The organism is Streptomyces hesseae, assembly GCF_031845785.1.
Lineage (GTDB): Bacteria > Actinomycetota > Actinomycetes > Streptomycetales > Streptomycetaceae > Streptomyces > Streptomyces hesseae.
The window spans coordinates 398,422-629,107 of record NZ_JAVRFI010000001.1 but is presented as its reverse complement, the minus strand read 5'-3'; the positions used below and the strand labels follow the sequence as shown (position 1 = coordinate 629,107).

Here is a 230,686-nt window from a genome sequence, read left to right as displayed (position 1 = left end):
TCGTCGTCGCCGTCACCCTGCTGACCGTGTTCATGGTCCCGCGCGGGTTCAAGGTGACGGGCGGCCACTGAACGACGGCCGCCCGCCGCCCCGGGCGGGTCAGGGCACGATGCGCAACTGCACCACACCACCCGCCTGCTGGACGCCCTCCGGGGTCAGACAGCCCACGGGAAGCCCGCCGCCGGGAGCGAGGTCGATGTACCGCTCCACGTCCGCGCCCTTGTCGCGCCCCGCGACGACCGTGCCCTTGAGCCGTACCGTGCTGAAGCCGAGGGCCCGGTCGGCGTGGCCGGCGGGGTAGTCGATCTCCGACACCGAACCGTCCCCGTAGCGGACGACCTCGTGTCCCGAGGGCGTGTGGAGCCCGAGACAAGTACCCGACGGCGACATGCCGTTGGAGACACTGGTGGCCGCGACGGTGTGTCCCGGGCGGTCGGAGCAGGTGTACGAGGCGGCTCCCCGGATACGGACCTGCTGGGGTGTGAGCGTCAGTCCCGGACTGTACGTGGTGTTCTCCTGCCCCTGACACGTGACCGGCGCGTGGGGGTGGGCGTGGGGGTGGGCGTGGGCCCCGGCGGCCGGGGCGGCCCACCCCAGGCAGGTGCCGAGCAGCGCCAGTGAGCCGAACGCGACGCCGATCCCGCGCTTTCCGAACATGCGGTACCCCTTCGAGATGCCTCGACGCGCCCGGAGCGGCGCGTTCCGGCCCTCCCTACCCCCGTGGCCCACGAGAACCACCCCGCACCGCCGGGCTCCCGCAGTGCCCCCGTCCCGCCCGCGCCACAGCGCGCGCACCCCGGCGCGCCGCGCTCAACCGGTGCGCAGGAGCGGTAGCGACGCGCCCGCCGTGGTGCCCCGCAGGGCCGCGTGGACGGCGAGCAGCACCCCGGCGGTCCCCGTCGCCAGGTCCATCGACAGCCGCAGCAGCCCGTCCATCGGGAAGGCCAGCCGCCCCTGGAACCGCACCGCGTGCAGCCCCAGCCCGCGCAGCTGGGCCTCGCGCGCGTCCGCCGGGCCGCCGAGGTGGACGAGCGTGTAGAGCAGCCCGGCATGGCCCTCGAAGAGGCCGGAGGACAGCAGCAGTTCGGCGCCCAGGCCCGCGCGGATCCGGTCCCGCAGCCCGGCGAAGTGCGGGTCCTCGCGGTGCCGCAGATACTCGTGGAGGGCGATGGCGACGCCTGCGCCGCCCCCGCCGAGCGTGGTCAGCCGGCGCCGCCCCGCGCGCACGTGGACGTGCCGGCCGGGGGACACCCCGCAGTGGGCGAGGTCGCGGGCGAGCGCGGCCTCCGCCCACCGCGGCCAGCGGTCGTCGCCCGTCTCGGCGAAGAGCCGGCTGAACAGCAGGGCCGGCCCGGACCAGCCCCGCATCAGCCCCGCCGCCGGGACCGGTACGGGAAAGTCGTCGTCGAGGCCGCGCGCCAGCCGCTCCGCCAGCCGGGCCGCCGTCGTCACGTCCCCGAAGTGCGCGAAGGCCAGGCCGATCCCGGCGAGCCCGCCGAACAGCCCCGCCCCGCAGTCGCGCAGGTCGAAGGCGCCCAGCCGGGCCAGGGCCGCCCGCGCCTGCTGCGGGCGGCCGAGCTCGTCGAGGACGTAGGCCACGCCCGCGAGCCCGTCGTAGAGGCCCGGCCGGGGCCAGCGGGCCCGCTCGGCCGCCCGGGCCAGCCAGTCCACGTACCCCTCGAAGCGCGCGCCGCCGCCGTGCCCGGTGCGGTGCAGCGCGTGGAGCACGCCCGCCGCGCCGTACGCCAGCGCCGCGCCCTGCCCGTCGAACTGCCGGACATCGCCGGGGAAGAGCCGGTCCTCCCGCTCCGGGGTGGCGCTCCGCGCGATGGCCTCGCACAGGGAACCGAGGGCCTCCTCCCAGTCGCCGGCCGCGCCGTCCGCCGTGCGCGGCCACGCGGGCGCGGGCGGCGGGGCGGGGTCCGGGGGCGGGGCGAGGCCCGCGCGCAGCCGCTCCCCGTAGCCGGGCGGGAGGGGGAAGCGGTCCTCGACGTGCCGGATCAGCTCCTCGTGCTTGCGCGGGTCGAAGCGCAGCAGCTCGGTGAGCGGGCAGAAGACCGCGAGCCGCATACAGTCCAGGGCGTAGGCGTCGACGGCCGGTCCCGAACGAGCCCAGGGGGCCGTGAAACCCGCCGTGCCCAGCGCCGGGGTGAAGTTCTCGTCCATCCCGAAGGACGTCTCGAAGTCGACGAGACAGACACTGCCGTCCGGCCGCACCAGCACATTGCCCGGCTGGAGGTCGCCGAAGACCACGCCCCGTCCGTGGAGGGCGGCTATCGCCTCCTCGACGCGGGCGACGACCGCGCAGGCCCAGGCGGTGTACGCGGCCAGCTCCGCCCGGCCCGCGTCCGGCCGGAAGAGGGGATGGCGGCGCCCCATGGCCTCCTCCAGCCGTTCCCCCTCGACGAACTCCTCGACGAGGAAGTGGTGTTCCCAGTGGCGCGTCCGGGCGAACACCCGCGGGACGCAGCCGAGCCCCGCGAGCCGTTCCAGCACGGCGTGCTCGCGCCCCAGCCGGGCCACCGCGTCCATGCCGTTGTCGTCGACCCCGGCGTACGGGCGCGCCTCCCGCAGCACCACGCGCCGCCCGGTGCCGGGGGCGACGGCGCGGTAGACGCCGCCGCTGTTGGAGAAGCGCAGCGCCTTCTCCACCCGGTAGGGGAAGCCCCCGGCGCCGTCCGCCCGCGCGGCGCGGATCCGCCCGGCGATGAACGACGGCACGCCCGCCCACGACGGCACCTTGAAGGCGGCCCCGCGCACATCGGGCACCGCCCTGCCGTCGGGCCGGACGACGGCGGGCACGTACTCGCCGTCGCCGGAGAAGCAGAACCGGGGCGCGAACCCCCCGTAGCGCAGGTACAGCGGCCCGTCGTCCCAGCGCAGATCGCTGAGGATGTAGGGGCCCTTGACGCCCCGCAACAGCGCGGACAGCTCATCGAGCGCGCGTTCGAGGAGCTCCTCGGAGGGCGGGTAGACGGTGACGAGCTTGCCGCCCGCCGAGCGCGGTGCCCGCTTGCTGTTGACGAGGGCCAGCAGGGTGCGGCTGCGCAGGAACTTGAAGCCGATGCCGCGCGCGACGCAGTACTCCCAGACCGTGGCGATCGCCCGGGGGGCCTCCTCGACGGTCGCCGAGACGTGGATCTTCCAGCCCTGCGGCGGCAGCCGCGCGTCCCGGGGCCGCAGGACCACCCAGCCGTCGCGTTCCGCGCGCCGCCACCCCGGCGGCGCCGGGCGGGCGGCGTGGGCGAAGCGGACGGCGGTGTCCTCCACGCGCTCCGGGGCGTCCACGAAGAGGGGGTCGGCGACGAGGTGGCCTTGAGCGAGCATGCCGTGCTCCTCCGGTGCCGTGTCGGGTCCGGTCCCGTGCCTCGCGGGACGGCGGGCCGTCCCGCGAGGGCGGCTCAGACCTGTCCGAGGGTGCTGTGGTAGCTGTTGCTACACGGCCACTGGACGGGGGTCTCCTCCTCCAGCTCCTGTAGCTCCAGGATCTCCGACACGTCGTTCACCTCCCTCCCGGGCGGGCGGGACGGCCACGGGACGGGGGTCGAGGAACGGCAGGACGGGCCCGGCCCCCTCGAACGCCGAGCCCAGCGCGAGCAGGACGCCGGCGGCGCCCGTCGCCAGGTCCGCCGAGAGCCGCAGCATCCGGAACCCGGGGAACGCCAGGTGCCCCCGGTAGGTATGGGCGTACCAGGACAGCAGGCCGATCTGCCGGCCGAGCGCCGTGCCCGCGGCCGGCTCGCCGAGCGCCGCGAGCACGGCCACCGACCCGGCCCGCCCGCGCAGCAGGCCCGCGTTGCGCACGTACACGGCATCGCAGGTGAGCCGGAGCGAGGCGAGTACGGCGGCCGGCCGGGGTTCGGGCCGGTGGCGCAGCAGGTCGCGCAGGACGAACGCGAGCCCGGTACTGCCCCCGTGGAGGTACGGCAGGTTGGCCGTGCCGTCGAAGAGGGTGAGCGTCCCGTCGGGGAGGGTGCGCAGCCGCACCAGGTCGTGGCGCAGGGCGCGCCCCGCGAGGCCGAGGAGGGAGGCGTCGCCGGTGTGCTCGTACAGCCGCAGGAACAGCAGGGCCGCCCCGGTCGCGCCGTGCAGCAGCCCGTAGGGCGCGGGGCGGCCCGGCGGGGCCTGCGGGGGGCCGTCCTCGACGGCCCGGCCGAGCTCGCCCGCGAGGCTCAGCGCGCGGCCCAGGAGCGCGGGGTCCCCGGTGGCGGAGGCGAAGTGCAGCAGGGTCAGGGCGATGCCGGCCCGGCCGGCGGCCAGGCCCGCGTCGGGCACCGCGTCCCGCTCCGGCGGGCAGCGGCCGAGGACGTCGAGGGCCTCCGCGCGCAGGCCGAGCGTGTCGAGGACGAACGCGACGCCGTGCAGGCCCTCGTGGAGGCCGGGCGCCGGGTCGGGGTCGCGCCGCACGGCCGCCAGGAGCCACGCGGTGTACTCCTCGGGCACCCGCGCCCCCACCTTGTGCAGGGCGTACAGGACCCCGGCCGCGCCGTGGGCGAACGCGGGACCGCCCAGCATCCCGCGCCCGGTGGGGCTGCCGGGGAAGAGCCGGTCGGTGCGGTCCGGGGTGGCGGTGGCGTGGATGCCCCGGACGAGGGAGTCGCGGATCGCCGGCCAGTCGGGCCGGTCCGCCGCCAGTAGCGCGCCCGCCCGGTCGTCCTCGGCCGGGTGCCCCTCGGGCCACAGCCCCGTCAGCAGCCCGGCGCCGAAACCCCGGGGCACGGGGTAGTGCCGCTCGATCGCGGCGGTGAGGGTGTGGAGCTTGCCGGGGCTGCGGTGGGGGACCGGCAGGAACAGCCACAGGCGCAGCCGGCCGAGGAGATGGCGCAGGGCGTCGGGGGCCGCGAGGCCGGGCGGTACGGTGAAGCCGGGATCGCCGGTGGCGGGGGCCCGGTCGTCCCCGGCGTCGGTGAGCGTGCCGAGCTCGACGAGCGCCACCCGCCCGTCCGGCCGTACGAGGACGTTCTCCGGCCGGAGTTCGCCGAGGCGCAGCCCGTGGGCGTACAGGGCGTGCAGGGCCCGCTCGGTCCGCTCCACGACGTCCAGGGCCCAGGCGGTGTACGGGGCGGCCTCCCGCGCGGCACGCCCCCGCGAGGTGAGCGGGAAGGCGGTGGCGGCGGCCCGCGACAGCGAGGTGCCCTCGATGAACTCCTCGGCGAGGAAGCGGTGTTCCGCGTGGGTGAGGTGGCCGAGGACGCGCGGTACGCAGTCCAGGCCCGCGAGGCGCTCGCGCGCCGCCCGCTCCCGGTCGAGCCGGGTGACGGCGTCCTCGCCCCGCTCGTCGAGCCCGGCGTACGGCCGGGCCTCGCGCAGCACCACGCGTTCGCCGGTGCGCTTGTCGACCGCGAGATAGGTGCCGCCGCCGTGGGACCTGCCGAGCGCCCGCTCGGCCCGGTAGGGGAAGCCGCCCGCCGGCCGGGCGCGCAGGGCCTCCAGGCCGGGCCGGAGCACCTCGGGCAGCGGCACCCCGTCGGGCGGGGCGAAGACGCTCCGGTCGCCGGGCCGGGGCCGGCCCTCCGGGCCGGGCGGGCCGTGACTGATGTACAGCGGGCCGGGCCCGTGCCGCAGCGCGCCCGGTACATACGCGCCGGGCAGCCCGGCGAGGAGGACGGCGAGCTCCGTGAGGCTCCGGGTGAGCGTCGTCCCGTCGCCCGTGTGGACGGTGATCAGCCGGTTGCCGGGCAGCGGCTCGGCACGGTTGCCGCCCAGCTCGCGGGCGGTGGCGCGGCTGCGGATGAAGTCGAAGGGCAGGGCGTGCGCCACACAGTGCCCCCAGACGATCTCGACGGCCCGGGCGAGCTCCGGCAGCGCCACCGACACATGGATCCGCCAGCCCGCCTCCGGTGTCACCGAACCGGGCCGCAGGGTGACCCACCAGCCGGACTCGCCGCGCTCCCAGCCCGGCGGCGGTTCCCGGCGGGCCGCCGCGAACCTCTCGTGCTCGTCCGGATAGCGCTCGGGCACCTCGTAGAAGACGGGGTCGGCGAGGCAGAAACGGTCGTAGTCCTTGAGCGTCAGCACGGCGCTTCCCTTTCGGGGCGAGGACTGCGGGGGTCAGTTGGCGAGGGCGCTGAACTCCGGGGGATTCGTACGGACCACACGGCGTTCGATACGGGAACGGACCTCCGGGGAGCCGAAGTGATGGTCCATGCGGCGCACCGCCGCCGCCCAGTCCTGCATGGTGCGCACCGTCGACAGCGTTTCCACGACAAAGGGATCGCTGAGCCGGGAGACGCCCCGGTGCCACAGATCGAGCGGGGATTCCTGGAGAATGTTTCCCACCGTGCCCTCGTACACGGGCAGTGCCCTGACATCACCGTCCGGTTCGATCTGCATCACCAGTGCGTCGACGCCACTGGCGAAACGGTCCGGCCGCATCACGAGGTTCTGATTGTCGGTGGTGAAGACCCGTACCCCGGCCGGCGCCAGACGCTGGAGCCGGGCCCGCCGTTCGTCGCTCGTCAACTCGGTCACCTGGGCGTCGTCGAGGAGCTCGAAACGACAGAATTCCGGCCGGCTGGCAAGCCCTTCGGGCACCGCCGCGTTGAAGGTGAGCGTGCGCAATTCCGGGAAGCGCGGGGCGATGGCCGTGCAGAATTCCTCCAGTTGCGGGAAATTGCTGCGCACGACGACGCAGTCGATGCCGAACCACAGCGGCGCGCGCCCCCGCCGGGCGCGCTCCCGGGCCACCCCGTCGAGCTGGGTGAGGGCGCTCAGCGCCCGGTCGAAGGAGCCCCGCCGGCCCCGGATCCGGTCGTGGACCTGGGCCGTCGCCCCGTCGAGGCTCACGATGACCTCGTCGAACACGGAACCGAGTTCGGCCGCCATCCAGGGTTCCATGATCCAGCCGCTGGTGTAGACGGCGGTGCGCACCCCGGCCCGGGAGAGCCGGCCCGCGACCTCGAAGATCCCCTTGACGACGAGGGGTTCCCCGCCGGAGAGCGCGACCACCCGGGGATTCAGCGAGATCAGGGCGTCGGCGACCCGCAGCATGTCCTCGTGGCTCAATTGCCGCGGTGCCCGCCTGCCGGACTCCGAATAGCAGTGCGAGCAACGCAGGGGACAGGCATAGGTGGTGTCCCAGACGACCACCTCGGGACCGGAAGACACACTCATGGTTCCCTTTCGGCTTTCCTTGAATCGCACAGTCGATCGTCCTACCGGGGCCGTCGGGGCCGGTAAAAGGGCGGATATACCAAGTCTGCCGTCCCGGGACGGCGGCGCGTACCCCGGAATCCTCCGATCCCACTGGGGGTTTTCCGCTATACGCGCCGAACGGGATCGTCTGGACTGGCACCTGAGCGCCCCCGATAATGTCGCGCGTGAGGGGTGCGTGTGAGGGGTAACGGCCGTGCGATACAGGTCGCCGCGTTCTCGGGCGGGCTGTGCCTGCTGTGGGCGGTGACCACCGGAGCGTTTCTGCTGCGGAACAACACCGTCACCCTGCCGTGGATCCTCGGTTCCGTCCTCCCGTGCTACTGCGCCGGCCTGTTCGCGTGGTGGCACGCCCCCATGAGCCCGGTCGCCCGCCGGCTGCTGCTGATCGGCGCCGCGCTGGCGGTCAGCATCGGCATCCGCTGTACGTCGGCGCTGCTGACGACCTCGTTCGGCTGGGACCTCACCGCGCCCGAGAACGGCCTGCCGTCCCTCCAGGCGTCCTGCCTCGTCCTGCCCACCGAGTGGGACAACCTCGCCGTCAGCATCCTCGTCGTCCACCTGCTCGCCCTGCTGCCCGACGGCCGCCCCCGGTTCCGCTACGAACGCCCCGTGCTGCGCTCGCTGTGGGCGCTGCTGGCCCTGCCGTTCGCCCTGCCGCTGGCGGGCGTGCCCACGCGGATCGTGGAGTACGTGGTCTTCTACTACCCCGAGGCCTGGCTGCCCGGGGTGGGCGCCGCGCTGCTGGTGCTGCGCTGCCTGCGCGCGCGGGCCGCCGGGGACCGGGACCTGTCCGGGGTGCTGCCCGTCGCCGTCGTGGCCGCGGTCCTCTTCCTGGGCCGGGCCACCTCGCGGCTGTTCCGGCCCTGGCACGGCGAGACGGGCATCCTCTACCTCGTCGGCTCGGCGCTCGGGGCCCTGCCCTATGTGCTGATCTCCCTGTCCGTCGTCTACGCCGCCTTCCGCTACCGGCTCCTGGGCGTCGACATCGTCATCCGGCGCTCGGTCGTCTACGGCACCCTGTGGCTGATCATCAGCGGCTGGTACCTGGGCATGGCGATGACGCTCGGGCTGACGGCCGGCCAGTACTTCCCGATCGGGCTGTCCGTGCTGGTCGCGGTCACCGCGACCGCCCTCTTCCAGCCCGTCCGGGAGCGGCTGAACCGGCTCGCCCAGCGGCGGGTCTTCGGCGAGCGGCTCAGCGGCTTCGAACTGCTCGTCCAGTTCGGCAGCGCCCTCGAACACGCCTACGACCTCAGCCGGTTGGCGCCCCAGCTGGCGGCCGGCCTCCAGCAGGGGCTGACCCTGAGCTGGACCCGGGTCCGGCTCGGCGGCGGGGACCTGCCCGTCCACCTGGGCACCGCAGGCGAGCCACCCGGCCGGGACCGCCGCCCGGCCGGTGCCGGGGGCGGCTTCCCGCTGCGCTACGGCAACGACGTCCTCGGCCTGATCGAGTACGGGCCCAAGGCCGAGGGCCGCTTCACCCTTGAGGACCACGACCTGGTGGAGACCCTGGCCCGGCAGGCGGCCCTCGCCGTCCACAACGCGCGCCTGGCCGCCGAACTCTCCACCCGCGTCCTGGAGGTGCAGCGCCAGGCGGGCGAGCTGGACGCCTCCCGGGCCCGGATCGTCCACGCCCAGGACAGCGAACGCCGCCGTATCGAACGGCGGCTCCACGACGGCATCCAGCAGGATCTCGTGGCCCTGGTCGCCAAACTGCGCCTGGCCCGCAACAGACTCGGCCGCGGGGGCGAGGTCGACACCGTGCTCACCGAGGTGCAGGACGACGCCTACCGCGTCATCGACGAGCTCCGCGAGGTCGCCCACGGCATCCACCCGCCCGTCCTCACCGACCAGGGCCTGGTCGCGGCCGTCACCTCCCGGGCCCGGCGGATGCCGATCCCCGTCACCGTGCGCGTCGACGACTCCCTGGACCGGGTGCGCTTCGCCCTGGACATCGAGGAGTCGGCGTTCTACCTGGTCTCCGAGGCGCTGACGAACGTCCTCAAGCACGCCCGGGCCGGGCGGGTGACGATCCGCATAGCGCGCTCGGAGGGCTGGCTGGTGGTGGAGGTCGTCGACGACGGGGTGGGCTTCCCCTGCGACACCACCCGGGGCTCGGGGCTGACGGGCATGCGGGACCGCATCGAGGCGGTCGGCGGCGACCTGCGGATCATCAGCCGTACCGGCGGCGGCACCACGATCCGCTCCCGGCTGGCCGAGCGGCTCAGAGAGGACATCTGTGACTGAGGTACCGATGCGCGTCGTCATCGCCGAGGACCACTACCTGGTGCGCGAGGGCACCCGCCGGCTGCTGGAGGACACCGGCGACGTCTCCGTCGTCTCGGCGGTCGGCGACGCGACGGAGCTCCTCGACGCCGTCGAGGAGCTCCGCCCCGAGGCGGTCATCGCCGACATCCGCATGCCGCCGAGCCACCACACCGAGGGCATCGCCGCCGCCCACGCCATCCGCGCCGGCCACCCCGGCATCGGCGTCGTCATGCTCTCCCAGCACGCGGACGAGAACTACGCCTTCGACCTCTTCCGGCGCGGCACCGACGGCCTCGCCTACCTCCTCAAGGAACGCATCGGCGAACTCGACGAACTCCTGCGAGCCCTGCGCGAGGTGGCCGCGGGCCGCTCCGTCGTCGACCCCCGCATCGTCGAAGTCCTGATGGGCAGCCACACCCGCGCCGCCGACGCCCCGCTGGCCGGACTGACCCGCCGCGAGCTCGACGTCCTGCGGCACATGGCCGAGGGCAAGACCAATCGCGCCATCGCGCAGGAGCTGGTGCTCTCGGAGTCGACCATCGAGAAGCACGTCAACTCCACGTTCGCCAAACTCGGCCTCGCGGAGGAACCCCAGCTGCACCGGCGCGTCAGCGCCGTCCTCGCCTATCTGCGGCACGCGCCGCGCGGGAAAGGGGTGTGATCCCGGAAGGGGTGTATCCATTATCGCCGCGCATGGACGTGGCTGTCACCATCCCTCCGAATGATCTTGAAGTCCGCGCACGCCCCTAGCGTTACCGGGACGAACACCGACCCGAGCCTTGGGGGAGAACATGACGCGACCCGATACGTCCGCACTGGCGGCGGAGCTCGTAGGGATGGCCGAGGAGGACCACCGGACCGGACCCCACGCGCACAGCGCCGACCCGGCCGACCAGCTCGCCTGGCGGCGCCTGACCGCCCGGCACGGCGACCGGCTTGCCGAGATCATGGATGAGTACGGCTGGCCGACGGCCGAGCGGTTCGGCGAGGACGCGGCCCGCGCCGCCTGGCTGATCGCCCAGCACGCAGACCGTCAGCTCGACGTCCAGCGCGAGGCGCTGCGGCTGCTGGAGGAGGCCGTCGCGGCGGGCGCGGCGGGCCCCCGCGAACTGGCCTTCCTGCGCGACCGGGTGCTCGTCAACGACGGACGGAAGCAGATCTACGGCACGCAGATCGCCGGGGTCGAGGACGGCTCCCCGGTGCCGTGGCCCTGCGAGGAGCCGGAGCGTGTGGACGCGCTGCGCGCGGCGGTGGGCATCGAGCCGTTCGCCGCGTACGTGGCCAAGCACGCGCCCCGCTGAGGAGTGCCGCCCGGGCCCGCTACCCCCGGAGGTCCTCCCAGGTGATGACCGGGCTCCCCGCGCGCAGGCTGTAGTCCATCGCGGGGTCCCGCACCGGCCACTTCAGCCGGAGCCAGCCCGGGATCGTCGCCGGGATGCCGTCGTCGGCCGCCAGGTGCCAGAAGGTGTTGGAGTCCTGGCGGGCGAAGTACGGGCAGAGGAAGGAGACGACGACCGTCACCCGGCGGCCCCGCGTCACCGGGGTGACGGCGTGGTAGATCCGGCTGCCGTGCAGGAACAGCGCAGCCCCCCGCTCCCCGCAGGGCGCCTCCTTGATCCGGGGGTCGCCCTCCCGGGCGCCGGTGAACTCGTCCACGCGGCCCATGAAGTAGCTGAAGCGCCCGCCGTCGTAGTCCTCGTAGCCGTTGAGCTGGATGGTCAGGACGTAGTCCATGCCGTCGTGGTGCCATTTGACGATGTCCGCGCGGCCGTCGGCCTCGAAGTAGTTGACCTGCACGGTGGGGATCCGCAGCGGATGCGGGATCAGGGGCACCCCCGCCAGCCGGGAGCAGGACAGCAGGAAGCCCCGGTCGCGGATCATGTTGTTGATGAACGCCGACATCAGATCGGCGTTGCGCACCCGGCGGGTGGTGATGAACCGGGCGCTGCCGGCCGAGCTCTCCAGCCGGTCGCACACCTCGGTCAGGGAGTCCAGGCCCTCCGGTGTGAGGATCTGTACGGGCCCGACGAGCGCCGTGTCGTCCACCGCGCCGTAGCCGCGGCTGAGCTCGTGGGAGGCGTAGCCGAAGTCCTGGAGCCCCAGGCGCGGCCCCTTGACGTCCCGCGCCACGAACTCGGCGCGCCAGCGCGGCTCGCCCGGCTGCCCGGCGGCGCGCCGTGGCTTCCGGCCGCGCAGGGCGTGGAGGAACTGGTCGAACCCGGTGGCCATCTTCGGATGGTTGAGGGGGCGGGGTCTGTGTCGGGTCGTCGCCATGAGCCGATTGCAGCGCCGCATGCCGTGCCCGGCAAGGGAGGTGTTCCCGCCACAACGGGGCCTTCCTTGCTTCTATTGCAAGAACATGAATCCCTCCTTTCATTTCCAGGTGAAGCGGGTTTTCGCTCCTACGATCAACGGCACAGCACCCCGTACTTCCTTTCGTGGAATGAGCTCCGATGAGAATCTCCCTCTCCCGCCGCCGCGCCACCGCGGCCTCCGTCGCCGCCGCCCTCGCGCTCCTGCTGTCGGCCTGCGGCATGTCGGACGGGGCCGGCGGAGACCGGGTGCGTATCGGGGTCAACGGCGCCGACCCGGAGTGGGACGTCCTCGCCGAGGAGGCCAAGAAGGAGGGCATCGACGTCAAGATCGTCAACTTTGACGACTACCAGCTGCCCAACAAGGCCCTGGCCGACGGCGACATCGAACTGAACGCCTTCCAGCACCTGGCCTTCCTCAGCAAGTTCAACGGCGAGAACGGCACCGACATCGTGCCCGTCACCTCCACCTCCGTGGCACCGATGGGCCTGTACTCCCTCAAGCACAAGAAGGTGGCGGACATCCCCGACGGGGCGCGCGTCGCGATCCCCAACGACCCCTCCAACCAGGGCCGGGCCCTCCTCGTACTCCGCCAGGCCAGGCTCATCGGCCTCAAGGACAAGGCCGGCATCTACGGCACGCCCGACGACATCACCGACAACCCCAAGCACTTGAAGATCACGCCGGTCGACGCCCAGCAGACCCCGCGCACCCTCAAGGACACCGCCGCGTCCGTCATCAACGCGGGAGTCGCCGAACAGGCCGGCTACAGGATCGACCAGGCAGTCTTCCACGACGACCCCGAGAGCGCCGTCGCCCGCCCCTACGTCAATGTCATCGCCGCCCGCGCGAAGGACAAGGACAACAAGAACATCCGGAAGATCGTCGAGCTCTACCGCTCGCGCACGGTGCAGGAGGCCGTCAAGAAGTCGGCCCACGGCGCCCGGTACGTCATCGACATCCCCCAGGGCGAGCTGCGGCACGAGCTGGACCGCCTCACGCGCCAGGACCGGGGCTGAACCGTGATCGAACTCCGTGACGTGACAAAGGTCTTCCCGGCCACCGGAAAACACCCCGACACGGTGCGGCCCGCCGTCGACGGCGTCTCCCTGACCGTCGAGCGGGGCAGCGTCTTCGGCGTCGTCGGCCACAGCGGCGCCGGCAAGAGCACCCTGCTGCGGCTCGTCAACTACCTGGAGACACCCACCTCCGGCAGCGTGCTCGTCGACGGCCAGGACCTCGGCGCCCTGGGCGAACGGCGTCGGCGCGAGGTCCGCCGCTCCATCGGGATGATCTTCCAGCAGTTCAACCTGTTCCGCTCGCGCACCGTCCTCGGCAATGTCGCCTACCCGCTGCGGCTGTCCGGGCTGAGCCGCGCCGAGGCCCGCGAACGGGCCGGGGAGGCCCTGCGCTTCGTCGGCCTGGACGCCCACGCCCGCCGCTACCCCGAACAGCTCTCGGGCGGCCAGCGCCAGCGCGTCGGCATCGCCCGGGCGCTGGCCACCGAACCGGGCGTGCTGCTGTGCGACGAAGCGACCTCCGCTCTCGACCCGCAGACCACGGGCGAGGTCCTGGACCTCCTCCGGCGCGTCAACGCCGAACTGGGCGTGACGATCGTGCTGATCACCCATGAGATGGAAGTGGTCCGCTCGCTCTGCGACCACGTGGCCGTGATGGCCGACGGCAAGGTGGTGGAGACCGGCGGCGTCCACGACGTCTTCTCCCGCCCCGCGCACCCCGTCACCGAGGCGTTCGTCCGCTCCGCGCTCCACGACGTGCCCGACGCCGCCGCCCTGGAACGGCTCCGCGCCCGCCACCCGGGACGCCTGGTGACCGTCCCGGCGGACGGCGGCGCCGACCTCTCCCGGCTGCTGCGCGAACACGACGTGGACTTCACGATCGCCCACGCCGGCGTCGCCGAGGTCCAGGCCCGGACGCTGGGCAGCGTCACCTTCGAACTGCGCGGCGCCGAACGGGACGTGGACGCCGTCCTGGCCCGCCTGACCGGCAAGGGAGAGGTGGTGGCCCGATGAAGGCCGACTGGAACACCTTCTGGGTCAAGGTCGTCGACGCCACCGGCGAGACGGTCTACATGGTGCTCGTCACCCTGGCCCTGTCCGCCGTGCTCGGCACGGCCGTGGGCCTCGCCCTCTACGCCACCCGCAAGGGCGGCATCCTCCGGAGCCGCGCGGTCTTCGCCGTCCTGAGCACCCTCGTCAACGTCGTCCGCCCGGTCCCCTTCATCATCGCCATCGTCGCGCTCTCCCCGGTGACCCGCGAAGTCGTCGGCACCATGATCGGCACCGAGGCCGCCGTCTTCCCCATGACGGTCGTGGCCACCTTCGGCGTCGCCCGGATCGTCGAGAGCAACCTGCTGTCCGTCGAGCCCGGAGTGATCGAAGCCGCCCGCTCCATGGGCGCGAGCCCGCTGCGCGTCCTCCTCACCGTCCTGATCCCCGAGGCCCTCGGCCCGCTGGTGCTGGGCTTCACCTTCATGCTCGTCGCCCTCATCGACTTCTCGGCCGTCGCCGGGACCGTCGGCGGCGGGGGAGTGGGCAACCTGGCCATGACCTACGGATACCTGCGCTTCGACACCTCGGTGATGGTGGTCACGGTGGCCGTCCTCGTGCTCCTCGTACAGATCGCCCAACTGCTGGGCAACTTCCTCGCCCGGAAGGTGCTCAGACGGTGACACGGGGCCCGCGTCGTTCAGGGAACGGCCTCCGGCCAGCGGTAGCGGACGTGGGTGAGGGACTCGGACGTCCGCCACAGGCGGGCGGCGAGCCCGGCGTCCGCGGCCGGGGTCGGGAGGTCCACCGGGCCGGGGGCCCCACGGGTCTCGAAGCGGCCGGTCGGGCCGTAGAAGCCGCCGGGGGCGACGTCCTCCGCCGTCGCCGCGTACAGCGTGGGCAGCGCGGCCGACGCCACCGACTGGCCGACGAAGTGTCCCGGCAGCAGGCGGGCCAGCGCGCGGACGGGCCGGGAGGCGTGCCGTTGGAGGCCCGTCGCGCTGAAGCCCGGGTGGACGGCCGCGCTCGTCAGCGGGACGCCCGCCGCGTCGGCGCGGCGCTGGAGCTCCAGGGCGAACAGCACGTTGGCCAGCTTCGACTTGGCGTAGGCGTTCAGGGGCCGGTACTTGCGGGTGCTCTGGAGATCGGAGAGCTCCGCGATCGCGCTGCGGGAGATCGCGGCGCTGACCGTCACCACACGCGGCGCGGGCGCGGCCAGCAGATGGGGCAGCAGCCGGCCGGTGAGCGCGAAGTGGCCCAGGTGATTGGTGCCGACGGTCAGCTCGAAACCCTCCCTGGTGGTGGCCCGGTGCCGGATGCCCATCACCCCGGCGTTGTTGACCAGCAGGTCGACCGGGCGTCCGCCGTGCTCCACCCGGTGGGCGAAGCCCGTGACGGAGGCCAGGTCGGCGAGGTCCAGCAGGTCGGGACGGACCCGCGCGCCCGGCACCTCGCGGGCCATGTCCTCCGTCGCCCGCCGCGCCCGGCCCGCGTCCCGGCCCGTCACCACGACCTCGGCCCCCGCCCGGGCCAGCTCGCGCGCGGTGACATAGCCGATGCCGCTCGTGGCGCCGGTCACCACGGCCAGCCGGCCCTTCAGGCTCGGCATGTCCTCGGTGGTCCAGCTGGGCGGGCTGTGGCGCATGCGACTCCTCGGCGTCCGGTCGCGGACGGGCGACCGTATTCTCCGCCGCCCGACCGGCGCCCGAGGGGAAGGCGCGCCCGGCGGCGGCCCCGCCTCACACCGCGGTGCCGCGCGCCACGGCGGCCCGTTCCCCGCCGTCCGCCGCGCCCGACACCTCCTCGGCGACCCGGCGGGCCTGCCGGACCACATTGCGCAGGTGGTTCGAGAACGGGATCCGTACGTGGGTGCCGACGCCCACCACCCACACCGGCTCGGGCCGGGCCCCGGGACTCCGCCTTACGCGCAGGTCGGCCGCCAGGAAGTCGACGGTGCCGGAGTGGCGTGGCGGCTCCGCCGGGTGGAGGGTGGTGCCGTCGGCGGACCAGTACAGCCGGGGCTGGTCGAAACCGGTGGCGTTGACGACGTGGTCGAAGCGACCGGGCTCGGAGCGAGCGCGAGCGGGCTCGCCCGGACCGGGCCATTCCACTCGCCAGGCGCCCGCCTCGTAGGCCACCGCGCGGGGGTAGGCGCGGGCCAGGCGCAGCGCCCCGGAGTCGATGTGCGCGAGCAGCAGGCGCGCGTTGAGGACCGTCATCGCCGTGGCGTACCGGGTGATGAACCAGCCGTGGCGCTCCAGCAGGGCCCGGCGCCGGGCGGCGGGCAGCCGGGCGCCGAGCTCGATGACCGCCTCCATCGCGGCCATGACGACACCGGGCCAGGCACACGCGTCCGCCTCCACCAGCGCCGTCTCCTCGCGCAGCCGTGTCACGGGGTCGGCGGCGGAGGAGGACTGCCGGCGCAGCGGGGTGCGGTCGAGCGACCGTACGGCCTCCACGGTGGCGCGCCGTACCTTCTCCTCCAGCAGCGGATCGGCCGGGTCGAGCCGCGCGACGCGCTCCAGGGGCGGGAAGTCCCGTACGGGCGCGCCCAGCGAGAACCGGACGGCGGGCAGTACGCCGGAGGGTGAGGCCATCGTCACCCGGTGGCCGTCCCGGCACAGCAGCAGGGAGGCGTCGATCGCCGACTGGCGGCAGCCCAGGACCAGGACCTCCGCTCCGGGCGGCGGCCCCGCCCCGGGGTCGCGCAGCCGGACGGCGGGGTAGGGGGCGGGGGAGTAGCGGGGGTGCCCGGTGAAGGCGGCGAAGCCGTCCGGGACGCGGGGGCGGTGGACGCCCGTACAGACGACGACGGCGTCGGCGCGCAGCTCCTGACCCGTGCTCAGCCGGACCGTACCCGCCGCGATCGAGCCGACCGCCGCCGGTACGTGGGCGACCTCGACGCCCAGGGCCTCGGCGGTCTTCCGGGCCTCCTCGAAGCGGTCCCGGCAGTACTCGGCCATCCGCGCCCGGGGCACGCAGTCGCGGGGCTCGACGGGCCGGCCGCGCGCCCGCAGGTAGGCGACGAAGTCGGCGGGCTCGTCGGCGAGGAGGGAGTTGACCTCGGCGGCGGTGTTGCACAGCAGCAGCGGGTCGGTGTCGCCGAAGGCGAGGCCCCGGCCGACGGGGTTGGGGTCGACGATCCGGATCGACCGCATCCGCCCGGCCTTCTCTCGGCCGAGCGTGCGCACCAGGTGCAGGAACACGCTGGTTCCCGCTACTCCGGCCCCCACGATCACCACATCACGCCCGCCCCGCCCGCCCTGTCCGCTCTGTTCCATGGGCATCTCCCCTTTCCCGTTCGTCCTCTCACCCTGCCCGGGCGGGGGCGTGAGGATGCGTGATCACGCGCGGGTGAGGGCGGCGGCGCCGAAGGAGACGTCGAAGCGGTCGCACCAGATGCTCACGCTGGTGTAGCGGTTGAGGTCGAGGTCGGCGGGCAGGGCGTAGTTCTGGTCGCCCTTGTTGCCCTTGAGCTTGCCGAGGCTGGTGTGGGCGCCCTTGTCGAAGACGAACCAGCCGGCCCGGCCCTCCTTCACCGGGGCGTCGGTGATCAGGACACGTAGGTCCGGGCCGTTGCTCGTGTCGAGGTTCTCCAGGCGCAGGGTGCGCGAGCCGTCGGGCAGCCGCAGGATCCGCACGGTGCCGCTCGTCGTGTGCTCGTGGCTGATCAGCCGGCCGGTCGCCAGTGTGCTCGGCGCCTCGCCGCGCGCGCCCCCGGCGGTCGGCGCGGCCTCGCGCACCGTCTCGCTGACCCAGAGCTTCCACGGCTGGAACCAGTACGTCCCCGCGCCGGCCAGCACGATCCCGACGGCCAGAATGCCGAAGACCACCTTCTTGCTCAGCAGTCGCCGTACGCGTCCCATGTTCCGCCTCCCGAAGCCGTTTCCGTTCTCACATGGGGAAACGCCGGGGAGGCGGGTCGGGGATCCGGATTTCCGATGACGAAAGTCTTACGCGATGACGCGGCTCACGCGCCCCCGGTCCCGGTCCCCGTCACGGGAGGGTCAGGACGCGCGGTCCGTCGTCCGTGATGGCGACGGTGTGCTCGAAGTGGGCGGCGCGGCTGCCGTCGGCCGTGCGCAGGGTCCAGCCGTCGGCCGCGGGGACGTAGTCGTCGCGGCCGCCCGCGATGAGCATCGGCTCGATGGCCAGGACCAGCCCGTGCCGCAGCGGGAGGCCGCGCCCGGCCCGGCCCCGGTTGGCGACGTGCGGCTCCTCGTGCATCTGCCGGCCGATGCCGTGCCCGCCGAAGTCGGCGGGCGTCCCCATCCGGGCGGACCGGACGACGGAGCCGATGGCGTGGGAGATGTCGCCGACGCGGTGGCCGACGGTGGCGGCGGCGATGCCCGCGTCGAGGGCGCGCCGGGTGGCGTCCATCAGCTCCCGGTCGCCCGGCCGGGGCGTGCCGACAATGAAGCTGATGGCCGCGTCGCCGGCCCAGCCGTCCAGCACCGCGCCGCAGTCGACGCTGACGAGGTCGCCGTCGCACAGCCGGTAGTCGTCGGGGATGCCGTGGACGATGGCGTCGTTGACCGACGCGCAGATCACCGCGGGGAACGGCGTGGGCGCGAAGGAGGGGTGGTAGCCGAGGAAGGGCGAGCGGGCCCCGGCCTTCTCCAGGACGTCACGGGCCACCCCGTCCAGCTCGCGCAGGCTCACCCCCACGGCCGCCGCCTCCTCGACGGCGGCGAGCGCGTGCGCCACGACGCGCCCTGCCTCCCGCATGGCCGTAAGCGCCGCGTCCGTCTTGATCTCCACCATGGCAAACGACTCCCCACCCGGGTTTCCAATTCTTATACCGGTATTAGTATCACGCCCACTACGATCGTGGGCATGGTGAGGACTCCTCTGACCCCTTGGGAGCGGCAGCGCGGCGAGCGGCTGGGCGAGCTGCTGCGCGAAGCTCGTGGTCAACGCAGCATGGTGGAGGTGGCGGCCCGTGCCGGGCTGTCCTCCGAGACCTTGCGGAAGATCGAGACCGGCCGGGCGCCGACGCCGGCGTTCTTCACGATCTCGGCGCTGGCGAACGCGCTGGGACTGTCCATGGACGCCCTGGCGGACGCCTGTGTCGTGGGCCTGGACCCGATGGAGGAACAATTGACGGCCTAGACGCGGCCTAGACGTGCCGGCGTGCCTCGCCCGAAGCAGTTCCCCCTCAGCCCGCCAGTCGCTCCCGCAGCAGCCGCTTGTCCGGCTTGCCCGCCGCCGTCAGCGGGATGTCGGGCATCAGATGGAGGGACTCGGGGGCGTAAAGGCGCCCCTTGCGGGAGATGACGAACTCCCGGACCTCCTCCAGCGAGGGCCGCCGCCCCGCCACGGGCACCACGGCGGCGTGGACGTGCTCCACCGACTCCGCGTCCCGGCTGCCGAAGACCGCGCACCGGGCGATGCCGGGGTGGCTCAGCAGCAGTTCCTCCAGCTCCGTCGGGTACACATGGCCCCCGACGACCACGATCATGTCCTTGATCCGGTCCACGATGTAGAGGTAGCCGGCCTCGTCGAGATAGCCGACGTCGCCGGTGTGCACCCAGCCGTCCCGCAGCACCTCCGCCGTCAGCTCCGGCCGCTTCCAGTAACCGGCCATCACCTGGGGCGTGCGCACCTGCACCTCGCCCCGCTCCCCGGGCGGCAGGGTCACCCCGTCGGGGTCCCTGATGGCGATCTCCACCCCCGGCACGGCCCGGCCGACCGTCAGATGCCCGCCGCGGCCGGTCTTCGTCTGCTCCGCGGGGCCCGCCTCGGTGATGTGCTGCGCCTCGGCCTGCCCGTACAGGCCGTAGAGGACGGGCCCCAGGACCTCTGCCGCCTGCCGCATCCTGGCAGCCGAGGCGGCGGTGCCGCCGTAGCTGATCCGGCTCAGGCTGGAGAGATCGGCGCCGGGCAGGTCCGGGTGGTCCAGCAGCCGGTAGAGCAGCGGTGGCAACAGCCAGGTGTGGGTGACGCGCTCGCGCTCGATCGTGGCCAGCACGTCCCCGGGCTCGAAGCCGTGCCGCAGGACGGCCGAGCCGCCCTGTCGGAGCGTCATGTCGATGAAGACGCCGGCGAGATGGGCGAGCGCGGTGCACGCCAGGAAGCGGGGCGGGTCGCCGGCGTCGGCGAACCGGTGGTCCAGGCTCTGCCGGTACGGGCCGTGGGTGGTCCTGATGCCCTTGGGGACTCCGGTGGTGCCGCCGGTGTGCCGGACGCACCAGTCGTCGTCCGGGCCCACCAGGCCGCCCATCGGCCGGGCGGGCCGGCGGGCGGCCGCGGCCAGGACGTCCTCGGCGAAGCCGCTCGGCCCCAGGGAGAGCATCGGGGGAACGCCGGCCATCTTCCCCAGCTCCTCGGCGGTGTCGTGCCGCCGGTCGTCCACCAGCAGGAGGGCGCACTCCACGCTCGTCATGATCTCGGCCATGGCCGGCGGGCTCATGCCCTCGTAGAGGCCGACGACGCGGGCGCCGGCGAGATTGGCGGCGTAGCGGGCGACGAGGGCCTCGGCGGTGTTGCCGGTGAGCAGGGTGACCGTGGTGCCGCGGGCCACCCCGCGCTCCGCCAGCTCCCCGGCGAGCCGGAGGACGTCGTCCCGGATTTCGCCCGCGCTGATCACCCGCCCCTCGGCCGTGGTGACGGCCGGCCGTCCGGGCACGTCGGACAGGGCGTCGAGGACGGCCTCCACGTAGCTGCTGAAACCGCCGTCCGGGGTGTCGTTTCGCTGGCTCATCGCTGGTCTCCCTCGTCGGAACCGGTGGACGGACCCGACGCTAGTGGTGGCCCCTCATACCTTCCACGACCTGTTCCGCCATGAACTCATAACCCCGGAGGCATGATCCGGGACCGTGGCCAGCCGGCGGAAGTCCTGGGCGGCGGGGGAGAGATAGGCGTCCCGGCGCCATACGAGGGTCAGCGTCCGGTGGCAGTCCGCGGCGTCCAGCCGCAGCCAGGCCACCGGGCTGTGCCCGCCGAGGGTCTGCCGCGCGACGGCCGGCATGAGGCCGAGGCCCAGTCCGGCGCCGATCAGCTCGGGGGTGGCGGCGGCCTCGTCGCCCTCGCAGACCACCCTCGGCGTGAGCCCCTCGCGGGCGAAGAGCCGCTCCAGCAGGGCGCGCTGCCAGTGGCCGGGGCGCGTGCTGACGAACTCCTCGTCCGCCAGCTCCGCCACCGTCACCCGCTCCCGGTCGGCCAGCGGATGCCCGGGCGGCACGGCCAGCAGCACCTCCTCCCGCACCAGCTCCACCGAGCACAGCCCGGGGCCGGCCAACGGCTGGGAGGCGACCGCGAAGTCCACCTCGCCCGAGCGCAGATGACGCCGCATCGACGCCGGCGGCGCCTGGAACAGCCGCACCCCCACCCCGGGGCGGTGGGCGCGGAGGGCAGCCAGCACCCCGCCCAGCTGGACCAGGGTCTCGGCGGCGACGGCGACCCGGCCCGGGCCGTCACCGACGGCGTCGGCGAGCTCGCGCCGGGCGTCGTCGAGTTCGGCCAGCATCCGCTCTACGCGGCGCAGGAAGGCCGCGCCGTGCTCGTTGAGCCGTATCCGGCGGCCCTGGCGGTCGAAGAGCGGAGTGCCGAGCTCCGATTCAAGCCGGATGATGGTCCGGCTCAGTGACGGCTGGGCGACCCTGAGTTCCTCGGCGGCCCGGCTGATGTGCTCGTGGCGGGCCACGGCCCGGAAATATCGCAGCGACAGGAGATCCATGGCGGCAGTCTCGCGGAATCGGCCATTCGGCCGACCCGCCGCCGGTCCGGCGCTCCTAGCCTGGGCCGCATGTACCGGAACCAAGCACCCGTCGGCCGGACCGCCGCCACGCTGCGGCTTCTGGACCGGCATCCGGAGGACGGCGTCACCCGGCGCCGGCTGACCGACACCCTCGACATCCCGGCCGTCGACGCCACGGCCCTGCTGCGGAGCCTGGAGGCGGAAGGGCTGGTCCGGCAGGAACCGGACGGCGCCTTCCGGCCGGCCGGGCCCCTGAGCGGGCCAGCCGCCGACTGCAACGACCTGCGCGCCGCCGCCATGAACTGGGCGGACGGGCTCGCCGCGCACAGCGGCATGAGCGTCCACCTGGCGGTGGCGCACCCGGAAGGGGCGCAGATCGTCCACCACGTCTTCCGGCCCGACAACACGCCGCAGCGACTGGAGACGGGTGACGTGCGGCCCGCGACCGGTGCCCTGGGCCGGGCGCTGGCCGGCCCGTGCGACGGGCGGCTCGTCTACGCGACGGATGCGGGCCGCCCTGGGGCGGCCTCACTGGCCATCGCGGTCCGCGGTCCCGGGCCGGAGCCCGTGGTTGGCGCCCTGAGTCTCACGGGGCCGTGCCGCGCCTTGGATCCGGCGCGGCCGGAGTCCGGCCGCTGCGGGGAGCTGTTGCGGGAGGCCGCTGTCCGGATCGCGAGTGCGCTCGCCGCCGGGTGCTGAGCGGTCACCGCGGGCCGGTGGGGGCTGGTCGCGCAGTTCCCCGCGCCCCTTAGGGGCCGCCCGCCTTGCAGGGCGCCCCTTTACGCGGCGCTCAGCGGACCAGTCGTGAGGCGAGCCTCGCCCCCGGGCTGCTCTCCGCGAGGGCCGTCACCAGTGCGTCCCCAGCCGTCGTCAGTGCCGCGTCGTCGAGCGGGCCGAGGGCGTCGAGGATGAAGACCGCTCGCGTGGTGGTGAGGGTCAGGCGGGTGCGGGTGCACTGGCGCCAGTTCCAGCGGCGGCAGGTGACGCCGGCGTCGTCGCGCCAGACCACTTCGCCGGGCGGGCAGTGCTCGGTGACGGTCTCGCCGCCGCCCGTCGTCTCGAACGGCTCCTCGCCCGTGGCGCGGACCAGCCGGGCCGGGCCACGGTAGTGGTCGAGGTCCTCGCCGCCCAGCGGCAGGACGTGGGCGACCGAGATCGCGTTGTAGATGTCGGTCAGCCGGTCCACCCGCGGCAGCCCCGCCGGCACGCGGCGCAGCAGCGCCTCCGCGCTGGGGCGGGTGCGCTGCGGCTTGGCGCCGAAGGCGCGGAACGTCTCGCGCCAGGCGGCCAGGTGGGGGTGGTCCTCGGGGGCCGTGCGGGCGAGCCACTCGCGGGCGGTCTCCTCCGCCCCGGCGAGCAGCTTCTCGCTGGCGTCGTCGCTGGGGCCGGGCACCAGGCCCTCCGCGACGACGACCAGCGCCCGGTAGTCGGGCCGCAGCTCCCGTACGGCGGGGTCGACGGCCACGGCCTCGAGCCAGGCCCCGATGTCGGCGGTGTCGGCGGTTCCGGTGCCGGTTGTCATGCCTACTCCTGGGGTCGGTACGGTTCCTCGGACCCTTCAGAGCAGCATCATGAACCAAAGGGTTCTGTTTACTGTACCCCGTCCCTCGATGGCAGCGCCCCGCACAACGCCTCCAGAGCCCCCGCGAAGCCGTGCTCGGGCGGAGTGCCGTACCCCACGACCAGGCCGTCGCCCGGCACTCCGGTCGCCTCCCCGTGCCGGTAGCCGCCGAGCCCCTCCACGGCCAGCCCCTGCCGGGCGGCGGCCTGGACGACGGCCCGTTCCGTGCCCGGCGGGAGCTCCAGCACCGCGTGCAGCCCGGCCGCGATCCCGGTGACCCGGACGTGCGGCGCGGACTCCGCGAGGGCCGTGACGAGCCGGTCGCGGCGCCGCCGGTAGTGGCGGCGCATCCGGCGGACGTGACGGTCGTACGCGCCCGAGGTGATGAACTCGGCGAGCGTCAGCTGCTCCAGGGCGCTCGTCCAGGACTCCCGTTCGCCCTTCCCCTCCAGCACCGCGTCCACGAGGTGCCCCGGCAGCACCATCCAGCCCAGCCGTAGCGCGGGGGAGAGGCTCTTGCTGGCCGTGCCGATGTAGACGACCCGTTCGGGATCGAGGCTCTGGACGGCTCCGACGGGGCGGCGGTCGTAGCGGAACTCGCCGTCGTAGTCGTCCTCCAGGACCAGCCCGCCCGACGTCCGCGCCCAGTCGACGAGCGCGACCCGTCGCCCGGGGTGGAGGGGACCGCCGGTCGGGAACTGGTGGGCGGGGGTGAGCAGGGCCGCGCTCACGCCGGTCGCGGGCAGCAGGTCGACGCGCGCGCCGTGTTCGTCGATGGGCAGGTCGGCCGTCCGCAGCCCGGCCTCGGTGAGGAGGCCGCGGTGGAAGCCGAGCCCGTACGACTCCACGGCGACCGTGCCCTCCAGCACCCGGCCCAGCAGCCGCAGGGCGTTCGCGAAGCCGGCGCAGACGACGACGCGTTCGGGGTCGGTCCGTACGCCGCGCGCCCGTGCGAGGTAGTCGGCGAGGGCGTGGCGGAGCTCGGGGCGGCCCCGGGGGTCGCCGGGCCCGAAGGCCTCGCCGGGCGCGGACGTCAGGGCGCGGCGGGTGGCGGCGACCCAGGCGGCGCGGGGGAAGGCGGCCGCGTCGGGGGTGCCCTGCACCAGATTGTGGACGGGGCCGCGGAGCCCGGTGGGGGCCGTGGGGCGGCGGGGGTGATCGGTGCCGGGCGGTTCCGCCCGGTGGGCGACGCGGGTGCCGGAGCCTTGCCGGGCGATGAGCCAGCCCTCGGCGACGAGTTCGGCGTACGCGTCGGCGACGGTGTTGCGGGCCACGCCCAGATCGGCGGCGAGGGAGCGGTAGGGAGGGAGCCGGGTGCCGGGCGCCAGCCGGCCCGTCCGGACGGCGTCGCGCAGGGCCCGCGTCAGCGCGCCGCGCCGCCCGCCGGGGCCGTCCGGCAGCTCGAGGTGGAGATCGCTGCCGGGACCGCCCACAGCCGTCTCACCAGCGGAATTGACCATCGGTATCACCGGTGAATTGCACCATGGGGCCGGTCCGTTCCCCATCCGGGGTCGCTCGTCCCCGGGGTGTTCAAGGCCATGATCGCACTCACTGACGACCGGTGCCGTACGGGGATGGCGGTCAGACCCTGCGGAAACGGTCGCGGTACGCGGCCGGGGACACTCCCGTCTCGCGGACGAACGCGCGGCGCATCGTCTCGACCGTGCCGAAGCCGCACTGCCCGGCGATGGCGTCGACGCCGTCCGGCGTGCTCTCCAGCAGGGCCCGCGCGGCGGCGACCCGGGCCCGCTCGACGTACGCGCCGGGGCTGGTGCCCACCTGCTGGCTGAACAGCCTGCTGAAGTGGCGCCGGCTCATGCCCAGGCGAGCGGCGAGCGTGGGCACCGACAGATCCCCCGCCGGATGGGCGTCGATATCCTCGACCAGGTCGCGCAGGGCGCCCCCGCGCGGTGGGTCGCCGCGCGTCCAGGTGCTGAACTGGGACTGCCCGCCGGGGCGCTGTATGAAGACGACCAGGTATTTGGCGACGGCGCGGGCCGCCTCCGGCCCGAGGTCGTCCTCCAGCAGCGCCAGGGTGAGGTCGATGCCCGCCGTCACCCCGGCCGAGGTCACGACCGCCCCGTCGCGGACGAAGATGGCGTCCGGCTCGACCGATACGGCCGGGTAGCCGGCGGCCAGTTCGGAGCAGAACGCCCAGTGCGTGGTGGCCCGCCGCCCGTCCAGGAGACCGGCCTCGGCCAGCACGAACGCCCCCGTGCACACCGAGCCCGTCCGCCGCGCCCCGGCGGCGAGCCGCCGTACGTGCCGGACCAGTTCGCGGTCCGACGCGGCGGCGGCGTAGCCCCGGCCGCCGGCCACCATCAGGGTGTCCGGCGGCTTGCGGATCCGGGTCAGGTCCGCCGAGACGCCCAACTGCGCCTCGGCGGAGGTGGCTACGGACCGGCCGCCCAGCGAGGCCAGCCGCACCCGGTAGCCGGTGTCCGCCTCGTCGCCGGCCCGGTCGAGGACGTCCAACGGCCCCGCGACGTCCAGCAATTGCACTCCGTCGTACACGACGATCAGAACGTCGCGCGTCACCACCTTGCCGCTCACAGGCCCATCATCGAGCGCCGCCCCGGGGGCGCACCGCCGAACGGGTCAGCGATCACCTTTATGGAGTAATGTCCTTTTTTCTGTGCATAAGACGGTGCATGCCATAAAGGAGAGCGGTGCGGTTGCGGCGCCCCACCCGCCACCTAGGGTGGAGGGCAGTCATGAAGCGAGACCCGGGCCCCGACGTGCCCGGGGCGGCCCCGGCGCTGCCCCGCGGCGTGCGCCCGCTCGTCGTGGCGGCCTACGTCCTGCTCGCCGCCGCCGTCGCGCTGGACCTCGCCACCAACCCCTCGCTGACCTTCTCCCCGGTGCTGGCCACCGCCCCGGCGCTCGCCAGTCTCGGCACCCGCAGCGCCCGCGTCCCCCTGACGACCGGGCTGATCGCGCTGCTGCTCGTCGCCCCGCTCGCCCTCGCCGACCCCGGCGTCGCCCTGCCCGTCCACCTCACGGCCGGGGCCACCGTCCTGGCCATCACCTGCGTCTCCACCGCCAACGTCGTCCTCGTCTCGACCCGTGAGCGCCAGTTGCTCCAGACCCGCTCGGTCGCCGAGGCCGCCCAGCGCGCCCTGCTGCGCCCCGCGCCGGAGCGGATCGGCGGCCTGCGGATCGCCGTGCGCTACGCCTCGGCGGCGGCCGAGGCGCGGGTGGGCGGGGATCTGTACGAGGTGCTGGGCACCCCGTACGGGACGCGGCTGCTGCTCGGCGACGTACGGGGCAAGGGGCTGGGCGCCGTCGAGACCGCCGCCGACGTCCTCGGCGCCTTCCGGGAGGCCGCCCAGGTCGAGCCCGGGCTCGACGAGGTGGCCCGGCGGCTGGACGCCACCGTCTTCCGGCGCGGGGTCGGCGAGGAGTTCGTGACGGCCGTGCTCCTCGGGGTGCCGGTGCGGGGCGGCCCGGCGGAACTGGTCGACTGCGGGCATCTGCCGCCGCTGCTGTGGCGCGCGGGCGAGGTCGTCGAGATCCAGTCGCCCGAGCCCGACCCGCCGCTGGCGCTGCGGCAGCTGAACCCCGGCCCGTACCACCTCATGCGCACCCCCTTCGTGCCGGGCGACACGCTCGTGCTCTATACGGACGGGGTGACGGAGGCCCGCGACGCGGCCGGGCGCTTCTATCCGCTGGGTGAGCGGCTGGCCGGGCTGCCCGACCTGACGCCGACGCATCTGGCGGACCGGATCGTGGCCGATCTGCGGGACTACACGGGGGGTGAGCTGGCGGACGACGCGGCGTTGCTGATCGTCCGCAGGGAGCGGTGACCGGCCGGTCCTGGCGCACACAAAAATAGAAAGCCAACCTTGCAAGATTAGCTTCTAAAAAGCTAGCCTTGCCCCATGCCGCTTCCCTCGTCCGGGCCTCCCCGGTCCATAGGCTTCGGCCCCCGCTTCGTGGCGCCGATCGTCATCGGGTCGATGCTCAACCCGGTCAACTCGACCATGATCTCCACGGCCCTCGTCCCCATCGGCCGCGCGCTCGGCACCGGCGCGGCCGGCACCGCCTGGCTGGTCTCCGGCCTCTACGCGGCCAGCGCCGTCGCCCAGCCCGCGATGGGCAAGGTCGCCGACCGGTTCGGCCCCCGCCGGGTCTACGCGGCCGGACTGGTCCTGGTGGGGCTGGCCGGACTCGCCGGGCTACGGGCGGGCTCGCTGGGCCGGCTGATCGCGGTCCGGGTGGCCCTGGGCGTCGGGACCTCCGCCGCCTACCCCGCCGCGATGGCCATGATCCGCGCCCAGTCCGACCGCCTCCGGCGGGAACCGCCGGGCGGCGTCCTCGGCGCCCTCACCATCGCCGGCCTCGCCAGCGCGGCGGTCGGCCCGGCCCTCGGCGGACTGCTGACCGGACTCGCCGGGTGGCGTTCCATATTCGTCGTCAACGTCCCGCTCGCGGCGGTGGGGCTCCTCCTCACCCTGGCCTGGCTGCCCAAGGACACCCCGCGCCCGGCCGGCGAACGGGAGTCGGCGTGGACGGCCCTCGACCCGCTGGGCGCCACCCTGTTCGCCGGGGTCACCCTGCCCGCCGTGCTCTTCCTGATGAGCCTCGACCACCCCCGGTGGTCCTTGCTCGCGCTGGGCGGCGCGCTCGCGGCGGCGCTCGTCACCTGGGAGCTCAGGGCCCGCCGGCCCTTCCTCGACCTGCGGATGCTGGCGGCCAACCGCCCGCTGGTGCGCACCTATGTCCGCTACGCCACGGCCTTCCTCGTCCTCTACTGCGTCCTCTACGGCTATACGCAGTGGCTGGAGGAATCAGCGGGTCACTCGACGACGGCCACGGGGCTGCTGATGCTGCCGATGTCGGTGGTGGCGGCCGTGGCCTCCTGGCTGGGCTCGCGCCGCAAGCGGGTGCGCGGCCCGCTGCTGCTGGGCACCGGCGCGATGGTGGTGGCCACCGGGGTGCTGCTGTGCGCGGGGCCGGACAGCCCCGTACTGCTCCTCGTCGCCCTCGGCGCCCTCTTCGGGCTGCCCAACGGCCTGAACGCCGTGGGCAATCAGACCGCCCTGTACGCCCAGGCCCCCGGCGAGCAGACGGGCACCGCCGCCGGTCTCTTCCGTACCGCGCAGTACACGGGCGCCATCGCCGCCTCCAGCCTGATCGGCCTGTTCTACGGGGACCACGCCTCCACGTCCGGGCTCCACGCCCTCGCCCTCGTCCTGGGCGCGCTGAGCGTGCTCCTGCTGCTGGCGACCCTGGCGGACCGCGACCTGCCGCGCGGCGGCCCGGGCCGTGCGGCATGAGGCACCGGCCGGGGCCACGTTCGAAAGGTACCCTTGCTTGATGAAGGACCGAGAGCAGCCCCCAGCCGCCCCCGCACCGTCCGCCGAACTGGCCGAGGCGGCCGCCAGGCTCCGCGTGCTCACGGGGCAGTTGATGCGCCGTCTGCGCGCGGCCTCGGAGGGCACGGACGTGACGCTGTCACAGGCCTCCGCCCTCAGCAGACTCGACCGCGAGGGGCCCGCCACCACCGTCGCCCTGGCCCGCGCCGAGCGCGTACGCCCGCAGTCGATGGGCGCGACCCTCGCCGCCCTGGAGGAGGCCGGCCTCGTCGAGCGCACCCCGCACCCCAGCGACCGCCGCCAGGCCATCATGTCCCTCACCGAACAGGGCCGCCTCCGGCTCGCGGAGGTCCGGCGGGAGCGCGAGGGCTGGATCGCCGGCGCCCTGGCGGAGCGCCTGGACGAGCGCGAACAGGCCGTGGTCGTCGAGGCGCTCGGCCTGCTCGCACGCCTGGCGGAAGAGGATTAGAGGGCTGCTGCTGCTCGTCCGGGCGCCGGCCCGCCTGCCCGCCCGGCGTTCCGGCAGCGAAATCCCCGTTGGAGTGCGGCTTTTGAGCCGTTTCCGGTGAGGGATCGCGCTGCCGCCCGCATGTCCGGCCGGTGGGTCGTCCCTACTCGGCCGTCACCTGCGTGCTCGCCGCAACCGGCGCGCTGCCGGAGACCGCGCACTCCACCGTCACGCCGAAGACGTGCACCTTCGCCGTGCCGGGGGTGAAGGTCGTGGTGCCGGCGGTGTCGAGTTTGACGGAGGCCGTGCCGCCGGTGAGGGTCACGCCCGAACCGCTGGGCACCGGGTCGGGGTTGGTGAAGCCGGTGGCCGTCACGGTGCCGGACCCGGCACCGCCGAGGGCGAGGTCGAGCTCGCCGGTGACGGCCTGCGCGGGGACGTTGATCGGTACCTTCAGCTGGGTGGTGGCCTCAAGGGTGAGGTCCGCCGTGCCGCCCTGCGGAACGCTTGCCGGGGCGGTCACGGTGACCTGGAGCGACTGGACGTCGCTGGGCGCGCCCGGGCCGGTGCAGGTGTAGCTGACGGACACCGTGTCCGCCGCGGCGGACGGCGCGCCCAGGCCGAGGCCAGCGCTCGCCAGGGCGGCCACGAAGGCCGCGGCGGCCGCGGCGCGTGCGCGGTGCCGGTTGCCGATGACGGTGTTCTTGGAGCCGATGGCAGCGTTCATCGCCGTACTCCCATCCGGCCGGGAGCGGCCCCTGCGGACCGCCCACGGCTGCGAAGAGTGGGGGGAAGAGCGGGGTTGAGGTGAACACGACATCAGTCGCACGGGGAGGTGCAGAAGTCAACGGACTCCCGGGCCCGGCAGGCGAAACGCCGACGGTAATCGGCCATGTCAGTGGGGTCCCCTAGGCTTGCGGGCATGGAGACAGAGGGAGGGGCGGTACGGATCGACGCCTGGATCTGGTCCGTACGGCTCACCAAGACACGCTCGATCGCCGCCACGGCCTGCCGCGCCGGGCACGTCCGGCTCAACGGGGAGCGGGTCAAGCCCGCCCAGGCCGTCCGGCCCGGTGACGAGGTGCGGCTGCGGCAGGAGGGCTACGAACGGGTCGTGGTCGTCAAGCGGCTCATCCGCAAGCGCGTCGGCGCGCCCGTCGCCGTCGAGTGCTACGAGGACAACAGCCCGCCGCCACCGCCGCGCGAGGCCGTCGCCCCCGCCGGTATCCGCGACCGGGGCGCGGGCCGGCCCACGAAGCGCGACCGGCGCGAAATGGAGCACCTGCGCGGCCACTGACGGAAAACGTGGGATTTCCGTTCCGCGTGGGAACCATCAGCTGTGGACGGCCCTCTCTGAGGCCGGACGCGTACACACGTACGTCGAGCACGGGATACACACCCACATTGCGGGGGGCGGTACATGACATTCAAGGTCGCTCAGCGGCGGACGTCGGCGGCACGGAAAGTCACGGTCAGAACGGCGGCCGCGCTGGCCGCCGGACTGGCGCTCGTCATGGGCGCGGCGGCGACGGGCCAGGCCGCCGCCGCCACGCCGGCCGGGGGCACCGCCCCGGCCAAGCCCGGCTGTGACGGCGCGGAGCAGGCCGGCGCCACGAGCGCCGCGCCCGCGTGGGCCGCGGCGCACCAGCCGGCGCCGGTGCCGGCCCTCACCGGGACCGCCGCGCAGAACGTCGCGTACGGCATGCCGGGCCAGTTGCCCATCGGGCTGTGGTCGGACTCCGGCGTCACGCTGCGCACGCCCGTCACCAAGGGCACGGTCCGCCTGGACGTCTCCAGCAAGGGCTTCAGCACCGACTCCCTGACGGTGCAGCGCTACGAGCCGAGCAGCCGCCGCTGGGTCGACCTGGACAGCAAGCCGGGCTCCGGTTCCTTCCCCACCCGTGGCGTCCTCACCTTCCCGGTGTCCGCGCCGGACGCGAGCCCCAAGCACCCGGTCGGCATCGCCCTGCGGCTCCAGGACCTCGACCGGCCCGGCACCCTCACCGTCGCCGCCTCCCTCGACGACGGACGGGGCCACACCTACCGCGCCCCCGTCCGTACCGCCGAGGCCACCCGGCCGAAGGTCACCCTGACCGGCTGGGACCGGGGCGCCACCCTGCGGCGCGGCGGGACGGGGCGCACCGTCACGGTCACGGTGAAGAACACCACCGACCGGGCCTACCCCGCCCTGAACGGCTCGTACTACGCCTACGGCGCGGGCGGCTCGCACGCCCTGACGCCCAAGGACCTGACGCTGTCCCAGTACCGCACGGACCGGGGCTGGGTGCGGGTCCCGCTGGTCGCGGGCGGCTGCGACCCGGGCATGAGCGCCGCCCTGCTGCCCACCACCGGGAAGCGCCTGCTCGCGCCCGGCGAGACGGCCGTCTACCGGCTGAAGGTCGCCGTCGCCCGGTCCGCCCCGCGCGATGTGACCCACGCGGACGCGGGATTCACCGTCGGCAACGGCGACGCGTCCTTCCACTCCCAGGAGCTGCCCTTCACGATCCCCGGCGGCACGCCGGGCCGGTGACCCGGGCCCGAGCGGGGTACGGCGTCGGGGTACGGCGTCAGCCCGTACCCCGCTCGGGAAAGACCACCGCCGCCCAGTCCGGCGGGGGAGGCGGCGGCGCCGCTGCCGCCTCCGGCGCCGGCCTCGTCCGTCCCGTCCGCCGCAGCGCGGTCACGAACCGCAGACAGCTGTCGAAACGGTCGTCCGGCGCCTTGGCCAGCGCCGTCGCCAGGACGTCGTCGACGTCCGGGGGCAGCCCCGGCAGCAGCTCCGAGAGCCGTGGCGGCGGCTCGTACTGATGGGCCCACAGCAGCGCCATGTCGTCCTCGCGCCGGAACGGCGGCGCTCCCGTCAGCATCTCGAAGACGACGCAGGCCAGGCTGTAGACGTCGCAGCGCCCGTCCACGGGCTTGCCCGAGATCTGCTCCGGCGCGACGTAGTCCAGCGTGCCGACGAACTGGCCCACCCGTGTGTAGCCGGTCAGCGACAGGGACTTCTTCGTGAGACCGAAGTCGGTGAGATAGACGTGCTCGGGGTGGTCGGCGTCGGTGCCCTCGGCGACCAGGATGTTGCCGGGCTTGACGTCCCGGTGGACCAGGTCGTGGGCGTGCGCGGCGTCCAGGGCGGAGGCGACCTGGCCGGCGATCCGGGCGGTGACGGGCAGGGGCAGTGGGCCCTCGCGGTCGAGGAGGGCCCGCAGGTCCTGGCCGGGTACGTAGCGCATGGCGATGTAGAGGACGCCCTCCACCTCACCGGCCTCGAACACCGGCACGATGTGGGGGTGGTCGATGGCCGCGGCCACCCTCGACTCATGGCTGAAGCGGCGGCGGAAGGTGTCGTTGCGGGCGAGCTCGGGGGCGAGGAGCTTGAGGGCGACGGTGCGGTCGAGCCGGAGGTCCGTGGCGCGGTAGACGACGGCCATGCCGCCCCGGCCGATCTCGCTCTCGACGCGGTAGCCCGCGATCCGGTGCCCGATCAGGCCACCCGGCCCGGCCCCGAGCGACACGTCGGGGCGCGCGGGGCGCCCCTCCTGATCCCCGGCCATCACCGGCCACCGCCATCGCCGCCGTCGCCGGGGCCCCCGCCGTCGAGGCGGGTGGAGCCGGTGCTGCCGCCATCGAGCCGCGTCGCCCCGGAGCCGGGCCCAGTGGGGCCCGTGTTGCCAGGCCCCGTGCCCCCGCCGTCCAGCCGCGTGGAGCCCGCGCTGCCGCCGGGCACCCCGGCCGGACCAGCCGGACCGGCCGGTCTGGGGCCTGCGCCCGCGTCGTCCAGCCGCGTCGCCCCCGGCGCACCCCGCTCCGGTGACGGCTCGCCACCGGCGACAGCCGTCGCCGTCGTGCCGTCGCTGTAGCACCAGCGGTCGCCCGCCACGTCGTACAGCCAGATCTCCTCGCCCGCCACGACCACCCCGATCCGCAGGCCCTGCGTCGTGTGCCGGAAGGTCTCGCCGTCGATCCGGCCCGCCGCCAGGTCCTCCACCGCCTGCCGGTAGCGCCCCAGCGCATCCTCCACCCCGGCCAGCAGCTCGCGCGCGTCCGCCGTGCGGACGAGCGCCCCGGCCGCTCCGGGCGGGTGCTGCGGCAGTGTGACCAGCAGCCGGGCGTCCACCCACGCCGACCAGCCGTTGGAGCACAGCACCTGCCCCCAGTCGCCGCGCCGGGCCAGCAGCCGCACCGGCAGCAGTGGGTCCAGCGGCTCGGTCGGGACGGCCGCGTCGGGGGCCGTCCACGTGGGCAGGCCCTCGTTCGGCACGACATGGGTCGGCTGGAAACCGGGGACGTCCGGCACCGCGCCGGACGACAGGGGAGCCGTGCTCATCGCGCCGTCACTTCCGCATGACCGCCGGCTCGTGGCGGCGCAGCAGCCGGGTGACCAGGAAGGCGAAGACGAGGGCCAGCACCGCCATCATGCTCATGTCGAGCAGCCAGGTGCCGACGGCGTGCCGGAAGAGCGGGTCGGCCCCGCCCCCGCCCTTCGGCGGGAGCTGGCCGCTCTCGGGCGGGATATGGGTGAAGTCGATGGTCGCGCTCATCGCGGCCAGCGCCCAGCGCGACGGCACCAGCCAGGAGAGCTGATTCAGCACCAGCTTGCCGTTGAGCTCGATCATCCCGCCGCAGAAGACGACCTGGACGAGGGTGATGAGCACCAGCAGCGGCATGGTGACCTCCTCCCTGCGCACCAGCGCCGACACCAGCAGGCCCAGCAGCATGGAGGTGAACGACAACAGCGCCAGGGCGAGCGTCATCTCGAGCAGCGGCGGCATCAGCACGCCCTGGCCCTTGGGCGCGCGGGTGTCCACCCCGCCGAGGCCCACGACGGCCAGGACGATCGCCTGCGCCACCGTGATCACGCCCAGGACCAGGATCTTCGACATCACATACGCGGACCGGGACAGCCCGACGGCGCGTTCGCGCCGGTAGATGACGCGCTCCTTGACGAGTTCGCGCACGGCGTTGGCCACTCCCGTCAGCACGCCTCCCACACAGAGGATCAGCAGCACGGTGTTGGCCTTGTCGGCGGAGGCGAAGCGGGTGCCGGAGGACAGCCGGGCCATCGCGCCGGTGAGGAAGGGCAGCGCGACCATGATGATCAGGAAGGTCCGGTCGGCGCTGAGCGCCATCACATAGCGGCGCATCAGGGTCCACAGCTGGGCACCCCAGGTCTGCGCCTTGGCCGGCGCGGGGGCCGCCTCCGGCGCGGGCGGCGCGCCCAGGCGCGGCTGGTCGGTGGCGGAGGCAATGTACTGCCGGTAGTGGGGCGAGGAGCGGTACTCTCCCGCCCAGTCCCGGCCCTTGTCGTTCTCGAACGCCTCGAAGGCCTCGGGCCATTGGCCGAAGCCGAAGAAGGCGGGCATGTCCCCGGGCGGCCCGTAGTAGGCGGTCCGCCCGCCGGGGGCGAGGAACAGCAGCCGGTCGCAGACGTCCAGGCTGAGCACGCTGTGGGTGACGACGATGACGGTGCGGCCGTCGTCGGCGAGGCCGCGCAGCATGTTCATCACCGAGCGGTCCATGCCCGGGTCGAGGCCGGAGGTCGGCTCGTCGAGGAAGAGCAGCGAAGGCTTCGTCAGCAGCTCCAGCGCCACGCTGACGCGTTTGCGCTGGCCGCCGGAGAGGCTGTGGATGGCCTGGTCGGCGCGCTGTTCCAGGCCCAGCTCGCCGATGACCTCCTCGACCCGGGCCCGCCGTTCGGCCTTGGCGGTGTCGCCGGGGAAGCGCAGCTCGGCGGCGTAGTTCAGGGCCCGGCGCACGGTCAGCTGGGTGTGGAGGATGTCGTCCTGGGGGACGAGCCCGATGCGGGCCCGCAGCTCGGCGTAGTCCCGGTAGAGGTCGCGGCCGTCGTAGAGGACGGTGCCGCGGTCGGCGGGGCGCAGCCCGGTGAGGGCGTTGAGCAGGGTCGACTTCCCGGCGCCGCTGGGTCCCACGACGGCGAGCAGGCATTTGGCGCCGACGGGGAAGGAGACGTCGTCCAGCAGGGTCTTGCGGCCCGCGTCGACCTCCACGGTCAGGTCCTGCACGTCGAGCGAGACCTCGCCGGTGTCGACGTACTCCTGGAGCTGGTCGCCGACCAGGCTGAACGCCGAGTGGCCGATGCCGACGATGTCGCCGGGCCCGACGAGGGCGCGCTGCACCGCGTGGCCGTTGAGGTAGGTGCCGTTGTGGCTGCCGAGGTCGACGATCTCGTAGCCGCCGTCGGCCAGCGCGCGCAGCTCGGCGTGGGTCCGGGAGACGATCAGGTCGTCGAGGACGAGGTCGTTCTCGGCGGCGCGGCCGATCCGCACGGTGCGGGTGGGCAGGGGGCGTACGGACGTGGGCTGCCGGAAGGTGCTGGTGCCGGAGGGGTGGGAGACGGCGGAGGGCCGGTCGTCGGGGTGCGGCAGGGCCTCGGTGACATGGACGGCGGGCCCGTCGGAGGGGTTGCCGAAGCGGACGACGCTGCCGGGGCCCACGTCGAGCGAGGTCACGCGGTGGCCCTCGGCGTAGGTGCCGTTGGTGCTGCCGCTGTCCTCCAGCGTCCAGTGGTCCGCGACGGCGCGCAGGGTGGCGTGGTGCCACGAGACGCGCCCGTCGTGCAGCACGATGTCGCTGAGGGGGTCGCGCCCCACGTGGTAGATCCTGCCGGGGCTCATCACCCGCGAGCCGCCGTCGGCCTCGACGACGAGCTCGGGTGCCGAGGGCGCGACCGAGCGCTCTCCCATGCCTCTAGGCTACGGCCGACCCCCGCCGCCCGCCTTTCGGCGACGGCAGGAGGAGACGGATGGCCGGGCGACGGCCGGGGAAGGGAGCGCGGGAGTGACGGCGGAGGACTCCGGAGGGCTGCCCGTCTTCGTCTACGGCACGCTGCGGCCCGGGCGGCACAACCACGACCGCTTCCTGCTCGGCCGGACGGTGACGGAGGAGCCCGCGCGGATGCGGGGCGCGGTGCTGTACGAGGGGCCGGGCTATCCGTACGCGGTGGCGGACGCGGAGGGCGAGATCCGCGGAGAGCTGATCACCGTGGCGCCGGGGGAGTACGGCCGGGTACTGGCCGAGCTCGACGCGCTGGAGGACTACCGCCCGGGCGATCCCCGCAATCTGTACGAGCGTGTGGTGCGCGAGGTGCGGGTGGAGGGTGGCGGTCCGGTGCGGGGGTGGGTGTATCTCGCGGCGGACCGGATGGCGCGCCGGCTGCGGACGTCGGGGAACCGGGTGCCGGGAGGCGACTGGCGGGGGTGGTGACGGGGCCGCGTCTCACATAGTGATCACTCGGCCAACGTGGGCAACCTTCGGGGGCGTTGCCGCGTCCTCCCCCGCAAGTCGACAGGAAGTTGCGCTGTCGTAACGGTGCGTTGGGGATTTGTAAACGGTAGATCAACTGTTCGGACAAGAACCCCCTTTGCCCTTCTCATGGGCATGCCAATGGGTGCAAGGTCATCCACGGGACCTGGACCAGGGGTCCCCGTGGTGCGGCAGAACCGGCACCGCGTGCACGCAGGCGGTCCGGTCATCCGAACCGCCCTCATGGCAAAGGGCGCTGAAACGTGCGTACATCCCCCACAAGCTCCATATCGGCCTCGACCGGCAGACGCGCGCTGACCATCGCCGTCGCGGTGGCCGCCGCGGCGACCATGGCCGGCACGGCCGCGGCCGACACCATCCCGTCCCACTCCGTGGACAAGGCCCCGGCCGCGACCGCCGTGACCACCGCTGCCAGTGGTGTTCAGGCGGACGTCGTCAAGGCCGCGCGGAGCGCCGCCGTCGCGAACGCGGCGGCCACCGGCGTCACTTCGGCCGACACGCTGAACGTCAAGGACGTCCTGACCGACCCCGAAGGGAAGCGGCACGTCCGCTTCGAGCGGTCCCAGCACGGCGTCGCCGTCATCGGCGGCGACCTGATCGTCCACCTGGACGCGAAGAACTCCTACCTGGGCGTGACCCGTTCGGCCAACCGCCAGGTCACCGTCCCCAGCGTCGCCCCCAAGCTCAGCGCCTCCGACGCCGCCGCCAAGGCCGCCGCGTCCGCCGACGGCACCGCCGCCGGCAAGCCCGAGCTGGTGGTGGACGCCCGCGCCGAGAAGGCCGTCCTCGCCTACCGGGTGACCGTCACCGGCACCCCGAAGACCGAGGCCGGTGCCGCCCACTCGGTCCTCGTCGACGCCGCGTCCGGCAAGGTCATCAGCAAGACGCCGCTCTCCGACGCGTTCATCTCGCCCGCCCTGAAGGCGAAGCTGCGCGAGCAGGGCGCCCAGGCCGCCCCGCGCACCAACACCAAGCCCCTGCCCGGGCCGGTCAAGCCCGCCGCGGGCGCCTTCCCGGCGCAGGCCACCGGCAGCGGCTCCTCGATCTTCGTCGGCAATGTGCCGCTGATCACGACCCAGACCGCGAAGAGCTCCTTCACCCTGAAGGACCCCAGCCGCGGCAACGCCGAGACCCGCAACGCGGGCCGTCAGCAGCTGGGCACCTTCGCCAGCGGCAAGGCCTTCACCGACAGCGACAACAAGTGGGGCAACGGCGCGACGTCGGACTCCGCCAGCGCGGCGGTGGACGCCCAGTACGGCATCACCTCCACGTTCGACTACTACAAGAAGACGTTCAGCCGGAACGGCATCAAGAACGACGGCGTCGGCCCGCACGCCCTCGTCCACTTCGGCAGCAACGTCGGCAACGCCTTCTGGTCCCCCGACTGCGGCTGCATGCTGTACGGCGACGGCGATGGAAAAACGTTCAAGCAGCCGCTGGTCGCGCTGGACGTCACCGGTCACGAGCTGACCCACGGCGTCGTCGAGGCCACCGCGAACTTCCAGCCCACGCGCGTCGACGACAACCAGAACCAGTTCGGCGAGGCGGGCTCGCTCAACGAGTCCTTCGCCGACATCTTCGGCACGGGCGTGGAGTTCGCCACCAACAACCCGTCCAACCCGCCGAACTACCTCCTCGGCGAGAAGCTCGGCCTCCAGCAGACCTTCCTGCGCCGCCTCGACAAGCCGTCGCTGGACAAGCTCGAGGGCACGGTCGACTACTGGGACGAGGGCTCCTACGACCGCGAGGTCCACGCGGGCTCCGGCGTCTCCTCGCACGCCTTCTACCTGCTGGCCGAGGGCAGCGGCCAGAAGACGATCGGCGGCTTCACGTACGACTCGCCGACGTCCGACGGCTCCGCGGTGACCGGCATCGGCCGCGACAAGGCGGAGCAGATCTTCTACCGCGCGCTGAGCCGCTACCTGGTCTCCACCAGCGACTTCCACGACGCCCGCAAGGCCACCCTCCAGGCGGCCGCGGACATCTACGGTCAGGACGGCGCGGAGTACAAGGCCGTGGACGCGGCGTGGGCCGGGGTGAACGTCACCGAGGCGAACACGCCTTCCACCAACGCCAACCTGAAGCGGTGACGTCGGCGCCCGGGGCGCCGACTGGACGGGTGCGTCGCGTGACGCATCGGGCTACGTGCCACACGACGGGCTGACCGGGGGAACCCCGGTCGCCCGGGGGCCGTGACCGGCGGAGAACGCCGGTCACGGCCCCGCGTGCGTGCCGGGGCCGTGGCTCCGCCCGGCCCTATGGCCCGAGGCAGCCGCGCCTCGTCCGGGCCGGGCATCCCATCCCGGCGAACCCCGCCCGGACGGGCACCCGGCTCACCCCGCCCCCGCGTCCGCTCCCCTCCGCCGCAGGTACCCCACGAGCACCCCGCCCAGGAATCCCGCCACCAGCCCCCACAGCAACCCCAGGCCCACCAGCGGCAATAGTTGCGCGTCGAGAGTCACCTCGCCGCCGAAGTCGCCCAAGTCGCCGATGCCCAGCAGGGACAGTCCGTAGCGGGCAGAGATGCGGGTGAGCAGGCCGATCGCCAGCAGGGCCAGCGCCAGCGTCACCGCGAGCCGGATCGCGAGGCGCCAGGGGCTCGTGCCGGCGGGGGAGCGCACGGCCGTGACGAAGCCTGTCGCCAGGAGGGCCAGGGCGGCCAGCAGGGCCAGGAGCCAGGCCCGTCCGTCCTGGGCGGAGAGCGAGGACAGGTTCACCGTCGCGGTCCCCTGCCCGCCCTGCCGCAGGACCGCCGCGAGGGCCTGCGGCATCGGCAGGCCGATGCCGTCCGGGACCCGCCCCTCCCACGTGCCGCCCAGTCCGGTCCCGAGCCCCATCCAGGCGAGGTTGGGCAGCCCCAGCAGCAGGACCGCGAACGTGCTGCCGGCGTGGCCGCGCGTGGCGGCCACCACCAGGCCCGCGAGCAGGCCGAGCACCACATAGCCCAGCAGCAGCGCCAGCACCGCGAACGCCGCCGGGCGGACGGAGTCCTGGAAACGCAGCAGCCGCGAGGGCAGCGGCGTCTTGCGGGAGGCGGCCGTCGCCACGACCAGCAGGATCAGCAGCCACAGCAGCCCGTAGCCGACCGTCGGCCCGGTCGCGGCGCGGAAGCCGACCGTGGGCGTCACGCCCAGCGCCGCGCCGAGCTCGTCGAGGATGTCCTCGTCCAGGCGGATGCGGAATGTGTGCCGGGCCGCCCGCGCGACGAGCAGCAGCGCCACCACCCACACCACGGCCGTACGGGCGGCCCGGCCGAGGAACGCGGCGCCGCTCGCCACCGCGTGATGGCGCATCGGGAGCAGGAAGACCACCGCGAGCGCCAGGGCCCCGGCCAGAGTCACCGACAGTGGTACGACGGCCAGCCCCGCGTCCGTACGGCCGAGGAAGCCGGCGCCGCCCGACAGCTCGACGGTCCCGCCGACGGCGCTGACGACGGTGGCCGCGACCACGGGGGCCAGCGCGTCGGCCCCCAGCGCCCCGGCCCCGGCGGCCCACAGGCCGAGCGCGGCGACCGCGACCATGGCGGCCATTCCGGCGGCCACGGCCGCGAGGGCGTCCCCCCAGGCACGCAGCTCGCTCATATCGCCAACGTAAGCCAGGGGCCGGTACACCACCCGTCCGGGCGCGCGGGCGGGGGACGCCGGGCGGGTCGGGCGGGGGAAAGACGCGTGACGGCAACCCGTACGCCCGCTTGCGGGGCCCATGGGTCTGGTACACACAATGTGCGCAGGGGTGGCGAAAAGGAATAAAAGCCTCATTGAGGAGTCAGGGACGTGTCGTCCGAGCCACCGTCAGCCAACCGCCCCTCCGGCCCACCGTCCGGCCCCCTGTCGGGCCGGGGCTCCCAGCCGCCGGACCGCCCGGCGGGCGAGCCGGAGCCGACCCGGCCCGACTGGTCGGCACCCCGCCCCGAGGCCCCCGGCGGCCCCGCCGGACCGGGCGGCCCAGGCGGACCCGGTGGCCCGCCCGCTCCGCCGGCCGGCGGACGGGGCACCCCCGGCGAAGGCTCGGGCAAGGGCCCCGGCGAGGGCCAGGGCGGCAGCCGCCGGTGGCGGTCGAAGAAGGCGCTCGTCCCGCTCGCCGCCCTGGTCGTCGCCGCCGCGCTCGCGGTCTTCTTCCTCCGCCAGGGCTCCGGCGGCTCCGGTGAGGCCTACCTCCAGGCCGCGACCGCCAACGGCAGGGACCCCTTCACCCAGTCGACGGCCAAGGACTACGGCGCGTCGGCGTCGTCCCACCCCGCCGTCCCGGCCGGCACGGGCGGCGGCGGGGGCACCCGGACCGTCCAGGGCTCCACACGCGGCCTCTACGGCGGCTCCCAGCACAACGCCAGCTGCGACGTCGAGCGCCAGATCGGCTATCTGACCCAGGACCAGGCCCGGGGCCGCGCCTTCGCGGGCGCCGCCGGCATCGAGCAGAACGGCCTCGCCGCCTACCTGCGCGGCCTGACCCCCTTGCAGCTGCGCGCCGACACCCGGGTCACCAACCACGGCTACCAGGACGGCTCCGTCACCAGCTACCAGTCCGTCCTCCAGGCCGGCACGGCCGTGCTCGTCGACGACCGGGGCATGCCCCGGGTGCGCTGCGCCTGCGGGAACCCGCTCGGCCCGCCCGTCGCCGCCAAGGGCACCCCGACGGCCAAGGGCGACTCCTGGCCCGCGTACAAGGCGTCCGACGTCGTCGCGGTCACCCCGGCCGACTCCGTCCTGGAGTACTTCGTCGTCTACGACCCCGACACCGGCGAGTGGTTCGAACGGCCCGTGGGCACCGACGGCGAGGACGACCGCTCCACCTCGGCCCCCAAGGGCGGGGTGACGATGAGCCCCAAGCCGTCGCAGGGCGGCGGGCAGCAGTCCCCGCCGGCACCCCCGCCCCCGCCCAAGTCGCCGCAGCACACCACGCCCGCTCCCACCACGCCCCACACCACCACGCCGCCCACCCAGCCGCCGGCGCCCCCGGCGTACGGCCCGCCCCCGGTCCGCCCGCGCTGATGCCCCGTCCGACGCGTGACCCGCACACCGCGCGAGCGGTGTGGGCCCCGCTGCTGCTGACCACGGCGGCCGTGGTCTACAACGACTGGGTGCTGGAGTTCCTCCTGCCCACGGGCCTGGACCCCCGGCACTCCTACGTCAGCGAGCTCTACGCCGACGACCAGCGCTTCCACGGGCTCTTCGGAGGCATCGAGCTCGTGGCCGCCGCCCTGGTGGTCGCCGGGGCGCTGCTGGCGCGGGGCCGGTCGCCGGGCCGCTGGGAGGAGGCCGGCTGGTGGTCGCTGGTGGCCTTCGGCGCGGCCTCCGTGGCCGACGTCGCCGTCCCGATGCGCTGCGCCCCCTCGGTGGAGAGCCCCTGCGAGGCCGTCAACCCCTGGCACACGACCACCAGCGCGCTGGTGCACCTGGCGCTGTTCGCCTCCATGGCCCTGCTGGTGACCGCGGCGGCGCTCGGCACCCCGCGTCGCCCCGTCCTCCGCCGCTGGGGCCCCTGGGTGCTGGGCGCCGCGCTGACGACGGCGCTGGCCACGGTGGGGCCGCTGTTCGGGCGGCCGGGCTGGCACGGGGTGCCCCAGCGGGCGCATCTGCTGCTCGTCGGGGTGTGGTTCGTCCTGCTCGCCGCGGCCCTGCGCGCGGAGGCCCGGCCGCGGCCGGGCGCGACACGGGGGCCCGACCCCCCGGACCCCCGGGTCGGCGCCGCTCAGCCCGTCAGCCCGTACACATGCAGCGCGCCGGAGAACGACGGGAGGTAGACGCGGCCGTTGGCCACGGTCGGCGGGACGAACTTGGCGAACTTGCCGACGTCGTCCCGGGCGGCGTTCATCCTGCTGTGCCACACCTCGTCGGTGAGGTCGTGCGCCCGGTAGGCCCGTAGGACGCCGTCCACCACGGCCTGGTTGGCGTTCTCCCGCCAGGGGTGGGAGGCCCACACCAGGCCCGACCCCGGGTCCCGGCCGGCGGCGGAGACGGACAGCATCCCGCCGGGCATGCCGGGGGAGCCGCCCGGCACGCCCGTGGGGTCGGTGGTGGTGCTCGTCGACACCGGGGACGGGTCCAGCCGCCCGCCGGTGAGGCGGTAGGCGCGCAGGAAGGCGTTCTCCGGCCAGATGTAGCACCAGGGTCCGCCGGGGACGTCCCACCAGACCGGGCCGCCGTGGATGTGATGGGTGTCCGCGTCGGGCGTCACCACATAGAAGCTCTGCGGTATCTGGCTGTCGGAACCGGCGTGGAAGTGCCCCATGGCGTCCATGTCGAGCAGGTAGAACTTGCCCTCCTTGCCCCCGCCCAGCAGCAGCCGGGTGCCCGGGAGCAGCAGCGGCCCGGCCGAGCCCAGGTCGGCGTCGGCCGCGTCCAGCGCCGCGTTGTCGAACGGCGAGAACCAGTCGGCGGGCGTCAGATCCGGACGGAGTTTGACGACGCTGTCGCCGAGCTCCGAGCCGTCGGCGCGGAAGCCGCCGTTGCCGGTCATGAAGTACAGACACCCCGCCTCGTCCACGGCGAGCCCCTGCCCGGCTTGCCAGACGCCGCCCAGCCCGGTGCCGGGCGTGGTGACGTACACACCCGTCCGGCGCAGCGTGACCGCGTCGAAGCCGAACACCCAGCCGTGGTACGGGCTGCGGTCGCCGTAGGCCGCGAAGGCGGCGTACACCGTGCCGTTCGCCAGGGTGAGCGCCGAGCGCTGGATCTGCCGCTTGCTGGTGAACGTGAGCCGCCCGCCCACGCTGCCGTCGCCCGTCCCCGGCACCGTCGCCCCGACGCGCACGGGGCTGCCGAGGACCGGTCGCCCGGTGCGGGTGTCGAGGGCGTGGAGGGTGTGGTGGTGGCCGTCCGCCTCCTTGGTGAAGGCCAGCACATAGATCACCCGGCGCGCGGCGTCGATGACGGGGGTGCTCACCACGCCCACCTCGATGGCGATGTCGCGGTAGTGCGACGGGCCGATCTCGGGGTCGGGCAGCGGGCAGGACGGGCCGAGGGAAGTGCGCCACAGCGGGGCCGAGGCGGCGGGATCGACGGCGTCGTAGGCGTAGACGCTGTTGTGCATCGTCGCCACATAGACCACGTCGCGCGGGCCCGGGCCCGGCAGCTCCACGCCGGGGAGGACGAGCGGCTGGGCGTAGACGTGGCCGTCGACCGCGCGGCTGAAGAGCCGGCCGAAGGAGGCGGGGGTGACATTGCCCGGATGGAGCGTCGTCTCGCACGCGTTGAGACCCGTGCGCCGGTTGTCGTTGTGCTGCGTGGTGACCGCCACTGGACCGTTCGGTGTCTGCGGCATGGCGCTCCCCGTCCGTCCCCCGGCGGTTCCGGATTCCAGGGTGGGCGGCGGCGACACCCGGTCACAATCACCGGAACGGGTGAAAGTCCGCTGATATCGCTTTTACCGGTATGCCTGTTTGCCGTTGACGGTCGCGGGTACCCGACGCCGGTGATGAAGAGAAACCAGCCGAGCGTCGTCGTGGTGACCGGGGCGAGCGGTGGCGTGGGCCGGGCCACCGCCCGGGCCTTCGCCGAGCAGGGCGCGAGCGTTGCGCTGCTCGCCCGTGGCCGCAAGGGGCTGGACGCCGCCGCGGAGGAGGTCCTGCGGGCCGGCGGCGCCGCGCTGCCGCTGTCCGTGGACATGGCCGACCACCGGGCCGTCACCGAGGCCGCCGACCGGATCGAGGAGGTCTTCGGGCCGGTCGACGTCTGGGTCAACAACGCCTTCACCGGCGTCTTCGCGCCGTTCGTCGAGATCGAGCCCGACGAGTTCCGGCGCGTCACCGAAGTCACCTATCTGGGCTATGTGTACGGCACCCACGCCGCGCTGAGCCGGATGCTCCCGCGCGACCACGGCACCATCGTCCAGGTCGGCTCGGCGCTGGCCTACCGGGGCATCCCGCTCCAGTCCGCCTACTGCGGCGCCAAGCACGCCATCCAGGGCTGGAACGAGTCCCTGCGCTGCGAACTCCTCCACCAGCGCAGCAAGGTCCGCACCACCATGGTCCAGCTCCCCGCCGTGAACACCCCGCAGTTCGACTGGGTGCTCAGCCGGATGCCCCGCCGCCCCCGGCCCGTGGCGCCCGTCTACGAGCCCGAGCTCGCCGCCCGCGCCATCCTGTTCGCGGCCGCCCACCCGCGCCGCCGCGAGTACTGGGTGGGCGCGAGCACCGTCGCCACCCTCCTCGCCAACGCCGTCGCCCCCGGCCTGCTGGACCGCTACCTCGCCCGGACCGCCTACGACGCGCAGCAGCGCCCGGAGCCGGCGCCGCCGCTGCCCCCGGTGAACCTGTGGCACCCGGTCGACGGCGACGGCGGCCACGACCACGGCGCCCACGGCGACTTCGGCATGGGCGCGCGGTCGCACGGCCCGCAGCTGTGGCTCTCCGAGCACCGGGGCGCCCTGGCCGCCGGAGCGGCGTTCGTCGCCGCCGCGTTCGCCGCGACCCGCATGCGGGCGGACCATGGGTGGCATGAGCGCTGACACGCCCCCGACCGAATCGCGCCGCAGGACCGTCCGCGCCCGGCACGCGGAGGCACTCGACCTCTTCACCGACCGGGTCCGTGCCGTGCGCCCCGACCAGTGGCAGGCACCCACCCCGTGCACCGAGTGGACCGTCCGCGACCTCGTCAACCACCTCACCGTCGAACAGCTGTGGGTGCCGCCCCTGCTGGACGGCAAGAGCATCGCGGACGTGGGCGACGCCTTCGACGGCGACCAGCTGGGCGACGACCCCGTCGCCGCCTGGGAGCGAGCGGCCGAGGCCGCCCGCGAGGCGTTCGGCGCCCGTGGCGCCCTCACCGGCACGGTGGAACTGTCCTACGGGCGCACCGCCGCCCACGCCTACTGCGCCCAGATGATCGCCGACCTGGTCGTCCACGCCTGGGACCTCTCCCGGGCCATCGGCGCGGACGAACACCCCTCGAAGGCCCTGGTGGACTTCACCCGCCACGAGGTGGAGCCCTACGCCGGCGCGCTCTCCGGCTCGGGCCTGTTCGCCCCGGCGGCCGAACCGCCGCCGGGCGCGGACTCCTGGCAGCGGCTGCTGGCGCAACTGGGGCGGCAGCCCTGACCCCGCGACCGACCTGACCCCGTGACCGACCTGGCCTCATGACCGAACGTGGGATCGGTACTCTTCGGCACTGAGTGACATCTGGTGACGGGGAGCGAGGAGGGGGCGGAGTGAGCGGGATAGTCGTCCATCTGCCGCAGGGGAGCGGCAGTCAACTGTCGGGCGGGAGCCGCGACGCCGACGGTGAGCCGTGCGGCGACGCGGTGACGTTACGGCTCGGCCCGGGGGAGGTGGCGCGCTTCGGGCGGGGGTCCGCGACGACACCCGTGGAACTCCGTCTCGTCGACGAGGCGATCTCCCGGCTGGCCGGGGAAATCCGGGTGACCGACGACCACTGGCAGCTCAGCAATCACAGCGCGACCCAGAGCTATCTGGTGGAGAACCCGGAAGGGGCCGGGGAATATCTCAGAGTGCCACCGCGACGGGCCGGGGCGCCGATCCCCTTCGAGTTCTCCAGGGTCGTGTTGCCCACCCGCGGCGGCAACACGGTCGCCTTCCAGGTGTTCGCGCCCGACCACGTCTATCTGGACGCGGACGGCGTGGGCGGCCCATGGGAGGGCCGCACGGTCACCGCGTACTCCCTGGACGAGACCGCCACCTACTTCCTGGTGCTGGTCGCCCTCTGCGAACCGCGGCTGCGCGACGAGTCGCCCGTGGCGGTGCCGACCACCCCGCAGATCGTCGAGCGGCTGCGGGGCCACGCCGCCTGCGCCCGGCTGACGGCACGGGCCGTCAGCTCGCACATCGACTACCTCGCCGAGGAGAAGATGCGGATCGCCGTCCCGGCCGGCGGCGAACCCGGCCGGGAAGCCCGCCGCAACGGCAAACGGGAGGCGGTCGTCGGGCTCGCGCTGCGGTTCGGGCTCGTACGGGAGGAGCACCTCGCACTGCTGCCGCCCCGCCCCGGAGCGGGCGCCGGGGGGAGCGCGTGACACCGCTCCCGCCCGGTCAACGCGTCGGCGACTGGGAGGTCACCGAGCCCATCGGGACCGGCGGCTGGGCCACGGTCTACGCCGGACGACCGGCCGGCGGCCAGGGCGGCGAGACCGACGACGTCGACGGCGACGTCGCGCTCAAGATCCTGCCCACCGAGGGGCTCGCACCGCGCCAGGCCCGCAAGGTCGCGGAGACCGCCCGGCGCGAGGTCGAACTCGGGCGCAGGGCCCGCCACCCCCGGCTGATCCGCCTGCTGGGCTCCTTCGTGCTCAGCGAGCCGGGCCACCCGTTCCTGGACGGCGCGATCGTGCTGGTCATGGAGCGGGCCGCGCGCAGTCTGCGGGACGTGCTCGAAAGCGGGGTGACCGAGGCCGAGGCCGGGCGGATCGTCGCCGGGATCTGCGAGGGCCTGGCGCATCTGCATGCCACCGGCTGGGTGCACGGCGACCTCAAACCGGAGAACGTCCTGCTCATGGCGGACGGTTCGGTCCGGCTCTCGGACTTCGGGCTCGCGACGGAACTGACCGGCGATCAGGGCACCCACGGCTACGCGCCCCCGATGGGCACCTTCGACTACCTCCCGCCCGAGCGCTGGAAGGCCCCGCTGGGCGAGCAGGGCGTACGGGTCCGGCCCAGCGCCGACATCTGGGCCCTGGGCGTCATCGTCCACCAGGTGTTCGCGTCCGGCGCCTCGCCCTTCCCCGGCGCCACACCGGTGTCGCGCGCCGCCTCGACGCAGGAGTACGCCGAGGGGCGGGCACCGCTGCGCATGGACAACGCGGTGCCCCCGTTCTGGCGCGCCCTGGCCGCCGACTGCCTGGCCCCGACGCACTCCGCACGCGCCGCCCACACCGCCGGGAGCCTGCTGGCCCGCATCACCGCCCGGCAGGAGCCGGCCGGCCCCGACGCCCTGCCACCGGTGGGACGCCGGTGGCGCCGTCGTACGCGTGCCGCTGTCGTGGCAGCCGCGGTGTGCGGCGCGGTGGCGGCGGGCTGGTCGTACGCCCTTCACGATCCCGGGTCCGCCCCGCCCGCCGGCTCCGGGTCCGCGGCGGCCGGCCGGATCCGGGTGTTCAACGTCGAGCGGTCCTGCCAGGACCGCCGGGACCGCAACCCGGAGTGCAGTCTCGGCCTGGCGATCGACCCCCTGCGGCCGTACACCATCGACAACGTCGTTCCGACGAGGGTGTGGCATGGCGACGCCCTCGCCGTCGACTGCCGGCTGTCCAGCGGCGTGCCCATCGTCGACGAGATGGGCACGTGGTCCGCCGAGTGGTTCCGCGTCCGTCTCCCACAAGGCTCCGCACGGCCCACCGCCTGGCTGCCCGCCGTGCGCACGAAGGACCGCCCCGCGATTCCCGGGTGCCCGCGCCCCATGCCTTCCCATTCCTATCGGTGACCGCCGGGCGCTGTCACTCCGGATCGTTCCGGGTGCCGCGCCCCGGCGCACCGCCGCTACCTTGCGGCCCGCCCGTCTCTCTTCGTCCGACGGCGTTCGACGACATTTGACGACATTCGACGACCAGGAGGTCATCGTGAGTGAGTACCGCCCGACCCGCAGAAGTCTTCTGAAGGCCGCCGGCGGCCTCTCCGCCGCGGCCGCGCTCGGAGCCGGTGGTGTCCTCGCGACGGCGTCCACGGCCCACGCGGCCGGTGACGGCTTCGGGCTGCGCGTCGCGGAGCGCGGCGAGAGCGACCCCCGTATGTGGTACTACCGGTTCGAGACCGCGGAGATCGGCTGGAAGCCCGCCGTCAACGTCCTGCTTCCCGACGACTACCACACCAGCGGACGCACCTACCCCGTCCTCTACATGCTCCACGGCGGCGGGGGCGACTTCATCGAGTTCGACCGCATGGGCATCCGCGAGCTGACCGCCGGCAAGCCGATCATCCTTGTGATGCCCGACGGCGGGAAGACGGGCTGGTACTCCAACCCCGTCCGCTCCAACGTCGGCCCCCGCAACTGGGAGAACTTCCACATCAACCAGCTGATCCCGTGGATCGAGGCGAACTTCCGGACGTACGCCGAGTACGACGGCCGCGCCATCGGCGGTTTCTCGATGGGCGGTTTCGGCGCGCTGAAGTACACGGCCAAGTACTACGGCCACTTCGCCTCGGTGAGCTCCTACTCCGGCCCCGCCAGCCTGCGCCGTGACGCCGGCCTGGTCGTCCACTGGGCGAATCTGACGTCCGCCCTGGACCTCGGAGGCGCCACCGTCTACGGCACCCCCTGGGACCAGGCCCGGGTCAGCGCCGACAACCCGGTCGAGCGCATCGAGAGCTACCGCAACAAGCGGATCTTCATGGTCGCCGGCACGGCCCCCAAGACCGCGTTCGACTGGATGAACGAGCCCGAGGTCCTGGCCGGCCAGCGGGAGTTCCGCGGCCTCCTCGACCGGGCCGGCATCCCGTACGAGGCGCACGAGGACGGCGGCGGTCACTTCTTCCGCAAGGAATTCTTCCGCGGCGACATCGACGGCATCATCGGCCGCCTCCGCAAGGCGTAAGCGGCGGCCGCACGGGCAGGGCCGCCATGACGGCCCTGCCCGTCGCGTCACTCCGCTCACTCCGCGAGCCGGGGCAGCACCTTCGTCCGGTAGAAGTCGAAGAAGCCCCGCTGAAGGGGACCGATCTGGGAGACGTGCACGCGGTCGAACCCGGCGTCGGCGTACGCGCGCAGCGCCCCCACATGGGCGTCGACGTCGTCGCCGCAGGTCACCGCAGCGGCCACCCGTTCACGCGTCACCAGCTCGGCGGCCTGCGCGAAATGCGCGGGTGTGGGCAGCACCTGGTTGAGCTCGCCCGGCAGCTGCTCCACGGCCCACAGCCGGTGCGCGGTGTCCAGCGCCGCCTCCCGGTCCGGGCCCCAGCACACCTTCACCCCGCCCTGCACCGGCTTCTGGCCGCCGCCCGCGCGCCGGAAGCGGGCCACCGCGTCCGGGTCCGGGACCATCGTCACCAGCCCGTCGCCGATGCGCCCGGCCACCTCCGTGGCCGCCGGCCCGAACGCCGACACGTCGATGGGCACCGGCTCCTCGGGCAGGGTGTACAGGCGGGCGTTCTCGACCGTGTAGTGCTTGCCGTGGTGGTTGACCTGGCCGCCCTCGAACAGCAGCCGCATCACTTGAACGGCCTCCTCCAGCATCTCCAGCCGCACCGCCGCCGGCGGCCACGGATCGCCCAGGATGTGCTCGTTGAGCGCCTCGCCGCTGCCCACCCCGAGCCGGAAGCGCCCCTGGAGCAGCACCGAGCTCGTGGCCGCCGCCTGCCCCGTCACCACGGGGTTCAGCCGCATCGTCGGGCAGGTCACGGCGGTCTCCACCGGCAGCGACGTGGCCTCGGACACCGCGCCGATGACCGCCCACACCAGCGGGCTGTGCCCCTGCTCGTCGGTCCAGGGGTGGAAGTGGTCGGAGATCCACAGCGAGGTGAAACCCGCCTGCTCCGCCATCCGGGCCTGCTCGACCAGGTCTCCGGGGGAGTGCTCCTCGCAGGAGAGGAAGTACCCGTACTCGGTCATCACGGCCGGGTATCCCTGCCCCGCCCTCCCGAAACCGCCGGGTTCCGGGAGGGCGGGGTGCCGCTAGGAATCCGGGCATACGGGAGCGGACGACAGGTCGCGCAGGTACGAGGATCGCTCACTGTCGGTGAAATCACGGTGGAGGGCCCGGCAGAGCGTCTTCGCAGCATCCTCCGCGCCGGGAACCCCCACGGTCCAGAGCCGTACGGTCTTGTCGTCGCCTCCGGTGGCGAGAGTCCCGCTGTCGGGGCTGAACGCCACCGACCGCACATTGCCGGTGTGGCCGGTGAGGGTGTTGCGGGTCTCACCGCCGGTGACGTTCCTCAACCGCACGGTCCTGTCGTCGCCGCTGGTGGCAAGGGTCCTGCCGTCCGGGCCGAACGCGACCGACTCGACGGAATCCGCCTGCTCGGTCAGGGTGTCGCGGGGGATTTCCTTGGCCACGTCCCAGAGCCGTACGGTCTTGTCGGCGCTGCCCGTGGCGAGGGTCCTGCCGTCCGGGCTGAACGCCACCGAATTCACCTGGCCGGTGTGGCCGGTGAGGTAGTTCCGGGCTCTGCCCCCGGCCGGATCCCATAGCCATACCGTCCTGTCCCGGCCACCGGAGGCGAGGGTCCTGCCGTCGGGGCTGAAGGCCAGCGACAGTACTTTGCCGGTATGGCCGGGGAGGCTTTCCTTCATCTCCGCGCCGGGCACGTCCCACAATCGGACGATCCCGTCGGCGTTTCCGGCGGCCAGGGTCCTGCCGTCGGGGCTGAACGCCACCGATTGGACGTCGCTGCCGGGGTCGGTGTAGGTGCCGCGGGGGTCGCCGCTGGACGGATCCCAGAGCCGTACGATTCTGCCGCCACCGGCGGTGGCGAGGGTTCTGCCGTCCGGGCTGAACGCCAATGAACTCACGGGATCCGTACGCACGGTGAGGGCATGGCGCGGTGTGCCGCCGGTCAGGTCCCAGAGCCGTACGGTCTTGTCCTCACTGCCCATGGCGAGACTCTTGCCGTCGGGGCTGAAGGCCACCGTGCTCACGGTTCCCATGGGGCCCGTGAGGGTGCTGCGGGCGCCCCCGCCGGCGACGTTCCAGAGCCGTACGCTCTTGTCGGCGCTACTGGTGGCGAGGGTCTTTCCGTCGGGGCCGAAGGCCACGGACAGCACCATGCCGTGATGGCCCGTCAGGGCGCCGGTGAAGCCCCGCCCGGGAATGTCCCAGAGCCGTACGGTCTCGTCGCTGCCGCCGATGGCGAGCGTTCTGCCGTCCGGGCTGAACGCCACGGACCGTACGTGACCGGTGTTGGTGGTGATGGTCGCCTGGGATTCGCCGCTGCTCGTGTCCCACAATCGCGCGATGCCATCACCCTCGCCGGTGACGAGCGTCCTGCCGTCCGGGCTGAATGCCACCGACCTCACCGCGTGGACCGGATCGAGGCTCCTCTGGACTTCTCCGCTGGCCGTGTTCCAGAGCCGTACCGTCCTGTCGGCACTGCCCGTGGCGAGCGTCCTGCCGTCGGGGCTGAACGCCACCGACCGTACGGTATCGGTGTGGCCGATGAAGCCGCTCCGGACCTTGGCGCTCGGCACATCCCATAATCGAGCCACGCCGTCCCTGCTGCCCGTGGCGAGCGTGGTGCCGTCACGGCTGAACGCCACGGATTCCACGGCGCTGCCGGTGCCGACGAGAGACCTCCGGAGCCTGCCACTCGTCACATCCCACAATTGCACGGCCCCGTCGACACCGCCGGTGGCGAGGGTTCTGCCGTCGGGACCGAAAGCCACCGACGACACGATGTCCGTATGCCCCTTGAGGGTTTTCCGGGCCTTCCCCGTGGCCGTGTCCCAGAGCCGTACGGTCCTGTCTGTGCTGCCGGTGGCCAGGATCCTGCCATCAGGGCTGAAGGCCACCGAGTTCACCCGGGCCGTGTGATCGGTGAGGCGGTGACGGAGCGGAAGAGCGACGGCCCGGTAGAGGCCGTCGACGGCTTCGTCGGTCGGGCTGGTCCGGTAGGCCTGGACGGCCAGGAGCGAGGCGAGGTCGGGCTGGGTGTCGATCAGGGCACCGGACTGGGTGGCGAGCTGCCGGGACCGGGTCTTCTGCTGCTCGGCGAGGATCTTCTGCCGGGCGTCGACGGCCCTCCGCGTCTCCCAGAAGGCCATTCCCGTGGCGATCAGGGCGAGGGCGAGCAGAACGGCCAGGACGGTATTGACGAGCAGACCACGACGGACCGTGGCCTGCCGACGCTCCTGGCTGGCGGACAGGAATTCGGCGATCTCCGTGGGGAGGGGGCGCTGGCGTGCCCAGTCGGCGCCTTCGGCGAGGGCGGTTCCGTGCAGCAGGTCCCCGGGGAGACCACTGCCGGCGTGGCGTGCGTGCTGTTCGGCCGTACGGTGCAGCCAGACCTGGAAGCGGTGGTCCTGGGCCACCCAGTCACGAAGGTCGCCCCAGTCGCGGATGAGCGCGTCATGGATGAGCTCGGCCGTGGGCTCGCCCGGCATTCCGCCGCGCTTGGTGGCGGTGCGCGTGGTGACGATGCGGTAGCGGGTCAGGGCCGCGAGGACTTTGTCGAAGACGTGACCGTGCTGGGGGTATGTGGCCTCGGTGGCCAGCGCGCGCAGGCGGGTGAGGGGCACCTGCTGGCGTGTCGCGGGAATGGCGTGGCTCTCGTCGGCGGGGCGTACCAACGCAGTGAGGATGCGCCTGGCGACGGGGCGGTGATCGGCCGGCAGCTGATGCAGGGCGGTATTGCACCAGGTCGCGAGGTTGCCGGAGATCGCGCCGAGCTGCTGGTACGCCTGGTGGGTGAGCCGGCCGTCGGAGCGCCGCTCCCATAACTGGCTCAGCGCCAGCTCCAGGGGCGGCAGCAGGGTGGTGGACGCCTGCCCAGTGGGGTTGGCGGCGAGGACGTCGGTGATGATGCGTTCCGGCAGCCCGTCCTCGAAACGCGCTCCCGCCGCCTGGGCGGGTCGGGTGATGATCGCCCGGAGCTCCGGGACGGTGAGCGTGGCGGGAATGTTGAGCAGCCCGGGGGCCGCGGCCGTCAGCAGTTCGGGCGCCAGGGCCGCCAGTTGGTGGTAGAAGTCGTCCCGCATGACCAGGATGACGCCGAGCTGGGTGCCGGGCGCCATGAGCGACTGAGCGGCGGCCGCGCATCTGCCCGGTACCGGGCTGTCCGCGGGGGCCGGTTGGGCGAGGACCTCCTCGAACTGGTCGATGATGAGGAGCACGCGGTCGTAGCCCGGTTCGGCGGCCAGGCGGCGTCGTACCGACGGCATGATTCCGTCGGTGGCGGCCCCGGGCAGACCCGCGTGTTCCAGCTCGGCCAGGAGGTCCTGGCCGGGCCGTGCCACCAACGGCAGCCAGCGATCGCTCCCCGGCAGGACGCCCGCGGCGAGGGCAGGCAGCACCCCCGCCTGGACGAGGGACGACTTCCCCGCGCCGGACGGCCCCAGGAGCAGCAGGAGCGGTCGTTGTGTATCCAGTGCCTCGAGCATGCTGTGCACCGCGGCGTCCCGGCCGTGGAACCATTCGGCGTGCTCGGCGGTGAACGGTTCCAGCCCCCGGTACGGGCACACCTCCTGCTCGACGAGTTCGTCCCAGGCCTCGCGCAGGACCTGTGTGGGTGTGGCGTAGGCCAGGGAGAGCCCTTTGAGGTGCCGGTCGGGGGCGGCGATGGAGGTGACCATGCCGATGACCAGTCCGGTCATCTCGTCGATCACCGGTCCGCCGCTGAAGCCTGTGGTGATGTCGTTCGCGTCGGTCAGTTGCAGCAGTGTGCTGGCTCCGCCGCCGCTCGCCAGCAGATCGCCGGCCTCCGCGTACCCGAAGTGGCCCCCGGGCGGTGCCTGGGCCGGAAACCCGAAGGTCCGCACCCGATGCCCCCGGCAGCCTTCCGCCGACCCCAGGGACAGCACGTCCATGCCCGGGGGAGTGCTCTTGAGGCGCAGGACGGCGATGTCCTGCGCGCCGGGAGGCCGCCATGGGCCGGGCAGGACGTGGGCCTCGACGTGTCCGGCGACGTTCGCGTGCGGGAAGGCCACCCACACCGTGGCACCGGGACCGCGGCCGGCGGCATGGACAACATGCGCGCAGGTGATGACGGTGTCCGCGGCGACCGCGAACCCCGTTCCCGCCACGCCGCCGTCCGTGTCGAGTATCTGGGCGACAGCCTTGGAGATCTTCTCGCTCACTCGCGGGGTTCTCACCGGAATCAGTTCCCCCGTATCTTCCAGTGGAATTGACGCCAAATCCTCGCCCGCAGTGTCATTGTTCCGGGGCGAAGGCGGCGTCTTGGCAAGGTAGCAACTTCCCCCGGTGACGCGGGCCGATTTTCCTGGTTGCCGGGCAACGATATTCGGACAGCGTGATTCGGCCGTGGCCACTCGGCCGGGGGCGGAAGTGGAAGAAACTATTCAGGCGATTCTTTCGTCTGCCAGGAAGTGTGCGGTGCAATTCCTCGCCCCGGAAGGGAGACCGGATGGACCACGTGGAAAAACTGCTCGCCGTGATCTGGGAGGACGCGGGTGACCTCCGAGATCATCTGGGCGACGATCAGTACCGGTCGCTTCTGGTTCTCGCGCGGCGCCTCGTCGACGTGGCGGACGATCACGCCGTCGCGCTGAGATCCGTTCACGACATCCGGCACATCCTGTGGACGCTTCCCGGCGGCCATCCGTTGTGGCAGGCACTCAACGCCCTGCTGGTTCCCCCCTCCCAGGTGCCGAGGGGGCCGGTGCCCGCCACGAGCGCGCTGATGACCAGGCCGTCGGCGAGCGCCGGCATGCGAGCCGTCGAGAGGGGCGGAGAGGGAGAGGGCCCTGTGAAACCGACCAGCATTCCGGAACCCGAGCCCGGCACCGACGCCATCGTCGCCGAGGTACAGCGCCGCTTGCTGACGGCACCCTCGCTCTCCGCCGACGAGGCGCGGGACCGGTGCGCGGGCGGACCTCCCCCCGAGCTGATCCGGCTCGACGACCCGCTGCGAGGCGATCGGTATCCGGCCTTTCAGTTCGCCATGGGTTCCGGCGGACCACCGATCCCCGTGGTACGCCGGGTCAACCGGCTGCTCATGGCGCATGTCGACCCCTGGGGCGCCGCTGACTGGTGGCTCAGCGGCAACACCTGGCTGGGCGGGCCACCCGTCTCGTTCCTCGGGATGCTTCCGGACGAGGCGCTGACGGGAGTGGCCCGGGCCCTGGTGGAGGGGGACTGATGACGGGCAACGTCTCACCCGCCTTGTACGCGATGCGCCCCAACCCGTATCTGCTTCCCGCGGGGACGGAATGGTGGCGCGTGCACAACAGGGCCAGGTCGGCGGCGCAGTTCAACCCCGTGTCCGTCGACGCCCACTTCGGCGGCAACCGCTTCGACGGCACTTCCTACGACCCGTACCCCTACCTCTATCTGGCCAGCGATCCGGCCACCGCGCTGGCCGAGACGCTGCTGCGCTCACTCGATTTCGACACCGATTCGGGCATGCGTCTCATCCCGTACGCCGCGGTCGCCAACAAAGCGCTGAGCGTGCTGCGAACGCGGTTCGACCGGAAACTCATCTCGCTGATCAGTGAAGAAGACCTCGCGGCCGTCTGCCAGGACTCCTGGCTACTGGAGACCGAGGGCGACGGGTACGCGAAGACGCGACGGTGGGCGAGCGAGATGCGCGCGCAGGAGCCCGACGCCGCCGGCCTGGTCTGGCAGTCTCGGAGACACCGGCCCCGCCTGGCCTCCGTGCTCTTCCAGGACCGGTGCGGAAAGGAGCCGTTGACCGTGACGACCGTGGCGGAATTCCAGGACCTCGGATCCCCTGCCGGTGTGGCCGCCGTGAACCGGATCCTGGCACCGCTGCGCGCGGCCGTCGTCGATCCGTGGCGCTGATCCACGGTCCCACGCTGGCTTCTCCGCGACTTGTCCGCCCGCGGCGCACGGTGCCATGGTGCCTGACGTGCCGACAAATGATGCGGACTACACGTCAATGCTGGGAGAATTAAAGGACATCAGGAGAGCGGGGCTCGTAAAGCTGCGCGCACTGCGGGTTCCGGTGCTGCAACGGACAGCGGTCGCGCGGACGTCGAACGGTTCCGTCGAAGAACTGCTCCGGACCGCCGTATGCCGGCTCGACGAAGGGACTCTGCGTACGGCGGCCGAATACACGCTGGGTCTGGCCCAGGGGACACGCGACTGGCCGGGCGCCGACCGGCGAAGACGCGCGGCCGAGATCTACGGAGTGAGCATCGAGCGATTCCGCAAGGATCAGGAGCTGATGCTGCTCGGCCAGGTCGTCGAGGCCATAGACCACCTCGGGGAGGAGGCCGCTGCGGACCGGTGGGACATCGGCACCACGCATCGCGTCGTCCCCGTCGCCGTCCGCGGCCGGACCGTTCCCATGACCGTGCACCTCCACCCGGTCGACCTGCTGCGGGACGTCGATGTCGTGGTGGCGCCGACCAACGTCTTCTTCGCCTTGCCCGAGCCCTACAAGTCGTCGGTCTCGGCATCCTTGCGCCGGGCCGGGGCCGTCCGTGGAGTGGCCGGCGACATCCTGGAGGACCGGGTCCAGGACGACCTCCGGGCCTGGGTGTCACGACAGGGCGCCCTGGGCCGTTCCGTGCCGCCCGGCACGGTGGCCGCCACCGGCTCCGGCGCCCTGACCGGCCAGGGAATACGCCGCATCTATCACGCCGCTGTCGCCGTCCCCCGGGGCGGCACGAACGACTACTACGTCCAGCCCGCCGACATCACCCGGGCCGCGACCCGGGCACTCGCGGTCCTGGCGGAGGAACGGCACGAATTCGGCCCGCCACTGCGCTCGGTGTGCTTCACCCTGCTCGGCGCCGGCCGGGGCGGGTTGCCCTACAGGACCAGCATCAGCGCGCTGTGGGCGGCGGTGGAGGCCGAGCTGGCACGAGGCGCGGAATGGGATGTTCACTTCGTGGTGCGCAACCCGTCGGCGGCGGCGCTGCTGACCCGGCTGTCCACCCGGATCCGCCCGGAGGCCGACCCGTCCCCGACCGGCTGACCGACTTCACTGGAGTCATGCGGCCGGACCGAGGACGGTGTTGTGGAGTACGGGGGTCTTCACGCCCGTACGAGGTCGATGTGTGGCCCAATTGAGCGAGGGGGCGGCATCAGCAACTGATGCCGCCCCCTCGGTCGTTCGCCGCTCAATGTGCCGTTTAATAGGTCCAGATCTGCTGCTTCACATTGGCGAATTCCCACTGCTGGGCCCGAGCGCCGTTGCGGGTGCTGCCGCTGTCGATCTCCAGGACTTTGCCGCTGTTCCTGTTCACGATCACGCCGGTGTCGTAGGCGATCCACTGCTGGGTCGCGACACCGTCGACGCAGGACCACTGCTGGGCAGGAGCGCCATTCTCCTTACGGGAGTCCGCGATCTCCAGGCACTTGCCGCTGTTGAGGTTGATGATCTGGATGTAGCCGCCTCCCACTGCTCTGGAGCCCCAGTTGGCACCGGCCTGCCCCTTGCAGTCCCACTGCTGGACGCGGGCGCCGTTCGCGGAGCTGGAGCCCTCCACCTCCAGGCACTTGCCGCTCTTGTCGTTCTTGATCAATGAGCCGGCGAGGTGGACGGACTTCGCGGAGGCGGCGTCGGCCGTGGTGGGGCCGGCCTGAACGGCGTTGGCGGTCGAGCCGGAGCAGCCCAGAGCGACGACGGCCATCGCGCCGGCCATGGCCGCCTTGAGGGAGATGTTCCTCATGAGATTTTCCCTTCGCCGGAGTAGCTGACATCTCCAGCTAACGGGAGGAGCTGGTCGTGGGACGGTCGTCAGAAGGGCGGATTCTGGCACCCCCCGCAGGCGGCACCGCGCCGACCGATCCGAAGCGCAACCAAGCGGCTTCCCCACGTGTCATACGGGCATGACAACCGCAACAGCGAGCAGAGCGAACGTACGCGCCCGCAGACGACTCGGTGTTCTCCTCGGCGCGGCCGTGCTGGCCGCGCCGCTCTCCGTGGCGGCGGGGACGGGCGGCGCGCAGGCGGCCACGGCCTCCTGCACCGCCGGGGCCGGGCCGTACCAGAAGCAGGCCGAGCGGTTCCTGGGGCGGCCCGTCGACGGGCGGCAGTCGGCCGCCGACTGCCGGGCGATCCGGGACTTCCAGCTCGACCACGCCATCAGCCCCGCCGTCGGCTACGCCGGGCCCGTCACCTGGGGCGTGATGGACCTCGTCGCCAAGCAGCGCGCCGCTGGGAACAATCCCAACGCCGAGCGCACATGCCCGGTGAACAAGGGACGGATCGCCTGCGTCGACCTCACCCGCCAGCTGAGCTGGATACAGGACGGCTCGCGGCTGGCGTTCGGGCCGGTGCCGATACGGTCCGGCCGGGACGGGTACGAGACCCGGACCGGGCTCAAGCGGATCTACTGGCGCAGCGTCGACCACTGGTCGACGATCTACAAGGTGCGGATGCCGTACAGCCAGTTCTTCGACGGCGGGCAGGCGTTCCACTCCATCGACGGCAACGTCTGGTCGGCGCCCGGCTCCCACGGCTGCGTCAACATGCGGCGCGGGGACGCCAGAACGTACTGGTCGATGCTGAAGAACGGCGACGACGTCTACGTCTACGGGCGCAAGCCCGGCACCTGAGCCGACGCCCGGGCCGGGCCCCGACATGGCCCGGACCCGGCTCCTCCGGCGCCCCGGCCGGCGGATACGGTGGTCTCCGGGTGGGCGGGTCGTCCGTCCGTGAAGGTTCGGACGCGCCTACGAGGAGGCACGGAACGGTGGTGCGCTTACCGCAACTCAGACTGGACGAGCTGCTGGAGGAGCTCCAGGCCCGGATCGACGCCGCGCGGGGCACCCGGGACCGGGTGCACAGCCTCCTGGAGGCCGTGATGTCGGTCGGGCGCGAGCTGGACCTGGAGCATGTGCTGCGCCGGATCGTCGAGGCCGCGGTGGTGCTCGTGGACGCCCGGTACGGCGCGCTGGGCGTCATCGGGCCGGACGGGCGCACCCTGTCGCAGTTCCTCACCGTCGGGCTGTCGGAGGAGCACATCCGGGCCATCGGGCCGTACCCGTCGGGCCACGGCATCCTGGGCGAGCTCATCCGCCACCCCGAACCGCTGCGGCTGTCGCGGATCTCCGCGCACCCGGCCTCGTACGGCTTCCCGGCGGAACACCCGCCGATGGGCAGCTTCATGGGCGTGCCCATCCGGGTGCGCGAGCAGGTCTTCGGCAATCTCTACCTGGCCGAGAAACGGGGCGGCGCGGACTTCGAGGACGAGGACGAGGAGGTGCTCTCCACGCTCGCCGTGGCCGCGGGCGTCGCCATCGACAACGCCCGGCTGTACGAGGAGTCCACCCGCCGTGAGCGCTGGCTGCGGGCGGGCGCCGAGGTGACGAACCGTCTGATGTCCGGCAGCCGGCCGGCCGACGTCATCGGCCTGATCGCCGAGCGGGCGAAGGAGATCACCTGCGCCGACCTGGTCACCGTCTCCCTGCCGCTGCCGGAGGGGGAGCCCGCGCTGACCGTCGAGGCCGTCCTGGGGGAGGGGGCCGAGGAACTGCGCGGCACGGTGCTGCCGGCCGACGGCACCCTCGCCGGGAGCGCGTACGTCTCGGGCCGGCCGGTCCTCAGCGCGGGCCTCGCCGCTGACCCGGCGAACTCCGCCGGGCCCTGCCGCGCCACCGGTCCCGCCGTGGCCGTGCCGCTCACCTCGGGTGACGCGGTGCGCGGCGTGCTGCTGCTGGCCCGGGCCAAGGGGCGCGCGCCGTTCACCCGGGAGGAGACGGACCCCCTCCTCGCCTTCGCCGGGCAGGCCGCCGTGGCCATGGAGCTCTCCGAACGCCGCGCGGACGCCGCGCAGATCGCCGTGCTGGAGGACCGCGACCGCATCGCCCGCGACCTCCACGACCTGGCCATCCAGCGGCTCTTCGCCACCGGGATGACGCTCCAGAGCGCCGACCGCTTCATCGACCACCCCGAGGCCGCCGAGCGCGTCCAGCGGGCGGTCGACGACCTCGACGAGACCATCAAGATCATCAGGTCCACGATCTTCGGCCTGCGGTCCCGGGAGACCGCCCCGCAACACGGGCTTCGCACCCGGGTCGTCCAGACCGTCGGCGAGGGCGGCGCGCTCCTCGGCTTCGCCCCGAGTCTGCGGATGGAGGGGCTGCTGGACACCCAGGTGCCGCGCGAGGTCACCGAGGACGTCGCCGCCGTCCTGGGGGAGGCCCTGGCCAATGTGGCCCGCCACGCGCGTGCCCGGTCGGTGGACGTCGCCGTCGTCAACGACGGCCGCCGGCTGACACTGACCGTCACCGACAACGGTGCCGGGATGCCGGAGGGCGAGGGCGGCCGTCGCAGCGGCCTGCGCAACCTCGGTGAGCGGGCCGACCGCCACGGCGGCCGGCTGCTGCTCACAGCGCCACCGGGCGGCGGGACGACCCTGACGTGGAGCATCCCGCTGCCGGACCGTTCGCCGGACGGCCCCTGACCCAGGCCGGCCTCGGGAAGACCGCGGCCGCGGGGCGGGGGCTCAGGACGGCCGGGCGACGTTCGACGCGAGCACGGCCGCCTGGATCCGGCGCTCCACGCCGAGCTTGGCGAGCATCCGCGAGATGTGGTTCTTGACCGTCTTCTCGGACAGGTAGAGCCGCTCCGCGATCTGACGATTCGTCATGCCGTCCCCGATGAGGCCGAGGATCTCCCGCTCGCGCGGCGACAGCCCGGCCAGCCGCTCGTCCTCCGGCTCGGGCCGCTCGTCCTCGCCGCGCAGGCTGTTCATCAGACGCGTGGTCGTCGCCGGGTCCAGCATCGACTGGCCGGAGGCGACCGTGCGGATGGCGGCCACCAGGTCGGAGCCCTTGATCTGCTTCAGGACATAGCCGGAGGCCCCTGCCATGATCGCGTCCAGCAGCGCGTCGTCGTCGTCGAACGAGGTGAGCATCAGACAGGCCAGCCCCGGCATCCGGGACCGCAGCTCGCGGCAGACCGTGATGCCGTCGCCGTCGGGCAGCCGGACGTCCAGCACCGCCACGTCGGGCCGGAGCGCCGGCCCCCGCGTGAGCGCCTGGGCGATGCTGCCGGCCTCGCCGACGACCGAGATGTCGTCCTCGCCGTCGAGCAGATCGTGGACGCCCCGCCGTACGACCTCGTGATCGTCCAGGAGGAACACCCGGATCGGCCGCTCCGCGGAGAACGCCCCCGCTCGCGCTGACTGCTGCTCCACCGCTCCGGCTCCTCATCGCTTCGTCGGCATGTCGTCCTGTTTGGATCATGATCCAACATTTGTCGGACCGCCATGGGCCGAACGGCCCCGATCCGGCCACGGCTCATTCCTCCGCGATCAGCACCGCCACGCCCGTGACCCGGTCTCCCGCCAGGTCCGCGAGCGCCTCGTCGGCACGGCTCATCGGATACGGCTGTACACGCACCACCGGCCGGTGCCGGGCGACCTCCGACAGATACGCGCGCCCGTCGGCCCGCGTATTGGCGGTGACGCTGCGCAGGGTCCGCTCCTGGAAGAGGTGCCGCTGATAGCCGAGCACCGGGATGTCGGTGAGATGGATTCCGGCCACGGCCAGCGTCCCGCCCCGGTCGAGGGCCGCCAGCGCCACCGGCACCAGATCCCCGACGGGAGCGAAGAGGATCGCCGCGTCGAGCGGCACGGGCGGATCGTCGTACGTGCCGCCCGCCGACGCCGCGCCCAGCTCCAGCGCCAGCCGACGAGCCGGCTCGGCACGCGTGAGGACGTGCACGGACGCGCCCTGGGCGATCGCCAGCTGCGCGGTCAGATGGGCGGACGCGCCGAAACCGTAGATGCCGAGCGCGCCGCCGGGCGGCAGCTCGGCCCGCCGCAGCGCGCGATAGCCGATGATGCCCGCGCAGAGCAGCGGCGCGAGCTCCTCGTCCGGCGGGCCCTCCGGCAGCCGGTAGGTGAACCGGGAGTCCGTGACCACGTGCTCGGCGTACCCGCCGTGCATGTCCCAGCCCGTGTAGCGGGAGTCCGGGCAGAGGTTCTCCCGGCCGCCGGTGCAGTAACGGCACGTCCCGCACGTGCCCGCCAGCCAGGCGGCGCCGACGCGGTCTCCGGGGGCGAAGCCCTCCGCGGCCGGCCCGGCGACCAGCACCCGGCCGACGATCTCGTGGCCGGGCGTACGGCGGGGCGCGCGTGGCGGTAGATCGCCCTCCGCCAGATGCAGATCGGTACGGCACACCCCGCACGCCCGCACCTTGATCAGCAGGTCGTACGGGCCGGGTTCCGCCAGCGGCCGGCGCTCCCGGCGCAGTGGCCGCTCGGCGGCGGGCGCGGTGTGGTCGACGACCCAGGCGGTGGTTTCCGCCACGGCCGTCCCGGGCCCGGGGGATCGCGGGTCCTGCGGTTCCGGGACCGTCATCGTGTTCACCTCCGCGTCGGGCCCTCGCTCCTTCCACCGTGCGCCGGGCCCGGGGGGACGGCAAGGCCCGGGTGTCCCCGGGAGGGGCCCGTTCGGCCCCTGCGCGCCGCGGTCCCGCGACGGCATGCTGGTCACAGCCCGGACGGGATGTCGTCCCCGCTCGGCCCCCCGGGCGCGTGCCGGGGCCGGAAGTCGATGGCCGGCCCCCGCACGCCGCCCCGGCGGGACGCCGTCCGGGCACGCCCCGCAGGGCACCGTCCGCCCCGGCCCCCGTCCGCCCCCGGCCGCCCCGGCAGGGGGAACCGGACCGGACGCCCCCGGTGCGAGGCGGGACCGGGCACGTCCCTGGCCGGCGCGCCCGGCCCGCGTGGCTGTACGGGCCACCCGAGGTACCGGCCTGCCCGCGGCCGGGGGCCGCGGGCGGCGGCCACCCCGGTCCTCCGCCCGGGTACCGGCGCAAGTCCGGTCCGGTCCGGTCAAACCCCACCCGTTTCAGCGGAATTTCATCGACCGCTGCCACTGTCGTCCGGTTGACCTTGGCCTGCCGTGAAATGCCCACGGCAGGCAGAGGCGTGAACCGACTCCGTGGGGAGAATCGAATGCGAACAAGAAGGATCGCGGCCGTATTGGCCGCTTTTCTGCTGACAGCCGGGCTTTCTTCGATGGGGCAGGCGTCCGCAGCGCAAGCGACGGCTCCGTGCGAGGGCACCTACACGATCGTTGTCGGGGGCACGGGCAGCTCGTGGAACAACGACCGCTTCTACGGCAACATCCAGCAGCACGTCGGGTACCCCACCACGATCCCCAACGGCGCCAGCGCCCGGGCGGGCGTCAATGAGCTGAACCGGCTGGTCCGCGACCAGCGTGCCGCGTGCCCGTCCCAGCACGTCAAGATGGCCGGGTACTCCTTGGGCGCCGCGGTGGTGCACATCTGGGTCACCGAGAACTGGCAGACGTTCGACAACGTCAACGCCATTCTCATCGCCGACCCCAAGCGTCAGGGCCCTCCCGGCGCCAACGGCGGGGCCGTGCCGTTCGGCGGCATCATCGGTGCTCCGCTCGCCGGCGCCGACAAGTTCTTCGGGAACGTTCCGGTCAAGACGATCTGCCACTGGGACTACGTCTGCGACGAGTCCGCCGGCATTTGGACCTACCCGAAGAACCACGTCGACAACTACCCCGAAGACTTCAACATGGATCACCACAACGACAGCGCCAACGAGCAGTGGTACAACGGCGCCTGGTATCCCGCGTAAGTCACGTAAGTCGCGTAAGTCGCGGAAGAACTCAGTAGTGCCAGCGCGGGCGGCCGCCGTCGCCACCACAGGTGATGAGGCGGCCATTGGCGGCGTGGGTGTTGGCACCCACGTCGCCGTCGCGGCAGTACTGGCCCGCCTTGTAGCAGTTCCCGGCGTTGGAGCGGATCTCACAGGACGACTTCGACGCCGACGACCCGTTCGCGCCCGCCGGGCGCTCCGCGCCGGGTGCCGGTGGCTCGGTCTGCGGCCCGCGCGTCTTGGGCGGCGCCTTCGGCGCGTGGGTCGACGGCTCGGGGGACGGCGTGGGGGCGTGTGTCGCGCTCTCCGTGGGACTCGGCGACGGCGACGGTGACGTCGAGGCAGACGCCGACGCGGACGCCGATGCCGTGGCGGACGGGCGCGTCGACGACTTGTCGTCCCCCGTGCACCCGGTGAGGGTCAGCGCGGTCGCGAGGGCGAGCCCGCACGCGGCGGCGAGGCGCCGGCGGAAGGCGGGACGGGACACGGTGGCTATGGCCAAGGCGGAACTCCACGATCGGTACGGGCGGGCAGGCGGTATCGCCGCCGAACGTGGGGGGACCGGCAGCGCTCACCCTAACGCCCCGCACGGGTGATCCGCCCCGTCAGCGCCGCAGGGCCCATTTCTGCACCGACTCCAGCGGGCCGTGCGCGAACCTCCGCAGCCACAGCGTCGATCCGGCCACGAGCACCAGGCCCACCGCCGCCCAGAGCCCCATGACCCACCACGGCCCGGTGCCCGCGAACCGGTCCGCGAGCCCCAGGCCGATGCCGTAGCAGGCCAGGACGCACAGCACGTTCTGGGCGACGTAGCAGGTCAGCGCCATCCTCCCCACCGATCCCAGCCCCGCCGCCACCCGGCTACGGCCACGTCCGTGCCCACGGTTCCGTCGACGGTCCAGCAGCGCACCGATCAGGCCGAGGTACCCGATGGCCACCACGGGGGCGGCGACGTAGCGGCCCAGCAGGAAGAAGTCCGTGCCGCCCAGGGACGCCGCCGCGTTGAGCGGCAGCCCGACGCCCAGGCCCCAGCGGAGCATACGGACCCGCAGGCGCCGCCCCGCCTCGTCGTCGGCGAAGGCTCCCGCGCGGAACAGCCGTACGCCGAGGAGGAAGAGGAAGACCAGCAGCCCGAAGGAGAGCACAGGCTCCATGCGCAGCGCGATCGCGTTCTGGAGCCGGAAGGCGACCTGGTCGAGGTAGTCGCCGTGGGCGTAGAGGTCGACGACGCGGGGGCTGGGGCCGCCGCCGTCGTCGCCCGCGCCGGCCGCCATCGTGCCGAGGGTGAGCAGCGCCATCAGGGTGAGGTGGAGCCCGCCCGCCACCCACATCGCCGTGCGGCGGACGCGTTCGGAGCGGGCGAGCAGCCGGGCCACGAGCAGGGCGGTGACCGCGTACCCCATGAGCACGTCCCAGGCGAAGACGAGCACGAAGTGCACGGTCCCCTCGGCGAAGAGGAACAGCGCTCGCCGTCGGTAGCGTCCGGGCCAGGGCTGTCCCCGCTTGGTCGCGGAAGCGAACTGGATGGCCAGACCCACGCCGAACAGCATGGTCAGCATGGACAGGAACTTGCCGTCGGCGAGGAAGCGGAAGACGCTCTCGGCCGCCGCGGACAGGGACGGCCCGGAGAGCAGGCCGTGCAGCGTGGCCCCGTCGCCGCCCGTGCCGCCGCTGAGGACGCCCCACTCCGCAGCAGGTCCGGTGAACAGCCACACGTTGGTCATCAGCGTGCCCAGGATGGCCGCGCCGCGCAGCACGTCGAGGAGCGGCAGCCGCCCCGGTGGCCCGCCGCCGACACCGGCGCCCCCGGCAGCCGGCGCCGGTACGGGCGTGGTGGATCGTACGGTCTCCGTCATGGAAGCCCCCGGAATCGTCGTTTTCCTCATCCTCGACGGGTGCCGGACGGCGGACCTCGTAGGCGGTGATGAACCCTCGCTACATCCTTCGATGTAGCGCCGCTCCTCCCGAGGACCGGCCGTATAGCACCTCCGTACATGTGCCGAGAGAAAATGCCAAAACCCTCACCCTCCACCACCGTTATCGGTTACCTTCCGTCGCATGGGTCACGTCCCCTGGTGATCACCCCCCTTGTACCGAGACGCGGCGCTCCTTGATGCCGTCGCGCGGCTGGAGAGGATCGTGTGACCGGAATAGACGGGTGCCTGACGGAGGCCATGGACATCCCCGGGGCGCGGGGCGCAAGCCTGGTGGACTGGACGAGCGGGCTCACCCTGGGGGCGGTGGGCGACGGGCCGGACGGCGATCACGAGGCGTCGGCGGCGGAGGCCGCCGAACTGGCCCGGCTCGCCGTCGAGAACGGTGCGTTCACGGGCGGCGGTGTGCGTTGTGACGGCCCGGTCGAGGAGCTGATCGTCACGGCCCGGGGGAGCTACCACCTGTTCCGGTACGTGGCGACCTCGTTCGACAGCAGTGTCTTCCTCTACGTCTGGCTGGACCGTACGGAGGCCAATCTCGCGGTGGCGCTGTTCCGGATGAAGGACCTGGCCGCCCGGCTGGTGTCGGCATGACGGCGTTCGTGGGAGCGGCGGGAGCGGCGGGAGTGGCGGAAGTGGAGAGGGCGGCCGCGGACCCGGGCTCGCGGGCGGGCGGGGCCGTCGTAACGGCCACGCTGGACCGGCTCGTCCGGGAGCGGGCGACGGGGGCGCTGCACGGCCGGGCCGGGGCGCTCTATCTCGCCGACGGCGCCCTGGTGCACGCCGAGAGTCCGGTCGTGCCGGACGTGGGGTGGCGGCTGACGGCGGGCGGCCGGCTGTCGAGGTCGAGCTGGGAGGAGGCGGTGGCCGAGGGCGGGCCGGGCCACCGCGCGGGGAGTCTGCTCGTCGAACGGGGCCGGCTGAGCCGGGGCGAGCTCGAACTGTGCCATCTCAGCGCCCTGTTCGACGCGGCCTATTTCGTGCTGTTCCCGCTCGACGGCTCCCAGCGGGCCCCCGACCGTTTCCTGCGGGAGGCCCGGCACTGGTTCGGGCCCGTCCGTCCCGTTCCCGTGGCGGCCGTGCAACGCGAAGTGCGCCGTCGCCGGGGCCTGCTGGAGCGGGCCTGGCCCTGCCCGGAGGTCGATGTGTCCCCGGTCGTCCCCGTCCCCGGAGCCGTCCGCCGCGCCCGCCCCGGCGCGGTGCTGGCCGCGGCCGACGGGGTGCGGACGCCGACGCAGATCGCCGGGGCGCTGGGCCGCTCCGCCTTCGCCACTCTCCTCGACGTCCGGCGGCTGGCGGCGGCGGGGCTGGTACGGACCCCGGCGCCCGGTACGCCGGAGGCCGGCCCGGCGCCCGCCGCGCGGGTTCCCGCCGACGCCCCGGAGATCTCCCTGCTCAGGCGGATCCGCGACGCTTTGGAGGCCTTGTGACCCTGAGACGCTCCGCGACCGTGCCGGGTGCCGGCCGGGTTCCGACGATTCCATGATGAGGCGAGCGTTGAGGCAATTCGTCGTAAGGAGGCAACCGATGACCGCCGCACCCGAGGTGCTCGCCGAGCTCCAGGGGTTACGTGTCCGGGTACCGCATCTGACCGGTGCCATGGTGGCGAGCACGGACGGGCTGGTGATCGCGCATCTCGTCACCGGCACCGAACCGGACGGACTGGCCGCGCTGACCGCCGCGGCCCTGGGGGTCGGCGCGCGGCTCTCGGACGCCGTGGGCCACGGGGGGTTCCGCGAGCTCGTCGTCAGCGGCGAAGTCGGCTACGTGGCCACGTACGCGGCCGGCGCCGCGAGCGTACTGACACTGCTGGCCTCGGCCGACGCCAATGTGGGGCGGCTGAATCTGGAGGCCCGCAGGACGGGCGCCCGTATCGCGGAGCTCGTCGACGGCGCGCTGGAGCGACAGCGCCAGACGTAGCCGATTGCATATTTGTCCATAAATTTCCCCATGCGCATCCGATGCGCGCACATCTCAGTGCCGGCAATTCATCGACAAAGAAATGGATTTCCCATGGCGAACACCGAAACGGCCCTCAAGGACGCGATGAACTCGATCGACGGCGCGCTGGGCGTGGCCCTCGTCGACTACGGCAGCGGCATGGCGCTGGGCACCCTGGGCGGCTCCGCGACGCTCGACCTCAACGTCGCGGCCGCGGGCAACACGGACGTCGTCCGGGCCAAGCTGCGCGCCATGGAGATGCTCAACATCCAGGACAGCATCGAGGACATCCTCATCACCCTCGGCGCGCAGTACCACTTGATCCGGCTGCTGACGGGCCGGGGCGGCAACGGTCTGTTCCTGTACCTGGTTCTCGACGGCAAGCGCGCCAACCTCGCGATGGCCCGGCACCAGCTCCGGCGCATCGAGTCCGAGCTGGAGGTCTGAGGCGTTTTGGCGACTTGACGACCGCACCGCGCCGGTGTCACACCCGGCGCGGCATGTCAACGGCGCCACGCCCGAAGTACACCCTCCGGCCGGGCGGTTGCTGGGCTGTTAGGGGTGGCCCGATTTGCGGGGGCGGCGCACCCGACGGAGGGTCTTCGTGAAGATCCCCTTCTGTTCGAAGGAGTTACCTCCATGGGTGTCCCCCGAAGATCCGGCCTGCTGGTGTCCGCCACCGTGAGCGGTGCGCTCCTCCTCGGCACCGCGGCCCCCACCACGGCCGGCACGGTGTCCGCGCCGGCCGGCGCGCCCGGCGTCACCGCCCACGTCCAGGCCCCGTCGCCCGACGCCGTGCGCAAGGCCGCGGGCCAGGCGATGCGGGCCATCGACGAGAACGCCGCCGGCAAGGAGGCGGCCGAGGAGGCCGCGGGCTGCGCGGCCCTCGGCCCGGAGCGGTCCCGCGCCGGGCACTGCGGAGTGATCCGGGAGAACCTCGACGCGCTCGGCCGGGCCCGGGCGGGCCTGGAGCGGCAGGCGGGCACCGGACGTCCGGACCTTCGCGCCGTCACGTTCGCCACGACCGACGCGGTCGCCGCGACCGTACGGCTCGCGAAGGAACGGGCCGCGCGCGACGGCGGCAGGGTCGACGGCGCCGGGCTGGTCCCCGCCGTGCAGGGCCTGCTGAGCGGGCTCGTCAACACGCTCGGCAGCGTGGTGGGCGGTGTCAACGACCTGATCAGCGGACTGGTGCGCGGCCTGCTGGTCTGACGCGCGGCACGAGGTGGGGTCCGGGGCGCCGGGGCGGGCGACCGCGCCGGCGCCCGTCCGTCACCACGGCCCGAACGGGACGAGGTCCGGGCCCACGCCGTGCCAGTCGTCGCCTCCCTGGGCGACACGGTGGAAGAGGTGCGCGGCGTACCAGACGACCAGGTCCTGCCCGTCGGTGCTCTCGTCGTTCAGATAGGCGCCGAGCCCGTCGTCGGCCGCGCCGCCCTGCCGTCCGTAGCGGTCCTCGCTCGCGCGGTAGCGCAGCAGCCACAGGTCGGAGGCGGAGAAGGCGTCCGCGCTACCGTCGTTCGGCCCGGGCAGCACGTGGTAGCCACGGTGGCTGTCCAGGTCGACGACGGCCCAGCTGCGCCGCGAGGTCGGGTTCTTCAGCCGCTTGGTCTCGGTGCGGAAGGGATGCCAGCCGGAGCCCCAACCCTCCTCGCCCGTATAGGTGTTGTACTCCAGAGCCAGATCCCGCCGCGCGCCGTCGATGTCGAAGTCCAGCCGCCAGTAGACGTGGTGGCGGTGGTCGAAGGGGCACTGGATGCCCGCGCTGAAGAGCCGGGGCATGACCACGCCGTTCTCCCAGAACACCCAGCGGTGGGTGAGCCGGTAGGCGCTGATGGTGTGGTACGACTCCACGCTCAGGGCGCGCAGGCCCCCGCTGGAGTAGGCGTAGACGCACACCCTGCTCCCCGGGCAGCGGGAGGTGGGGTGCGAGTTGTTGTAGTTGAGCGGGTCCTTGTACGGGCCGCACGGCCCCTCGTACCGCACCCGCAGCGACGGCAGGCTGGCCTTGGCGAAGACCTGGTGCCCCCGGTAGGCGGCGTTGAGGATGACGATGCCCTCCTCGTCGGGGGCGTCCGCCAGCCGCCAGTCGAAGGTCCACACCGGCTGCTCGGCGGGCCAGCCGATCCGGCCCGACTCACTCATCCCCCTCCCTCCTCCCCGCGTCGACCACCCGCTCCTCCCCGAGGTCGACCAGGACGCGCACCTGGGGCATGCGCCGGTCGGGGGAACCGAAGGCGACATAGGCGCGCCGCCGGCCGTGGTGCTCGTCGCCCTCGTGGACGTCACTGGTGAGCAGCACCATGGGCACGGCGTCGGCAGGGGCCCGGCGTGCGGCCTCGGACTGGGCGCGGGCGATCGCGACGGCCCGTTCGATCTCCGCGTCCGAGAGGGCGGGCTGCGCGGGACCCGCGGTCACGCCGGTGAGCACCGGCGGCTCGCCGTCGTCGAGGGTGAACTCCAGCGTGCGGTCGTCGGTGTAGTCGTAGACGAGCACCAGAATCGCGGGCGCCGTCGCACGGTCCTTGTCGTCGGCGAGCAGACCGGCGCCCAGGAAGGCGTAGCGGTGTCCGTCGAGCGCGGCCCGCGCCCTCGGGTCCGCGAGCACCGCCGGGGCGGCGCGCTCCAGCAGCTCCTCGCCGGAAGGAGTCGCGGTACGCTCCCAGGCCACCGGCTCGGCGGGGCCGGGGGCCGGCGGCGGAGCGGGAATGTCGCGGACGGCGGGCTCCACGACGGCCGGGAATTCCGGGAGGCCCGGTCGGTCCGGCGGTGGTTCGAGGCGGATTTCTGGCATGGGCCACCCTTTCCTCGCGTTCGCGCAGCCGAGCGGCACCCGGCGGCGACCGGATGCGGAATGCTGCGCGCCACGATGATTTCACCGTGCTTTCCGGCCGTCACCGGTGATTCACAGGTGACGGCCCATGGGCCGAAGCGCGACCGCCCGGCTGTGCTCCGGCGTGCGGAGAGGGCGCACGGACGGGTGGTTCGCCCCGTCCGCCCGGCCCCGGCGACACGGCCGTCGTACGGCGTCGGGAAATGGGTTTCTCGGCCGAACGGAGCAATCAGGAATTTCCCGGGCGCTCCGCCCGGATGAACCCGGAATAAACTCGGCGGCCGGAGAGACTCGAATTCCGAGGAGTGCCCCCATGGCCGAAGTGAAGCTTGCCGCCACACCGCGTACCGACTTCGGCAAGGGTGCCGCCCGGCGTATCCGCCGCGACAACAGGGTCCCCGCCGTCGTCTACGGCCACGGCGCCGACCCGAAGCACGTCGCGCTCGACGGCCACGCGCTGTGGATGGCCCTGAAGACGCCGAACGTGCTCATCCGGCTCGACATCCAGGGGGGCAAGAGCGAGCTGGTGCTCCCCAAGGCCATCCAGCGCGATCCGCTCAAGGGATTCCTGATCCACGTGGACCTCCTGGCCGTGAAGAAGGGCGAGAAGGTCACCGTGGAGGTCCCGGTGCTCACCGAGGGCGAGCTGGCACCCGGCGGAAACCTGCTGGAGCACATGCTGGACGCGCTGCCGATCGAGGCCGAGGCCACGCACATCCCGGAGTCGTTCACCGTCTCCGTCGAGGGCCTGGAAGCCGGTCACACCATCCGCGCCGAGGACATCGAGCTGCCGCGCGGCAGCTCCCTGGCCGTCGACGGGAGCACGGCCCTGCTCCAGGTCGTCGCCGCGCAGGCGGAGGAACTCCCCGAGGAGGAAGAGGAGGCGGAGGAGGGCGCCGAGGCCGCCGCCCCGGCCGAGGAGGGCGAGGCGGAGCAGCCCGCGGAGGGCGGCGAGGGCTGACCCGCGGATGGCACTCCACAGGGGCAGGGACGACCGGCACGCCGCCCGCGGCTACGCGGTCAACCCCTTCTACGGGGAGGCGGACCCGGTCTCCTCCATGGCGCTGGAGCCGCCCCGGCACCGGCTGCCCGACGGGCCGACGACGCCGAGCGCCGCCTATCAGTTCGTCCACGACGAACTGATGCTCGACGGCAATTCCCGGCTCAACCTGGCCACCTTCGTCACCACCTGGATGGAGCCCCAGGCCGGGGTGCTGCTGGCGGAGTGCCGCGACAAGAACATGATCGACAAGGACGAGTACCCGCGCACCGCCGAGCTGGAGCGGCGCTGCGTGGCCATGCTCGCCGACCTGTGGCACGCCCCCGACCCGGCCGCCACCGTCGGCTGCTCCACCACCGGCTCCAGCGAGGCCTGCATGCTCGCCGGCCTCGCCTTCAAACGCCGCTGGGCCCTCGCCAACCCGGACCGCTACCCGGGCGGCGGGGCCCGGCCCAATCTGGTGATGGGCTCCAACGTCCAGGTCTGCTGGGACAAGTTCTGCAACTTCTGGGAGGTCGAGGCCCGCCAGGTGCCCATGGAGGGCGACCGCTTCCACATCGACCCGCAGGCCGCCGCCGAACTGTGCGACGAGAACACCATCGGCGTCGTCGCCGTGCTCGGCTCCACCTTCGACGGCTCCTACGAGCCGGTCGCCGAGGTCTGCGCCGCGCTGGACGCCCTCCGGGAACGTACCGGCCTGGACGTTCCCGTCCACGTCGACGGTGCGTCCGGCGCGATGATCGCCCCCTTCCTCGACGAGGACCTGGTGTGGGACTTCCGGCTGCCGCGCGTGGCGTCCATCAACACCTCCGGCCACAAGTACGGCCTGGTCTACCCCGGCGTCGGCTGGGCCCTGTGGCGGGACCGGACGGCGCTCCCCGAGGAACTGGTCTTCCGCGTCAACTACCTGGGCGGCGACATGCCCACCTTCGCCCTCAATTTCTCCCGCCCGGGCGCGCAGGTCGCCGCCCAGTACTACACGTTCCTGCGGCTGGGCCGCGAGGGATACCGGGCCGTCCAGCGCAACACCCGCAAGGTCGCGAGCGGCCTCGCGCGGCGGATCGGGGAGTTCGGCGACTTCCGGCTGCTGACGCACGGCGACGAATTGCCGGTCTTCGCGTTCACCACGGCCGACGGCATCACCGGCTTCGACGTCTTCGACGTCTCACGCAGGCTCCGGGAGCGCGGCTGGCTCGTCCCCGCCTATACGTTTCCGCCCAACCGCCAGGACCTGTCGGTGCTGCGGATCGTGTGCCGCAACGGGTTCTCGCAGGACCTCGCGGACCTCTTCGTCGACGACCTGGGGACCCTGCTGCCCGAGCTGCGCCGGCAGGAGGCTCCGCTGGACCGGCCGGAGCGGGTGGCGACGGCGTTCCACCACTGACATCACTCGGGCAGCAGCCGCTGCTCCTTCGCCACGGCCACCGCCCCCGCCCGGGTGTCCACGCCCAGCTTGGCGTAGATGCGGCCCAGGTGGGTCTTGACCGTGGCCTCGCTGATGAACAGCGCCCGGGCGATGTCGCGGTTGCCGAGGCCGCGCGCGAGCTGGCCCAGGATGTCGCGCTCGCGGTCGGTGAGCGTGCCGGTGGCGGGCCGGGTGCCGCGCAGCCGGGCCATGACCCGGCCGGCCACCGGCGGGGAGAGCGCCGTACGGCCCTGGGCGGCGGCCCGGACGGCCGCGAAGAGCTCCTCGGGCCGCTCGGCCTTCAGCAGATAGCCGGTGGCCCCGGCCTCCAGGGCGCGGGTGACGTCGGCGTCCGTGTCGTACGTGGTGAGCACTAGCACCCGTACCCCGCCCGGCTCGGCGGTGATACGGCGCGTGGCCTCCACCCCGCCGATGCCGGGGCCCAGCTGGAGGTCCATCAGGACGACGTCCGGCCGCAGCTTCGCCGCCATGGCGACGGCCTCCTCACCGGTGCCCGCCTCGCCGACGACCTCGATGCCGGGCTCGCTGGCGAACAGGGCGCGCAGCCCGGCGCGGACGACGGCGTGGTCGTCGCACAGCAGCAGGCGGACGGTCGTGGCGGCGGTCATGGCAGCTCCGGGGATTCGGGGGAGACGAGGGGGAGGGCGGCGGAGACGACCGTGCCCTCGCCGGGCACGGACTCCACGCTCAGCCGGCCGCCCAGCCGGCCCGCGCGGGCCCGCATCGCGGGCAGCCCGTGGCCGCGCCCCGGGCCGGCCGCCGGGGCGGCGGAGGCGTCGAAGCCCCGCCCGTCGTCGGCGACGTCGAGGACGACCTGGTCGTCGAGCCAGGTGAGGGTGAGGGCGACGGTGCTCGCCCCCGCGTGCTCGCGGACGTTGGCGAGCGCGCCCTGCGCGATCCGCAGCAGCGCCGACTCCGCGTTCTCCGGCAGGGCGACGGGCGTCCCCTCCAGGTGGAAGCGCACCGTGAGCCCGGGCACCGGCTCCCGCTCGGCCAGGGCGCGCAGCGCCTCCTCCAGGGGCACCCCGCCCGCCAGGTCGGCGGGGGCCAGGTCCTGGACGAAGCGGCGGGCCTCGGCCAGCCCGCGGGCGGCGACGTCCGCCGCGGCGCGGACGTGGTGACGGGCCGTGCCCGGGTCGGCCGCCCAGATCCGGTCGGCGGCCTGGAGCAGCATCTGCTGGCTGGACAGGCCCTGGGCCAGGGTGTCGTGGATCTCCATGGACAGCCGCTGCCGCTCGGCGAGCGCGCCCTCCCGGCGCTCGGTCGCGGCCAGCTCGCGGCGCGTGCGCAGCAGATCGCCGATCAGGGCGTCCTGCCGGGCCCGCTGCCGCTCCATGTGCACGAAGGCGGCGGTGGCCAGCGCGGCGACGGTGGGCGGGGCGACGACGAGGTTGGGGTCGAAGCCGAAGAGGCTGATCTGCGCTGCCACGACGAAGACCGTCAGCACCGCGATCAGCGCGAGGGAGGCGCGGACGGGCAGGGTGCGCAGGGCGGTGTAGACGAGCGGGACGGCGCACCAGGCGAAGCTCGGGGCCGCGACGACCAGCACCACCCACACCCCGACGACCGCGCCGAGCCACAGCCGCCGCCGCGCCGGGGCGGCGTCGTCGAGGCCCGCGCCGAGCACGTAGAGGATGCCGAGCAGGGTGCTCAGGGCGATGATCCACGGGGTGTCCGGCTGGCCGGGGTGGCGGATCAGGAAGCGGACGAGGGACGCGCCGAGGAGGAGGAAGAAGGCGGTGTGCCGGACGACGGCGAACCACCGTGCGTCGGGGTCGCGGTCGGGGAGCGGTGGGGCGGTGCCGGTCACGTACGTCTGTTCCTTACGAGAACGAAAAGGGTGCCGTCTCCTGTCCTAACCCGTGCCGGGTCCCCTCGCATCATCCGATCGGTCGACCCCGTGTCGTCCGAACCGCTCGCCGATGCCCGCCGGACCGACGACCGGAAGGGGCTGTGATCGCTTCGAGGATGGTGATGTCCCGATCGGCTCCGATCAGTTCCAGCAGGAGTTCCCCATGAAGAGCCAGAAGTTCTCCGTCCGCGCCCGTGTCATCACCGGCAGCGTGGCGGTGGCCGTCGCCGGTGCCGCCACCTTCGGCGCCGTCGCCGCCACGGCGGCCCCCGCCCCCGCCGGCGCCCCGGCCCCGTCCGCCAAGGGCCTGGTCCAGGTGAACCGCCTGTCGGTGGACGCGGCGACCAAGGCCGCGCAGGCCGCGCTCGCCGCCGCGAGGAAGGACGGGCAGAAGGTGTCCGTCGCCGTCGTCGACCGCAACGGCAACACCGTGGTGACCCTGCGCGGCGACGGCGCGGGCCCGCAGTCCTACGAGTCCGCCGGTCGCAAGGCGTTCACCGCCGTCTCCTGGAACGCCCCGACCTCGGAGCTGGTCAAGCGGCTCCAGCAGACGCCGAACCTCAAGGACATCCCCGGCACCCTCTTCCTGCCCGGCGGCGCCCCCGTCCAGGACAAGGGCGCCCCGGTCGCGGGCATCGGCGTGGCGGGCGCGCCCAGCGGCGACCTCGACGAGAAGTACGCGAAGGCGGGCGTCGCCGGTCTCGCCGAGTAGGGCGGACGGCCGCCCGTACACGCCGCAGGGCCCGCCCCGGTGATCCGGGACGGGCCCCGCGGGCGTCGGCTCGCTCAGGCCGAGGCGACCAGCGCGTCGCGGACCTCGCGGAACGCGGCGACCGTGCGCAGCACGTCCTCGCGGGAGTGCGCGGCGGACAGCTGGACGCGGATGCGCGCCTTGCCGTTGGGCACGACGGGGTAGGAGAAGGCGATCACGTAGATGCCCTTCTCCAGCAGCGCCGCGGCCATCTGACCGGCCAGCGCGGCGTCACCGATCATCACCGGGGCGATCGCGTGCTCGCCCGGCAGGATGTCGAAGCCCGCGGCGGTCATCTCCGCGCGGAAGAGCTTGGTGTTCTCCCGCAGCCGGGCCCGGCGGTCACCGGACTCGGTCAGCAGGTCGAGCACCCGCAGCGAGGCGCCGACGATGGACGGCGCGAGGGAGTTCGAGAAGAGGTACGGGCGCGAGCGCTGGCGCAGCAGCTCCACGATCTCGGCGCGCGCGGCGACGTAGCCGCCGCTGGCCCCGCCGAGGGCCTTGCCGAGGGTGCCGGTGATGATGTCGACCCGCTCGGTCACCCCGAACAGCTCGGGGGTGCCGCGGCCCTCCTCGCCGACGAAGCCGACGGCGTGCGAGTCGTCGACCATGACGAGGGCGCCGTAGCGCTCGGCCAGGTCGCAGATCTCGTCCAGGGGGGCGATGTAGCCGTCCATGGAGAAGACGCCGTCGGTGACGATCAGCTTGTGGCGGGCGCCCTCGGCCTCCTTGAGGCAGCGCTCCAGGTCGGCCATGTCGCGGTTGCGGTAGCGGAAGCGGGCCGCCTTCGACAGGCGGATGCCGTCGATGATGCTCGCGTGGTTGAGCTCGTCGGAGATCACCGCGTCCTCGGCCGACAGCAGCGTCTCGAAGACACCGCCGTTGGCGTCGAAGCAGGAACTGTAGAGGATCGTGTCCTCCATGCCGAGGAACCGGGAGATCTTCTCCTCGAGCTCCTTGTGCGGCGCCTGGGTGCCGCAGATGAAGCGGACGGAGGCCATGCCGAAGCCCCAGTCGTCCAGGGCCTGCTTCGCGGCGGCGATGACCTCGGGGTGGTCGGCGAGGTCGAGGTAGTTGTTGGCGCAGAAGTTCAGGACCTTGCCGTCGCCCACGCTGATGGCCGCGGACTGCGGGCTGGTGATCACGCGCTCGGACTTGTACAGCCCGGCGTCACGGATGCCCTGAAGCTCCTTGCGCAGGTGCTCGCGCATGTTGTCGAACACGGGGGGACTCCTCGTGGTGTGGTCGTACGCCAGGGGATGACCGGCGTCGGGGGCGGGACCGGGTCAGGGCAGGGTGGGCCGGGTCCAGTCGATGACGATCTTCCCGCACTGGCCGGAGCGGGCCGTGGCGAACGCCTCGGCGTACTGCTCGAAACCGAAGCGGTGCGTTATCACCGGCGAGATGTCGAGGCCGCTGCGCAGCAGCACGGACATCGCGTACCAGGTCTCGAACATCTCGCGGCCGTAGATGCCGCGCAGCGTCAGCATGCGGGTGACGACGGTGGCCATGTCGATGGCCACATCGCCGGTGGGCAGGCCCAGGGCGGCGATCCGGCCGCCGGGGGACATGGTCGCGATCATGTCCTGGAGGGCGTCGGCGCGGCCGGACATCTCCATGCCGATGTCGAAGCCCTCGGTCATGCCGAGCTCCGGCATGACGTCGGCGATGCGCCGCTCGCTGACGTCGAGGGCGACGGTGGCGCCCATCTTCTCCGCCAGCGCGAGCCGGTAGGGGCTCACATCGGTGATCACGGTGGAGCGGGCCCCGGCGTGGCCCGCCACGGCCGCGGCCATCATGCCGATCGGGCCTGCGCCGGTGATGAGGACGTCCTCGTTGAGCACCGGGAAGGACAGCGCGGTGTGCACGGCGTTGCCGAACGGGTCGAAGATCGCGGCGACGTCGATGTCGATCTCGTGCCGGTGGACCCAGACGTTCGACTCGGGCAGGACCACGTACTCGGCGAACGCGCCGTCGGTGTGGACGCCCAGGCCGATGGTGCGGATGCACAGGTGGCGGCGGCCGGCCATGCAGTTGCGGCAGGTGCCGCAGACGAGGTGGCCCTCGCCGCTGACGATGTCGCCGGTGCTCACGGTGGTCACGCCGGGGCCGGTCTCGACGACCTCGCCCGCGAACTCGTGACCGACGACGAGGGGCGCGCGGACCACGCGGGCCGCCCAGTCGTCCCAGCTGTCGATATGCAGGTCCGTGCCGCAGATGCCGGTGCGCAGCACCTTGATCAGTACCTGCCCGGGACCGGCCTCGGGGGTCGGTACCTCGGTCAGTTCGAGACCCGGCCCGGCCGCGGTCTTCACCAATGCCCTCATGAGGGATCACTGTGGCGGCTGTGGACTGTGAAGTCCATCAACGTTATGCGGTGACACCTGTGAAGCTCTGCTTCATGGATGCGATAGTGGACAAATGATCGACCCCCGCCGGCTCAGGGTGCTGAGTGCCCTCGCCGACCACGGCACCGTGACCGCGGCCGCCCACGCCCTGTACCTCTCGCCCTCGGCGGTCTCCCAGCAGCTCGCCGCCCTGGAGGCGGAGACCGGGCACGCCCTGCTGGAACGGCGCGGCCGTACGGTGCGGCTCACGGCGGCCGGCAGCGTTCTGGCCGGGCACGCGGTGGAGGTCGCCGCCCAGCTGGAGCGGGCCGAGGCCGACCTGGCCCGGTGCTCCACCGGCCTGGTGGGCGAGGTGACCGTCGCGGCCTTCGCCACGTCCATCACCGAGGTCGTCGCCCCCGCCGTGGCCGGCCTCGGCCGGCGGGCGCCCCAGGTCCGGGTGCGGGTCAAGGACGCCGAGGGACACGCCAGCGCCCGGCTGCTGCTGGACGGCGAGGCCGACATCGCCGTGGCCGTCGAGCACCGCGACGCCCTGGCGTCCGACGCCGGGCGGCTGCTGCACGCCCCGCTCTACGAGGAGCCCTTCGACGCCGTCCTGCCGCCCGGCCACCGGCTGGCCGACAAGCCGGAGGTGGACCTCACGGACCTGCGGGACGACCCGTGGATCACCCCCTGGCCGGGCAACCCCGTCCACGAGGCCGTGGTGCGGGCCTGCGAGGAGGCCCGGTTCCGGCCCCGCGTGGAGTGCCTCTCGGACGACTTCTCGGCGGTCTGCGCGCTGGTGGCCGTCGGGGCGGGCGTCGCGCTCGTACCGCGCTCGGCCCTCCACGGCATCCGCCCGGCGCTCACCCCCGCCGTCCGCCCGCTGCGCGGTCCGGGCCCCACGCGCCGGGTCTTCACCGCGGTCCGCCGGGGCAGCGAGGGGCACCCCCTGCTGAGGCTGGCGCTGTCGGAGCTGCGCGACCGGGCGGCAGCCCTCACGGCGTGAGCCGGGCGGCGATCCGGGGCAACTGCGGCCTGAGGCCACCGCGGCCCGTGGTCACCGCGGCCCGTTTTCCGGCAGGGCCGGAATCGGCGGCACCGGCGTTCGCGGGCCGCGCGGGGCCGGGGCACGATGGTGTTCGATTCCGTCGTACGCATCCCCCGGGAGCACGCATGATCTTCATCGCCGTCAAGTTCACCATCCGCCCCGAGCGCAGCGCCGAGTGGCTGGACCTGGTCAAGGACTTCACCGAGGCCACCCGCGCGGAGGAGGGCAACGTCTTCTACGAGTGGTCCAAGAGCGTCGACAACCCCCACCAGTTCGTCCTGCTGGAGGCGTTCAAGGACGGCGAGGCGGGCGAGGTGCACGTTGCCTCCGAGCACTTCAAGACCGCCATGGCCTGGATGCCCGACGTCGTCGCGAGCACGCCGGAGATCATCCACGTCGAGACGCCGGGCACCGGCTGGTCGGCGATGGCCGAGGTGTCGCCGCGCCAGTGAGGCCGTCCGGCCGGGCGCGCCGGGGACGGGGCTGTTCGGGGCACGACCCGGCGCGTCGGAATATCTGAAGAGATGGTCAAAGCCATAGTCGGGATCGTGTGACGAAAACGTCGACAAAGCGATTAGACCAGGCGGAGACATAGTGAACGCAGCCACGGCCAGGCCTCCCGACGATCCCCGGACCCGCTTCCGCGCCCGGTGCACGGCATGGCTGCGGCGCACGGCCGCGGGCGCCGCCACCGCGGCCGCCGCACTCGGCGGCCTGGCCCTGCCCGCCCTGGCGGCCCCGCTGCCCGGCGGCCTCGGCCCCTGTCTGCCGGGCAGCTGCCCCCGGACCTATCCCGCCCTCAACAACAGGCCGTTCACGGGCCGCGACGACAACATCAACGTCTTCACCGGCGGTGACTTCCGGGTACGCGGCGGCGCCGCCGGGGCCGAGGGCCGGGTCGTGACCCTCGGCGACTTCGATGTGAACAAGTCCTCCGGCGGCGCCCTCTACAACGTGGGTGTCGTCGGCGTCGGCTCCCGCGTCCCCCCGTCCGACGGCGCCGACTTCCTGACCGCCGACGGGGACGTCCTCGTCGCCCCCGGCCAGCGGCTGGACGCCGGGCGCGGCGTCGTCCGGCACGCGGGCGACGTCTCCGGCCTGGTCATCGGCGGCGACGCCGCGGCTGCGGACGCCGCCCGGCCCTACGCCGGGCTGCGCGAGCAACTCGCCGTCGCCGGCCGCTGCTACGCCCGCGGCGCGGACGGGCAGGCCCGCCCGGCCACCGGCACCGCGCGCAACACCGGCACGGAGACCGTGTTCACCGGCGACGGCACCTCCCGGCTCCAGGTGTTCCACGTCGGCTTCGACCTCGTCGGCCGCGACGGCGGCCAGCAGGCCATCCGCTTCACCGGCATCCCCACCGGCGCCACCGTCCTCGTCAACCTCGAAGGCCGCTCCCGCGTCGTCAACACCTTCAGCGGCGGCACCACCGACGACAACCCCCTCAACCGGCTCCGCGAGCACCTGCTGTGGAACCTCCCCGACGCCCGGCGCGCCGACTTCCTGGGCACCGGCCAGTTCCAGGGCAGCGTCCTCGTCGGCGACCCCACCAGCGAGACCACGGTCACCCTGCCGGGCATGAACGGCCGCTTCTTCACCGCCGGTTCGCTCACCCACACCTCCGCCACGGGCGGCGCCGGCGGCCAGCAGTTCCACGCCTACCCCTTCACCGGCGACCTCCCCGACTGCGCGCCCCCGCCCCGGCCCACCGGCGAGGTCACGGTGGTGCAGCGGGACGCCCAGGACGGCCGGCCCCTGCAGGGCGCCCGGTTCCAGCTCTGGCGGGAGACCAACGGCGTCCAGGGCCTCCAGACCTCCGGCGACCGCCCCGACACCCGCTCCGCCGACGAATGCGTCACCGACACCCATGGCGAGTGCCGCACCATCGTGGATCCCGGCGCCTACTACTGGCAGGAGCTCCAGCCCCCACCCGGCTACCGGTTCCCCGAACGCACGGTGTTCGGGCCGCTCGTGCTCACCGCCGTCAACGCGCCCGAGGGCGTCTCCCTCACCGTCGGCAACACCCCGGCGCCGGACTCCTACGGCTCGATCCACCTGGTGACCAAGGACACCAGGACCGGCCGGCCGTTGCCCGGGGCCCGCTTCGAGCTGTGGCGGGAGACCAACGGCCGCCCGGGGCTCCAGATCGCGGGCGCCGCCCCCGACCGCCGGGCCGACCCCGGATGCGTCACCGACCGGGCGGGCCGCTGCGCCTTCCGGGGCCTGCCGCCGGGCGCCTACTACCTGCGCCAGACCACCGTGCCCGCCGGCTATCTCCCGCCTCCGGTGCGGGCCTTCGGGCCGTACGCGGTGACCGTCGCCAACGCGAGGTCCGGCATCACCGTGACGCTGAAGAACTCCCCACGCGAACAGGGCGGGCGCGCGTGACGTGACGCGCGGGTCAGTCGACCCGCACCTCCTCCACGCCCAGGTACATCACCTCCGGCCGGGCCGGGTTGAAGGCGATCGCGGAGACGCCGTCGTAGGCGTTGTGCGTCGCCGTCACCCGGCCCGTCGAGGCGTCGTAGCGGAACAGGTCGGTGCCGTAGTTCTGGAAGTACGTGCCGTACGCGAAGTGGAGGACCTTGGCGTCGACCGGGCTCGGCGCCAGCAGCGTGCCGTTGGTGAGCTTGACCGCGGCGGAGTCGTCGACGGCCTTGGCGTACGTCAGGCCGCCGTCGGTCGACCGGTACAGATGCCGCCCCTCGGAGGACGAGCCCGGCGCGGCCTCCACCAGGTCGATGCCCAGGGCGTAGACGACCGAAGGATCGGCGGGGGAGACGGCGGCGTCGAAGAGGTTCGCCCGCCCGCCGTCGGCCGACAGCCCGCGCGCCGCCCGCCAGGTGACGCCCCCGTCGGTGGTCACGGCTCCACCGGCCGCCATGCCGCCGGCGACGGCGTGATCGGGGTCGGCCGGGTCGAAGGCCACGCCGTAGACGCTCGCCGTGCCGCCGAACGCCGGGGTGCCGACGCGGCGCCAGGTGGCCCCGCCGTCCACGGAGTCGTACAACTGCCCGTCGCTCCCCGCCAGACGCACATGGCCGGGCCGCGCCCGGTCGGTGCCCAGGCCGCTGACGCGCGCGGTCGGCGCCTTCAGGGGCGTGACGGTGGTGCCGTCCACACGGGCGAGGTAACGGCCGTTCTTCTGCCAGGCGAAGGCCCGGCCGCCGGGCGCCGCGGCCAGCCGCACGGACGCGCTGCCGAGCGTGGCGACGCGCTGCCAGCCGCAGCCGGCGTCGGTGGAGCGCAGCAGGGCGTCGTTGTGGGTGGCGAGCAGGGTGCCGGGGGTGTCCAGCGCGACCAGACCGTGGGTGTAGCCGGTGGCCTTGAGGGTGCCGGTGGTGGGCGCGAGGGTTCTGCCGTCGTCGGTGGTGAAGGTGACGGAGCCGTCACCGGTGACACGAGTGCAGGAAGGTGCCGTCCAGGAAGCCGGTCCGGTGGCCGCGGTGGTGGGCGGCTGCGTGGAGGCGGGCGACTGGACGAGCGTGAGGGCGGCGGCCGCCGCGGTGGCGGCGATACCGATCCGCTGCATGGGATCTCCTGACGTGGGCAAGGGGTGGAGCCAACCGGGCGATCATGCCCCTGGGACGGGGAGGGCAACCATGGGCCGATGGCACCAAGCATGTCACCCGATCGGGTAGTATTCCTTTCGCGCCGCTAGCTCAGTTGGCTAGAGCGGCTGACTCTTAATCAGCAGGTCCGGGGTTCGAGTCCCTGGTGGCGCACTGAACGAACACGAAGGCCCCCACCGGATGGTGGGGGCCTTCGTCGTGCGCGTACTTCTGCTGGATTTCGCCCGATCGGCTGACCTCGTTTCGCCCACAGAGTAGTGATTTGTACGCCGGGCAGCCTTCCCTAAAGCCCGACCGGGCGAAGCGGAAGGAGCCGCTGTCATGGCGTCAGGACCATCAGGCTCTCCAGGACCCGCCCGGGCCGGCTGGACCGACATCGCGCGGATGTCCTTTCTCGGCCTACTCCCCACCCTCGCCCAGGGGCCCGTCATCCGCCGCCCGCTCGCCGTCAGGCTGGCAGCCGCGCTGGACACCAACGCCTGGGGCTGCCGGGTGCTCGACGGGCTGCGGGAGCGCCACGGCCCGGGACCGCTGCTCGTCACCGTCCCCGGCCGGACGGTGCTCGTCCTCCTCTCGGCCGACGACGCCCGGCGCGTCCTGGCCGAGACCGACGGGTCGTTCACGGCCGCCAACCGGGAGAAGACGGCGGCCCTGTCCCACTTCGAGCCGGGCGGCGCACTGATCACCCGTGGAGCCGCCAGGGCGGCGCGGCGAAGGTTCAACGAGGCCGCGCTGGGGCACGGCGCGGCCGGACCGTGGTTCCACGAGGCGTGCCGGACGGCCGCCCGGGAGGAGGCGCTGCCCCTGCTGACCCGGGACGAACTCACCTGGAAACGGTTCCACGGCGCCTATCAGCGCGTCGTGCGCCGGGTCGTCCTCGGTGACACCGCCCGCGCCGACGAGCGGATCACCGAGCTGCGGGACAAGCTGCGCGGCGACGGCAACTGGTTCATGCTCCACCGCAAACGCCACCGGCTGCGCGCCGAGTTGTTCGACCGCACCCGGCGCTATCTCGACCTGCCCGAGCCGGGCGGCCTGGCCCGCGCGGTACGCGCCACCCCCGCCGCGGCCGACGTCGATCCCGTGGCCCAGACGCAGCACTGGTTCTTCGCCTTCGACGCCGCCCCCATCGGCGCCTACCTCGCCCTCGGCCTCCTCGCCTGCCACCCCGAGCAGGAAGCCAGGGCCCGAGCCGACGAAACGTACCTCAGGGCCTGCGTCCTGGAGTCCCAGCGGCTGTGGCCCACCACCCTGGGCATCCTGCGCGACACCACGACCGAGACGCGCTGGCCCGGCGGCTGGTCGCTGCCCGCGGGCACGGCGATCGTCTTCCCCAGCTCGTACTTCCACCGCGACGCCCGGCACATCCCCTACGCCGACCGGTTCGAGCCCGAGGTCTGGCTCGACGGCCGGGCCGAGGCGGAGTGGTCGATCGCGCCGTTCAGCAGGGGCCCGGCCCGCTGCCCCGGCAGGGACATCGTCCTCCTCACCAGCGCCGCGTTCCTCGCCGAACTGCTCCGCCGCGACTGGCACATGGCCTCCTCGCTCCGGCTCGGCCCCGCACGGCCCCTGCCCCGCACCGCCGACCACACATCACTGCGGTTCACGGCCGGCCGGCGCCCGGACCGGCCATGACAGGCCCCAGCACCACGGCCGCCGCTCCGGCCCCCACCGCACCCCTCCAGTGGTACCCGGGCGAGCACCCGGCCGCCTTCGCACCACAGGAGATCCTCGGCGCGGCGGCCGTCATCAGAGAACCCGTGCATCTCGTGGCCGCCCCCACAGGAGCCATCGGCCTCGCCGTCGGCGGCGCCACAGCCCCTCCCGCACCCGGCCGGCAGGGCCTGCCCCTGCTGGGCACCCTGCCGCCGCTGTACCCGGAGTGGCTCGGCGACCGCTCCTTCGGCGAGGCGCACGGCGTCCGCTTCCCCTACGTCGCCGGGGAGATGGCCGGCGGCATCGCGACCGTGGCCATGGTCTCCGCCATGGCCCGGGCGGGCATGCTCGGCTTCTTCGGCGCCGCCGGACTGCACCCGGAGCGCGTCGAACAGGCCACGGCCGAGCTGGCCGCCGAGCTCGCGGGAAGGCCGAACTGGGGCGTCAATCTCATCCATTCCCCCGGCGACCCGGCGCTGGAGGACCGGATCGCCGGGATCGCGCTGCGCCACCGCGTGCCCGCCGTCTCCGCCTCCGCGTTCATGTCGCTCACCCCCGCCGTGATCAGGATCGCCGCTCACGGGCTGCGCCGCGGCCCCCAAGGGCGTGTACTGCGCGGCACACGCCTGTTCGCCAAGGTGTCCCGGCCCGAGGTCGCGGGCCCCTTCATGACACCCGCCCCCGGCCCGCTGCTGCGCGCCCTCGTGGACCGGGGACAACTGACCGAGGCCGAGGCCGAGCTGGCCGCCCGGGTGCCGGTCGCGGAGGACGTCACCGTCGAGGCGGACAGCGGCGGGCACACCGACAACCGGCCCCTCGCCGTCCTCCTCCCGGCCATGCTCGCCCTGCGGGACGAACTCACCGCCGCCCACGGCTACGACCGCGGTATCAGGGTCGGGGCCGCGGGCGGCCTGGGCACCCCCGCCGCGGTGGCCGGCGCCTTCGCCCTGGGCGCCGCGTACGTGCTCACCGGCTCCGTCAACCAGGCCACCCGCGAAGCCGGGCTGTCCGACGACGCGAAGGACATGCTGGCCCGCGCCGACATGGCCGATGTGACCATGGCCCCGGCGGCGGACATGTTCGAGCTCGGCGTCCGACTCCAGGTGCTGCGCCGGGGAACGCTCTTCGCCGCGCGCGCCGGCCGGCTCTACGAGCTCTACCGCGACCACGAGAGCTGGGAGGACATCCCGCCCCGGCAGCGCGACCGGGTCGAACAGGACATCCTCAAGGCGCCGTTCGCCGAGATCTGGGCCGAGACCCGGCGCTTCTGGCAGGACCGGGACCCGGCCCAGGTCCAGCGGGCCGAGCGGGACCCCCGGCACCGCCTCGCCCTCGCCTTCCGCTGGTACCTGGGCATGTCGAGCCGCTGGGCGGTCTCCGGGCACACCGAACGCCGCGCGGACTACCAGATCTGGTGCGGCCCGGCCATGGGCGCCTTCAACCGCTGGGCGGCCGGCAGCTTCCTCGCCGACCCGGCCCGGCGCGACGTGGTCCAGATCGCGCTGAACCTCCTGGAAGGCGCCGCCGTCATCACCCGGGCCCACCAACTGCGCGGCCACGGCGTCGCCGTGCCGGCCACCGCCTTCGCCTTCCGTCCCCGGCGGCTCGCCTAGCTCACCCGGCGGGCTCACGCGCCCCGACCCCGACCCGCTCCGCACCACGAGGACACACCATGCCGGACGAACACCTCCCGGGCCGGGTCCCCGTCGCCGTCGTCGGCCTCGGTGCCCTGCTGCCGGACGCCCACGACGTCGAGCAGAGCTGGCGGCTGATCCTCGGCCGCCGCGACCTCATGAAGGACGTCCCGCCGACCCGGTGGCTGACCGACGACTACTACCACCCCGTCCCCGGCACCCCGAGGAAGGTCTACGTACGGCGCGGCGCCTTCGTCCCCACCGTGGACTTCGCCCCCCTGGCCTACGGCATCCCACCGCAGAGCCTCGCCTCCACGGACACCGCGCAACTGCTCGCCCTCGTGGTCGCAGACCAGCTCCTGCGGGACGCCGAGGACGGAGGCGTCGCCCGGCCGGACGGCGACCGCGTCGCCGTGGTGCTCGGCGCGGCCGCGCTGGGCCTGCTCACGGAGGCCAACGCCCCCACCCAGCTGCCGCTGACGCTCAGGGCCCTGCGCGAACACGGCCTGTCCGAGACGGAGGCCCGGGCGGTGTGCGACCGCGTCCTGACGTACTACCCGGAGCCCACCGAGGACACCTTCCCCGGCCTGCTCGGCAACGTCGTCGCCGGACGCATCGCCAACCGCTTCGACCTCCACGGCACCAACCACACCACGGACGCCGCGTGCGCCAGCTCATTGGCCGCCCTCTCCACCGCCCTGGACGAACTCTCCCTGGGCCGCGCCGACCTGGTGATCAGCGGCGGCGTCGATGTGTCCAACGACATCGGCATGTACTTCTGCTTCACCACCACCCCGGCACTGTCCCCGACCCAGCGGTGCCGGCCGTTCGCGGAGGACGCCGACGGGACCATGCTCGGCGAGGCGGTGGTGATGTTCGCGCTCAAACGGCTGGCCGACGCCGAACGCGACGGAGACGGCGTGTACGCGGTCATCCGCGGCATGGGCAGCTCCTCCGACGGACGAGGCGCCGCGATCTACGCGCCCCGCCCGCGGGGCCAGGCCCTCGCCCTGCGCCGGGCCTACCACGAGGCGGGCTACACGCCCGGCACCGTGGAACTCGTCGAGGCCCACGGCACCGGCACCGTGGCAGGCGACCAGGCGGAGTTCGCCGCCCTGCGCGAAGTGTTCGAGTCGTCCGGCCGCACCGACCCGCAATGGTGCGCCCTGGGATCGGTCAAGTCCCAGATCGGCCACACCAAGTGCGCGGCGGGAGCGGCCGGCCTGCTCAAGGCCGTCCTCGCCCTCCACCACAAGGTGCTGCCGCCCACCATCAACGCCGAACGCCCCCACCCCGGCCTGCACATGGAATCCAGCCCCTTCTACCTCAACACCCGCGCCCGCCCCTGGATCCGGCCCGACGGCGGGCCCCGCCGCGCGTCCGTATCCAGCTTCGGGTTCGGCGGCACCAACTTCCACGTCACCCTGGAGGAACACCGCGCCCCGGCCGGCGGCCGGCCGCGCCTGCGGACCGCGCCGACCGAACTCCTCCTGCTCGGCGCCGACTCCGCCGAGGACCTGCGCGACCGCGTCGCCGCACTGCGCCGGGCCGCGACGGAGAGCGACGCGGGGAAGGGACACGGCCTCGCCGGCCTGGCGCGCCGCAGCCAGGAGGAGTTCCGGGCCGACGCCGGACGACGGCTCGCCGTGCTGGCCGCCGACGGCGCCCAGCTCGTCGAACGCCTCGACCGGGCCGCGGCGGCCCTCGACGCCGGGAAGAGCCCCTCCCAGCCGCTCGCCCTGCACTGGGGCGCCGGGCCGCGCGAGCCGGGCCGCACCGCCTGGCTGTTCCCCGGCCAGGGCGCCCAGTACGTGGGGATGGGGGGCGACCTCGCGGCCCACCACCCCGGGGCGCTCGCGGTCTGGGACGCGGCCGGCGGCACGGGCCCCGACGGCACGCCGCTGCACCGCGTGGTCTTCCCCCCGCCCGTACCCGAGGAGCGGCGTGCCGCTCGGCAGGAGCCGCTCACGGCCACCGAGTGGGCGCAACCCGCCCTCGCCGCGCACAGCCTGGCGCTGCTGGCCCTGCTGGCGGAGTTCGGGCTCCGGCCCGACTGCGTCGCGGGCCACAGCCTCGGCGAGCTCATCGCCCTGCACGCGGCGGGCGCCTACGACGCGGACACGCTCCTGCGGCTGGCCCGCGCCCGGGGCGAGGCCGTGCGCGACGCGGCGGCCGCCACCCCGGGCACGATGCTGGTGATCCGCGCCGGCCCCCACGACACCCGCGAGGCACTGGACCGTCACGGAGCGCGGGACGTATGGATCGCCAACCACAACGCCCCCCGGCAGACCGTCGTCTCGGGCACGGCCGAGGCCATCGCGGCGGTGACCGGACGGATGCGGGAGTCCGGCATCGGCACCGTGCCGCTGGCCGCCCCCGCCGCCTTCCACAGCCCGCTCGTCGCGGCCGCCCGGGCCCCCTTCGCCGAAGCCCTGGCGGGCGCCGCCATCACGCCCCCGGCCCTGGACGTCCTCTCCAACACCGACGCCGCCCCCTACCCGCCCGACCCGGAACGGATCCGCGCCCGCCTCGCCGGGCACCTGGCCGAACCCGTGCGCTTCATGGAGCAGATCGAGGCCATGTACGCGGCCGGGGTACGGACCTTCGTCGAAGCGGGCCCGGGCACGGTGCTCACCGCGCTGGTCGGACAGATCCTCGGCGACCGGCCCCACCTGGCCGTACCGCTCGACCGCCGCGACACCCACGGCGTGACCGCCTTCCAGGACGCCCTGGCCCGGCTCGCCGTCCACGGCACCCCCATGGACTTCGCGCCCTACTGGCGGCACTACACCCGGCCGCCCGCCGCCGCCCAGGGACGGAAGCCGAGGATGACCGTACCCATCGACGGAGGCAACCTCGGCCGGCGCTACCCGCCGCAGGAAGCGGCCGGGGCGAGCGCGCCCCCGGCCCCGGCGGACGGGCCCGGGGCGACCGCCCCGTTCACGCTGCCCGCCGCGCCCCGGCTGCCCGGTGTCCCGGCCGCGCGCTCCGCGCCCGCGCCGCAGGTCGTCGGGACGCCGCCGGCCGTCGCCACCTCGCCGGCCGCACCGACACCGCCGGCCGTCCCCGTGGCGCCTCCTGTCCCCGCGCCGTCCGGCGTGCGGGCGCCGGTGCCGTCAGCCGGGCCGGTCCCGTCGGCCGGGCCCATGACGCCCGCCGTGCCCTCGCAGGCAGCCGCTCCGGCGGCCGGGGAGGAGGAGCGGGTGGCCCTGATCGAGGACGCCCAGCGCCAGACCGCCGACGCCCACGCCGTCTTCCTGCGCTGTATGAGCGAGGCGCATCAGGCCTTCCTGAAGATGTCCGAGACGTCCTTCGCGGCGCTGGTGGGGTCGCCCGACGTCGTCCCCCCGGACCGGTCCGGTGAACCCGACGACGCGTTCCCCGGCCCCCGGCCCGCCCCCGGAACGGCCCTTCCCGCCGTGGTGCCCGCGATGCCGGTGCCGGGGCCGGTGCCGGGGCCGGGGCCGAGCGAGGAAACCGAACCCGCACCGCCGTCCGCCGAACCGGCCGCCGGCCAACCGGCCGCGGCCGCCCTCAATCTCGACCCCGAGCGACTGGAGGAGACGCTGCTGGCCGTGGTCGCCGAACGGACGGGCTATCCGGTCGAGATGCTCGGCCTGGACATGGAACTGGAGTCGGAGCTGGGCATCGACTCCATCAAACGCGTCGAGATCCTCTCCCTCCTCAACCAGCGCGTGGGGGAGCTGCCCGAACTCCACGGCGACCCGGCGGAACTGGTCTCCCTGCGGACGCTCCGGCAGGTCGCCGACAAGCTCCGCTCGATGGCGGACGGCACGGAGGCGCCGCCCGCGCCGTCCTTCCCCGGCATCGGCCGGTACGCGCCGCGCGCCGTCCCGGCCCCGCCGACCGGGCTGTCGCTCCCCGGACTGCGGGAGCACACCCTGCACGTGGTCGACGGGGGATCGGGCCTGGCCACCCTCGTGGCCGAGCGGCTGGAGGCGCGGGGAGTGCGGGCCGAGCCGGTCACGGCCCCGACCGCGGAGACGCGAGCGGTGCTGCTGCTCGGCGGCCTGGCCGAAGGCCTGACCGTCGACGCCATGCTGGACGCGCAGCGCGCGGCCTTCGCGGCGGCGCGCCTGGTGGCCCCGCGCTTCACGGACGAGGGCGGTGTGTTCGTCACGGCCCAGGACACCGGCGGCGACTTCGGCACCGGGGGAACGCAAGGGGAACGCGCCTGGCTCGGCGGCCTGGCGGGACTCGTCCGCACCCTCGCGGGGGAGTGGCCCAAGGCGGCGGTCAAGGCCGTCGACTGCGCGCGCTCGGGCCGTACGCCCCAGGCCGTCGCCGACGCCCTCGTCGCCGAACTGCTCCACGGCGGCCCCCTGCTGGAGGCGGGCCTGCCCCCGGACGGAAGCCGGATCACGGTGCTGGCCGTCCCGGCCCCGCCGGGAGACGGGGACGGCGGGCCGGGCCCCGACGACGTCCTCGTCGTCACCGGAGGCGCCCGAGGGGTGACCGCCGCCGCGGTGACGGCGCTCGCCCGGGCCCGGCGGCCGCGCCTGGCGCTCCTCGGCCGCACCGAATTGGCCGACGAACCCCCGGGGCTGCCCGCAGAGTCCGACGAGCCCGCCCTCGTACGCGCCCTCGCCGCGCGGCACCCGGACGCCGCGCCCGCCGAACTCGCCCGGCGGGCCCGCCACGTCCTGGCCGTCCGCGAGATCCGGGCCACCCTCGCGGCCGTCGAGGAGACGGGCGCGCCCGTGCGCTACATCCCCGCCGACACGCGCGACCCCGCCGCCGTACGCGCCGCCCTCGACACCGTCCGCGCCGAGTTGGGACCGGTGACCGGCATCGTGCACGGCGCCGGAGTGCTGGCGGACAGGCGGATCGCCGACAAGACCGACGAGCAGTTCGACGAGGTCTTCGGCACCAAGACCACCGGGCTGCGCACCCTGCTGGAGGCGACGGCCGCAGACCCGCTGCGCACGCTCTGCGTGTTCTCGTCTGTGGCGGGCGCCTTCGGGAACCCGGGGCAGAGCGACTACGCGATGGCCAACGCGACGCTCGACCAGGTGGCCGCGGCCGAGGCGGCCGCCCGGCCCGGCTGCCGGGTCCGTGCCCTCGCGTGGGGGCCCTGGCAGGGCGGCATGGTCACCCCGGCGCTGGCCGACCGCTTCACAGCGGCCGGCGTGCCCCTGCTGGACGTCCGGGCCGGCGCCCGGGCCTTCATCGAGGAGATGGCCCACGAGGGCCCGGACAGCCAGGTGCTCCTCACGGCGTCGGACGTGCGGCAGGAGCCCCCCGCCGCCCTGCCGCCGACCGGTCTGCGGCACCCCCGGACCGCCGGGGCGCGCGTCACACCGGATACGCATCCGTACCTGGCCCACCACGTCATCCGGGGGAGGGTGGTCCTGCCGCTGGCCCAGTCCCTGGAGTGGATCCTCGCGGCCGCCCGGGACTGGAACCCGGGGAGCGCCGCCCCGACACTGCGTGAGGTCCGCGTCATGCTGCCGGCTGTCTGGGACGGGAGGGAGGTGGAGGAACGGGAGTTCACTCTCCACGGCACGTGCGCCCCCGGAGGCTCCGGGCCGCTGTCGGTGGAACTGCGCTCGGCGCCGGACCGTGTGCACTGCGTGGCGCTCGTCGGCCCGCCCGACGGCCCGGAGGAAGGAAGCGGGCACGCCTCGCCGACGACGGACCTCGCCCTGCCCCCTTGGGAACACGGAGAGATCTACGACGGACATGTCCTCTTCCACGGCCCGCTGTGGCACGCGCTGACGGGCATCGAGGGGATGGGGCCGGCCGGAGCGCGAGGCACCCTCACCGGCCTGACCGCCCTGGGCTGGCCCGGCGACACCTGGCAGACGGACCCGGCCGTCCTCGACGGCGCCCTGCAACTCGCCCTGCTCTGGGCGCGCGAGGTTCTCGGTCGCCCCGCGCTCCCGATGGCCGTCGGGACGATCCGGATCCACCACAGCGGACCGGCGCGGGGTCCTGTCACCTGCACGCTCCTGGCCGTACGGACCGAGGGCACCCGCGCCGTCTGCCACCTGTGGCTGACCGGCCGGGACGGCGCCCCGTTCGCCGAACTGCTCGACGTCGAGATGATCCAGCGACCCGACAAGCCGCCCGCACGGCAGAGTGACGAGAACGGCGGGAAGTGAGACACCGGTGATCAGCGAACCCATCGCCGTCGTGGGGCGGGGCTGCGTCCTGCCGGACGCGCTGAGCCCGGAGGCGTTCTGGCGGAACGTCCTCGACCGCCGCGTCAGCCTCGCACCGGCCCCGCGGGACCGCTGGAGGCTGCCGCCCGGCACCGACACGGCCGGGCTCGGCGTGCCGGACCACGTGTTCAGCGGCATCGGCGGATTCGTCCGCGGCTTCGAAGCCGCCTTCGACCCCACCGGATACGCCCTGCCCCCCGAGGAGATCCTGCGGCTCGATCCGCTCTTCCAATGGCCCCTGTACACCGGACGCCAGGCCCTGGCCGAGGCCGGGCACCCCGCCGCCCCACCACGCACAGGTCTGGTGCTCGGCAACCTGTCGTATCCCTCCACCGCCGCCGTCCGGCACACCGAGCAGGTGTGGCTCTCGGCCCAGGAACCCACGGTCCGGGACGCCCTGCTGGCTTCGTCGCCCTCCCCCCGGCCCCACGCCCACAACCGCTTCTCCTCCGGCCTGCCCGCCCTGCTCACGGCCCGCGCACTGGGCCTCGACGGTGGCGCGTACGCCCTGGACGCGGCCTGTGCCACATCGCTGTACGCGGTCAAGCTCGCCTGCGACCGCCTCCAGGACGGGTCGGCCGACCTGATGCTGGCGGGCGCGGTGAACCGTGCCGATGCCCTGTTCGTCCACGGCGGTTTCGCGCTCATGGGCGCGATCAGCCCGACCGGGCGCAGCCGGCCGTTCCACCGCGACGCCGACGGCCTGGTGCCGGGGGAGGGCGCCGTCGTGCTCGCTCTGATGCGGTTGAGCGACGCCCGGGCCCAAGGGCGGCGGGTGTTCGCGGTGGTGCGCGGCGTCGGCCTCGGCAACGACGGCCGGGCCGCCGGGCTGATGGTTCCCGACGCCGCGGGCCAGGAACGCGCGATGCGCGCGGCCTACGTCTCGGCCGGGGTGTCCCCGGAGTCCGTGGGCCTGCTGGAGTGCCACGCCACGGGTACGACCGTCGGGGACGCCGTGGAGGTCCGTTCGGCCAGCCGGGTCTTCGCCGCCCACCGGGCCCTTCCGGCCGGCTCGGTGAAGGCCAACGTAGGCCATCTGCTGACGACCTCGGGCGCGGCGGCCCTGCTCAAGGTGATCGGCGCGCTCGACGCCGGAGTCCGCCCGGCGCCCCCGCACGACGGCACCCCCACCACACTGGAGCGGCCGCTGCGGCTCCTCACGGAGCACGAGGACTGGTCCGGACCGCGCCGCGCCGCGGTGAGCGCGTTCGGCTTCGGCGGTACCAACGCCCACCTCGTCCTCGACGCCGGGGACGCGCACGTGCCGCCGCCGTCCTCTCCGGCGCTCCGCCCGACGGACCCGCCGCTCGCCGTGGTCGCGCTCGCCGTGCGGACCGGCCGGGACGGCGGCACGGACGAATTCGTCGCCGCGCTGTGCTCCGGACGGCCCCATCGTGAGCCGCGTGAGCATGTGGAACTCGCTCTGGAAGGCCTGCGTTTCCCGCCGCTGGACCTGCGGGAGGCCCTGCCCCAGCAACTCCTGGTCCTCGACGCCGCGCGAGAGGTGGCAAAGGAGGTGACTCTCCCGCCGGCGCGTACGGCCGTGGTCGTCGGGGCGGGCGTCGACCCGCAGGTGGGCCGCCACGTCGCGCGGCGGCGCATCGACGGCCTCTGGCAGCGGGCCGGACTGCCCCGGCCCCCGGGACCGCCGACCGGGCTCAGGGACGCCGTCGCGCCCCCGGGCACCGCGGCGGCGGCCTTGGGCACCATGATGAACATCGTCGCCAACCGGATCAACAGCCAGCTCGACCTGACCGGGCCCGGTTTCACCGTGTCGGCCGAGGAGGACTCCGGTACCGCGGCCCTGGCCCTGGCCGCCCGCTTCCTGAGGTCGCACGAGATGGACGCCGTGCTCGTCGGGGCGACCGACCTCGCGCACGACCCCGTGCACCAGGCGGCCCTGCGCGACCTCGGCGTGGCCCGCGAATCCGGGGACGCCGCCGTCGTCCTCGTCCTCAAACGCCTGCCCGACGCCGAGCGGGCCGGGGAGCGCGTCCTGGCGGTCCTCGACGAAGACGGCGCCCGAGACGATCCGCCGGACCTGCGGGTGAGCACCGTTCCCCTGGACGGCGCGCCGGACGGCCTCGACAACTCCTCGCTGTTCGGCACCCCGCACGCCGCCGCCGGCCTGCTCGCCGTCGCGACCGCCGTCACCGCCCTGCGCCACGACATCAGGCCCCGGCCCGGGCGGTTCGCCGAAGCCGGCACGCGGCTGCGCACGGCCGAGGTCGTCGTCCCGGTCCTGGAAGGCCCGGAACGGCACGTCAGGCTGCGGGCGGCTCCCACGACCGCCACCGCCACCGCCGCACGGCGCGACGGCCAGGTCGCCTTCGTGTACACCAACGGCTCGGCCGCCTACCCGCACATGGGCCGCGAGCTGACCGACGCCCTGCCCGACCTCGCCGAGGCCGTCCGGCAGCGCTGCGACAGCGGGGACGCGCCCTGGCCGCCACCGGACTTCGCCGACACCGGCGTGCTCGGCAGGATCTGGGCCGCCACCCGGCTCGCGGCCCTGCACACCCTGATCACGCGGTACGCCCTCGGCCTGCGCCCCGACGCGGCCATCGGCTACTCCTCCGGTGAGACCTCCGCGCTCGTCGCCCTGGAGGCATGGCCCGACGCGGCGGCCCTGGCCGAGGACGCCCGCGGCGGCGGGCTGTTCACCCACGATGTGACGGGCGAGTACCGGGCGATCCGCCGGTACTGGCGAGCCAGGGGCATCACCGGTCGGCGCTGGCGGAACTACCTGGTCACCGCGCCGGCGGAACGGGTCCGGGAAGCCGTCGCCGATCAGCCCGCCGTGCACCTGATGGCGGTCAACGCCCCCGGCGTCTGCGTCGTCGGCGGCGAGGAGAGCGCCTGCGCGGCCCTGGTGCGCGACCGCTTCCCCCACGCGGCGGTCCGGCTCGACTACGACATCGCCGCCCACGTCCCCGAGCTGGCGGAGGTCCGCGAGGACTGGTACCGGCTGCACCGCCGGCGCACCGTGCCCGTACCGGGCGTCCGCTTCTACCGGGGCGACACCGCGGAGTCGTACCTGCCGACCGAGGAGAGCGCCGCCGACTCCATCACGGGAGGGGCCACGAGGACGATCGACTTCCCGGCGGTGATCGAGCGGGCCTACGCCGACGGCGTCCGCGTCTTCGTCGAACACGGCCCCGGCTCCCTGTGCACCGACTGGATCACCCGCATCCTGGCCGGCCGGCCCCACCTGGCGGTGGCGCTCGACGAACCCGGCGGACGCGCGCTGCGCCGGCTGCGCCAGTCCGTGGAAAAGCTGGCGGCGGCCGGACTGTGCGACCCGCTCCTCCTGTCACGCCTGCTGGACAAGGCGGACACCGACACGTCGAGGACCCGGCGGGTGCTGCGCGTACCGGCCCACTCTCCCGCCGTCCGGCTGCCCGTGCCGGACCGGCTCGCCACCGTGATGGCTCCCGCGCCCGCCCTGCCCACCACGCTCCCCGTATCCCCCACGCACGAGCGGCCGACCGTCGTCCCGGCCGCGCGCCCGCCCGAACCGCCCCTGACGGGCCGTACGGCCGCCATCGCCCGGCACCGAGACCGGGTCACCGCCCTCCACCGGCAGTACCTGACGGAACAGACCGCCCTCCACCTGCGGTACCTGCGCGGGGAGCGGACGATGAGGGACGCCCTGCCCCGCGTACCGTCCCTCCGGCTCCCGGAGCAGTCGCCCTTTGCGCGACAACCCGCCCTGCCCGGCCCGAAGTTCGACCGGGCCCAGCTGGAACGGCTCGCGGACGGGCCGGTCTCCGAGCTCTTCGGCCCGCTGTTCGCCGCCCAGGACGGCCACCACCGCCAGACCCGGCTCCCCGGCCCGCCGCTGCTGCTGGTGGACCGCGTCACGGGCATCGACGCCGAACCGGCCTCCATGGGCACGGGCACCATCTGGACCGAGACCGACCTGCGCCCCGACGCCTGGTACCTCGACCACACCGGGCACATCCCCGCCGGACTCCTGGTCGAGGCGGGCCAGGCCGACCTGCTCCTCATCAGCTGGCTCGGCGTCGACCTCCTCAACCGCGGCGAGCGCGTCTACCGCCTCCTCGGCTGCGAGGCCACCTACCACGGCGGTGCTCCCCGCGTCGGCCAGACCCTGCGCTACGAGATCCACATCGACGGCCACGCGGAGCACAGGGGCACCCGGCTGTTCTTCTTCCGCTACGACTGCTTCGCCGGTGACGAGCCCGTCGTCAGCATCGCCAACGCCCAGGCCGGATTCTTCACCGACGCCGAACTCGCCGCGGCCGGAGGCATCCGGTGGACCCCCGGCGAGGCCCTCTCCCATGACCTGCCCTTCGACCCCGTCACGCCGCCGCCCACCGCCACGCGCTTCGACGCCGAGGCCGTCCGGGCCTTCGCCGAGGGGCGGCCGTACGACTGCTTCGGACCCGCCTGGAACACCACCCGCGCCCATGTGCGGACACCACGCATCGACAGCGGACGGCTCCTGTTGATCGACGAGGTCACCGCCTTCGAACCGGCCGGAGGGGCGCTCGGCCGCGGCTACCTGCGCGCCGAGACGTGGCTGCGCCCCGACGGCTGGTACTTCGACGGCCACTTCAAGAACGATCCCGTCCTCGCCGGCTCCCTGATGAGTCACGGCGTGCACCAGGCCATGGCCTTCCACCTGGCAGCCCTCGGGCTGACCATCGACCGGGACGCGGCCTGCTTCGAACCCGTGCCCGGCGTCACCGCCGTGTCCCGCTGCCGCAGCCAGGCGACCCCGGACAGCCGGCACGTCGTCTACGAGATCCACGTCGGCGGCCTGAGCGCCGGCCCGGAGCCCGTGCTGTACGCGGAGGCCATGGTCGCCGTGGACGGCGTCAACGCCTTCCACTGCCGGAACCTCGCGCTACGGCTGGTACGGGACGCCCCGCTGGACCACTGGCGGGAACTGGGCCCGCGCCGGGAACAGACCACCGGCGCGCCGCTCGAACTCCGCTCCCTGGGTGGTCTGGTGGGCCATCGCGAGCCCCGGCCGGTCGCCACCGAGAACGGCTTCGCCTTCGGCTACCCCTCGCTGCTCGCCTGCGCCTGGGGACGCCCCGGCCAGGCCTTCGGACCGGACGCCGCCGTCCTGGACCGGGCGGAGACCACCATCCACCTGCCGGGCCCGCCCTACCACTTCATGAGCCGGATCGTGTCCCTGGAGGCGCCCGCGAGCGAACCGAGGGCGGGCAGTGCGGTCGTCGCCGAGTACGACGTCCCGCCGGAGGTCTGGTACTTCGAGCAGAACGGCACCGCCGTGATGCCCTGGGCCGTGCTGATGGAGGTCGCGCTGCAACCCTGCGGCTGGCTCGCCGTCCGCACCGCCGACCCTGCCATCGCCACCGGCCCCCGGCTCGTCTTCCGCAACCTCGACGGCACGGCCCGGCTGCGCCGGCAGGTGCGGCCGGGGGTACGGACCCTGCGCACGCGGGTGGAACTCACCGGCTCCGCCCGGCACGGAAACATCACGATCGTCTCCTTCACCATCGACTGCACCGCCGATGGCGCGCCCCTGCTGAGCGCGACCTCGTCCTTCGGCTTCTTCCCCGGCTCCGCGCTCGACCGGCAGGTCGGCATCCCGGCCGACGCCGAGGAGAGCGCCCGGTGGGCCGCGCCCTGCGACCTCGGCGCCGACCTCACCGCCGAACGCCCGGCCGGGGGTGCGCGGTTGCCCGGCCCCATGCTGCGGATGCTGGACCGGGTCACCGGGCACTGGCCGGACGGCGGCCCGGCGGGCCCGGCCCGGCTGCGGGCCGAGAAGCCGGTCGACCCCGGGGCCTGGTACTTCAAGGCGCACTTCTTCAGGGACCCGGTCCAGCCCGGCTCCCTGGGCGTGGAGGCGATGGCCCAGCTGCTCCAGTACCACTTGCTGAGTACGACACCCGGTCAGGAGACCGCTGCGGGCACCCTCGAACCCCTGACGGACGCGGAGTTCACCTGGCGCTACCGGGGTCAGGTGGTGCCGACCGACGGTCTGGTCACCGTCGGCGTAGACGTCGTCGACGACCGCCGGGACGAGCGGGGGCGCACCGCCCGCGCGGACGGCTGGCTGTGGGTGGACGGCCGCCGCATCTACCGGGTGCGGGGGCTGGGTATGCGGCTGGGCCGCACGTGAAGGACACCGGTCGACCGCATGCTGGAGCGGAGGTGAGCCAACGCGCCCCCGCGGCCCTCCTTGCGCCCCGCCCCGTGAGCAATCGTATGCAGTGGGCGGGAAAGGCTTACGGCAATCCCGCCGCATCGAAGGAGTCGCCTTGAGCCGCACTCGCCGGACCATTTTCGCCCTCGCAGCAGCCACCGTCCTCACCGTGCTGGGAGTGATCGCCCCAGCCGCGTCCGCTCAGGCAGCCCCCGCATCGCTGGGCGGCGACTTCTGCCGGCTCGCACAGAACACCACCGTCGCCGTCGGCACCCCCGTCGGCGGGACGTGCCCCGACTGAGGATCTTCGGAGTGGGTGGCTGCCGGGGGCTTGTGCGGGCTCCGGGCCCGGGACCCTGACCCCTCGTACGTGGTGGGGCCTCCGTCGGCGGGATGCCGGCGGAGGCCCTTCGCCGTACTCCTCAGGGATCAGCCGCGCAGGAGGGCCGCGATCCGGGCGCCCGAGGTGCCGATGCCGGTGGGGGCGCCCAGGGGCGCCCCCACCGGCGGGGCGACGGACGCGGCACGGGGGCCTGCGGCACGGCGGCGGATCAGGTCGTCCTCGCCGTAGCGCCGGCACTCCCGGTGCCACGTGAGAATGGCCGCCAGCCAGTCCTTGAGCTCCTGGACGTAGCCGTCCAGGGCGATACGGGCCTTCACATCGAGCCCGAACTCCTCGCAGAGGGCGGGCAGCTGCGTGGCGACGATGTGGAGGAACTCCCGCATCCGGGACCTCAGCAGGTCGGCGACGATGCCCAGGGCCTCGGCGCGCCCGCAGTCGAAGAAGTTCTGGACGACCAGGACGGCGTTGTGGACCTCGCCCTCGAACTCGATCTCCTTCTGGTAGGAGAAGACGTCGTTCATGAGCGTGGCGTAGTCCGAGGCGGCGTTCTCCAGCGCCTGGAGGGGCCGTGACGCGAGGACTTCCGGGGGCAGCGCCTTGCCGTGGCGGAGCCGGGAGAGCGTCATGGTGAGCGGGGAGCCGAAGGTGTTCCGGCGCATCTCGATGTAGTCGACCGGCTCGGGGATCTTGTTCATGCGCTGATTGGTCAGCTCCCACTGCCAGCTGTCCAGCATGCCTTCGACCGCCCGCCGGAACGCCTCACGGTCGGCGGGAGGCATGGGCGTCACCGTCCGGACCCAGATGTCGGCAAGGCTCCGCTCCAGGCAGTTCAGCGGCGTCTCGGTGACGACGGCGTCCAGCGGCATGAACAGCCTGAGCCGGTCGGTGCACTCCTTCGCCGCCGCCAGGCCGTCGGCGCGCGGCCCGAAGTGCGCGGGGTAGACGTCGTCCGCGTAGGTGCCCCAGATGAGCCAGTCCGTGGCGAGGTCCAGTTCGTCGGGGCTCGCCTCCGGGCTGATGCCGGCGGCGCACAGTCCCAGGTCGAAGTCGTGGAGGTTCCCGTCGTCCCAGTGGCCTGCGAGGGGGTCGGTGGGGCTGGGGACGCTGAGGCCCGTCCGGCGGGCCCAGTCGACCCCGTGCCGGCGGGTGGCTTCGAGGTGGGGGTTGTGCCGGGTCTGGAAGGGCATCTCGAAGTCGGGGCGTGGCAGCGGGCCCACCTTCTCGAACGGGACGTGTGTGAACCCTCGTAGCCGTGCGGGCAGCGTCGCGAGGATCGAGGGCACCAGCAGGGCCGCCGAGGTGCCGAGCCCGAGCGGCCCGCCCAGCAGGGCCTCGGGCACCCGGGGGGTGCCGGTGGTGCTCTTCATATAGCGGCTGGAGCGCAGGTGCCATTCGTGGCCGCCGGCCTGCCAGTCCTGGAGGCCCTTGACGTAGGCGAAGACGTCGGCGTAGGCCTGCGCGTCCAGGCCGTGTTCCAGCAGGACGGGGGCGACCTCGGTGAGGGCGGTGTGCTCGAACTGCTGGAGGCGGGAGGTGAGGAGGTCGCCCACGGCGTCGGCGGCCCGCTGGGTGTCGCAGCCCAGGAAGCGCTCGAAGACGAGGACGGCGTTGGCGAGTTCGCCCTCGCTCTCGGTCTCGCGCTGGTAGGAGAAGAGGTCGTTGCGCAGGTGGACCGAGTCGGCGAAGGTGTCCTTCAGGACGCGCAGGGGCCGGGTGGCCGCCACCGCGTCGGGGACCTCGGCGCCCGCCGCGTACTCGACGAGATGCGCGGACCAGGGGGCGCCGCCGACCTTGCGGCGCATCTCGATGTACTCGACGGGGTTGGCGACACGGCCCTCGTTGATGTTCGACAGCTCCCACATCGACTCCTCGAGCAGATGCCAGGTGCTCTCCCGGAAGCGCCGCCGCCACTCCGGCGACATGTCCGGGACCGTACGCGCCCACAGGTCGGCCAGGCCCGCCTCGACCTGGTTGGTGGGCTCCGGGGCCGGGTCGTCCGGGCCCAGCGGCATAAAGGCGTGGAGGCGGTCGAGATAGGCACGGGCACCGCGGGTGTCGCCCGTGCGCTTGAACCTGGCCAGGAAGTCGTCGTCGAAGAAGAACACCCACACGTACCAGTCGGTGACCAGGTCCAGCTCAGGGCCCGGGGCGTCGGGGTGGGTGTAGGAGCACAACAAGGCGTAGTCGTGGGAGTCGAGATCCTCCTCGTCCCAGATTCCCGATTCCTCGATCATGCCCATGCGTCGCGCCCAATCCTTCGAATGCCGTCGCGCGCCTTCGAGATGGGGATTGAGGCGGGCCGGGTGCGGTGTGTAGAAGCGGGGCAGCTCGAAGGGGTTGGGCATCGCGTGCGCGGCCTTTCGGTGCGGGTGCCGGTGCGGACGGGACGATCGGGGGCACGCTATGGCAGGGAGTGGGCGAGGAGACCAGGGAAAGTAGGATTTCCGCCCAATATGGTGAATAAATACGGGGTTGAGATTAACGATCTTGCTGTCGATGATGCCTTTCCCCTACAGTCCCCCCGTTTTACTCATTTGATCTTGGGGGAATCGATGACCATCGCGTCATCCGCGCCATCCCGGCGCTTCGGGCCCGGCGCCATGCTGAGCTGGGCCGTGTCCATCGTCTGCAATGTGGTGCTGCCGTTCGTCACCTACAACCAGCTCACCGACGCCGGCTGGAGCGACTTCTCCGCCCTGGTGGCCTCCGGCGTCTGGCCCGCCGTGGACATGGTGATCTATCTGATCTGGCACCGGCGCGTCGACGAGTTCGCCGTGATGACCCTGATCTTCCTGGTGCTGACCCTCGCCGTCACCGGCGTCGGGCCGCACTCGGCCCGCCTGCTCCTGGTCAAGGACTCCCTGATCACGGGCCTCTTCGGCGTGGTCTGTCTGATCAGCCTGGCCGCCCCGCGCCCGATGATGTTCTACCTGGGCCGGAAATTCGGCACCGACGGCTCCGCGAACGGCATCGCCCAGTGGAACGGCCTCTGGAAGCATGAGAGTTTCCGGCGGTCGATGACCCGGATCACCATGGTGTGGGGCATCGGTTATGTCGTCGAGGCGATCGCCCGCGTCGGACTGTCCTACGTGCTGCCGACCGGCGCCATGGTCGCCATGAATTCCGTTCTGGCCTATGGCGTGCCCGCCCTCCTGATCGCCTGGACGATCACCTATTCCAAGCGCTCCCGCGCCAAGGGCCGCGCTGAGGCCGCTGCCGCCGCGGCGGAAGAGGCCACTGCGGTCTCCTGAGTCCGGACCCCCGTCATTTCGGGGACAGGAAACGGCGCAGCCTTTGCAGCGGCCAGGTGTTGATGATGTCGTCCTTGGTCAGCCAGCCCCGCTGCGCCGTTCCCACGCCATAGCGCATATACGGAAGATGCGTGGTGGAGTGCGCGTCGGTGTTCACCGCGAACTTCACCCCGTGGCGCCCGGCCCGCAGAATGTCCTCGTCGCACAGATCGATCCGCTCCGGATGGGCGTTGATCTCCAGAGCGGTGCCCGACCGCGCGCAGGCCTCGAATACGGCGTCGAAGTCGGCGTCGATTCCGGGCCGTTTGCCGAGGAGCCGGGTGGTGGGATGCCCGATGACCGACACATGGGGGTTCTCGCAGGCGCGCACCAGCCGCCGTGTCAGCTCCGCCCGGCTCTGGTTGAAGTGCGAGTGGACGGACGCCACGCACAGGTCGAAGCCCGCCAGGAACTCATCGGGCCAGTCCACCTCCCCGTCCGGCCCGATGTTCAGCTCGGCACCGTGCAGCAGCCGCATCCGCCGGTGTTTCCCGTCGAGTTCCCGCACCCGCTCGCGCTGCGCGAGGATCTTGGCGTCCGTCATCCGCTGCATGTACAGGTCGGGGGCGTGGTCGGTGACGGCGTAGTAGGAGTAGCCGCGCCGCGCGGCGGCGGTGACCATGTCCTCCAAAGAGGCCAGCCCGTCCGTGAGGTCGGTGTGGGTGTGCAGATCGCCGCGGATGTCGCCGTCCTCGACGAGTTCGGGCAACTCGTCGCGCAGCCCTGCCGCGATCTCGCCGCGGTCCTCGCGCAGGGTGGGCGGGATCCAGGGCAGGCCCAGCCGGGCGTAGACGTCCTCCTCCGTCGCCGAGGTGATCCGCCGTCCGCTCTTGGCGTGGAACAGCCCGTACTCGGACAGCTTGTATCCGTGGCGGACGGCGAGTTCACGGACGCGGATGTTGTGCGCCTTGGAGCCGGTGAAATACAGCAGCCCGGCACCCCAGGAGCCGGGCGGCAGGACGCGCAGGTCGACCTGGAGGCCCTTGGTGGTGCGGATCGAGGTCTTCTTCTCGCCGTGCGCGATGACTTCGGCGGTGTACGGGAGGGCGGCGATCGCCTCCATGAACGGGCCCGAGCGGGTGGCGGCGACGAGGATGTCGATGTCCCCGATGGTCTCCCGCATACGGCGCAGCGACCCGGCGTACGCGCACCCCTCGCAGCCGTCCAGCCCCGAGAGCTCGGCGACGATCTGTTCCGCCACGTCCATGGCGGCGTTGAGGAGGATGCGGCCGCCGGAGCCGCCGGCCTTCTGCATGAGGGCGATGCCGTGGAGGATGTTCTCCTCGGTCCGGGGCCCGAAGCCCTTGAGGTCGCGCAACTTCTCGTCGTGGATGGCGTCGAGGAGTTGTTCCACGGAGGAGACGCCCAGCTCCTCGTAGAGCGTCATGGCCTTCCTGGGGCCCAGCGTCGGGACGGCGACGAGCTCCCGGACCCCGTGCGATCGGCGGCTTCCCCACGTTCGGGATCTCCCGCAGGCCCTCGGCGTCGAGGGTGGAGACGTCGGTGGGGAAGCCGCCGATCGCACGGGCGGCCTTCTCGTAGGCACGTGCCTTGAAGGCGTCGCCACCGGTGATCGCGACGAGATCGGCGTACTCCTGGAGCAGCGCCTCGACCTCGTCATTGGGCCGGGCCATAGGTCAAGCGTGCCACCGGGGCGGTGCCGCGCAACCGGTTGCCCGCCCGCGCGGGCGCGGGGAGCCGGCACGCGGTGGAGGTGGGGGTGCCGCTGTCGGTGACCCCGGGCGAGCCGGGCAGGAGGCCGAGTACGGCGGCGGTGCCAAGGGTCATGACAGGGGTGCGGCGCATGAAGTACCTCTTATCCGGTCATCGGCTTGGACGTACGGGGTCTGCCCCCGGGGCTGTCAGGGCACGCGCCGTATCGCCCTTACGGGGGAAGGGAAAACGTTCTCTCGGCACGGCGTACGAGTGGAGGGCACCGGATCGCGTGAGATCGTCCCGGGTTTCCCGCGCGGGAGGAGCACGCACATGTCCTGTCCCCGTCGACCGTCCTGGCCCTGTCGATGGACGACGGTCGCGGCTGCCGCCCTGCTGCTGGCCGTGGCGGCTCCGGGCGCGGCGGGGGAGCCCGTTCCCGGTTCCGTTCCCGGTTCCGATTCCGTTTCCGGGCGGCCGGGGTGCACCGGGACGGCGCTCCGGCGCGTCCCCACGGACCGGAAGGTCATCGCGCTGACCTTCAACGCGGCGTGGAACGAGGACGGTATCGCCCGGGTCCTGGCCGTGCTCCGGAAGGAGCGGGTGTCGGCCATGTTCTTCCTGACGGGGGACTTCGCCGACCGCCACCCGAGGGCGGCCCGCGCGCTGGCGGCCCGCCACCCCGTGGGCAGCCACTCCTACAGCCATCCGCGGTTCCCCGGGCTGTCCTTCCGTGAGGAGCGCCGGGAGGCCGTCCTGGCCGCGCGGGCCATCCGCCGGGCCACGGGCCGTACGCCCGTGGCCTTCCGTTTCCCCTACGGCGAGTTCACCGAGCAGAATGTCCGCGACGTCAACGCCCTGGGGTATCCCGTCGTCGAGTGGGTGGACGACACGGCGGGCTGGCGCGGGCCCGACGGGGGCGTGACGGTGGACATGGTCGTCGGGCGGGCGGAGCGGGCGTTCTCACCGGGGGCGATCATCCAGATGCACGTGGGCTCCACGGACGCGCGCCACTCCGTGCTGGACGCCGACGCCCTGCCGCGGATCATCGCCGCCGCCCGCGCCCACGGCTACGGCTTCGCCGGCCTGGGACGGCTCGTACGGCGATGCCGCGTGCGCGACTGATGTGCGCGGCTGGGAATCCGGGATGAGACTTGAAACAGTCGATGTCAGGAGTCGGACCATGGCCGAGATATGGATGCCGCAGGCCATCAACATGGACGTCGGCGACCACGCCCCTTACGACCCGGGTTTCCCTCCGAAGGCCATCGCGCACATCACGGCGGACCGCGAGGCCACGGCGGAGAATCCGATGGACCTCGTTCCCTTCACCAGTCTCCAGCATTTCTTCACCCACGACGGGAAGGAAAAGGCACCCCACATCCTCTGGGACCCGTTCGCCGGCGCCTTCGCCCAGTTCTTCCCCGCGACGTCCCGGAGCAAGTCGGTGCACGACCTGCCCGGAGGTACACGGACCGACCGCGCCGGAAAGGTCGTCCTTCAGATCGAGGCGCTGTTCTTCCCGTTCTGCCGCGTCAACGGCAAGGTCTTCCGGCAGCTGGCCGACACCCCGTGCAAAGGGTGGCGGGAACTCAACGCATGGGTGCGATCCTGGGAGGTTCCGGATTACTGGCCCATGGGACACCCCGTGGATTTCACCTCCCATCGCTCCGAGAGCGTCTGGGAGACCCAGGGCGGCTGGTACGCCCACGCGCAGGTGCCCGAGAACACCCATGTGGATCCCGGGTCCTGGCCGGCCTTCACCCAGGGCACTTGATATTCGGGACGCTCAGCGCGCCCTCCCGCAGAACTCGGCCTCCACCAGGGCGAGCGTGTCGAAGGGCACCCCGAGGGCGTTGCCGCCGAACGCGGCCGTGTGCGAGGCGTCCCGGACGCTGCTCACCGTGGAGACCGCCCCCTGGATCCCGCCGTCGTGCCCCCACACCGTCACCCCGCAGGACAGCATCCGCGCGCCGATTCCCAGTCCGTACCGCGCCGCCGGGCGCAGCCCGGTGTCCACCGTGGTCAGCATCTCCGCGAGCTGGCGGGCGGGCAGAAGCCGGCCGCGCAGCAGCGCCCGGTAGAAGGTGTTGAGGTCGCCGACGGTGGAGATCATCTCGCCGGCGGCCCAGGCCTCCGTCGGGTTGATGTCGGTGACGTCATGGAACGGGGCCCCCGGCTCGTCCGGGAAGCGGATGTAGCCGCGTCCGCCGGGCCGGGGGAGGGCGGCCGACCGGCCGGGTACGGAGGTGGCGCGCAGGCCCAGGGGCCGCAGGACGCGGTCGCGGATCTCCCGGCCGTAGGGGTGGCCGGTGACCTTCTCGATGACCATTCCGGCCAGCACGTAGTTGGTGTTGGAGTAGCTCCAGCCCTTGCCGGGGGCGAAGAGCGGCGGATGGGACACGGCCGTGCGCACCAACTGCCGTGGCGTGTAGGTGTCGAAGCGGTGGTGGAGGAAGTCCCGTTCGAAGAGCCGCTTGTGGAGGGCGGGGTCCGCCGCGTAGTCGAAGATCCCGCTGGTGTGGTCGAGGAGTTGGCGGAGGGTGACGGCACGCCCGTCGTTGCCGTGGCCGCGCACCACGCCCGGGAGCCGGCGCTCCACGGTGTCCGTGAGCCGGAGCCGGTGCTCGGCCTCCAGCTGCAGCATCACGGTGGCGACGAACGTCTTGGTGTTGCTGCCGATCCGGAACCGGTCGCGCGCCCGCGGCGCCCGTGGCCGCCCGAGGTCGGCCGTCCCCGCGGCCCCGTCCCAGACGCGGCGCCCGTCGCGCCCCTCGCGCGCCTGGCCGACGACGCCGGGCATCCCGGCCCGTACGAGCGCCTCCATGGCCGCCCGGGTCCGCTCGTGCGCCCGGCGGTCCGACGGGACGGCCGACGACGATGTGCCGGCCGGTAGGGCGCCCAGGGCGCCGGACGTGCCGCCGGTCAGCGCCACGGCGGTGAGCAGGGACAGCAGAACGCCGCGGACGGTGCGCTTCGTCATGACTCTTCGCTACCGCAGTCCCCCATCCGCTCATCGGATGAGCGGGGGAAGTCATCCGTACGGGTAGGAAGCCTCCGCACGGGTAGGAGCGCAGCACCCGTGCACCGGGTGGACCCGCTCGATTGGCCGTTCGGCCATGCCTCTGGTGAGCTGGAAGACACCCCGCAGGCCCGAGGAGGACCTTGATGGACATCGGCGAGCTGACCGACGAGACGCTCCGCGACCTGCGCCGTGAGCGCCCGTACCCGGCCGTTTCACTGCTCCTGCCGACCACACGGCGCGCCGGCACCAGCACCGAGGACCAGGTCAGGCTGCGCAACACGGTGACGGAGGCCAAACGACGGCTCGCCGAGGACCCGAGGGTCACCCGGACCGCGCGGACGGACGTCGAGGCGCAGATCGACGCCGCCCTCAAGGAGGTGGACCTCGCCCACGCCGACGACGGCCTGCTCATCCTGGCCGCCCCGGGCGAGCACCAGGTCTGGTACCTGCCCCGCGCCGTGCCCCAGCGCGTGGTGGTCTCGGACACCTTCCTCACCCGCAACCTGGTCGCGGCCCGCCTCTCCGAGGAGCCGTACTGGGTACTGGTGCTCTCCGAGGCCGAGACCAGGCTGTGGGACGGCGCGGGAGACCACCTCGTCGAGACCATCGCCAACGGCTTCCCCGTCCGCCCCTCCCTCCCCGACCACGAGGACGCCCTGCCCGGCGCGAACTTCGACAAGGTCGGCAACCACTCCCTGACCGCGCGCGGGGAGGCCCACGTCGAGCGCGAACGCCAGTACGCGCGCACGGTCGTCGGCGCCCTCATGCCCGTACTGGACCGCGAACCCCGGCCGTTGTACGTCGTCGGGCTGCGCGAGCAGATCGCCCTCCTCGAGAAGCTCTGCCCCAGGCCCGGCGCGATCACCTCCCGCACCGAGCAGGGCGGCGCGATCGGCCTGTCCGCGCACGCGCTGGCCGAGGTGCTGCGCCCGGCGTTCGAGGAGCGCCGCGCCGCACGGCAGGGAGAGGTGCTGCGCCGCCTCAGCGACGCACGCGGCCAGAAGCGCTTCACCTCCGGGCTGGACGAGATCTGGCAGACCGTCCGCCAGGGCCGGGTGGCGCTCCTCGCGGTCGAGGACCACTACCAGATCACCGCCCGCGTCGACGGCAACGGCGGCTCCCCGGTGCGCCTGGACGAGCCCGCCGAGACGCTGACGGCGGATCCCGCCATCCGTGAGGACGTCGTCGACGAGATCGTCGAGGCGGCGCTGAACAACGGGGCGGACGTCGAGTTCGTCCGGGACGACACACTCGCGGAGGAGGACCGGCTGGCGGCGGTGCTGCGGTACTGAACGCTCCGCCGGAATCGCGATCCGGTCGCCGCGGTGGTGCACCACCGCGGCGCCGGGGCGGGGAGCGGGGGAGCGGGGTCCGCCGGCCCCGACTTGAACCTCACGTGACGTGAGGATGCATCGTTGTCCCATGACCGCTTCCACGACCTGGAAGGTCGGTCCGCTCGCCGAGGCCAGCGGGCTGACCGTCCGGACACTGCACCACTGGGACACCATCGGCCTGCTCAGCCCCTCCCGGCGCACCGCCGGAGGACACCGGGAGTACACCGAGGGCGATGTCGTCCGGCTCTACCAGGTGCTCGCGCTGCGCGGCCTGGGGCTGGGCCTGGAGACCATCGCCGTCTGCCTCGACGCCGGGGTGGACCCCGCGCGACTGGTCCGGGACCACCTGGCCAAGGTGGAGGCCTCCATCGCCGCGCTCGACGTCCTGCGGCAACGGCTGAACCGCCTCGGCGACAGGCTGACGGCCGACCAGTACCCGACGACCGGCATGCTGCTCGACGCCCTCCACGCCATCGGCGGCACCGGCCCGGAGGGCGAGCACACGCTGCGCCGCCACCTGGACGACGACCAGATGCGGGTTCTGGAGACGCGCGCCGCCGCCCTGGGGCCCGCGATGCACTACCTGCTGGAGGTCGAATGGCCGGAGCTCTACCGCCGGGCCGACCGGCTCCGTACGGCCGGGACCCCTCCCACCGACCCGAAGGTCCGGCGTCTGGTGGCGCGGATGGACGAGCTGAGCACGCTGTTCTCCGGCGGCGACGCGGGGATCTCCACCGGCGTACGGGACGCGTGGCGTGACGACCCGGCCGCGATGTCCGGCGACCCCGACGCCCCGGCCGACGACTGGCGGGAGCTGGCCGACTACCTGGACGCCGCGCGTCGCGACCCGGTCACGTGAGGGTCGGCCGCTTGAGCCCCGCCACCGCTGTCCTCTTCCTCTTCCACTTCCTCTTCCTCTTCCACCCAGGAGCCCGGCCGTGAGCCACCGCCGTACCCGTATCCGACTCGCACTGATCGCGACGTTCCCCACCGTGCTGACCGTTCCGGTCCTGGTCCTCCTGGCGGCGTATGGTGCTGTCCCCGGCGAGGTCCTCCAGGCCGTGCCGGTGGCGCTCGCCGTTTACGCCGTCGTCCATTTCATGCGTTCCGGCCCGGCATACCGGGATTGACCGCGAACACCGCTGTCGTTCGAGGTCAGGCGACGCTCTTCTCCCAGACCGAGACGTGCCGGCGGCTCTCGCCCGTGAACGGCGCCCGCGACCAGCCCTCCCACCGGTCGCGCAGCCGCAGCCCCGCGAGCCGGGCCATCAGGTCCAGCTCGGCGGGCCACACGTAGCGGAACGGAGTGAACGAGTGCTCGGCGCGCCCGTCGGCGATCCGGCACTCCCACCTCGACGACGAAGCGGCCGCCGGGCCGAAGATGGGCCGCGGCGTTGCGAAAGCAGGCCACCTGGGCGTCCTGTGTCGTCAGATTGTTGATCGTGTTGAAGACGAGATAGACGACCGCGAACGTGCCCGCGACCCGTGCCGTCGCGAAGTCGCCGATCGTCACGCCGATGCCGAGTTCGAGCGCCGGGCCGTCGCCGGCGAGCTCGGCCAGCATGTCGACTGCCGGGTCCACCGCCTCGGGGCGGAACATGTCCGCCTCCGTCTCGTCGTAGGAGTTCGCGACGTTCTCTCCGAAGTAGCCGTCCCCATCGAGCATTTCAGGACCGTACCGCTCCTGATTCCGCCGCCTCGCCTGGCTTTTCACCCATGGCGGCTCATCGGACGCTCAATCCTTGGCCAAAGAACAGTGCGAACCCGTCATGGGCGAACGGAGTGGTCCTGCGCGGCGGGGGAAGCTGCGAGAGTCCGTCTTCGGCCCCCTCACCTGGGGGCACCCGTGGAAGAACGACTCGACGAAGGGACCCTTTCGTGGGGAAGAAGACTGCCACGACACTCGCGGCCGCCGCCCTGATGGCCATCACCCTCACCGGCCAGGCGAGCGCGGCCACCCTCGGCCACACCTCCTCCGGGACCTCAGCGACCTCAGCGACCTCCGCGACCGGGGCGAGCGGCGCTAGAACCAAGGCGTCACAGGTGCTCTACGCCCCGTTCGTCCTTGAGAGAGGCCAGTCGGTGACGTCCGACACCGCCCAGTTGGTCATGCAGACCGACGGCAACCTCGTCGTCTACGACGAGTTCGGCCGGGCCCGGTGGGACTCCCGGACCGTCAACAGCGGCTGGCGGGCGGTGTTCCAGGAAGACGGCAACTTCGTGGTCTACACCCGCTCGGGCAAGGCCGTCTGGTGGTCGGGCACCGCCGGTCACCCCGGTTCGCGCCTGGCCGTGCAGGACGACGGCAATGTCGTGATCTACGACGGCAGCCAGGCGATCTGGAACACCAGGACGGCTCACTGACGGGCCACTGACGACGTCGATCCGGCGTCCGGCGGTCGCCTCGCGGCCGCCGGACGTGTCACACCGCCCGGCGCAGATGGTTCCGGGCGAGCTCGGTCATGACCGTCTGCGTCTTCGACGCCTGCCGCGGGGCTGGCCGGAGGCCCCGCTCCAGCACGGTGCGCTCCAGGAGCTCCTGGGCGCCCGGGGCATCGGCGTGCGGGGCGCGCAGGGACAGTTCGAGGAAGCACGGACCGTCGTAGTCGACGCTCCAGAACTCGGCGGTGAGCGGCCGGTCCAGGTCCTGGCGTGAGAGCTTCCACCTGACGGCCCTGACCGGGCCGAGAGCGACGGCGTCCCGCAGGCCGTCGTCGGTGACCCCGGCGTGCGCCAGCAGGTCGCGCTGGCCGGGGGTGAGCGGGGGCGGCCAGCAGGCGGCGGGCCCGTGCCCCTCGCCGGCGACGGGCGGCTCGTAGTTCCCGTCCACCTTGAGTGAGGCCGACCAGACGCGATCGCTGCCGCTCCAGTCCTCCTCGACCTTGAACTCCCAGCCTTTCCCGCCGCGGTTCTCACGCCATTTCGCGGGCAGCGCCGCCGGGTCGCACGGCCGGAGTTTCGCGGTGAGGTCGCTCCTGTTGCCCTTGTCGCCCTTGCCGCCGCCCCTGTCCGGCCTGCGCAGCCGGACGATGGCCCCGGCCTCCGCCAGCGGGAGGCGGATCCCGTCGCCGTCCGCCCACGGGGCGTCCCAGAAGTAGACGCTGAGGTGTTTTCCGTCCCCGGGCTCGAGCCCCAGGGACCGGCACGCGTCCTCCGCCGTCCCACCGGCGAGGATGATCTTGATTTCGGCCTCGGCGTTCCTGAACGTATCCGCCATGTCGCCTTTTATGGCACACGGTGAGTGCGTGTGCCAACGGCTCCGGCGCGCCGCGCACCGGTCCCGCCCGGCCCGACGGGATCCTTGCCCCGTGAGCGATCAGGACTCGCCGCACCACGGAGGGACCGTCCAGGCCACCGAAGGGCGGCTCAACTGGCTGCGCGCCGCGGTCCTCGGCGCCAACGACGGAGTGGTGTCCACCGCCGGCCTCGTCGTCGGCATCGCCGGCGCGACCGAGGAGCGGGGCACCCTGCTGACCGCCGGAATGGCGGGACTGCTGGCCGGTTCGCTCTCGATGGCGGCGGGCGAGTACGTGTCGGTCTGTGCCCAGCGCGACGCGCAGCGGGCCGCGCTGGAGCAGGAGGAGAAGGAGCTGCGCGCGCACCCCCGGGCCGGGTTCGCGGCGCTGACCGCCGCGCTGGAGCGGCGCGGCCTGAGCCATGGCGTGGCCCACGCCGCCGCCGGGGAACTCAGCAGGAACGACGCGTTGCGGGCCCACGCGCGCGTGGAGCTCGGCATCGACCCGGACGACCTCACCAATCCATGGGCCGCGGCCCTGGCCAGCTTCCTCTCCTTCACCGCCGGTGCTCTGCTTCCCCTGTTGCTGATCGTGCTGCCGCCGGCCGACTGGCGGCTGCCGGTGACCGTCCTGTCCGTCCTCGCCGCCCTCGTCGCCACCGGCTGGGCCGGTGCCCGGCTCGGCGGCGCCACCATCGGCCCGGCAGTGCTGCGCAATGTGATCGGCGGGGCGCTGGCCATGGCGGTGACCTATGGGGTCGGCACACTGCTGGGTTCGACCGTCTGACCGCCTGGCCGTCTGCCCCTCTGAGCGTCTGCCCCCTCACCGTCTGACGCGCCGGGGTCAGGCGGCGGCGCGCAGGGCCCGGTGGGCGCGGTCGGCGGCCCGGCGGAGGTGGTCGAGGACGGCCGGGTCGGCGTCGAGGGTGTAATCGGTGTCGAGGCCGGCCAGGGTCTGGGCGATACGGGGCAGGTAGTCGTCCGAGGCGTCGACACGGCAGGTGGCGTCGTCGATGGGCTTCAGGCGGGTGGCCAGGCCGCGGGTGCGGACGTGGCCGGCGGGGGCGTGGACGGTGGCGACGGCGCGGTAGCGGGTGGGGGCGGAGGAGAGCCGGCCGGCCACGAACGCGGCGGGGTCGTCGCCGGGCACGGGACGGGGCGGGACGCGCCGGCCCGTGGGTCTGGCGTCCGTGATGCGGTCGAGGCGGAAGAGGCGCCAGTCGTCCTTGCCGGAATCGTGTGCCAGGAGGTACCACAGGCCGCCGGAGTCGACCAGGTGGCAGGGCTCCGCCCGGCGCGGGGTGGTGGCGCCGTGACGGGCGGTGTAGTCGAAGGTGACGATCTCGTGGTCGCGGCAGGCCACGGCAAGGGTGGCCAGAAGCGCCGGATCGGCGCGCGGCCCCCGTTCCTCCCAGACGATGCCGGCGAGGGAGGACTGAAGAGCGGTGACCTGTCCCCGCAGCCGCTGCGGAAGGACCTGCTCCAGCTTGGCGAGGGCCCGCAGGGCGCTCTCCTCGATCCCGGCCAGGCCGCCGGCGGCGGTGCGCAGGGCGACGGTGATGGCCACGGCTTCGTCGTCATCGAGGAGCAGGGGCGGCAGGTCGGTGCCGGAGGCGAGGCGGTAGCCGCCGGCGTGTCCCCGGGCGCTGTCGACGGGGTAGCCCAGCTCGCGCAGCCGGTCGATGTCGCGGCGGACGGTGCGGACGGTCACGCCGAGGCGTTCGGCGAGGTCGGAGCCGGACCGCTCCCGGCGGGTCTGCAACAGGGACAGCAGCCGCAGCATCCGGGCGGTCATGTCGCTCGTCATGAATTCCATGATGCCGCGTTTAGAGGACACCTTCTGTCCTGAAAGGGCCCTACGGTGGACCTGTCCGCACGGAGCAAAACGGGAGGTTTCCCATGAAAATCGCTGTTCTCGGTACCGGTGGCGGTGCCCGCGCCCATATCGCCAAGCTCGCCGAACTCGGCCACGATGTCCATGTCGGCACCCGCGACCCGCAGGCCACGCTGGCCCGCACGGAGCCCGACATGATGGGGTCCCCGCCGTTCAAGGACTTCCTCGCCCAGCACCCCGGTGTCGAACTGCATACGTTCGGTGACGCCGCGGCCGCCTCCGACGGCCTGGTGATCAACGGCATCGACGGCCACAACGCCGTCGCGGCCCTGTCCGCCATCGCCGACCGGCTCGCCGGCAAGACGCTGATCGACTACGCCGTGCCGTTCGTCTACCGGCACGAGCCCGAGCACCCCTGGCCCACACCGTGGGGGATCATGCCGAAGCTGGAGCCGGTCGACACCGACAGCCTCGGCGAGCAGATCCAGCGCGCCCTGCCCCGGACCAAGGTCGTCAAGTCGTTCGTCACCCAGGAGCAGACCACCGTCGTCAACCCGAAGGCCGTCGGCAACGGCGACCACACCATGTTCGTCGCGGGCGAGGACGCCGACGCCAAGCAGCGGGCCACGGACCTCCTCAAGGCCTACGGCTGGACCGACGTCCTCGACCTCGGCCCCCTCGTCTGCGCCCGCGGCATGGAGATGTATGCCCATATGCACTCCGCCATCGGCTTCGGACTCGGCCACGAGTTCGGCGGCCACTTCGGCATCAAGGTGGTCCGCTGACCATGGCCACGGAGACCGGTGGGCCCGGCAGCACTCTGAAGGGCCGGATCATGTGCCACGCGATGTGGGCCCGGGACGGCCGCGCGCTGGCCGGCTTCTACGCCACCGCGCTCGGCACCGCGGTCTCCGAGACCTACCCCGACGAGAACGGTGACGAGGTCGCCTTCGCCTTCTACGTCAACGGGGCGATGTACCTCTGCTACACGTCCGAATCCTTCACGGCGCCCCGGTGGCCGGAGGAGGAACTGCCCTTCCACATGGACTTCTCCTTCCCCGACGTCGCGGAGGCCGAGAAACGGCTGCTGGAGATGGGCGCCACCAAGCCCGCCCACCAGCCCGGCGGCGGGCACTGGACCGTCCTGCTCGACCCGTCCGGTCAGCCCTTCTGTATCCACGGCACTCACTGACACCTCTTCCCGGGCCGCCGGGCCGTGGCGGTCAGAGCCGGGGCGGTCCCTGTTCGGCGCGGCGGAGGACCGTGCCGAGGTGGGAGAGTCGCGGGTCGCGGATGGGGAGCCGTTCGTCCCACCAGGTGGCGCCCGCGTCGAGGAGGGGCCCGATGACGTCCCGCGCGGCGGCCGTGTCGTTCGCGGGGGACACACCTCCGACGACCACCTCGAAGGGCGCGTCACGGCGGTCGTCGGGCCGGTGCCGGCGGGCGTAGGTCACCAGGTCGCGCAGCTCGTCCACCGGAGGGGTGCTGCCGTGCCCCGCCGAGTCGAACAGGGGCACCGCGCCGTCCCAGCGGGCCGCGCGCCGCATGGGCCTGCGGTGCGGCCAGAAACCGGCGATCCACACCGGCGGGCGTGGGCGCTGCACGGGCGCCGGCAGCAGTGCCACGTCGTCCGCGTGGAAGTGGCGGCCGTGATGGGTGACCGGCTCACCGGTCCAGTACCGCTCCAGGAGGCCCAGCCCCTCGTCCAGGCGCTCGGCGAGCAGGACTTCGTCGGTGGGTTCGCCGAAGCTGCCGTACTCGTCCTCGACCGGCCCGCCCAGGCCCGCCGCGAAGATCACCCGGCCGCCGCTGATCCGGTCCAGCGTCGCGACCTGCCGCGCCAGTTGGTGCGGCCGCCGCCGGGGCACCGGCGTGACCAGCGTGCCCAGCTTGATCCGCGTGGTGGCCAGCGCCGCCGCCGTGAGGAGCATCCACGGGTCGCCGACGGGTCGGGGGGAGCCCTTGTGGTGGACGACGTGATCCCACAGGAACAGGGCGTCCCACCCCGCCTCCTCGGCGGCCACGGCCAGGGTCGCCACATTCCTGGCGTCGGCGAAGTCGCCGAAGTTGGGTACGTTCACCGAGAACCGCATCCTGGCATCGTGGGCCCGGCCCATGTCTCTCCGCAACGGTTCCGCGGTGACAAGGGTCGTGGCGCCCGAAGGACGCGATGCCCACTTGAGTGAACTTCCGAGTGAACGACCTGCTCCATGGGGACCATCCGGTGGGAACGGAACAGCCGGGACGGCCGTGAGAGCAGGAGCGTGCGATGCCCACAGCAGTCGTCGCGGTGAACGTCTCCGCAGGGGATGTCCTGTGCCCCGCCAAGGACCCCGCCGACCCGAGCAAGCTGACGAAGGCCACGCCCGCCGCGCTCGCCACCGGTGCGAGGCCGGCGGGCCTGGCCGCCCAATCGGCGGCGGCCGGGGCCACGGTGACCTACTTCGCGGCGTCCGAGGCGGTGCCCGCGGCGATGTCGGGGCTGGGGCCGGGGCTGCCGACCGCCGTCGTGGTCGACGAGTCGGCGCGCGCCGTGCGCCGGTCGCAGCCGGCGGCCGGCGCGTGGGTGCTCGGTCCGTGCGACGCGCAGGGTGTCCTGACCCTGGCGCCGCGGCACGAGTTCGCCGACGTCAGGGACTTCGGCGCCAAAGGCGACGGCAGTACGGACGACTGGGCCGCCATCACCGCGGCCATGGAGTCCCTCGAGCCCGCCACGGGCACCGGCACGGTGTACTTCCCGCCGGGCACCTACTGGATCACCCGCCCGCTCGTCGTCAACGGATCCCCCGGCATCGAACTGCGCGGGCAGAGCCCGCACAGCAGCGTGATCCGCCTCCTGGCCAACCACGGCCCGGCGCTGTGCATCACCCCCGACACCGTAGGGCACTTCCCCACCGGCGACGCCCTGCTGTCGGGGCCGGGCAAGGCCGGGGCGCTCAGGCTGGACGGTGCCAACACGCTCAACTTCCGCGACAGCCCCGCGCTCGACATGGACGGCCTGGCCGCCTTCTCGGTCGAGTGCACGGTCCAGGCCGACCGGATGCCGCCCGTCGTCGGCACGACAATGGCGGTCATCACCAGCTCCGGGCGGCGGAACGCACGGGATCCGCAGAACGCCGCGTTCGTCGTGTTCCTGGTGGCCGACGGGGCCGGTGAGGCTGCTGGGACCGGAGGGCTCGCGCTCTCCGCCACCGTACGCATCGGCGGCCGGGACGTGACCGTACCGCCCTCGGGCCAGTCCCTGCGCGTGCCCGTGGGGGTCACCACGCACATCGCGCTCACCTACGATGGCAGCCGGCTGAGGCTGTTCGCCGGGAGGCCGGGCGCGCAGACGGACATGCGGGAGGTCCCGGCCACCGGGCGACTGGGCCAAGCCGTGGAGGAGGGCGTCCACCTCGGGGTGTACAGCGGGGCCTACTGGCCCGAATACCACCCGGTGCACAAGCAGTTCCCCGGCCGCGTCGACTCCATCCGCATCTCCGACCAGGCCACCCGGATCGCGCCGTTCACCGCGCCGACCGCCAAGTTCCCCACCGACAACGCGAGCAATCACCACACCCTGCTGCTCGTCAACTTCGACCGGGACGTTGATGTCTTCACCGTGGGCCTCACCTGGAAGGGACGGCCCGGTCTGGACCCGGTCCTGGTGTATTCGTTCCACTACCGCGAGGGCCTGCCCAACGACAACACGTCGCCGGTCGTCCGGCGCCTCGCCTTCCAGTCCTCCGGCGGCGCGGGCATCCAGGCGCAGCTGGCGTGGGGGACCGTGATCGAGCAGGTCAGCGTGTCGGCCGCGCGGGACGGGATCCGGTTCCGCGACGTCTCCGCCACCTCGGGGTTCGAGAACATCGACATCGCCGTCAGCCGCCTGGGGCTGGTGCTGTCCGGCGACACGGCGCTGGTGAACGTCAAACGGCTCCACGTCGCGTCGGCCCAGTACGACTTCGTGTCCACCGGAGCGATCGGTGTCGTTGCCCGGGACTGGCTGATCGGCACGGGGATCTCGTTGGTGCCCGTCATGCTGACGTCAGCCGCGTCCTACGGCTCCTTCCACGGCATCGGAATCGTCATCTCCTCGGAGGACGTCGGGCGCATGCCGCCGGGGGAGCGGAGGTGGCAGGCGGCGGTGATGACGTCCTGCCTGACCGGACTGCTGCTGGAGAGTTCGACCCTCCAGACGTCCTTCAGCGACACCACACAGTGTCCCTGCGTCATCATCGACAGCCCCGCGGCCCTCTCGGCGGACGGCAACTACACCTTCGTCAACTGCGACTTCCAGCCCAGCCGTGACGCGCACTCCGTCTTCCTCCTGTCCGGCGAGTCCCTGCCCCACCCGGTGCGGATCATCGGCGGCAGGAAGACCACGCCGGAGACCGGCCATGAGATTCCCTGGACGCTGCCGCAGCATGCCCCTTACGTGTCGTTCATCGGCGGCGCCGTTTCCACGACGGACGGCGGGCTGACGCAGTGGCAGGGCACCAAGGACTGGATCTTCGCCTACGACGGGGCAACCGGCCTGGTCACGGCCCGCGAGCACGAATCCCGGGCCACGGGCTCGCCACCTGCGGGCGGCACAACCGAGCTGGGCGCGATGCCCCTCGCCACGGGAACCACGCTCGTCCGCGCCGAGGTCATCGCCACCGGCCCGCTCGGCAGGGCGGCCCGATGGATCCTCGAACAGGGCTTCTCCAGGGCGGCCGGAGGGACGACCGTCTCGGCCTGGGCCGACCAGCCCCGCGTCACCGCCGCCTTCGGCTCCGACGGCGGAGCGCCTCCGGCCGGCTGGGCGCCGCCCGCCCTCGTGGCGTCGAACGGCGACGTAGTCGTCCGTTGCACAGCGCCGACCGGGCAGAAACTCTCCTTCACGGTCAGGATCCGCGCTGTCGAAGCGCTGTCCTCCACCCCCTGAACGACGGGCGCGCCAAGGCCGGGCCCCGCCGTTGAACTCGGTTGAACTCGCCGTCGAACTCGTCGTTGAAATGGGCACGAAGTGGCGTGAGATGCCCTGGCGGCCGAGCGGGCGCTACGGCCATCGTGGTGTCGTACGGCCCGGTATACGGCGGCCCGGCACATGCCGACCGGCCGGCACTTCGGACCCGCTTCTGGAGGCAGCCCCGATGGACCACACCACCCCCTCCGCCCCCGATCCCCTCGCCGCACACCTCACCGACTACGCGCTGAGCTACCTGCACTCCGCCGCCCTGCGCGCGGCGGCACGCATCGGCGTGGCCGACCACCTCGCCGACGGCCCCCGCGGCGTGGGCGAGCTCGCCGCGCTGACGGGCACCTCCGAAGGGCATCTGCGCCGGATCCTGCGGCTGCTCGCCACCAAGGACGTCTTCCACGAGGACGACAAGGGCGCCTTCCGGCTCACGCCCCTGGCCGAACGCCTGCGCTCCGACACCCCGTCCTCGTTACGCGAGGCCGTTCTCATGGCCACGGACGACTCCTTCACGCGGCCCGCCGCGCGGCTGGAGGACACCGTGCGCACCGGACGCTCCGTCTTCGACGAGATCTACGGCGCCCCCTTCTTCGAGTACCTGTCCCGCGAGCCCAGTGCGGGTGAGGCGTTCGACCGGGGCATGGCCAGCGTCTCCACCGGCGAGGACGACGGGGTCGCCGCCGCGTACGCCTTCCCCGCGAAGGGCACCGTCGTCGACGTCGGCGGCGGGCGCGGCGGGCTGCTCGGCCGGGCACTCGTACGCAACCCGGGGCTCACGGGCATCCTGTACGACCGGGACGCCGTGCTGCGCGGGCACTCGCTCGACGTACCCGAGCTGGCCGGGCGCTGGGAGATCCGGCCCGGCGACTTCTTCACCTCGGTCCCGGCCGGTGCCGACGTCTACCTCCTCAAGCGGATCCTGCACGACTGGCCGGACGAGGAGTGTGTCCGCATCCTGCGCACGTGCCGCGCCGGAATGACCGCCGACAGCAGGCTGCTCGCCGTCGACGCCGTCATCCCGCAGGACAACACCCCGCACCCCGGGAAGGTCCTCGACGTGCTGATGATGACCGCGCTGAACGGCCAGGAGCGCGGTGAGGAGGAATTCCGCCGGCTGTTCGCGGAGGCGGGGCTGCGGCTGGTACGTGTGGTGCCGACCGGGACGGCGGTGTCGATCGTCGAGGCGGCCGTGGCGGCCTGACGCGACGCGCCCCGACCCCTCGGCCGGGGTGAAACCGAGACGCTCGTAGAAGACACGCGCACCACTGGCGGCGGCGCCGGGGTGGTCGGCACCGAAGGTGACCACCTCGACGCTGCCCGGGCCCGGCGCCTGCCCGTGCGTTACAGCGCCTGCGGGAAGTCGAAGACTCGCTTCGGGTCGTACTGCCCCTTCAGCTTCGCCAGCCGGTCCGCCGCGTCCCCGTAGTAGGCCTTCCGCCAGTCCGTCAGACTCGGGTCCGTGTAGTTCTGGTAGGCCGCACCCGAGGCGTGGCGGCGCATCGCCGTGTGCGCCTCCTCCAGCCAGGCGGTCTGCGCGGTGCCCGGACCGCCCGCCGCCCACGACGTCAGGTACTGGGCCAGCATGCGCGAGCTCCGGTGCACGAAGGCCGTGTCCAGAGGCTTGACGCGGTTGACCGCGCCGCCCAGGGCCGTCAGCTGCACCGAGGCGCCACCGCCCTTGACGCCGCGCCCGAAGTGTTCCAGCTGGTCGAGGAGCGTCCGGGTGCCCGCGTCGTCCAGCGAGCGGTCGAAGAAGTCCGAGCGCGCCGCGTACGTCTCGCGCTCCAGCTTCCCGGAGGACTCGCGGCCGGGCGTGGCGCCCGGGAGGTGGCACTGCTCGGTGGACTTGTCGCCGCAGCCGGCGTAGGCGCGGACGGTGTCGAGGTAGGCGTGGCGGCGCAGACTGACGGTTCCGATGCCGCTGCTGCCGCCGCTCGCCTTGGCCACCTTGCCGATCAGCTCGTCGTAGGCGTTCTCCAGGTCCCCGTACGAGCCGATCGAGAACGCGGCGACGGATATCCGGGGGGTGCCGCCCGCCGCGGCCGACAGGTCGCAGGCGGACCAGATCTCGTCCGGCCTGCCCGGTCCCCACTCCTGCCACGCCTGGACGACGGCCGCGGCCTTGGACCAGGGGAAGGAGAGGTATCCCGTCACTCCCTCGCCGACCGCGTGGGTGCGGAAGCGGAGCTCGGTGACGACGCCGAAGTTGCCGTTGCCCGCCCCGCGCAGGGCCCAGAACAGGTCGGCGTCGCGGGTGGCGTCGCAGTCGACGGTCTTGCCGTCGGCGGTGACGAGGGTGGCGCCGGTGAGGTTGTCGCAGGTGAGACCGTAGGCGCGGGAGAGGACGCCGTGTCCGCCGCCCAGGGTGAGCCCGGAGACCCCGACGGTCGGGCAGGACCCCGCCGGGATGGTCACGCCGTGCGCGGCCAGGCTCGTATAGACGTCGATGAGCTTGGCGCCGGCGCCGATGACGGCGGTGGACGCGGACGGCGTGCGGATGCTCTTGAGCCGTGAGACGTCGATGACGAGCCGGCCGTTGCCGCTGGACCAGCCCGCGTAGCTGTGGCCGCCGTTGCGGATGGAGACGGGTATGGAGAAGCGGCGGGCGAAGGCCAGGGCCTCGGTGATGTCCGGGGTGCCGGCGACGTAGGCGATCGCGGCAGGGCGGAGGGCGTCGAAGCGCGTGTTGTAGAGCTGACGGGCGGCGGTGTAGTCGGCGTCGTCGGGGCGTACGAGGCCGCCGGTGAGACTCTTGCCGAGGGCGGTCCAGTCGCTCCCCGCGACGGCGGCCGCCCTGGACGCGGCCCACGTTTCGCTGGCCCTCTTCGTGCCGGCCGTCGCCGAGCCGGTCGTCGTCGTGGCGCCCCAGGCGGCTGTCGCCGCCAGTCCGGTACCCGCTGCCAGGAGTGTGCGCCTGTTGATGGCCATGCCGATCCCTGCCCCTTTGGTGCGTGTGCGTGTGCGTGTGCGCTGATGTGTGCACTGATGTGCTGATGCGCATTGCCGAGTCCCCGTTGATCAAACAGATGGGTCGGCAGGGGCAGGTGGTTCCGGCCGGGAGCGACTGATGGCGAACGGCTGGCACCATGGTGGGATGCACGAACAGATCACCGCCGCGTGCGACGGCGCGTCGAAGGGAAACCCCGGGCCCGCCGCCTGGGCATGGGTCATCGGGGACGCCACCGGCGAGGTACACCGCTGGCAGGCCGGACCGCTGGGCACCGCGACGAACAACGTCGCCGAACTCACCGCGCTTCAGGAGCTGTTGGAGTCCACCGACCCGGCCGTTCCCCTGCAGGTACGGATGGACTCCCAGTACGCCATGAAGGCCGTGACGACATGGCTGCCGGGCTGGAAGAGAAAGGGGTGGAAGACGGCCTCCGGCACCCCGGTGGCCAATCAGGCGCTCGTGATGCGGATCGACGAGCTGCTGACCGGCCGCGCCGTCGAGTTCGTGTACGTACCGGCCCACCAGGTCGACGGCGACCCCCTCAACGCCGTCGCCGACGCGGCCGCGAGCCACACCGCCCGTACCCAGCGGGAGGCCGGCACCTCCTTCGGCTCCGCCCTGCCCGAACCGGAGGCCGGGGCCTCGGCCGGACCCCGGGCCGGCGGCCGCGCCCGGAAGCCCTCCTCGGAGCCGGGGACGGGGACGGGGGCGGGGACGCGGCGCCCGTCGAGCGGCCGGACGAGGGGATCGCTCAAGGCGAGGTTCCCCGGGCGCTGCCGCTGCGGAAAGCCGTACGCGAAGGGCGAGACGATCGCGAAGAACCCCGACGGCTGGGGACACCTCGCCTGCGCCACCACCGCGACCGACTGACGGAACCCGTTCAGGACACCAGGGTCTGCTCCTCCAGCTCGGTCAGCTTTACGGTGCACAAGCCACCGCGTTCGGTCTTCACGTCCGTCACCTTGAGCTGGGTGCCCGGCGGGAGGATGAATTCCTCCTCACCCGTGAAAGCGGAGAAATTCTGGATACCCACGGCCCGGACCGGCCGCACCTCGAAGAGCGTCCGCTTGCCGCGGCTCCCGAGGAACGACCGTGCCACGCCGAGCTTGGACGTGCACGAGGAAACACCCCACCAGGTGACGGTCCGGCCGACGGGGTACTGCCCACGCAGGTCCAGTGACACCCCGCGCCACAGCGGTTCCGTGCGCGCGGGAAGCCCTGACACCGCCGAGAACAGCAGCCGCAGATAAGGGAGGTACGGGACGAGCTTGCTCCGGTCCGGGGCACGCAGAATGGCGTTGATCTCGCGGTAGAACGCGGACTCGCAGGTGTAGAGGTAGAGAGCGGCGATCGCGTCGGCGGACAGGCCGCCGACCGCTTCGTCCGCCCGCCTCTTGCCGAATTCGTGCGACAGGTCGACATGCCGGTTGAGACCGGACAGCAGATCGGCGACGGGGGCGACGGCGTCGTGGAACTCCATCAGCGGGGTGTCGAACACACCGGTGATCTCGGGGAGGGCCAGGCCCTCGTCCTTGACGCCGGCGAGCCGTTCCAGATACAGCTGGTGCAGCTCCATGGTGGACGCGATGAACGCGCCCATGCGTTCGGCGATGCCGCCGTCCGCCCCGCCGGCCTCCGCCGCCGCCTCGTTCCACCCCTTGTTCGGCAACCAGTCGATCTCATCCATGCCCAGCGACGCGAGGGCATCGTTCACCACCGCGAAATGGTCGCCCTCGCAGAATATGTCGCCCTGCGCGGCGGGATTGGAGTGGTCGATGTGCCGGACCTCGACCTCCGGGTACTTCTCCTGGAGCTGGAGGACGATCTTCTTGAGGTTGCGCGCGTGAGCCCCCCACCACGCGAAGACGACACCGCGGTCCTCCTCGTCGGCGCTCTGCTTGGCCTTGAGGATCTCCTCGACGATCCGCTCGGCGACCGGACGCCAGAACACGGTGTGCCGGTCGGGCCCCCTCGACCCGTCACTGCCGGCCGTGAGCGCCGCGTTCAGCAGCAGCACACCCTGTGTCAGCATCGCCTGGAACCACTCAGGCGGCTGGACGGTGTCCTGCTCCTTCAAAAGCGCGCGGATATCGGCGATAGGGGTCTTCTTCGGTATGCCGTACTTCCACATCGCCGCCGCCTTGATGATGCAGCGGATACTGACGACCCGTCCGAACTGACTGTCCTTCCAGTCGTGGAAGGTGTTGTCGAACATGGCGATGCCGGTGGCGCTCTCCGGCCGCGGGTAAGGGTTCTGGCCGAAGACGACGACCTTCCATTTGTGCGGCGGATTGGGCTTGAGCGCCTGGAAGGTCAGCTCACGGACGGGGACGACCTCCGGGCCACGGCCGGGGCCGATGAAGGCGGCCGCGTCCGGCTGCGCCTCGATCACCGGCTTCAGCAGCGGAAGCCACGGTTCGCCACCGCCCTCGAAGAGCTCGGCGAGGGCCAGCGGGTCGTTCGGACCGGGCATGGTGGGGGAGTGGGCGTCGCTCATGGTGCTGGGACTCCGGTGTTCGTGGGAGTCCGTCGGATGGCAGGCGGACCCCACAGCTGTGCGGGACCCCACTGTTATACCGAGGGGGTCCGACAACGGCGCCGGGACCGGAACCGCCTTGTCAGTGGGGCGCGGTAGCGTCGTGAACGACCGAGGGCCGTATCCCGTATCCCCGATCGGAGTGGAGCATGACCATGGACCGTACGCAGTCGCCGCTGAAGGTGGTGCTGACCGACATCAACGCGTCGGTGGTGGAGGCGTGGCGGGCGGCGTTCGCCGACACCCCCGGGATCGAGATCCGCAAGGGCTCGATCCTCGACGAGAAGGCCGACGCCTGGGTCACCCCGACCAACTCCCGGGGCCGGATGGACGGCGGGGTCGACGCGGCCATCAAGCGATACCTCGGCGCGGGCATCCAGCTGCGCGTGCAGCGGGCGATCCGCGACCGGTTCGCGGGAGACCTGCCGGTGGGGAGCGCGGTGTGCGTACCGTCCGGAGCCGTCAACCCGAAGTTCCTGATCTCGACGCCGACGATGGAGCATTCGGCACAGAACGTGAGCGAGACCCTGAATGTGGCCCTCGCGTGCGCCGCCGCGTTCCAGGCGATACACCGGCAGAACGAGGAGGCGCCGGGCAGCATCGCGTCGGTGGCGCTGGTCGGCATGGGCGCCCAGACCGGCCGTGTGCCGGCCCGGGTCTGCGCGAACCTCATGTGGACGGGCCACACGCTCTTCCACGACCACCGCTTCGAGAGCTACGACGACCTGCGCGACACGATCACCGCCCAGCTCGACGACTTGGAGAACGCCCCCGTCGAGGAGCCCGTACGCATCGCGCCGCCGGCCCGCCGCCCCCGTTCCCGCGGCTGACGGCCGGCCCCGGTCGGTGGTCCGCCCCCCGGCGCGACGCACCCCTCGGTCACGTACGCGCTGTCACCGGCACCGGTGTCGAGATCAGGCGGCGTCCGGCGAGGACGTCCCCAGGCGCCTCGCCTCCGCCGGGCGTGTACGGGAGCGCACCGTGCGGTGGACGGTGGCGCAGGGGCCGAGGCCGGCCAGGAGCCCGGCCACGGCCGTGCCGAGGCGGGTGTCCGGAGTGGAGTCCAGCAGCATGAGGACTGATGCGTCGACCTGCTCGGGTCGCAGGTCGGCCGAGCGGGCGATCGTGTGTACGGGGACCGCCGCCTCCCGCGCGCGGCTCCGGGCGAGCCGGGCCGCAGGGCTGCGGTCGGTCGTGCCGATCAGCAGCCGGTCGCACTCGCGGAGTGTTCCGGTGACGGCGAGGTGGAGGTCGGTCATCGTGTAACACCACTGATCGGGGTGCTGTGTTCTCAGGGGGCCGAAGCGGGCGCGCAACGCCTTCAGTACGGTACCGGCCTGCGGGATCGCCGCTCCGGGAGCCACCACACACGCCAGGGCGGCCGGGTCGGCCACCTCGACGGTCAGCGCCTCGTCGACGGTGGGCACGACGGTGACCCCGTGGGCGGCTCCGGCCGGTGGGCTGAGGGGAGGGGGGCCGGCCGGCGGGGAGCCGACGAGGAGGATGTGGTCCCCGTCGGCCCGGTACCGGCGTACGGCGGCCACCGCGTCGGCGACCGCCGGGCAGCGCGCGTCCGCCGGGCAGCCGCAGCGCTCCCACGCGCCGCCGTTCGTGGCGCGTGGCGCGTACGCCGCCGCCGTACGGCCCGTCCGGGTTTCCGCGTCCGCCATGGAGGCGGGCACCACGAGAAGACGGCGGGTGCGCAGGAGGGACCGCCAGGCGCGCAGTTCGCGACGGATGAAACCGACGGCCTCGACGTCGTCCGTCGGCGCTCCGATCGCCAGGCCCCGTACCGAGCCGGAGACGTCGACGTAGGACAGGGTGGTAAGCACCCCCTCCCCGCCTTCGGGACAGCCACCGGCGGCCATGTCCCGGACCACGACCGGGCGGAAGCGGCGGACGGCGTGGGCCAGCAAGGGGTGAGCGGGGCTGGTGACGACACCGCGACGGGGATGGACCCACGAGGCGGCCACGGTCAGGGTCCGGCCGGGCAACCGGACGCCGGTGAGTTCGTCCAACAGGACGCTTCGGTTCATGAGGGTCCTCCGGGGAGAGTCGCTGCGTCGCCCGTCAGCCGGCGGTGTCCCGACGGCGGAGGAGACGTATGCGCAGTTCCTGGGCACGCTCGTGGACGTCCGCCGCGCCGTGGTTGGCGGTGTGCGGACGCAGCCGTGCCAGGAGAGTGCGCAGCCGGTCGGTGACCCGGGCGCTCTCGACGTGCGGGCAGAGGTCCAGGAAGGACAGCCAGGTCGCGCAGGCCTGGTCGAGGTGCCCGATGCCGAGTTGCGCCTCGGCCAGGGCGGCGAGGCCGAGGGCACGGCCGCGCAGCTCCCCCCGGGGACGTTGGCGAAGTGAGGCGCCGAGATGTGCCACCTCTCGCCGGCCGTCTCCGCGCATCCGGGCGGCACAGGCCTGCTGAAGGGCCAGTGATCCCAGGTGGAACGCCCCCACCGGGGTGGGTGCCGGGGCCGGTCCGGGACGGCCCTCCTCCTCGTGCAGGTGTGCGGCGGCCGTGGCGAAGTACATGTCGGCTTGGCGCTGTTCTCCTACGGCGGCCCTGGTCAGTGCCAGCTGTCCGAGGAAGAACGCGCGCCGGCCGGGCGTGCTGTCGCGCGCCGGTCCGGTTCGCGCGGCCCGGGCCGCCAGGAGGTCCGCCTCCCTGGTGTGCCCGAGCGCCAGCGCCTGGACGCTGAGGCCCCTGAGCGCGGTGGCGTGACCGAGGCGGTCGTCGGCCCACCGGGCCAGTTCCGCCGCCGCCAGGTAGTAGTCCTGGGCCGCGGCGTGCAGTTCGCAGTCGAAGTGGGTGAACGCGCACAGGTACGCCAGTTGCCCGGCGCTGGTCAGAAGCTCGCGTCGCACGGTCGGCCGGAGATCCTGCCCCAGCCACCCGGCGACGTGGTTCGTCAGGTACGCGCGCAGGGCGGGGCGGGTGCTCCCCCCTCCGAAACAGGCTTCGTGGCGGGAGAAGAGTCCGAGCATCGTGCGAACGGCCGCCAGGTCGGGGTGTCCGGGGGCGGGCGGGGGAGTGCCCACGTCGTCCAGTGCCGGGAGCCCGCGCTCCCAGTGGCACATCAGGGACACGGACGGCGAGTAGACACCGGTGCCGGCGGCCGTCGTGCCGAGCCGCAGGAGCCGGAGCGCCGGCGACGCGGTCGCGGTACTCGCTCCCGTGGGAGGGCCCGCTGTCCGGACCCTGTCGGTCAGCCCGGTGTCCGTCGCGTCGATCCGGCGCCCCAGCCGACGGGTGAAGGCCTCGGCGACGAGGTCCGCGGTCGGGCCTCTGGGGCGGGTGCCCGACAGCCAGTGACTCACCGCACTGCGGTCGTAGTGGAGGCTCCGGTGCTGCTCGGCCGCCAGCGCGTTGACCTCCCGGGCCAATCGGGCACCGCTCCAGCCTGCTTCCCGCAGGAGGGATCTCAGTAGTTGGTTGGGCGTACGCCAGGGGCGTGGCATGGACCCTCCTCACGCCGGCGGGGGCGAAGGGGCGCCGAAGGAGCGGACTCTCGGCCGGCCTCAGGTCCTACAAGATGTCCGGGGGATTCAACATGGTGCGGGGTTCAACATGATGCCGGGCCGGCGCGGCGATGAAGCACGCGCATTCTGGACAGGTGGATCGCAGGACCGGTGTGGCCCTTCGGCTCGGTACCCGAATCCGGAATACACCGGACAATCCTGTGTCATTCAACTGGAGATGTCATGCGGTTGTCAATCCATGTGTTTCCGGGTCAAGGGGACTTTTCGGTCGCCGCGTTGTCCGCCGCCCTGGACGCCGACGACGTATTGCGCCGAGCGGCCGCCGAGGTGTTCGAAGCCGTCGACGCGGCAGTGGCCGGCAGGGGTCTTCCCGCCCTGGCGCCCTGGCTGCTGGGCTCCTCCCCGCCGAGCACGAGGGAACTCGCCCGAGCGGCCACCGGGGCCGAACAACTCGCCCTCTACGGGGCCACCGTGAGCGCGCACGAGGCCCTGGCCTCCCGCTTCGGCGAACCGGCCGGGGTTCTGGGGGTCAGCTTCGGCGAGATCGCCGCGCTCACCTCGGCCGGGGTGTGGACCGTGGCGGACGGCGCGCGCGTCGCTCACGACCTGGCACGCGTCCTCACCACCTGCCCTGGAGGTCTCACCCTGCTCTCGTGTGACGAGAGCACCGCCGCCGCGCTCGTCGCGCACGACGACACGGCGGGCGTCACCGTGGCCTGTGTGAACGACGCCACCGAGACGGTCGTCAGCGGCCCCGTGCCCGAGCTGGCACGAGTGGAGCGACGCGCTCTGCGCACCGGCACGACCGCGACGCGGCTGCGGCTGCCGTTCAGTTCGCACCACCCGGCGCTGGAACGGCAGGCCGGGCGGTTCGCCGAAGCCGTGCGCGCCCGGCTGAGGGCGTCCCCCCGCTGCCCCGTGTACTCGGCCGTGGCGGGCGGCCCCTATACGGCACACGACGATCTGGGCGCACGACTGTCCGACTGCCTCACCCGCCCGGCCCGTCTGCCCGCCGTCCTCGACCGCCTCGTGACCGACGGCTTCACCTCGTTCTACGAAGCCGGCCCCGGCACGGCCCTCACCCGTAGCGCGTGCCGCGCCATGCCCTTCGGCCGCGCGACCTTCTCCTCCCCCCTCGCCGCGCCCCGCCCCCGCCCCGGCACCGCACGGCCGGAGAACGGGGAGCCCACCGCACCACCCCTTCCACCGGTCGCGCCCGTACCGCCCGCGGAGTCGGGACCGCGCTCATGAGTCCCGCCCCGGACCCCGCCCCCGTGGACGCGAACCGTCCGCTGGACCGGCTCTTCCACGGCGACTGCTCCCCGGAGTACCTCACGACGCTGCACGCTGCGCTCGCGCGGCACGACTTCCGGACCGCCGCCACCGCGGGCGAACGCGAGGACTACCTCGCGACGCGCCTGCGGGACCTGTGCCGAGCGCTGCCACCCGCACGACACCTGCTGCGCGACGCGGACCGGCTCTCCGCACTGCTGGCGTGGACCGCGGTGGCGGACCCCCGTCTGTGCATGACGGTCATCACCCACACGGTCCTGTGCCTGGGATCCATGACCCACCTCGGCCCGGACCACGGCGCCCTGGAGGCGGCCTTCACGGCACTCGAAGGCGCCGAGGCGAGAGGGAGCTACCTCGTCACCGAGGGCGGCCGGGCCAACAGCCACCTCGCCACCCGCACCCGGGCCGTCTTCGACCCCCGCCGCCGCGATTTCGTGCTGGACTCCCCGGACGCCGCCGCGGCCAAGTTCGGATCCGTCCCGGCGGGCGAGGGCCCGCGCTCGGCGGTCGTCCTGGCCCGCACCGTCGTCGCCGGAAGCGATCACGGTGTCTTCCCGTTCCTCGTCGACCTGGCCGACGCGCGCGGAACCCTGCCGGGCGTGGCCCTCTCCCCACCCCTGGAGCTGAGCGACCTCCCCCTCACCTACCGGACGGTGAGCTTTCACGGGGTCCGCGTGCCCTACGGGCGATGGCTCCGCGACGGGGCGTCCATCGACGAGCACGCCGTCCTCCACGATCCGCTGGGCGGCCCGGACGAACGGCTGCGCCGGTCGCTGACCGTGGGGACCGGCCTCTGGGGAGCCCTGCCGTCCGCGGCCGCCGCCACCGCACGGCAGGCCGCGTGCCTCGCCCTGCGGCACGCGCGCGCCCGGCCGACCCAGGCCCGCCTCGCGCCCGGAGCCCCCCTCTTCGCCTACCGGGGCCACCAACGCGCGCTCGTCGGAGCCCTGGCCGACGCGTTCGCGCTGTCCTGTGCGGCGGCCCGCGCCCGCGAGCTGCTCCGGGACGCCCTGACGGCCGCCGACACGGCCGGCCCGGACCGGTCGATGGGCTTCGCTCCCTGGTCGGCCGTCAGCGGTCCCCTGTCCGCCTACAAGGCACACAGCGTCGGCACCGCCCGGCGCGTCGTCGCCGACTGCCAGCGCCGCTGCGGCTGGCCGGGACTCCTCGACACGAACCGGCTGCCGGGGTACCACGGCTTCCTCCGTGCCTTCGGCCCGGCCGGCGGAGACAGCACGCTCATCCTGTACGACATCGGACGCGGCCTCCTGGACGGTCCGGCCGACGCACCCGGCCGGGCCGTCATCCCGCCCCGCGACCCGGCGGACCCCCGCTGGTGGCCCACCGTCCTGAGGGCCCACGAAGCCATGCTCCACGCACGGCTGCGGCTGGCCCGCGACCATCGCGCCCGGCGGTACGACGACGAGTTCGAGCTGTGGAACCCCCTGCTCCACGCGGCCGGGGAACTGGGCGAGACACACGCGGCACGCCTCGCCGCCACCGACGTCCCCTGGGCCCTGGACCGTTACCTCCCACGGGCCGGAGTCCCTCCGCGTGCGGGCCTGGAGGCCCTGGCCGCGCTGAGCGGCGTACGGGCGGCCACGCGCCGGGCCGGCGCCCTCCTGCACTCGCGCACGCTGCGCCCTCGCGACATGGACGCGCTGACCGGCCTGGCCGACTGCCTCCACGACCGGGTGCTCCCGCACCTTCCGGCACTGGAGGAGCACTTCGGATTCCCCGACGACGTGGCGGGCACCCCCTGGGGCGCCCTCCCGGCCCTCCCGCACCCGCTCGCCCCCTCGCACCGGGGAGATACGACATGACCTCCGCCACGCCCGCCGACGGACGTCCCATCGGCATCACCGGCATGGGCACCTACCTGCCCACCAGGATCCGCACCAACGAGGAGGTGGCCGCCGCCCTCGGCGTGACACCCGAGTGGATCGTCGAACGCACGGGAATCCGCAAACGGCACATGGCGGCTCCCGACGAGGCCGCCTCCGACCTCGCCGCGCACGCCGTGAAATCCGCCGTCGCCGCCGCCAACATCGACATCACCGACCTCGACCTGCTGGTCTGCGCGACGTCCACCCCGGACGAACTCGGCCCGTCCACGGCCTGCCGTATCCAGGCGCGACTGGGCGCCCGCCACGCCGTGGCCCTGGACGTCTCCGCCGCGTGCTCCGGCTGGCTCTTCGCGGCCAAGGTCGCCCACGACTGGCTCCGCCAGGAACGCCATCCCGGCCACGCCGCGGTGGTGGGGGTCGAGGCCTACACGAAGTTCCTCGACCCCGGGGACAGGGGGACGTCCGTCCTCTTCGCCGACGGCGCCGCCGCCGCCGTTCTGAGCCCGGTGGCCCCGCCCGGCGGGTTCACCGACTTCCGGCTCGGTTCCGACGGTGTGCTGGCCGACCGCGTCCTGATCCCCGGAGGGGGCAGCCGCCGTCCGGCCAGCGCGCAGACCCTCGGACAGGGCGGCCATTACATCCACATGGACGGCCGGGTCGTCAGCCGCTTCATCCGGGAGTGGTTCCCCCGCCTCGTCCAAGAGGCCCTGACCCGCAACCGCCTCACCCTCGACGACATCGACTGCGTCATCACCCACCAGCCCAACCCCCTCCTGCTGCGCGGGCTGGGCGAGGAGCTCGGGCTGGGCGGGGACCGGCTCGTCATCGTCGGCGACGAGGTGGGCAACATCGGCGCCGCCAGCACGCCCTACGCCCTGGCCTCCGCGGCCGCGCGGGGCGCCCTCCGCCCCGGACACCGCGCCCTCGTCGTCGTCTTCGGCGCCGGCATGACCTGGGGCAGTGCGCTCCTGCGCTGGACAGGCGCCCCCACCATCCGCGTGGCACCCGCCACCGCCCCGCTACCGGAGGTCGCACGGACATGAGCAACCCCGTACCCGCGGCCCCGCGATCCGCGGCCCCGCAGTTCCCCGACCATCTGGCGGCGTTCCGCCTGGACGGCGCGCGCGCCCTGGTGACCGGGGCTTCCAGAGGCATCGGACGGGCCTGTGCGGAGGCCCTGGCGGACGCGGGCTGCGACCTCGCCGTATCGGCCCGCACCACCGCCGCGCTCATCGACACCGCGGCCACCGTCGAACAACGGGGCCGCAGGGCCGTCGTCGTCCCCGCGGACCTGAGCGCGCCCACCGCGGCCGGGCACCTCATCGACCTCGCCGCCGACGCCCTGGGCGGTCTGGACATCGTGGTGCACAACGCCGGTACGCTCCCCACCTCCGGGGACACACCGGTCATGGTGCCCTTCCACCGCTCCGACCGGACGCACTGGGACCAGGTCGTCTCCCTCAACCTCAATGCCACGGCAGAGCTGTGCCGCGCCGCCCACCGGCACCTGATCGCCTCGCGCCGCGCGTCCCTGATCCTCATGTCCTCCGTGGCGGGAGTGATGGCCGCGCCCATGATGGAGGCATACGCCGCCTCCAAGGCCGGGCAGATCTCGCTGGCCCGCAGCCTGGCCGTGGCCTGGGCCCGCCAGGGCGTGCGGGTCAACGCGGTCAGCCCGGGCTGGATCCGGACCGCCATGACCCGGCACGCCAGCGGGACCGCGGCCGTGTCGGACTGGCTGACGAGTCATGTCCCGATGGGCCGTTGGGGCGAGCCGGAGGAAGTGGCCCGCGCCGTGCTCTTCCTCGCCTCGCCCGCCGCTTCCCTCCTCACCGGTCATGTCCTCGTCCTCGACGGCGGGGTCAGTGTCCCCGACGGCGGTCTGGCCGGAATCCCCAAGCCCTCTTCCCCTTTCACCACACCGTGACGGGCCGTCACGGTGCGCCGTGACGGCCGTACCCGACAAGGACGCGCCATGCGCCTGGACGACACCACCGCCGCGATCGTCGGTGTGGGTTCCTGCCTGCCGGACCGCGTGCTCGACAACCACGAGATCATCGAGCGCGGGGCCCTGAACACCACCGACGAGTGGATCCGGCGGCGCACGGGCATCGCCCGGCGCCGGTACGTGACCTTGGGCACCAGCACCGGTGACCTCGCCGTCGGCGCAGGGCGCGCGGCGATGGCGTCCGCCGGCACGTGCCCGGACTTCGTCCTGCTGGCCACGACGACACCGGATCACCCCTGCCCCGCCACCGCGCCCGCCGTCGCCTACCGCCTCGGCCTGGACGAGGTGCCCGCCTTCGACCTGGGCGCGGTGTGCTCGGGATTCGTCTACGCCCTCGCCGTCGCCACCGCGCTGGTCAAGGCCGGCACTTGCGCCACGCCATTGGTCATCGGGGCCGAGACGTACTCCTCCATCATCGACCCCCGCGACCGCGGGACGGCACCGCTGTTCGGCGACGGGGCGGGCGCCGTCGTCCTGCGGGCCGGCCCTCCCGACGCCCCGGGCGCGCTCAGAGCTCTGGACCTGGGAAGCGACGGCAGCGGGGAGCGGCTGATCGTCGTGCCCGACGGGGGTTCACGCCGGCCCCGCGGCCCGCTGCGCGCCATCGGGCCCGGCGACCACTGCTTCCGCATGCAGGGGCGCGCCGTCTACGGCCAGGCGGTCCGGCGCATGACGGCCAGCGCCCGCCGAGTGCTGTGCGAGGCCGGCTGGGAGGCGCCGACCGTACGGGCCTTCGTCGGGCACCAGGCCAATCAGCGCATCCTCGATTCGGTCGCCGAGCGGCTCGGCATCGCGGCCGGGAACCGCTACGGCAACCTCCACGAGGTGGGCAACACCGCGGCCGCCTCCGTCCCGCTGGCGCTGGCCGACGGCCTCGCCCGCTCCTCGCTCCAGCCCGGCAGCCGCGCCCTGCTCACGGCCTTCGGCGGCGGGCTGACCTGGGCGTCGGCCGCGCTGACCTGGCCGGCCGCGCAGCCCCGGGCCGAGACCATCGCCCCGTCCGACCCCCTCCCCACCGGCAGGAGCCGACCATGAACCCCGCATTCGATCGCATCGCGGACGTCCTCACCGGCAAATTCGAGGTTCCGGCCGAGCTGGTCGTGCCCGGAGCCACCCTCGGTGACCTGAACATCGACTCCCTGGCAGCCGTCGAACTCCATCTCACCTTGCAGGAGCACTGGGACATCTCCCTGGACGAGAGCGCCTTCACACCGGACCTCGCCCTCGACGACCTCGTCGTCACCGTCTCCGCTCTGCTCGACGAGGGAGCCGCCGATGTCTGAGGCACCGGTCGTGACGGGACTGGGCCTGGTCACCCCCGGCGGTGTCGGACTCACCGCGACATGGCGGACGGTGTGCCGCGGTGGCTCCACCGCACGCAACGACCCGGAGCTCGCGGCGGCCCCCGTACCGCTGGCCTGCCGGGTGCCCGCTTTCGACCGTACGCGGGTGCCGGCCCGCATGCCGTGGCGGCTGGACCGCAGCACCCGGCTGCTCCTCGTCGCGGCGGACGAGTCCCTGAGGCACGCCGGAATCCGCCCGGGGGAGTGGGAGCCGTCACGCGTGGCGGTGGTGATCGGTTCCGCGGCCGGTGGCGTGACGACCTTCGAGAGCGCCCACCGCACGTTCCTGGAGCACGGCCCGGCCGGCCTGTCGCCGCTCACGCTCCCCGGCTTCCTGCCCAACATGGCCGCGGCCGCGCACCTCGCGCTCGAACTCGGCGTGACCGGCCCCTCCCTGCACACCTCCACGGCCTGTGCCTCGGGGGCCACCGCCCTCATCACCGCCTGCCTGCTGCTGGCCGCCGGTGCCTGCGACATCGCCCTGGCCGGTGGCACCGACGCCATGGTCACGCCGCTGTGCGCGGCCGCCTTCGCCAGGATGGGCGCCCTGTCCCGGCGCACCGGCGAACCGGCGGCGGCCTCGCGGCCGTTCGACAGGGATCGCGACGGTTTCGTCCTCGGCGAAGGCGCGGCCGTACTGGTTCTGGAACGCGCCGCCCATGCCCGGGCCAGGGGGACGCCCCCGCTCGCCCACGTCGTCGGGCACGCGGCGACCGGCGACGCCCATCATCCGGTCGCCCCGGACCCGCGGGGCCGCGGCCTGCGGGCGGCCGTGTCCCAGGCCCTGCGCCAGGCCGGGGTGACGGTCACCGACGTCCACCACGTCAACGCGCACGGAACGGGTACCCCGCTCAACGACCGGGTGGAAGCCTCCGTGATCCGCGAGCTGTACGGCCGCTCCGCCCCCAGCGTCACCTCGGTCAAGGGGACCCTGGGGCACACGATGGGCGCGGCCGGCGCCATCGAGGCGGCTCTCACCGTCCAGACCCTCCTGACCGGATCCGTCCCTCCCACCGCCAACTTCCGTGCGCCGGACGCCGGCACGGCGGGCATCGACCTCGTCGTGGCACGCCCGCGTCAGCAGGGACCGAAGCTGGCCGTCAGCCATTCCCTCGGCTTCGGCGGCCACAACACGGTCGTCGCCCTCGCGGCGGCCTGACCGGTTCGGTGATGACTCAGCCCCGCAGGGCGAACGCTTCCACGATGTCCTCGCGCCCCGCGCCGGCCGCCAGCAGCAGCCGGAGCAGCACCCGGGCCTTGTACGGGTCGAGGAAGCCGCCGTCGATCAGCCCGCGCCGCCGCAGGTCCGTCTCCGAGCCGGGCGCGCTGTAGGTGTTCCGCAGGGCCGAACCGCTCCCGGTGCGCGATGTCAGCACGACCGGCATGTGCTCGGCCAGGGCGCCGAGCCGGGGCGCGAGCACGCCCGGCACGTGACCGACGCCGAATCCGGCGACGACCAGGCCCCTGTGTGTGGTCTCCAACCCCTGGAGCCGGTCGCCGTCGTCGTCCAGGGTGACCACGTGCAGGGCGACGCGGGCGTCCTCGAGCCGTTCCCGGTCGAGCCCGGCCGGCAGCGGTTCGTACCGGGGCGGGGTGAGGAGCATCCGTACCCGGCCCTCGACGACATGCCCGAGGGGGCCGGTGTTCGGCGAGGCGAAGGTCGCGGTGCTCGTGCTGTGCGTCTTGCGCACCCACCGCGCCGCGTGCACCTCGTCGTTGAGGACCACCAGCGCACCCGCGCCGCGCGCCTCGCGGGCCGTGGCGACGCGCACGGCGGCGAGCACGTTGGCCGGCCCGTCCGCCCCCGCCATGGCCGGCTGCCGCATCGCACCGGTCAGTACGAACGGCGCCTCGTGCGGCCACACCAGGTCGGCCAGGAAGGCCGTCTCCTCCAGTGTGTCGGTGCCCTGGGTGACGACGACGCCGTCCGCGCCCTCGGCCACGGCCCGCGAGGCGATGGCGACGACGTCCAGGACCTGCGCGAAGGTGAGGCTTCCGCCGGGCACGGCGTGCACGTCCCGCACGTCCAGGGAGACCCCCAGCTCCGCCAGGCCCGGTACGGCCGCGGTGATCTCGGCCCCGCTCAGCCGCGCTCCCCGGCCACGGCCCGGCACCGAGATCGTGCCTCCGAGTGCCAACAGTACGACGCTCAACGCCTGCCTCCTCGCCCCGTGTCACCGCCGGGCGAAGCCCGCCGGACGGCCCCAACCTACAGTGCCCGCGCTGTCAGCCGACCTGTCGGGCCAGCACCTGTCCCGGCCAGGACCCGGACAGAAAACGGGCGGTGGGAGTGAAGCCGTTGCGCTCGTAGAACGCGACCAGTTCACCCCCGCCGCCCGCCCAGCAGTCGACCCGCAGCAACTCGACACCGGCCCGCCGGGTCTCCTCCACGGCACGGTCCAGCAGCGCCGCCCCGATGCCCAGGCCGGCATACCGCCGGTCGGAGACCAGCAGCCGGACGTACCGCTCGGGTCCCCCGGCCGGTGCGATCGGCATCTGCGGGCTGGGCCCGGAGTCCAGCACCATGGCTCCGACGGGTGTTCCGTCCAGCTCCGCGATGTAGGGGGCGTTCTCGGTCACGTAACGCTCGACCCGCGCCACCCCGCCGGGCTTCCGTGAATACGGTGTCGTGCCCCACTGCTCGGTGTTGCCGCGATCGTTCATCCAGGCCACCGCGGAGTCGAGCATGTCCAGAATGGCCGGTGCGTCGGCCGGGCCGCCCGGTCTGATCCGTATGTCATGCGTGGTGTCGTTCACGGCGAAAGCTTAAGCAGCGCGCGGCGCGCGGAGAGCGGTGCCGGGGGTTAGCCCTACTCGGGGTGGGGCGGGTAGCAGGATCGCCGCGGATCGCCGCATCCGGAAGTGTTGGGTCCAGCGCGTACCGCTGTTTTCCCCGCTATTCCGTCCATTCCATAGGAGCTGACTCATGCGCGAGCAGGCATGGAACACGTCACGTTCATCCACGCGGCGGGGCGGTGGTGGCCGGCGCAGAGCCGTGCCGGCCGCGGTCGCGGTGGCCGTCGGCGTGATGACGATCAGTGCCCTGGCCCCGGCCGCGGCATCCGCCGCCACCAGGCCGGACACCGTCCAGCAGAGCCTGAACGCGCTGGTGAAGGCCGACGGCATGCCCGCCGCGCTGGCGGGCGTCAAGGACCGCGACGGCCGCACCCGCAACTACACCGCGGGGGTCGGCGACCTGGCCACCGGCGCGAAGGTGCCCGTCGACGGTCAGGTGCGGATCGGCAGCAACACCAAGACGTTCACCGCCGTGGTCGTGCTGCAACTGGTCGGCGAAGGAAAGATCGGCCTCGACGAGCCGATCGACACCTACCTTCCCGGCCTCGTACGCGGAGAGGACATCGACGGACGCCACATCACCGTCCGCCATCTCCTCCAGCAGACCAGCGGACTCCCCAACTACACCAAGTACGACCTCCAGCCCCGCTACTACGAGCCCCGCGACCTCCTCGACATCGCCCTCCAGCACAAGGCCGACTTCGCCCCCGGGACGAAATGGGCCTACAGCAACACGAACTACCTGCTGGCCGGCCTGATCATCCAGAAGGTCACCGGCCACACCCTCGCGACGGAGATGGACCAGCGCATCGTCAAGCGCATCGGGCTACGCCACACCTACCTCCCCGCCCCCGGCGACGCGACCATCCGCGAACCCCACCCCAAGGGCTACTACCGGGAGTCGGCGGGCGAACCACTGCGCGACGTCACGGAAACGGAGCCCTCCTGGGCCTGGGCGGCAGGCGGGATCATCTCCACCAACTCCGACCTCAACCGGTTCTTCACCGCGCTCCTGGGCGGGCGGCTCCTCCCGGACGCCCAGCTCGCCCAGATGCGCACCACCGTCCCCGCCGAAAGCCTCTTCGGCCCCGGCGCCCGGTACGGACTGGGGATCGTGAGCAGGCCGCTGTCGTGCGACGGCGTGTACTGGGGTCACGGCGGTGACCTCCCCGGATACGAGACCCGGGGCGGTGCCACCGACGACGGCCGCGCCGCCAACATCGCGGTGACCAGCAAGCCGGCCGACGAGGCGGCCATGAAGCGCGTGGAGAAGGTCGTGGACACGGCTCTGTGCCGCTGAGACGTGCCGGGAAGGCATGAGCCGTCGGGGGCGGTGCGGATGGCCGACGGCATCGCCCCCCCAGGTCGACCGACCGCGCCGACTGCTAGAATGAACGCCTTGGCCTTCGGCGCCCCAATTGGGTGCGCGCGGAGGCTTTTTTCATGCCTACCGACACATCCACCCCCATCAAGACCCCCACCAACACCAGCTACCGCGCCCTACTGCGCAACCGTGAGTTCGCCGGCTTGTATGCCGGCCTCACTCTGACGGTCGCCGCGAGCACCCTCTCGGGCTTCGCGCTCGGCACGCTGGTCGACCGCCAGACCAGATCCCCGTTTCTGACGGCCGTGAGCATGTACGGCGCCACGTTCGCCACAGTGCTCGGCGCACTGACACTGATGTCGGTCGCGGACGGGAGCCGCCCCCGCCGGACCCTCCTCTCGCTCCAGTGCGTCTCACTGGCGGGGGCCGCCACGCAGGCGGTTCCGGGGCTGCCGCTCGCCGCCCGGTTCGCGCTGCTCCTGGTCGTGGGTTTCTTCCAGTCCCTGGAGACCGGCACGCGGATGGGACTGCTCGCCGAAGTGATACCGAACTCCGCGTACGCGTCGGCACGTTCGCTGATGAACATCACCTCGGGTGGCATGGCCGTCCTCGGCTACGCCATCGGCGCCGTGTTGCTGCGGCATCTGGGCCCACGAGAAGTGTTCATCGTCGCCACAGCTCTGGTCGGAACCGGGTTGGCCGTCGTGGCGGCGACCATCCGGGAACGCTCGATCCGGCTCACCCGTCGCCCCGGACTGCGACAGACCTGGACGACGAACATCGCGCTCTTCTCCCGCTCCGGCCAACGGGCACTGCTGCTGAACCTGTGGGTTCCCAACGGCCTGATCGTCGGTTGCGAGGCACTGTTCATCTCCTATGACCCACACATCGCCAGCGCCCTTCTGGCCGCCGGATCGGCCGGCATGCTCCTCGGAGACTTGACCGTGGGGCGGTTGCTCACCGCCGACCGGCGACGCCGCTGTGCGTTCGCCCTGCGGTTGCTGCTCGCTGTCCCCTACCTGCTGTTCGCCGTCCACCCGCCCCTGCCGGTGGTGACGGCCGCGGTGTTCGTCGCCAGTGCCGGGTTCGCGGCCACCCTGCCGCTCCAGGAACAGCTCCTCGCGTCGACCCCCGATGCGGTCCGAGGCCAGGTCCAAGGCGTCGAGTCCGCCGGTCGGATGACGTGGCAGGGCATCGGGGCCGCCATTGCCGGTGGCGTCGCGCAGTACCTCACTCCCGGGACCACGATCACTGTTCTGGCCGCAGTGTCCGTCGTGATTACTGTCTTTTCCCGCCCCTTCGTGACCCGAACCCGTGCGGAGCGCAGGCCAGGCGTGTGACGCCCTGTCCGGTGTTGGTTCTCACGTCCGCCGAACGGGCAGGGACAGACCGAGTTCGCATCGTGTCCGGCCGTGCCCGGTGCGATGGCCGCACACCGAGGTGGAGGTAGACATGGCCGGATTCCTGGACAGGGCCAAGGAGCAGGCCCAGCAGGCTCTCGCGCAGGGGAAGGGAAAAGTGGATGAGGTGCAGTCTCAACGGGCCGGAAACGACCTGCTGAAGAAGCTCGGCGCGGCCTACTACGCGGAGAGGCGCGGATCAGGCACGGCCGACGCGACGCAGGCCGCCCTCACCGCCTTGGAAGCCCACATCTCCACACATGGGGACGGCTTCCTGCGCGGGTAGCCGCCAATACCCCGGCCCGATTCGGCAGGCCTGCCCGGACCGGTGACGACCGGTCCGGGCAGGCGCGACGTCGCGGTGTCGCCTCAAGCGGAGTCGTCGGCTCCGCCGGGCTGGTCCGCCTCTTTCGCCGTGTGGGGAAGCAAGGGGAACAGCCTGGTAATCAGTGCCACCGGGGCGGCGTCGGCGGGGCGGGCCAGTGGGCGTTGCTCGCGGTCCCGGTAAGGGGCGAGCGCCCGCCGGATGGTCTCCGCGACCCGGCTCAACTCCTCGGGCGTCAGATAGGCGACGGCGCTGAAGGCCTCGTCCCGGCGCCATTCGGGCGGCGCCTGGTCGCGTCGGCTAAGCCAGCGCTGCCAGCTCTCGTCCTCAAGTCCGCGGGCGAGGTCGCCGAAGCCCTCGGCGGACGGGCCGCCCGTAGCCGCCGGAGCGGGTCGGCACAGGCGCCAAGGGCGAGCCCGGCCGCCGTTGTGGGGGGCTTCTTCGATGCGTCCGTGGCGCGCGAGCTGTCGCAGGTGGAACGAGCAGAGCCCGGAGCTGTAGCCGAGCCGGGCGGCCGCTTCGGTCGCCGTGAGGGTCCCGACTTCGGCGAGCAGATCGAGGAGGGCCGCGCGGACCTCGTGCTCCCGCAACCCCTCACCCGCCCTGGCGGGCCGGCCGGATGGGGTGGTGAGATCTTCTTCAGTCACTTTGCAAAGTCTGCTACTTTGCAAAGAAGTTGGCAAGAAGGGGAGATGTATATGTCCGTTCATTACGCTCCGTCCCATACCGCCGATCGGCGGGTCCGTGTGCAGGGCCGTCCTGTCGACGCGTATCCGGTTCTGCCGCCGGAGGCGGAGCGGGGTTCGGTGCGCCGGGTCACGGTGGTCGGTGAGGAGGTGCTGAGCCGTCCGTGCCGGGAGGTGACCGAGTTCGGGACGCCGGAACTGGCGGCGTTGATCGACGACATGTTCTTGACGATGTATGTGGCCGACGGCGCCGGCCTGGCCACGAACCAGGTCGGCGTCGATCTGCGCCTGTTCGTCTATGACTGCCCGGACGACCATGGGGTCCGGCATGTCGGCCACATCATCAACCCGGTTCTGGACCTGCCCGGACCGGGGGAGCGCCGGCTCGTCGACGACACCGAGGGCTGCCTCTCCGTACCCGGCGCCGTCATGACGGTTCCCCGCACCGATCGTGCCGTCGCCCGCGGATTCGACAAGGACGGCAACCCTCTCGTCATCGAGGGGACGGGATACTTCGCCCGGTGTCTGCAACACGAGACCGATCATCTCGTCGGCCACACCTATCTCGACCGGCTCTCCAAGCGGGACCGCAAGGACGCCTTGCGGCAGATGGACGACCGCCGCGAGGACGTCTTGGCGCGACGCGCCGACAAGGCCGCCGCTTTGAGTCGACGACGTCTCGACGCGTGAGATCGCCGGCTCGCTCTGGTCGCGCCAGTACCCACCCCCGGAGGACGTGTGCGCGGTAGTCGCTACTCGCTCATGCGCATCAGCAGATGCCCCCGCCGGAATCGTTCGTCCTCGCGCGGCTCACGAAGCATCCGGCCGACTTCGACGAACCCGGCTTCCCCGGCCAGCCCCGCCAGTTCGTCGATCGGCCACCGATAGGCTGTCGTCACCTTGTGATCGAACGCCGTGACCGGCTCGCCCTCCGACTCGAAGAAAGCGAGCAGGAGATGGCCACCGGGTGCGAGCACCCGCCGGAACTCCGCGAAGTACGAGGGAATGGCCTGCGGCGGGGTGTGAATGACCGAATACCAAGAGACGACGCCGTTCAGCTCGCCGTCGGCCAGGTCCAGGGCATCCATGGAACCGACTTCGAACCGCAGATCCGGGTGGGCCTCACGGGCCAGATCGATCATCACCGGCGACAGGTCGATGCCGAAGGCGTCCAGCCCCAGGTCCCGCAGATGCGCGGTCATATGACCGGGACCGCACCCCAGCTCGGCGACGGGCCCGGCGGCGGAGGTCCGCACGAGCTCGGCGAACGCGGCGAGCACCGCGCGGTCCAGCGGGAGGGCGTCGAGCGAACCACGGACGAATTCGGCATAGCGGACGGCGACGGCGTCGTAGGCGTCCGCCGTCGTACGGAGGTACGGGGAAGGTTCAATCACGAGCGAGCACCCTATGACCTTCCTCTGCCGCACCGACGACCGGCCCACCGTCCGTGCCCACCAGCGTTGAGCCGCTGACGTGGCAGCCTGTGGGACCGCCGGCGGCATCCTCTGCGCCGGCAATGGCGTGATGGGCTGACGACGCCGGCCGGGACTACCGCGGCGAGCCGTGTTCGGCGGTCGCCCGGCACGAGGCGGCCCGGCTGTGCACGTCCCGCGTGGTCACCCACAGTGCGAGGGCGGCGCAGCTGAACGCCGCCCCCAGGACGGACACCCCTGTCCATCCGGCCGCCGCGTACGCCAGTGAGGAGCCGGCGGCGCCGAGGGCGCTGCCGGCCGAGTAGAAGACCATGTAGCCGCCGATGATCCTGCTTCCCGCGTCCGGGCGCACCGCGTAGATGAGGGACTGGTTGGTGACGTGCACGGCTTGGACGGCGAAGTCCAGGAGGACCGCTCCGACCGCCAGCGCCCACAGCGACTGCCGGGTGAGCGCCAGGGGGAGCCACGACACCGCCAGCAGAACCAGGGCGGCACCAGTGGTCCGTTGCGCGAGGCCGCGGTCGTTCCAGCGGCCGGCCTTTCCCGCGGCCAGCGCCCCGGCCGCTCCGGCGAGCCCGAACGCGCCGATGGCGGTGTGCGTCAGCGACCACGGCGGGCTGCTGAGGGGTTGGACGACGCTGCTCCACAGGGTGCTGAAGGCCGCGAAGACCAGAAGTGCCAGCGTGCCGCGTATCCGGAGCAGGGGATGGCGGGCGAACAGACTGATGGTGGATACCAGCAGGCGCCGGTACGGCAGATCGGCCGTCGGCGGGCGGCTCGCCGGCAGGGTGCGACGCAGGAGCACGGTGAGGGTGGCGGTCACTACGGCCGAGCAGAGATAGACGGCGCGCCACCCGGCCAGGTCGGCCAGTATGCCCGCCACCGTGCGGGCCAGCAGGATGCCGGTGATCACCCCGCTGGTGACCGCTCCGACGACTCGCCCCCGAAAGGCCGGAGCGGTGAGAGAGGCCGCCGCGGCGACCATCGTCTGGGCGACGACGGCGAGCGCGCCGACCGCCGCGAGGGCGGCGAACAGGGCAGCGGCCCCGGGCGCCGACGCGACGGCCAGCAGCGCGGCGGCGAGCAGGCCGAGCTGGAGCGTGATCAGCTTCCGCCGGTCGACCAGGTCGCCGAGCGGGACGAGGAGTAACAGTCCCGCCGCGTAACCGAGTTGGGTGACAGTGACGATGGCGCCGAGCATGCCGGAACCGAGCGAGAACCGCTCGCCGAGCGTGACCAGCAGGGGCTGGGCGAAATAGACGTTGGCCACCGCGTTGCCGCAGGCGACGGCGAAGAGCAGGACCAGGCGGGTGGGTGGCGGCCCGGCCGGTGCGAGTGCGGTGTGCGCCGCGGTCGTCGTTCGGCTTTTCGCCGTCGAGCAGTCGTTGGGCATGCGCCATCCTCCCGATGGTGGTTGCAACTTGCTACCTGCCGGGGACTCTAGGGTCCCTGGTAGCATGTTGCAACCAGGTGTGTTGCCAGATGCGCTGTCAGATGTGTTGCCGGGTGTGTTGTGAAGGAGGCGGGCCCGATGGTCGCCCGTACGCGATTTGACGCCGATCCCTGCCCCGTCGCCCGGTCGGTCGACGCCATCGGCGACTGGTGGTCGCTGCTGATCGTGCGCGACGCCTTCGACGGCAGCCGCCGCTTCGGGGAATTCCAGCGCAGCCTGGGCGTCGCCAAGAACATCCTCACCACCCGGCTGCGCGTTCTGGAGCAGGCCGGGGTGATGAGAACAGCACCCGCCTCAGATGGCAGCCCCTACCGGGAGTACGTGCTCACGGAAAAGGGGCGCGCCCTCTTCCCCGTCATCGTCGCGCTGCGCCAGTGGGGCGAGAGTCACTGCTTCGAGCCCGAGGAGGCGCACTCGCGGCTCCTGGACCGCCGGACCGGGCGTCCGCTGAGCCCGCTGGAGATCCGCGCCGGCGACGGTCGCCCGGTCGGCCCGGACGAGACGGTCGTCGAGAAGCTCGGAACCGTCGAGGATGCCGATTGACCTGCGCGGTGCGGGGCCGTGCGGTGCAGAAACCTTTCTGCATCTCGCCTTCCCCCGGATTCGGCCAAACCGCCGCACTGCCACCCCACAAGCCGCTTGAATGCACCTCCACATACGGTTCCTGGCTCTGGGGGTTCGATGACGGGTGTGGAGATAGCGGTCGGGTACTTCGCCGCGTGGGCGTTCCGCAAGGTACGGCGGGTGGCCGGCGCGGCGGACGCGGAAGCCGACCGGGTGCTGGACGCCGGCATGGCGCGGGTACACGAACTGGTAAGTGCCCGGCTGGGAGAGGACTCCTCCGTCCGGCGGATGGCGGCGGAGGCCGAAGCGGGCCGCGAGGAACCCACCGAGCGGACCCGCCGGCACATGGAACTGGCCCTGGAAGAGGCCATGGAGACCGACGAGGACTTCGCCGACCGGCTGAACCGCCTCGTCGACGAGCTCGAACGCCACCGGAAGGCCGCGGGAGGCGCCCCGGTGAGCGACGGTTTCATCGCGGCGGGCGGGAACGTCGAGGTGCGCGCGGACAACGGTTCGCTCATCGCCCGTGACATCTCGGGCACGGTGAACCTGGGAAACCCTACGGACCCGGGGCCGGTCCGGCACTGACCGACCCCGGGGAAGAATCGGCGCGTTCCGCCGTTCACCTGCAAGGCTCCGTGATGGCCCGGGCGATCGGCAAGGTCGTCCAGTACGTGACGATGCCACGTGACCCGGTCCGGGAGCGGCTGGCCACACTGGCGGACGCGGTGCACGACAGCGAATGCGAGCAGTGGCAGCGGCTGGTCGGCAGCGACATCAAGCGCATCGACCTCTCCTACACCCGGCACCCCACGGCCGGCCGGATGGCCGCCGGTGCGGCGACGGCCGGACGACTGCTCGGCGCCGGCCCCGGCCACGCCGCCCACGAGAGCGACGCCGGTGACACGGAGACACCCGACGTCGTCGGCTACTTCCGCCGTATCGACCCCCGCCGGCTGCTGATCACAGGGCCGCCCGGCGCGGGCAAGACCACGCTGGCCCTCGGGCTCGTCACCGAACTCCTCGAACGGTCCGAGGCGGACGAACCGGTGCCCGTGCGCCTTTCGCTCTCCCGCTGGAACACGGACACCGGTCTGGACGGATACCTGACGGAACAGCTCTCCGAGACGTACAACATGGCGCCGAAGGAGGCCGCGCAGCTGGTCCGTCGAAGACTGGTGCTGCCGGTGCTCGACGGACTGGACGAGCTCGACCCGCTTCGGGAGGACGGCACGCCCGACCCCGGAGCACCCAGGGCCCGGTCCGTCCTGGCCGCGCTGAACACATACCGGGGCAGGGAAGGGAGCCGGCTCGGCCCGGTCGTCCTGACCTGCCGCACCGACCACTACGAGGCGTTCGGCGCGCGTACCGGCGCGGACGGCGGTCAGTTGCTGGACGCGGCCCGCATCGAGGTCGACCCCGTACCCGCGGCCGACGCCCACGCATATCTGAAGGACCGCACCACGGACCCCGACCGCTGGCGGGGCCTGCTGGAGAACCTGGAGCGGGAACCGGACGGGACCCTGGCCCGAACCCTCTCGACGCCCTGGCGGCTCTGCCTGGTCGCGACCGTCTACCGTACGTCCGGGGACCCGTCGGAGCTGCTCGACCACCCCACCCCCGAACAACTCGACGCGGACCTGCTCGCCCGCTTCGTACCGGCGTCGGCGCTTCTCCACCCGGAGCACCCGGAACACCCGGAGTACACGCCCGAGCGGGTCCACCACTGGCTCCACCGGCTCGCGCGACACCTGGAGAACCCGGACGGCGAGGCGAGCCGCGAACGGACCGCGCGCGACAGGACGGACATCGCCCTCCACCGGCTGTGGCCCATGGGCGGCGTCGAACGGGTCCGCCGACTCGACGGCTTCCTGACCACGAGCGTCTACCTGCTCTTCGTTCCCCTGATCCTGAACCTGCCGTGCCGGGTGGACATCTCCGTCCCCGTCGCCTTCGGGGCATACCTCGTGTGGTGCGGGGCGACGGGCAAGAAGGTCGGCGCGCCGAATCGATTGCATATACGGGGCCTGCGCGGCCGGTCCGGAAGGCGCACCCTCGCCTGGGTCCTCGGGCTGAGCCTCGTCTGCGGGATCGGGTCGGGGGCTTTCTTCACGGCCTACTACGGGCTTCCGGCCGGCCTCGCGTCCGGGGCGTCACTGGTCGTCCTGTACTTGCTGTCGGGCGCGATGACTCGTACGCCCTCAAGGGCCGCGCGCCCCGGTGACCTCGTCTTCGACGACCTGGCCGCACGGTCTGTGCAAGGGGTCGCTTACGGGCTGATGCTGGGGATCCCGTTCGGGACGATGTTCGGCACACCGGTGGGCCTGTCCATGGGTCTCGTGGGCGGCTTGACGATCAGCGGCGGAGCGGGCCGGAGGTACCTCGTCCTCCTCCTCTGCGCCCGCTGGGAGAAGACCCTGCCCTCGCGGCCGGGTGCCTTCCTCGACTGGGCCTGCGAGGCAGGACTGATGCGGCTGTCCGGCCCCGCCTACCAGTTCCGCCACCAGGAACTCCAGCACTGGCTGGCCGCCCACCCGCGGCCTGTGGGGGAGGGTGCGGCATCACCGCGCCGGATCGGAGCCGGCCAGGCGTGACCGTTGGTTCAGCGCGGGCCGGCCGCCATCCTGCGCAGGGCATCGGCTGATGGTGAGTCCTCGTCGGCGGTATAGATGACCATCCATGTACCGGAGGCGTCCGTCGGCTCGAACGCCTCCGAGGTGAGTTGGAGAGTGGTGCCGAGCGTGGGGCAGGCCAGCCTGGAGGGTTTACGGGTACTGTCGAAGGCGAACTGCGTGGTCCATAGTCGCCGGAAGTCGGGGCTCTCCGCCAGCAGCCCGCCCACGTGCGCCGCGAGTTCGCCGTCGCGCGGCCGTCGTACCGTCTCCGTGCGCAGGTACGCCACGATCTCGCGCGCCGACCCCTCCCAGTCGAGGAACAGCGAGCGGGCGCGGGGATGGGTGAACATCAGCCGGCCGAGGGAGCGGTCGCGCGGCGCGATCCGGGAGAAGTCGAAGAAGACTCGTGCGGCCGGCCGGTTCCACGCCACGATGGCGCCGTCGCGGCCGACCACATAGGCGGGGGAATCGCGCAGGGAGTCGAGGATCCGCTGCCGGCCGTCCCGTACTCCCTCGTCGCACGGCCGGGCCGAGGCGTCGGCCGTCAGGGGACGCTGTGCCAGGGCGCGCAGGTAGCGCCGCTCGCCCGGGGTGAGCCTCAGCGCACCGGCGACCGCCTCGACAACCGTGTCCGAGACGAGAGAGGTATGGCCGCGCTCCAGTCGGATGTACTGGTCGACGCTGACCGAGGCCAGTGCGGCCACCTCTTCGCGGCGCAGGCCCGCGACCCGGCGTGGGCCATGGACGCGCAGTCCCATGGGGCCGGGGCTCAGTCGTGAGCGGTGGAACATGAGGAAGTCACGCAGCGCGGTCTTGCGGTTCATCCGGCTATTTTCCGTGAGGCCGCGGTGCCGACCACAGCATGGTGACGAGTGGAGCCGGTGGGGGGACAGTGCAGAACCTGCCCTGTCCCCCCACCGGCTCCAGCCCGATCCTGAACGGCGTCCCGACACTGCCCAGGAGGCCAGATGGAAGCCGGTCGGCCCAGTCTCACCGCGATGCGCGCGGCACACAGCCGCGCCCGTCACCAGAACGATCCCCGGCGGATCCTCACCGACCCGCTGGCGCCGAAGATCCTGCGTCTCGATTCCGGTGATCTGCCGCCGTTGCCAGACGATCCGACGGATCTGTACGGCATCCGGTTCCTCGCCGCGCGCAGCCGTTTCGCCGAGGACGTGCTCGCCGCCGCGGTGGCCACCGGCACCCGGCAGCTCGTGGTCCTCGGCGCCGGCCTGGACACCTTCGCGTACCGCAACCCCCATGCCGGACTGAGGGTGTTCGAGGTGGATCATCCCGCGACCCAGGTGTGGAAGCGTCAGCAGTTGGCGGCGGCCGGGGTCGGCATCCCGTCGTCGGTGACCTTCGCCCCCGTCGATTTCGAACGCGACTCCCTGGCCGGGGCAATGGCCTCGGCCGGGCTGGACCGCGACCGGCCGGTGTTCTTCTTCTGGCTCGGGGTCACGCCCTATCTCACACGGGACGCCGTCCTCGCCACCTTGCGTTTCATGGCCGGCCACTCCGGGCCGGTACAGGTGGTGTTCGACTACTACGGCGAAGCGCCGTCGACGCTGTCCCCACGGCTGCGCGCCGTGCGCGAGGCCGCGGCGAAGCTGGTCGCCGAGCTCGGCGAGCCCTGGCTCACCTGCTTCACCCCGGAGGACATCGCCGACGAACTGCGTGCGATGGGGTTGGACCGCGTCGACGACCTCGTCGGCAGGGAACTGATCGCCCGGTACATCGACGGACCCGTCCCCGACGCCGACCCGGTCGGTGGTCGCGTGATCCTCGCGGGACGCACCACGACTCCGTGACGCATGGCCGGCGGCCGTCGGCGGTCTTTCCGGAAGGAAGTGCCTCACGTCGCGCCGCGGTCGGCCGGCAGTTCGGCCGCCGGGTTTCCCCGCCAGCGTGTACGAGCCGGTACGTGTTCGCCCTTCATCAGGAAGGAGTCGGCATCGACGTGGGCGCCGTCGTCGATGACGACGCCGTAGTGGACGAACGCGCTGGTGCCGATGGCGCAGTCGGCGCCGATCGTGATGTGGCGGGACTTGAAGACGCCGTCCTCCAGGGAGTGGGCCTGGAGGGTGCTGCCCGCGTTGAGGGCGCAGTCGTCGCCGACGCGGGTGAGGGTGCGCTCAATGATGTGGCATCCGTCGTCGAGGACCCGGTGGCCGATGTGGACACCGAGGAGCCGCCAGACGACCGGCTTGAGCGGGGTTCCGTTGAAGAGGGCGAGGTAGACCACAGGCGGTACCTTCCAGTACCGCTCGTGTCTCCAGAAGTCCTTCTCGTAGATGGAGCAGAAGCGGGGCCGCAGTCCGTGCGGGCCCACCACGGCCCGTTCCACCAACGCGAACCAGCCGACGGTGAAGGCGAGTCCGAGCAGGGTGGAGCATGCCGTGCCCAGCCAGTACGACACGTCGTCGTCTCCCAAGGGGAGCATGGCGATCAGTACCAGGCCGAAGACGTACAGACACCGGACGGTCAGGAACAGGGCGATGGTGACGGCATTGTGGCGGTTCTTGGCCGCGAGTCTCCTCCGGCGTTCGGATCCTGCGCCCAGGCGGTCGAAGCGGCGGTCGCGTTCGACCGAGCGAGGGATCTCGAAGGGCGGCGAGCCCAGCAGCCCCGTGGCCTCCTTGACCGGGCCGCTGACCGGGATCATGGTCTTGGTCGCCAGCAGACAGCCGTCGCCGGTCCTGCCGCCGGCGGGGTAGGCGATGTTGTTGCCCAGGAAGTTGTCCCGGCCGATGACGGCCGGGACGGCACGGAAGGAGGTGCTGGAGAATTCGGCGTTCATGAAGGACAGCCCGTCCGAGACCATGGTCCCGGTGCCGACGCGGCTGAGGGCGGGGACTTCGTGTTTGACGACCATGCCGAAGTTGGACCCGGTCTGCTCGACCGGTTTCAGCCGGTAGCCGAGGGCGCTCAGGTAGCGCACGACGGCCGAGCTGTCGCCGAACAAGGCGTTGTAGAAGCCGATGTTGGTGAGCCGGGCGGTGGCGCGTTGCAGCGCGAACTGTACGCCGTAGAGCGGGTGGACCACGTTCGGCCTGATCAGGCGGCACAGCGACCGTGACAGGAGTGCGGTCAGGGCCGGCCCGAGGACGGCGAGGCCGAGCACCGCGGCCACGGAGATCTTCAAGCCGTCGGCGTAGTACGCCCAGCTGTCCGGGCCGACCGCCCCGGTGACCGTACCGGCCAGCAGTGGGGGCCGGGACGCCAGCAGCGCGGCGACGGCCACCCCGCCCACTCCGGTGATGGCCACCGCGGTCAGCAGCCGGGCGATGCTGTGGCAGACGCGGCGGACAATGCCGCAACGGGCCGGCGGGACCGTGAGGTACTGGCAGCCGGCCGGCGCCGGTACGGCCGGTGAGCCGTGCCAGCACTGCCCGGCCGGTACGGACTGGCCGGAGTGCAGCGAGGAGGCATGGCCGAGCTGGGCGGCCTCCCCGAGGCGTACGCCGATGTCGAGGGTGCTGTGCTCGCCGACGAAGGAGCCGTCACCGATGGTGACGCGTCCGGTCTCGATGACACCGTCGTGGGCCCGGTAGCCGTTGAGATAGGTGTCCTTGCGGATCACGCTGTCGGCCCCGACGGTGAGCAGGTCGGTGCACACCGGTATCCGAAGGGTGAGGATCAGGGCGCGGGGCCCGATCCTGGCGCCCAGCGCCCTCAGATAGAGCGTGTACAGCGGTGTACCGACGGTCAGCAGGGCGAGCGGGTTGGTGGTGACCAGGGTCTTGACGCACCAGAAGCGGACGTAGGCCATGCTCCACAGGGGGATGCGCCGCTCCGACCACCGGCCGACGAGAACCCACTTCGCGGCGATCGGCACCAGACCCGTCCCGCCCAGCATCGCGGCGGCGAAGACGACCGCGCGCCCATAGACGGCGGGCCACCCGCTGCCCTGCGTCACCCAGGCTGTCCCGGTGTCCATTGCCACCGAGGCCAGGCACACGTAGGCCAGGAACACCAGGAGTTGCATCGCCGCGCACAGAGCGTACCGGGGAGCGCTCACCCTCCGCGTCGGTACCGGACGCCGTGTGGGTGCGGTGTGTGGCACGGCGGGCGCCGTCCGGTCCAGGGCCGCGGCGAGGGCCCGTACGGTGGGGTGGAGGTAGACGTCCTTCATCGACACATTGGGCAGGCCCGGGAGTTCGCGGACCGCCGCGTTGAAGTGCGCCATCAGCAGGGAGTTGGCGCCGAGTTCGTCGAAGAAGTGGCTGTCCGCGGAGACCCGTTCGACCCGCAGGGTGCGGGCCAGCAGCTCGGCCAGCGTCCGTTCGGTGGCGGTCGTCGGCGCCGCGAAGTCGCGCCGCGCCGTGATGCGGCGGGGTCCGGTCGGCGCGGGCAGGCGGCCGCGGTCGGCCTTGCCGCTGGGCAGTACCGGTATCGATGCGATGGGTTCCAGATAGGCGGGGACCATGTAGGCCGGCAACCGCTCTCGCAGCTGTACGACGACGTGGTCGGGGTCCACGACGGCGCCTTCGCGGGTGGTGTAGAACGCGCACAGCTCCACGGCGTCCGGGGCGGGCTCGTGCCGGGTCACCACGGCCTGGGCGATTCCGGGGACGTGGAGCAACACCGATTCGATCTCGGCCAGTTCCACACGGTAGCCGCGGATCTTGACCTGGGTGTCGATGCGGCCGTGGTGCTCGATCTCGCCGTGGGCGTTGATCCTGCCCAGATCCCCGGTGCGGTAGATCCTGCCGGACGGGTTGCCGGGAATGCCGATGAAGTCCGGGACGAAAGCGCGTTCGGTCAGGTCCGGCCTGTTGAGGTAGCCGCTGGCGAGCCCCATGCCGGCGATGGCGATCTCGCCCATGGTGCCGGGTGGCGGGGTGGTGTTCGCCCCGGGGTCGAGCAGGAGCACCGCGTACGTCGGCAGTGGGACGCCGATCGTCACCGGACGGTCCGGGTCCAGCAGGGTCCAGGTCGCGGTGACGGTCGCCTCGGTCGGGCCGTAGACGTTGAGGAACCGGCGGCCGGGCCGGTGCCAGCGGCGGATGAGGTCCTGCGGGCAGGACTCCCCGGACACCAGCAGGAACCGCAGCCGGGACAAGCCCGCGTCCAGCGTGGCCAGCAATGTGGGAACGCAACACAGGGCGGTGACCCGCCGGTCCCGCAGGAAGGCGTCCAGCTCGGCCCCGAGCAGGCCGGGGCCGGTCGGCCGGGGCACCAGCGTCGCACCGGCCGCCCAAGGCACCCATGTCTCCTCGACGGAGAAGTCGAAGGCGAGGGTCATTCCCTGGTACACCCGGTCCTCGGCGGTGATGCCGTAGACCTCCGCGGCCACGTGTACGAAGTTGCAGATGGCCGGGTGACCGATGGCCACCCCCTTGGGGCGGCCGGTGGAGCCGGAGGTGTAGATGACGTAGCAGAGGTCGTCGGGCGGCTGTGCCGTGGTGATGGTGCCGAGGCGGCGGTGGGACCGCTTCGCTATGTCGGCGCGCATCCGGTCCAGGTACAACACCTCGGGTCCATCGGGGAGCTCGGGTCCATAGGGGGGCTCGGGTCCATCCGGTCCATCCCGTCCACCCGAAAGACGGTCCGCCCGGTCGTGGAGCCGGGAGAGCGTCAGGACCGTCCGCACGGCGGCGTCGGTGACCATGTACGACAGCCGGTCCGCCGGGTAGCCGGCGTCCAGCGGGACGTACACGGCGTGCGCCTTGAGCACCCCCAGCATGCTGGTGTAAGCGTCCACCGCGTCGTCGAGCAGCAGCCCGACGCGGTCGCCGGGGCGTGTGCCCCGGTCCAGCAGGAAGCGGGCGAGCTGGTTCGCCCTGTCGTCCAGCTGCGTGTAGGTCAGCGTGACGTCACCGGTGTCGACCGCGAGGTGATTTCCCCGCCCTTGGGCCCGCAGCCGGTCGCACTGTTCTTCGAACAGATGCTCCAGTCGCTCGCCGTCCCGCCACCGGACCGAACCGTCGTCCCCGGCGCAGGTCAGCAGCCCGCCCGGTCGGCTCGACGATCGCGGCACCCACTGGGGCGCTGGATGCCGACCGGGGGCTCCTCTTTCTCTGCGCTCGCCTTCTCTGCGCTTGTCATCCGACGCCATCGTTCGTCACACAAGCCCACGCCCCGGCCTTCGGGTGCTGAAGCGATGGGGTGGCGCTCCTGTGATTCGCAGGTGAAAGCCGAAGCATTCGAGGGAAATATTGGACCATTCGGGCCCTTTATATTTTACCGCCCAGCGCCCACCGCCACTGCTCGCAAGCCTGATCCGACCTGACCCGGCCTGGCCGGGCAGGGCTCTCGGCGTGCGCCGAGAGGGGGCGAGCCCTTGACTGGGGGAGCACGTCACCGAGAGCGCGACTGGAGGAAAAATGACTCGACGCTGGACGCACGCGACGGGAGTGGCATTGGCCGGTCTCATCACACTCACGGGCGTCGGCTGCTCCAACAATCCGAGCAGTCCGTCCGGCCCGGGGAGCAAAGCCGCCTCCGTCGCCTCCCAGGCTTCCGCGGCGGTGTCGTCCCTCGCTTCGCAGGCTTCCGGCGCCCTCGCGTCGGCCAGCGCGGAAGCGAAGCGGAAGCTGGACGAGATCAAGGGCGGAGTCGACGTCAAAGGCGACGTGAAGCCCGGAACCGTGACCACCGACGGCGAAGGACGTGCCTCGGCCCAACTGACCGCCGACAACAAGGCGAGCTCGGCCAAATCGTTCGCCGTCCAGGTCAACTTCACGGATCCGGGAGGCAACCTCCTGGACACCGCGGTCGTGAACGTACCGGATGTCCCCGCCGGCAAGTCCGGCACGGCCACGGCGCGCAGCAACCGCAAGCTGTCCGGTGACGTACGGGCCGAAGTCGCCAGGGCGGTGCGGCACTGAGCCCTGCGCGTCGCGCGCCGGCGCGTACGCAGGTGCCATCACGTGCACCCGTAGGGGGTGTCTTGACGTCCGGAACGCTGGGTAGGACAGCCGAACCGGAAGGCAGCCCTCACCACCAAGGGATCATTGATGGATCGGACGACCGCGCAGAGGCTCATCTTCACCATGCTGGACGCCGATGGAGACGGGATCGTCTCCCAGGACGAATACATGGCACGCACCACGAATGTCGCACTGGCGACGGGACGCAAGGAGGACGACCCACTGGTCGTCACCGCACGCGCACTCGGTGGGCAGGCGTGGGCAGTGATGGACGCCGACGGCGACGGAAAGATGACCTTCGACGAGTACGCGGCCTGGGCGGGCGCCGAAGCGTTCGACACCGTCTGCGCACCCGTCCTCGGCGCGCTCTTCGACCTCGCCGACGCCGACCGGGACGGGACTCTCGGCCTGCCCGAGTTCACGGCGCTCCGCACCGCACTCAACAACCCGGCCCACAATGCCGAAGCGGCGTTCGCGGCGCTGGACGCCGATGGTGACGGACGCGTCAACCGGGACGACTACATCGCGTCGATCCGCGCCCATGTCACCGGGGAGGGCTCCCCGATGGGCGAGGCGCTGTACAGCGGCGTCGCGGTCTGACGACGGTGCCGGCCGGCCCTCCCTCGGTGTGCCTCCGTGCGCGGTGGGTGTGCGCTCCGCGCGCCCGGGACGGTGCGGGGGCGGGGCGGGTTCACTAGGACCCATGGAGACGCTTGCCGCCTGTGAGATCGGCTCCGACGATGTCTTCACCGACCTCTGCATCGCTCCGGCCGCTTGTCCGGCCCCCGTGGCGTTCTGCCTGCCGGAGGGGGCCGAATGCCTGCCCGGCATCGATGTCTGCTGCTCGGGGTTCTGCTTCAAGGCCCCCGGCGAGGTGACGGCGCACTGCCACGGATGACAGGAGCAGGCACCCCGGCAGTGCGGCTGTTTACCGAGACCGCCGCCCTGCGGCTGACGTCCGGCACCATCCTGCTCGAAACAGGCGGCGGCGACGGAATGCTGCTGAGCTGCCACGCGCCCATCGCCGCCTACGTTCCCCCGGCGGTGATGAACTGGGCGGCCCGGGGTGCGACGGTACCGGCCGAGCATGAAGCGGCGTACGCGCGGTGTCTGGCGGCTTGGCGTTCGGCCGGCCTTCAGGAGGGCGAAGTCCGGCAGAACGCCTCTCTTCCTGAAGCGGGAAAGAGACGACTCCACCTGACCGTCGGCCGTCCCGTTCTGGTCATCGCGTCATCTCCTGGCTGCGGATACTGCCGGCACCTGCGAGCCGATCTCGAAGCCAACCGTAAAGCTGTCGCCCGTATGGACGCCTCAGTACTCATCACGGGTGACGGCTGCCCCGAGGTGTGGGGTGTCCGGCCGGCCCCGGGGCAGGTCGAGGAACTGGCCGATATCCGAGTGGACATGGCAGAGCTGGGCACACCCTCGGCCGTGCTGCTGACCCCCGATGGCAGCCCTCGGCTCCTGCGCGGCTTCGACGCCGTGACCATGGCTTTGATCGAACTCGGTCGGGAAGAGCCCGGAAGGACGGTCTGCGAGACGCCCACGTCCTGCTCGGTCGCCGTGGGCGCCGGCCCCGTTGACGCGCTGGTGACGGCGCGCGCCCGGGGGAGGTCCGTGGGGATCGCCGCGCGAGGAGCCGAGGCCGTGGAAGTGGCTGGCCTGGTGGCCGGGGAACCCGCCCCGAACGGGCACACCGGATACGTACCCGTCACCTTGCGCGTGGAGCGCCCCCGGAACCTGTGGTTGATCTTCCGCGGTGGTGAACTGGCAGCCCGGTCCCGCAGCGAAGAAGAGGCCCTGTCACTGCTGGAACGGGTCGTCGCCGGGTTCGGCCCGCCGGAGGCCCACCAGACGCGGTTGCTGTGCGGGGTGCTCGTTCACACCCAGGGGCGAGCCATGCTTTTCCCTCGGAGCCGGCTCACGTACTTCGTCGAACGGTCCTCCCTGCTGGCGCGGTCCGGCTGGCGACCGTCTCCCGACCCGTTCGTACTCCTGGAGGCGGACCGGGTCGGCGCGCCCGTCCTCGTCCACCCGTCGTCGACCGGGACCCCGCGACGCACGCCCGTCTCGGGGGTGCTGGCGCAGCCTCCGGACCACCCGCGGCCTGCGGCGCACATGCGGGGTAGGGCGCTTACCTCGATCGTCAACTGGCACACCCGTCCCGCGTCCCCGCAGCGGCTTCACGCGGCGTATGCCTTGCTCTCCGCCCTGCCGATCCACCTCGGCACCTGGGAGGAAACGCTGACCTTCCTCGAGCGCCTCGACGCGTAGCCTCAGGAGTGCGTTTCGGCCCGGCGCTCGTCCACGTACTCGGTGATGATCGAGAAGAACCGCGCCGGGTCCTCGAACGGCAGGCCGTGGCCGCCGGGTACTTGGAGATAGTCGGCTCGGTGGATGGCGGCGGCCAGTTCGCGCTGGTGGTGGGGCGGGGTGAGCTGATCCCCGCGACCACCTGTTCGGTATCGTCGAGTTCCCGTATCCGTCGCAGCCGGGCGGTGAGTTCCTCGGCGTTTGACTGCGGCCGGACATACCAGGGAGCGTAGCCCCCCTCGAAGAAGGTGCCTTCACGCTCGCCCCGCGTCAGCTCGGCGAAGGCGCCCACCTCCTCCACGACGGGCGGCTCGTAAGTCTCCTGCCGCTCCATGGGTTTCCCCTTCCTGCGGTACCGGTGACAGGACCCTATGAGGAGGTGCGTGGTTGTCTCTGCTGGTGGTCAGGCTTGCGCGGTGGGCCGGACGACGATCTCGCTGATGTCGACGCCGATGGGCTGCTCGATCGCGAAACCGATCGCGGATGCGATGGCGGAGGGCGGGATGGCGATCTCGTCGCGCTGACGGACCATCGCCGCTGCCGCCTCGGGGCTCGCTCCCTTGCCGACCCCTTCGGTGTTGGTGAATCCGGGTGAGACGAGGGTGACGCGCAGGTCGGGGCCGGCCTCCTGCCGTAGCCCCTCGGTCAGTACTTTGACCGCCGTCTTGGTGGCCGCGTACACGCTCTGCGGTGATTTCACGATGTAGGCCGCGGTGGAGGCGACATTGACGAACTGGCCGGAACGCTGCCGCCGGAAGACGGGCAGTGCCGCTCCGATCCCGTTCAGCAGGCCGGTGATGTGCGTCGCGACCATCGCGTCCCAGTCGTCCTGGCGCAGCTCGTCGAGCGGTGACACCGCCATCGTGCCGGCGTTGGAGACCAGGACGTCGAGCCGGCCGAACCGGTCGACCGACATGTCCGTGAGGAGTTTCAGGTCTTCCCGGCGTGTCACGTCGATGACGGCTCCGACGACCTCGCCGCCCTGCGCGGTGATCCGGTCCACCACCGCGTTCAGCCGGTCCTCCCGTCGGGCTCCCAGTACGAGCCGGGCCCCTTTCTCCGCGAGGTACGTCGCCGTCGCGGCTCCGATGCCGCTGCTGGCACCCGTGATCGCTACTGCCTTGCCTGCGATTCCCGACATGATCAAGAGTCCTTACGGGAGGAATGCGCGCAGGTCAGACCATGACCTACAGTGGAAGTGGGGGCATCCCCGCTTATTTGGAGACTAAGTGGGGGCTCCTCCGTTTAGCAACTGGAAAGAAGACCGGAGAGGAGGGCGCGGCCACCGATGGTCGGAGACGAGCAACGCCCGTTGCGAGCTGACGCGCGACGAAACAGGGACAAGATCCTCACGGCTGCGGTGAACGTGTTCGCCGAGGAGGGGCTGGACGCGCATCTGGAGCGCATCGCCAAGGCGGCGGGCGTGGGCAGCGCGACCCTGTATCGCAACTTCCCCACCCGCGAAGCCCTGATCGAGGCGGTCTACCGCAACGAAGTGGCCCAGTTGTGCGACGCGGTCCCCGGCCTTCTGTCGACAAAGCCGCCGTTCGAAGCACTGCGTGCTTGGACACGCCTCTTCCTGGACTACGTCACTGCCAAACTCGGCATGATCGATGCCCTGCGCACCATCGCCGCCACGGGAGAGAGCCCCTATGGCAACAGCCGGGAGATGATCCAGGCCGCCCTTACGGACCTGATGGACGCATGCGCGGCCGCCGGGGCGATCCGCACCGACATCAGCCCGTCCGACATGGTCGCCGCCCTCGCGGGCATCGCCCTCACGTCGGCGCAACCCGAACAGCGAAAGCAGGCCGAACGCCTACTCGACCTCACCTTGGACGGCCTGGCCGCCTTCGGGGCGTAGCGGGACGATGAGTCGGGCTTCGTCGATGAACTAGTCGATGAACTATGAGTATCTATTGCTGGCGGTGTAGTTTTTCCTCCGCTGCAGCAACAGGATCAAGACTGCCCGCAATGGCCGAGCGCCGCGTTCCAGGCCGGCTCCGCTGTCCTGGGTCGGCCAGGCGTGGTTGGGGCCCGGCTCGTGCCTGCGGAGCCCGGGTGGTGGCCGAAGAGGTCGACGTATTTCCGCTCATATACGGGCGAGCGCCGATCCTGAATATCTCATGCCGCAACTACAGAAATGGCCACCGGCGCGGTAAGGGTTTTTTACGCTCTCGAAAACTTCGGGATCATCTGCCGCGCATGGACGCCAGTACCGTGCTACCTTCGATCTCAGTTGCAGTTGTGGTTCCCAAGACTTCAAGCGTGCTCGCCGTCGTACATGGCGGAGCGCTTTCGTATTGCCGGTGTTTATTTCCGGACGGGCAAACAACGCAGCGATACGGAGCTCGCACGGTGCGGGCTCCGGGCACTGCCCCGAAGGAGATATGACATGGCTACTGGCACCGTGAAGTGGTTCAACGCGGAAAAGGGTTTCGGCTTCATCGAGCAGGAGGGCGGCGGCGCCGACGTCTTCGCCCACTACTCGAACATCGCCGCCCAGGGCTTCCGCGAGCTGCAGGAAGGCCAGAAGGTGAGCTTCGACGTCACGCAGGGCCAGAAGGGCCCGCAGGCCGAGAACATCGTTCCCGCCTGACGCTGACGCGTAACACTGTAGCTGGGGCCCGCACCTTGGGGTGCGGGCCCCAGCTCGTTGCTTTTCGGTGTTTCCCGCGTGCCCCACAACGGCCGCACACGTGGCGTGCGGGCAGCCGGTCGCTCTTCTTTGCGGCGTTGCCGGTCCCGCTTCGGCGTGCAGGGGCGACATATTCCCGCCCCGCTTCGTTCCATCTCATTTCATCGGTTCGTTCCTGCGATTCTCTGTGTGCGGCTCATTGTCGCCGGGAATTCCTCGACGCACCGCATCGAGGAAGGTTCTCCATGAACCGCACAGCTCGCACGAATGACCGCTACTCCCGCTCTGCCCGCTCGTCCGGCTCGGACCGCGGCGGCTACCCCTCCGGTCGGCCGAACCGCTCGGGCACGGGTCGTTCCGGGGGCACCGGACGGCGTCCCGCGACACTGCAGGGAGAGTTCGCCCTGCCCGTCACCCACACTCCCGCCCTGCCCCCGGCCGAGGCTTTCGCCGAGCTGGACATGCCGTCGCCGCTGCTGGCGGCCCTCAGAGCGGAAGGCATGTCCGCCCCGTTCCCCATCCAGGCCGCCACGCTGCCGAACTCGCTGGCCGGGCGCGATGTTCTCGGCCGCGGTCGCACCGGATCGGGCAAGACGCTGGCCTTCGGTCTGGCCCTGCTGGCCCGTACCGCCGGGCAGCGCGCGGAGCCCCGCCGGCCGCTGGCACTGGTCCTGGTCCCGACCCGGGAACTGGCCCAGCAGGTCACCGACGCCCTCACCCCCTATGGCCGGTCACTCAAGCTGCGGCTGGCCACCGTCGTCGGCGGAATGTCGATCGGCCGCCAGTCCAGCGCACTGCGCGGCGGGGTCGAGGTGGTCGTCGCCACGCCGGGACGGCTCAAGGACCTCATCGAGCGCGGTGACTGCAGGCTGAACCAGGTCGCCATCACCGTGCTGGACGAGGCGGACCAGATGGCCGACATGGGCTTCATGCCCCAGGTCACCGCGCTGCTCGACCAGGTTCGGCCCGAGGGGCAGCGGATGCTCTTCTCGGCCACCCTGGACCGCAACGTCGACCTCCTGGTCCGGCGCTACCTGACGGACCCGGTGGTCCACTCCGTCGATCCTTCGGCGGGCGCGGTCACGACGATGGAGCACCACGTGCTGCACGTCCACGGCGCCGACAAGTACGCCACCACCACCGAGATCGCCGCCCGCGAAGGCCGGTCGATCATGTTCCTGGATACCAAGCACGCCGTGGACAACCTCACCAAACACCTGCTGAACAGCGGTGTCCGCGCCGCGGCCCTGCACGGTGGCAAGTCCCAGTCCCAGCGCACCCGCACCCTGGCCCAGTTCAAGACCGGCCATGTCACCGTCCTGGTGGCCACCAACGTCGCCGCCCGCGGCATCCACGTCGACAACCTCGATCTCGTCGTCAACGTCGACCCGCCCAGCGACCACAAGGACTACCTGCACCGCGGTGGCCGTACCGCGCGCGCCGGCGAGTCCGGCAGCGTCGTCACCCTCGTCCTGCCCAACCAGCGCCGCACCATGAACCGCCTGATGGCGGACGCGGGCATCACCCCGCAGACCACCCAGGTCCGTTCCGGCGAGGCCGAACTGAGCCGCATCACCGGCGCCCAGGCACCCTCCGGCACCCCGGTCACCATCGCCGCACCAGTTGTCGAACGTGCCAAGCGCAGCGGCTCCACCACGCGAGGCCGCCGCAGCCGCCCCGCCCAGGCCCGTCGTGCCGCCGGATCAGCCCGTACCGGGACACCGACCGCGCGGCGGACCTCCTCGGCCCCGGCCGCCTAGGCCGGCCAGGACGATCACGCTCGGCCTGTCGGATCACCATCGTCACGGAGGCTTTCGTTGCTGCCGCAGAGCTACCCCCAGAGGGACTTCCCCGGCAAGACAGCCGGCGACGTCATGTCGTCGCCGGGACCACAGGTCGGCGACGACATGATCATCGACGAGGCTCTGTCCGTCCTCATCGGGGCCGGTGCCGACCATCTCCTCGTCCGTGACGAGGACGGGCGGTGTACGGGCCTGGTCACCCGTTCCCAGATGGCAGACCATCTCCAAGGCTCCTGGTACACCGAGGAGACCCGGTTGCGGGACCTCATCTACGACCGTGGGCCCTTCACTTCGCCCGTGATGTCTGCACACGACGCGGAACGCGCCATGCGTCAACGCGCGCTGTGGGCCTCACCCGTGATCGGTGAGGACGGGCACGCCCTGGGCGTCGTCGTTCTCACCCGTTGATCCCTCTCCGTCCGGGCCGGCGATCCGTCTCCGGCTTCTCTTCGACCTTATGGAGGCACGATGCGCGTCGTCATCGCCCGCTTTCCTTTCGACCTGCTCAAGTCCGAGGTGCAGGATGCGATGAAGGGCATCAAAGCCGAACCCGTCACGGGTGAGTCCGTGCTCATCGGTCGTCGCCATTACCCCGTCAAGCAGGTCGGGGAGATCATCACCCGGCAGGATCGCCGTGACTTCTCCGCCTGTGAAGTGACCCGAGCCCTGAGCAGCCTCGGCTTCGTGTGCCGCCCGGCTGCCGCTCTCGTGCCACCGACCGGTCTCACACCGCTGGAGACGGCGTCGGCCTTGCTGGGGCACCCGGCCCGAGCCTGACCGGACCGCTGTGGGCAAAGAGTCCGCCCCGCAGCTGCCGACTCAGCGGCCGGAAGAGCGCAAGGATCCCTGGCCGTGACAGTGCTGGGAGGGCCCTCACCCAATGTGCTCCCCGAACGCCTCCGACCGGCCCGGGCCCCCTGTCCGGGACCAGCGTTCGACTCCTGCCATCGCCGCCCCCTTGCCAGGTCGGATCTGCCTGAGCCATTGCTCCGCAGGCGGCGTGTCACGCGAGAAATCCGCGAGCGATCTATCGTCAAGGTATGAGCGTGTGCATCAAGCTGGTGGAGAACCGGCCCCCCAAGGAATACGCGGAGCTGGCGGCTGCTGACATCTCCTACGACGACATCACCGAAGGTGAGTCGCCCGCCACGTACGAGTACGACCTGCTTCCGAGCGGCGCATTGCGGATCCTCAAGGTGACCAAAGGCGAAGCCGCTGTCGTCGATTCGATCTACGCTCCGGGACTCTGGTTCCGCGTCCAGGGGCAGTGGCACGGTAATCCGGAATAGCAAGAACTCTGCCGGCGGCCGGGCGCTGCCGGCTGCTGAGCCCGGTCGTCGGCGCTTGATATCCGAGCAGAATGTGCTCATGCTTCGCGTCAGCCTATGGAATCGCGTCGGAAACTACCTGCAGGTGTAACGTGGATTGTGGGTTGCGCACTCTCACGTGTTGCGCCTGAAAGGACGGCCCCGGCGGTTTCACCGGGGCCGTTTCGGGATTCATGCCGAGCGGTCATCAGCCAGGCGGCGATGGCCGGATCCGTCTGCGGCGGACAGCAGGTCCCAGCGGCCGACGGTGTAGGAGAGCAGCAGCAGTCTGTGGGAGTCTTGCTCGGCCTTGAACCAGCCGACGCTCACCACATGCCCATCAACGGGCACCTTCCGTGGGATGACCGGCCACAGGGCCGGGTTCACCGTGGCATGCGTGATACGCCCCAATGGGGATCCAGCACCGCGGTCAACGCAGGAAGTTCCATCGCCAGGTCGCGGGGGAGCGGGGGCCACCAGGCACCGTCCAAATGGTCGCGGTCATGACGCGGACCTGTCCCCGGGCCGGTGTACACCGGCCCGGTGTTGTGAATCGCCGAGAACGCCAGGAGCTCAGAGACTCTTATGCGAAATGTCCTCGGTAATTTCAGAGTACTCCCGGATATGACCCGCTGGACGGTTTCGGGGTGACGGGTATCAGGGCGTTTTGGTGTTGCTCCGCGACTCATCGACATATGCCCTGTCGCAGGCTGCCGCTATTGGAATGCGGGCATTACGGGGTCGGAAGGCTGACGAGCTGTCAGTATCCAGCCCGCTGACCTGCGGAAACTGAGGGCCGCTGCGCTGCATCGGAGGTTGCGCCGAGTCCGAGGGTGTAGTGGCCGCCTCCGTGGCGCAGGGCGTTGGTGAGTGGGCGACGCCGCGGGCGTGTGCTCACGCCCCGCCTGGGGCGGCGGTTGTGCCGCCGGGCCGGTCTTCAAGCCGGATGGCAGTCTTCCGGGCGTGCATGAGGCAGAAGCCCACTCACTGGCTGTTGAGAAAATCTGTCACGCCGAGAGTAGACATGGGTGTGTGCGGGGGTTAGTGTTTCCTTGTACCCAAGAAGTCGAAGAGGGCACGGCAGAGATGAACTGCCGTGCGAGCAGGTCAGGCAGGGTGCGGAACGGCAGTGGAGTGGCGGGGCCGGAAATGGTGGGTTCCTTCGCTGGCTGCCGGGCCGAGCGGCCCCAGGGGCCGCATAGAGTACCCGCGATACCCAGCAGTACAACCGAGCAACCGAACGAGGTAAGGAGCAGACACCATCAGGATCGCCCGGGCGAGGAAGAACACCGCTCGGGTACCGCAGGCCCCGGATTGGAAGGTGGTCCCCGGTCACGCATTCGCGATCCCCGCGCCTCCGCCCTCCCAGGCGGATCAGCGGAACAAGAGAGCCGGCGCAGTCAGCCGGTAGATGGTGTTGAAAGCTCGGGGCCCGGGTGCCAGTACGGCACTCGGGCCCCTCGACGCGTCCCCGAAAGAAGAGGTCTATGCCCCCTCGCAGTTCCCGCCCCGCCGACAAGTTCGACGACGACGATTACCCCGCCTACACCATGGGCCGGGCCGCCGAGATGCTCGGCACCACCCCCGCCTTTCTCCGCGCCCTTGGTGAGCACCGCCTGATCACCCCGCTGCGCTCCGAAGGCGGCCACCGCCGCTACTCCCGCTACCAGCTGCGCATCGCCGCCCGCGCCCGCGAACTCGTCGACTCCGGCACCCCCATCGAAGCCGCCTGCCGCATCATCATTCTCGAAGACCAGCTCGAAGAAGCCCAGCGCATCAACGAAGAACTGCGCGCCCGCGGCGCCACGTCGTAACGGCGTTTCGAGACCGATCTGCCCGAGCTGAGCACCGCTGTGGCCGCGACCTGACCCGCGACGGCAGACGTTGTCCCGGCGGCCGGGCCGGCACCGTGAACCAGGCCCGTCCGCCGCACCGCGGTTCAGGAGAGCCTTGCGTCGTTTGGTCAACTCGCCACGCCCCAACGCATGGCCGCCCGCCGGCAGTCCTGGGGACCGGGCAGGCTCCGGTGCTGCTGCGCAGCAGCACCACCTCGCCGTCCGCGCGCATGGCGGCGGTGACCGGCTCCCTTGCGATGCGGTGGGCGGGGGTGACCTGCAGGTGCGCGTAGCGGACATGTTCGCGACGTGGAGCGGACGTGGCCGAAACGCACGCCAGGTCCGCCCGTCGCGCACGGGTCCAGATCCATGGCGCGGAGCCGGCTCCGCGACGGAGCTACTTGTCACCGAGGGAAGGAGTTCAGTGAGGCAGGGCGTCTGCCTCATCAGGTACAGGTTGCAGGACGAAGATCCGCAGGCTGCGGCTGCAGCGTGCGTCGTAGGCCGCGTAGCCGGGTGAAACGGTGAGGATCGTCAGCCAGATCTCCTCACGTTCGGGGCCGTGGGTCTCACGGGCGAGGACACGGAACTGCTTCCCGCGAGTGATGACGGTGGCGTACGGGTATTTGAGAAGGTTGCTGCTCCAGGCGGGGTGGTTGTCTCCGCCGAGGTTCGAGCCGATGACGGCGAAGCCATGCTCATACGGCACGTGGAACAGCGGGACCTGCCGGGGCTGTCCGGTGCGGGCACCGGTGGTATTGAGCAAGAGCGAGTGGAGGCCGACTGCCCGTCCGATGCTGAGGCGTCCCTTGGTGCGGCGCTGTAGTGCTGCGTCCAAGGGCACCATCGCTCGCATCGGGCCGCCGGCCCAGCGGCTGGTGGCGATCTGGTTCAGGAATCGCATCAGGGGGCCCGTCTCTGAGACGGGTGGCCTGGGGCGCGGTGCCGGCGTGGTGGGTGGAGTCGGTGCCGCTTTCCGGGCCGTGGGTACGGATCGTTTGGCGGTTTGAGAGTCGCCGGGGCGGCCGCCGGTTCCCCAGCGACTCGGCAGCACAGTCGGCCCTTGGGGTGTGTGGGCCGGTGCAGGCTCGCAGGTGGTGGGGTGGAAGTGCGCGCTGTTGTTGTTCACCGTGAACGTTCTGTCTCGGGGAGTGGTTCGATCGCGTCGTGGCGTCTCCGCGGAGAGGGGAGAGCCGGCCGGGAGTTGCCCAAGGAGCGGTGTCGGTTTCGCAGGGCGAATGTCGTCATGCCGATCGCCGTCATGCCAAGGGCCCAGCACAGCCCTATGGCCAGGTAAGCCCAGGGAAGCGTGCCGAGGCGTGCCGCGCTGGTGGCGGACTGCATGGCGCCATAGGTGGGCAGGAGCCGAATCACGGGGCTGTCGGCCGCTGGGTTGGCGATCGGGTTCTGCAATCCCACATCGAGGAAGCTGACCATGATGACCAGGAGGGTCCCGGCGAGTTCGCTGCGCAGGACGGCGGCCAGCATGATGCCGGCCCCTCCGTAGATGAGGCCGCCGACGAACAGCGCGGCAGCCAGCAGCTCCAGCCGTTCGGGAGCCCAGAACACCCGGACCCAGAAGGTGGCGTAGAGGACGACGGGGGCCGCGGTCAGCAGGAGTGTGGCGTACTTGGCCACTACCAGACATAGGCGCGGGTAGCCGGCCATCACCAGGCGGCTGTCGAACTCCGCGGACTGGGAGGTGGCGAGGAACATCATGAAGCCGATGATCAGCGCGAGGGAGTGCAGCGCCCCTGTTAGCTGAATGAGGATGTTGCCGTCCACGGTGATCGTCCGGTTGGCCGCGCGCAGGAAGAAGGGAACCGCGGTCTTGGCGCTCACGGTGTAGGCGAGGGAGAGCCACAGGGGGATGAAGAAGACGACCAGCGCCAGCGCCAGGCGATTGCGCAGCTGTGCAAGGACGGCGAAGCGGACCGCGGTGACGAAGCACAGCCATACCCGGCTCATGCCACGCCCCCGCGCGTGTTGTCGGCAAGCCGGCCGGCGTGCAGCAAGGCTCCGTCCGTCAGGTGGTACACGGTATCGAGGCGGTCGGTGTCGTAGGCGAGGTGAGAGACCACCAGGACCGAACAGCCGCTCTCCCGCAGCGCTTGGGCGACCTCCCAGAACCGCAGGTATGTTTCCCAGTCGAAGCCCTGGTAGGGCTCGTCCAGGAGCAGCAGCCGAGGATTGTGCATGAGCGCGAGAGTGAGATTCAGCTTCTGACGGGTGCCGCCGCTGAGGGTGTGAACGCGCTGATGGCGGTACTCGGCGAAGTTGAGCGTCTCCAGCAGTTCCAGCGCCCGATCGATACGGTCCAGGTCGTAGGCGGCCTGGAAGTAGCGCAGGTGCTGGTCGACGGTGAATGCTTCGTGCAGGACAGTCTTCTGCGGGCAGTAACCCACCCGTCCCTTGTGTTCCACCGTTCCGCTGTCCATCGTCAGATCGCCGACGAGGATCCGCAGGAGAGTGCTTTTGCCCGCACCGTTCTCGCCGACGATCCCCACGAGTCGGCCGGCGGACAGATCAAGGCTCGTGCCGCGGAGCACGGAGCGTCGTCCATATCTCTTGTGCACGTTGCGCACGCGCAGTACGAAGTCACCCCCCGGCATACGTCACCTCACGCAAAGAAGCCATACGAGTTGCAACGGACGACCGGGCAGAACGTGGCGGTGACCCATGGGGCGTCACTTGATCTGGTGAGCGATGACGATCCGCACAAAGCGGTGTCGTTTCTTTCCAGGAGAGGGCTCGTTGTGGTGACAGGTCGACCGTGGCCGAGTTCGACGAGTTCCCGGAGAACGCCCAGTCGCCTCACGCAGGTTCCACGCAGGTTCCACGCAGGTTCCACGCAGGTTCCACGCAGGTTCCACGCAGGTTCATGCAGCGGGAAGGTCGAGGGTGAGCAACGTCGTCGGTGCGATGTCCGTGCCCGTGATGGGTCCTCCGCGAAGGAAGGAGCCTGAGGCCGGCGCGTTGCCGGGCAGCATGGAGCCTCCGTGGGCAACGCTTGTGCAAGAGGCGCTGGACGACCTGTATGCCCCGTGCCCGCAAGCAACCATGACGGCGCGTTTGTGTGCGCTGACGAAGTTGGGGGACATGCCGGCAGAGGCCGCCGAGCGGGCGGATCGCCGCCTCCACGATGCGCTCGTCCGGCCCGTGCGGTATCTCGTCGAGGCCGGTGGCGCACGGCTGCGCCCGCGGTTGCTCTTGGCCGCGATCGACCTCCTCGGTGGGGACGCCGCCCGATACGGCCCCCTCGCGGCGGCGATGGAACTGATGCACACCGGTTCGCTCATTGTCGACGACGTCCAGGACGGGGCGACTCTGCGGCGCGGCCGGGCACCTTCGCACGCTGTCTTCGGGCAGGCCACTGCCCTGAATGCCGGTACGGCCGCTTACTTCACCTTCGACCATGCCCTTCGGTCCACGCTGCCCGAGGATGCCGCACTGCGCGCCGCCGTCACCGAAACGTGCCTGGGTGTGCTGCGCTCGGCTCACGCCGGCCAGGGCCTGGATCTGGAAGGCCACCGCGCGGAGATGGACGCCGCGGTGGCGGCCGGCTGTGGCCGTGAGGTCCAGCACCTCGTGCGGCTGACCCACCGGTTGAAGTCGGGCGCACCGGTGCGTGCGTGTATGGAGACCGCGGCGCTGCTCGCCGGCGCCGGCGCGGACGTGCAGGCCGCACTCGGAGCGTTCGGGGAGGCCGTGGGGGTCTCCTACCAGATCATCGACGACGTCCTGGACATGGACGGCGTCGTACGAGGGGGGACGGCGACCAAGCGGGCCGGAGAGGACCTGTTCAACGGGAAGGTCACTATGCCGATGGCCCACGCGGTCGACCTGCTCCCCCAGGCCCGCATGACGCGACTGTGGAACGGCCTGCGCGATGGCCGCGCGGGCAGACGGCGGGTTGCCAAAGCGGCGCAGGTGCTGCGCGGGTGCGGGGCGTTGGAGGCAAGCCGTACCGAGGCGTTCACGAGGCTGCGGTGTGAGTGGGAACGCGTGGAGGATCTGATTGAGGATTCTCCGAAGGCCCGGGCGCTATGGACGCTGGCCGACCAAGCCGTCAGCCGATCGCGCAGTGCCTGACATCGCCACTGCCGCCGGCGCGCGTCCGTGCAGCGAAGTTCCTGAACCCCACACCTCGTGCTCCAGCCGGCGCAGGTGATCCACCAGGTAGTACGCGTACGTGCGGTCGGTGCCCTGGCCTTCGAACTTCACCAGGTAGCGGTCTGCGGCCGGATGCACGGCTCCGCCGGGCTGGACGACCGTGTACGACCATCGGCCATCGCGGTGATAGATCTCCTGAACTCGTGGCTGTCCCAGTAGCAGTCTGCGTGCCACGTGCCCTCCGTGCCGACCAACAGCGACATGGCGAACACCACGACGCCGGTCGACAAACGAGAACGGGGTGCCCGCGGTCACCGCCACCGCGAACGTCACGAACAGCTCTGTCTACGGCCGGAAAAGGGGTGGGTGAGGATGTCGCTCGGGCGATGGTCACGTTGGGGCCGAGGTTCCAGATGGTTGCGTTGACGGCCGTGCAAGCAGCGGCGATCTCGTCGATGTCGACGCCCGACCAGCGCATCGAGGCCGGGTCGATGCCGCGTTTCGCGCATGCTCTGAGCGGCAGCACGCAGGAGTCCGCCGCTGCCGCACGCCGGATCGTGGACGTGCTCTCCGGGAGTCACGTTGCCTTTGGCAGCCAGGCTGCACTCGGCCATCAGGATGTTGCCCATGGTCTCCGCAACGCCCCACGGGATGTGGAACTCGCCGAGGCCGGCCTGGGCTCCGGAGGAGCGTGTGAGGGCCATGACGGGTGACAGGACATCGGTTGCGGCGCGGAAGCGGGTGACGTACAGGCGGTGCTTGTCGTGCTCGTCGTCGTTGATCCACTCGTGGAGGATGCGGGCAGGGTCGATGAGGTCCGGGCGCTGTTTCCAGTGCCGTGCCCAGATCTGGCGGTATATCTGGATCAGCTGGGCGTCGTCCTGGGCGAGGATCTGTTGAGCGAGGTCGGGGCCCTCGGGGTCCTTGGGGTGGATGAGGGCCAGGGCGGCGGCGATGCCGATGGGCACCTCGATGGCGGTGCCGCCGTGGTCGCTCCAGCAGGCCCGGGATCTCCTCGGGTACGGCCCCGGGATGCTCGCGGAGTTGGTCAAAGGCAGGCGGGATCGGCGGGATGCGTCGGCAGGCGCGGTCTTCCACTCGGATCATGGGGTGTCGAGAACTCCATGATCTTGGAAGGGTGCGTCATTCGTCTGCGGCGTCCTCGGCCTCCCAGCGCAGCAGGTCGCCCGGCTGGCACTTGAGCACCTCGCAGAGCGCGGCGAGCGTCGCGAAACGCACCGCCTTGGCGCGGCCGTTCTTGAGTACCGCCAGGTTGGCGGGCGTGATGCCTACGCGGTCCGCGAGCTCGCCCACGGACATCTTCCGCCTGGCCAGCATCACGTCGATGTCGACGGCGATCGGCATCAGATCACCTCGTCCAACTCGGCCTGCATCCGCGCCGCTTCGACGTCGCGTGCGACGGCCTGGGTGAGCAGCATCCGCAGCACGAGCACGATGAGCGCGACCCCCAGGATGGCCACGCCAACCCCGCCCATGATGACGGTGACGCCCGGGTCGTCCCGCTGGCCCGGCGCATTGACGGCCGTGACCGCGAACCACACGAGGGCAGCCGCCACGATCGCGCCCATCACGCCGTCCACGTACCGGAAGGCGGCGTGGGAGAACACGGTTCCGCGTCGCACCATCGTCACCAGCCGCCATACGCAGACCAGGGCGACCTGGACCGAGACCATGCCCAGGATCGTGATCAGGCGCAGCGCGGTCAGCGGGAGCGACCCGTCCTCCGGGTCGCTCCCGCTGACCAGTGTCCACACCATCCCTGCCTGCACGAACACGGCGCCGGCGAGCATCACCACGAGCACGGCGCGCAGCGCACGCACGGTCAGCTTTCCCATGACCCATCCTTCCATCGCATCGCGATGGAAATCTATCGAGATTCGATAGGTGAAGCAAGGGCGGGATGTCGGTGGGCGGCAGTTTCGCACGGTGGCGGACGTTGCCGCCGCCCGGGGTAAGGCCACCCTTCGGCGGGAACAGCTCGATCACCTTCCGCGCCTCGTCCGAGAGGCGCGTCGTTCACGCACCTTCCGTGAGCGTTACGGCACGTCGCGCCAGCCACAGGTCGTAACGCACACCGGGGGAGCGGAGCAGGGACCGCTCGAGGAGCGCCTCGATGCGTGCGAGCCGCTTGCGGGTGGCGGTGGTCGCGAGGGCGAGCGCGGGCGGCGGTCGGGCCGAGTCGCCCGTCGTTGCACATGTAGGCGGTCAGTGTCCGGTCGAGTTCGTCCGAGGAAGGTCGCGCCCGGATCGGGCCGAGCTGCCGGCGGGCCCATGACACCGCGGCCGGCCGTGTCAGGAGTCCGTCGAGTGAGTGGACGGTCCCGGCATGCCGGTTGTCGGACGGCATCGTGTCCGCGGGCCGATGCGGCGTCGGCGAGTAGCGCGGGCAGGTGGGCCGGTACCGGCCGGTAAGTGACTGCGGCGAAGACCGGCGGGCGGACGCTGCGCGGGCCGTCCAGAGGGAAGAGCAGCACGGCATGGTTCTCGCCGTCGACGGCCATGGAGCGGAGGCTTCGGAAACGAGTTCTTGCAGGCCGCGGTGGATGAGCTCCGGAATCTCCCCGGAGTGACCTCGTCAGCAGCGACTGAGGTTTTCAGTTCGGGGGAATGGTGGTTGAGATGAACGTATGCGAACCGAAGCCCTTGAGGTGAGACCGGTCTTATCCGGGGCGCTGTACCAGTCGCCGCCGAGGTCACCGCTGCCCAGGGCCGGCCGTGTGGGCTTGGGCGCGGCCCGGCCGTCCGGTGGGGGAGCTGGTTCCTCGGAGCTGATCCGGCCCGCCGGTCCCCGGCCGGGGCAGCCCAGTCGGAGGAGCAGGGGGAGAGGTCATGCCGGAGATCGTGCCGTCGACCGTCAGTGAGCCTGTCACGGGCGTCCCCGGTGCCCCGTACCAGGATGTGCTGCGGGCTGCTGCCGTCGGTTCGCGGCCCTGGACGCCGTATGGAGCCACGCCAACGGCACCGCCGTCAACCAGTGGGACTGCTACGGGTTGTGCGGCTCGGCGTCAGACCGCTTTCACGGCGCCTGCGTTCCGGTCGGCCCGACCTGCCAGTGCATGTGGGAGTGGTGGGCCTCCCGGCCGTTCGGGGTGCCGGGCTTGGAGGTTGGATGGTCGGGTGTCATGATCCTGCTCTCCTCGCCGATCACCGACGGAGGAGCGATCTGGCGCGGGCCCTCGGTCTTGTCCTGGTACTCGCCGGCCACCCAGGCGTAGAGGTCGGCGAAGAAGTCGCGAGCGAGCGGGTCCACACCTGGGAGACTGAGCAGGCGGAACGCCAGCCGGCGTGTCACCGGCGGCCAGTCCGGTCGGCGGGGCTTGGCCGGGTCGTCCAAATCCGGCACGCTGTGGTTCTTCCAGTCGTTGAAGACTGTCAGATGGAATGGCGTCCCGAGCCGGGAACCCTTGACGCCGACGAAGTCGATCGCTCTGCCGTTGCCATGGCAGTCGTTCCGGGTCGCGTCACCGCTGATGCCGGAATGATGTACCTCGGTCACACCCCACGTCGACGACAGGTGCAGCGCAAGGCGGACCAGGCCGACCACGTGCCGGATGTCGAGCCCTTCCAACGCCGCGGCGGCCGGCTGGTAACTCGGCAGTCGCTTGTCGCCGCCCTTCGTGAACTTGAATTCGACCCCGGCGACCGTGGGCGAAATGGTGAACTTCGCTCGGGGGTCCGGCATTTGGATCGAGCCGTCCGGTGCCGGGGTAGGAGCCGGTGCGAGGGATATCCGTCCCAGATCGACGTGCTGAACCGCCTCGATCAGGGCCGATTCCTTGCTGTGGTCGCGTACCAGCGTCCCCCCGCCGATGATGTGCTGCGTCAGCTCCTCCGCGATCAGCGCCGCCAGCGCCGGCCCCGGATCCACCGTCGGCGGCCATTGCGCCCCGTCGGTCACCGCCTTGGCGGTCTCCACCTCCCCGGCATCGGTAAACAGGGCCGCCAGCTCACCGAGCGCATTCACGAGATCCTCGGACGCCGCCGCGCCGTCGTCGCCGAGCATCCGGGCCGCCGCGCCGACCAGACCAGCCGCCAGGTCCGTGGGGACCTCGGCCCCCGAGTTCACCAGGCGGGTCGCGCCATCGCCGTCGACGCCCATGGCGATAGCGGCCGCTGTGTGGGCGAGTACCACGTTGACGAGCTGTTCGTCGGCGCCGCCGAGATCGACAACCGGCCCGTCCGAGTCCGGCGGACACCCACCGAAGGCCTCGTCGAGCGCCGTGCACTCTTCGTCGAGCGCGGCCATCGTCAGCGGCCCGATGACCCCGTCGATCGACCCGTCCGGACTCCGCAGGTCGTGGGCGGTCTTGTAACTCAGCACAGCATCGACGGTCTCCTGCCCGTACACCCCGTCCGCGCCGAAGGCCGGCAGGGATTCCCCGAGGTCCATCAGTGCCTGCTGCACAAGCGCAACGAAGTCCCCCGTTGTGCCCTGGTCCAGGCGAGCCGCGAACTCTCCTGCCAGACACCGTTCCAACCTGTCGACCCCGGCGAACCGGGCGCTGTTGAGTGGCATGTCCGCCTCCGGGAATCGGAGATTCGGGGATGGCGCCTCCTGGAATCCCCGAGGAATGGTCAGGTCCCCAAACGATCGAGTGAAGCGACTCCCCGCGGCCCTGCCGGCAGCTCTGTGTCCTGGCCGGCTCAGGCGGCCACCGGTCCTTCGGCCTGGGCCTGCCGGACCCCGAGGGCGCTACGTCCATGGTGACCTTCAGCCGTGCGCCGTCGATTGTGATCGTGTACGGAACAGGCCAACTGCCGATGGCTGCACTTACCGCACTCGCCTCTCACGGTGCGGCGAGGCGGGACCTGGCACACTGCCCAGCTGGGCCATCTGGGTGAATCGTAATGTTCCGTTTCATTTCGTATCCACGGTGTGAATGCTGGAAAGTGTCCCCGCTATGCCTTCGATGGACAGGCCGCGACCGGGGCCGAGTTCCCGTTGGGAGGGCGGTCACGTGGGCAGTCGGGTTCCGGCGTGGCGGTGAGTCTGCGAGTACCCGTGGGTCTACCTCTTGACGGAGGAAACCGACTCATCAGGAGTAAGCCATGGGCCTCATCCACATCGAGTTGTTCGCGACCCTCGACCTCGTCGGGCAGGCGCCCGGCGGCCCTGACGAAGACCCGGTGGGGTTCCCGTTCGGCGGCTGGCAGGCGCCCCTGCTGGACGAGGTCGCCGGGGCGCAGGTCGGTGCCGCGTACGAGGGTACGGATGCCCTCCTGCTCGGCCGGCGGACGTACGACATGTTCGCCGCCTACTGGCCTCACCAGGAGGGCGGTGAGGACAACGAGATCGCCACGCTCTTCAACCGCGTCCCGAAGTACGTGGCCTCTCGCAGCAGGCCCGACCTCTCGTGGGCCGGGTCCACGCGACTCGGCCCGGACCTCGCCGACGCGGTGCGCGAGATCCGTGACCGGCACGAGCAGGTGAAGGTCGTCGGGAGCCTGAACCTCGTGCAGACCCTCTTGCGCGAGAAGCTCTTCGACCGTCTCGATCTCTGGCTGCACCCGATCGTGCTCGGCGTCGGGAAGAAGGTGTTCGACGGTGGCGCGGTGCCCACCAACGTCACGCTCCTCGAACCCCCGGTAGCCAGCCCGAAGGGCACCGTGTACCTGCGCTACAGGCTCGCCGACGGCACTCCTGCGACGGGGGACATGAGTGCACCCCATCGCGGTGCCGGGGGCGACCGCTGAGGCCGCCCCGCGCCCGGTGCGTCCGGGTGTTGATCGTCCTCGCGCCGGTTGGAGGTGACGACACGGCGACTGCGGCATCTCGCGGCCATGAACGACGCGGCCCTCTGGCCGCGGCGAGGATGGCCTGGGACGGCTCGCTGTACGGCTTCCGGCCGGGAGCAACCTGTGGTGGTGGCTCCCGGCCGGAAACGGGGATGGCTGACGTGGTGCGGAGCGGGTCAGCGCAGCGGGCATCCCTTGGGCATCTTGGCGAAGTCGAAGAACGCGTACTCGGTCCGGCCGCCCTCTGTCTTCGACTTCAGTCGCGGGTTCCAGCTGTTCGGCTCCACGATCTCCTCGTAGATCCCCGCGGAGTCGGGGAGCTTGGGGTGGGCGCGGTCGAGTGTGCCCAGGCGTGCGATCCGGGTGCCGTCGGCCCAGTCGTAGAAGTCCACGGACGGGCCCTGCGGGCTCGTCGTCATCCGGGCCTCGGTGCCCGCGCCGATGTCCTGGCTCTTGACCACGGTGCACTGCTTGATGACCAGTGCCTTGTCCACCGAGCAGCCCTTGGGCAGCCGGGGGAAGTCGACGAGGCCGTACAGGCCGTCGTTGCCGCCGTTGGTCTTGGCGAGCAGCTGGGGAGTCGAGCCGTACGGGTTGAGGATCTCCACGTCGATGCCCGCGCCCTGCGGCAGCGCGGGACGGCTGCGGTCGAGCGTGCCGAGTCTGGTGATCGGGCCGTCGACCGGGTCGAGGAAGCCGACCGACGGGCCCTGGGGCCTCATCGTCATCCGGACGCCGATGCCCGCGCCGATGCTGTCCTCCTTGACCACCGTGCACCGGGCGGTCGAGGGATCGGCCGACGACGCGGTGCGGGTGCTGTGAGAATCGGCCGCGAATGCGGCGGTCGGAGCGAGGGCGGAACCGGCGAGGGCGGCGACGGCTAAGCCGGTACGGAGGGCGCGACGACGCATGGCAACTCCTGCATGTGAAAGTGCGAGCAGAGAAACGAGCGAAGAAAGAGGGTTTCGGCACCGACCGCCCTCATCCGGCGTGATCCGGGGTGGCTTAGTGGTGCATGAGTGAATCTATGTGGACTTGCGTGGCGGACCAGTTCGCTCCATGTCACAGACTTGTCACAGTGAACACGAGCTCGAACTGTCCGCGTGGCTCGCCGCGTTGCGCAGGCGGCTGGAAGACCGGCGGCCGCGCACGGCTCACCGGGATGGCCCTGCGCGGATCGCCGGACCGGCGCCCGCAGCCGCCGTGCCGACGCCCAGTGGCGGGGATACGCCATCGGAGTGAGCATGGAAAACGGTGAGCGAAGCCGCCGCGTACCCCACACCTTCTTGACTCGGATGGGGATTCGTCATGCCGTTCAACACTGCCCGTCCCGCCGCCCTGAGACTCTGGCTGGAGGCGCGGAACCACCCCGATGACGATCACGATGGTGACCATCATGACGGCTTCGGCGGAGGGCACGGTCCGGGCCAGCCTTCCGGCCCGCACCCCCACCCCGACGGCCCCCCGGAACCCGGGCCCCACGACGCGGACGTCGCGGAAGGGCCGTTCCGGGTGGTGCGGCCGGCGGACCTGCTCGTCGTCGACATCAACCTGGTGAATCTGCGGTTCGACGGTCACCGCCTCGTGCGGAGGGATCCGGGTGAGCCGGCGTTCGTGGTCGTCGGGCTGCCGCCACAGCATGTGATGGAGGAGGTCCCGCCGCTGCTGAGCACCGTCACCACCGCCCTGGGCCCCATGAAGGCTTTCACCGCCGGTTCGACTCACCTGGCCTTCTCGGTGCCGGCCACCATGGACGGCCTGGACCTGTCGCTGGCGTCGTTGCTCGACTGGGCACGCCTGGTGCCGATCACGGTGCCGGTGGGTCCGCAGGGCCCGGACGCGCCGGGATCGGCGGTCTTCCAGGGCGTCCCCAGAAGCGTCCTCGAGTTCCCCACCCGGCTGCTGGTCACCTACGACGAGCCGGTGGGCTGGGCGGTCCCGTCGGAGCCCCCGGAGGCGGATGGCCCGAACGCGCTGTGGCACGCCCGGCTGCGCGGCTCGCAGGACCACGAGGTGTTGCTGCGGGCCTTCGCGACAGTGGGGGGCCGGGGCGTCCTGCCCGTGCCCACCCCGCTCTCCACCGAGAATCTGGAGGACATCGTCACGCTCACGAGCCGGGTCGAGCTACCCGGCCCGGGTGGCGGCCCGCCCCTCGAGATCCACAGCGCGCCGCTGCACGCCGAGCAGTTCATCGTGACGCCCCTGGGATCCTCGGCCCACCTGCACGGCGCCTGGGAGCCGTTGTCGCAACCGGCCCAGGACCGGTTCACACAGGCGGGGAGACGCCCGCCGAACCTGGTGCTGTACGACCACATCACGGGCCTGGGCCGTGACCAGTTCGTACGCACCGCCACACACGGACGCATGAGCACCGGCCACGAGGCCGTGCACTTGAGGGAATTCCGGCGGGTGTTCGTCGCGCGCCCGAATGATGGAATCGTCGCCTACCTGCAGCAGCAGGACCGGGTCGTCATCAAACGGCCGGAGGTCGAGTACGGCCCGGACACCCGTTACAAGCACGAGGGGCGCGAAATGCCATTCCGCGCACTGCGCATCACCGACCGCGTCACCCCGGTGATTCAAGCGCCCCAGTCCGGACCCGACGCATTCTGGGTGATTCTCCGGGATTCCGGGAAGGACCACGAGTTCACTTTGATCGGCACGGATTGCGAAGGCCGGAAGGTCAGCTTCACCATGCCGCTGGCGTTCGTGGCCGACGGAGTGCCTCAAGGGCGGTTGAACGACCTGTACGACCGGACGAAGGAGCCAAGGCTGGACGACCGCCTGAACCGGTCGATGGGCGGCCAGGTGATGGCCATGGCGCAACCGCCCCCCGGTGCTCCCGGCAGCACCAGCCACGCGGTCGGGAGCCTGAGCTTCCGGTTCGGGATCCCCGACGACCAGGACCGAGACCAATCCAACGTCCGGCCCGTGGTCGGTATGCCCTATGTGTTCCTCGCGAATGTACGGGTCCCTGCCATCGAGCAGTTCACCTCGGATGGCGGCCATCGCGAGGTCGAGTTCAACACGACCTATCTCCGGCAGAGCATGGAGAAGCATCCCGCCGGCGGGTACCTGGATCTGAGGGAAGCGGTCCCGCTCGTCTTCGGGGCGGAGAAGGCCGGGGGAGTCGCCAGTCCCAACGGCGCGGTCAAGGTGATCACCAGCCAGGCGGGCGTCGTCCCCGACATGTTCAAGACGGACGACGCCGGGCAAGTCGTCGACGCGAAAGACATCAAGTCCGTTTTCAACGGGGCGAAGATACTCGGCTTCATCACCCTCGGCGACATCCTGAAGAGCGTCACCAAGGACAACCTCGACGCTCTGCGGCAACTGGGCGACGACCAGATCGAGGCCATCCTGTGGGCTTCCGACGGCCTCTTGCCGGCGCCCGTGCTGCGGATCCGTGACCTGGTGGACGGGCAGGGCAAGGAACTGCGCTATGTCTGGAAGCCCCCGTTGGAGCGGCCGAAGTCCGGACCCGCGCACCTCCTCGACGTGTCCAAAGCCACATTGACCCTGGACGCCCGGACCCGCCGCTCGAAGGACGCCATCGACCAGTCCACCGTGGAGGGCACCCTGAGCCACTTCGCGCTGGACTTCGAAGGCATCGCCCAGCTTGAGTTCGCCGAGCTCAAGTTCACGGCGAGCCCGGGGAAGAAGCCCGACGTGACGGCCAGCGGCCTGGAACTGAAGTTCAGCAATGATCTGGAGTTCATCAACTCCCTCCGCAGCGCCCTGCCCGCCGACGCGTTCGGCCCCGGCTCGTTCCTGGACGTTCAGCCGTCCGGCATCCGTGCGGGCTACAGACTCGCGCTTCCCGCCATCGGGCTCGGTGCCATGACCCTGTCGAACCTCTCGCTGGGGGCGGAGCTGGATGTGTCCTTCGAGGACAGGCCGGTTTCGTTCCGCTTCTCGGTTTCCGAGCGGGAACACCCCTTCAACGTCACCGTCTCCGCGCTCGGCGGCGGCGGTTACTTCTCCATGCTGATCGACGCACAAGGTGTGCAGCAGGTCGAGGGCGCCATAGAGTTCGGCGGCGCCGCGGCACTGAATCTCGGGGTGGCCAGCGGCGGGGTGTCGATCATGGCCGGTATCCGCTTCTCCCACGACCCCGACCGTGTCACGCTGGGCGGATATCTACGCTGCAACGGCAATCTGACGGTGCTGGGCATCATCACGGTGACCGCCGAGTTCTATCTGCAGCTCACCTATGAGAAGCACGGTCACGAGTCGATGGTCCGCGGCAGGGGCACCCTCACCGTCGCCGTACGGATCGCCTTCTTCAGCAAGTCCGTCGAGCTCACCCTCGAGCGGAGCTTCTCCGGCGCACCCGGTGATCCGTCCTTCGCCGAATGCGTCCAGCCACGCCACTGGCACGAGTACTGCCTGGCCTTCGCCCCGTGAGCCCGTGGGAGACGAGATGACGTTCGAACAGCACATCAACTGGACCGTTCTTCCCGCCGGGCTCTCGGACGACGGCACCCAGGCCCGGGTATCGGTGTTCATCGCCCCGCGCCTGCAAGCACCCGCCGGGAATGGTGACCCGCCAGGAGCACCCGCCGGGAATGGTGCCACGCTGGAAGGCTTTCCCGACTTCCTCACCTGGCCGGAAAGGATCAAGGCGGCCACCTTCGAGTTCGGTACCGGGGACCGCTCCTCCACGTCTTCCGTATCCTTCACCGGCCCACTCGTACCGCAAGGGCCAGCACCTGACACGGAGTTGTGGAGGAACCTCTTCGACAAGGAGATCCCACTGGATCCTCATGGCTTCTTCCAGGACGCCGGGCAGCGGGCCTTCCGCACCTATTCGGCCAAGGAAGTCCACGACCTCACCAGGGACACCTATGCCGAGGCGGCCAAGACGTCTCCCGAGAGACCGCCTGGGACAAGGGATGTGCTGCGCGCGGTGAACGCTGTCGGACCGGGCTCCGAGGCCGGGCTCACGGCGGCCGGCGGAACTTCCTCGGATGACGGTGCCATGCACCCCGCGCTGGTCGCGCTGGACGACTTCCACTCGGTGAGGGGCGCTCCCATGGTCGCCGGCGTAAAGCCTCCCCCGCCGCCACCGCCGGAGTTGCCGCGTCCTGACTTCCACCAGATGCTCACCTCGCTGGGCGACCATCCTCAACTGCTCCGGCGCCTCGGGCTGGTCCTGGACTTCTTCCTGCCGGCCGACCGGCTCCCCGTCTCCTCGGGTGAGCGGTTCCTGACGGTCACCCCCGACTGGAAGCCCGCACTGGGGGATGCCTCGCATGACGTGTCCCCGCGCACGCGGTACGTCTTCCTCCCGGACCGGCGGGTCTTCGTGCCCGGCGCCCGGTCCCTCACGGCCGCCGATCCTCTGGCGCCGCCGTCCCGTGGCGTGGTCGCGTTGCAGGGAAAGTTCCACGTCGAGCAGGCCGACATCGACGGCGCCGCGCTCAAGATGATGTCGGTGCCGGCGGACGCCAAGGGACTGTCCCCGGTACGGACCCATGGGATTTCGGTGGTCAGGGAGGACCGCCTGGGCAGTCTCAAGGATGAGTTCGACAGGGCGGCCGAGCACGAGAACGCCTTCACCCGAGCCCTTGCCTGGGACGGAGCCTCGGTCCAGGTGCCGGACCCGGCGTCCGCGGCAGCCGCCACGCCGGATGGCCAGGGCGCCGCGAGCAGCCCCGAGCTGGTGGCCGAGGACCTGGTACGCGGCCACCGGTTGGACATCTGGGACGAGGAACGGCAGCGGTGGTTCTCGTTGCACGAGCGTGATGTGGAGTACCGGCAGCCCCATGACGGCCCCGTACTGCTGTCGATTTCCGACGAGGGCTTCTTCCAGGCCAACCTGGTCTCACCACCGCCCGAGGCCCTGGACACCCACCTCTACGTACCCGAACAACTTGTCACCTGGGACGGATGGTCACTGTCCGCGCCCCGCCCGGGCCTGGTGCTGGACATCGACGAGGGATCGGTCGAGGACAACAGGCCTCCCAACCGACCGGTGGAGGTGAGCAACAGGGCGAAGACGGCACTCCCCCTGGAGATCACGGCCAAGGTACGGGCCGGCTCGTTGGCCAGGCTGCGGTTCGGTCACGAGTACAGGGTGCGGTTGCGTACCGTCGACCTCGCGGGCAACGGCCCCGGGCTGGCGGAAGCCGATGCCCTGATGGACGGCAAGGCCCTGGCGCTTCCCAGCGAGGGGCTGCTGGTCTTCCAGCGGTTCGAGCCCGTCCTGGCACCCGCCGTAGCACCCAGACTGCCCTTCGGGGAAGGCGCCTCGGCCTTCCGGCTGGTGATCCGGAGCAGCCCGGGGGACCGGCCGCCCGCAGCCGGTCCTCCCGGTCCCGCGGGGAACGTGGTGAAGATTGCCCTGGCCAATGCCCAGTTCGGCAAGACCAACGAGGACGTCCGCGTCGTCCAGAAGGCTCTCATCGCCCGCGGCCACCAGCTCCCGCATGGCGCGGACGGAATCTTCGGCCAGGAGACCAAGGACGCCTACGCCGAAGAACAACGCGACCAGGGCTTTTCAGGACCTGACGCGGACGGCAAGCCAGGCTGTACGTCCCTGACTGAGCTGGGCCGCAAGAGCGGCTTCACCGTCATCGACTGTCCCGCGCCGGGCGTGACAGCCGAGCAGTACGTGGCGGACTTCAACCGGTCCCCGCTGGTGACCACGGAAGGACACGTCCCGTACCAAGGGGTGGACGAGCGTCATGTGGTGGCGCCGAAGGCGTCGCTGCGGTGCGTCGAGTGGCACGGACTGCTGGACGGAGCCATCGGCTCCACCGATCAGCACGCCCAGGACGAGGTCTACGAGCTGGCCAAACGGGAGAGCGGCTCGCTGAACGACCCGTCCCAGCCGGATGTGCGACTGGTGCCTGTCGACTCACCGGCGACGGACCCCAGGAACCCGGCGGTGACCGCCCTGCACATGGGCGAGACGATCGAACTGCCCTACCTTCGCGACCCTCTCGCCACGGCAGCCGTCTTCCTGGACCTTCCGGGAATGCCTGCCGGGCAGCCCTTCACCGTCCCTTGGGGTGGCGAAGTCTGGCACCGACCCAGGTCCTTCAGGCTGAGGCTGGCTGAGGGAACCGCGCCGCCCCGCTTCGACGAGGCGTCCCGGGTGCTGACGGTATCGCTGCCGAAGGGTGCCGTGGTGACCGTACGGCTGTGCTCCGGCATCGACTTCGACGAGAAGATCATGGGCATGGCCTCGTGGTGCCGGGAAGCGGCGGAGTCGACACCACAGCTCGCGACGGAGACGGTGGCGGACGCGACGGCGAGGAGGGCGGAAGAGCTGGGAAGAACCGACCGCGCGCTGGAACTGGCTGCCGCCGGGCGGCACTGGATGTTCACACCCTGGCAGGAACTGACGCTCGTCCACGCGGTGCAAAGGCCGCTGAGGACACCAGTGCTGGACCTGTCGGCCCTGGGATCCCTACGCGGCCCCAACGAGACGGCCGAGCACCTCGTGGGCAAGATCGCGCTGGACGAGGCGAGTACGGACCGGATCGACCTGGTCGCGGAGTGGACAGAGGTGACGGACGCCGGCCCCACGGGCCGCGACGCCCGGAAGGTGATCGTCCCGGTGTTCGGCCTGCTGACGGCGAGGGTGGACCGGCAAGGCGTGCCCGGCGCCGAACCCGCCGTCCTCCAGAACGGCACCCTGACCTTCAGCACCAAGGCGGCCGAGGGCAAGTCGAAAGCGAGCCAGGGCAAGATCCCGCCCGTACCCGAGAAGCACGAGTTCGGCGACACCAAACACCGCATGGTGAGCTACAGCCCGGTGGCCGGCAGCAAGTTCAGCGACTATTTCCCTCCGCAGTTCGCAGAGCCCGGCAGGAACATGCTCACCGTTCAGGGCGAGTCCAAGGAGCACTCGGTGCCGAGCAGTGCGCCGCCCACGGCGCCGCGGCTGTTGTACTGCGTCCCCACCCTCGCCCTGGAGACCCTCGACGGACCGCCCGGTACCATCGTCCAACGCCGCCGCGGCGGCGGTATCCGGGTGTACCTGGACCGTCCCTGGTACTCCTCCGGAGACGGCGAACTGCTCGGCGTGGTCCTCGGCGAGCCACCGGGAGGAGACCCGGACTCCACCCGGGACGCCTGGGTCACTTTGATGGGCCGAGACCCCATCCACCATTCCGCGCCCGTCGTCGCCCCGACGCCGGACGTGTTCACCAACGCCGTGCGGCCGCCCGGGAAGCTCACCCTGCCCACACCCCCCGTCCCGCTCGCCGTCACCGTCGTGGGCTTCACCCCACAGTTCGAAAGGGACGACAAGAGCGAGAAGGGCGGCCGCTGGTTCTGCGACCTGGACCTGAACACCGGGGACGCCTGCCTCCCGTTCGTCCGGCTCGCCCTGGTCCGCTTCCAGCCGGATTCGATCCGCGGAGCCGAAATCTCACCGGTCGTTCTCGCCGACCTGGTGCGCACCCTGCCCGACCGGGAGCTGACAGTCAGGCCCGGCGAGATGGTGTCAGTCAGTGTCAACGGCCCCTCGTGGGACCCCACCGGCTCGTCCCCGCCGCGCATCACAGCCACGCTCCAGCGTCGGCACGACGTCGTCACGGACAAAGACCTCGGCTGGGTCACGCTCGAGGACACGGCAATCGAGCTCAAGTCGGTCGACGCCGAGTCCTCCCACCGACCCTTCTACACAGGCCAGGTCCCGGTACCGCCCGGGCTGCGCGGGGTGCCGTTGCGCTTGCTGGTCGTCGAGACCGAGGGCCTCCCGGCCGATGGCCATGGCCCCACCGGGCCTACGACCCCGGGGCCGGTGGTCTACTGCGACACTGTCGACCTCCCACCACTGCAGGACGGCCCAGGTGAGGGCCCACACGATGACCACGACGGGCATGGTGACCACGACGGGCATGGTGACCACGACGGCCATGGTGACCACGACGGCCATGGTGACCACGACGACCACCATGGGCCGGGCGTCCGCGATGACCATCATGAGTGAGGCGATCACGTCCCCACGGAGCTGGAGGCCGGAACGGCCACCCGGTACGGCCGCAGCCCGCAGGACGGCCGACGACAGGACCGCCTACGACGGATCGCCGACTGAGGGCGTCAGGCCGCCGGGCGGGTCGTCGAGTCCGGTTCGGGCGCGAGAGCCGTTCGCCGCCATCCGTAGTTTTTCCGAGGCCGTTCGGGCGGCGTCGGACGGTGAGGCAGTCCTCAGCGCCGTGGCGAGCTGCGGGTCCGCCGGGGTGATCGCCGCGTTGGCGCCCGCGCTTCTGAGATACCGCTTGTCCACCTCGGCGGAAACGACCCTCGCACCGCCGACTCCCGCCAGAGCCGCGCCCACCAGGGCGGTGACCGTCATGTTCACCGGAGGCTCGCCCACCGGGTGCGACCCCAGGAGCACGGCCTCCTTGAGGGGACCGTACAGACCCCAGGTGATCATTGCTGCGAAGGACCCCAGCAGCGCGTTGCCCAGGAAACCCGGCTGCAGGATCCCCGCTTTCTCCCTCGGGAGGACCAGTTCACTGTCACTCAGCAGGGCATTGACGACGCCTCCTACCGCGCCCGCCGCGGCCACGCATCCGAGGATCGCCCAAACGGATGACGACGTCACTCCCAGGGTCGCCGGCGAAGCGAGATGCCCAGGCATGCGAACCCCAATCGACCAGGAGCGGATCGTGGAGGTCTCATCGTCCATGTGAAATCTCGGGACTTCCAGCCGGGTGCGCCACACGGATCAGGGTGCGTTTGGAGCGAGCGTCGATCAACTGAGAAGGGATGCGAGATGCGGGATTCGGTGCGCGATAATTTCGTTGCTTTCTCTGCCAGACTCGAAGGCAGAGTGGATCATATGTATCTGGACCGTTTGGGTCTCGTCACGATAGCCATTGGCAACAAGATCGCCCCGGTGGGTGATGCGCTCAACCTGTCCGCTTTGGGTTCGCAGTTGCTGCGCGGCGACGGCACCCCTGCGAGCGATGCCGAAATCACAGCCGAATGGCCCCGTATCAAGACCGCTGCGGGTCCGGCACAGGTGCACCTCGACGACTCCGACATCGACAAGCCGGTGGCCAATAAACTGAATGAGCTCTTTCAGCGTTGCCGCTCCAGGGTGAGGACAGCTGCGGCGATGGACGACATTCGATTCGGGCTGCACCGGGCTTTGTGGAAGATCCGCCAGGATTTCAGGCGGGCAACGCCACGCTCCACGGGTGCCCGTGCTGCGGAGAGCGCGCGGTTGACCGTGCGCTGGGTCGGCGACAGTTCGCCGCCCGGCGGGCGCCTGGCCGATGTCGTCACCCATGGGCCGGCGCCCAGGTAGGCGCGGTCGGCGAGCACGGGGATGCCCTGGCGCTCGCAGATCCGGATGATGCGGTGGGTGCGGGCGGCGGTCAGGTCGTGGGCATGGCCGGGCAGCGCGGGTGAGATCCACAGCAGCCGGCCGTCCGGATCGGTGACGACCTGCACGTTCACACCGTGCCGGCGGTGCTTGTGGGAGTAGTCGGCCCGGCTGTCGCCGATGCGGTCGCACTCCGCGAGGGTGCCGTCAAGCAGGACGTACTCGGGGGCGGCCTGGCGCAGGGCGCGCAGCAGACCGGGTGCGCGGCTGGCGAGGAGCTCGACGACGGCTGCGGTGTAGGCGTGGGCCGTGCCGATAGAGATGCCGAATCCGGCGGCGAGTTGGGCGAAGGTGTCGTGCCGGCGCAGGTACACCAGCCCGACCAGGGCACGTTGGTGCGGCGGGAGCTTGCAGCGGCGGTCACCTTCACGGGTGACGATGAGCATCGTGCCCCACTCGACCAGCGCGTGAGGCAGGTCGAGTGCGGCAGAATACGAAACCAATGGGGCTCCTATACCGATGGGTTGAGACTTCGAACACCTCCCCCAACGGCACGGGAGCCTCGTGTGTTGCGGACACCGACGCCCTCACTCGATCAGTGTCCACTGAAAAAGCTCACTGATCGAAAGTGTCGCGCGGGAGCACCCTGGCCCCCCTGTTTTCGGGACGAGTGACCACGGAGACTGGATCTTCCCTGGGGAAACGCTCACGATCCCGGGCGCTCCGTACCAGGCTGGGGAGGACCTGCGTACGGCGACACCGCAGTTCGGTTGACGGCCTGTTGGTCTGTGGAAAGGGCTGCCGCGGACCCCAGTAGGTGACCCACCTGATCAATGGTGATCTACCCTGCTCACCATTACGCATCTTCAGCTGACGCTGGTTCAACGCGCGCCCGTTCCTCAGGCTCGCCTGCTGCTTGCCCACCCACCGCCAGCACAGCTCATAGTGCCGATGTGAGTACGGAAAGGCCGAGATGACGGCACGGCACGCACATCGTATGGTGGAAATGCGCCTGTGTGCACCCGCCTCGAGTTAGGGCACTAAAGAGCGATGCCATGAACTCGCTGTAGACGTTCTGTGCGCCACCGCGTTCTTGAAACTTCCACGAGCAGGGGAAGCGCCTCTTCGATCAGCGGCCTGTACCGGCCGCCCAGCGCCATGCCGCTTTTGATCCCATCGTGGGCCCCCTGCACAGGACACGGTGAGGAAGGAGTCGGCCATGGCCTGGGGACTGCGCGAGGCCGTAGGCCTCACGGACGAGGGCACCCAGTGTCCCAACAACGCATCGGACCAACAGCAGGTCGCCGAACTGCTAGACGCCGTCGGCTCGCCCGCTGGCGGAACTTCATTGGATGAGCTTCCACCGATCGGGGAGGGCGAGGCTTCGGACCAGCTCTGCACGGCAATCCGGAACTTCCAGTCAGTCCAGGAGGGCCTGACCGCCGACGCGCGGGTGGACGTAGGCGGGGCCACCTGGACCCGCCTGATGGACCTTGTCCAGCCCGGCAGCGCCCCCGCCGGAGAAGCCGTTCCGCTACTGCTCACCGTCTCCGACTACGAGGTCACCGAACTGCCACAAAGCGTCGCCCCCTGGCCGTCCCTGGTGTACACGCTCCGCGGAAAGGTCGCGGAATGGGACGGCGCTGGCATTCACATGGAGCTCTGGGCGAACGGCCCGCTGAAGGTCGCCTGGACCAAGCAGGCCTACGACCTAGGCTGCGAGGTCTCCCCCGACTTCGAGGCTTTGGACAAGGCCGTCGCCTCCGGCAGCGCCCGGACCATCGGCGGTGTCGCCCTGGACCAACTGTGCACCAGGCTGCGGTCGGAATCTCGTAGCGCGATCGGGAATCTGTTCGCGGCCGTCAGTATCAGCGGGGGCCCCGACGGGACCCCCAGGATCGGGGGAACAATCGGTGACGAAACTGCGTTTCTCCGTGTCGACTTCGACCCGGTGGAGCGGGCCGTCATCTACACCGCCAGTATTCACGTCTTCAAGTCGCAGACCGTCACGGAGGGCGAGGCACAGGTGTCCGGCGACCTCCAGGTGCAGCTGAGGATCACCACCGCTACCGAACAGGACTACGAAGCCAGCGTCGCGGCGGCCCTGGCCGTGCTGGCGATCGCGGCCGTGGTCCTAGGCCCCGTGGCGGAGTGGATAGGGAGCCAGGCGGTATCCGGTCTGGGCCAGGGCGTTCGGCAAATCCTTACCCGTATCCCCGTCAGGGCGCTCCCGTAGCATGCCGTTTGAATTCCAGGGGCACGCCTGGCCAAGACAGCATGTGGCAGCCCTGGTCCCAACCAGGAGTTCGTGATGATCGAGAATGGCGTCTTCAGCATGTTCGGCACTCCGATCAGCCATACGAATGCTGAAGCACAAGCCGCCCAGGAATCACTGAGCTTTTTCGGTGGACACTGATCGGGTGAGGGCGTCGGTGTCCGCAACACACGAGGCTCCCGTGCCGTTGGGGGAGGTGTTCGAAGTCTCAACCCATCGGTATAGGAGCCCCATTGGTTTCGTATTCTGCCGCACTCGACCTGCCTCACGCGCTGGTCGAGTGGGGCACGATGCTCATCGTCACCCGTGAAGGTGACCGCCGCTGCAAGCTCCCGCCGCACCAACGTGCCCTGGTCGGGCTGGTGTACCTGCGCCGGCACGACACCTTCGCCCAACTCGCCGCCGGATTCGGCATCTCTATCGGCACGGCCCACGCCTACACCGCAGCCGTCGTCGAGCTCCTGAAGTCCTGGCGGATCTTCCGCAAAGCCCGGTGCAGCCTGAATCGAATGTCGTCCATCGCCGCAGCTGTCCTCACCCTGGAGCGGCAACGCTGAAAGAGCTCATTCTGTTAGCCGTCGTTGTTAGACGGGCGCGCCGGCCGTGGGTGGCACGGCTCGGGGAGCGGGGGCGTGGGTGTGGAACGCGCAGCTCGAGGCGCCGCTAGGGGCTCGCGTAGCGCGGTGAGTCGTGCGGGTGTGCCATGGAGGGGTGAACAGACCACGGTTGGCTCTCCGTAAGCGGCTGCCTCTGCGTCTCCGGAGAGCCAAAGCGAACCGGTCCAGACCCCGCTCCGACAAGCAGCGGCGGGAACCTATGACGCGCTCGCAGATGACGATGCTGGCGGCCTCGACTTTGCCTGGTGTGGCCGCGTTGGTTGCTCTGTTCTTCACCTGGATGCAGGTGAGCCAGAACAGTAAGGAAGTTCGGGTTGCCGAGCACGGCGAGGTCACCAATCGATACAACACGGCTATCCAGAACCTGGCTTCAGCCAACCCCCACATACGGCTGGGCGGAATCTACGCACTGGATAGGATCATGCAGGACTCACCTCGCGATGAGCCTGCAGTGGTGTCCGTTCTATCCGAGTACGTGCGTAAGAGCTCTCCACTTCTCCCTAAAGACTCCTCGGCAAGCACTCACCCGCTCACTGCCGATTTGGTAGCCGCCCTCGCCGTGATCTCGGATCGCCCAGAGGGAAGCGATTCTGGCCCATTGATCAATCTGAGCGAAACGACTTTGCGCGGCCTGGACTCCAGCCAGCTCCTCACGCTCAATAAAAATTCGAGAAACTTCCGCAAATCCTTCTTCCGCTCTACCGATATGAGGGGAGCGGTAATCGGCAGAGTCGATTTCACCGGGGCGAACATAGGGAGAGCGCGACTGTCAAACTCCGAGTTTTATTACACCGCTTTCAAAGGAAGTAATTTCAGCTACGCCGAGATAAATGCGGCACAATGTCACGGCGCTGACTTCACTGGAGCAGATTTCACTAAAGCGGATCTAATTGGAACGAACTTCGACTATAATGAATACGTGACTGAAGAAAAAGGCTGCAATCTAAGCCAGGCCATCCTCCATCAAGCTAATCTCACACAAGCTAACCTCAGTCAAGTCCCGCTCCAGAAAGCAGACCTTTCTGGAGCTGATCTAACCGATGCAATTTTCACATCGGCTAACCTTCGCGGCGCCGAACTGAGCACCATTCAGTCGAAGGAGGCGGGGGAAACCGTTAATGACACGGTCCTCAAACGCACGGACTTCAGCCATGCCGACCTCAGAGGCGCTGACCTGCGGGAAGTCGACTTCAGTCACTGCAACCTAGAAGGTGCCGATCTGCGGGGCGCGAAGCTCGATGGAGCCCGGTTGAAGGGGGCGAAGCTTGATGGCGCGCGGGGAGTTCCTGCCGGCCACGATTGACGGGGGGTGGGCGCAGGGGCCCTTACAACGGCTAACAGAATGAGTTGATCTGTCTGAGGGTGATGAGGCAGCAGGCGAGGTGGAGGAACGCCTCGTGGATGTCAGCTCGTCTTTCCCAGCGGATGCGGAGGCGTTTGAAGCCGTGCAGCCAGGCGAAACTGCGCTCAACTATCCATCTATAGGTGCCCAGTCCGGTGCCGCGCCGGGCGATGGCGGGCACGATTCCCCGGGCCCGCACGTAGTCGCGGTAGATGTCGTGGTCGTAGCCCCGGTCGGCGAAGAGCGAGTCCGGCTTGCGGCGAGGTCGGCCGACGCGTCCCCGCACGGGCGGGATCGCGTCGAGCAGGGGCAGCAGCTGGGTGACGTCGTTGCGGTTGCCGACGGTGAGGATGACCGCGAGCGGAGTGCCGCGGCCGTCGGTGATCAGGTGGTGCTTGGAGCAGGCCCGGCCCCGGTCGACCGGCGACGGGCCCGTCGCGAGCCCCCTTTTAGGGCTCTGACGTGGCTGGAGTCGATGACCGCACGGGACCAGTCGAGCTTGGCTGCCGCATTCAGCTCGGCCAGCAGCACTTCGTGCAGCCGCTGCCACACGTCGGCCTCGTTCCAGTCCCGCAGCCGCCGCCAGCAGGTCATGCCCGAGCCGAAGCCCAGCTCGCCGGGCAGGTACTCCCACTGGATGCCGGTGTGCAGCACGTACATGATCCCGCACAGCACCTGCCGGTCCGGCAGCGGCTTGCGGCCCGGATGCCGGAACCGGCGCTCTTTGCGCGGCAGCAGCGGCTCGATCCGCTCCCACAGCCCGTCCGACACGATCCACGGCGACGCCCCCACAAGCTGGACAACGCTCAACTCGCCAGTCAGACACAGCCACCAGCACCAACCAGCCTCATTCTGTTAGCCGTTGTAGGTTGAACGAACTGTCCCGGGCGCCTGGCGACGATCGCCGGCGGAGGAGACTATGGCTCACTTCCTGGCAGGTAGGCCCCGCCAGGAAGTCAACCCGAAGCACAGGCCGGACATCAGTAGCTACCTGTCCGGATGTTCTCGTTGACGTACCGGAAGTACGGGTTGTTTGCGTCGCACGGCTCGCCGGGAGTTCCTGCAGGCTGTCTTCCAGCGAACCAGTCCTGAACGATCTGCGTTTGCTGTTCCAGGTTGAACTCACGGTACGCAGGGCCGACAGGTCCGTACGAGTACGGGTGGCCGCCTGTCGCCTCGCGCACCTTAGTTGCGAAGGCGTCCGCCATCAGGGTGAGGTCCATGGGCACATGATGGAGTTGCCAAGCATGAACCAACTCATCCAACTGGCCCGAGCGCGCGGGCAATGGCGGGAGGTGCCGAAGGGGTTCGACGCCCGGTCCACTGAGCTTCTTCAGCGCTGGCGTTCCAGGGTGAGGACGGCTTTGGCGATTGACGTCATGCGGTTCGGACTGCATCGGGATCTGCGGAAGATCCGCCAGGACTTCAAGCGGGCGACGCCGCGTTCGACCGGTGCCCGTGCCGCGGCCAGGGCCCGGTTGACAGTCTTCTCGGTGGGGGTGAGTTCCTGCAGGGGCCTGCGCTTGACGCCCGTGGTCAGCCAGGGGCCGCCGCCCTGGTAGGCGAGATCGGCCAGGATGGGGATGCCCTGGCGCTCGCAGATACGGATGATCTGGTGGGTGCGGGCAGCGGTCAGGTCGTGAGACCGGCCCGGCAGCGCGGGTGAAAGCCACAGCAGTCGGCCGTCCGGATCGGTGACCACCTGCACGTTCACTCCGTGCCGGCGATGCTTGTGGGAGTGGTCCGCGCGTGAGTCGCCGACCCGGTCGCACTCGGCAAGGGTGCCGTCCAGCAGGACGAAGTCGGGGTCGGCTTCGCGCAGGGTCTTCAGCAGACCCGGCGCTCGCCCGGCGAGCAGGTGGATGACCGCGCTGGTGTAGGCGTGGGCGGTGGACTCGCTGATCCCGAACCCGGCAGCGATCTTCGCCAGGGTTACGTGTTCGCGCAGGTACACCAGTGCCACCATCGCACGCTGGGACGGGGGGAGCTTGCAGCGCCGGTCGCCCTCACGGGTGACGATGAGTATGGTGACCCACTCCACGAGCGCATGGGGCAGGTCGAGTGCGGCAGGATAGATGACCAACAAGGCTCCCGAGCCGCGTGATTGAGACGTCAGACATCTCGATCAACAGCCCGGGGGCCTTGCCCGTTGCGGCCTCGCCGACCGTCACCAGATCGGTGGCCACCTCGAAGAAGCTCACTGTTCACAAACGCTTCCAACGTACTTACTTTGCCCGCGCTGGCAGACGCATAAGCAGGCTTCGCGAACAATAAGATTATCGCGAGCCATCGCGTTACAAGCCGGGATGCGCGACAAGTGAGATTGAGTGACACTAAGTGGAGCGGCAGCACTCCGTTGATCCGTTGCGCGCTTGCAACACAATTAGAGTGCGCCTCTATGGATCACAGGTCTGGAACAGCCTACAAGAGCAGCTACCTTGACGAGTCTCTTGCCTGGTTAGGCTGGGCAAAAAGGTAGCCCAGGTTCGCATTGCAGTCATTACGGAGGGCCTGCGATGGAATGGCTGAGTGAAGAAAACGGCCCGGAAATCTCTCATTTTGCGCGCGCTTACGAAGAACAACGCGCATGGCGCCCTCTAGACGAATTGGGCTTGCGGGATATGGGGGTACATGGAATTGGTGCTGCCTGGACACCGCTGGGAGCGCGTCCCCTCACTCTCATCGACGTCAAGGCGCTGGATCAAATTTTTGAAATGCGCCTCATTCCGCCCGATACGCCGTCGGAGTTTGCGGAATCCCTTCTTCCTGCACAATTTCTGTCCCACAGGCTACAGGAGCGACTTGGCCGGATATTCCCCGTAGGGGAATCGGTAGTACTGCCATCAGGCCCACCGGAGCCTCTATGGAGAAGCCCGATAGGATGGCGGTTGAGTGATAGGAGGAAAAAGCCGGGCATGCATCGCATTAGGTGCTACAAAAAGAGGATTCGAGGAACGCCAGGGTTTTCAGTGAAGCGCCTTGGTAGTGGGGGCAACGAGGTGAGGGGATTTTTGACTGCGCGGCATGTTGCAGCATGTGGGGCAGGGTGCATTGTCGAGCGACAGACAGGGCCGTTTCACTGGGAGCCGGCAGGGGTGGTAAGAATTCCCGAGGAAGATTGCGGCGGCGAGATGTGCGAGCACTGTTATAGCGGTTATGACGTGGCAGTGGTTGATAGTGATCAGCCATTGGGGTACCTTAACGGAAAAGGGATAGTGGACCTGCCTGCCGCTCTGCATTCCCCGATTCAGGTTCGAATGTTCGGGGCAATCAGCGGAATCTCGACCGGTATGATCTGCGGTGCACTCATGGAGTATGGAGATAATCCGCCATGGCGAAACAGTTGGATCCTGATACCCAGCGGCATTGCGGCAAACGGAGATTCCGGAGCACCTGTCATACTTGAGGAAGGTGGTCATGCGCTCGGGGTAATGGTGGGTGGGCACCGGATGCCTAATTCGCCGACCATTGCAGCTTTCTATGTACAGGATCTCTCCTGTATCGAGAGGGAAGTGCTGCGCCCGCAAAATGCATGGGTCCATCATAGGTGATTAGTAATGGCTATAGCGGCATTTGTCATAATGGGACTCGGTGTCCTCATGATAATTTGCGGCATCGTGGTTTCTCTCTCCGACTTGCGTACTCAGCGACGCAAGAAGGGCCCCGAACAGGAAGAACTCGGCCTAGGGGAGACGATCGGCGCCCTAGCAGAGCTTGCAGAGGCGCTACGCGACTACCCGTTGGGAAGGTTCCTCGTGGCGTGGGGGACCGTTGTGATTCTCATCGGTGGCGTAATCGGTGGGGTTTCGGCTATATAACTCCCAATTCGACGCTCACTGCGGCGTCGATGGCCGACGCCAGGTAGTCGTGGTGAAGTGGCGACGACTCGGACGCGAAGTCTGGTCCGTCTCGGAAGCAGGGCAGTGCTGACGATTCATCAACTAGGTGATCATGCTTGTGGCAGGCCGATCACCGACAGAGCTGCCCAGCGAAGGAGTGAAGCATGATCGAACTGCACACCAACCACGGCGTCATCAAGATCGCACTGTTCGCCGACGAATCCCTCAAGACGGTCCAAAACTTCCTTAACTATGTCAGGACGGGCACTGCAACGGCACGATCTTCCACCGGGTGATCAACGGCTTCGTGATCCAGGGCGGCGGCTTCGAGCCCGGCATGCGGCAGAAGCCGGTCGGTGCGCCCATCGACAACGAGGCGAACAACGGGCTGCGCAACAACACATACACCGTGACCATGGCCCGTACGAACGACCCGAACTCGGCCACCGCCCAGTTCTTCATCAACGACAACGGCTTCCTTAACCACTCCTCCCCGACCCCCCAGGGCTGGGGCTACGCCGTCTTCGGCAAGGTCGTCGAAGGCCAGGACGTCCTCGACAAGATCAAGGCCGTCAAGACAGGCACCGTGGGATCCCATCAGGATGTCTCCCTTGATGACATAGTCATCAAGAAGGCCGTCATAGTCTGACCCGCCCCCGACCGGGCGCAGCACGGAGCCGGCGCCTGCCGCTGAACAGACAGGGCGCGCGACGCTCTGCCACGGCGCGCTGTGCGAGACATGACGCCGGCTCCGGCTCCGCGGCTACCGAAGCCGGATCCCAGTGAGACTGCAGACCGATGTCGCCATCGGCAGGAATCAGGGGGTCCTCATCGAACGCCGCAGGCCCACCGTGCGCTGACGTTCTGATGCAGCGGAGCCGTCAGCTACGGGGCCCGGGCGACAAGCGTCTTGTCGTACATGATCCGGTAGAGGTGCGGCGGGGCGAAGTATTTTTATCGGCTGGGCGCGGTGATGGGCACGGGCCAGCGGTCGCGTTGCCTGTCCAGTTCTGCGCGTGCGAGATCAGCGAATTCCACCGCCTTGGCCCTGCGACGCTTGCCGCTGATGAGCTGGTCGGCCAGATGCAGGGCGCCAGCCATGAGGAGGGGGCGGCTTGCGTCGTCAGCCAGCGGGCCATCGAATGGCAGTTCCGCTGCACTGCGGGCGTGGGCAGCTCTTACCACAGGGTCGCTGTCGCGGAACATCTCCGGCGTGTGGAGCTGAAGGATCATCTTGATGAGCGCGGGAAAGAGGAACAGGTGGTGGGCTGCTCTCCCGCCCGGGCGCGGGCCTTCCCCGAATCCGAAGTTGATCCACTGCTGGATTTCCAGCAACCGCAGGTCGGTAACGGGAATAACCGGTATGTCGGTCAGAGGCTGCCCGCACCGGTGGACGTTGCCGTAACGGCGAAGTGCCTTTTCAGCTTGTTCCTTAACCTCCGGCATCACGCGTCGTGATGCCGGAGGTTAAGGAACAAGCAGAGAGGCTGCGTCTGAACTTCTTGGCGTAGGTCAGCGACCACAACGCAGTCCACGTTGGAGTAGACGACAGCGCCCGGGCGCCCGCCTTCTCGCTTCAACACCCCGCTCCGAGCGAGTTGAACACCTCGTGCGGCTAGAGCGTCAAGACGCTCGCCGTGCGTGTCCCGGGAAGCGGAGCAGCGTTAGTCATACGACATTACATACCGGCCCTGGATCGGCGCCTGGGCGGGCTGGGGCCCGCGCGGGACAGATGGCAGGGATGAGGCCGTGCAGCAGCACGATGAAGGAGTGCGCATGGACCGTACGAAGGCGATGCGGGCCAGGCTGGCCGCACAGATGGCTCTGCCGGTTCTGGGGGCGATGAGCCTGGCGGCCACCCAAGCCCCTGCCGCAGCCGCCGCACCGGCGCCCGCTCCAAGCGCGGCGATCTGTTCTACCGTGGGGCCGGGCAGCCTGGTTACGGCAATTTCGTATAACGCCGGGGGCCTCATCAGGGGCATTCTCGGCGACTACAGGAAACCTGCGGCCGCCAACACCCACGCAGTCGGGAAACTCGGAATCGGTGTCTCGCGCCTCACCGACACCAGTCTTGGCCGCCCCGAGACATACTGCGCCCCCGTCGCCCCTGCCGCTCCGGTCCCCCCGCCGCCACCGAGCTTCTCTGCGGGCCCGGACACCGGGGCTGAGGTAGGCACGGGCTGATGTTCGTGTCGGGAGGGGCGCCACTGGCTCGCCCGTTCATCGCACGGACGGACTGCGAGCCCCTCCCGAGCATGGAGGATGTGATCGTCCGGGACGGCCACGTCGCATACCCGGATGAAACACCGGCCGACCGTGACGCTTGCGGCGTACTGTGGATGCGTCAGGTTCACGCGCCCGACCAGGGAGTACCCCAATACGGGAAGATCCACTCGGCACGCCAGCGCCATGCCGTACTGCACCTGCTGTGCCAGATCTGCGCCCAGGAACCCGACGAAAACCCCGACGGCGTCCTGTGGCTCCTGCCGACCCTGCCCGGCCGGCCTCCCGAAGACGACGGCGACGGGATCATCACCACGTACCCGCCCATCTGCCAGCCCTGTAGCCGCCTGGCCCTTCGGCAGTGCCCGCCCCTCCGCCGCGGGTATGCCCTGCTCCGTGTCCGCGACGTCCAGGTCCACGGCATCCACGGAGCCGCATTCACCCTGACCGCCTCCCGCGCCGTCCTCCACGAAGCTGTCGAGCACGCCTACGGCGACCCTGCCCTGGCCAAAGTCGTCGCCGTCCAGCAGCTGTTGAGACTGACCGACTACCAGGCCGCTGGCGATACTGAACCGCAGTGAACAGGCAGTCCAACCACGCCCCCTTGCATGGCTGTGATCAAGAAATCCACCAGCACAGATAACTCACGGTGGAGATGCACAACGGCTTCTGAGCTTGATCTTTAACATCGGGCTTCACATTCGGTGAGTGTCGCGGGGCGTTTGACGGTTTTGCCCATGTCCTGGTGGGTGGCGGGGTGCCTGTTCTTGGAGTCGGGCGGGCGTCCCGGGCCGGGCAGGCGAGGTGGGGTCGGAGGTGTCGGAACCCACGTCGGACCCGGGTCGGCGTGAGGACCGTGCCGGGACGGGTGACCTTTTCCCAGGGCTTGCGCTGGTCGGCGGTCAGCGGGGCGGCAAGCCGGAGCTGGGTGTGTGCGATGACGACGATCCAGGTCCAGCGATCCGCCGCGTGAGGATCACGTATGCGCGGTCGGGCCCAGCCCAGGGACTGCTTGAACAGGCGAAATGTGTGCCCCAGGTCGAATCTGCGCAGGTAACTCGACCAGGCGAAGTCGACATCGGACGGGGTGGCGCCGGTGGCCGAGGACCACAGCCAGACTGGTGGTGTATCGCGGTCACGGGGCAGGTGGTCCACTTCCAGCCGAATCAGTGTGCCCTCGATGATGGGGAGTTCGCTGTCGTGGTCGATCCAGGCGGAGCGTTGCTGGAGTTCGGGGTGGAGCCGATCCCAGGCCCTGGCTTCGGCCTTGCCGTAGCGGGGTGTGTCGTTCACCGTCACCACCGACGGCTCTGTCCAGGTCCGCGGCCTGGCAAGGCTGAACTCCTTGCCGTGCTTGGGCGGCCGGCCGCCGCGGGGGTGGGCCAGGGTGAACTCCTCACGGGAAGGTGCCGGAAGCCGCAGGGCGCGGTCGGAGCGCAGGCGTCCGACCACCTCGACGGGTAGGTCGCGCAGGACCCAGGCCAAGCGCATCACGTCGTAGCCGACGTCCATCACGATCAGGATGTCCCGGTCGCCGCACTGCCACTGACCGGCCGTGACCAGTCGCTCGACCACGGCCCGCAGCTGGTCGGCGGTGACGGCCGCGGCATCATCGACAGGCCCCAGCCGGACCGCGTCCAGGACCTGTGTCTACGAGCTGCGGTCCGGGGTGAGCGCGGCAATGAGCAGTACATGGCCCACCAGCAGGGCGCCGCATAAATAGGCCGGAGAAAGAATCCCGGGCGGCCGGATTCCACCGCCTGGACACCTAGGGTGTACAAGTGGTGTGGCATCAGGCCGGGATGGAAAGACTCGCGCCGTTGTTGAAGATATTTGGATCGAACTGGCGCGCTCGTGCGAAGGCCTTGATAAGTGCGTTGCCCAGGCTCTGATATGTCAGTGTCAGGTTGGCGCCGGTGTGGGGGCTGAGGTTCCCGATGGCCCAGCGGAGCGAGCTGCCGGAAGCCGAAACCGTGACCTTTCCTGTGCTCGGTCTCACCGTGTTGGCTGATGCCGGGGGTACCCGCAGGTTGCGCAGACTGATGTCGGCCACTACGCCGGTTGCGGGGTCGGGGCCGTTGTTCGTTACGTCGATCCGAACGGCGGGGCCTTGATCCGGCCGCATCGACAAGGAAATGTCCGCTTGGCCCGGGGTAGTCGCCGCCGGAGGGCCTGATGGCAGGAGGAGCACTGATTCGGTGCCGCGATCATCGTCACTTGTGAACAGTTTGCGTTCGAGTCCAACCAGGCTGAAATTCCCCATTTCTTTGGCCACTACGTCGCGCTTGAAATCTTCAAAGTCTGTTTCATTGTACATTCGCGCTGTCGTGCCGGTCGCGCCGATGAGAATGACACCGCCGACATCGTCATCCAGATCTCTGTGGAAGAAGAGAAAATCGCTGCGCACCATCTTGTCGTCCGCAGTGTTCCGATCGCTTGCCTGATGGAGGTAGACGAGCGGGGCGTTGCTTATGGCCTGAACGGCGATATCGAGCGTCTCAAAGAAGGTGCTCCCGACATCAAGAATGGTGTTCAGGGCCCGCAAGGTCGAGTTGACCGTCCTCAGGGCTTGCGTCACGGCGCCCAGATCGAGCAGTTCTGAGCCGCTGCGTACGACAACGGACACGGCCATGCCGCGTGGATCGGCGTCCGGAGAGAAGTCGGGGCGATTGCACAGGAGCAGCACGGCCGGGATGTCCAATGGAGGCATGTCCACCGGTATCTCTATTCGTCTGGGAGGGTCGGTCGTGAGGAGCGGATTTGTTCCGATCTGGACACTTGCCGAGACAGAGACCACTATCTTGTAATGGAACGACTCCATCGGCCAGCAGCTGTCTGCTACGGGGGGCCGCAGCAGGAAACTCGCTTCGGTAAGTTTCTCAACCGGGGTCTGGCTCACCATTTCGGGTATGGAGATGAAGTCCCTTCCCTCCACAGGCATGTCGTCGAGGGTCACCTCGAACCCAACGTTCAAGCGGGCGGTCTGGAGGAGTGGTGAAAGGTCTGCTGTCAGGTTTCCGATGCCAGGTGCGAGCCCTGTCACCGTGCCGGATATCCGGCTCGCAAAACCCAGGGGTTGTTGTACCAGCTGCGGAACCACGGAGAGGTTCACCCATTTTCCTGGTGAAGCCTGGTCCGCGTTGTGGAGGACCGTGATGCTGTCGAGGAGCCGGTCGGCAAGGAGCGCCTCGGGAGATCCGGTTACGGGTGCGGGGATGGGGACGGACATTCTGTCACCCCTGCTGCTGTCTGAATGCCCCCTGTTTCAGTATCGAACCGGGCAACCGGGTCGGCAACCTCATTCCATTTGCCGATTCGAAGCTCGGGCCGGGTGGTGGTCCTCCGGCGCCAACGTCGAGCAGGACGACAAAAGGTCTCCACGCGCTCGCTGCGGGAGGCCCTGGGCGTTTGAGCGGCTGGCTGGGCCGGGACTGCTGATGCTGGGCCCTGGCCGGCGCCGGACAGGGCCAGCGGGCCTCGTTGGGGGGGGTAGCCGTGGTGCGGCGCAGGTGCAGCCACGATCCCGAGCCGGTGTGCAAGTGGCGGGTCAGGGCCTGGTCCTGGTCCTGGTCGGCGTCGGGGACTCGGGCGCTTCTGGAGAGCGGGGCTGACCCTGGCCGTCTCGCTACAGAGTTCGACGTGCTCCCACGCCGGCAGAAGCGGTGTTCCCCATTCAGTAGCAGGATGTGGAGATTACGCGAGGATAGGTGCTTTGATGCGCTGGCCGCGGACGCGGTGGCGCAATCTAGGTACTGCTCAGTACGCTGCGGCAGTCCCTGACCAGATGGCCTGCGGTACGGGCCAGAAGTGGGGCCGACCACGGTGACGGTTCATCCCGACCAGCAGCACTCACTTCCGGATCCGTGGAACCCGACACTCACCCACCGCGACGACCCGGCCGCCGCCACGCCCACAGCCGGAACCGACACCTCGCAAAAAGGGCCCGTCAGCTTGCTGACAGGCCCTCATGCGAGATCGAGATTAGGAAGCGATGATGCTGCTCAGGGCTTCCGGAATGGTCGATTCGGACTCACCGAACGGCTGGACCTTCGGATCTTCCTGTTCCTCGACACCGTTGACGAGGACCCTGGCACTGGACGCCCCGGGTGCAGGCGGGAACTGGGTGAAGACCCGCACATCGGTGTCGAACTTGAGCCCCCCTTGGCCCCCGACGACATCGCCGTTCTTGCGGATGGGCACGATTTCGTGCCGCGGTGACCACAGGGCTGTCGAGTGCCTTGCAGGCGTGACCATGGACCAGGTGTCCGTCTTCTGCTTCAGCACCGTGACGTCATACCGGCTGGTGTAGCCGAGCTCGGTGGTCACGCTGGTCTCGACGGACGCCGTGAACGCCTTGATCTCGACGCCGACGGAGGCGCTGACGGTGACGCTGGTGCGCTTGCTGAACTCCTCGCTCTCCGTGGTGGAGACGCCCGTGGTGATGCTCTGGGAGTTGGGCTGGTCCACGCTACCGCCGGAGTTGTCGTAGAACATCTGCCGGTAGTAGTTGACCCGCCGTTCCAAGGTGTAGAAGGGCGAGTTGGTGACCTGCCAGTCGGCCGTCTTGCCCGGGTCCTTGATCACGGTGCACGGCACGGTGACGGCGCGGTCGACGACCTTCAGCGTCTCCTGCTCCGGCACACTGTGGGAGGTCATGACCGGGCGCGTCGGCTCAGGCTTCTTGACGATGAGTGCCGGCAGGTCAAGCACATGGACGGTGCGGTCCGGCTTCACGCCGTACCTGGTCCCAGCGACGAAGGCATCAGCGCCCAGGAGGAGCCGCTCAATGCTGTCGTCCGGATACGTCGGGGGTTCGATCTTCCACACCTCCACGTCCCCGAACGTCGTTCCGGATCCCTGGTCACTCCAGATCGATTTACCGATCTCGGCCTCGCGGACGTAGCTTCGCCCGTCCACCACAGTCTTCCGAACGCAGGCAACGACGGCGGCGGGCGGAGGGTCGCCGGCGGTGACCACATCCCCCAGCGAGACGTAGCCGGTCGGCGGGATAGGCCGCCACACCGCGCAGCCGTACTTGCCGCCTGAGCCCGTGTCACGCCAGATCAGATCGAACCGCGTCGGCGGCTTGAGCATCTCATCGGAGGTGTTGACCCCCCGGGCGATGATTACCTTGCTCTCCCGGTCGATCGTGGTCCAGTTCGGTCGGCCAACGTGGGCGAGGACCTTCCAGCCCTGCTGCACGTCGACCGACGACAGGGCGGGCGTGTAGAACGCCACGGCCCTGTTGGCCCCTGATCCCTGATCGCTGTAGATCCAGTTGAAACGGGACGTAACAGCGATCTCCAGCTTCCCGTATCGCATGCCTTCTGCCATGACGATCTCCTCCCCTGACCGGAGTGGCTGGCTGGCTTCACACCCTAGGTGCAGTCACTTGCCGTGAACATGCGATCGCGACAAGTGTCCAATTCTCACGGTCGGGCGTGGCGGGGCAGCGACCATCCAACATGGCAACTCAGCGGCAGTAGTTCGGCCAGCGCGGCGCGGTCCCCGGCCCGAAACGCCTTCGCAGGGCGGCCGGGGTGCACCGCGTCGGGCAGCCCCGCGATGCCTCGCACGTCGAAGCGGTGGACGGCAGCGCGGACCGTGACCGGGTTGCACTCCAGCAGCTCAGCGACCTCGGTCACGGTCCTGCCGCGGTCCAGCAGACGGGCGCACTCCGCGCGCTGCCGGGTGTAGTGGGTCAGGTTCCGCTGCTTCAGCAGGGTGTGCAGGTCACGGCGCTGATCGTCGGTCAGGTCGACGCGGAGGCTCTTCGGCATGGCGTCCCTCCCACCCGATACCTCTGCCCAGTCCACAGCCAACTTCATACGACTCGCTTAGCAGCAGGCTTAGTGGGCTTGGCTGTTGTGCATCGTACGATCGACCTCTCGGGGGCGTGACGTGCGTGGCTGACCCCATCGGCAACACCGCCGAGACGATCGAGATCGACTTGGGCGACGGCGCGGTCCTTCACGCGGTGGTCCGAGGCAGCCGACCGCGCTGCGACTCCGGTGATGCCGGTGCTGTCTCCGTCGCCGCGCAGCACACCTTCAACGAGGTGCGCGCGACCATCCAGGCCGTTGGCCAGTGGGCGAAGGACACCGCGGCGAGGTGTGGTGATCCGTCTTCCTTCGAGGTGGAGTTCGGGCTGACCCTCTCGGTGAAGTCCGGGCGGCTGATCGGCGTGCTGGCGGAGGCGGGGGAGAAGCGAGCCTGTTGGTCCGGCTCGGCTGGGACCGCCCCGCTGCCGCCACCGCCTAGCAGAGGGTCCCGGCGGAGGTGATCTCCAGGGCCGGGACGGAGGTGATGCCCGTACCGGGCATCAGGATGAGTGATCCGCCCCTGTACACGATCCGCGCGGGCCGGATGGTGTTGTTCTCGACCTTGCTCACAGCGAAGTACGGGTTGAAGTCCATCACCTTGCACTCGGGAATCGGCGTCGGCTCGGGAATGCCGATTCCGGCGCCACTGAGGCAGAGGTTCCCGGTGGGGCACAGAGGCGAAGCGGGAGCGACTGCCGCGGTGGCCGGGCCCGGGCAGACGCCCACGAGGGAACCCGCGAGGGCAGCCGCGGCAAGGGCCACCACGGTGGGCCGTCTGCGCCGGCCGGGACGGTTGGAGCGAGGGTGACGCTGCCAGTCCATTGCGGCCTCCAGAAGAGTCACGAGATCGGCGTCTGCCGCGTGGCACATGGCGCCCACGGCGCACCGCCCTTCAAGGACGATTCAGCGGGCCGCTCCGCCCACGTGTAAAGCCCTGGTCCCGCCACTTCGACCGCATGCATACGCTCAAAGCCTGGCCCGAACGCGGCTGTTCCCTGCGGACGGGAGGCAGTCGGCCACCCACACCCAGCGCGTCAACGAAGAACTGCGCACCCGCGGCGCCACGCCCTCGGCCGGAAACGGCCAGGGAAGAAAACGCGCAACTCGGTTATGACTCCGGACAGGCCGTCACGCGGACGGGAAGATCTGGACGTTTGACGTTCAGCGGTGGGCGGTGAGGAAATCGCGTGCGCGTTCGTCCAGGTCGGCCGCACACCGGAGGCCGCGGGCCCGGAAGCGGGTCAGGTCCCGGCGCATGTTCTTGACGGCTTTGCGGGTGCGGACGGAGGCGACGCCGTCCATGTGGTCCATCGCCCGGCCCCAGGTGGTGCACGCCTGCTCGATAGCTCCTTGTCCGGCTTGAAGCTCGGCCTGGGCGACGAGGTCGAGGGCGATGATGCGGGCGTAGGTGCCGGGCGGGCGGCTGGCGGCGGCCATGGCGTATTGCTGGGCGGCGTTGTGCGGGTCGCCGAGGGTGGCGAAGACCTTGGCAGTGCGGGAGCGGACGGTGGCTTCGACCGGTCCCCAGGCGCGTGCCCAGAAGGGTGTCGGGTCGCCCTTGGCCGCGTCGAGGCGGGCGCGGACGCGCTCGACTGCCCGCACGGCCTGTTGGCGCTGGCCGGTTTTGGCCAGCGCGTGGGCTTGGGTGATGTGGAAAAGGGCCTCGGTCGCGGGATCGACGTGGCCTTTGACGCGGTCCAGGCCGGTCTCGGCGAGAGCCAGGCAGTGCTCGGCGCGGTGGATCTTCATGCCCTGCTGGGACATCGTCCGCATGACGAAGCCGTCGTGCCCGGGGACGCCTGATTCCGTGGCGAGCGCGTAGGACTGTAGGTAGTACCGCTGTGCGAGCCCTTGTTCCCCGGCGTCGTAGCTCTTCCACCCGGCCAGGTGCACTCCTGATGCGGCAGCGGAGAGCATCTGGCGACGCGCGTCGTCGTTGCGGAACCGGCCACGGCACAGGGTGGCGACGTCGGACATGAGGTACTGCACCAGGGCTGAGCGGCCGTGCTGCCCGCCGTGGAGTTCGTCCATGGCGGTGAAGACCTGCACCATGTCGCGCACGGCGGCGACTTCGGCGTCTCCGGCGATGGCGCCGCTGCGGGCGGCGGCAGCGCGGCCGGCCATGTCGCGGACGTACTCCAGCGGCAGGGCGGCGGCTGCCACGGAGCAGGCCGAGGCGGCGAGGAAGCGTCGTCGGTTCACGTCAGCCTTCCCGATCAAGGTCACGGTCTCGACCGGGTCGGGACCGAGGGACAGTCCGATGCTGTCATCCTCCCCACCGCATGCGGAAAGGCCCAAGTGGTCCACCGTCACCAGCCGTCCCAGCAGCCGGGACAGAGCCTCGGCGAGGTATCGGGGAGTGTTGCCGGCGGGCCGGGAGCCGGAGATCCAGTGTTCGACGGTCGAGCGGTTGGTGCGTAAGGACTCGCCGGACTCGGCTGCGACGAGCCGGACCATGTGGGCCACGGTCTCGTACGGCAGCCGTTTCTCGTCGATCAGGGCTTTGAGCTGGGTGTTCGGCGTGCGCTTGGTTATGGCCAGCCTCGGTATACGCGATATACGTCTTCGCCTCGCCCACACGCTACCCCTCAACTCGCCTCCGGAGTTGACTGTTTGACGCGCCCCGAACGCGGTCTGTCAGGGCCGTTGAAGTGCGGCGCGACCCGCTGGCCGTGTGCCCATCAGAGGAGTGCACGGGGGCGGTGAAGTGACGAGGGAGGAAACGATGGAGACCACCCAGTCTCCGGCCTACACCGCGCCGGTCGTCCTGGACGCCGGTGACGTCGTGGAGGTGACCCTGGGCAACCAGAACTTCGACACGGTCGACGACACCCAATACAAGCCGGGCACCTGATCCACCTGCCGGGGCCGGGGGGGGGGGGGGGGGCGACGCCCCCCCCCGGCCCCGGGCCTTTGCAGGTCAGGTGTGCTCTTGAGGCCGAGGGAGTCGGGAGGCTCACAATGCGGTGGTGCACGGGATGGGAGGGCGGCCCGGCCGGTCGGCAGCCCGAGGCAGGGCGGCCGGTGGCCGCGTTGGGCGAGGTGTGGTCGGTGGGCTGGCCCGAAGGGCAGGTCCGCACTGCGGGGACCGGCGCGCTGGCGCTGGCCGTGGTCGGGACGTGCGGGGCCAGTGATCGACAGCTTGAGGAGGCCCTGCCCGTGGTTCGGGCGCAGCAGTGGCGGGCCCTGACCCGGTGGCCCGGGTCCTACCTGGTGATCGCTCGCAGCGGCCCGGTGCTGGCCGTGATCGGGGACTTGTCGGGTCAGCACCCGGTCTTCTACCGGAGCGAACCGGCCGGGGCATGGTGGGCGACGTCGGCAACCGCCCTCGCGGCCCTGGACGGGGCACCGATCGACCCTGTCGCGCTCGCGGCACATCTGGCCTTCGGACAGCCGGACGTGCTGGCTGGGCGGAGCTTGTTCCGCGTCGTGCACCGGGTGCCTACCGGGCACCTGCTTCAGGTCACTCCCGACGGCGCCCGTACGGTGCGGTATGAGCCGGCCGAGTACGAGGCCGTGGACCTGCGGGAGGCCGCGCCGATGGTACGGGCGGCGCTCTCCGAGGCCGTGGCGGTCCGTATGGACGGCCGACCGGTCAGTGCGGATCTCGCGGGCCTGGACTCCACCACCCTGGCCTGCCTGGCTGCCCGGCACAGGCCGGTCACTGCGGTGACGTTCGCCGACGAGCGGCTGCGGGACGACGACCTGGCCTACGCGAAGCGGACGGCCGCTGTGGTGCCTGGCCTGCGGCACCACGCGGTGCCCGGCGCCCTGGGCACGGTCTACTACGCGGGTCTGGACGATGTCTCCGCCCTGTCGTTCACAGACACGCCGAACGCCTTCGTGGTCTCGGCGGCGGTCAAGCGGACCGTGCTCGACGCCGTGATCACCCACCAGACAGCGCCGGGCGTGCACCTGACGGGCGTCGCCGGGGACGGGCTGCTGTCCGCCTCCTCGTCGTACCTGGCCGACCTGCTGCGGGAACGGCAACGGCCGCGGGCCTGGCAGCACGCCCAGGGGCACGCGAGGCTGCGGCAGAGCTCCGTGTGGTCGGTGCTCGGCCGGGCCCGGCTTGCTGCCCGCGCGGGCCTCGTGGACGGCTGGCGGCAGGCCGCCGCCGAGCTGAACCAGCCCCCAAGGCCGTGGATGCCTCAGGCCCGGCGTCCGATCGCGTGGACGCCGCTGCTGGCCACGGCCGACTGGATGACCCCGGACATGCGGCACCAGCTCGCCGACGCGCTCACCACGGCCGCCGACGAGCTGACCGAGCCGCCCGCACGCCTGGCGACCTGGGCGGACGGCCAGGACCTCGCCCGCATCGGTGCGGACACCAGCGGCTGGCGCACGCTCGCCCTCGACGAGCACGGCATCGAGATCGCGGCCCCCTACCTGGACAACGAGGTCCGCCGGGCCTGCCTGGCCGTGCCGGCCGACCAGCGCGGGGCCCCGGTCGCTACGAGCCTTTGCTGGCCGAAGCCTTTGCCGGCACCGACGTGCTGCCCGGCATCGTCCTCGCCAGGGCGACGAAAGGCGGCTTCAACGCACTCTCCTAAGCCGGGCTGGTCCAGCACGCGCCCGTGCTCCGCCGCCTCCTGGGGCCGTCGTCGCGCCTGGGGGCCATGGGCTTGGTGACGGATGGGCCGGTGGGGGAGATGCTCGCCCGCGCGGCGGCCGGGCAGGCCACCGCCCAGGGCGCCCTGCACGTGGCGGTCGTGACCGAGGTCTGGCTGCGGCAGCTCGAACAGGCAGGAGCTCGGTGGGAGGTGACCGGCCGTGTGGCAGCTGCGTGAGGGCTCCCACCCCATCCTCACCGACGAGGGCGGGGCCATCCTCAGCGAGCACACCGGCCGCTGGACGTATCTGACACCGACGGCTGCCTCGGCGGTGCTGTCCCTCGTCTCCAGCACCGACGAAGACCAGGCCATCGTCCGGTTCGCGATCCTGTACGGCCTGAAACGCGAGCAGGCCGCCGCCGACGTTCGGGCGGTCGCCGCCGCCCTCATCGACCAGGGCCTCGCCCGGACCGAGCCGTCCCGCCGCCGACGGTGGTGGTGGCGGTGACGACGATGGAGTCGTACTCGACCGTCCGCACCGGCCTCTTCCGCGACCGCCTGGCGGCGGCCATGGGACTCGCCCTGGCCCTGGCGTTGCTGGGGCTGCCCTTCTGTTTCACCGTCCGCGCTGCCCGCATCGCCCGCCGGGCCGGACGCCGCCCCATCGGCCACGACCGGGCCGAGGCCCTGGTCGCCGCCGTCCGGCACACCGGCCGCCTCTGGCCAGTGAGGGCCGCTTGCGTCGAGATCTCACTGGGGGCCGTCCTGGCCGCCGCCCTCCTGGGATGCCGCCTGAACTGGTGCCTGGGGGTGCGATTCTCCCCGCCACCGACCGAATACCACGCCTGGGCCGGTCTCCCCGGCGGCGGCCCGGTCGGCGAATACACCGAGGCCGGATGGCACCACTACACCGCGCTCGTCATCTGAACGTGTCAATGAACTCGTCAACATGGCACCTCGTTGACTCGTGTCCTTCACCCACTCGGAGCTGTTGAGGAGCGCGTCCCAACTCTTCACTAAGGAGTGAACATGACCCCCGTGGCTGCCGCAGCCAAGAGAGTCCCCGAACAGCACTACACCCACCACGAGGCCCGAGGGGCGACCATCCACCGCACGAACCCAGTCTTCATCCACCGGGAGCTGACGGCCCTCGACGTCGTGCCCGGCATGAACGTCGCCGAGATCGGCACAGGCTCGGGCCTGTCCGGCGGCTTGCTCGCCGAACTCGTCGGACCGACCGGCATGGTCACCAGCCTCGACATCGACCCCTACCTGACACGGTGGGCCAACCACATCCACGCTGAGCGCGGGGTCAACAACGTCCGCTGCTACGCCGTGGATGGCACCGCCGACTACCCCGGCCAGGCCCCTTACCACCGCATGGTGGGCTGGTGCAGCCCGCCGTTGCTGCCCAAGGCGTGGGTGGACCAGACCACCGAGGACGGGCTGATCGTGGCCACTCTGCCGGTCGCGCCCGTGCCCAACCTGGCAGCAGGGGCGGTGATCCGCGTCCGCGGCGGCCAGCCGTACGTCGAATCGGTCTTCCCCGGCTCCGACATCGAGACCGGCTCATCCCCCCGCAGCGACTTCTCCGTGCCGGCCCGGTGGGTCGACTGGGAAAGCCGCATCCCGGCCACCTCGTGGGTATCGATCGCCTGGCGCGAGCAGGACGACTGGAAGAGCTCCGGGGCACGGGGAGTTCTCGAGCGGCTGCGGGAGCCCGGCCACACCGAGCAGTACAAGGGCGAGGAGATCGACTGGTCCAGCCTGCGCGTGTGGCTGGCCGCCACCGGCGCCCGGCTGACGATGACCGAGCTGAAGCCCGACGTCATTGGCCTCGGGCACTCGACCCGCAACACGGCCGCCGTGATCCAGCAGGACGGCACGGTGATCGCTGACGCGACCGACTCCGCATCCCTGACCGTGCTGCGAGGCTGGCTCGCCGCCTGGGAGTACGTCGACCGCCCCGGTCCCGACGCCTACACCGCGAACCTGGTCCCCGACATGGACGGCGACATCCCCGGCTGGGACCTCCGCCTGGTCCGGTAGCGACGCGCTGAGCCGGATTGTGCCTTGTCTCCCCGGGCGATCTCAGCTGGCCGCTCTGGGTGCGCAGCTGCTGCGCTCGCTCGCGCCACATCGGTCCCTGAGCGGGCGAGCCACCGCCACTCGTTCCGGCGATGGCGGGGCGTGCGGTCGTTGACCGAACCTGGAATACCGGCCGGGTGCGTCGTCCCGGCCCGGATCAGGGGGAGAGACCATGCCGGAGATCGTCGTGTCGTCGATCGTCGATCGTCGCCGACTCCGTCACGGGTGTACGCGGTGACCCGCAGCAGGATGCGGGGGCCCTGCCGTCGGCTCGCGGCCCTGGACGCCGCCCGCGTTCACCGAGGTCGAGCTCGCCGCCGAGGTCACCGCCTACGCCGGGCGCTGGTAGACCCCGCCAGGAAGCCGCGACGGGGAGGCCCCTGCGATCCGGCTGTGGCTGCGTTCGTGATCGCCGGGTATCCCTTACTCGCCTGGATGACTTTGATGCCCGAGTAGGCCGAGCGCCGTCAGCACAGTGACACACAGCGTCATCCAGCCGATGAACGCGCTGCCGCCATACAGCACCGCACCGGCTACCGGCGCACCGGCCTCATGCGAAAGTGCCCCCGCCACGACCGCTACCAGCAGCGATGACACGAAGGACAAGAGCGTGAGAAGTACCTGAACGGAAAAAGTCAGCCTCACCAGTCGATCCCTTCACGAAGGTGGTCGACCAGTCGGCGGGCAGCCTCAGCTCGACCACCGATTGCGATGGCCTGCTGAGGCTCTGCGACGATTAGAGACTCATCGTGCTCATTGCTTGTCGAGAGGAGCACTGTCCCCCATCGGACACGTCGCCAGTGCTCTGCGGATTCGAATAAGCAACACGGAGCCTAGCGAGGGGCGTTGAAGATCGCCACCACCCAAGACTGGAAGGCTGGCCGCGCCGTCATACCGCCCAATAGAGCGGTACACACCTGCCGGACAGGCCCTAGCCTCAATGCCACTTGCTTAAGAGCCCTAGTGCGTTGTTGACCTGCGGCGAAGCCGCCCCGGGAAGGCTCTAACGGGCGTCTAAGCAAGCGGTATTGGCCCTAGGGACACTATCGAGACCGGAGGTGGATGCCGGCGCACCGTTCAACCGGACGGCGTTGCGTCCGCGGTCCGGCAGGCGGGAGGAGTGCCCGGGGAGTGGGGGACGGTGCACAGGAACAGTGGCCGGTGCGCGAGGCTCTGGTCGTCGGCGGGCAGATGGAAGGGACGGTCTGTGGCGACGGTGTCCCGGACGTCGACATCCGAGCGCAGCTGCTGGAGGACGTTGGAGGCACGAGTGGTGCTGGTTCCGGTCCATACCCGATAGACCGCGGCCGCAGCGGCACGGAAGGCGTCACTGCCGACGGCGTGGTCGCTGTGGTGGTCGGGGGAGAAGGCGATGTAGGACAACTCGACCGCGGAGTAGCGTTCGAGATGGGCGAACTCGGGGATCTCGGGGTATTCGACGAGGGTGTCGGTGTCGGAGGCCAGCAGCGGGAAGGGCGGCTTGTCGGCGGCACCGCACTGGCCCTGGACTTCGTTGAGGATTTTGGGCAGTTGGCTTCCGCGGGCCGCGTACAGGGCGATGCCGTCGTTCCGGCTCAGCGTGCAGATTTCCTTGGCCAGGTCGGGCAGGGTACTTACCGCACCGCGCTGCCCCTGGTCCGCCTCGCGCATGACGGCGAAGGATGGCTCCTCCACGGCGATGCCGCGGCCTGTGAGTTCGGCGTCGAGGTCGTGCTTGAGGTTGGTGCTGTAACGGTCCTTGTCGTCGTAGAGGACCAGGGCCTTCTTGCGTTTGAGGTCGGTCACACGGTGGGCCATGGCACGGGCGAGGTGGCGGTTGGCGGGTTGGGTCTGGAAGTAGGTGGGTGCCTCGGCGGTCATGAAGTCGCCGGTGACGCCTGCTCCGATGACGGGAAGGTCGGGGGAGAGACGGTTGATCGCGTCCACGGACGTCTGGCGGCTCTGGGAGATGCCGATCACCGCCGAGATGCTTGTGTCGTCGTTGGCCAGCGTGTTGAGCCGGTCCACCACGCCGGTCGCCTGGGCGTAGGCGTAGCCGACGTTGGCGATCAGCAGCCGCAGACGGGGCCGTTCGGCATTGACGCCGACCTGCTCGTTGAACACCCGCTGGGCATCGGCTGCGCCCTGGAGCTGGAGGACGCCGGCGGGGGTGAGCTGTTCGCCCCTGCCGGCGGGGTCGGCGGTCAGTGGCGCGAGGAACACCACGGTCCGGTACGCGCCGCCCCGCTGGGCGGCAGCGTTCTGGGAACGGATGCGGTCCTGGAGGGTGCGCAGCAGCTCCTGGCTGCCGCCGCCGGTGAAGTAACAGCCCGCCGAGGCGGTGTCGATGCCGACGTTGACGCCTCCGGCCGCCCAGGTGTCGTGGCAGGCGTCCTGCCGGATCCACGTCACCACGGGGACCGCTCCGGCGACAAGGGCGACGGCCAGGATCGTGCCCAGATAGGCGGACGGCCAGGGCACCCGGCGCGGCCGCACGGCCACGTTGGTGTCCAGCCAGTCGCCCACGGACGATTGCGCCGGCCCGGCCAGGGCGACGACCACCTGCCCGTCGTCGTGGCCGGCCTGGGCGGGCCGGGGCCTGCGCTCCCGCAGCGGTCGCAAGGCAGCAGCCGCCTGATCCGGTGCGAGGGCGCGGGCTCTCTCAGGGCGGTCCGGCCCGTCTGCGGGCGGAGAGTCCGGGGTCCGGGCGGCCAGCACCAGAAGCGGCAGCCCGCGACGGCGCAGCTTGACGAAGCCGTCCAGCAGCCGTCGGACGGGCGTTCCCGGGCTGCCGATGTGCGGCAGGAGCACGACGACCGGCCAGACGCGGCGGCGCCGACGGGGAAAGAGAACGCCCCTGCGGCAGGCCCGTACCAGGTCCGTTCCCAAGGCTTCCAGGAGCAGGGACTGGCGCAGGGCCGTGTTGTGGCGCAACGCACCGTTGAGACTCAGATGCGTCGCGGCGGCCAGGAAACTCGTGGCGGACCGGCCCGCGTTGCGGACCTTGGGGGCGTACCAGCGCAGACGCCGAGTGCGGTTCAGCCACACCCGGTAACCCCACTCCAGGGGCCAAGCGACCAGGACTGTTGCGATCCCGCCCAGGCGCGCGCTGATCTGGCCGGCCCCGCCGGTATCGATGAACGATCGCAGCCCCTTCAGCCCGGGGGTGTCGCTCTGCCAGGCCGCACACAGTGCTTCGGCCAAGGCATTGCGCTGCGCCGCGGACGACCCGCCCCCCACGTTGATGTCCAAGATCTTCCGGCACATCCAGTACGTGGTCAGCGACATCCCGCCGGCGCCCTCGGGCATGGTCTGCTCCAGCTGTGCGGCAAGACCGTCGAGCAGCACGACGTCAGGCTCGTCCGCACCCTCGGCCTGCGCGAGCAGCGCATCATCGGCCATGGCGTGCGGAACCAGCCCGGCTCCGGTGGCATCCCGCAGCCGGGCCCGGTAGGCGGTGACGAAGTCCGTCCCCAACCCGGCATCGTCCTCGAAGACGAGCGCGGGCACCTCCCGTTTGCCCACGGGACGTCCCACCAGTGTGTCCAGCACACTCACCAGGTCCTCGACCCCGCCCAGTGCCGGCATCCGATCCATACCGTTCCCCCTTACTCGGCGTCACCTGAAAGGGAAGACCGTCCCACCAACCCGGATATCCGGCAGGCCGGTTGGCTTGAACTGGCCCCTGATGCAAGAAATCCATCCGCAAATTCCGGTGGAGGGCCGCTCAATGATCGGAATTGCACGAGGATCACTGAAGGGGGGGGCAGCGTTCCGCGGCCTGCGAGGGGTGATGGGGTTCGCATGTACCGAGGCCGAAGGGTCAAGGAGACCGAAGCACACCGGAGAGGAGGGACGCCATGTCCTCGAATCGGCGCCGCAAGAAGAAGAAAGCCCGTATGAAGGGCGCCAACCACGGCAGGAGGCCGCAGTCCTGAACGCCTACGGGCCCTGAAGCGGCGAGGCTCGCCCAGGGCCAATACCGCTTACTTTGACGCCCGTCAGAGCCTTCCCGGGGCGGCTTCGCCGCAGGTCAACAACGCACTAGGGCTCTTAAGCAAGTGGCATTGGCCCTAGGCCCGTTTGTCGAACCTTGTCGCTACGGCACGGAAGCTCTTGAGGGCGTTCACGGTGCGCTCGACTCCGTTCCTGCGTGTGTACCGGTCCGGCTGGAATCCGGTGGGCCTGCTGGTCCCGGCGTTCGGGGATCGTGTGCCGGATTCGCCGTCGTCGTAGGTAACGGCGGTTCCGGCGGGAGCTGTACGCCTTATCTCCGCAGAGGTGGCCGGGGCGCGTCCGCGGGTGTCCACGGCAAGGAGGAGGCTCGTACCGGCGGGCTGCCCCCCTGCCGCCCGGCCCGTCACTCGTTCCGGCGATTGCAACGTCGTTCTCCACCGCGCCAACATCGACCACACCCGCGAACTCATCGACCTGGCCATACAACTGCGCGCCGACTGGCTCGAACTCGCCAACGCCCAGTACTACGGCTCCGCCCTGCTCAACCTCCGCTCCCTGCTGCCCACCCGGGCACAGCTCGACGCGGCGGAACGCCTCGTCCGCGAAGCCCGTCCGGGCGGCCGACCGGAGATCGTCTACGTGCGGTCCGACCTCCACGACGGCGTCCCCAAACCCTGTATGCACGGCTGGGGCAGCCGCCAGTTCACCGTCACACCCAGCGGCGACGTCCTGCCCTGCCCGGCCGCCGCGCGCATTCCCGGCCTGGACGTACCCAACGTTCAGCGGGCGGCCCTCGCCGACATCTGGTTCCATTCCCCCGCCTTCAACCGCTTCCGAGGCACGGAATGGATGCCGGAGCCATGCCGTAGCTGCCCGCTCAAGGAAACCGACCACGGCGGCTGCCGCTGCCAGGCCTTCCAGCTCACCGGCGACCCCGCCGCCACCGACCCGGCCTGCCGGCTCTCCCCGCACCACGCGCTCGTACGCACCCTCCTTCAGGACGCCGAAAGCGTCCCCGACACGCTTCCGTACCGGGCATGAAGCTGCGGATTCTGGGCACTGCGGCGGGCGGCGGTCTGCCGCAGTGGAACTGTGCCTGCCCCGGCTGCTCCCGGGCCCGCGCCGCAGGGCCCCGCGCCTGGCGCACCCAGGAATGCCTGGCCGTCTCCGTCTCCCCGGGCGCCTGGTACCTCGTCAACGCCTCACCCGACGTCCGCGCCCAGATCCTCGCCGCCCCCGGCCTCGCCCCGCCCGACGGCACCCGGCACACCCCGCTGCGCGGCGTCCTCCTCACCGACGGCGAGCTCGACCACACCGCCGGCCTGCTGGCCCTGCGCGAGGGCGCCGCCCTCGACCTGTACGCCCCGCCCGCCGTCCTGGCCGCGCTGGACGGGCCGTTCCCGCTCCGTACCCTGCTCGCGCCCTACGGCTCCGCCCGCTGGCACGCGGTGGGCTCCGGGCCTCTGCTCCTGGACGGCGGGCGGCTACGGGTGACCGCCGTCCCCGTCAGCGACAAACGGCCCCGGTACGCCTCCGGGTGCGATGCCCCCGGCCCTTGGGCCGTTGCCTACCGGTTCGACGACACCGCCACCGGCGGCGCCGCCGTCTACGCGCCCTCCCTCGCCTGCTGGCCGGGTGCCCTCGATGATGCCCTCGCCGGGGTGGGCTGCCTGATCCTCGACGGCACGTTCTGGAGTGAGGACGAGATGGGCGGCGCCCGCGCGATGGGGCACCTGCCCGTCGGCGGGGCCGACGGCACGCTCGTACGGCTTCGGGGCCGCACGGGCCTGCGCTGCCTCTACACGCACCTCAACAACACCAATCCGCTTGCCGATCCGGCTTCCCCTGAGCGTGCCGCCCTGGGCGGGGTGTCAGTGGAGGTTCCCTCCGACGGGATGGAGATCGAGCTGTGATCCGGTCGCTGCCGGTCGGTGGGGGCTGGTCGCGCAGTTCCCCGCGCCCCTTACGGGGCGAACTCCACCGTCGCCACGCGCTCCCGTGACACCCGGTCCAGCAGCACCACCGACGCCGCCTCCGGAAGCGAGTCCCCGGACAGCTCGCCCAGCAGACGGGCCAGTCCCCTGCGGTGCTTGTCGAAGACGCGCCGGGGCGCCCACCGGCCACGGGCGTCCTGCCCGGCCAGGGCCTCCGTCGCGGTCACATCCAGCAGGATCAGATGCAGCTCGTGCCCCTGCCGTGCCGCCTCCCGCGCCAGCCACCGGCGCATCCACGCCCGGCTGCCGCAGTCGTGCACCAGGAACGGCCGGCCCCCGCGCACCTCGGCGCGCAGCCACCGGAAGTACTCGATACGGGCCCAGGGCCGGTAGACGGCGTACGGCAGCCAGGCGGGCATCACGGCCTCGCACGCCTCGTGGACCGTGCGCGGGTCCACGGCCGGGGCGGCCTCGGACAGGCGCCGCAGCAGGGTGCTCTTGCCGCTGCCGGGCAGACCGGAGACGACCAGAACGGTGCCTGCCGGGTAGGACAGGGTGACCGGGGTGCCGTCCTGCCCCCGTAGGTCCATCAGTCCTCGCGGGGTTGTCGTCGGCCGGGGCGGTCGGTGCGGTGCCGCACTCGTCGCCCCGGCCGACCCGCGTATGTCGTCCACTGCCGTCCCCTGTCTGCGATCCAGCCATCCCGAGCCCCTCAGCCTCGCACGGCCCGGGGACAGACGTGGAGACGCCGTCGCTATCCAGCCGGTTGCCTTCGGCAGCGCGTCCATGTGACCTGTGGGCGCGCCGATGCCCCATGAGGCTGTTGAGCCGGGATTGATCGGACGTTTAGCGTGTGGCGATCGCAGGCTTCCATGCTCTCGCCCGTTCCGCCGGCCAGCTCGGCCGGCAGCGAAAGGGAAGAGAACCATGACAACGATGCGCACCGTACTCAAGGGTGCCTGGGTCGCCACCGCCATGACCGCCGCGTTCGTGACGGCGGCCGGCACGGCGTCGGCCGCGACCACCGACGTGGTCACCGCCACCGCCACCGGGGCGGGCACCCGCTCGTTCGCCCTGACCATCGACGACGGCCCCAGCCCCACCTGGACCAACCAGGTCCTGGACCTGCTCAAGGAGCGCGAGGTGAAGGCCACCTTCTGCGTCATCGGTGACCACGCGCGCCAGTACCCGGACCTGATCCGGCGGATCGTGGACGAGGGGCACAGCCTCTGCAACCACTCCATGCACCACGTGAACCCCACGACGCAGAGCCCGGACCAGCAGCGGGCCGACATCCAGGAGGCGTCGGACGCCATTCACGCCGCCGCCCCGGGTGCGTCGATCGACTTCTACCGGGCGCCGGAGGGCGGCTGGACGGAGGACGCCAAGCAGTACGCCGCGAGCCAGGGCATGCAGCCGATCGGCTGGTCGGTCGACACCGAGGACTGGCGGCGGCCCGGCGCCGACGCGATCTTCGAGAACTACAAGCGGGCGTTCCAGGGCGGCGGAGTGATCCTCATGCACGACGGCTCGCAGGAGAACGACCGCAGCCAGAGCGTCGAGGCCATGGGCCGGATTCTCGAGGACCTCTCCAACAACGGCTACTACGACGACCGTCCGGCCGTCCTGGGCTGACGGTCGGCCGGGCCCAGTCGTTCCCCGCCGTCATCACAACCACCACTCAGATGGGATGAACACTCCGATGTCTGCTTCCGTACGCTCCCTGTTCGGCCGTACGCTCGCCGTCGCCGCGCTGGCCGCCGGTCTCACCACCGTCGTCTCCGTGCCGGCGCACGCCGACAGCGGGCCGCAGACCTGCACCGCCTCCTGGTACGGGGCGCCCGGCGAGATTCCGCCGGGCTGGCCCACCGCCAGCGGTGAGCCTTTCGACTCCGAGGCGATGGCCGCCGCGAGCCGCGATCTGCCGTTCGGCACCGAGGTCCGCGTCACCAACGCCGAGAACGGCGAGTCCGTCACCGTGAGAATCAACGACCGCGGCCCCACGGACACCAGCCGTTGTATCGACCTGACGCGAGGGGCCTTCGCCCGGATCGCCGATACGGACCGGGGCCTCACCGAGGTCACGCTGGAGGTCCTCGGCGACTGACGTCGCAGGACCGTATGACCAGGACCGTATGGCTCGGGGCGGGCGGCCACCATCACTTCCGGTGGCCGCCCGCCCCTGGTCCGTTCCGAAGTCTCATCCCGAAGTCTCGGAAATTCCTTAGCCCCATGCGTGATTCCGTGACCCTGCCGAGCACTGCGAAAGGGGACTGCATGTCCAAGCGCGCGCTGATAACCGGAATCACGGGGCAGGACGGGTCGTATCTGGCCCAGCACCTGCTCTCCGAGGGGTACCAGGTCTGGGGGCTGAACCGGGGGCAGGCCAACCCCCGGAAGGACCGGGTGAGCAAGCTGATCCCGGACCTCCAGTTCGTCCACGGGGACCTGATGGACCAGGCCAGCCTGGTGTCCGCCGTGGATCTCGTCCAGCCCGACGAGGTCTACAACCTCGGCGCGATCTCCTTCGTGCCCATGTCCTGGCAGCAGGCCGAGCTCGTCACCGAGGTCAACGGCACCGGCGTGCTGCGGATGCTCGAGGCCATCAGGATGGTCAGCGGGCTGAGCGGGTCGTCTGCGAGGACGGACGGGTCCGGGCAGATCCGGTTCTATCAGGCGTCCTCCTCGGAGATGTTCGGCAAGGTCGTCGAGAGCCCGCAGAACGAGCGGACCCCCTTCCACCCCCGCAGCCCCTACGGCGTCGCCAAGACCTACGGGCACTACATCACCCAGAACTACCGCGAGTCCTTCGGGATGTACGGCGTCTCCGGCATCCTCTTCAACCACGAATCGCCGCGTCGTGGCGCCGAATTCGTCACCCGGAAGATCTCGCTGGCCGTCGCCCAGATCAAGCTCGGGCTCCAGGACAAGCTGTCGCTCGGCAACCTCGACGCCGTACGCGACTGGGGCTTCGCCGGGGACTACGTGCGCGCCATGCACCTGATGCTCCAGCAGGACGAGCCCGGCGACTACGTCATCGGCACCGGACAGATGCACTCCGTGCGCGAGGCGGCACGGATCGCCTTCGAGTGCGTGGGCCTGGACTGGGAGGAACACGTCGTCGTCGACCCCGCGCTGGTGCGGCCCGCCGAGGTCGAGACGCTCTGCGCCGACCACGGCAACGCCCGTGAACAGCTGGGCTGGGAGCCCTCGGTGGACTTCCCCGAGCTGATGCGGATGATGGTCGAGTCCGACGTCCGCCAGGCCGGCCGCGAGCGCGAATACGGCGATCTGCTCACCGCGGCGAACTGGTAGGCCCGCCGGGGCTCAACGCCAGTACCCCGCCAACACCCCTGCTCACACCCGTCGCACTGCCCGGAGCGGACCGAGTCGGCCGACTCTAGGGAATTCCATGGCCACGCCCGCCGACACTGAGCGCGTGGCGTGCGGGAAGTCGAGCAGGCGCCCCGTCGAACGCGGGGCGCCCAGATGACTCACGTCGACTGTGGATCAGCCATCCCGAGTGCCGGATGCCCACAGCGAATTCCTCTGCTGTCCGCCGGTCTTGAGATGGGTTGATTTGAGATGGACAAGGAACAGAAGCTCCGGGACTACCTCAAGCGGGCGAGCGCGGATCTCAAGCGCACGCGGCAGCGGGTGGGCGAGCTGGAGGCGGCCGCCCGGGAGCCCATCGCGATCGTGGGCATGAGCTGCCGCTTCCCCGGGGGCGTGACCAGCCCCGAGGAGCTCTGGTCCATGCTCGTGGCCGGTGAGGACGGCATCACCGGCTTCCCCGGCGACCGCGGCTGGGAGCTGATGACCGACGGCACCGAGGAGTTCTTCGGCGGATTCCTGCACGACGCGCCCCGGTTCGACGCCGGGTTCTTCGGCATCTCGCCGCGCGAGGCCCTCTCCATGGACCCCCAGCAACGGGTGCTGCTGGAGTCCTCCTGGGAGGCCTTCGAACGGGCCGGCATCGATCCGGCGTCGGTCCGGGGCACCCGGACCGGTGTGTTCGTCGGGTCCATGCCCCAGGACTACCGCACCGGCCCCGATGACGATGTGCAGGGCTTCACCCTCACGGGCAACGCCACCAGCATCCTCTCGGGCCGGCTGTCCTACTTCTTCGGGGCCGTCGGGCCCGCGGTGACCGTGGACACCGCCTGCTCGTCGTCCCTGGTGGCGCTGCACCTGGCCGCCCACTCCCTGCGCCAGGGCGAGTGCTCCCTGGCACTGGCCGCGGGCGTCACGGTGATGTCCAGCCCCACCACCTTCGTGGAGTTCAGCCGCCAGGGCGGGCTCGCCGCCGACGGCCGCTGCCGCTCCTTCGCCGACTCCGCCGCCGGCACCGGCTGGTCCGAGGGCGTCGGCGTGCTCGTCCTGGAGCGGCTGTCCGAGGCCCGCCGCAACGGGCACCAGGTGCTCGCCGTCATCCGGGGCTCCGCCGTCAACCAGGACGGCGCCTCCAACGGCCTCACCGCCCCCAACGGGCCCTCCCAGCAGCGCGTCATCGAGCAGGCCCTGACCAGCGCCCGCCTCTCGGCCGACGAGATCGACGTCGTCGAGGCGCACGGCACCGGCACCACCCTCGGCGACCCCGTCGAGGCCCAGGCGCTCCTGGCCACCTACGGGCAGGGCCGTCCCGAGGACCGCCCGCTGCTGCTCGGGTCGGTCAAGTCGAACATCAGCCACACCCAGGCGGCCGCCGGCATGGCCGGCGTCATCAAGATGGTCATGGCCATGCGCCACGGCCTGCTGCCCAAGACCCTCCACGTCGACGCACCGTCCTCGCACGTCGACTGGACGGAGGGCGCCGTACGGCTCCTCACCGAGGCCACCCCCTGGCCCAAGGGCGACCAGCCGCGCCGCGCGGGCGTCTCCTCCTTCGGCCTCAGCGGCACCAACGCCCACACGATCCTGGAAGAGGCGCCGGAGTACGCCGAAGAGGCCGTAGAGAGCCGCCTCGACGTCGACGTCCTGCCCTGGCTCGTCTCCGGCCGCACCCGTGAGGCCCTGCGCGCCCAGGCCGACCGTCTCCTCGCCTTCCTCGCCGCCGCCCCCGCCCTCGACCCCGCCGACGTCGCCCGGTCCCTGGCCACCTCCCGTTCCGGCTTCGAGCACCGCGCCGTGGTGACCGCCGCCAACCGCGACGAGGCGATCGCCGCGCTCACCGCGCTGGCCGCCGGCGAACCGGCCGCCGCCCTCACCCAGGGCGCCACCCAGAGCGGCCGCGGCAAGCTGGCCTTCCTCTTCACCGGCCAGGGCTCCCAGCGCCCCGGCATGGGCCGCGAGCTCTACACCCGTTTCCCCGTCTTCGCCCAGGCCCTCGACGAGGTCCTCACCCACCTCGACGCCGGCCTCGACCGGCCCCTGCGTGAGCTCCTCTTCGCCGCCGAGGGCACCCCCGAGGCCGAGCTCCTCAACGAGACCGGCTACGCGCAGCCCGCCCTCTTCGCCCTCGAGGTCGCGCTGTTCCGGCTGGCCGAATCGTGGGGCGTCAAGCCCGACTTCCTCGCCGGGCACTCCGTCGGCGAGATCGCCGCCGCCCACGTGGCCGGAGTGTTCTCGCTGGCCGACGCCGCGACGCTGGTCCTCGCGCGCGGCCGGCTGATGCAGGCCCTGCCCACCGGCGGCGCGATGGTCTCCCTCCAGGCGAGCGAGGACGAGGTCCTGCCGCTGCTCGCCGACCGGAGCGAGAGCGTCTCCCTCGCCGCCGTCAACGGCCCCCGCGCCGTCGTGGTCGCGGGCGAGGCGGCCGCCGTCGCCGCCGTCGCCGAACACTTCACCGCCCAAGGCCGCAAGGCCAAGGAACTGCGCGTCTCGCACGCCTTCCACTCGCCGCTGATGCGGCCGATGCTGGAGGAGTTCCGCGCCGTCGTCGCCGGACTCGACCCGCAGGCGCCGGTGATCCCCGTCGTCTCCTCCGTGACCGGCGCGCTCGCCACCGTCGAACAGCTCACCTCGCCCGACCACTGGGCCGGCCACGCGCGCGACACCGTCCGCTTCGCCGACACGATCGCCTGGCTGGAGGCCCACGGCACCGGCACCTACCTCGAACTCGGCCCCGACGGCGTCCTGTCCGCCATGGCCCGCGACTGCCTCGACACCGACGAGCGGGCCGAGGGCACCGCGCCCGCCACCGTCGCGCTGCTGCGCGCCGGCCGCCCCGAGACCCGGGCCGTGACCGCGGCCGCCGCCGAACTCCACGTCCGGGGCGTAGCCCTGCGCTGGGAGGGCTACTTCACCGGCACCGGCGCCCGCCGCGTCGACCTGCCCACATACGCCTTCCAGCGCCGCCGCTACTGGCCCAAGGGCGTCACCCAGGGCGGGGACGTCCGCGCCGCCGGGCTCGGCGCCGCCCACCACCCGCTGCTCGCCGCGGCCGTGACCATCGCCAACTCCGACGGACTGCTGCTCACCGGCCGGCTCTCCCTCCAGTCACACCCCTGGCTGACCGAACACGCCGTGCGCGGCACCGTGCTGCTGCCCGGCACCGCCTTCCTTGAGCTGGCCGTCCGCGCGGGCGACGAGGTCGGCTGCGCGCGCGTCGAGGAACTCACCCTGGCCGCGCCCCTGGTCCTGCCCGAGCAGGGCGGCGTCCAGGTCCAGGTGTGGGTCGGCAGCCCCGACACGACCGGCCGCCGCGAACTGAGCCTCCACTCGCGCCCCGACGGCGCCGAGGAACTGCCCTGGACCCAGCACGCCACCGGCGTCCTCGCCCCCGACGAGCACCGGACCGGCCTCGACGCCACCGCCTGGCCGCCCGCCGGCGCCCAGCCGCTGGACCTCGACGGCTTCTACGACGAACTCGCCGCCACCGGCTTCGGCTACGGCCCGCTGTTCCAGGGCCTGCGCGCCGCGTGGCGTACGGGCGACGACATCTGCGCCGAGGTGGCCCTGCCCGAGGACTCCGGCGCCGACGCCGGCTCCTTCGGCATCCACCCCGCGCTGCTCGACGCCGCCCTCCACGCCTCCGCCTTCCTCGGCCTCGGCGAGCAGGGACGCGGCGGCCTGCCCTTCTCCTGGCAGGACGTGTCCCTGCACGCCTCCGGCGCGACCACGGTCCGCGTCCGGCTGTCCCGGGCCGGGGACGACGCCGTCTCCATCGCCGTCGCCGACACCACGGGCGCCCCCGTCGCCTCCGTCGGCTCGCTCGTCCTGCGCGCCCTGCCCGACGAGCAGTCGGCCACCGCCGCGCCCATCGTCCGCGACGCGCTGTTCGAGCTGCGCTGGTCCCCGCTGCGGGACCGGGCGGCCGCCGCGCCCGCGCCGGTCGCCGTCCTCGGGCCGGACGTCTTCGGCCTCGCCGAGGCCGCGGGCGCCACGCGCCTCACCTCGGTGGACGCCATCGACGACGTCCCCGCGCTCGTCCTCGTGCCCGTCGTGGGCGACCCCGACGACGCGGCCGCCGGCGCCCACACCCTCACCGCGACCGCCCTGAAGCTGCTCCAGACGTGGCTCGCGGACGAGCGGTACGAGCAGTCCCGCCTGGTGTTCGTCACCCGGGGCGCGGTCGCCACCGACGGCCAGGAGGCCATCGACCCGGCCGCCGCCGCCGTCTGGGGCCTGGTGCGTTCCGCGCAGACCGAGCACCCCGGCCGCTTCGGGCTCCTCGACCTCGACCCCACCACCGGCAGCGAACCGCTCCCCGAAGGCGCCCTCGGTGTCACCGAGCCCCAGGCCGCCGTCCGCGCCGGTACGCTCCTCGGCGCCCGGCTCGCCCGGGCCCAGGCACCCCGCGCGCGGGAGAACGCCTGGCACCCCGACGGCACCGTCCTCCTCACCGGCGCCACCGGCGGCCTGGGCCGCGTCCTCGCCCGGCACCTGGTCGCCGAACGCGGCGTCACCCGGCTGCTGCTGGTCAGCCGCCGGGGCGCCGACGCCCCCGGCGCCGAGGAGCTCCGCGCCGAACTGGCCGGACTCGGCGCCCACGTCACCCTGGAGGCCTGCGACCTCGCCGACGCGGCCGCCGTCGGACGCCTGCTGGCCGCCGTCCCCGCCGAGCACCCCGTCACCGCCGTCGTGCACAGCGCCGGCACCCTCGACGACGGCGTCATCGAGTCGCTGACCCCCGAGCGCCTCGACGCGGTCCTGCGGCCCAAGGCCGACTCCGTCTGGAACCTCCACGAAGCCACGAAGGCCCTCGACCTCGACGCCTTCGTCGTCTTCTCCTCCCTCTCCGGCACCGTCGGCGCGCCCGGCCAGGGAAACTACGCCGCCGCCAACGCCTTCCTCGACGCCGTCGCCCGGCTCCGCCACGCCCAGGGCCTGCCCGCCCTGTCCCTCGCGTGGGGCCCGTGGGCGCCCGCCGCCGGCATGACCGGCGGCCTGTCCGGCGCCGAGCTGGAGCGGATGGCCCGCCGGGGCACGCCCGCGCTCACCGAGGAGCAGGGCGTCGCGCTCTTCGACGCCGCGCTCTCCTCCCGTACGCCCGTCCTCCTGCCCGTCCGCCTCGACCTGTCCGTGCTGCGCCTCCAGGGCGACGTGCCGCCGCTGCTGCGCGGCCTGATCCGCACGCCCGTGCGCCGCTCCGCGGTCTCCGGCGCCGAGACCGCCGTGGGCCTCGTCCAGCGGCTGTCCGTCCTCGACGAGGAGGGCCGTACCGCGCTGGTGCGCGACCTCGTCCGGACGCAGGTCGCCGCCGTGCTCGGACACGACAGCGCCCACGACGTCGACCCGGACCGCCCGTTCCAGGAGCTGGGCTTCGACTCGCTCACCGCCGTCGAGATGCGCAACCGCCTCGGCGCCGTCACCGGGCTGCGCACCGCCGCCACCGTCGTCTTCGACTACCCGACCGTCACCGCGCTGACCGGGCACGTCCTCGCCGAGCTCATGGGCGCGGACACCGCCGCCCCGGCGGCCGCCCCCAAGGCCGCCGCCGACCACGACCCCATCGTCATCGTGGGCATGAGCTGCCGCTACCCGGGCGGCGTCGCCTCGCCCGAGGACCTGTGGCGGCTGGTGAGCGAGGGCACCGACGCGATCTCGGGCCTGCCCACCGACCGCGGCTGGGACCTCGACGCCCTCTACCACCCCGACCCCGACCACCTCGGCACCACCTACACCCGCTTCGGCGGCTTCCTGCACGACGCCGCCGACTTCGACCCGGCGTTCTTCGGCATGAGCCCCCGCGAGGCCCTCGCCACCGACTCCCAGCAGCGGCTGCTCCTGGAGGCGTCCTGGGAGGCGATCGAGCGCGCCGGCATCGATCCGGTGGCGCTGCGCGGCAGCCGCACCGGCGTGTTCGCGGGCGTCATGTACAACGACTACGCGGCCCACCTCGCCGACGAGCGTTTCGAGGGCTTCCAGGGCAGCGGCACCTCGCCGAGCATCGCCTCCGGCCGTGTGTCCTACGTCCTGGGCCTGGAGGGCCCGGCCGTCACCGTCGACACCGCCTGCTCGTCCTCGCTGGTGGCCATGCACTGGGCCATGCAGGCCCTGCGGGCGGGGGAGTGCTCGCTGGCGCTGGCCGGCGGTGTGACGGTGATGTCCACGCCTACGTCCCTCATCGAGTTCTCCCGCCAGCGCGGCCTGTCCCCGGACGGCCGCTCCAAGGCCTACTCGGACGCGGCCGACGGCGTCGGCTGGTCCGAGGGCGTGGGCATGCTCGTCCTGGAGCGGCTCTCCGACGCCCGCCGCAACGGCCACCGCGTCCTCGCGGTCGTCCGCGGCTCGGCCGTCAACCAGGACGGCGCGTCCAACGGCCTGACCGCACCCAACGGGCCGTCCCAGCAGCGCGTCATCCACCAGGCCCTGGCCGGCGCCGGTCTGGGCACCGCCGACGTCGACGCCGTCGAGGGTCACGGCACCGGCACCACCCTCGGCGACCCCATCGAGGCGCAGGCCCTGCTCGCGACCTACGGTCAGGACCGGCCGGAGGACCTGCCGCTGCTCCTGGGCTCGGTGAAGTCCAACATCGGCCACACCCAGGCCGCCGCGGGCGTGGCCGGCATCATCAAGATGGTCATGGCGATGCGCCACGGCGTCCTGCCGCGCACCCTCCACGCCGACACGCCGTCCACGCACGTCGACTGGGAGGCCGGCGCCGTCCGGCTGCTCGCCGAGGAGACGCCCTGGCCCGACGCGGGCCGGGCCCGCCGCGCCGGCGTGTCGTCCTTCGGCATCAGCGGCACCAACGCCCACGTCATCCTCGAAGAGGCCCCCGGGGCCGCTGTCGCCCCGGACCCCGCCGTCGCCCCCGCCATCACCCCGGCCGTCGTGCCGTGGACGCTCTCCGCCAAGAGCCGCGCCGCGCTGCGCGAACAGGCCGCCCGCCTGTACGCCTTCGCCGAGGCCGACCCCGCCCTGGACCCGGCCGCGACCGCCCTCGCGCTCACCACGACCCGCTCCGCCTTCGACCAGCGGGCCGTCGTCGTCGGCGACCGGGACGAACTGCTGCGCGCGCTCGCCGCGCTCGCCGCCGACCGGCCCGACGCCGCCCTCGTCGAGGGCGAGACCGGCTCCGCCGGCGAACTCGCCCTGCTGTTCTCCGGCCAGGGCAGCCAGCGCCCCGGCGCCGGCCGCGAGCTGTACGCCCGTTTCCCCGCCTTCGCCGCCGCCCTGGACGAGGTCACCGCCGCGCTGGACCCGCACCTGGACCGCCCGCTGCGGGACGTCCTCTTCGCCGAGGAGGGCAGCCCCGAGGCGGAGCTGCTGGAGCGCACCGGCTGGACCCAGCCCGCCCTGTTCGCCCTCGAAGTCGCCCTCCACCGGCTGCTGCGCTCCTGGGGCGTACGCCCGCACGTCCTGCTCGGCCACTCCGTCGGCGAGATCGCGGCGGCGCACGCCGCCGGGGTGTTCTCCCTGGAGGACGCCTGCAAGCTCGTCGCCGCCCGCGCCCGCCTGATGGAGGCGCTGCCGGAAGGCGGCGCGATGGTCTCCCTGCGGGCGGCCGAGGACGAGGTCGCCGCGCTGCTCGCCGGGCGCGAGCACGAGCTGTCCCTCGCCGCCGTCAACGGTCCCGAGGCCGTCGTCATCGCCGGCGACACCGAGGCGGTCCACTCGGTCGAGCGGCACTTCGCCGCGCTGGGACGCAAGACCCGGCGGCTGCGGGTGAGCCATGCCTTCCACTCGCCGCTCATGGAGCCGATGCTGGAGGACTTCCGGCGGATCGCCGCGGAGATCACCTACAGCGCCCCGGCCGTCACCGTCGTCTCCAACCTGACCGGCCGTCCCGCGACCGCCGAGGAGCTGTGCTCCCCGGACCACTGGGTCCGCCACGTCCGCGAGACCGTCCGCTTCGCCGACGGCGTCCGCGCCGCCCGCGCCCTGGGCGCGGCCACCTTCCTGGAGGTCGGCCCCGACGGGGTGCTGGCCGCCCTCGCCCAGGACGTCCTGGGCGACGAGACGGACACCGGCGTCGACGTCGTACCGCTGCTGCGCGCCGGCCGGGACGAGGAGCGGGCCGCCACGACCGCCCTGGCCCGCCTCCACGTCCGTGGCGCCGCCGTGGACTGGACCGCCGTCCTCGCGGGCACCACCGCGCCCGCCGCCGTGCCCGTGGACCTGCCCACATACGCCTTCCAGCACGAGCGCTACTGGCCCGAGGCCGCCCCCGAGGCCCTCGCGGCAGCCGTGGCCGCCGACCCGGCCGACGCCGAACTGTGGGGCGCCGTCGAACGCGGCGACGCCTCCGGGATCGCCGGGCTCCTCGGCCTGCGCGACGAACAGCACGCCTCCCTCTACGCCCTGCTGCCCGCCCTGTCGTCCTGGCGCCAGCAGCGCCAGGAGAAGGCGCTGCTGGACGCCACGCGCTACCGCGTCGAGTGGCAGCCCGTCCAGGCGGCCGCCGCCCCCGTCCTGGACGGCACCTGGCTGGTCGTCACCACCGACGGCGTGGACACCGACGAGATCGTGGACGCGCTGCGCGGCCACGGCGCCCAGTTCGAGCGCCTCGACCTCGACCCGGCGGGGGAGGAGCGGGAAGCCCTCGCCGACCGCCTGCGCGAGTCCGGCGAGATTTCCGGCGTGCTCTCCCTCCTGCCGCTGGCCGACCGGCCCGGCCGCCCCCTCGGCGACCGGCTGCCCACGGGCCTCGCCCTGGGCGTCGTCCTCACCCAGGCGCTGGGCGACGCCGCCCTGACCGCGCCCGTGTGGACCCTCACCCGGGGCGCCGTCACCACCGGCCCCGACGACCCGCTCGCCGCCCCCCTCCAGGCCGCCTCCTGGGGCCTGGGCCGGGTGGCCGCCCTGGAGGACCCGCGCCGCTGGAGCGGCACGATCGACCTGCCGCCCGTCCTGGACGCGCCCGTGGTCCAGCGGCTCGTCAGCGCGCTCGCCGCGCGCGGCGGCGAGGACCAGCTGGCCCTGCGCGCCACCGGCACGCTCGGTCGGCGGCTCGTCCGCCGCCCGGCGGCCGACCTGCCGCCCGCCGACGCCTTCACCGCCGAGGGCACCGTCCTCGTCACCGGGGGCACCGGCGCGCTCGGCGCCGACGTCGCCCGCTGGCTCGCCCGCAGCGGCGCCGGACACCTCCTGCTCACCAGCCGCCGCGGCCCCGACGCCCCCGGCGCCGACGCCCTGCGCGCCGAACTGGAGGAACTGGGCGCCCGCGTCACCCTCGCCGCCTGCGACATCGCCGACCGCGACGCGCTGGCCGACCTGCTGGCCGCCGTCCCGGACGAGCACCCCCTGACCGGCGTCGTGCACGCCGCCGGCGTCGGCCAGGCCGCGCCCCTGACGGCCACCTCCCTGGCCGACGCCACCGCCCTCATGGCCGCGAAGCTCCTGGGCGCCGCCCACCTGGACGCCCTGCTCGCCGAGCACGACCTGGACTTCTTCGTCCTCTTCTCCTCCGTCGCCGGAGTGTGGGGCAGCGCCGGGCAGAGCGCCTACGGCGCCGCCAACGCCTACCTCGACGCCCTCGCCGAGAACCGGTGGGCCCGCGGCCTGCCCGCCACCTCCATCGCCTGGGGCCCCTGGGCCGAGGCCGGCATGGCCACCCACGAGGCCGTCGCCGACCGCCTCCGGCAGAGCGGCCTGCGCTTCCTGGACCCCGCCGCCGCCCTCGCCGAGCTGCGCCGCGCCGTCGTCCAGCAGGACGTCACGGTGACCGTCGCCGACATCGACTGGGAGCGCTACCACCCCGTCTTCACCTCCGTCCGCCCCAGCGTCCTCTTCGACGAACTCCCCGACGTCCGCGCCCTGTCCGCCCCGGACCGGGCCGCCGACACCGCCGCGCCCGAGTTCGCCGGGCGGCTGAGCGGCCTGGACGAGGCCGCGCAGGAGCGGCTGCTCACCGACCTGGTGCGCGCCGAGGCCGCCGTCGTCCTCGGCCACGCCTCCGCCGAGGCCGTCGACGGGCGCCGGGCCTTCCGCGACGCCGGCTTCGACTCGCTGACCGCCGTCGAGCTGCGCAAGCGCCTGGCCGGCGTCACCGGCCTGGCCCTGCCCGCGACCATGGCCTTCGACTACCCGACGCCCCTGGCCCTCGCCCGCTTCCTGCGCGGCGAACTCCTGGGCGCCGGGCGGGCGGCGGCCGCCCCGGCCGCCACGCCCGCCGGGGGCTTCGACGAGCCCGTCGCCATCGTCGGCATGAGCTGCCGCTTCCCCGGCGGCGTCCGCTCCGCCCAGCAGTTCTGGGAGCTGATCGAGGGCGGCGTCGACGCCATCTCCGACTTCCCCGTCAACCGCGGCTGGGACACCGGCCTCCACCACCCCGACCCCGACCACCCCGGCACCACCTACTCCACCCAGGGCGGCTTCCTCCACGACGCGGGCGAGTTCGACGCGGGCTTCTTCGGCATCTCGCCGCGCGAGGCCGTGTCCATGGACCCGCAGCAGCGCCTGCTGCTGGAGACCACCTGGGAGGCCTTCGAACAGGCCGGCATCGACCCCACCACCGTCCACGGCAGCGTCACCGGCACGTTCATCGGCTCCACCTACCAGGAGTACGGCCTCGGCCTCGACGACAGCGCCGCCGCCGGGCACGCCGTCACCGGCACCAGCCCCAGCGTCCTCTCCGGCCGCCTCGCCTACCTCTTCGGCCTCGAAGGCCCCGCCGTCACCGTCGACACCGCCTGCTCCTCCTCGCTGGTGGCCCTCCACCTGGCCTGCCAGTCGCTGCGCAACGGCGAGAGCACCCTCGCCCTCGCGGGCGGCGCGACCGTCATGACCACCCCCGCCCCCTTCATCGCCTTCAGCAAGCAGCGCGCCCTCGCGGGCGACGGCCGCTGCAAGGCCTTCTCGGAGGCCGCCGACGGCATGACCCTCGCCGAGGGCGTCGGCGTGCTCGTCCTGGAGCGGCTCTCCGACGCCCGGAAGAACGGCCACGAGATCCTCGCCGTCATCCGCGGCTCGGCCATCAACCAGGACGGCGCCTCCAACGGCCTCACCGCGCCCAACGGGCCGTCCCAGCAGCGCGTCATCCGCCAGGCCCTCGCCAACGCCGGGCTCGCCCCCGCCGACGTCGACGCCGTCGAGGCGCACGGCACCGGCACCGCCCTCGGCGACCCCATCGAGGCCCAGGCCCTCCACGCCGCCTACGGCCAGGACCGTGACCCCGCACGGCCGCTGCTGCTCGGCTCGGTGAAGTCCAACATCGGCCACACCCAGTCGGCCGCCGGCGTCGCCGCCGTCATCAAGATGGTCATGGCGCTGCGCAACGGCGTCCTGCCGCGCACCCTTCACGCCGACGAGCCGACCACGCATGTCGACTGGAGCCCGGGCACGGTCTCCCTGCTCGGCGAGGGCGTGGACTGGTCGCGCGGCGAGCGCGTCCGCCGCGCCGGTGTGTCGTCCTTCGGCATCAGTGGCACCAACGCCCACGCCATCCTCGAAGAGGCGCCCGGCACAGAGGAGCAGGAGACCCCGGGCACGGAGCCGGAGCAGACCCCGGCGGCCGTCGTTCCGTGGGTGCTCTCCGCCCGTACCCCGGGCGCGCTGCGCGGCCAGGCCGCCCGGCTCGCCGAGCTCCCGGACCTCGACCGGGCACGTCCCGCCGACGTCGCCCACAGCCTCCTCACCTCCCGCGCCCTGTTCGACCACCGCGCCGTCGTCCTCGCCGGCCCCGGCCAGGACCCGGCGGCCGCGCTGCGCGCCCTCGCCGAGGGCCAGTCGGCGCCCGGCGCCGTCCAGGGCGTCGCCGACGCCGACGGCAAGACCGTGTTCGTCTTCCCCGGCCAGGGCTCCCAGTGGGCCGGCATGGGCGCCCGGCTGCTGGAGGAGTCCCCGGTCTTCGCCGAGCGCCTCGCCGAGTGCGCCGCCGCCCTGTCGGACTTCACCGACTGGTCGCTCCTCGACGTCCTCCGGCAGACCGAGGGCGCCCCGTCCCTGGACCGCGTCGACGTCGTCCAGCCCGCCTCCTGGGCCGTGATGGTCTCGCTCGCCGAGCTGTGGCGCGCCCACGGCGTCGTCCCCGACGCCGTCGTCGGCCACTCGCAGGGCGAGATCGCCGCGGCAGCCGTCTCCGGCGCGCTCTCCCTGACCGACGCCGCCCGCGTCGTGGCCCTGCGCAGCCAGGCCATCGCCCGGGTCCTCGCGGGCACCGGCGGCATGGTCTCCGTGCCGCTGCCCGCCGCCGACGTCGAGGCCCACCTCGCCGCCCTCGGCGACGAGGTGTCCATCGCCGCCGTCAACGGCCCCCGCTCCGTCGTGGTCGCCGGACCCGCCGCCCCGCTCGACGCCCTCATGGACCGGCTCACGGCCGAGGACGTCCGCGCCAAGCGCATCGCAGTCGACTACGGCTCCCACTCCGCCCAGGTGGAGCTGCTGGAGGACGAGCTCCTCGCCGCGCTCGCCCCCGTCCGCCCGGGCGCCCCCCAGGTGCCGTTCCTCTCCACCGTCACCGGCGACTGGCTGACCGGGGACACCCCCCTCGACGCCGCCTACTGGTACCGCAACCTGCGCCGGACCGTGCGCTTCGACCCCGCCGTCCGCACCCTCCTGGGCACCGGGCACGGCGTGTTCGTCGAGGTCAGCTCCCACCCCGTGCTGGCCATGGCCGTCCAGGAGACCGCCGAGGACACCGGCGACCGCGCCACCGTCCTCGGTACCCTCCGCCGCGACCAGGGCGGCACCGACCGGTTCCTGACCTCCCTCGCCGAGGCCTACGTCCGGGGCGTCCGCGCCGACTGGACGCCCGTCCTCGCGGGCGGCGGCGCCCGCCGCGTCGAGCTGCCCACGTACGCCTTCCAGCGCGAACACCTGTGGGCGATCCGCGAGCAGCAGCGCGCGGGCACCGAGGCGGACCCGGCCGACAGCGCCTTCTGGGCGGCCGTCGAGGACGAGGACGTCGACGCCCTCGCCGCCGGCCTGCGCCTGGACGGGGCCGCCCTGGCCCCGGTCCTGCCCGCCCTCGCCACCTGGCGGAAGCGCCGCCGCGAGGAGTCAACCGTCGACTCCTGGCGCTACCGCGCCACCTGGAAGCCGCTGACCGGCCTGCCCACGGCCGCGCTCACCGGCACCTGGCTCGTCGTCACCGCCGAGGGCCTGCCGGGCGACGACGTCACCGAGGCGCTCGCCGCGCACGGCGCCGACGTCCGCACGCTCGTCCTCGACGACGCCTGCCTCGACCGCGCCACCCTCACCGAGCGCCTGGCCGGCCTCGACGGTGCCACGGACCTGACGGGCGTGGTGTCCCTGCTCGCCGCCGCCGAGGAGACCAGCCCCCACCACCCGGCGCTCACGTCCGGGCTCGCCCTGACCGTCACCCTCATCCAGGCCCTCGGCGACGCCGAAATCGACGCGCCCCTGTGGTGCCTGACCCGGGGCGCGGTCGCCACCGGCCGCTCCGACCGGCTCACCCGGCCCGTCCAGGCCCAGATCCTGGGCCTGGGCTGGACCGCCGCCCTCGAACACCCCCAGCGCTGGGGCGGTCTCGTCGACCTGCCCGAGACCCTCGACCGGCGCGCCGGCGAACGGCTCGCCGCCGTCCTCACCGGCCGCACCGGCGAGGACCAGCTGGCCGTCCGCGCCTCCGGCGTCCTCGTCCGCCGCGTCACGCGCGCCACGGCCGGGGCGGCCCCCGCCCGCACCTGGACTCCGCGCGGCACCACCCTCGTCACCGGCGGCACGGGCACCCTCGCCCCGCATCTGGCCCGCTGGCTGGCCGAGCAGGGCGCCGAACGCGTCGTCCTCACCAGCCGCCGGGGCACGGCCGCGCCCGGCGCCGCCGAACTCGTCCAGGAGCTCACCGACGCGGGCTGCGACGCCTCCGTCGTCGCCTGCGACCTGACGGACCGCGACGCCGTCGCCGCGATGCTCGACGGCCTCAAGGCCGACGGGCACACCGTGCGCACCGTCGTCCACACAGCCGTCGTCATCGAGCTCGCCTCCATCGAGGAGACGAGCCTGGAGGCCTTCGCCAAGGTCGTCGACGCCAAGGTGTCCGGCGCCCGCCACCTCGACGAACTCCTCGACGACGACGAGCTCGACGCCTTCGTCCTCTACTCCTCCACCGCCGGCATGTGGGGCAGCGGCCGGCACGCCGCCTACGTCGCGGGCAACGCCTACCTCAACGCGCTCGCCGAGCACCGCCGCGCCCGGGGCGCCACCGCCACCGCGGTCTCCTGGGGCATCTGGGCCGACGACCTCAAGCTCGGCCGCGTCGACCCCGGCGCCATCCGCCGCAGCGGCCTGGAGTTCATGGACCCGCGCGCGGCCCTCACCGGCCTGCGCCGGGCCCTCGACGACGACGAGAGCGTCCTGTGCGTCGCCGATGTCGACTGGGAGCGCTACCACCCCGTCTTCACCTCCGGCCGGCCCACCGACCTCTTCGAGGACGTGCCCGAGGTCCGGAAGCTGACGGAGGAGAGCACCGCCACCTCCACCGGGGACAGCGAGTTCACCGCCCGGCTCCTCGCCCTGCCCGCCGTCGAGCAGGACCGGGTGCTGCTGGACCTGGTGCGCGGCGAGGCCGCCACCGTCCTCGGCCACGCCTCGCCCGACGTCCTCTCCGAGCAGCGTGCCTTCCGTGAGGTCGGCTTCGACTCGCTGACCGCCGTCGACCTGCGCAACCGGCTGTCGAACGTCACCGGGCTCACCCTGCCCAGCACCATGGTCTTCGACTACCCGACCCCGCTCGCGCTCGTGGAGTTCCTGCGCGCCCGGATCGCGGGTGCCCGCACCGAGACGGCCGCCGTCGTCCGGGCGGCCGCCGACGACGAGCCCATCGCCATCGTCGGCATGAGCTGCCGCTACCCCGGCGGCATCGGCACCCCCGAACAGCTGTGGAACCTCGTCGCCGCGGGCGGCGACGCCATCACCGAATTCCCCGTCGACCGAGGCTGGGACGCCGAGGGCCTCTACGACCCCGACCCCGACCGGCCCGGCCGCACCTACTCCACGCGCGGCGGCTTCCTCCACGACGTCGCCGACTTCGACGCCTCCTTCTTCGGCATCTCCCCGCGCGAGGCCCTCGCGATGGACCCGCAGCAGCGGCTGCTGCTGGAGACCGCCTGGGAGGCCCTGGAGCGCTCCGGCATCGACCCCGCCACCCTGCGCGGCAGCAGCACCGGCACCTTCATCGGCGCCAGCTACCAGGACTACAGCAGCCCGGCGTCCCCCGAGGGCAACGAGGGCCACCTGATCACCGGCACCATCTCCAGCGTCCTGTCCGGCCGCCTGTCCTACACCTTCGGCTTCGAGGGCCCGGCCGTCACCCTCGACACCGCCTGCTCCTCCTCCCTCGTCGCCCTCCACCTGGCCTGCCAGTCGCTGCGCAACGGCGAGAGCACCCTCGCCCTCGCCGGCGGCGTCAGCATCATGGCCACCCCCAACGCCTTCGTCGGCTTCAGCCGCCAGCGCGCCATGGCCGCCGACGGCCGCTGCAAGGCCTACGCCGAGGCCGCCGACGGCATGAGCCTCGCCGAAGGCGTCGGCCTCGTCCTCGTCGAGCGGCTCTCCGACGCCCGGAAGAACGGCCACCAGGTGCTGGCCGTCATCCGGGGCTCCGCCGTCAACCAGGACGGCGCCTCCAACGGCCTGACCGCCCCCAACGGCCCGTCCCAGCAGCGCGTCATCGCCCAGGCCCTCGCCAACGCGGGCGTGGCCGCCGCAGACGTCGACGTCGTCGACGGCCACGGCACCGGCACCAAGCTCGGCGACCCCATCGAGGCCCAGGCCCTCCTCGCCACCTACGGCCACGACCGCCCGGCCGACCGGCCCCTGCTGCTCGGCTCGGTGAAGTCCAACATCGGCCACACCCAGATGGCGTCCGGCGTCGCCAGCATCATCAAGATGGTCATGGCCATGCGCCACGGCAGCGTCCCCCGCACCCTCCACATCGACCGGCCCTCCACCCACGTCGACTGGACCTCGGGCGGCATCCAGCTGCTCACCGAGGAGCGGGAGTGGCCCACGACCGGCCGTCCGCGCCGCGCCGGCGTCTCCTCCTTCGGCCTCAGCGGCACCAACGTCCACACCGTCCTCGAACTGCCCGTCGAGGACGAGCCGCAGGAGCCGGCCGAGGTCGCCGAGGCCGGTCCCACGACCGTGCCGCTGGTGCTCTCCGGCCGTACGGACGAGGGCCTGCGCGCCCAGGCAGAGCGCCTGCTGTCCCTCCTGGACACCCGGCCCGCCCTGCCGCTCGCCGACCTCGCCCACGCGCTCGCCACCTCACGGACCGCCCTCGACCACCGCGCGGCCGTCGTCGCCGACGACCGCGACACTCTCCACCGGGCCCTCACCGCCCTCCGGGACGGCTCTCCCGACGGCGCCCTGATCACCGGCCGGTCCGGGCGCGGCCGCCTCGCGTTCCTCTTCACCGGTCAGGGCAGCCAGCGCCCCGGCACCGGACGCGAGCTCCACGACCGCCACCCCGTCTTCGCCGAGGCCCTCGACGCTGTACTCGCCCGCTTCGACCTCGAACTCGACCGGCCCCTGCGCGACATCCTGTTCGCCGAGCCGGGCACCGACGAGGCCGCCCTGCTCGACGACACCGCCTACACCCAGCCCGCCCTCTTCGCCCTCGAAGTCGCCCTCTTCCGGCTCGCCGAGTCCTGGGGCCTGC

Annotated in this window: 180 protein-coding genes, 1 tRNA gene and 11 pseudogenes (2 of these 192 running past the window's edge); 111 read left to right on the top strand and 81 right to left on the bottom strand. The window is 71.7% G+C overall.

Annotated elements, in window-relative coordinates:
- On the top strand, window positions 1–71 hold the 3' portion of the coding sequence (locus tag RM609_RS02335) for an MFS transporter (RefSeq protein WP_311607436.1). It extends 1,465 nt beyond the left edge of the window; 71 of the gene's 1,536 nt are visible here — the last part of the coding sequence; the start codon falls outside the window, past its left edge; it ends in the stop codon at window positions 69–71.
- A 28-nt stretch (window positions 72–99) separates the two neighbouring features.
- Here the strand turns inward: RM609_RS02335 and RM609_RS02330 are convergent, their stop codons facing one another.
- The 4 genes from RM609_RS02330 to RM609_RS02315 all read right to left on the bottom strand — a co-directional run bounded on the left by RM609_RS02330 (window position 100) and on the right by RM609_RS02315 (window position 7,113).
- The gene (locus RM609_RS02330) at window positions 100–657 is read right to left on the bottom strand and encodes a hypothetical protein (RefSeq protein WP_311607434.1); all 558 of its coding nucleotides are present in this window, start codon (window positions 655–657) and stop codon (window positions 100–102) included.
- Window positions 658–810: 153 nt separating this feature from the next.
- Window positions 811–3,327, bottom strand: coding sequence for a class III lanthionine synthetase LanKC (gene lanKC / locus RM609_RS02325; protein WP_311607433.1), 2,517 nt, complete (start codon window positions 3,325–3,327; stop codon window positions 811–813).
- Window positions 3,328–3,435: 108 nt separating this feature from the next.
- A complete protein-coding gene (gene lanKC, locus RM609_RS02320; RefSeq protein ID WP_311607431.1) occupies window positions 3,436–6,018 on the bottom strand; it encodes a class III lanthionine synthetase LanKC in 2,583 nt (860 codons plus the stop codon).
- A 33-nt stretch (window positions 6,019–6,051) separates the two neighbouring features.
- A complete protein-coding gene (locus RM609_RS02315; RefSeq protein ID WP_311607430.1) occupies window positions 6,052–7,113 on the bottom strand; it encodes a radical SAM protein in 1,062 nt (353 codons plus the stop codon).
- Window positions 7,114–7,332: 219 nt separating this feature from the next.
- On the opposite strand from RM609_RS02315, the gene RM609_RS02310 reads away from it, so the two are divergent.
- From RM609_RS02310 to RM609_RS02300, 3 genes are all read left to right on the top strand, one after another.
- Window positions 7,333–9,402 carry a GAF domain-containing sensor histidine kinase gene (locus tag RM609_RS02310; RefSeq protein WP_311607428.1) on the top strand — a complete coding sequence of 690 codons (2,070 nt, stop codon included), beginning with the start codon at window positions 7,333–7,335 and terminating at the stop codon, window positions 9,400–9,402.
- A 7-nt stretch (window positions 9,403–9,409) separates the two neighbouring features.
- Window positions 9,410–10,084 (top strand): response regulator, encoded by a 675-nt coding sequence (locus RM609_RS02305; RefSeq protein WP_311607654.1) that lies wholly within the window; start codon window positions 9,410–9,412, stop codon window positions 10,082–10,084.
- A gap of 130 nt (window positions 10,085–10,214) precedes the next feature.
- Window positions 10,215–10,724 carry a DUF6624 domain-containing protein gene (locus tag RM609_RS02300; protein WP_311607427.1) on the top strand — a complete coding sequence of 170 codons (510 nt, stop codon included), beginning with the start codon at window positions 10,215–10,217 and terminating at the stop codon, window positions 10,722–10,724.
- Window positions 10,725–10,743: 19 nt separating this feature from the next.
- Here RM609_RS02300 and RM609_RS02295 read toward each other — a convergent pair whose 3' ends face one another.
- Window positions 10,744–11,697 (bottom strand): 2OG-Fe(II) oxygenase, encoded by a 954-nt coding sequence (locus RM609_RS02295; protein ID WP_311607426.1) that lies wholly within the window; start codon window positions 11,695–11,697, stop codon window positions 10,744–10,746.
- 179 nt (window positions 11,698–11,876) lie between these two features.
- Here RM609_RS02295 and RM609_RS02290 point away from each other — a divergent pair, with 179 nt between their 5' ends.
- The 3 genes from RM609_RS02290 to RM609_RS02280 are packed head-to-tail and all read left to right on the top strand — an operon-like array spanning window position 11,877 to window position 14,428.
- A complete protein-coding gene (locus RM609_RS02290; RefSeq protein WP_311607425.1) occupies window positions 11,877–12,755 on the top strand; it encodes a MetQ/NlpA family ABC transporter substrate-binding protein in 879 nt (292 codons plus the stop codon).
- Between the two features lie 21 nt (window positions 12,756–12,776).
- Entirely contained in the window at window positions 12,777–13,769 is a 993-nt protein-coding gene (locus RM609_RS02285; protein WP_311607423.1) for a methionine ABC transporter ATP-binding protein, read from the top strand.
- Window positions 13,766–14,428: a methionine ABC transporter permease gene (locus RM609_RS02280; protein WP_311607421.1), complete on the top strand. Its 663-nt coding sequence runs from the start codon at window positions 13,766–13,768 to the stop codon at window positions 14,426–14,428. The genes RM609_RS02285 and RM609_RS02280 overlap by 4 nt, the downstream gene beginning before the upstream one ends.
- A gap of 17 nt (window positions 14,429–14,445) precedes the next feature.
- Here the strand turns inward: RM609_RS02280 and RM609_RS02275 are convergent, their stop codons facing one another.
- From RM609_RS02275 to map, 4 genes are all read right to left on the bottom strand, one after another.
- Window positions 14,446–15,390 (bottom strand): oxidoreductase, encoded by a 945-nt coding sequence (locus tag RM609_RS02275; RefSeq protein ID WP_311607420.1) that lies wholly within the window; start codon window positions 15,388–15,390, stop codon window positions 14,446–14,448.
- Between the two features lie 94 nt (window positions 15,391–15,484).
- Window positions 15,485–17,026, bottom strand: a complete 1,542-nt coding sequence (locus tag RM609_RS02270; RefSeq protein ID WP_311607419.1) for an FAD/NAD(P)-binding protein — start codon at window positions 17,024–17,026, stop codon at window positions 15,485–15,487.
- 63 nt (window positions 17,027–17,089) lie between these two features.
- Window positions 17,090–17,611 (bottom strand): DM13 domain-containing protein, encoded by a 522-nt coding sequence (locus tag RM609_RS02265; protein ID WP_311607418.1) that lies wholly within the window; start codon window positions 17,609–17,611, stop codon window positions 17,090–17,092.
- A gap of 130 nt (window positions 17,612–17,741) precedes the next feature.
- Complete coding sequence (gene map, locus RM609_RS02260; RefSeq protein ID WP_311607416.1) at window positions 17,742–18,509, bottom strand: type I methionyl aminopeptidase; 768 nt, start codon at window positions 18,507–18,509, stop codon at window positions 17,742–17,744.
- Window positions 18,510–18,581: 72 nt separating this feature from the next.
- Between map and RM609_RS02255 the strand changes: the two genes are divergently transcribed.
- Entirely contained in the window at window positions 18,582–18,857 is a 276-nt protein-coding gene (locus tag RM609_RS02255; RefSeq protein WP_311607415.1) for a helix-turn-helix domain-containing protein, read from the top strand.
- Between the two features lie 46 nt (window positions 18,858–18,903).
- On the opposite strand, the gene RM609_RS02250 is transcribed toward RM609_RS02255, so the two are convergent.
- A complete protein-coding gene (locus tag RM609_RS02250) occupies window positions 18,904–20,448 on the bottom strand; it encodes an AMP-binding protein (protein ID WP_311607414.1) in 1,545 nt (514 codons plus the stop codon).
- Window positions 20,449–20,502: 54 nt separating this feature from the next.
- Window positions 20,503–21,423, bottom strand: coding sequence for a LysR family transcriptional regulator (locus RM609_RS02245; protein WP_311607413.1), 921 nt, complete (start codon window positions 21,421–21,423; stop codon window positions 20,503–20,505).
- A 69-nt stretch (window positions 21,424–21,492) separates the two neighbouring features.
- On the opposite strand from RM609_RS02245, the gene RM609_RS02240 reads away from it, so the two are divergent.
- On the top strand, window positions 21,493–22,143 hold the full coding sequence (locus tag RM609_RS02240) for an IclR family transcriptional regulator (protein WP_311607411.1): 651 nt from the start codon (window positions 21,493–21,495) through the stop codon (window positions 22,141–22,143).
- A gap of 91 nt (window positions 22,144–22,234) precedes the next feature.
- Here the strand turns inward: RM609_RS02240 and RM609_RS02235 are convergent, their stop codons facing one another.
- The 3 genes from RM609_RS02235 to RM609_RS02225 all read right to left on the bottom strand — a co-directional run bounded on the left by RM609_RS02235 (window position 22,235) and on the right by RM609_RS02225 (window position 25,546).
- Entirely contained in the window at window positions 22,235–22,966 is a 732-nt protein-coding gene (locus RM609_RS02235) for a B3/B4 domain-containing protein (RefSeq protein ID WP_311607409.1), read from the bottom strand.
- A 68-nt stretch (window positions 22,967–23,034) separates the two neighbouring features.
- Window positions 23,035–24,465 carry a MocR-like pyridoxine biosynthesis transcription factor PdxR gene (gene pdxR / locus RM609_RS02230; RefSeq protein WP_311607408.1) on the bottom strand — a complete coding sequence of 477 codons (1,431 nt, stop codon included), beginning with the start codon at window positions 24,463–24,465 and terminating at the stop codon, window positions 23,035–23,037.
- 121 nt (window positions 24,466–24,586) lie between these two features.
- Entirely contained in the window at window positions 24,587–25,546 is a 960-nt protein-coding gene (locus RM609_RS02225; protein ID WP_438828371.1) for a GlxA family transcriptional regulator, read from the bottom strand.
- A 173-nt stretch (window positions 25,547–25,719) separates the two neighbouring features.
- Between RM609_RS02225 and RM609_RS02220 the strand changes: the two genes are divergently transcribed.
- The 3 genes from RM609_RS02220 to RM609_RS02210 all read left to right on the top strand — a co-directional run bounded on the left by RM609_RS02220 (window position 25,720) and on the right by RM609_RS02210 (window position 28,792).
- Entirely contained in the window at window positions 25,720–26,811 is a 1,092-nt protein-coding gene (locus RM609_RS02220) for a PP2C family protein-serine/threonine phosphatase (protein ID WP_311607405.1), read from the top strand.
- Between the two features lie 75 nt (window positions 26,812–26,886).
- Window positions 26,887–28,284, top strand: a complete 1,398-nt coding sequence (locus tag RM609_RS02215) for an MFS transporter (RefSeq protein ID WP_311607403.1) — start codon at window positions 26,887–26,889, stop codon at window positions 28,282–28,284.
- Between the two features lie 40 nt (window positions 28,285–28,324).
- Complete coding sequence (locus RM609_RS02210) at window positions 28,325–28,792, top strand: MarR family winged helix-turn-helix transcriptional regulator (protein WP_311607401.1); 468 nt, start codon at window positions 28,325–28,327, stop codon at window positions 28,790–28,792.
- Between the two features lie 142 nt (window positions 28,793–28,934).
- On the opposite strand, the gene RM609_RS02205 is transcribed toward RM609_RS02210, so the two are convergent.
- On the bottom strand, window positions 28,935–29,498 hold the full coding sequence (locus RM609_RS02205; protein WP_311607399.1) for a hypothetical protein: 564 nt from the start codon (window positions 29,496–29,498) through the stop codon (window positions 28,935–28,937).
- An 80-nt stretch (window positions 29,499–29,578) separates the two neighbouring features.
- Between RM609_RS02205 and RM609_RS02200 the strand changes: the two are divergent.
- Window positions 29,579–30,068 (top strand): annotated as a pseudogene (locus RM609_RS02200) (RNA-binding S4 domain-containing protein).
- Between the two features lie 123 nt (window positions 30,069–30,191).
- Window positions 30,192–31,301: a hypothetical protein gene (locus tag RM609_RS02195; RefSeq protein ID WP_311607397.1), complete on the top strand. Its 1,110-nt coding sequence runs from the start codon at window positions 30,192–30,194 to the stop codon at window positions 31,299–31,301.
- 37 nt (window positions 31,302–31,338) lie between these two features.
- Here the strand turns inward: RM609_RS02195 and RM609_RS02190 are convergent, their stop codons facing one another.
- From RM609_RS02190 to RM609_RS02180, 3 genes are read right to left on the bottom strand one after another with little or no spacing between them, the layout of a single operon-like run.
- Window positions 31,339–32,325, bottom strand: coding sequence for a serine/threonine-protein kinase (locus RM609_RS02190; RefSeq protein WP_311607395.1), 987 nt, complete (start codon window positions 32,323–32,325; stop codon window positions 31,339–31,341).
- The gene (locus RM609_RS02185) at window positions 32,325–33,098 is read right to left on the bottom strand and encodes a hypothetical protein (protein WP_311607394.1); all 774 of its coding nucleotides are present in this window, start codon (window positions 33,096–33,098) and stop codon (window positions 32,325–32,327) included. Before RM609_RS02185 ends, RM609_RS02190 begins: the two co-directional genes overlap by 1 nt.
- Window positions 33,099–33,105: 7 nt before the next feature.
- Entirely contained in the window at window positions 33,106–35,475 is a 2,370-nt protein-coding gene (locus tag RM609_RS02180; protein WP_311607392.1) for an FHA domain-containing protein, read from the bottom strand.
- Between the two features lie 94 nt (window positions 35,476–35,569).
- On the opposite strand from RM609_RS02180, the gene RM609_RS02175 reads away from it, so the two are divergent.
- Both RM609_RS02175 and RM609_RS02170 read left to right on the top strand, forming a co-directional pair.
- On the top strand, window positions 35,570–35,995 hold the full coding sequence (locus RM609_RS02175) for a gamma-glutamylcyclotransferase family protein (protein WP_311607391.1): 426 nt from the start codon (window positions 35,570–35,572) through the stop codon (window positions 35,993–35,995).
- A gap of 389 nt (window positions 35,996–36,384) precedes the next feature.
- Window positions 36,385–38,145, top strand: coding sequence for a M4 family metallopeptidase (locus RM609_RS02170; RefSeq protein ID WP_311607653.1), 1,761 nt, complete (start codon window positions 36,385–36,387; stop codon window positions 38,143–38,145).
- A 243-nt stretch (window positions 38,146–38,388) separates the two neighbouring features.
- Here RM609_RS02170 and RM609_RS02165 read toward each other — a convergent pair whose 3' ends face one another.
- Window positions 38,389–39,636 (bottom strand): streptophobe family protein, encoded by a 1,248-nt coding sequence (locus RM609_RS02165; protein WP_311607389.1) that lies wholly within the window; start codon window positions 39,634–39,636, stop codon window positions 38,389–38,391.
- Between the two features lie 192 nt (window positions 39,637–39,828).
- Between RM609_RS02165 and RM609_RS02160 the strand changes: the two genes are divergently transcribed.
- A complete protein-coding gene (locus tag RM609_RS02160) occupies window positions 39,829–41,043 on the top strand; it encodes a DUF6777 domain-containing protein (RefSeq protein WP_311607387.1) in 1,215 nt (404 codons plus the stop codon).
- Entirely contained in the window at window positions 41,043–41,795 is a 753-nt protein-coding gene (locus RM609_RS02155; RefSeq protein ID WP_311607386.1) for a DUF998 domain-containing protein, read from the top strand. Before RM609_RS02160 ends, RM609_RS02155 begins: the two co-directional genes overlap by 1 nt.
- Here the strand turns inward: RM609_RS02155 and RM609_RS02150 are convergent.
- Entirely contained in the window at window positions 41,744–43,315 is a 1,572-nt protein-coding gene (locus tag RM609_RS02150; protein WP_311607385.1) for a PQQ-binding-like beta-propeller repeat protein, read from the bottom strand. The genes RM609_RS02155 and RM609_RS02150 overlap by 52 nt on opposite strands.
- A gap of 153 nt (window positions 43,316–43,468) precedes the next feature.
- On the opposite strand from RM609_RS02150, the gene RM609_RS02145 reads away from it, so the two are divergent.
- The 5 genes from RM609_RS02145 (at window position 43,469) to RM609_RS02125 (ending at window position 48,532) form a co-directional block, all read left to right on the top strand.
- Window positions 43,469–44,500: an SDR family oxidoreductase gene (locus RM609_RS02145; RefSeq protein WP_311607651.1), complete on the top strand. Its 1,032-nt coding sequence runs from the start codon at window positions 43,469–43,471 to the stop codon at window positions 44,498–44,500.
- Window positions 44,490–45,089 (top strand): TIGR03086 family metal-binding protein, encoded by a 600-nt coding sequence (locus RM609_RS02140; protein ID WP_311607383.1) that lies wholly within the window; start codon window positions 44,490–44,492, stop codon window positions 45,087–45,089. Before RM609_RS02145 ends, RM609_RS02140 begins: the two co-directional genes overlap by 11 nt.
- Window positions 45,090–45,199: 110 nt before the next feature.
- Window positions 45,200–46,021, top strand: a complete 822-nt coding sequence (locus RM609_RS02135; protein WP_311607381.1) for a serine/threonine protein kinase — start codon at window positions 45,200–45,202, stop codon at window positions 46,019–46,021.
- A complete protein-coding gene (locus tag RM609_RS02130) occupies window positions 46,018–47,424 on the top strand; it encodes a serine/threonine-protein kinase (RefSeq protein ID WP_311607380.1) in 1,407 nt (468 codons plus the stop codon). Before RM609_RS02135 ends, RM609_RS02130 begins: the two co-directional genes overlap by 4 nt.
- Before the next feature lie 136 nt (window positions 47,425–47,560).
- On the top strand, window positions 47,561–48,532 hold the full coding sequence (locus RM609_RS02125) for an alpha/beta hydrolase (RefSeq protein WP_311607378.1): 972 nt from the start codon (window positions 47,561–47,563) through the stop codon (window positions 48,530–48,532).
- Between the two features lie 56 nt (window positions 48,533–48,588).
- Here the strand turns inward: RM609_RS02125 and RM609_RS02120 are convergent, their stop codons facing one another.
- Window positions 48,589–49,545, bottom strand: a complete 957-nt coding sequence (locus RM609_RS02120; protein ID WP_311607377.1) for an LLM class F420-dependent oxidoreductase — start codon at window positions 49,543–49,545, stop codon at window positions 48,589–48,591.
- Window positions 49,546–49,608: 63 nt separating this feature from the next.
- On the bottom strand, window positions 49,609–53,724 hold the full coding sequence (locus tag RM609_RS02115) for an nSTAND1 domain-containing NTPase (RefSeq protein WP_311607376.1): 4,116 nt from the start codon (window positions 53,722–53,724) through the stop codon (window positions 49,609–49,611).
- A 287-nt stretch (window positions 53,725–54,011) separates the two neighbouring features.
- Here RM609_RS02115 and RM609_RS02110 point away from each other — a divergent pair, with 287 nt between their 5' ends.
- From RM609_RS02110 to RM609_RS02100, 3 genes are read left to right on the top strand one after another with little or no spacing between them, the layout of a single operon-like run.
- Window positions 54,012–54,746: a hypothetical protein gene (locus RM609_RS02110; RefSeq protein WP_311607375.1), complete on the top strand. Its 735-nt coding sequence runs from the start codon at window positions 54,012–54,014 to the stop codon at window positions 54,744–54,746.
- Window positions 54,746–55,408: an RES family NAD+ phosphorylase gene (locus RM609_RS02105; RefSeq protein ID WP_311607374.1), complete on the top strand. Its 663-nt coding sequence runs from the start codon at window positions 54,746–54,748 to the stop codon at window positions 55,406–55,408. The genes RM609_RS02110 and RM609_RS02105 overlap by 1 nt, the downstream gene beginning before the upstream one ends.
- Window positions 55,409–55,463: 55 nt before the next feature.
- Window positions 55,464–56,549: a macro domain-containing protein gene (locus RM609_RS02100; protein WP_438828365.1), complete on the top strand. Its 1,086-nt coding sequence runs from the start codon at window positions 55,464–55,466 to the stop codon at window positions 56,547–56,549.
- 157 nt (window positions 56,550–56,706) lie between these two features.
- Here the strand turns inward: RM609_RS02100 and RM609_RS02095 are convergent, their stop codons facing one another.
- Window positions 56,707–57,246, bottom strand: coding sequence for an RICIN domain-containing protein (locus RM609_RS02095; RefSeq protein ID WP_311607372.1), 540 nt, complete (start codon window positions 57,244–57,246; stop codon window positions 56,707–56,709).
- 160 nt (window positions 57,247–57,406) lie between these two features.
- Between RM609_RS02095 and RM609_RS02090 the strand changes: the two genes are divergently transcribed.
- Together RM609_RS02090 and RM609_RS02085 are read left to right on the top strand one after the other, a co-directional pair.
- The gene (locus RM609_RS02090) at window positions 57,407–58,135 is read left to right on the top strand and encodes a L,D-transpeptidase (protein WP_311607371.1); all 729 of its coding nucleotides are present in this window, start codon (window positions 57,407–57,409) and stop codon (window positions 58,133–58,135) included.
- 137 nt (window positions 58,136–58,272) lie between these two features.
- Window positions 58,273–59,985: a GAF domain-containing sensor histidine kinase gene (locus RM609_RS02085; RefSeq protein ID WP_438828364.1), complete on the top strand. Its 1,713-nt coding sequence runs from the start codon at window positions 58,273–58,275 to the stop codon at window positions 59,983–59,985.
- Window positions 59,986–60,027: 42 nt separating this feature from the next.
- Here RM609_RS02085 and RM609_RS02080 read toward each other — a convergent pair whose 3' ends face one another.
- Entirely contained in the window at window positions 60,028–60,720 is a 693-nt protein-coding gene (locus tag RM609_RS02080; protein ID WP_311607369.1) for a response regulator, read from the bottom strand.
- A gap of 103 nt (window positions 60,721–60,823) precedes the next feature.
- Window positions 60,824–61,888: a zinc-dependent alcohol dehydrogenase family protein gene (locus RM609_RS02075; RefSeq protein WP_311607368.1), complete on the bottom strand. Its 1,065-nt coding sequence runs from the start codon at window positions 61,886–61,888 to the stop codon at window positions 60,824–60,826.
- A gap of 599 nt (window positions 61,889–62,487) precedes the next feature.
- Here RM609_RS02075 and RM609_RS02070 point away from each other — a divergent pair.
- Window positions 62,488–63,144, top strand: coding sequence for a cutinase family protein (locus RM609_RS02070; protein WP_311607366.1), 657 nt, complete (start codon window positions 62,488–62,490; stop codon window positions 63,142–63,144).
- A gap of 31 nt (window positions 63,145–63,175) precedes the next feature.
- Here the strand turns inward: RM609_RS02070 and RM609_RS02065 are convergent, their stop codons facing one another.
- Together RM609_RS02065 and RM609_RS02060 are read right to left on the bottom strand one after the other, a co-directional pair.
- The gene (locus tag RM609_RS02065) at window positions 63,176–63,667 is read right to left on the bottom strand and encodes a hypothetical protein (protein ID WP_311607365.1); all 492 of its coding nucleotides are present in this window, start codon (window positions 63,665–63,667) and stop codon (window positions 63,176–63,178) included.
- Window positions 63,668–63,770: 103 nt separating this feature from the next.
- Window positions 63,771–65,021: a DUF418 domain-containing protein gene (locus tag RM609_RS02060; protein ID WP_311607364.1), complete on the bottom strand. Its 1,251-nt coding sequence runs from the start codon at window positions 65,019–65,021 to the stop codon at window positions 63,771–63,773.
- A gap of 285 nt (window positions 65,022–65,306) precedes the next feature.
- Between RM609_RS02060 and RM609_RS02055 the strand changes: the two genes are divergently transcribed.
- The 5 genes from RM609_RS02055 (at window position 65,307) to RM609_RS02035 (ending at window position 68,252) form a co-directional block, all read left to right on the top strand.
- On the top strand, window positions 65,307–65,693 hold the full coding sequence (locus tag RM609_RS02055; protein WP_311607362.1) for a hypothetical protein: 387 nt from the start codon (window positions 65,307–65,309) through the stop codon (window positions 65,691–65,693).
- Window positions 65,690–66,529: a transcriptional regulator gene (locus RM609_RS02050; protein WP_311607360.1), complete on the top strand. Its 840-nt coding sequence runs from the start codon at window positions 65,690–65,692 to the stop codon at window positions 66,527–66,529. The genes RM609_RS02055 and RM609_RS02050 overlap by 4 nt, the downstream gene beginning before the upstream one ends.
- A 97-nt stretch (window positions 66,530–66,626) precedes the next feature.
- The gene (locus tag RM609_RS02045) at window positions 66,627–67,019 is read left to right on the top strand and encodes a roadblock/LC7 domain-containing protein (RefSeq protein WP_311607358.1); all 393 of its coding nucleotides are present in this window, start codon (window positions 66,627–66,629) and stop codon (window positions 67,017–67,019) included.
- Between the two features lie 93 nt (window positions 67,020–67,112).
- Window positions 67,113–67,487 (top strand): hypothetical protein, encoded by a 375-nt coding sequence (locus RM609_RS02040; protein WP_311607357.1) that lies wholly within the window; start codon window positions 67,113–67,115, stop codon window positions 67,485–67,487.
- 192 nt (window positions 67,488–67,679) lie between these two features.
- Window positions 67,680–68,252, top strand: coding sequence for a hypothetical protein (locus tag RM609_RS02035; protein ID WP_311607356.1), 573 nt, complete (start codon window positions 67,680–67,682; stop codon window positions 68,250–68,252).
- A 60-nt stretch (window positions 68,253–68,312) separates the two neighbouring features.
- On the opposite strand, the gene RM609_RS02030 is transcribed toward RM609_RS02035, so the two are convergent.
- Both RM609_RS02030 and RM609_RS02025 read right to left on the bottom strand, forming a co-directional pair.
- Window positions 68,313–69,185, bottom strand: coding sequence for a hypothetical protein (locus tag RM609_RS02030; protein WP_311607355.1), 873 nt, complete (start codon window positions 69,183–69,185; stop codon window positions 68,313–68,315).
- Window positions 69,178–69,834 carry a hypothetical protein gene (locus RM609_RS02025; RefSeq protein ID WP_311607353.1) on the bottom strand — a complete coding sequence of 219 codons (657 nt, stop codon included), beginning with the start codon at window positions 69,832–69,834 and terminating at the stop codon, window positions 69,178–69,180. Before RM609_RS02025 ends, RM609_RS02030 begins: the two co-directional genes overlap by 8 nt.
- 352 nt (window positions 69,835–70,186) lie before the next feature.
- Between RM609_RS02025 and RM609_RS02020 the strand changes: the two genes are divergently transcribed.
- Window positions 70,187–70,834, top strand: a complete 648-nt coding sequence (locus RM609_RS02020; protein ID WP_311607352.1) for a 50S ribosomal protein L25/general stress protein Ctc — start codon at window positions 70,187–70,189, stop codon at window positions 70,832–70,834.
- 7 nt (window positions 70,835–70,841) lie between these two features.
- Complete coding sequence (gad, locus tag RM609_RS02015; protein ID WP_311607350.1) at window positions 70,842–72,257, top strand: glutamate decarboxylase; 1,416 nt, start codon at window positions 70,842–70,844, stop codon at window positions 72,255–72,257.
- A 2-nt stretch (window positions 72,258–72,259) separates the two neighbouring features.
- Here the strand turns inward: gad and RM609_RS02010 are convergent, their stop codons facing one another.
- Window positions 72,260–72,907 (bottom strand): response regulator, encoded by a 648-nt coding sequence (locus tag RM609_RS02010; protein ID WP_311607349.1) that lies wholly within the window; start codon window positions 72,905–72,907, stop codon window positions 72,260–72,262.
- Window positions 72,904–74,109 (bottom strand): sensor histidine kinase, encoded by a 1,206-nt coding sequence (locus RM609_RS02005; protein WP_311607347.1) that lies wholly within the window; start codon window positions 74,107–74,109, stop codon window positions 72,904–72,906. The genes RM609_RS02010 and RM609_RS02005 overlap by 4 nt, the downstream gene beginning before the upstream one ends.
- A 205-nt stretch (window positions 74,110–74,314) precedes the next feature.
- Between RM609_RS02005 and RM609_RS02000 the strand changes: the two genes are divergently transcribed.
- Window positions 74,315–74,863 carry a GlcG/HbpS family heme-binding protein gene (locus RM609_RS02000; RefSeq protein WP_311607346.1) on the top strand — a complete coding sequence of 183 codons (549 nt, stop codon included), beginning with the start codon at window positions 74,315–74,317 and terminating at the stop codon, window positions 74,861–74,863.
- Between the two features lie 74 nt (window positions 74,864–74,937).
- Here RM609_RS02000 and RM609_RS01995 read toward each other — a convergent pair whose 3' ends face one another.
- Window positions 74,938–76,125, bottom strand: a complete 1,188-nt coding sequence (locus RM609_RS01995; protein ID WP_311607344.1) for a glycine C-acetyltransferase — start codon at window positions 76,123–76,125, stop codon at window positions 74,938–74,940.
- Between the two features lie 63 nt (window positions 76,126–76,188).
- Complete coding sequence (tdh, locus tag RM609_RS01990) at window positions 76,189–77,229, bottom strand: L-threonine 3-dehydrogenase (RefSeq protein ID WP_311607343.1); 1,041 nt, start codon at window positions 77,227–77,229, stop codon at window positions 76,189–76,191.
- A 94-nt stretch (window positions 77,230–77,323) separates the two neighbouring features.
- Here tdh and RM609_RS01985 point away from each other — a divergent pair, with 94 nt between their 5' ends.
- The 3 genes from RM609_RS01985 to RM609_RS01975 all read left to right on the top strand — a co-directional run bounded on the left by RM609_RS01985 (window position 77,324) and on the right by RM609_RS01975 (window position 80,668).
- Window positions 77,324–78,238, top strand: a complete 915-nt coding sequence (locus RM609_RS01985) for a LysR family transcriptional regulator (RefSeq protein WP_311607342.1) — start codon at window positions 77,324–77,326, stop codon at window positions 78,236–78,238.
- 167 nt (window positions 78,239–78,405) lie between these two features.
- Window positions 78,406–78,732 carry a putative quinol monooxygenase gene (locus RM609_RS01980; RefSeq protein WP_311607340.1) on the top strand — a complete coding sequence of 109 codons (327 nt, stop codon included), beginning with the start codon at window positions 78,406–78,408 and terminating at the stop codon, window positions 78,730–78,732.
- 142 nt (window positions 78,733–78,874) lie between these two features.
- A complete protein-coding gene (locus RM609_RS01975; RefSeq protein ID WP_311607339.1) occupies window positions 78,875–80,668 on the top strand; it encodes a choice-of-anchor A family protein in 1,794 nt (597 codons plus the stop codon).
- Between the two features lie 13 nt (window positions 80,669–80,681).
- On the opposite strand, the gene RM609_RS01970 is transcribed toward RM609_RS01975, so the two are convergent.
- The gene (locus RM609_RS01970) at window positions 80,682–81,812 is read right to left on the bottom strand and encodes a WD40/YVTN/BNR-like repeat-containing protein (protein WP_311607338.1); all 1,131 of its coding nucleotides are present in this window, start codon (window positions 81,810–81,812) and stop codon (window positions 80,682–80,684) included.
- A gap of 119 nt (window positions 81,813–81,931) precedes the next feature.
- Here RM609_RS01970 and RM609_RS01965 point away from each other — a divergent pair.
- The 6 genes from RM609_RS01965 to RM609_RS01940 all read left to right on the top strand — a co-directional run bounded on the left by RM609_RS01965 (window position 81,932) and on the right by RM609_RS01940 (window position 97,776).
- Window positions 81,932–82,005: transfer RNA gene (locus tag RM609_RS01965), tRNA-Lys, on the top strand.
- A gap of 231 nt (window positions 82,006–82,236) precedes the next feature.
- The gene (locus tag RM609_RS01960; RefSeq protein ID WP_311607337.1) at window positions 82,237–83,487 is read left to right on the top strand and encodes a cytochrome P450; all 1,251 of its coding nucleotides are present in this window, start codon (window positions 82,237–82,239) and stop codon (window positions 83,485–83,487) included.
- The gene (locus RM609_RS01955) at window positions 83,484–85,121 is read left to right on the top strand and encodes a PfaD family polyunsaturated fatty acid/polyketide biosynthesis protein (RefSeq protein ID WP_311607332.1); all 1,638 of its coding nucleotides are present in this window, start codon (window positions 83,484–83,486) and stop codon (window positions 85,119–85,121) included. Before RM609_RS01960 ends, RM609_RS01955 begins: the two co-directional genes overlap by 4 nt.
- Window positions 85,122–85,180: 59 nt before the next feature.
- Entirely contained in the window at window positions 85,181–91,267 is a 6,087-nt protein-coding gene (locus RM609_RS01950; RefSeq protein ID WP_311607331.1) for an SDR family oxidoreductase, read from the top strand.
- Between the two features lie 7 nt (window positions 91,268–91,274).
- Entirely contained in the window at window positions 91,275–97,451 is a 6,177-nt protein-coding gene (locus RM609_RS01945) for a beta-ketoacyl synthase N-terminal-like domain-containing protein (RefSeq protein WP_311607330.1), read from the top strand.
- A 139-nt stretch (window positions 97,452–97,590) separates the two neighbouring features.
- Window positions 97,591–97,776: a hypothetical protein gene (locus tag RM609_RS01940; protein WP_311607328.1), complete on the top strand. Its 186-nt coding sequence runs from the start codon at window positions 97,591–97,593 to the stop codon at window positions 97,774–97,776.
- Between the two features lie 128 nt (window positions 97,777–97,904).
- Here RM609_RS01940 and RM609_RS01935 read toward each other — a convergent pair whose 3' ends face one another.
- Window positions 97,905–100,163: a terpene synthase family protein gene (locus RM609_RS01935; protein WP_311607326.1), complete on the bottom strand. Its 2,259-nt coding sequence runs from the start codon at window positions 100,161–100,163 to the stop codon at window positions 97,905–97,907.
- A gap of 207 nt (window positions 100,164–100,370) precedes the next feature.
- On the opposite strand from RM609_RS01935, the gene RM609_RS01930 reads away from it, so the two are divergent.
- Window positions 100,371–101,069, top strand: coding sequence for a VC0807 family protein (locus RM609_RS01930; RefSeq protein WP_311607325.1), 699 nt, complete (start codon window positions 100,371–100,373; stop codon window positions 101,067–101,069).
- A 13-nt stretch (window positions 101,070–101,082) separates the two neighbouring features.
- On the opposite strand, the pseudogene polX reads toward RM609_RS01930, so the two are convergent.
- Together polX and RM609_RS01920 are read right to left on the bottom strand one after the other, a co-directional pair.
- Window positions 101,083–102,742 (bottom strand): annotated as a pseudogene (gene polX, locus RM609_RS01925) (DNA polymerase/3'-5' exonuclease PolX).
- Entirely contained in the window at window positions 102,726–102,914 is a 189-nt protein-coding gene (locus RM609_RS01920) for a hypothetical protein (protein WP_311607322.1), read from the bottom strand. Before RM609_RS01920 ends, polX begins: the two are co-directional and overlap by 17 nt.
- Before the next feature lie 180 nt (window positions 102,915–103,094).
- Here RM609_RS01920 and RM609_RS01915 point away from each other — a divergent pair, with 180 nt between their 5' ends.
- Window positions 103,095–103,886 (top strand): polysaccharide deacetylase family protein, encoded by a 792-nt coding sequence (locus RM609_RS01915; protein ID WP_311607321.1) that lies wholly within the window; start codon window positions 103,095–103,097, stop codon window positions 103,884–103,886.
- A 58-nt stretch (window positions 103,887–103,944) separates the two neighbouring features.
- Window positions 103,945–104,538 (top strand): hypothetical protein, encoded by a 594-nt coding sequence (locus RM609_RS01910; protein ID WP_311607320.1) that lies wholly within the window; start codon window positions 103,945–103,947, stop codon window positions 104,536–104,538.
- A 12-nt stretch (window positions 104,539–104,550) separates the two neighbouring features.
- Here RM609_RS01910 and RM609_RS01905 read toward each other — a convergent pair whose 3' ends face one another.
- Window positions 104,551–105,744 (bottom strand): serine hydrolase domain-containing protein, encoded by a 1,194-nt coding sequence (locus tag RM609_RS01905; protein WP_311607319.1) that lies wholly within the window; start codon window positions 105,742–105,744, stop codon window positions 104,551–104,553.
- A gap of 185 nt (window positions 105,745–105,929) precedes the next feature.
- Here RM609_RS01905 and RM609_RS01900 point away from each other — a divergent pair, with 185 nt between their 5' ends.
- From RM609_RS01900 to RM609_RS01890, 3 genes are all read left to right on the top strand, one after another.
- The gene (locus RM609_RS01900; protein WP_311607317.1) at window positions 105,930–107,078 is read left to right on the top strand and encodes a baeRF3 domain-containing protein; all 1,149 of its coding nucleotides are present in this window, start codon (window positions 105,930–105,932) and stop codon (window positions 107,076–107,078) included.
- Window positions 107,079–107,208: 130 nt separating this feature from the next.
- Complete coding sequence (locus RM609_RS01895) at window positions 107,209–107,979, top strand: MerR family transcriptional regulator (protein WP_311607316.1); 771 nt, start codon at window positions 107,209–107,211, stop codon at window positions 107,977–107,979.
- Between the two features lie 79 nt (window positions 107,980–108,058).
- Window positions 108,059–108,250 carry a hypothetical protein gene (locus RM609_RS01890; RefSeq protein ID WP_311607314.1) on the top strand — a complete coding sequence of 64 codons (192 nt, stop codon included), beginning with the start codon at window positions 108,059–108,061 and terminating at the stop codon, window positions 108,248–108,250.
- Window positions 108,251–108,275: 25 nt separating this feature from the next.
- Here the strand turns inward: RM609_RS01890 and RM609_RS01885 are convergent.
- Window positions 108,276–108,786 (bottom strand): annotated as a pseudogene (locus RM609_RS01885) (class I SAM-dependent methyltransferase).
- A 212-nt stretch (window positions 108,787–108,998) separates the two neighbouring features.
- On the opposite strand from RM609_RS01885, the gene RM609_RS01880 reads away from it, so the two are divergent.
- Window positions 108,999–109,484, top strand: a complete 486-nt coding sequence (locus RM609_RS01880) for a hypothetical protein (RefSeq protein ID WP_311607312.1) — start codon at window positions 108,999–109,001, stop codon at window positions 109,482–109,484.
- 58 nt (window positions 109,485–109,542) lie between these two features.
- Here the strand turns inward: RM609_RS01880 and RM609_RS01875 are convergent, their stop codons facing one another.
- Window positions 109,543–110,337, bottom strand: coding sequence for a hypothetical protein (locus RM609_RS01875; RefSeq protein ID WP_311607311.1), 795 nt, complete (start codon window positions 110,335–110,337; stop codon window positions 109,543–109,545).
- 91 nt (window positions 110,338–110,428) lie between these two features.
- Here RM609_RS01875 and RM609_RS01870 point away from each other — a divergent pair, with 91 nt between their 5' ends.
- Window positions 110,429–111,142, top strand: coding sequence for a VIT1/CCC1 transporter family protein (locus RM609_RS01870; protein ID WP_311607309.1), 714 nt, complete (start codon window positions 110,429–110,431; stop codon window positions 111,140–111,142).
- A 57-nt stretch (window positions 111,143–111,199) separates the two neighbouring features.
- On the opposite strand, the gene RM609_RS01865 is transcribed toward RM609_RS01870, so the two are convergent.
- Window positions 111,200–112,162 carry a helix-turn-helix transcriptional regulator gene (locus RM609_RS01865; protein ID WP_311607307.1) on the bottom strand — a complete coding sequence of 321 codons (963 nt, stop codon included), beginning with the start codon at window positions 112,160–112,162 and terminating at the stop codon, window positions 111,200–111,202.
- A 92-nt stretch (window positions 112,163–112,254) separates the two neighbouring features.
- Here RM609_RS01865 and RM609_RS01860 point away from each other — a divergent pair, with 92 nt between their 5' ends.
- Entirely contained in the window at window positions 112,255–112,974 is a 720-nt protein-coding gene (locus RM609_RS01860) for an NADPH-dependent F420 reductase (protein ID WP_311607305.1), read from the top strand.
- 2 nt (window positions 112,975–112,976) lie between these two features.
- Entirely contained in the window at window positions 112,977–113,381 is a 405-nt protein-coding gene (locus tag RM609_RS01855; protein ID WP_311607303.1) for a VOC family protein, read from the top strand.
- Between the two features lie 31 nt (window positions 113,382–113,412).
- On the opposite strand, the gene RM609_RS01850 is transcribed toward RM609_RS01855, so the two are convergent.
- Complete coding sequence (locus RM609_RS01850; RefSeq protein WP_311607301.1) at window positions 113,413–114,282, bottom strand: LLM class flavin-dependent oxidoreductase; 870 nt, start codon at window positions 114,280–114,282, stop codon at window positions 113,413–113,415.
- Window positions 114,283–114,458: 176 nt separating this feature from the next.
- Between RM609_RS01850 and RM609_RS01845 the strand changes: the two genes are divergently transcribed.
- Both RM609_RS01845 and RM609_RS01840 read left to right on the top strand, forming a co-directional pair.
- On the top strand, window positions 114,459–117,098 hold the full coding sequence (locus RM609_RS01845) for a glycosyl hydrolase family 28-related protein (RefSeq protein WP_311607299.1): 2,640 nt from the start codon (window positions 114,459–114,461) through the stop codon (window positions 117,096–117,098).
- A 208-nt stretch (window positions 117,099–117,306) separates the two neighbouring features.
- Window positions 117,307–118,332: a methyltransferase gene (locus tag RM609_RS01840; RefSeq protein WP_311607297.1), complete on the top strand. Its 1,026-nt coding sequence runs from the start codon at window positions 117,307–117,309 to the stop codon at window positions 118,330–118,332.
- An 18-nt stretch (window positions 118,333–118,350) separates the two neighbouring features.
- Here RM609_RS01840 and RM609_RS01835 read toward each other — a convergent pair.
- Both RM609_RS01835 and RM609_RS01830 read right to left on the bottom strand, forming a co-directional pair.
- Window positions 118,351–118,458: pseudogene (locus tag RM609_RS01835) on the bottom strand (GNAT family N-acetyltransferase); the annotation flags it as partial.
- A gap of 14 nt (window positions 118,459–118,472) precedes the next feature.
- Complete coding sequence (locus tag RM609_RS01830) at window positions 118,473–120,059, bottom strand: FAD-binding oxidoreductase (protein ID WP_438828363.1); 1,587 nt, start codon at window positions 120,057–120,059, stop codon at window positions 118,473–118,475.
- Between the two features lie 166 nt (window positions 120,060–120,225).
- Here RM609_RS01830 and RM609_RS01825 point away from each other — a divergent pair, with 166 nt between their 5' ends.
- A complete protein-coding gene (locus RM609_RS01825; RefSeq protein WP_311607296.1) occupies window positions 120,226–120,951 on the top strand; it encodes a ribonuclease H family protein in 726 nt (241 codons plus the stop codon).
- A gap of 10 nt (window positions 120,952–120,961) precedes the next feature.
- Here the strand turns inward: RM609_RS01825 and RM609_RS01820 are convergent, their stop codons facing one another.
- Entirely contained in the window at window positions 120,962–122,578 is a 1,617-nt protein-coding gene (locus tag RM609_RS01820; RefSeq protein WP_311607294.1) for an ADP-ribosyltransferase domain-containing protein, read from the bottom strand.
- Window positions 122,579–122,772: 194 nt separating this feature from the next.
- Between RM609_RS01820 and RM609_RS01815 the strand changes: the two genes are divergently transcribed.
- Complete coding sequence (locus RM609_RS01815; RefSeq protein ID WP_311607293.1) at window positions 122,773–123,447, top strand: macro domain-containing protein; 675 nt, start codon at window positions 122,773–122,775, stop codon at window positions 123,445–123,447.
- Window positions 123,448–123,531: 84 nt separating this feature from the next.
- Here the strand turns inward: RM609_RS01815 and RM609_RS01810 are convergent, their stop codons facing one another.
- Both RM609_RS01810 and RM609_RS01805 read right to left on the bottom strand, forming a co-directional pair.
- Window positions 123,532–124,653, bottom strand: a complete 1,122-nt coding sequence (locus RM609_RS01810; RefSeq protein WP_311607289.1) for a hypothetical protein — start codon at window positions 124,651–124,653, stop codon at window positions 123,532–123,534.
- 34 nt (window positions 124,654–124,687) lie between these two features.
- A complete protein-coding gene (locus RM609_RS01805; protein WP_311607287.1) occupies window positions 124,688–126,070 on the bottom strand; it encodes a helix-turn-helix domain-containing protein in 1,383 nt (460 codons plus the stop codon).
- Window positions 126,071–126,367: 297 nt separating this feature from the next.
- Between RM609_RS01805 and RM609_RS01800 the strand changes: the two genes are divergently transcribed.
- From RM609_RS01800 to RM609_RS01770, 7 genes are read left to right on the top strand one after another with little or no spacing between them, the layout of a single operon-like run.
- Window positions 126,368–127,342: an ACP S-malonyltransferase gene (locus RM609_RS01800; protein WP_311607286.1), complete on the top strand. Its 975-nt coding sequence runs from the start codon at window positions 126,368–126,370 to the stop codon at window positions 127,340–127,342.
- Entirely contained in the window at window positions 127,339–129,207 is a 1,869-nt protein-coding gene (locus RM609_RS01795) for an acyl-CoA dehydrogenase family protein (RefSeq protein ID WP_311607284.1), read from the top strand. The genes RM609_RS01800 and RM609_RS01795 overlap by 4 nt, the downstream gene beginning before the upstream one ends.
- Window positions 129,204–130,274, top strand: coding sequence for a 3-oxoacyl-ACP synthase III family protein (locus RM609_RS01790; RefSeq protein WP_311607283.1), 1,071 nt, complete (start codon window positions 129,204–129,206; stop codon window positions 130,272–130,274). The genes RM609_RS01795 and RM609_RS01790 overlap by 4 nt, the downstream gene beginning before the upstream one ends.
- Window positions 130,271–131,158, top strand: a complete 888-nt coding sequence (locus RM609_RS01785) for an SDR family NAD(P)-dependent oxidoreductase (protein ID WP_311607282.1) — start codon at window positions 130,271–130,273, stop codon at window positions 131,156–131,158. Before RM609_RS01790 ends, RM609_RS01785 begins: the two co-directional genes overlap by 4 nt.
- A 48-nt stretch (window positions 131,159–131,206) precedes the next feature.
- On the top strand, window positions 131,207–132,274 hold the full coding sequence (locus tag RM609_RS01780; protein WP_311607280.1) for a beta-ketoacyl-ACP synthase 3: 1,068 nt from the start codon (window positions 131,207–131,209) through the stop codon (window positions 132,272–132,274).
- Window positions 132,271–132,522 (top strand): acyl carrier protein, encoded by a 252-nt coding sequence (locus RM609_RS01775; RefSeq protein WP_311607279.1) that lies wholly within the window; start codon window positions 132,271–132,273, stop codon window positions 132,520–132,522. The genes RM609_RS01780 and RM609_RS01775 overlap by 4 nt, the downstream gene beginning before the upstream one ends.
- Window positions 132,515–133,741: a beta-ketoacyl-[acyl-carrier-protein] synthase family protein gene (locus RM609_RS01770; protein WP_311607278.1), complete on the top strand. Its 1,227-nt coding sequence runs from the start codon at window positions 132,515–132,517 to the stop codon at window positions 133,739–133,741. The genes RM609_RS01775 and RM609_RS01770 overlap by 8 nt, the downstream gene beginning before the upstream one ends.
- 16 nt (window positions 133,742–133,757) lie before the next feature.
- Here the strand turns inward: RM609_RS01770 and RM609_RS01765 are convergent, their stop codons facing one another.
- Together RM609_RS01765 and RM609_RS01760 are read right to left on the bottom strand one after the other, a co-directional pair.
- Window positions 133,758–134,735 carry an asparaginase gene (locus RM609_RS01765; protein ID WP_311607276.1) on the bottom strand — a complete coding sequence of 326 codons (978 nt, stop codon included), beginning with the start codon at window positions 134,733–134,735 and terminating at the stop codon, window positions 133,758–133,760.
- Between the two features lie 73 nt (window positions 134,736–134,808).
- The gene (locus RM609_RS01760; protein WP_311607274.1) at window positions 134,809–135,339 is read right to left on the bottom strand and encodes a GNAT family N-acetyltransferase; all 531 of its coding nucleotides are present in this window, start codon (window positions 135,337–135,339) and stop codon (window positions 134,809–134,811) included.
- A gap of 169 nt (window positions 135,340–135,508) precedes the next feature.
- Here RM609_RS01760 and RM609_RS01755 point away from each other — a divergent pair, with 169 nt between their 5' ends.
- The 3 genes from RM609_RS01755 to RM609_RS01745 all read left to right on the top strand — a co-directional run bounded on the left by RM609_RS01755 (window position 135,509) and on the right by RM609_RS01745 (window position 138,388).
- Window positions 135,509–136,678 carry a serine hydrolase domain-containing protein gene (locus RM609_RS01755; RefSeq protein WP_369016225.1) on the top strand — a complete coding sequence of 390 codons (1,170 nt, stop codon included), beginning with the start codon at window positions 135,509–135,511 and terminating at the stop codon, window positions 136,676–136,678.
- A gap of 143 nt (window positions 136,679–136,821) precedes the next feature.
- Window positions 136,822–138,042 carry an MFS transporter gene (locus RM609_RS01750; protein ID WP_311607273.1) on the top strand — a complete coding sequence of 407 codons (1,221 nt, stop codon included), beginning with the start codon at window positions 136,822–136,824 and terminating at the stop codon, window positions 138,040–138,042.
- Between the two features lie 112 nt (window positions 138,043–138,154).
- Window positions 138,155–138,388 carry a hypothetical protein gene (locus RM609_RS01745; protein ID WP_311607272.1) on the top strand — a complete coding sequence of 78 codons (234 nt, stop codon included), beginning with the start codon at window positions 138,155–138,157 and terminating at the stop codon, window positions 138,386–138,388.
- A gap of 83 nt (window positions 138,389–138,471) precedes the next feature.
- Here RM609_RS01745 and RM609_RS01740 read toward each other — a convergent pair whose 3' ends face one another.
- Window positions 138,472–139,074: an ArsR/SmtB family transcription factor gene (locus tag RM609_RS01740; protein WP_311607271.1), complete on the bottom strand. Its 603-nt coding sequence runs from the start codon at window positions 139,072–139,074 to the stop codon at window positions 138,472–138,474.
- A gap of 51 nt (window positions 139,075–139,125) precedes the next feature.
- Here RM609_RS01740 and def point away from each other — a divergent pair, with 51 nt between their 5' ends.
- Complete coding sequence (gene def / locus RM609_RS01735; protein WP_311607269.1) at window positions 139,126–139,803, top strand: peptide deformylase; 678 nt, start codon at window positions 139,126–139,128, stop codon at window positions 139,801–139,803.
- A 62-nt stretch (window positions 139,804–139,865) separates the two neighbouring features.
- Here def and RM609_RS01730 read toward each other — a convergent pair whose 3' ends face one another.
- Both RM609_RS01730 and RM609_RS01725 read right to left on the bottom strand, forming a co-directional pair.
- Window positions 139,866–140,507, bottom strand: coding sequence for a class I SAM-dependent DNA methyltransferase (locus RM609_RS01730; protein ID WP_311607267.1), 642 nt, complete (start codon window positions 140,505–140,507; stop codon window positions 139,866–139,868).
- A 154-nt stretch (window positions 140,508–140,661) separates the two neighbouring features.
- Window positions 140,662–141,939, bottom strand: a complete 1,278-nt coding sequence (locus RM609_RS01725; RefSeq protein WP_311607265.1) for an MFS transporter — start codon at window positions 141,937–141,939, stop codon at window positions 140,662–140,664.
- A 138-nt stretch (window positions 141,940–142,077) separates the two neighbouring features.
- Here RM609_RS01725 and RM609_RS01720 point away from each other — a divergent pair, with 138 nt between their 5' ends.
- The 3 genes from RM609_RS01720 to RM609_RS01710 all read left to right on the top strand — a co-directional run bounded on the left by RM609_RS01720 (window position 142,078) and on the right by RM609_RS01710 (window position 145,157).
- The gene (locus RM609_RS01720) at window positions 142,078–142,542 is read left to right on the top strand and encodes a winged helix-turn-helix transcriptional regulator (RefSeq protein WP_311607263.1); all 465 of its coding nucleotides are present in this window, start codon (window positions 142,078–142,080) and stop codon (window positions 142,540–142,542) included.
- A gap of 147 nt (window positions 142,543–142,689) precedes the next feature.
- Window positions 142,690–143,151 (top strand): hypothetical protein, encoded by a 462-nt coding sequence (locus RM609_RS01715; RefSeq protein ID WP_311607262.1) that lies wholly within the window; start codon window positions 142,690–142,692, stop codon window positions 143,149–143,151.
- 53 nt (window positions 143,152–143,204) lie between these two features.
- Window positions 143,205–145,157, top strand: coding sequence for an NACHT domain-containing protein (locus tag RM609_RS01710; RefSeq protein WP_311607261.1), 1,953 nt, complete (start codon window positions 143,205–143,207; stop codon window positions 145,155–145,157).
- A gap of 8 nt (window positions 145,158–145,165) precedes the next feature.
- Here the strand turns inward: RM609_RS01710 and RM609_RS01705 are convergent, their stop codons facing one another.
- Window positions 145,166–146,002, bottom strand: coding sequence for a helix-turn-helix transcriptional regulator (locus RM609_RS01705; protein ID WP_311607259.1), 837 nt, complete (start codon window positions 146,000–146,002; stop codon window positions 145,166–145,168).
- 174 nt (window positions 146,003–146,176) lie between these two features.
- Here RM609_RS01705 and RM609_RS01700 point away from each other — a divergent pair, with 174 nt between their 5' ends.
- Window positions 146,177–146,989: a class I SAM-dependent methyltransferase gene (locus tag RM609_RS01700; protein WP_311607257.1), complete on the top strand. Its 813-nt coding sequence runs from the start codon at window positions 146,177–146,179 to the stop codon at window positions 146,987–146,989.
- Between the two features lie 44 nt (window positions 146,990–147,033).
- On the opposite strand, the gene RM609_RS01695 is transcribed toward RM609_RS01700, so the two are convergent.
- The gene (locus tag RM609_RS01695; protein ID WP_311607256.1) at window positions 147,034–151,161 is read right to left on the bottom strand and encodes a Pls/PosA family non-ribosomal peptide synthetase; all 4,128 of its coding nucleotides are present in this window, start codon (window positions 151,159–151,161) and stop codon (window positions 147,034–147,036) included.
- A gap of 346 nt (window positions 151,162–151,507) precedes the next feature.
- Here RM609_RS01695 and RM609_RS01690 point away from each other — a divergent pair, with 346 nt between their 5' ends.
- The 4 genes from RM609_RS01690 to RM609_RS01675 all read left to right on the top strand — a co-directional run bounded on the left by RM609_RS01690 (window position 151,508) and on the right by RM609_RS01675 (window position 154,327).
- Window positions 151,508–152,011 (top strand): hypothetical protein, encoded by a 504-nt coding sequence (locus RM609_RS01690; protein ID WP_311607254.1) that lies wholly within the window; start codon window positions 151,508–151,510, stop codon window positions 152,009–152,011.
- Window positions 152,012–152,140: 129 nt separating this feature from the next.
- On the top strand, window positions 152,141–152,653 hold the full coding sequence (locus RM609_RS01685; protein WP_311607252.1) for an EF-hand domain-containing protein: 513 nt from the start codon (window positions 152,141–152,143) through the stop codon (window positions 152,651–152,653).
- Window positions 152,654–152,756: 103 nt separating this feature from the next.
- Window positions 152,757–152,951 carry a hypothetical protein gene (locus tag RM609_RS01680; RefSeq protein WP_311607250.1) on the top strand — a complete coding sequence of 65 codons (195 nt, stop codon included), beginning with the start codon at window positions 152,757–152,759 and terminating at the stop codon, window positions 152,949–152,951.
- Window positions 152,948–154,327, top strand: coding sequence for a thioredoxin family protein (locus tag RM609_RS01675; RefSeq protein WP_311607249.1), 1,380 nt, complete (start codon window positions 152,948–152,950; stop codon window positions 154,325–154,327). The genes RM609_RS01680 and RM609_RS01675 overlap by 4 nt, the downstream gene beginning before the upstream one ends.
- A gap of 301 nt (window positions 154,328–154,628) precedes the next feature.
- Here the strand turns inward: RM609_RS01675 and RM609_RS34415 are convergent.
- Window positions 154,629–154,700, bottom strand: a pseudogene (locus RM609_RS34415) (lasso RiPP family leader peptide-containing protein); the annotation flags it as partial.
- A 69-nt stretch (window positions 154,701–154,769) separates the two neighbouring features.
- Window positions 154,770–155,507 (bottom strand): SDR family oxidoreductase, encoded by a 738-nt coding sequence (locus RM609_RS01670; RefSeq protein ID WP_311607247.1) that lies wholly within the window; start codon window positions 155,505–155,507, stop codon window positions 154,770–154,772.
- Window positions 155,508–155,654: 147 nt separating this feature from the next.
- Here RM609_RS01670 and RM609_RS01665 point away from each other — a divergent pair, with 147 nt between their 5' ends.
- From RM609_RS01665 to RM609_RS01640, 6 genes are all read left to right on the top strand, one after another.
- On the top strand, window positions 155,655–156,230 hold the full coding sequence (locus RM609_RS01665) for a TetR/AcrR family transcriptional regulator (RefSeq protein ID WP_311607246.1): 576 nt from the start codon (window positions 155,655–155,657) through the stop codon (window positions 156,228–156,230).
- A gap of 531 nt (window positions 156,231–156,761) precedes the next feature.
- Window positions 156,762–156,965 carry a cold-shock protein gene (locus RM609_RS01660; protein WP_030809828.1) on the top strand — a complete coding sequence of 68 codons (204 nt, stop codon included), beginning with the start codon at window positions 156,762–156,764 and terminating at the stop codon, window positions 156,963–156,965.
- A 284-nt stretch (window positions 156,966–157,249) separates the two neighbouring features.
- A complete protein-coding gene (locus RM609_RS01655) occupies window positions 157,250–158,764 on the top strand; it encodes a DEAD/DEAH box helicase (RefSeq protein ID WP_311607242.1) in 1,515 nt (504 codons plus the stop codon).
- A gap of 57 nt (window positions 158,765–158,821) precedes the next feature.
- Window positions 158,822–159,214 carry a CBS domain-containing protein gene (locus RM609_RS01650; protein WP_311607240.1) on the top strand — a complete coding sequence of 131 codons (393 nt, stop codon included), beginning with the start codon at window positions 158,822–158,824 and terminating at the stop codon, window positions 159,212–159,214.
- Between the two features lie 60 nt (window positions 159,215–159,274).
- Window positions 159,275–159,583: an SCO5918 family protein gene (locus tag RM609_RS01645; RefSeq protein ID WP_311607238.1), complete on the top strand. Its 309-nt coding sequence runs from the start codon at window positions 159,275–159,277 to the stop codon at window positions 159,581–159,583.
- A gap of 263 nt (window positions 159,584–159,846) precedes the next feature.
- A complete protein-coding gene (locus RM609_RS01640; protein WP_311607236.1) occupies window positions 159,847–160,095 on the top strand; it encodes a hypothetical protein in 249 nt (82 codons plus the stop codon).
- 203 nt (window positions 160,096–160,298) lie between these two features.
- Here RM609_RS01640 and RM609_RS01635 read toward each other — a convergent pair.
- Window positions 160,299–160,649 (bottom strand): annotated as a pseudogene (locus tag RM609_RS01635) (DUF5994 family protein); the annotation flags it as partial.
- 951 nt (window positions 160,650–161,600) lie between these two features.
- Here RM609_RS01635 and RM609_RS01630 point away from each other — a divergent pair.
- Window positions 161,601–161,927 (top strand): MerR family transcriptional regulator, encoded by a 327-nt coding sequence (locus tag RM609_RS01630; RefSeq protein ID WP_311607235.1) that lies wholly within the window; start codon window positions 161,601–161,603, stop codon window positions 161,925–161,927.
- 442 nt (window positions 161,928–162,369) lie between these two features.
- On the opposite strand, the gene RM609_RS01625 is transcribed toward RM609_RS01630, so the two are convergent.
- The 3 genes from RM609_RS01625 to RM609_RS01615 all read right to left on the bottom strand — a co-directional run bounded on the left by RM609_RS01625 (window position 162,370) and on the right by RM609_RS01615 (window position 164,560).
- Entirely contained in the window at window positions 162,370–162,852 is a 483-nt protein-coding gene (locus RM609_RS01625; RefSeq protein WP_311607233.1) for a nitroreductase/quinone reductase family protein, read from the bottom strand.
- Window positions 162,853–163,073: 221 nt separating this feature from the next.
- A complete protein-coding gene (locus RM609_RS01620) occupies window positions 163,074–163,916 on the bottom strand; it encodes an ABC transporter permease (RefSeq protein WP_311607231.1) in 843 nt (280 codons plus the stop codon).
- A complete protein-coding gene (locus RM609_RS01615) occupies window positions 163,913–164,560 on the bottom strand; it encodes an ABC transporter ATP-binding protein (protein ID WP_311607230.1) in 648 nt (215 codons plus the stop codon). The genes RM609_RS01620 and RM609_RS01615 overlap by 4 nt, the downstream gene beginning before the upstream one ends.
- A gap of 289 nt (window positions 164,561–164,849) precedes the next feature.
- On the opposite strand from RM609_RS01615, the gene RM609_RS01610 reads away from it, so the two are divergent.
- Window positions 164,850–166,040, top strand: a complete 1,191-nt coding sequence (locus RM609_RS01610; RefSeq protein WP_311607229.1) for a polyprenyl synthetase family protein — start codon at window positions 164,850–164,852, stop codon at window positions 166,038–166,040.
- A gap of 350 nt (window positions 166,041–166,390) precedes the next feature.
- Here the strand turns inward: RM609_RS01610 and RM609_RS01605 are convergent, their stop codons facing one another.
- From RM609_RS01605 to RM609_RS01590, 4 genes are all read right to left on the bottom strand, one after another.
- A complete protein-coding gene (locus RM609_RS01605) occupies window positions 166,391–167,029 on the bottom strand; it encodes an N-6 DNA methylase (protein WP_311607227.1) in 639 nt (212 codons plus the stop codon).
- A gap of 175 nt (window positions 167,030–167,204) precedes the next feature.
- Window positions 167,205–167,426 (bottom strand): helix-turn-helix domain-containing protein, encoded by a 222-nt coding sequence (locus RM609_RS01600; RefSeq protein WP_311607225.1) that lies wholly within the window; start codon window positions 167,424–167,426, stop codon window positions 167,205–167,207.
- Window positions 167,426–167,917: a DUF2975 domain-containing protein gene (locus RM609_RS01595; protein ID WP_311607223.1), complete on the bottom strand. Its 492-nt coding sequence runs from the start codon at window positions 167,915–167,917 to the stop codon at window positions 167,426–167,428. The genes RM609_RS01600 and RM609_RS01595 overlap by 1 nt, the downstream gene beginning before the upstream one ends.
- Window positions 167,918–169,098: 1,181 nt before the next feature.
- Complete coding sequence (locus RM609_RS01590) at window positions 169,099–170,598, bottom strand: peptidoglycan-binding domain-containing protein (protein ID WP_311607222.1); 1,500 nt, start codon at window positions 170,596–170,598, stop codon at window positions 169,099–169,101.
- Between the two features lie 533 nt (window positions 170,599–171,131).
- Here RM609_RS01590 and RM609_RS01585 point away from each other — a divergent pair.
- Window positions 171,132–171,776 carry a dihydrofolate reductase family protein gene (locus tag RM609_RS01585; protein ID WP_311607221.1) on the top strand — a complete coding sequence of 215 codons (645 nt, stop codon included), beginning with the start codon at window positions 171,132–171,134 and terminating at the stop codon, window positions 171,774–171,776.
- Between the two features lie 218 nt (window positions 171,777–171,994).
- Here RM609_RS01585 and RM609_RS01580 read toward each other — a convergent pair whose 3' ends face one another.
- On the bottom strand, window positions 171,995–172,729 hold the full coding sequence (locus tag RM609_RS01580) for a hypothetical protein (RefSeq protein ID WP_311607220.1): 735 nt from the start codon (window positions 172,727–172,729) through the stop codon (window positions 171,995–171,997).
- Window positions 172,730–173,126: 397 nt separating this feature from the next.
- Here RM609_RS01580 and RM609_RS01575 point away from each other — a divergent pair, with 397 nt between their 5' ends.
- Both RM609_RS01575 and RM609_RS01570 read left to right on the top strand, forming a co-directional pair.
- The gene (locus tag RM609_RS01575; protein WP_311607218.1) at window positions 173,127–176,225 is read left to right on the top strand and encodes a hypothetical protein; all 3,099 of its coding nucleotides are present in this window, start codon (window positions 173,127–173,129) and stop codon (window positions 176,223–176,225) included.
- A gap of 16 nt (window positions 176,226–176,241) precedes the next feature.
- On the top strand, window positions 176,242–180,765 hold the full coding sequence (locus RM609_RS01570; protein ID WP_311607216.1) for a peptidoglycan-binding domain-containing protein: 4,524 nt from the start codon (window positions 176,242–176,244) through the stop codon (window positions 180,763–180,765).
- A gap of 84 nt (window positions 180,766–180,849) precedes the next feature.
- Here RM609_RS01570 and RM609_RS01565 read toward each other — a convergent pair whose 3' ends face one another.
- On the bottom strand, window positions 180,850–181,467 hold the full coding sequence (locus RM609_RS01565) for a DUF4257 domain-containing protein (RefSeq protein WP_311607214.1): 618 nt from the start codon (window positions 181,465–181,467) through the stop codon (window positions 180,850–180,852).
- 395 nt (window positions 181,468–181,862) lie between these two features.
- Window positions 181,863–182,612 (bottom strand): transposase family protein, encoded by a 750-nt coding sequence (locus RM609_RS01560; RefSeq protein ID WP_311607213.1) that lies wholly within the window; start codon window positions 182,610–182,612, stop codon window positions 181,863–181,865.
- Window positions 182,613–183,328: 716 nt separating this feature from the next.
- Between RM609_RS01560 and RM609_RS01555 the strand changes: the two genes are divergently transcribed.
- The 3 genes and pseudogenes from RM609_RS01555 to RM609_RS01545 all read left to right on the top strand — a co-directional run bounded on the left by RM609_RS01555 (window position 183,329) and on the right by RM609_RS01545 (window position 186,304).
- Window positions 183,329–184,345, top strand: a complete 1,017-nt coding sequence (locus RM609_RS01555) for a hypothetical protein (protein ID WP_311607212.1) — start codon at window positions 183,329–183,331, stop codon at window positions 184,343–184,345.
- Between the two features lie 272 nt (window positions 184,346–184,617).
- A pseudogene (locus RM609_RS01550) lies at window positions 184,618–184,848 on the top strand (helix-turn-helix domain-containing protein); the annotation flags it as partial.
- Between the two features lie 352 nt (window positions 184,849–185,200).
- Window positions 185,201–186,304: a pentapeptide repeat-containing protein gene (locus tag RM609_RS01545; protein WP_311607209.1), complete on the top strand. Its 1,104-nt coding sequence runs from the start codon at window positions 185,201–185,203 to the stop codon at window positions 186,302–186,304.
- Between the two features lie 31 nt (window positions 186,305–186,335).
- On the opposite strand, the gene RM609_RS01540 is transcribed toward RM609_RS01545, so the two are convergent.
- The 3 genes from RM609_RS01540 to RM609_RS01530 all read right to left on the bottom strand — a co-directional run bounded on the left by RM609_RS01540 (window position 186,336) and on the right by RM609_RS01530 (window position 188,426).
- A protein-coding gene (locus RM609_RS01540) for an IS5 family transposase (RefSeq protein WP_438828370.1) occupies window positions 186,336–187,117 on the bottom strand; the annotation gives its coding sequence in 2 pieces (ribosomal slippage) (window positions 186,336–186,784 and window positions 186,784–187,117; 783 coding nt in all).
- Between the two features lie 206 nt (window positions 187,118–187,323).
- On the bottom strand, window positions 187,324–187,566 hold the full coding sequence (locus RM609_RS01535) for a hypothetical protein (RefSeq protein ID WP_311607208.1): 243 nt from the start codon (window positions 187,564–187,566) through the stop codon (window positions 187,324–187,326).
- A gap of 110 nt (window positions 187,567–187,676) precedes the next feature.
- Entirely contained in the window at window positions 187,677–188,426 is a 750-nt protein-coding gene (locus RM609_RS01530) for a transposase family protein (protein ID WP_311607206.1), read from the bottom strand.
- A 433-nt stretch (window positions 188,427–188,859) separates the two neighbouring features.
- Here RM609_RS01530 and RM609_RS01525 point away from each other — a divergent pair, with 433 nt between their 5' ends.
- The 3 genes and pseudogenes from RM609_RS01525 to RM609_RS01510 all read left to right on the top strand — a co-directional run bounded on the left by RM609_RS01525 (window position 188,860) and on the right by RM609_RS01510 (window position 190,831).
- Window positions 188,860–189,894, top strand: a complete 1,035-nt coding sequence (locus RM609_RS01525; protein ID WP_311607204.1) for a chymotrypsin family serine protease — start codon at window positions 188,860–188,862, stop codon at window positions 189,892–189,894.
- Window positions 189,895–189,900: 6 nt separating this feature from the next.
- Window positions 189,901–190,161 carry a hypothetical protein gene (locus RM609_RS01520; protein WP_311607203.1) on the top strand — a complete coding sequence of 87 codons (261 nt, stop codon included), beginning with the start codon at window positions 189,901–189,903 and terminating at the stop codon, window positions 190,159–190,161.
- A 185-nt stretch (window positions 190,162–190,346) separates the two neighbouring features.
- Window positions 190,347–190,831, top strand: a pseudogene (locus tag RM609_RS01510) (peptidylprolyl isomerase).
- Window positions 190,832–191,136: 305 nt separating this feature from the next.
- Here the strand turns inward: RM609_RS01510 and RM609_RS01505 are convergent.
- Entirely contained in the window at window positions 191,137–191,628 is a 492-nt protein-coding gene (locus RM609_RS01505) for a hypothetical protein (RefSeq protein ID WP_311607198.1), read from the bottom strand.
- An 893-nt stretch (window positions 191,629–192,521) separates the two neighbouring features.
- Between RM609_RS01505 and RM609_RS01500 the strand changes: the two genes are divergently transcribed.
- Window positions 192,522–192,986: a hypothetical protein gene (locus RM609_RS01500; RefSeq protein WP_311607196.1), complete on the top strand. Its 465-nt coding sequence runs from the start codon at window positions 192,522–192,524 to the stop codon at window positions 192,984–192,986.
- A gap of 101 nt (window positions 192,987–193,087) precedes the next feature.
- Here the strand turns inward: RM609_RS01500 and RM609_RS01495 are convergent.
- The 4 genes and pseudogenes from RM609_RS01495 to RM609_RS01480 all read right to left on the bottom strand — a co-directional run.
- Window positions 193,088–194,052 (bottom strand): annotated as a pseudogene (locus RM609_RS01495) (transposase); the annotation flags it as partial.
- A gap of 145 nt (window positions 194,053–194,197) precedes the next feature.
- On the bottom strand, window positions 194,198–195,634 hold the full coding sequence (locus tag RM609_RS01490) for a hypothetical protein (RefSeq protein ID WP_311607194.1): 1,437 nt from the start codon (window positions 195,632–195,634) through the stop codon (window positions 194,198–194,200).
- Between the two features lie 752 nt (window positions 195,635–196,386).
- Window positions 196,387–197,739, bottom strand: a complete 1,353-nt coding sequence (locus RM609_RS01485; RefSeq protein ID WP_311607193.1) for a Vps62-related protein — start codon at window positions 197,737–197,739, stop codon at window positions 196,387–196,389.
- A gap of 95 nt (window positions 197,740–197,834) precedes the next feature.
- Window positions 197,835–198,185 carry a helix-turn-helix domain-containing protein gene (locus RM609_RS01480; protein WP_311607191.1) on the bottom strand — a complete coding sequence of 117 codons (351 nt, stop codon included), beginning with the start codon at window positions 198,183–198,185 and terminating at the stop codon, window positions 197,835–197,837.
- Between the two features lie 125 nt (window positions 198,186–198,310).
- Here RM609_RS01480 and RM609_RS01475 point away from each other — a divergent pair, with 125 nt between their 5' ends.
- Window positions 198,311–198,688, top strand: coding sequence for a CU044_2847 family protein (locus RM609_RS01475; protein WP_311607189.1), 378 nt, complete (start codon window positions 198,311–198,313; stop codon window positions 198,686–198,688).
- Here the strand turns inward: RM609_RS01475 and RM609_RS01470 are convergent.
- Window positions 198,663–198,821, bottom strand: coding sequence for a hypothetical protein (locus RM609_RS01470; protein ID WP_311607187.1), 159 nt, complete (start codon window positions 198,819–198,821; stop codon window positions 198,663–198,665). The two genes, RM609_RS01475 and RM609_RS01470, sit on opposite strands and share 26 nt — an antisense overlap.
- Window positions 198,822–199,388: 567 nt before the next feature.
- On the bottom strand, window positions 199,389–200,819 hold the full coding sequence (locus RM609_RS01465; protein WP_311607185.1) for an NsdA family TPR-like regulatory protein: 1,431 nt from the start codon (window positions 200,817–200,819) through the stop codon (window positions 199,389–199,391).
- Between the two features lie 133 nt (window positions 200,820–200,952).
- Here RM609_RS01465 and RM609_RS01460 point away from each other — a divergent pair, with 133 nt between their 5' ends.
- The 7 genes and pseudogenes from RM609_RS01460 to pqqA form a co-directional block, all read left to right on the top strand.
- Window positions 200,953–201,081 carry a lasso RiPP family leader peptide-containing protein gene (locus RM609_RS01460; RefSeq protein WP_311607184.1) on the top strand — a complete coding sequence of 43 codons (129 nt, stop codon included), beginning with the start codon at window positions 200,953–200,955 and terminating at the stop codon, window positions 201,079–201,081.
- Window positions 201,082–201,278: 197 nt separating this feature from the next.
- On the top strand, window positions 201,279–202,859 hold the full coding sequence (locus tag RM609_RS01455) for an asparagine synthase-related protein (RefSeq protein ID WP_311607183.1): 1,581 nt from the start codon (window positions 201,279–201,281) through the stop codon (window positions 202,857–202,859).
- Complete coding sequence (locus tag RM609_RS01450) at window positions 202,856–203,017, top strand: hypothetical protein (RefSeq protein WP_311607182.1); 162 nt, start codon at window positions 202,856–202,858, stop codon at window positions 203,015–203,017. The genes RM609_RS01455 and RM609_RS01450 overlap by 4 nt, the downstream gene beginning before the upstream one ends.
- Entirely contained in the window at window positions 203,001–203,288 is a 288-nt protein-coding gene (locus tag RM609_RS01445; RefSeq protein ID WP_311607181.1) for a PqqD family peptide modification chaperone, read from the top strand. The genes RM609_RS01450 and RM609_RS01445 overlap by 17 nt, the downstream gene beginning before the upstream one ends.
- 5 nt (window positions 203,289–203,293) lie before the next feature.
- Window positions 203,294–203,707: a lasso peptide biosynthesis B2 protein gene (locus RM609_RS01440; protein ID WP_311607642.1), complete on the top strand. Its 414-nt coding sequence runs from the start codon at window positions 203,294–203,296 to the stop codon at window positions 203,705–203,707.
- Window positions 203,708–203,809: 102 nt separating this feature from the next.
- Entirely contained in the window at window positions 203,810–204,829 is a 1,020-nt protein-coding gene (locus RM609_RS01435; protein WP_311607180.1) for a protein-L-isoaspartate(D-aspartate) O-methyltransferase, read from the top strand.
- A 319-nt stretch (window positions 204,830–205,148) separates the two neighbouring features.
- Window positions 205,149–205,217 (top strand): annotated as a pseudogene (gene pqqA, locus RM609_RS34410) (pyrroloquinoline quinone precursor peptide PqqA); the annotation flags it as partial.
- A gap of 74 nt (window positions 205,218–205,291) precedes the next feature.
- Here pqqA and RM609_RS01430 read toward each other — a convergent pair.
- The 3 genes and pseudogenes from RM609_RS01430 to RM609_RS01420 all read right to left on the bottom strand — a co-directional run.
- Entirely contained in the window at window positions 205,292–205,513 is a 222-nt protein-coding gene (locus tag RM609_RS01430) for a hypothetical protein (RefSeq protein WP_311607178.1), read from the bottom strand.
- A 432-nt stretch (window positions 205,514–205,945) separates the two neighbouring features.
- Window positions 205,946–208,444, bottom strand: a complete 2,499-nt coding sequence (locus RM609_RS01425; RefSeq protein WP_311607177.1) for an ABC transporter substrate-binding protein — start codon at window positions 208,442–208,444, stop codon at window positions 205,946–205,948.
- 476 nt (window positions 208,445–208,920) lie between these two features.
- A pseudogene (locus RM609_RS01420) lies at window positions 208,921–209,170 on the bottom strand (IS5/IS1182 family transposase); the annotation flags it as partial.
- 312 nt (window positions 209,171–209,482) lie between these two features.
- Here RM609_RS01420 and RM609_RS01415 point away from each other — a divergent pair.
- Both RM609_RS01415 and pqqB read left to right on the top strand, forming a co-directional pair.
- Window positions 209,483–209,845, top strand: coding sequence for an SPASM domain-containing protein (locus RM609_RS01415; protein ID WP_311607640.1), 363 nt, complete (start codon window positions 209,483–209,485; stop codon window positions 209,843–209,845).
- The gene (pqqB, locus tag RM609_RS01410; protein WP_311607176.1) at window positions 209,842–210,717 is read left to right on the top strand and encodes a pyrroloquinoline quinone biosynthesis protein PqqB; all 876 of its coding nucleotides are present in this window, start codon (window positions 209,842–209,844) and stop codon (window positions 210,715–210,717) included. The genes RM609_RS01415 and pqqB overlap by 4 nt, the downstream gene beginning before the upstream one ends.
- A 50-nt stretch (window positions 210,718–210,767) precedes the next feature.
- Here the strand turns inward: pqqB and RM609_RS01405 are convergent, their stop codons facing one another.
- The gene (locus RM609_RS01405) at window positions 210,768–211,328 is read right to left on the bottom strand and encodes an AAA family ATPase (protein WP_311607175.1); all 561 of its coding nucleotides are present in this window, start codon (window positions 211,326–211,328) and stop codon (window positions 210,768–210,770) included.
- Between the two features lie 346 nt (window positions 211,329–211,674).
- Between RM609_RS01405 and RM609_RS01400 the strand changes: the two genes are divergently transcribed.
- The 4 genes from RM609_RS01400 to RM609_RS01385 form a co-directional block, all read left to right on the top strand.
- Window positions 211,675–212,373 carry a polysaccharide deacetylase family protein gene (locus tag RM609_RS01400; protein ID WP_311607173.1) on the top strand — a complete coding sequence of 233 codons (699 nt, stop codon included), beginning with the start codon at window positions 211,675–211,677 and terminating at the stop codon, window positions 212,371–212,373.
- A 67-nt stretch (window positions 212,374–212,440) separates the two neighbouring features.
- Complete coding sequence (locus RM609_RS01395; protein WP_311607171.1) at window positions 212,441–212,845, top strand: septal ring lytic transglycosylase RlpA family protein; 405 nt, start codon at window positions 212,441–212,443, stop codon at window positions 212,843–212,845.
- 170 nt (window positions 212,846–213,015) lie between these two features.
- A complete protein-coding gene (locus RM609_RS01390; protein WP_311607170.1) occupies window positions 213,016–214,053 on the top strand; it encodes a GDP-mannose 4,6-dehydratase in 1,038 nt (345 codons plus the stop codon).
- A 270-nt stretch (window positions 214,054–214,323) separates the two neighbouring features.
- A protein-coding gene (locus RM609_RS01385; RefSeq protein ID WP_311607169.1) for a type I polyketide synthase crosses the window boundary here: on the top strand, window positions 214,324–230,686 show its 5' portion. 12,104 nt of this gene lie beyond the right edge of the window; the window shows 16,363 of its 28,467 coding nt (coding positions 1–16,363); the start codon lies at window positions 214,324–214,326; the stop codon falls past the right edge of the window.

What these genes read in the sequence shown, in the direction of transcription:
- RM609_RS02330 (WP_311607434.1), bottom strand. Translation starts at nt 657, where the DNA reads ATGTTCGGAAAGCGCGGGATCGGCGTCGCGTTCGGCTCACTGGCGCTG.
- lanKC (WP_311607433.1), bottom strand. Translation starts at nt 3,327, where the DNA reads ATGCTCGCTCAAGGCCACCTCGTCGCCGACCCCCTCTTCGTGGACGCC.
- RM609_RS02315 (WP_311607430.1), bottom strand. Translation starts at nt 7,113, where the DNA reads ATGAGTGTGTCTTCCGGTCCCGAGGTGGTCGTCTGGGACACCACCTAT.
- RM609_RS02305 (WP_311607654.1), top strand. Translation starts at nt 9,410, where the DNA reads ATGCGCGTCGTCATCGCCGAGGACCACTACCTGGTGCGCGAGGGCACC.
- RM609_RS02300 (WP_311607427.1), top strand. Translation starts at nt 10,215, where the DNA reads ATGACGCGACCCGATACGTCCGCACTGGCGGCGGAGCTCGTAGGGATG.
- RM609_RS02295 (WP_311607426.1), bottom strand. Translation starts at nt 11,697, where the DNA reads ATGGCGACGACCCGACACAGACCCCGCCCCCTCAACCATCCGAAGATG.
- RM609_RS02290 (WP_311607425.1), top strand. Translation starts at nt 11,877, where the DNA reads ATGAGAATCTCCCTCTCCCGCCGCCGCGCCACCGCGGCCTCCGTCGCC.
- RM609_RS02280 (WP_311607421.1), top strand. Translation starts at nt 13,766, where the DNA reads ATGAAGGCCGACTGGAACACCTTCTGGGTCAAGGTCGTCGACGCCACC.
- RM609_RS02275 (WP_311607420.1), bottom strand. Translation starts at nt 15,390, where the DNA reads ATGCGCCACAGCCCGCCCAGCTGGACCACCGAGGACATGCCGAGCCTG.
- RM609_RS02270 (WP_311607419.1), bottom strand. Translation starts at nt 17,026, where the DNA reads ATGGAACAGAGCGGACAGGGCGGGCGGGGCGGGCGTGATGTGGTGATC.
- RM609_RS02265 (WP_311607418.1), bottom strand. Translation starts at nt 17,611, where the DNA reads ATGGGACGCGTACGGCGACTGCTGAGCAAGAAGGTGGTCTTCGGCATT.
- map (WP_311607416.1), bottom strand. Translation starts at nt 18,509, where the DNA reads ATGGTGGAGATCAAGACGGACGCGGCGCTTACGGCCATGCGGGAGGCA.
- RM609_RS02255 (WP_311607415.1), top strand. Translation starts at nt 18,582, where the DNA reads ATGGTGAGGACTCCTCTGACCCCTTGGGAGCGGCAGCGCGGCGAGCGG.
- RM609_RS02250 (WP_311607414.1), bottom strand. Translation starts at nt 20,448, where the DNA reads ATGAGCCAGCGAAACGACACCCCGGACGGCGGTTTCAGCAGCTACGTG.
- RM609_RS02245 (WP_311607413.1), bottom strand. Translation starts at nt 21,423, where the DNA reads ATGGATCTCCTGTCGCTGCGATATTTCCGGGCCGTGGCCCGCCACGAG.
- RM609_RS02240 (WP_311607411.1), top strand. Translation starts at nt 21,493, where the DNA reads ATGTACCGGAACCAAGCACCCGTCGGCCGGACCGCCGCCACGCTGCGG.
- RM609_RS02235 (WP_311607409.1), bottom strand. Translation starts at nt 22,966, where the DNA reads ATGACAACCGGCACCGGAACCGCCGACACCGCCGACATCGGGGCCTGG.
- pdxR (WP_311607408.1), bottom strand. Translation starts at nt 24,465, where the DNA reads ATGGTCAATTCCGCTGGTGAGACGGCTGTGGGCGGTCCCGGCAGCGAT.
- RM609_RS02220 (WP_311607405.1), top strand. Translation starts at nt 25,720, where the DNA reads ATGAAGCGAGACCCGGGCCCCGACGTGCCCGGGGCGGCCCCGGCGCTG.
- RM609_RS02215 (WP_311607403.1), top strand. Translation starts at nt 26,887, where the DNA reads ATGCCGCTTCCCTCGTCCGGGCCTCCCCGGTCCATAGGCTTCGGCCCC.
- RM609_RS02210 (WP_311607401.1), top strand. Translation starts at nt 28,325, where the DNA reads ATGAAGGACCGAGAGCAGCCCCCAGCCGCCCCCGCACCGTCCGCCGAA.
- RM609_RS02205 (WP_311607399.1), bottom strand. Translation starts at nt 29,498, where the DNA reads ATGAACGCTGCCATCGGCTCCAAGAACACCGTCATCGGCAACCGGCAC.
- RM609_RS02195 (WP_311607397.1), top strand. Translation starts at nt 30,192, where the DNA reads ATGACATTCAAGGTCGCTCAGCGGCGGACGTCGGCGGCACGGAAAGTC.
- RM609_RS02190 (WP_311607395.1), bottom strand. Translation starts at nt 32,325, where the DNA reads ATGGCCGGGGATCAGGAGGGGCGCCCCGCGCGCCCCGACGTGTCGCTC.
- RM609_RS02185 (WP_311607394.1), bottom strand. Translation starts at nt 33,098, where the DNA reads ATGAGCACGGCTCCCCTGTCGTCCGGCGCGGTGCCGGACGTCCCCGGT.
- RM609_RS02180 (WP_311607392.1), bottom strand. Translation starts at nt 35,475, where the DNA reads ATGGGAGAGCGCTCGGTCGCGCCCTCGGCACCCGAGCTCGTCGTCGAG.
- RM609_RS02170 (WP_311607653.1), top strand. Translation starts at nt 36,385, where the DNA reads ATGGCCGGCACGGCCGCGGCCGACACCATCCCGTCCCACTCCGTGGAC.
- RM609_RS02165 (WP_311607389.1), bottom strand. Translation starts at nt 39,636, where the DNA reads ATGAGCGAGCTGCGTGCCTGGGGGGACGCCCTCGCGGCCGTGGCCGCC.
- RM609_RS02155 (WP_311607386.1), top strand. Translation starts at nt 41,043, where the DNA reads ATGCCCCGTCCGACGCGTGACCCGCACACCGCGCGAGCGGTGTGGGCC.
- RM609_RS02150 (WP_311607385.1), bottom strand. Translation starts at nt 43,315, where the DNA reads ATGCCGCAGACACCGAACGGTCCAGTGGCGGTCACCACGCAGCACAAC.
- RM609_RS02145 (WP_311607651.1), top strand. Translation starts at nt 43,469, where the DNA reads ATGAAGAGAAACCAGCCGAGCGTCGTCGTGGTGACCGGGGCGAGCGGT.
- RM609_RS02140 (WP_311607383.1), top strand. Translation starts at nt 44,490, where the DNA reads ATGAGCGCTGACACGCCCCCGACCGAATCGCGCCGCAGGACCGTCCGC.
- RM609_RS02120 (WP_311607377.1), bottom strand. Translation starts at nt 49,545, where the DNA reads ATGACCGAGTACGGGTACTTCCTCTCCTGCGAGGAGCACTCCCCCGGA.
- RM609_RS02110 (WP_311607375.1), top strand. Translation starts at nt 54,012, where the DNA reads ATGGACCACGTGGAAAAACTGCTCGCCGTGATCTGGGAGGACGCGGGT.
- RM609_RS02105 (WP_311607374.1), top strand. Translation starts at nt 54,746, where the DNA reads ATGACGGGCAACGTCTCACCCGCCTTGTACGCGATGCGCCCCAACCCG.
- RM609_RS02100 (WP_438828365.1), top strand. Translation starts at nt 55,464, where the DNA reads ATGGTGCCTGACGTGCCGACAAATGATGCGGACTACACGTCAATGCTG.
- RM609_RS02095 (WP_311607372.1), bottom strand. Translation starts at nt 57,246, where the DNA reads ATGAGGAACATCTCCCTCAAGGCGGCCATGGCCGGCGCGATGGCCGTC.
- RM609_RS02090 (WP_311607371.1), top strand. Translation starts at nt 57,407, where the DNA reads ATGACAACCGCAACAGCGAGCAGAGCGAACGTACGCGCCCGCAGACGA.
- RM609_RS02075 (WP_311607368.1), bottom strand. Translation starts at nt 61,888, where the DNA reads ATGACGGTCCCGGAACCGCAGGACCCGCGATCCCCCGGGCCCGGGACG.
- RM609_RS02070 (WP_311607366.1), top strand. Translation starts at nt 62,488, where the DNA reads ATGCGAACAAGAAGGATCGCGGCCGTATTGGCCGCTTTTCTGCTGACA.
- RM609_RS02060 (WP_311607364.1), bottom strand. Translation starts at nt 65,021, where the DNA reads ATGACGGAGACCGTACGATCCACCACGCCCGTACCGGCGCCGGCTGCC.
- RM609_RS02050 (WP_311607360.1), top strand. Translation starts at nt 65,690, where the DNA reads ATGACGGCGTTCGTGGGAGCGGCGGGAGCGGCGGGAGTGGCGGAAGTG.
- RM609_RS02045 (WP_311607358.1), top strand. Translation starts at nt 66,627, where the DNA reads ATGACCGCCGCACCCGAGGTGCTCGCCGAGCTCCAGGGGTTACGTGTC.
- RM609_RS02040 (WP_311607357.1), top strand. Translation starts at nt 67,113, where the DNA reads ATGGCGAACACCGAAACGGCCCTCAAGGACGCGATGAACTCGATCGAC.
- RM609_RS02035 (WP_311607356.1), top strand. Translation starts at nt 67,680, where the DNA reads ATGGGTGTCCCCCGAAGATCCGGCCTGCTGGTGTCCGCCACCGTGAGC.
- RM609_RS02030 (WP_311607355.1), bottom strand. Translation starts at nt 69,185, where the DNA reads ATGAGTGAGTCGGGCCGGATCGGCTGGCCCGCCGAGCAGCCGGTGTGG.
- RM609_RS02025 (WP_311607353.1), bottom strand. Translation starts at nt 69,834, where the DNA reads ATGCCAGAAATCCGCCTCGAACCACCGCCGGACCGACCGGGCCTCCCG.
- RM609_RS02020 (WP_311607352.1), top strand. Translation starts at nt 70,187, where the DNA reads ATGGCCGAAGTGAAGCTTGCCGCCACACCGCGTACCGACTTCGGCAAG.
- gad (WP_311607350.1), top strand. Translation starts at nt 70,842, where the DNA reads ATGGCACTCCACAGGGGCAGGGACGACCGGCACGCCGCCCGCGGCTAC.
- RM609_RS02010 (WP_311607349.1), bottom strand. Translation starts at nt 72,907, where the DNA reads ATGACCGCCGCCACGACCGTCCGCCTGCTGCTGTGCGACGACCACGCC.
- RM609_RS02000 (WP_311607346.1), top strand. Translation starts at nt 74,315, where the DNA reads ATGAAGAGCCAGAAGTTCTCCGTCCGCGCCCGTGTCATCACCGGCAGC.
- tdh (WP_311607343.1), bottom strand. Translation starts at nt 77,229, where the DNA reads ATGAGGGCATTGGTGAAGACCGCGGCCGGGCCGGGTCTCGAACTGACC.
- RM609_RS01985 (WP_311607342.1), top strand. Translation starts at nt 77,324, where the DNA reads ATGATCGACCCCCGCCGGCTCAGGGTGCTGAGTGCCCTCGCCGACCAC.
- RM609_RS01980 (WP_311607340.1), top strand. Translation starts at nt 78,406, where the DNA reads ATGATCTTCATCGCCGTCAAGTTCACCATCCGCCCCGAGCGCAGCGCC.
- RM609_RS01970 (WP_311607338.1), bottom strand. Translation starts at nt 81,812, where the DNA reads ATGCAGCGGATCGGTATCGCCGCCACCGCGGCGGCCGCCGCCCTCACG.
- RM609_RS01960 (WP_311607337.1), top strand. Translation starts at nt 82,237, where the DNA reads ATGTCCTTTCTCGGCCTACTCCCCACCCTCGCCCAGGGGCCCGTCATC.
- RM609_RS01955 (WP_311607332.1), top strand. Translation starts at nt 83,484, where the DNA reads ATGACAGGCCCCAGCACCACGGCCGCCGCTCCGGCCCCCACCGCACCC.
- RM609_RS01950 (WP_311607331.1), top strand. Translation starts at nt 85,181, where the DNA reads ATGCCGGACGAACACCTCCCGGGCCGGGTCCCCGTCGCCGTCGTCGGC.
- RM609_RS01935 (WP_311607326.1), bottom strand. Translation starts at nt 100,163, where the DNA reads ATGCCCAACCCCTTCGAGCTGCCCCGCTTCTACACACCGCACCCGGCC.
- RM609_RS01930 (WP_311607325.1), top strand. Translation starts at nt 100,371, where the DNA reads ATGACCATCGCGTCATCCGCGCCATCCCGGCGCTTCGGGCCCGGCGCC.
- RM609_RS01920 (WP_311607322.1), bottom strand. Translation starts at nt 102,914, where the DNA reads ATGCGCCGCACCCCTGTCATGACCCTTGGCACCGCCGCCGTACTCGGC.
- RM609_RS01915 (WP_311607321.1), top strand. Translation starts at nt 103,095, where the DNA reads ATGTCCTGTCCCCGTCGACCGTCCTGGCCCTGTCGATGGACGACGGTC.
- RM609_RS01910 (WP_311607320.1), top strand. Translation starts at nt 103,945, where the DNA reads ATGGCCGAGATATGGATGCCGCAGGCCATCAACATGGACGTCGGCGAC.
- RM609_RS01905 (WP_311607319.1), bottom strand. Translation starts at nt 105,744, where the DNA reads ATGACGAAGCGCACCGTCCGCGGCGTTCTGCTGTCCCTGCTCACCGCC.
- RM609_RS01900 (WP_311607317.1), top strand. Translation starts at nt 105,930, where the DNA reads ATGGACATCGGCGAGCTGACCGACGAGACGCTCCGCGACCTGCGCCGT.
- RM609_RS01895 (WP_311607316.1), top strand. Translation starts at nt 107,209, where the DNA reads ATGACCGCTTCCACGACCTGGAAGGTCGGTCCGCTCGCCGAGGCCAGC.
- RM609_RS01875 (WP_311607311.1), bottom strand. Translation starts at nt 110,337, where the DNA reads ATGGCGGATACGTTCAGGAACGCCGAGGCCGAAATCAAGATCATCCTC.
- RM609_RS01865 (WP_311607307.1), bottom strand. Translation starts at nt 112,162, where the DNA reads ATGACGAGCGACATGACCGCCCGGATGCTGCGGCTGCTGTCCCTGTTG.
- RM609_RS01860 (WP_311607305.1), top strand. Translation starts at nt 112,255, where the DNA reads ATGAAAATCGCTGTTCTCGGTACCGGTGGCGGTGCCCGCGCCCATATC.
- RM609_RS01855 (WP_311607303.1), top strand. Translation starts at nt 112,977, where the DNA reads ATGGCCACGGAGACCGGTGGGCCCGGCAGCACTCTGAAGGGCCGGATC.
- RM609_RS01850 (WP_311607301.1), bottom strand. Translation starts at nt 114,282, where the DNA reads ATGCGGTTCTCGGTGAACGTACCCAACTTCGGCGACTTCGCCGACGCC.
- RM609_RS01845 (WP_311607299.1), top strand. Translation starts at nt 114,459, where the DNA reads ATGCCCACAGCAGTCGTCGCGGTGAACGTCTCCGCAGGGGATGTCCTG.
- RM609_RS01840 (WP_311607297.1), top strand. Translation starts at nt 117,307, where the DNA reads ATGGACCACACCACCCCCTCCGCCCCCGATCCCCTCGCCGCACACCTC.
- RM609_RS01830 (WP_438828363.1), bottom strand. Translation starts at nt 120,059, where the DNA reads ATGGCCATCAACAGGCGCACACTCCTGGCAGCGGGTACCGGACTGGCG.
- RM609_RS01825 (WP_311607296.1), top strand. Translation starts at nt 120,226, where the DNA reads ATGCACGAACAGATCACCGCCGCGTGCGACGGCGCGTCGAAGGGAAAC.
- RM609_RS01820 (WP_311607294.1), bottom strand. Translation starts at nt 122,578, where the DNA reads ATGAGCGACGCCCACTCCCCCACCATGCCCGGTCCGAACGACCCGCTG.
- RM609_RS01815 (WP_311607293.1), top strand. Translation starts at nt 122,773, where the DNA reads ATGGACCGTACGCAGTCGCCGCTGAAGGTGGTGCTGACCGACATCAAC.
- RM609_RS01810 (WP_311607289.1), bottom strand. Translation starts at nt 124,653, where the DNA reads ATGAACCGAAGCGTCCTGTTGGACGAACTCACCGGCGTCCGGTTGCCC.
- RM609_RS01805 (WP_311607287.1), bottom strand. Translation starts at nt 126,070, where the DNA reads ATGCCACGCCCCTGGCGTACGCCCAACCAACTACTGAGATCCCTCCTG.
- RM609_RS01795 (WP_311607284.1), top strand. Translation starts at nt 127,339, where the DNA reads ATGAGTCCCGCCCCGGACCCCGCCCCCGTGGACGCGAACCGTCCGCTG.
- RM609_RS01790 (WP_311607283.1), top strand. Translation starts at nt 129,204, where the DNA reads ATGACCTCCGCCACGCCCGCCGACGGACGTCCCATCGGCATCACCGGC.
- RM609_RS01785 (WP_311607282.1), top strand. Translation starts at nt 130,271, where the DNA reads ATGAGCAACCCCGTACCCGCGGCCCCGCGATCCGCGGCCCCGCAGTTC.
- RM609_RS01780 (WP_311607280.1), top strand. Translation starts at nt 131,207, where the DNA reads ATGCGCCTGGACGACACCACCGCCGCGATCGTCGGTGTGGGTTCCTGC.
- RM609_RS01775 (WP_311607279.1), top strand. Translation starts at nt 132,271, where the DNA reads ATGAACCCCGCATTCGATCGCATCGCGGACGTCCTCACCGGCAAATTC.
- RM609_RS01770 (WP_311607278.1), top strand. Translation starts at nt 132,515, where the DNA reads ATGTCTGAGGCACCGGTCGTGACGGGACTGGGCCTGGTCACCCCCGGC.
- RM609_RS01755 (WP_369016225.1), top strand. Translation starts at nt 135,509, where the DNA reads ATGCGCGAGCAGGCATGGAACACGTCACGTTCATCCACGCGGCGGGGC.
- RM609_RS01750 (WP_311607273.1), top strand. Translation starts at nt 136,822, where the DNA reads ATGCCTACCGACACATCCACCCCCATCAAGACCCCCACCAACACCAGC.
- RM609_RS01745 (WP_311607272.1), top strand. Translation starts at nt 138,155, where the DNA reads ATGGCCGGATTCCTGGACAGGGCCAAGGAGCAGGCCCAGCAGGCTCTC.
- def (WP_311607269.1), top strand. Translation starts at nt 139,126, where the DNA reads ATGTCCGTTCATTACGCTCCGTCCCATACCGCCGATCGGCGGGTCCGT.
- RM609_RS01725 (WP_311607265.1), bottom strand. Translation starts at nt 141,939, where the DNA reads ATGCCCAACGACTGCTCGACGGCGAAAAGCCGAACGACGACCGCGGCG.
- RM609_RS01720 (WP_311607263.1), top strand. Translation starts at nt 142,078, where the DNA reads ATGGTCGCCCGTACGCGATTTGACGCCGATCCCTGCCCCGTCGCCCGG.
- RM609_RS01710 (WP_311607261.1), top strand. Translation starts at nt 143,205, where the DNA reads ATGGCCCGGGCGATCGGCAAGGTCGTCCAGTACGTGACGATGCCACGT.
- RM609_RS01705 (WP_311607259.1), bottom strand. Translation starts at nt 146,002, where the DNA reads ATGAACCGCAAGACCGCGCTGCGTGACTTCCTCATGTTCCACCGCTCA.
- RM609_RS01700 (WP_311607257.1), top strand. Translation starts at nt 146,177, where the DNA reads ATGCGCGCGGCACACAGCCGCGCCCGTCACCAGAACGATCCCCGGCGG.
- RM609_RS01690 (WP_311607254.1), top strand. Translation starts at nt 151,508, where the DNA reads ATGACTCGACGCTGGACGCACGCGACGGGAGTGGCATTGGCCGGTCTC.
- RM609_RS01685 (WP_311607252.1), top strand. Translation starts at nt 152,141, where the DNA reads ATGGATCGGACGACCGCGCAGAGGCTCATCTTCACCATGCTGGACGCC.
- RM609_RS01680 (WP_311607250.1), top strand. Translation starts at nt 152,757, where the DNA reads ATGGAGACGCTTGCCGCCTGTGAGATCGGCTCCGACGATGTCTTCACC.
- RM609_RS01675 (WP_311607249.1), top strand. Translation starts at nt 152,948, where the DNA reads ATGACAGGAGCAGGCACCCCGGCAGTGCGGCTGTTTACCGAGACCGCC.
- RM609_RS01670 (WP_311607247.1), bottom strand. Translation starts at nt 155,507, where the DNA reads ATGTCGGGAATCGCAGGCAAGGCAGTAGCGATCACGGGTGCCAGCAGC.
- RM609_RS01665 (WP_311607246.1), top strand. Translation starts at nt 155,655, where the DNA reads ATGGTCGGAGACGAGCAACGCCCGTTGCGAGCTGACGCGCGACGAAAC.
- RM609_RS01660 (WP_030809828.1), top strand. Translation starts at nt 156,762, where the DNA reads ATGGCTACTGGCACCGTGAAGTGGTTCAACGCGGAAAAGGGTTTCGGC.
- RM609_RS01655 (WP_311607242.1), top strand. Translation starts at nt 157,250, where the DNA reads ATGAACCGCACAGCTCGCACGAATGACCGCTACTCCCGCTCTGCCCGC.
- RM609_RS01645 (WP_311607238.1), top strand. Translation starts at nt 159,275, where the DNA reads ATGCGCGTCGTCATCGCCCGCTTTCCTTTCGACCTGCTCAAGTCCGAG.
- RM609_RS01640 (WP_311607236.1), top strand. Translation starts at nt 159,847, where the DNA reads ATGAGCGTGTGCATCAAGCTGGTGGAGAACCGGCCCCCCAAGGAATAC.
- RM609_RS01630 (WP_311607235.1), top strand. Translation starts at nt 161,601, where the DNA reads ATGCCCCCTCGCAGTTCCCGCCCCGCCGACAAGTTCGACGACGACGAT.
- RM609_RS01625 (WP_311607233.1), bottom strand. Translation starts at nt 162,852, where the DNA reads ATGCGATTCCTGAACCAGATCGCCACCAGCCGCTGGGCCGGCGGCCCG.
- RM609_RS01620 (WP_311607231.1), bottom strand. Translation starts at nt 163,916, where the DNA reads ATGAGCCGGGTATGGCTGTGCTTCGTCACCGCGGTCCGCTTCGCCGTC.
- RM609_RS01615 (WP_311607230.1), bottom strand. Translation starts at nt 164,560, where the DNA reads ATGCCGGGGGGTGACTTCGTACTGCGCGTGCGCAACGTGCACAAGAGA.
- RM609_RS01600 (WP_311607225.1), bottom strand. Translation starts at nt 167,426, where the DNA reads ATGCCGATCGCCGTCGACATCGACGTGATGCTGGCCAGGCGGAAGATG.
- RM609_RS01595 (WP_311607223.1), bottom strand. Translation starts at nt 167,917, where the DNA reads ATGGGAAAGCTGACCGTGCGTGCGCTGCGCGCCGTGCTCGTGGTGATG.
- RM609_RS01590 (WP_311607222.1), bottom strand. Translation starts at nt 170,598, where the DNA reads ATGCCACTCAACAGCGCCCGGTTCGCCGGGGTCGACAGGTTGGAACGG.
- RM609_RS01585 (WP_311607221.1), top strand. Translation starts at nt 171,132, where the DNA reads ATGGGCCTCATCCACATCGAGTTGTTCGCGACCCTCGACCTCGTCGGG.
- RM609_RS01580 (WP_311607220.1), bottom strand. Translation starts at nt 172,729, where the DNA reads ATGCGTCGTCGCGCCCTCCGTACCGGCTTAGCCGTCGCCGCCCTCGCC.
- RM609_RS01575 (WP_311607218.1), top strand. Translation starts at nt 173,127, where the DNA reads ATGCCGTTCAACACTGCCCGTCCCGCCGCCCTGAGACTCTGGCTGGAG.
- RM609_RS01570 (WP_311607216.1), top strand. Translation starts at nt 176,242, where the DNA reads ATGACGTTCGAACAGCACATCAACTGGACCGTTCTTCCCGCCGGGCTC.
- RM609_RS01565 (WP_311607214.1), bottom strand. Translation starts at nt 181,467, where the DNA reads ATGGACGATGAGACCTCCACGATCCGCTCCTGGTCGATTGGGGTTCGC.
- RM609_RS01555 (WP_311607212.1), top strand. Translation starts at nt 183,329, where the DNA reads ATGGCCTGGGGACTGCGCGAGGCCGTAGGCCTCACGGACGAGGGCACC.
- RM609_RS01545 (WP_311607209.1), top strand. Translation starts at nt 185,201, where the DNA reads ATGACGCGCTCGCAGATGACGATGCTGGCGGCCTCGACTTTGCCTGGT.
- RM609_RS01535 (WP_311607208.1), bottom strand. Translation starts at nt 187,566, where the DNA reads ATGGACCTCACCCTGATGGCGGACGCCTTCGCAACTAAGGTGCGCGAG.
- RM609_RS01525 (WP_311607204.1), top strand. Translation starts at nt 188,860, where the DNA reads ATGGAATGGCTGAGTGAAGAAAACGGCCCGGAAATCTCTCATTTTGCG.
- RM609_RS01520 (WP_311607203.1), top strand. Translation starts at nt 189,901, where the DNA reads ATGGCTATAGCGGCATTTGTCATAATGGGACTCGGTGTCCTCATGATA.
- RM609_RS01505 (WP_311607198.1), bottom strand. Translation starts at nt 191,628, where the DNA reads ATGCCGGAGGTTAAGGAACAAGCTGAAAAGGCACTTCGCCGTTACGGC.
- RM609_RS01500 (WP_311607196.1), top strand. Translation starts at nt 192,522, where the DNA reads ATGCGTCAGGTTCACGCGCCCGACCAGGGAGTACCCCAATACGGGAAG.
- RM609_RS01490 (WP_311607194.1), bottom strand. Translation starts at nt 195,634, where the DNA reads ATGTCCGTCCCCATCCCCGCACCCGTAACCGGATCTCCCGAGGCGCTC.
- RM609_RS01485 (WP_311607193.1), bottom strand. Translation starts at nt 197,739, where the DNA reads ATGGCAGAAGGCATGCGATACGGGAAGCTGGAGATCGCTGTTACGTCC.
- RM609_RS01480 (WP_311607191.1), bottom strand. Translation starts at nt 198,185, where the DNA reads ATGCCGAAGAGCCTCCGCGTCGACCTGACCGACGATCAGCGCCGTGAC.
- RM609_RS01470 (WP_311607187.1), bottom strand. Translation starts at nt 198,821, where the DNA reads ATGGACTTCAACCCGTACTTCGCTGTGAGCAAGGTCGAGAACAACACC.
- RM609_RS01460 (WP_311607184.1), top strand. Translation starts at nt 200,953, where the DNA reads ATGGAGACCACCCAGTCTCCGGCCTACACCGCGCCGGTCGTCCTGGAC.
- RM609_RS01440 (WP_311607642.1), top strand. Translation starts at nt 203,294, where the DNA reads ATGGAGTCGTACTCGACCGTCCGCACCGGCCTCTTCCGCGACCGCCTG.
- RM609_RS01435 (WP_311607180.1), top strand. Translation starts at nt 203,810, where the DNA reads ATGACCCCCGTGGCTGCCGCAGCCAAGAGAGTCCCCGAACAGCACTAC.
- RM609_RS01425 (WP_311607177.1), bottom strand. Translation starts at nt 208,444, where the DNA reads ATGGATCGGATGCCGGCACTGGGCGGGGTCGAGGACCTGGTGAGTGTG.
- RM609_RS01415 (WP_311607640.1), top strand. Translation starts at nt 209,483, where the DNA reads ATGCACGGCTGGGGCAGCCGCCAGTTCACCGTCACACCCAGCGGCGAC.
- pqqB (WP_311607176.1), top strand. Translation starts at nt 209,842, where the DNA reads ATGAAGCTGCGGATTCTGGGCACTGCGGCGGGCGGCGGTCTGCCGCAG.
- RM609_RS01405 (WP_311607175.1), bottom strand. Translation starts at nt 211,328, where the DNA reads ATGGACCTACGGGGGCAGGACGGCACCCCGGTCACCCTGTCCTACCCG.
- RM609_RS01400 (WP_311607173.1), top strand. Translation starts at nt 211,675, where the DNA reads ATGCGCACCGTACTCAAGGGTGCCTGGGTCGCCACCGCCATGACCGCC.
- RM609_RS01395 (WP_311607171.1), top strand. Translation starts at nt 212,441, where the DNA reads ATGTCTGCTTCCGTACGCTCCCTGTTCGGCCGTACGCTCGCCGTCGCC.
- RM609_RS01390 (WP_311607170.1), top strand. Translation starts at nt 213,016, where the DNA reads ATGTCCAAGCGCGCGCTGATAACCGGAATCACGGGGCAGGACGGGTCG.